Here is a 230,686-nt window from a genome sequence, read left to right on the forward strand (position 1 = left end):
ACCTTGGCCGGGATATTGGATTTTTTATTCACGATAGTTCCAATGGGGGCATAGACGTTCAGGAATATTATAATAATCTCGGCCTCTACATGCTTCCGTATGGTAAAAACAAAATCGATATCGAAGTTCCGGAATCTCATCGTTTGGAGCCAGAAACTACCGGTGTTACGATGATGTTGGATATTTTACACAGAAGCAGATTGCAATTCCCTGGTATGAGTACAGGTCATTTAAAGCGTATGATGGATGAAGCTCTGGATCATTGTAAGACCAGGATTGTTGGAGGTATGAGCCTGTTTAATTACGATCAGGTGAAAGAACGCCTTGCGAGACTGCAATCATACTTCACTATAAGCTCTGCTATGAGTTATTTTACGAGCACCAATGTATCTTTACAGCAGAATACATCACGCATGGATGTAGCAGCAAACTCAATTAAAAGTGTAGTTACAGATTATATGCATGAGGCATCACAGTCTTTATTACAGCTTGTTGGGGCAAAAGGGTACAGATTAGATCACATTGCAGGTCGTGCTATGGTAGACAGCCGCCCGTTTCAAATTTTTGAGGGATCCAATGATATACTCTATCAGCAGATTTCAGAGTCTGTATTGAAAATGATGAGAAAATCAAAAGAAACTAATCTCTATAATTTTCTAAAAGATTATTCACTTACCGAAAACTCCGCTGAACATTTTAAGGAAACTCTCAACTTTGATGTTGATTTTAAAATGGCTCAGCGAAAACTGGTTCAATTAGGCCGGGCTCTCGGCAGATTGGTTTCAATGGAAATGACGATAAGACTTGGAGAAAATGGTTTTAACAGTGATATGATATCTAACAGCCTCAAGGTTGTGAAATCTGAAATCAATTCTCTGTTGTCAACTTATTCTTTTGCCGAATCGGGGTCTGTTATAGAAGATTATGATGACAGTAGTTCGTGGCTCAAATTTGTAAATTCATAAAAACTTAAACGAGTGTCACACATTGTTGTACTATCGGGTGCAGGAATAAGTGCCGATAGTGGTTTAGCTACTTTCAGAGATGCCGGGGGTCTTTGGGAAGGATATAACATAGAAGAAGTCGCATCGATAGATGGCTGGCATCGTGATAAAGAGAAAAGTCCTGAAATTTTATAATAAACGGAGAGAACAGGTTTTTAAGGCTGATCCGAATCCGGGCCACTATGCTATTGCTAATCTTGAAGAGGAGTTTGAAGTTTCTGTAATAACACAAAATGTAGATGATCTTCATGAACGAGCAGGTTCAACAAATGTACTACATTTGCACGGTTTATTAAGTGAAGCAAGAAGTGAAGATGATCCTGAAATTGTCGTAGAGATAGGTTCAGATCCTATTGAGTTGGGTGATAAGGCTCCGGATGGTACTCAACTTCGGCCAAACATTGTTTGGTTTGGTGAACCAGTCCCGATGATTGAGAAAGCTGCAGAGAAAGTTACAGGAGCTGATATATTTATTGTTGTTGGAACATCATTGGCGGTGTATCCTGCAGCAGGACTTGTGAACTATTCACCCAGTGGAATTCCAAAATATTTAGTTGATCCATCTGAAACAGAAATGAGAATTACATCTGATTGGGAGCATATTCAGAAAACAGCAGCGATTGGGCTCCCTTCATTAGCAAAAAAATTATCAAATAACACATAAATGTCTGAACACAAAGCAACTGATAAAGAGAAAGAAGCTCTTGAAAAATATTTATTGCAATTTTTAAATCTTGAAAAGCATTTTCCACTTCTTCCCGGAATTAAAAATGAAGAATCGATTGCAGGATTGATGGGAATCAGTGTAGATGAGTTACAAAATCTACGTTCAGTTTTTGCTGAAAATGCAAAAGAATCTGCCCTCGAACTATTAAAAGAAGAAGATGTACTTGAATGGGTGGATCAGCTTCCATTTGAAAAGGATGATACGATTGTAGCATTTGGTGACTCATCGACAGATGACCTTCAGGGATGGTTCGAAATTTTTAAAAACATTCTGGATATAACTATCGAAGGTGCTGACTTTACATTCATAAATGCAGGACTTTCATACAATACTACTTCCGAAGCCCTCCGAAGAATGAATCGCGATGTGCTTTCTCATGAACCCGATTGGGTAATTGTTAATTTGGGTACGTATGATGTGATCCGGCCATCGTATTTTCAAAATAGAACGTTGATTCCTCTTTCAGAGTCATGGGAAAATCTTTCCACTATTGAAGATGCCATTGGAACTGTAACTGAGAATCCGCCTGTCTGGATTACACCTACACCAATCATTCCGGGCCTTTTGGATGAGATGGAACTCTTTGATTTTGATATCAATGATCAGGATTTAGCTGCCGTGAGAGAAGTAATTACAGGTAAAAAAGGATATATCGTGGACCCTCTGGGACACAGAATGGGTAATCCACCCGAAGCGTGGTATTTCTTGAGTGATGGGATTAATCCTTCTATTTCCGGACACACAAATACAGTGAAAGAACTTTTGAAAAGCCTGGCAACTGCGAAGGTGAGAGAATAATATCAGAAAGAAGTTCGAACCGAAAATAGCTGTAAAGCAGGAGTAGTGTCTACTCCAAGGAAGTTTTCGGATGCACTCATGTATTGAAATATTTCTGGCTGAAGAAGAGATAGTGAAGTGTTCTCCCCATCAACCTGGAAAAGTGAGGATCGATTTAAAAGTTGATTAGAAACGAAATCATCATTCCGTTCGGCAATGATGAAACTGTCCACAAGTCCTACTCCAAATCCGGACCAGGCTCCAATACTCGCTCCATACTGGAGACCGTCGAGAATAGATTCATTACCAATTAGCATCACGGCTGACCCAAGAGCGGCTCCCACACCGGCTCCATAAATGGTGTCCAGGAGAATAATAATGGAGGAGTTCGTTCCATCATTAAACAAACCGGAAATAAAAAACTGTTGGCCTTTTGGGAGAGTTGAGACATCATAAATAGCCAGTCCGGTACCGGCAATAATTCCGGAACCCAAACCAATCCTGAGAGGAGTAAAATCATTACTATTCTGAAGGCCCATAGTTGCCGTTCCAAGTATGGTGCCAGTCAAAGCGCCATTCAGCATATTTTCACCAATCAATCTGGCAGACTGTGCCTGTGATTTTAAAAATGAACTACAGATAAGGAAGCCTGTAAAAAATATTAGCAGAAGATACTTTCTCATAAAAGAGGACAGTTATTTTATTCTGGGTTATTCAATGCAATGGGCAAAATTTTACCGTTAATAAATGTATCAGCTTTTATGGTAAAATCACCAATATATCGGGCCATTTCTGCTGGGTTTACAGGAGCTTCAATTCCGGGAAAAGCTGTTTCAAGCATTTCGGTCTGAACAGCTCCAAGGCAGAGACAATTTGCTTTTATATTATAATCAGCAAGTTCCAGTGCCATACATTCTGTTAAAATTGCCAAAGCTCCTTTCACTGTACTGTATGCGCTTAAACCCGGAAATTTTTCACTTCCCTGGAATCCACCCATACTGCTGATATTTACAATGTGAGAATTCTTATTGAACATTGAAATAAGTGATCTTGTCAGCCTGACCGGAGCCATTAAATTAACAGATATCTGTCGTTCCCAATCCTTATCAGACTGTTCCAAAAAAGGTTTATTGATTAGTAAACCTGCATTGTGTATCAATCCGTCGATTGCGAGCTGATGATTTTCCAGATGTTCTTTTATCTGGTAAGCAGCTCCGTCTTGAGTAATATCAAGGGATAATGGAAAAATTTGTTCCGGGGCGTATGCTCTGAGTTGATTCAGTTTATCCTCCGAGCGGGCAATTGCTGTAATACTACAATTCTGATTAGCAAGGTACTTTGCAGTTTCGTTTCCAATACCTTTGCTCGCTCCTGTTATTAGTATATGCTTAGACATAATGAAATGTTTATTCAAGGAATAGCTTTTTTACAATTACAAAATAGTGCAGAAATCATTCAAATGTGAAATAAAGCTTGAAAGCACATTCATAAAATCCGATTTTAAATATGTATGGTGATTTTCTGCTATGGGAAGAGTTGAATCAGAAAATCACAAATATCAGGTTCATTAACCTGATGAGATTCTTATGAAGATTGAAAATTTTGTCCCTGAGAATATACGTTTACTACAACCTTACAAAGCCGGAAGTACTATTGCTGAGGTTAGAAAGAGATATCAACCCCGGCAAATTTCGAAACTGGCTTCCAATGAGAACAGGATGGGTTGCAGCGAACATGTTTTGACTGCAATTCAACAAGTTTCAGGTGATATTCAAGATTACCCGGATCCTCTTGCAAGTGATTTAAGAAAGAAGATTGCGGATTTTCATAATGTTTCGGAATCTGAAGTTTTGCTTGCCGCAGGATCAGAAAGTATTATTGCCCTTCTTTGCAGAACGTTTTTTAAGGATAATGAGCATGCAATTACTGCTAATGCTACTTTTGTTGGATTTTTTGTGCAAAGTGGTGTTCGAGGAGTTCATCTAAAAAAAATATCTCTTACTAAGGATTTTCGGTTTGATGTGGATGCCATTCTTCATTCTGTGGATAGCAGGACAAAGATGATTTACATCGCAAATCCTAATAATCCTACCGGAACCTACATCACAAAAAAAGAATACAAGAGATTACGAGAAAAAATTCCTGAAAATGTTCTCTTGGTGATGGATGAAGCCTATCACGAGTATGCACAATCTGTACGGAATTATCCGGACTCTCTGAAATCCAGGCAGCAGAATGTCGTAACACTCCGGACGTTTTCAAAAGCGTACGGACTGGCAGGGATGAGAGTGGGTTACGCCATTGCAGATGAAAGGCTGATTGAGCAGATGATTAAAACGAAGTTAACGTTTGAACCAACTACCTTGGGACAAACAGCGGCCTTTGCTGCACTGGAAGATCAAGCCTTTATTGAGAAGAGTGTACAACGGGTTGATGAAGAACGAAGTAAACTGTACGATTTTTTTGATGAGTATGGAGTTAACTATTTACCGTCTATCTCAAACTCTGTGATGATAATTTTGAAAGACGAAGATGAGGCCAAATTATTCACTCAAAACATGATGCAGCGGGGAGTAATTCTTCGACGAACAGATGCGTTTGGCTTGCCAAATTGCATTCGTATAACCATTGGAACAGAGCAGGAAATGAACCATTTTAAAGAGAGTTTTTTGAATATTTATGACGCAACGAAATCCAAATAATTGAGATGTTACATGAGTACTAAAACTACGGAAAAACAAAAAAAGGTTGACTGGAAACGGGTTGCACGTCTCATGCTTCTATCTCGGGCTATTGATGATATTGAAGAGAACGAGCTGGTTCCGGATAAAAAAATTCTCTACCAGTTTTCAGCAAGGGGGCATGAACTTGTCCAGATTCTGCTTGGAATGAATGTAACGAATCCCAAAGATGCAGTGAGTGCATATTACAGGTCTCGCCCGCTGATGCTGACACTTGGTCTGTCGGCTGAGGATGCAATTGCCTCAGATATGGCAAAGTCGGGAGGATATAGTGATGGCCGTGATATCGGGGTTGTCTGTAATATGCCAAACAAAGATGGACCACTGGTTTTACCTTTGGCCGGTGATGTGGGATCTCAATACACACCGGGGGCCGGGTATGGGCAGGCGATTCAATTTCTATCACAAACAGAAGAAGAGAAATACAACCAGGCGATTTCGGTGATTTGTGGGGGAGATGGATCTGTAGCAACCAATGGATTTTGGTCAGCATTGACGATGGCAACCACTCTCAATCTGCCAGTTCTCTTTTTTATTGAGGATAATGGTTATGGAATTTCGGTTGAGAGCAGATTTCAAACGCCGGGTGGAAATATTGCAAATAACCTGTACTCATTTAAAAATCTCAAAATTTATAAAGGGGATGGAACAAATCCCGAAGAAGCCTCAGAGATTATTCAGGAATCAACAGAATATGTTCGAAATCATAACGGCCCGGCTTTACTTCGTTTGACAGTTCCGAGACTGAATGGTCATTCTTACCAGGATAATCAGGCATATAAAAGTGAAGAACTCCTCGAAAAAGAGGAGGAAAATGATCCGCAAAAAAAGTTGAAGAATTTTTTGATTCCTGATTTTGTATCAGAAGAGGATTGGAGCGATCTTGAAACAGAGACGAAAATGAGGGTTAGAAAAGCCACGGAAGAAGCTTGGAATCGTCCATCACCCTCAGAAGATCATCTGAAAGAATCACTGTATCAGGATGGAATGGAGATCCAAAAAGTTGGGGGATTATATAGCAATGGATTTGAGTTTTCGAAAACTTCTACTGAGCCTCAGTCCGGGAAGCAGCGAATCAACATGGTGGAGTCGATCAGGAAAACACTGGAACATGAACTGGAGATCAACGAAAAGGTATTGGTGTTTGGTGAAGACGTAGGGAAAAAAGGCGGTGTTCATGCCGTTACTTCCGGATTGCAGACAAAATTTGGTGAAGACCGGGTATTCGATACGAGTTTATCAGAAGAGGGAATTATCGGCCGATCGGTTGGATTGGCCTATGCCGGGTTTCTGCCGGTCGCTGAAATTCAGTTTCGAAAGTATGCAGATCCTGCCACAGAGCAGCTTAAAAATGCCGGCACGATTCGCTGGCGAACGGCAAACAAATTTGCAGCCCCGATGGTAGTTCGTATGCCGGGTGGTTTTGCAAAGTGTGGTGATCCCTGGCACAGTGAATCAAACGAGGCGTTCTTTGCAAAGATGATCGGCTGGCAACTGGTTATGCCCTCGAATGCCCAGGATGCAGCCGGACTCCTGCGATCGGCCATGAGAGATAACAATCCCACCATCTTTTTTGAGCATCGAAATCTGCTGGATTCAAAATATGCCAGAACACCATATCCCGGAGATGATTTTGTGGTTCCGATTGGGAAGGCAAAAAAGCTGACAGATGGTTCAGATCTCACAATGATAACATGGGGAGCGATGTGTGAGCGATGCGAGAAGGCAGCAGATCAAATAGATGTTTCAGTTGAGATCATTGACCTTCGAACTATTTTCCCATGGGATAAAGAGATGGTTTTTGAATCGGTGAAGAAAACGAATCGATGCCTGATTGTTCATGAGGACAATCGAACGGGTGGATTTGGTGCTGAAATCAGTGCTACCATTTCGGATGAACTTTTTAAATTCCTGGATGCACCGGTGCAGCGACTTGCCTTTCCTGACGTTCCGGTACCTTACAACATTGATTTAATGAATTCGGTGATGCCGGACGCAGGAAAGATTGCTGATAAAATTCAGGAGCTACTTACATTCTGAAGATCCGCGAAGTTTTTGAAACTTCGCGGATCTTTAACCAAATTTTTTATTGCAGAATATATGCCTTAGCCACTTCCTCATACTTTTCAACCTGTTCATCAATCCAGGCCTGATCCTTATCCATTTCATTAGCCATCAATTTTGCTACTTCAGGAGCCATCTCTACACTGGCTTGTGCATCGAGAAGTAAGGCCCGGGTTCTGCGAGCGAGAACATCTTCCACTGTCATAGCCATTTCGTTTCGAACACCCCAAACAACTTCAGCTTTCAGGTAGGGCAGACGTTCGTGAAGTGGTTCACCCAGCTCTTTATTTTCTTTGACGAGCTTGTTGATTTCGATACGGTCTGAACCGTAATGATGGAGTGGATCATCGGGATCTATATTCTTAAGCCAGCCGTGAATTCGCAGGTTTTCTGTAACACATTCCTGAACATTCAATCCTGCAACTGTTGCTGCCTGATCTACCGTATCTTGTGCCATTTTACGATAGGTGGTCCATTTACCACCTGCAATCGTTACCAGGCCCGATTCAGAAATCATCAGGGAATGATCTCTTGATATCGATGATGTATCCTTTCCATCCCCGGCTTTCACCAGAGGGCGTAGTCCTGCAAAGACACTTCGAACATCTTTGCGTGTTGGATTTCCCGTTAAATACTGGGTGGCATGTTTTAGTATAAAATCAATCTCTTCTTCCTGGGCTTTGGGTTCAAGTGTTGGAGCATCTACGGGTGTATCTGTAGTTCCTACAACAAGTTTTCCGTTCCAGGGCACAGCAAATAAAACGCGTCCGTCATCTGTATGAGGAACCATGATAGCCGATTCTCCCGGTGAAAACTTTTTATCGATAACTAAGTGAACACCCTGGCTTGGTGCAATAATGGGTTTCTTCTCAGGATTGTCCATTTGTAAAATGTTATCCGTAAAAACTCCGGTAGCATTTACAACAACACGTCCGTTAATATCAAATGTATCGCCGGATAACTGATCTTCTACCGTTACCCCATCTACCATATTATTTGATTTTAACAGTCCCGTTACTTTCAGGTAATTCAGCATGGTAGCATCATGATCGGCAGCTGTTTGAACAAGGTTGATAGCCATGCGCGAATCATCAAACTGACCGTCGTAATAGATTACACCGCCTCGTAATCCCTCACGTTCAAGTGTTGGCAGATGTTCAATCGTATCCTCAAGGGATAGATTTTTTGATGGCCCCAACCCAAGTTTACCGGCCAGCATATCATACACTTTCATGCCAACACCATAAAAAGGACCTTCCCACCAATCGTAATTTGGAACAATAAACGATTGATTGTGAACAAGATGAGGAGCGTTTTGAATCAGTAAACCACGCTCCCGAAGTGCCTCAAGTACCAAAGAAACATTTCCCTGTTGAAGATACCGAACACCGCCATGCACAAGTTTTGTAGAGCGACTCGAAGTTCCCTTAGAAAAATCATGCTGTTCCAGGAGTAAGGTACTGTAACCTCTGGTTGCAGAATCAACGGCAACTCCGAGTCCTGTTGCACCACCGCCAATAATAATTACATCAAAATAACCCGCCTTTTCTTTGGCGGTTTTTAGCATTTCTGATCTGTTCAATAGCATTTTTTAAATATTTAAGAGTAAAATTATCATCAAAAATTTTCACATCTGATTCCCAAGCTCCTGCTTGGGAATCAATGAGTTGGAAGCTCTGCTTCCGTTAAGCGGAGCTTCGGCATGAGAAAATTAATCTCCCTTTCAAGGAAGTCAGAGTTTTTCAATTGTTCTTGAAAAACTCAGAGGGGTGTTTGGGTCAACGGAACATCCCCCGAGTTCATTCGCTACCCCGAAGGGATGCCTTGGGCAAACGCTCATTTTACTTTCCCCATTCAAAGGAGAAGTTCTACATATCAAAATCCAATTTCTCAGACCAGGCCCGCGTAGCTTTAAGTGCTTTTTTCCATCCATCAATCAATTTTCCTGCTTTCTGTTTATCCATCTCAGCATCAAAACGCTGATCTTCCCGCCATTGTTCATTAATTTCTTCATGATCTTTCCAGTACCCCACGGCAAGACCTGCCAGGTAGGCTGCTCCAAGTGCAGTTGTCTCCAGGATTTTTGGACGAATGACAGGTGCCTGCAAAATATCGGCCTGGAACTGCATCAACAAGTTGTTGGCCGTGGCTCCACCATCAACCCGAAGCTCTTTTATTTCAATTCCGGAATCAGACTGCATCGCTTTCAAAACATCCATCGCCTGGTAGGCAATTCCTTCGAGAGCAGCCCGGGCAATGTGACCTGAATTTGAGCCGCGTGTCAACCCCACCATGGTACCTCGGGCATGCTGATCCCAATGAGGTGCACCAAGTCCGGCAAATGCAGGAACAAGATACACGCCGTCATTATCATCTACGGATTTGGCAAGTTTTTCTACATCGGCAGATTTTCGAATCAATCCAAGTTCATCCCGAAGCCATTGTACCACCGCACCGGCTATAAAAATACTTCCTTCAAGGGCGTATTCAACCTTTCCATCAATCTCCCAGGCAACGGTTGTAAGAAGATTATTTTTCGATTTGATAGGTTTCTTACCGGTGTTCATCATCATAAAACATCCGGTTCCGTATGTGTTTTTCACCATCCCTTTTTCAATACAACGCTGACCAAAAAGGGCTGCCTGCTGATCACCCGCAATCCCGGCAATCGGCACCTCAGCATTTAATACAGTGGAGTTGGTATTGGCATACACTTCGCTCGACGATTTTACTTCAGGAAGAAGACTTTTGGGAATATCAAGTAACTCAAGGAGTTCAGTATCCCACTCCATATCGTTGATATTATAGATCATAGTTCGGGATGCGTTGGTTACATCCGTTACATGAGTTTTGCCGTTTGTAAAGTTCCAGATCAGCCAGGTGTCCATTGTACCGAATGCCAGCTCACCATCCTCGGCTCGCTCCCGAACTCCATCAACGTTATCAAGTATCCATTTAATTTTAGTACCAGAAAAGTAGGAGTCGATCACCAACCCCGTTTTTTCCTGGATCATGTCTGCATAGCCATCGCTTTTTAGTTGGTCACAATAATCAGAAGTTCGCCGATCCTGCCAAACAATGGCATTGTACACAGGTTTGCCGGTTTTTCGGTCCCATATAAGCGTGGTTTCACGTTGATTTGTAATTCCAATTCCGGCAACATTTGAACCATCAATCCCTGCACCTGTGATCGCTTCTGTGGCAACACCGGCCTGGGTCGACCAAATCTCTTGTCCGTCGTGTTCTACCCATCCGGCTTTGGGATAGATCTGTTTGAACTCTTTCTGAGCGGTGGATACAATTTCACCTTTGTGATTGAATACAATGGCCCTTGAGCTGGTGGTTCCCTGATCGAGAGCTAAAATAAACTGTGTTGCCATGTTATAAACTCCTGGTTGGTTAGCGATATTTAAACTATAAATGCCAATTTGTGAAACCGCTTCCTGAAAATCAATAATACTGTCAGTTGATTTATGGGACTTTGAAAGATTAGAGAAAATTATTTCCAATTATAAATTTGTTTTAGTAATTATTGTTAAGCCTAACCTATATCAAAAAAGACAAATTGTGGGTTCAGAAGTAACATTAAAACAAATTGCTGAAGAGCTGGGTATTTCAGCTATGACGGTTTCGCGGGCGATTAATAACCGTTCAAATGTAGATGGAAAGACGAAAGAACGGATTCTCAGGAAAGCCAGGGAAATGGGATACACACCCAATTACATTGCAAAAAGCCTGGTTTCTAAAAAAACATTTACGATTGGGGTGGTTGTGCCGGAGATTGCACACTCCTTTTTTGCTGAAGCTATTCAGGGTATCGAAGAGGTGACATTTAAAGGTAATTACCAATTGATTTTGACCCACTCTGCAGAAGATAAGGAACGGGAACGCCAGGCCCTTGAGACACTACAATCAAAGAGAGTAGATGGTATTTTGGTCTCCTCTGCCGAGACGGTTGATGATCACACTACCTACAAAAAAATTGTGAAATCGAATACGGCGCTTGTGTTTTTTGATCGATGCGTTGAAGAGATCGGGGCCAGCTGTGTGAGTGTGGATGACCGAAATGGAGCTTATAACATTACAAAGCACTTAATTGATCACGGGTATAAAACAATTGCTCATCTGTCCGGCCCCTTAAATTTGAAAATCAGCCGGGAGCGCCTTGCCGGATATAAAAAAGCTTTAAGCGAAGAGAATATTTTGATTGATGAAAATCTGATCGTTGAGTCAGGCTTCAGGGAAAAAGGGGGATACGAGGCGATGAACCGGTTGCTTGATACACACGAAAATGATTCTCCAAGAGCGGTTTTTGCGATTAATGATCCTGCTGCTTTCGGGGCAATGGAGGCTATATATAAACGTGGTTTGTCAATACCCGAAGATATTGCTATCGTCGGTTTTTCGGATGATATCCGGGCTGATTTGATGAAAAGTCCGTTAACAACAGTAAAACAATCCTCTTTTGAATTGGGCAAGAGAGCAGCCCAAAAACTGATCAGGTTGATCGAAAATGAGAATGAGCATTCAGAAAATATTGAAGTACTTACAAGCCTTAAAATCAGGCAGTCCTGCGGGTGTGCAGATGGCTGATATGATTTGAAGCAATTATTGAGTTTTAGGAAGCCTATAATTTTTTGGTGAAAATTGTAACAGGAATCGTATTTTTATGTTATCGTTAACATCCATAAATTTAGATTGCTTAGAAAATTAAACTCTATACCATAACAGTTGATGGGGTTGTCTTTTGCAGCTATGAATCATTGATACAACCGGAAACTTTATTCACAGATGGAATTCTCCCTGATTGATACCATTGTATTTTGTACTTATGCCTTTGTGATTGTTGCTCTTGGCCTGTGGGTATCAAGGGATAAAGAAGGCCACCAAAAAAATGCTACAGATTATTTTTTGGCCGGTAAATCTCTTCCCTGGTGGGCAATCGGGGCTTCACTGATTGCCGCAAATATCTCTGCCGAACAAATTATCGGAATGTCGGGCTCTGGTTTTGCCGTTGGCCTTGCTATCGCTTCCTATGAATGGATGGGAGCGGTAACGCTGATCGTGGTCGGTAAATACTTCTTACCCATCTTTATTGAAAAGAAAATTTTCACCATTCCCGAATTTGTTGAACAACGGTTTAATACAACGCTAAAAACCATCCTGGCAGTTTTCTGGATTGCACTGTTTGTCTTTGTAAATCTTACCACCGTACTCTATTTGGGTGCATTAGCCCTTGATACCATTATGGGCACAGGGGATGGCAGCCTCATGATTTATGCGCTTCTTGGCCTGTCCGCCATTGCTGCTGCCTATTCGCTGTATGGGGGACTTTCTGCTGTGGCCTGGACTGATGTATTGCAAGTCGGTTTGCTTGTGCTGGGCGGATTTGTAGTTACCTTTGCCGGCCTCTATAATGTTACTCCCGAAGGGGGCATTCTAAATGGTTTTGTACATATTTATGATGTCGCGGGAGAAAAATTTACGATGATTCTGGATCGATCAAATCCGGAATTTAGTAATCTGCCGGGCATCGCTGTTTTAATCGGGGGCATGTGGGTAGCTAATCTGTATTATTGGGGATTTAATCAGTATATCATTCAACGGACACTCGCCGCAAAATCTCTCAAAGAATCACAAAAGGGCATCATTTTTGCCGGTTTTTTGAAGTTGCTAATACCTCTGATCGTTGTAATTCCCGGTATTATTGTCTATGTGTTATACACCCAGCCCGAAGGCACTGCGCAAATCACGGGTGTTGTTGATGTTTTTACCAGGCCGGATGGAACTGTTCAATACGATAATGCCTATCCGTGGCTTATGAAGGTGTTTCTCACGCCCGGCTTTTTGGGATTGGTCGTGGCAGCACTTGCGGCCGCTATTGTATCGTCAATGGCTTCCATGCTGAATTCCGTTGCCACGATATTTACAATGGATATCTATATCCCGTATATCAGGAAAGATGCTACGGATAAACAAACGGTAAACATGGGAAGAATTTCGGCCGGGGTTGCATTGATTACCGCTGGCCTTATGGCCCCGCAACTGGACAACGTACCCCAGGTTTTTCAATATATCCAGGAATATACAGGTATGGTTAGTCCTGGAATACTGGCTGTATTTTTAATGGGATTATTTTGGAAAAAAACGACATCAAAAGGTGCTATCTACGGGGTGCTGGCATCAATTGTTATTGCCGTCTTTTTGAAATCGCCGGTTGTACAGTTACCATTTTTAGATCAGATGTTTTATACCCTCATCAGCACCATGGCAATTATTGCAGGTGTCAGCTTAACAACGAATCCTTACGATGAAGATCCGAAAGCTATTCACACAACCGCAGATATGTTTAAAACCAGCCATGCTTTTAATATCGGTGCCTACATTATATTGATTATCACAGCTATACTGTATGCAGCATTCTGGTAAGTGGATTACATTAGACTTCCGAAGTTTTCCGGTCCCATATCAAGTACATGTGTTTTAAAAATTTAAAAACGAATTGAAATCAATAAAAACTTCAGAAGTCTTTGGTTTGATTTATGAAAGAGATGGTAAAAAAAATCTATAACGACTTTAAATCACGGTTTGATACAGAACCCATTCTGATTCAATCACCCGGCCGGGTGAACCTGATTGGAGAGCATACCGATTACAACGAAGGCTTCGTTCTGCCCGCTGCCATTGATAAAGTGATTGTACTGGGATGTGCCGCAAATGAATCAAAAAAAGCCCGCCTTCACTCAATTGATATGAAAGAATCCTTTGAGGTTGATTTAAGTAAAGATCTTGAAAAAAGTGATTATCACTGGGCGAATTATATTCTTGGCGTTGTGGATCAGCTCAAAATAAGAGGGGACAAGATTGAGGGGTTTGATTGTGTATTTGGAGGTGATATACCCATTGGAGCCGGCCTTTCATCATCAGCAGCACTGGAAGGTGGCGTAGTGTTGGGATTATCGAAACTTTTTGATCTGTCGATCTCGAAAACAGAGATGGCCAAAATCGGCCAGGCGGCTGAGAACCATTTTGTGGGTATGCAATGCGGCATCATGGACCAATTTGCAAATCTTCATGGCAAAGAGGGGCATGCCCTGAAACTGGATTGCCGATCTCTCGAATTCGAACTCTACCCGTTTCACCGGTCAGATATCAAGATCATTTTGTGTGATACGAATGTGCATCGGGAGCTGACATCCTCAGAATACAACATCCGTAGGCAACAGTGTGAGGAAGGAGTTCAAATCCTGAAACAATTTGATTATGATATCAAGAGTTTGCGGGATGTGAGTATGCAAATGTTGAAAAAGCATATGGGTGATTTTACACCGGTCGTATTCGAACGATGTATCTTTATCCTGGAAGAAAACAAACGGGTTGAAGCGGCTTGTGAAGCATTGACGAATGATGATTTGGAAACGTTCGGCAAGCTAATGTATGAATCTCACTACGGACTGAGAGATCTGTACGAAGTAAGCTGCAAAGAGCTGGATGTTCTCGTTGAAATTACCGAAAAGCTGGAGGGGGTTTTTGGCTCTCGCATGATGGGCGGCGGATTTGGCGGATGTACCATCAATCTTGTAAAAGAAGAGTTTGTTGATGAGTTTATCCGATCTGTAGAAAGAAAATATAGTGAGAAAATCGGTGATGATTTAGAGATTTACCAGGCTTCCATAAATGATGGGACAAAACAAATTTTTAGAGAGTCTTGATTTATGAATTTAGATCTTACAGAACATTCGCATCGCAGATATAATATTCTTACAGGAGAGTGGGTACAGGTCAGCCCGCATCGGACAAAACGTCCCTGGCAGGGTAAAACGGAAGATCAGGCGAAAGATTTTAAGCCTGAATACGATCCTGAATGTTATTTATGTCCGGGAAATTCAAGAGCTGGTGGAAAACAAAATCCCGATTATGAAAACACCTTTGTTTTTACGAATGATTTCAGTGCCCTGAAACCGGAAACTCCGTCAGAGATTTTAAATGAAGATGATCTGCTCATCGCCAAAGGAGAAAAAGGAATTTGCAGGGTGATCTGTTTTTCCCCTCGACATGATCTGACGCTGCCAGAGATGGAGAACTCACAAATTCGGGAAGTTGTCGATCTCTGGACGAAAGAATATCAAGAGCTTGGGAATCGAGAGTATATTAACTATGTGCAGATTTTTGAGAATAAGGGGGAGATTATGGGGTGCAGTAATCCGCATCCGCACGGGCAAATCTGGGCACAGGAAACGATTCCCGATGAACCGGCCAAAGAGCTGAAACAGTTTACAGATCACTTCAAAAAAAATGGCCGGACTCTTCTTTCTGATTATCTGAATCTTGAACTCAAAAAGAACGAAAGAATCGTTGTTGAGAATGATAATTTTGTGGTTGTAGTCCCATTCTGGGCATTCTGGCCGTTTGAAACGCTGTTAATCAGCAAGCGGCCCTTCGGAAGATTTACAGATATGACTGAAGCCGAAAAAGATTCACTGGCTGACATCATCCAAAAAATAACCATCAAATACGATAACCTGTTTGAAGTCTCCTTTCCCTATTCGGCCGGTTTTCATCCCGCTCCAACCGATGGAAATGATCATCCCGAATGGCATTTTCACATGCATTTCTATCCGCCGTTACTTCGATCTGCAACCGTGAAAAAATTCAGAGTTGGATACGAAATGCTGGGAACGCCTCAGAGGGATATCACGCCTGAGTATAGTGCTGATTTACTTCGGGAGTTGTCCACAGTTCACTATAAAGAGAATCGAGTGGGATGATCATGTGTGCAGGGGCATGACATATCGCTATCGAAAGGGTGCCATCCCTCTCGGGATTCTATTGACGGAAGTATTGCTTTTAACCCCCAACTGAAGTTGAGGGCTACTGCGTGTCATCCGCCAGCCGGCGGATTTGGAATTTTGCTTGAGTCTTCACTTTTAAATTTTTTGGCAATAATTATTCACAATGAAGTTTTTAATAGTATGACAGGGTTCATTGGTGGAAAAGAATAAAATATGATTCAGCATTTCAACCCAAAGTCCCGCCCTTGCGGGACGATAGTTAATAGGCCCCGGTTTTAACCGGGGTTAAATGTCAGCGCAAACCTATCAAAAGTCCCTTTCGGGACGAAACTCTTAAACTCTTAAACATGTGAAGATGAGCATTCGGAATGATTAAACCCGGCTTCTTTGGAACTTCCAAAAATAAATTGCTTTTATACGTGTTGTATTTTAAAATTACACGTGTACATCAGATAATCATTCAGCTATGAAAAAGAAACTTACTCTTACGATTGAAGAATCGGTTAAAAACCGGGCCAGGAAATATGCAGACCGGCATGATACCAGTATTTCCGATATGGTGGAAAATTATCTGGAGTCCGTAACAAAAGAGGAACCAGGATTTACACCTGAGCCGGGTTCCTGGACAGAATCCATGATTGGGGTGGCAAAGCTTTCTCCTGAAAATGAACGGTTGAGCTACAAAGAAATCAAACAGAAGGAAATCCTGAAAAAACATGGCTGACCGTGTTCTTCTTGATGTAAATGTTTGTTTAGATGTATTGTTAAAAAGAGAACCGTTTTGGGAGGATTCGGCCAAAATTTTTCTGGCAGCAGAAAGAGATCAAATCGCGGGCAGGGTATCTGCTATTTCATTTGATACGATGTTTTACATTCTTCGTTCAGATCTTGGATCTGCGAAAGCACAAGCAGAACTGAAACGATTGCGAACACATATTCAGATTTCTGCAGTAGATACTTCAGTAGTTGATCATGCATTGAATGCGGAATGGAGTGATTTGGAAGATGCTCTCCAATATTACTCAGCAAAATTCAGCAAATGCAAAGCTATCATTACCCGAAACAAGAGAGATTATCCGAAGAAATCCAATCTACCAATATTCACTCCTGTTGAATTTATTTCAAGTTATTTATAACCGATGTTTTTTTGAGGATTTGTATGAGATCCGGGTTTCCACTTTCTTATTTTGGTCGATTTTTGGTCGGAATAGAGAAGGAGTTAGGGGATGGATCGCCAAAAAAGGTTCAAAATCTGAATCCGAGAAACACACCCCGAGTTCATTCGCTAAACGCTCATTTCACCTTCCCCTCTCAAGAGGGGAGATTTTTCCTAATCAAGAAAATGATACCGCACAAAACCCTCGATCGCTTCATATTCGGCCAATCCGAGGTCATCATAAACCTCAGCTGTTCCGCGGTTTCGGTCTTCGGAGCGTTGCCAAAATTCTCTGGTATCTGATCCTGGAAAAAGCGGCCGGTCTTTTTGGGATTGATGCTTGAAGATGGCCCGGCGTTTTCGTTTCAACTCCTGCGGACTCAGTGGAACGGCCATTTCAATTTCGTTCACATCCCATTCCTGCCATGCACCGCGGTAGAGCCACACCCAGCAATCTTTCGCCCAGTTATCGTTTTTTACGATGTCGAGTGCTTCAAAAATGGCTTTCAGGCAAACACGATGGGTTCCGTGCGGATCAGACAGATCACCGGCAGCATAGATTTGATGTGGTTTTACTTCCCGAAGAAGGTCAACGGTAATCTGAACATCTTCATCGGAAATTGGCTTTTTCTTCACGCGGCCGGTTTCATAAAATGGCATCTCCATGAAGTGCATATTTTCATCAGGAACACCGCAATAGCGTCCGCCGGCTTTCGCTTCACCGCGCCGGATCAAGCCTTTTATCTTTTTCACTTCCGGCGAATCAACCTGGCCGGGTTTTTTGGATTTCAGGAACTCGTTAATTTTTCGAAATAATTTGTCTGCCTTTTGATCTTTCATATCAAATGCTTCGGCGTAATCGAGTACGAAATCAGCAAAACGAACCACGTCATCATCAAAAACCGCAATATTTCCGGATGTTTGATAGGCAATGTGAACCTCGTGTCCGTGATCGACCAGCCTGATCAGCGTTCCTCCCATGGAGATCACGTCGTCATCGGGATGGGGACTAAAAATGAGTGCACGTTTAGGAAATGGTTCCCTTCTCTCGGGACGGTATTTGTCATCTTCGTTTGGCTTTCCACCCGGCCAGCCGGTGATAGTATGCTGCAACTCATTGAAAACCTTAATATTGATATTGTAGGCAGGTCCCTGTGTGGTAATCAGGTCGGCCATGCCGTTTTCGTTGTAGTTTTCGTCAGTTAGTTTGAGTATCGGTTTGTCCAGTTTCCGGCAAAGCCAAACTACAGCTTTTCGAATCAGATTATCGTCCCAATCACAGGGAGAAAGCAGCCATGGTGTATTGATCCGCATCAATTTTTCAGAAGCGGCGGTATCAAGTACTATAGCTGTATTCTCATGCTCCTGCAGGTAGGTGGCGGGAATATTTTCCCTTATTTCACCTTCCACAGTTTCTTTGATAATGCTCGCCTTGCCTTCGCCCCATGCCATCAGGATGATTTTTTTCGATTTCAGGATGGTTCCAACTCCCATTGTAATAGCCCGGCGCGGCACATATTCTTCTCCAAAGAAATCACTTGCGGCATCCTTCCGGGTGATCTTGTCCAAAGTAATCAGGCGTGTGGGAGAATCAGGGCGTGATCCTGGTTCGTTAAAGCCAATGTGTCCGGTTCGTCCAATTCCCAAAAGCTGAATGTCAATGCCTCCGGCTGCATCGATTTTGGCTTCGTATTTGTCACAATATTTATAAATATCTTCTTCAGGGATTGTTCCGTCTGGAATGTGAACCTGGTCTTCGGGAATATCAATCGAATTAAAAAGATGCTCGTGCATAAAACGAACGTAACTTTGCAGCGAGTCCGGTTCTATGGGATAATATTCATCAAGATTAAATGTAATTACATTTTTAAAACTCAGTCCTTCTTCTTCGTGTAACCGAACTAATTCATCGTAAACGGCAACGGGTGTAGAACCGGTTGCAAGCCCCAAAACGGCATTTTCATTCTTTTTTTCTTTTTCTCTGATGAGTGAAGCAATTTCATGTGCAATGGCTGTGGAAGCCTCAGAACTGTTTTTATAAATAACAGTTGGAATATTTTCGTAATAGGTGAGGCGTTTATTAATAGAATTTAACTTCTGCTGTAAGCTTTCCATCGATAGTTAGTTTCAATTCAGTTGGTTGTTATGAAGATATCAGTACTTACGAATTCTAATATACGCATTAAAGAAAAGAGAGTGGATTGGAATCGGTTCCAAATATAAAAAACAAAGTCTAATAAATTTGCTTTTAAAGGATTAATGATGATTTTTAAGATTGTGATAAATAAGTAAGATATAACATAAAACAAATGCGATTGTTGTGAGAGGTGAGCTTCTTCAACATTGTTTAAATTCTATAAACGTATGTCATGGAGTTAGTTGCGGGAATTGATTTAGGAGGTACAGATACAAAATTTGGTTTAGTGAGTCGCGAGGGTAAATTATTTGCCTATCAATCTATACCAACAAATGTAGATATTGGATACGAGCTATTCTTTGAACAGTTGAGTGATTCGGTACAGGATATGGTGGAAGCACTTGGGCCCGGTTATAAACTGGTTGGTGTAAGTGTTGGAGCACCTACGGGCAGCCAGAAAAATGGTACGATCGATAACGCCTCAAATTTAAGCTGGCCAAGAAAGCTGCCGGTGGCCAATATACTATCGGCAAATTTTAATCTGCCTGTTTCTGTCTCCAACGATGCCAATGCGGCGGCTGTGGGAGAAATGCTTTTTGGCGTGGCAAAGCATAAAAAGAATTTTCTCTGTGTGACTCTTGGCACCGGCTTGGGATGCGGAATAGTTGTGGACGGAGATTTAGTACTCGGCTCACGCGGACATGCCGGAGAACTGGGACACGTAACAATTTCAGGTAATGCAAGAAAATGTGGTTGTGGCCGGAAAGGATGTTTGGAAACATATGCCTCTGCTACCGGAATTTTAAGAACAGCAAAGGAACTGATAGCGATCGAAGAATATCCAAATTCTATTTTACAATTCTCTGAGAATGGATCTTTTACGGCTAAAAATATTACTAAAGCTGCACAAGAGGGGGATGAACTGGCACTGCGGGCTTTTGAAATAACCGGCCGGTATTTGGGAAAAACCCTGGCAAATACAGTTGCTTTGTTAAATCCTGAACTTATTGTTCTTACCGGGGGATTATCGCGTTCTAAAGAGTTGATACTGGAACCAACACAGAGATATATGGAAGAAAATCTCCTTGATATTTACAAGGGAACAGTAGAACTGAAACTCTCCGAAATAAGTGGTAAGAAAACAGCTATACTTGGTACCGCCGCTTTTATGTGGTTGAAACTGGACAGCCTTAGCAAACAGACCGTATAGTTATTTCTGGATTTGAGGATATTTTAAAACATTTGTTAAACTTTTCAGTCATTTAGATATTTATGAATTTCACATTAACAAAAGCATACCTGTTTTTTACAACTCTGACTCTTCTTTTAATTGCGGGTTGTAGCTCGCAGCAAGAGAATGATGATTCCCAATATTCTCTTTCCAAGGAGATTAATCATTCTCCAATTGAGATTACATGGAACCTGATCTCAAATTTCGAGGAGAATAATCAACTCCGCGCTTCACTTGCATTTCGTAACACAGGAAGTGAAACATTCACTCCTGCCGGGTGGACACTCTACCTGAATTCAATCCGTGTTTTGGATGCTGAAAGCTTTTTACCGGAGTTTGAAGTAACGCATATTAGCGGGGATTTCTTTAAGCTTGAACCTACCGATTCGTTTAACCCGATTCCGGCCGGAGAAGAATTTGTAAAGGAGTACAAAGCACAATTTCATGCCATCAAAAAAACCGATGCTCCACAGGGATTCTATTTTGTATATGATGACCGAATTGAAGAGGTGACTGAAGTTTCGGTTGAACCATTTGTGGGAGAAGAGCAGGTGAATCGGAACCAGGGCGATAATCTTGAGATTCCAACGGCAGGTAGCCGATACCGTGAAAATGAACAACTCACTACACTAACACCCGATCAGGTAAGTAAAATCACTCCAACCCCGTCATCCTTAGAAATGGGGGATGGCAGTTATGAATTGACGAATGGAATTACAATTAGCTACGCACAGGATGTTTTAGAAGAAGCAGAATATTTGAGTAGCCTTTTATCTGAAGAGTACAACATTGAAAATACGGTTGAACAGCTGAACGGTGAGTGGAACGGATCAGGAATTTTATTGAATCTTGATCCGGCTGTAGATGAGAACGAAGAGGCATATTCTCTCCAAATCACTGATGATGGAATTGAGTTATCATCATCGGGGAATGCTGGAATATTTTATGCTATTCAGAGTCTCCGGTCGCTCATATCAAACCGGGATAGTGGCGATATGGAACTGGCAGCGGTTCAAATATTCGATCAGCCCGGTTTTGATTATCGCGGAATGCATCTCGATGTAGCCCGAAATTTTCAAGACAAAGAAAGTGTATTGCGTCTCCTGGAAGTGATGGGAATGTACAAGCTTAACAAATTTCACTTTCACCTGACGGATGACGAAGGCTGGCGGTTGGCCATTGACGAACTGCCTGAGCTGACAGAGGTTGGCGGACGACGCGGCCACACAGAAACCGAAGAACATTTCCTCGCTCCATCGTATGGATCAGGACCGGATCCTACACCGGGAGAATCGTTTGGAAGCGGCTGGTATTCTCGAGATGAATATATCGAGATTTTGCAATTTGCTGGTCAGCGGCACATTGAAGTGATCCCCGAAATTGACGTTCCCGGTCATGCCCGTGCTGCCATTAAAGGGATGGAAGTTCGGTTTAATCGCCTTTCTGAATTTGGAGAATCGGAGCAGGCTGAGATGTATCGCTTGGCCGATCCTGCAGATGAATCGGAATATATGTCTGTTCAGAATTTTGATGATAACGTGATGAATGTCTGCCGGGAATCTACCTATAATTTTATGGGACTGATTTTTGACGAGGTGATCGCTATGCATGAAGAAGCGGGGGTCCCGTTGAACATGATTCATGTTGGAGGGGATGAGGTTCCCGAAGGGGCTTGGACAGAGTCACCTGCTTGCGATCTGTATATGGAGGAGCATTCTATTGATAAAGCCGCAGACCTGTTTGGACACTTTTTTACCAGATTAGAATCAATGCTTGAGGAGCGCGGTTTGCAGATGGCCGGATGGGAGGAAGTGGGTCTCGATGAAGATCATAGTGGCCCCAAAGAAGATGCTGAATACAAGGAAAACGTTGTCCCATATGTATGGTCGAGTATCTGGGGATCAGGACGGGAAGATTATGCTTACATGCTTGCGAATGCCGGGTATAATGTTGTGATGTCAAACGCATCAAACCTCTACCTGGATATGGCCTACAATAAATCGTGGCAGGAACCGGGTTTTTACTGGGCAGCTATGTTCGACACGAAGGATACCTACTCTTTCATTCCTTACGATCTCTACAAAAATGCCGAGCATGATAATTACGGAAACCCGGTCGATCCAAGCCAGTATGATGATGCTATTCAGTTGAGCGAAACGGGCAGAAGTAACATTTTAGGAATCCAGGGACAGCTTTGGTCTGAAACGGTTAATGAACCTCAGCGATGGGAATATATGGTTCTGCCGCGCTTGCTCGGGCTTGCTGAACGGGCATGGGTTGGAAATCCCTCTTGGGGAGAGATGGAAAATCTGACTCAACTTCGGTCTGAACGCGATGCCGCATGGAATGAATTCGCAAATCGCGTGGGGCAGTACGAGCTTGACAGGCTCGATAATATTTTTAATGATATAAACTACAGATTACCGGTACCGGGCGCCGTAATTGAAGATGGTGTTCTCATGGTTAATAGTGCTTATCCAGGACTTGAAATTCGGTATGAAATTAATGGAACCCCGAATTCAGATTCCCCCATATATCAGGGTCCCGTAGAGATCAATGAAGGAGATTCAGTTACGATCTCAATATTCAATTCTGCAGGAAGATCAAGCCGGAAAGTTTCAGTTCAGTAACTGTTGCTGATTTTTGAGCAACTAATTTGATATTATTTCAGTTAGTAAAGCAGATACTGTAGTTCTGATTGCCGCAGAGGTTAACTCAATATTTGAGTGGAATGGAAAGGTTAAACATCGATAAAGTTGCCAAGCTTGCTCATGTGTCGAGGTCTGTCGTATCGAGAGTGCTGAATAACCATCCCAATGTAAGTGATGAAGCCCGTAAACGGGTAATGAAAGTAGTTGAAGAGTATAATTACCGCCCCAATTCGGTAGCGCGAAGTTTGGCCACAAGCAGTACGCATCAGATTGGAGTCTTGTCGGGCATTTTTGGGGAAGAAAGTCTTGGGAACGGTTATTGGACCCTTCTCTATCTTGGGATTTTCGAGGAGTGTATTCGGCATGGATATTATGTACGGCTTTCCTTTTACGGTGCTGATATGAAGAAAGAACTTCATGATCTGATACTAAATGAACACCATCTCGACGGTGTAATTTGCCTCAACGAAGAGGTGACTGAGTTTACGTTAAATACGTTTGCAGATGCTGACATCCCATTGGTTTTGGTAGGTCACAATCCCAAATATCCCGAAATATCCTCCGTGGATGTTGATAACTATGAAGCGGCATATAAAGCCACAGATCATCTTGTGCAGTTGGGGCATAAAAATATCGGTGGCATCTTTGGCGATCAAAATGTTCAGGAAACTGAACACCGGATGAGAGGCTACCGCGACGCTCTGGAAAATGGGGGAATTAAACCAAAAGATAATTATACAGTTGTAGGAAGTTATTCGCAGCACGACGGGCACGATACGATGGAGGAGTGGATTACGGACTACCCCGATATGACAGCAGTTTTCTGTGCAAGTGATACACTGGCAATGGGCGCCCTGTTGGCACTTTATGAAAATAATATCCCTGTACCGGAGAAATTTTCAGTGGTTGGCTTCGATGGTCTTCCGATAGCTAAATATATGATTCCTCCGCTCACCACCATTGCACAACCCACCTATGGAAAAGGAGAAAAAGCAGCACATCTTTTAATTGAACAGATTAAAAACAGAGATGCAGAGGTAACTCATGCCAGCCTCAAACCGGAACTACTGGTGCGTAAAAGTACATCGCGGTTCTCTAAATGAGGTTTCTTATTTTTTCTTCTTAAAATCAGAAATTGTTCTTTTTGTGAATTCCGAGAGGACCAAACGACCGCTGATTTCAGCTCGTTGTTCAAGTGTGGCATGCCAGTGTCCGGTTCCCTGCCACATGATATCTTTGAGGTGAGTTAGTGCATCGAGATTACTGGACGCGAAATTTTGTGTCATTTCATTTACTGCATTGTCAAGTTCTTCTTTACTATCCATAACTTTGTTGTACAGACCATTTCTTAATGCCCAGTGAGCATCATACCAGGTTTTTGCGTCCAGTGATAAGGTGGCAAATGCAGATGTTCCCAGTTTCCTGCCAACGGCCGGTCCCACCACAAATGGGCCGATTCCGAGCGAGAGTTCGCTCAAACGAACAGAAGCATTTTCCTGGGCTATGGCAAAATCAGAAGCAGCGATGATCCCGATTCCTCCGCCTACCGTTTTTCCGTGAACGCGCGAAATGATCATTTTAGGGCAGGTTCTCATCGCATTAATCACATTTGCAAATCCCATGAAAAACTCTTTCCCTTCCTCTTCGGTAGTAATGGATGTCATTTCATCAAAAGAAGCACCGGCGCAAAAGGCCCCGTCGCCGCCGCTTTGTATGACAATTGCATGAGTCTTTTCCTTTGCTCCGGCTTCTTTAATCGTTTCGGTGAGTTTTTTCAAAATATTTCCGGGAAGTGAATTTCCCTTGGGATGAAAAAATTCAATGGTCCCGATCTGTCCTTCTGTTGAATAAGATACATATCCTTCGCCGTTTTCAATCATGGTAGTTTGTTTATTCTGTAGATTAATTGTACTCATGTGATGTTCTTAAAATGCTAATGAATAAACAAATAGTTTTAAACCATGATTCGCAAATTTTAGCAGGGAGCAGGGAGCAGGGAGCAGGGAGCAGGGAGCAGGGAGCAGGGAGCAGGGAGCAGGATTTTACTCGTTCCGAAGGTCCTCCTTCGGAACGCCAACCCAAAGCTCCGTTTCCATTCACTCGTCATACAACATAACAGCAACTCAACCCTCCAGACGTTTTACCAGAAGCAGAGAGCTTTCAAAAGGAATGTTCCGAAGGAGACTTTCGAAACAAGTAGGTAAGAAAGCCAGAGGCGAGGGAGAGGAGTATCTATTCCCGTCTGTTTTAGCGGACAAGGGAACGACCGGAAATCAAAAGGCTTTAGCCACATCTGTTTGTGCAAGATGATTTACAGTTCCGGAAATCACATCAAAAACCCCATGCTTCAGTACAAGTATCCAACGCATCTATATCTCAGCTTCCAGAATTTTCTCCAGCTTGGGGAGTGTATGAACCGGCGCTTCGCATTTGAAGTTTTTGCATACATAGATCATCAGAAGATCGTCTATCTTATAATTTTCTGTAAAAGGAGCCACTTTTTGGAGACTGGAGGCATTTTCAGGTGTTTTGACCAGTATGGCTGAGCCCATAGGCGTTTTATTGCGGCACATTTCAAGAGGACCATCCAGAAGGCTGTTCATTTCAGTAGTTGTCATTACAATTTCAACCAGCTCCGATTTTGAGATCTGAAACGCATGAACGGCAAATGTATAACCCGTGGGTGCTTCTTTGATCTGCTCTGTAAAGGCTCCAAACAGCCTCGAGATTCGGCTTTCAAATTTGGGTTCACCGGTCAGTCGTGAGAGCCGAAGCAGATTTAAAACTGCCACCGAGTTTGATGAGGGAAGTGCCCCGTCGTAAATCTCTTTCTGCCGGCCGAGCAGCTCTTCAGCACCAGAAGCGGTGAAAAAGTAACCGCCATATTCATAATCCAGGAAATCTTTATCAAACTGCTTCTGTACGTCCACGGCTTTTTCCAGGTAATCAGGTTTAAATGTGGCTTCGTACAATTCAATCAACCCAAAAATAGTAAACGCATAATCATCCGCCATACCGTCGATATCTGCCTCGCCGTCTTTCAATCTGTGAAGTAGTTTAGACTCTATCGTGAGGCAATTTTTTTTGATAACAGACCAGGCTTTCTCAGCTTTTTCAATAAACTTTTTTTCGTTGAAAATAGTACCAGCTTTGGCCAGTGCTGCAATCATCAAACCATTCCAGTCGGTCAGGATTTTGTCATCCAGCAGAGGACGTTCCCGCTTCTCTCTTTCTGCTTTGAGTTTTTCAAGTACCTGTTCAATTTTTTGCTGTTGTCCTTTCTTCAAAGTTTCCTGAAGATGCGGAATATTTTTCCCGTTTTTCCGGCCGGTGGCTTCATCACGAAAATTACCATCCTTCTGGATATTGTATAACTGTTTGAATAGCTCAGCTTCCGATTTTTCCAATACTGAATCGATCTCTTCCGTTTCCCATACATAAAATTTACCCTCTTCGCCTTCGCTGTCGGCATCCTCGGCAGAATAGAAAGCGCCATTTTCTGAAGTCAGGCAATCATCAACATACTCAACAATTTCGTAAGCAGTCTGTTTGAAGAGCGGATCTTCGGTTTCTTTCCATCCTTCGGCGTAGGCCATCAACAGCATCGCCTGGTCGTACAACATCTTTTCGAAATGGGGAAGGAGCCATTTGTGATCGGTAGAGTAACGGTGGAACCCAAATCCAACATGATCCCACAAACCGCCCAGACGCATTTTTTTGAGAGTGTGATGAACCATCTGCAGCGCATCTTTCTCATCGTTCAACCGAGAATAATTCAACAGGAACAGTAAATTATGCGGGGAGGGAAACTTCGGCTGTGAAGAAAATCCGCCCTCTTCTGAATCGTACTTTTGTGATAATTGTTGATAGGTTTGTTCTGGCAAATCATCCGGCAGATGACCCTTGCCTTTCCCAATATCCAGGCTTTTTGAAAATCCCTGTTCAATCTTCTCAACGGATTGAAGGACATTTTCCCGGTCTGATTCCCACGCTTTTTTAATGGCCGGTACAAAATCCAGCATTCCCATTCGGTTTTGCCGAGATTCTTTGGGCAGATACGTAGCTGCATAAAACGGTTTTTTATCCGGGGTCATCACGATGGTAAGCGGCCATCCGCCCTGTCCGGTCAGCATCTGGCAGATGGTCATGTAAGTATTATCAATATCGGGACGCTCCTCGCGATCTACTTTTATATTGATGAACGCATCATTCATCAATTCGGCCACCTGTTCATCCTCAAAACTTTCATGGGCCATTACGTGGCACCAATGGCAAGTGGCATACCCAATAGACAGAAAAATCGGTTTGTCTTCAGCTTTAGCCTTTTCAAATGCTTCTTCTCCCCAGGGATACCAATCCACAGGATTTTCAGCATGTTGTTTGAGATAAGGACTTTTTGTTTGAGCGAGACGGTTCATCTTTTGTGTTTATTTGATTGTTTTCTTGAAAACAAGGTAGCCATTGAAACCGTTGCAATTCAGGGATTAAGATATTTCTAATACAGGTGAGAATTCTTTTTCTCAAATTCATGCTGATTTATTCATCAGAAAAGAATTTTTTAGAACAGCATGCTAATTGAGATAAGCGGTCAAACGTCCCATGAAAAAAAGCTGATTCAGCTCGAGACACTTTTAAATATCGAGATCCCCATTGCAGGATTTATCTTTGTAATTTGGTGGATCATCCCAAGCGGAATTCTGTTTTTGATATTCGCAGCGGCTGTCATTTTATTTCCCATTTTTACTATCGCTATGGCCGTACTGCTTTTTCAACTAAGAAAATTTGGTTGGTTTTCTGCTTTGATGCTTTTTGTAGTTGCTCCACTTTGCGTGGCTCCTTTTTTCTCTGATGGTTCTGCCACTTATCCCATGTTCTACGTTCTACCACTGGCATTCTTCGCCTTTTATTCGATTACATTAAGAGTGGTAGTGTCCACCTGGGATGAATAAAATTGGCAAACCCCTTGTTTTTAAATAGATTAAAAGCTGTTGTTAACTCTCTCAAAAAATGCACTTAAGGATATGAAAAGGTTTACGATACTGCTCACTTTTCTCATTTTATTATTAACCGCATGCCAATCTAATCAGGCCGAATATGAAAATGCTACCATCATTCAAAACATCACAGCTATTGATGCTGAAAATGGTGTGAATGAAAATCAGACAGTCGTTATTCAAGATGGAAAGATTGTTGAGGTTGGTTCATCAAATGAGCTTTCTGTTTCCGCTGAGAATAATCAGATTATCGATGGTTCGGGGAAATATTTGATTCCGGGTTTATGGGATGCACATGTCCATTTTTCTTATATCGAAGAGTTGGCGCCGAGCATGTTCGATCTGTTTTTGGCCTATGGAATTACCAGTGTTCGGGATACGGGCGGACGAATTGAGTTTGTGAAACAGTGGAAAAATCGGTCGGTGGAAAATCCAACAGAAACACCGCGAGTGATGATTGCCGGTCCGCTACTGGACGGCGAGCCAAATGTGTATGACGGTAGCAGTCCCGGCCGGCCACCGCTTTCGGTTGGTTTAGAAACAGTAGAAGACGTAACAGAAATGGTCAACAGGTTGGACAGTATTGGTGTGGATCTGCTGAAAGCATACGAGATGCTGACCCCCGAACAGTTTGAAGAAGTAATTCGCCTCTCAGAAGAAAAAGGACTGAAAGTGACCGGCCACGTACCGTTGAGTATGAATGCGGTGAGTGCATCCAATGCGGGATTGAACAGCATGGAGCATATGAGAAATTTGGAAGTGTCGATGGCCTCAAATTGGGAGGAACTGCAAGAGCAGCGATTGGCGATGTTGGAAGAGGGACAAGACGATCCCGGCGGGGTTTTACGATCCCGAATTCATTCGGCTATGCGTGAGACTGCTATTGAAAATTATGACGAAGAGCGGGCCGATGTAGTCTTGCAAATTCTTGCAGGAAATGATACCTGGCAAATTCCAACTCTTGCCTTGAATACCCGATCGGTTGAAAAGTTTTATACCGATTCGGAATGGCAGGAGACGTTTACACTTCTACCGGATTCCATCGAACAGGAGTGGTACAGAAGTGCCGAAGAAGCTGCCCAGGAAGAAGTTTCTGAATTTGGCGCTGAGTACAGCAACTGGCTGTTCAACATGGCAGGTAAAATTAATGCAGCGGGGATACCCATGATGGCCGGAACCGATACCCCAATTGGACTTTTAACTCCGGGACGAAGCCTGCATCATGAACTGAAAGTGATGGTTGATGCCGGGCTCACCCCAATGGAAGTTCTGCAATCGGCCACTCTAAATCCCGCCCGCTATTTCGAGATGGAAAGTGAATTAGGCACCATCGATGAAGGGAAATGGGCCGATCTGCTGATTTTGGATGCCAATCCGTTGGAGGATATTGAAAATACGCTGGAGATTCATTCCGTTATTAAGCAGGGAGAGGTGTACGATAATGAGGTGTTGGATGGAATTTTAGAAAGGTTGAGAAATAATTAACCAAAAAAACCAAGTATCAAATTTCCGCAAAGTGCTCCTTTCGGGATAAATAACAAATCACAAATATTTGCATGGCGCAAGCGTCCCCGCTTGTGCCCGTTGTACAGACTTTTGGTTTTAATCCGAATAATCAAAAACGGGGGTTTCTACGGTTTTCCTTGGAGTGACATTTCCCCTGATTTTCTTTTGGATATGCTCGACCGTTTCTGGAGCAAAATACTGTTCACCGGTCTCTTCATTAACACGGGCTGGAACATTTTCAATGATATAAAATTTTCCATCCAGCTCAAGACTGTAGGTTACATTTCGTTCAGATAATTTTTCTTCTGCACTCATGGATTTCTCCGCTTTTCAAAGTTGATCCATTTATCAGGATCAGGTTCATACAAAGTAACAATTTTCAAAACCGTACGCGAAGGGTAACTGCACTGAATATGAAGCAGCCTCTTTTGTTTGGTGTACCCGAGAATGAGACAGCTTGGGCCATATTTATCATTTGGATAATCTTCAATGATTTTTGCTTCTGTGTTTATCGCCTGTTTTAATTCCTGTACAGAAATATTACGAATAATACTTTGATCAACAGCATGTCTTGAAAATTCAAATTGATCATGCATTACTTTTTTCTGTATTTCGTAAAGTGATGGCATTCAAAACGAATTGTTGGATTCAATTGTACTTTCGATCCATCTGTAGCAGACCTTACAATGTAAAAAAGTAGATAAACTTCATTTTAGTATTTCATTTATTACAATTTGGATGGAGTTTAGATCTCAGCGATTTCTGATAAGCCATGAATTGATATGTGATTTACTGTTCAATAATCCCTGAGATAATTTGACTTCGGATCATTCAAAATACTTTCCCAGGAGCCATACGTGGGATTACCGAGAATAAACCATTTACGCCCCCAGTGTTCGCTGTACTCATCAACCAATTCGGCTCGCTCTTCGGGTGTGATATTACTTTTGACATCCGGCAGGAAGTCTCCCAGATCATCGCCGAATAACATGATGATCCGGTGGTTGGATGCTACTTCTTCTCTTCTGGATTCTTTCTCGGATGTCCAACCCGGTTGTTCGCCCCTCAACATCAGATGCTCCGCATCCACTTCGTTGATTCCAACCTTCAGCAGATTGTCAATCGTATCCTGTTCCTGGGGACATTCAGGTCCGCCTTCTGATCTCGCCATACACTCCCGATTGGTGATATAAATCACATCCACCTGCAAATCTGCCATACTGTTAATAAAGTCCACAGCTCCCGGAACGGCCGTCGCCGCTTCCATTGCAACCCATTCATCCCAGGTTTCAGGATTGAACTCTTCATCATCCAATACCAACTGAGCCTGGTATTTAGAATTGTCCAGCACCGTCTCATCGATATCCAGGATGATGGCGGGTGGTTTTAGTGAATAATTTGACCCCTGCTCCAAAGCCGCTGTCCACGACTTATCCCGCAGCGCTACGCCGATATTACTCTCGGCACTGTTGTATGCTTGAATGGCATTTGCCTCATACTCCGCCGCCGTCTGAACCCAAAGCGTACTGTTGAAATTGTTATTTGTGATTTCGGGTTGGGTTGTGGCGCAGCCTGTTAGGAGGGCAGTGATTGTGAGGATTGAAAGGAAGAGAAATTTAAATTTCATTCTTCTTATAAAATTTTTCAGTGTCAGGTTAATTCAGTTCAGTAAAGGTTAGTTCAATCTATTCTAATCAAGCCAGTGTGACATTCGTTTTTTAGCCTCAGAATGTGTAATAGTTCGGTCTTCAAGAATCGCTTTTTCACCTTTTATTAAACCTTTAAGAAGCAATAATTTCTTTTGATTCTCTTTCTCTTTTTCACTGAGTTCCTTTAGAAGTTTTGTCAACTGATGTTTTAAAGCAATCATAGATTATATTTTAATTTGGGTAGGTGTTTTTGTCAACTTAGTCACTTTACAAGGATGTTACGAGTCTAAAACTAAGAAACAAATGTCATCGGCTCAGACGAGTCGGCATTCCATGGGCCCTGCATCTTGCATCCTACCTCACTCGTCCACCTTCAAATTTCTCAAGTTCTCTCCATTATCCAAGAAAATTCTTAGGGCTTAACCAAAAGTTTAGAGTTACCACTCAAAATCTTTAAAAGTTGTATTTACCAGACGCTACTGTTATAATTTAAATAATATTGCTTTTCAGAGTGCAAAGCAGAAACTACTGAACAGTAAAATTACTAAGCATTCAATTAGCATGGATAAGGAAGATTTACAGTCCTTAAAAGTTGACAGAAAGGTTTTACAAGTGGATTCCCTGAAGGATGAATCCAACGATAAAACCTATTGGCATTCCCGAACACCTCAAGAACGTTTGAAGCATATGGAAAGATTACGAAGGATAAACTATGGAGATGACGCTGCCGGCCGACTTCAAAGAGTTTTTGAAGTTATTCAAAGATCATGAAATCAAGTAAGAACAATCCGCACTCCACAACCCCCAAACCGCCATCCATCTACTCGTCTACTTTCAAATTCCTCAACCTCTCTCCATAATCCACCACAAATCGCTCGTACGGCTTTTCCAGCAGTTCAGATGAAATCAGGAAATCGGCAGACGATCGGCTGCACGCCAGGGGAATGTTGTACACCACACAGATTCTGAGCAGGGCTTTAACGTCCACATCATGCGGTTGGGCCTGGAGCGGATCCCAGAAGAAGATGAGGATGTCGAGTTTGCCGTCGGCGATGGTGGCTCCGAGCTGGAGGTCTCCGCCCAGCGGCCCACTCATAAAACGGTGGACTTCAAGTCCCAGTTTTTCCTCAATCAAACCGCCGGTAGTTCCGGTACCGTAGAGTTCATGGTCTTTCAGAGTGCCGCGGTTGTAATCAACCCAATCGATCAGGTCTCGTTTGCGGTAATCGTGGGCTACCAGCCCGATTCGCTTTTTCTTTCCCATCGTAGATGTGTGGGATGCTATACTTGGATGTGGTTTTTTAGCCATTATAATATTTGTGTAATGAGAAGTATGTATCGAAAGGTAGCGAACAATTGAGGCCACTAAAACACAAAATCGCAAAAAATTTAGTGATTTTATATTAACGTGAATTTGAGATAGCGTCCCGAAGCATTGGGGTGCTTTCTTAATAGTTAGTTAGAGCACAAGCGAGACGCTTGCGCCATCACATGCCTATCCGAGAGATTAATCGAGCAAACTCATTTCGTGATTTTCTGCATTAAACAGTATCTTTCCTGACTTAAAATCACAGAAATTAAAAATATCAAAAGTATAGTATTTACTATGGCAGTAGAACGAACATTGACGATCCTGAAACCCGATTGTGTACGAAAAAACCTGATCGGAGAAGTAACCAAACGAATTCAGGAAGCGGGATTCAAAATCGTAGCGATGAAAATGACAAGACTTACTGAAGACACCGCCGGTGGATTTTACGCGGTTCACAAAGAGAGGCCATTTTTCGGCGAACTTGTTGAGTTTATGAGCAGCGGACCATGTGTGCCGATGATCCTCGAGAAAGAGAACGCGATTGCAGATTTCCGCGAACTGATTGGCGCAACCAATCCCGAGGAAGCGGACGAAGGAACCATCCGAGCAGACTTTGCCGACAGCGTTGGAGAAAATATCGTTCATGGATCTGACTCTGTAGAAAATGGAAAAATTGAAGCCAACTATTTCTTTGCAGAATCTGAAGTAGTGGCGAATAAGGCGTAATGTACAACGGGCAGCTTGCCCGTTACTTATAAATATGAATTCCATTACAAAATGATGTGCAGGAGAAACGAATGAATAATTGCACACTCCAACTGTAGTAATCGTTTCAATGTTAACAGGTGCCGGACAGGCTGTCCGGCGTACAACGGGCAGCTTGCCCGTTACTTATAAATATGAATTCCACTACAAAATGATGTGCAGGAGAAATGAATGAATAATTGCACACTCCAACTGTAGCGATCGTGTCAATGTTAACAGGTGCCGGACAGGCTGTCCGGCGTACAACGGGCAGCTTGCCCGTTACTTATAAATATGAATTCCACTACAAAATGAAGTGTAGGAGAAATGAATGAAATAATTACACACTCCAACTGTAGTAATCGTGTCAATGGTAACAGGTGCCGGACAGGCTGTCCGGCGTACATTTAACCAATCCAATATAAAATGCTTATCCAATTTAGATTTCTACTTCTGACTCTTCTCTCTTTCACACTCATTTCTTGCGGCCAACCCAATGGATCGACAACCGAAGAATCCGAACCGACGAAAGTCAGAACCGGAGCGGAGATGCTGATCGAAGATCACTTGGATGATTTGGAAGGGCAGCGTGTTGGACTGGTGATGAACCCCACCGCCCGAATTGGCGATACGCACATGTTGGATACGCTAATGGCGCTGGATGTGAATGTCTCAGCTCTGTTTGCGCCGGAACATGGATTTCGCGGAGAGGCCGGAGCGGGGGAAAAAATTGAAGATGGCGTGGATCAGGAAACAGGTTTGCCGGTCTTTTCGCTCTACGGAGATACCCGAAAACCTACTCCTGAAATGCTGGAGGAAGTGGATCTTCTGATTTTCGACATGCAGGATGTCGGTGCTCGATTTTACACCTACAACGCCACGATGGGTTTGGTGATCGAAGCTGCAGCGGACGCCGGAGTTCCGGTTTGGATTTTGGATCGGCCGAATCCGGCAGGGGGCAATTATGTAAGCGGCTGGCTGATGGAGGATGAGTATCAGTCATTTGTTGGAGCGTACCCGATTCCTGTAGCTCATGGGCTGACGCTCGGTGAACTGGCCCAAATGGCGATAGGTGAAAATTGGTTGGATACGGAAGCTCAACCAGATGTCCGCGTGATAGAAATGGAGGGCTGGACCCGCGATATGAAATGGCCGGATACAGGTTTGGATTGGGTGGCCCCATCACCAAATCTGCCCACATTTGATCACGCCTATATGTACCTGGGAACGGTTTTTTTTGAGGGGACAAGCTTATCAGAAGGGCGCGGAACGGATGATCCCTTTTTAACCGCAGGTGCACCCGCGACATATCTTTCTGATGGTGATCTGGAGAAACTCAACAATCTCTCTGAAGATGTTTCAGTTGAGGCGGCGGAATTTACACCGAAATCCATTCCGGGTGTGGCGATTAGTCCGAAGCACCAGGATAGAGTTTGTAATGGAGTGAAGATTTCACTGAATGGCTATGACTTTGATCCCGTAAGAACCGGGCTTACTATTTTCACAACCCTTGTTCAATCGACACCGGAGTATGAAACGCGGGATTTTATTTACCTGTTGGCCGGCTCAACAGAAATTGACCCATTGATGAGTGATGAACTTGCTGTCGAAGAGTTAGATTTTCAGTTGGACGCTTTTCTTGAAAAGAGAAAAGCATACTTACTGTACTGAAATGGGAAATATCTATTACCATCAGCTTTAAACGTGTTTAGCGCATGAAAGACTCCTTGTTCCAGGCCATTCATCGTTTCGCCCTCTCCCCCAACCCCTCTCCCGCGGGGAGAGGGGCGAAGGGGTGAGGGTGAAAAACGGTCTGTACCAAGAGATTGGCTTTTTTCGTCTGTCAGATCGCTAAACAGGTACGAAGCCAACGGTAATAGATTTTGAGAAAAGTTTCTGTTGTGTTTTCCTCAGAGTTGCAGCTACTAAGAGATGGTATTTTTCTCAACAGAATAAAATTATGTTCTATCAAGTGGTAAGTGTATGTAGATAAGGTTTTGTACTGGCACTAAAAATACCATGTCTCTCACACATCACTTCATCTTCTGCCGGCGCCATTCGTAACAAACCAATGCGGCGCTTACGGATGCATTTAGTGATTCAACATTGTTGTACATGGGAATCGACAGAAGAAAATCGCAGTGTTCGCCGGTTTTTTGTCTCATCCCACGGCCTTCATTTCCAATCACAAAAGCCATGGGTACGTCGAACGTCTGCTCCCAGAGGAGAGAATCTCCGTCCATATCCAGGCCGGCAATCCAGAATTTGTTGTCTTTCAGTTTCAGGATGGCCTGATTTAAATTAACAGCCCGGACGATTGGAATCCGTCCTGCAGTTCCCGCACTGGTTTTGTAGACGGCGGCACTCACTGGTGCTTGCCGATGTTTGGGCACAATCACAGCATCCATCCCGGAAGCGGCAGCGGTTCGTAAAATGGCACCGAAGTTGTGTGGATCTTCAATCTCATCCAGCAGTAGAATTCCGGTATGTTGGTCCGGTTCAATACGTTCCAGCCAATCTTCAAACTCTTCGTATTGAATTTGGCTGACAGCTGCCACAATTCCCTGGTCATTTACTTTCCCGACCAACTCATAAAGTTTGGAGCCGGGAACCTCAGCCACAGGAACTCGGTTATCAGAAGCAAGAGATAAGATAGTGGAGAAAGATTGCTTGTTTAGCTTCCTGTTGATGTAAATTTTCTCTACTTCCCCGGCTCGGTTTTGGAGAAGTTCTTCAACAGGATTTCGTCCGTAAATAAATTCGTTTGATTCGTCCAATGAATTCTAAAACTTTTCTTAATGATGAACACTTCGTACTTTTAATAATGGTGTTTGAAAAAGACTCAATCTTATGACAGATCAACCCAAAAAAACAACCTCGTCTTATAAAGATCTGCAGCTGCAAGTTAGCAACTCCAGAAAGGGACCACTTAATCGGTTTTTGCTGCTGTTATCAAATATTCAAACTTTCATTCCATTACTGTCAGGTGTTCTGTTAATTTTAACAGGCCTGACACTGGTAAGTATAACCATTTTAGGATTTATAACACCACTTTGGATTTCGGCTATATTGACCTTACTGGGAAGTATTTCAACAATGGTAGGCGGATTTTTAATCTACCAGGTACTTTCCACTCAGAATTCGTTTGAGACACTTATTAACAAGGCTATTCGGCGTGTGGTAGATTCTCAAAATTAATCATTCATAAATATCTATGAACGAGAAAGAACGGTTTGAGATGTATGAGAGAGTTCATCTGCGAAAACATGAAGATCTGCCGGATGAAGAAAAAATTTCAAAGCTTGAGAGAAAACATCGTTCTAAGTGGATTCAGATTATATTTAATGTAGTAGTGATTACAGGGTTGGTCTATGGATACCTGGTTGGTTACCGACCTTTTGCTGAATGGGTTTATTATGTTCTCGGATTTATTTTTGTTTTGAATGTTGTGCTTTTATACTGGCAAAAAAACCAGGTTGAAGAGCTTGCGGCTTACCTGGAAAGAAAACCGGGAACCAATTCATCCGTTTCGTGATTTTTTCCCGAAATTATGTCAAAATCCACTCTCACACATCTGGCTGAGAAAAAATTTCTTGTGATTGCCCACCGGGGAGCCAGCCATTATGCACCCGAAAATACGATCTCTGCATTTAAATTAGCCCACAAGATGAAGGCTGATATGATTGAACTGGATGTTCAGCTATCGAAAGATGGCGTTCCGGTAGTATTTCACGATTATAAGCTGAATCGTCATTCTAATGGAAATGGAGTTGTATCCTCTTTTTTGTTTGATGAACTCCAGCAACTGGATGCCGGAAAATGGTTTTCGATTGAGTTTATGGGGGAGAAGATCCCTTCACTTGAAGAAGTTTTGAGGTGGGCTGCCGGGAAGATTCTTGTCAATATCGAAATCAAAAAAGAAGCGGTTGGTGACTTGCAAGAAGGTGGAGTAGAGGAAAAAGTTGCAGAACTGGTTCATCAATTGGGAATGGAAAGGAATGTCATTATCTCCAGTTTTGATTACCGGGCGGTAGATCGCACCAAAAAAATTGCCCCGGAGATGCTTACCGGGCTGCTCTATCACCAGAAAAAACGAGATAATCAGACACCTGTAGAGTTATTGAAGAAATACGAAGCTGATTTTTTCCATTGCAGTAAATCAGAAATGAGTAATAAGTGGCGAATGGAATTAAAGAGTTCAGAGAAACGATTTTTGATCTACACTGTGAATAGAAAAAAAGCGATGAGAAGGTGGATTGAAAATGGAGCCTTTGGAATATTTTCAAACAGGCCGGATCAATTGAGAGCAGTTGTGGAGGAATATTTTGAAAAATCTGCCTAAAAAAATAAGTTTTTTGCCTCAATTTCGGTTTTGGTTTGAATGGGAATGAAAGGCCTGCTATTTTCCTGCAACCCACAACCAAGTCCCCAACCTACCTTATGGCAACTAAATACATTTTTGTAACAGGAGGAGTTACATCATCACTCGGCAAAGGCATTATTTGTGCATCTCTCGGAAGGCTTTTAGTCGCCCGCGGCCTTCGCGTAACCATTCAAAAACTGGATCCCTACATTAATGTGGACCCCGGAACCATGAATCCGTACGAACACGGCGAAGTGTATGTGACGGATGACGGTGCGGAAACTGATCTTGATCTGGGACACTATGAGCGATTCCTGGGAATTCGTACTTCGCAGGAAAATAATGTGACCACCGGCCGGGTCTATTATGATGTAATAATGAAAGAACGGCACGGTGAGTACCTTGGAAAAACCGTGCAGGTAATCCCGCATGTAACGGATGAGATTAAATCTCATGTAATAGGTCTTGGCGAATCAGAAAATTTTGATGTCGTGATTGTTGAGATCGGCGGTACGGTAGGTGACATTGAAAGTTTACCGTACATCGAGGCGATGAGGCAGTTACGATATGATGTAGGACGGAAAAATACTCTTTCAATTCATCTTACACTGGTTCCCTATTTAGCCGCTGCCGGTGAGTTGAAGACAAAACCGACCCAACACTCTGTGAAGACACTTTCAGAAAGCGGAATGAGCCCCGATCTGTTGGTTGCCCGCTCAGAGTATCAACTGGATGAATCGATCCGTAAAAAAATTGCGCTCTTCTGTAATGTAGAATACGAAGATGTTATCGCCTCTTTGGATGCCGAAAGTATATATGAAGTACCTCTGCTGATGCAGGGCGAAGGATTAGATAGCCGCGTGATTGAGAAGCTGAATCTGCCCGCAAAAAATGCCGATCTGAAGAAATGGAAAGGGTTTATTGATAAGATTAAACATCCCTCGAATGAAATTACCATCGCACTGGTAGGAAAATATGTAGAGCATCACGATGCCTATAAATCGATTGTGGAAGCATTGATCCATGGCGGAGCTATGAACGATACCCGGGTAAATATCAAATGGGTTCAGTCCGACTTTATTACATCCGAAAATGTTGAGAAACGGTTGAAGGATGTGTCAGGCATTCTGGTTGCACCCGGCTTTGGCGACAGGGGGATTGATGGAAAGTTGGCAGCTGTTAAATATGCACGAGTGAATGAAATTCCGTTCTTTGGAATTTGCTTGGGAATGCAGTGTGCCGTGATTGAGTTTGCCCGAAACTGTGCCGGTTTAAACGATGCTAACAGTACCGAATTTGATGAAACTTGCGAGTATCCGGTGATCGATTTTATGCCCGAGCAACTTGAGATTGAAGATAAAGGCGGAACGATGCGGCTCGGGAAGTATGATTGTAAGGTTACCGGAAAAACCAAGGCAAGTGCTGCTTATGGAGAAGAGATGATTGAGGAGCGCCACCGACACCGCTTCGAGGTCAACAACAAGTACAGGGAAAAACTGTTTGATACCGGTTTGATGATCGCCGGAATTAATCCAGAGCGGGATCTTGTGGAGATGATTGAAATTGAATCTCATCCATGGTTTGTAGGTGTTCAGTTCCATCCGGAGTTGAAGAGTACGGTGAATGAACCGCATCCGCTTTTTGTGGCCTTTGTCGGTGCTTCGCTGAGCAAAAGCAAAGGTGAAAGCGTAGACTCGGAAGAATCGAAAGAAGCTTTTTCGTAGAAAGTATATAGATCCGCGAAGTCTTTCGGAGACTTCGCGGATCTTCCCCCTCTCTAATCTTTAATCTTTTGCATTGCCCAACTCCCAGTTCTCAAATAAAGTCCGAGTCAGAGTCTGTGCGGTCATCGTGCAAGAGTCGTCAATTCTTCTCGCTAAAATCAATTCGCCAACACGCTCTGAACCGATCTGGATGCCGCCGGGCGGGGGCGTGGAGTTGGGAGAAAGCCTTGAAGAAGCACTACATCGGGAAATTTCTGAAGAGACCGGATTTGAGGTAGAGAAAAAACAGTTGCTCTGGATTCACGAGTTTATTGAAGAGCCGTATCACGCCATTGAGTTTTATTTTCGATGTGATGTGACTGGCGGAGAATTAAAAAAGGGATTAGATCCGGAACTTGAATCGAATGAACAGATGCTTCTTGATCTGGATTTTATTCCATTCGATGAAAACAAGAGTTATTCTATCGAACCACAATTCATCAAAGAGTTCTGCAAAAACGGTGGTCAGTTTTTTGATGAAGTAAGGCATCTAAAAAATCCCCCTTTGAAGGGGGCGCAGGGGGATGACCTTGCGTTGTGAATGCTATCCCCCAAACCGACGAGAGTAATTTCCCATAATCCATGGTAGACCGCTACCCTTTTCTTTATATTAAAATCTATTTTTAAAGCCTACAGATATTTATGCGAATCATATTTTTACTGGCGAGTTTAATTTTGCTTTCCGCCTGCTCCAATCAAACCGAAACAGGATTCGTTTATCACAATGTGAACGGATATACATTGCAGGATGGTGAACTTCATCAGTTTGAGGCATTGGTTGTTGAAAATGGAAAAGTAGTTGCCACCGGAAATGCAGGGGAGATTTTGAATAACTATTCTGACTTTGAGAAGATCAATGGAAATGGACATACACTTCTCCCCGGTTTGATTGATGCTCATGCCCACGTGATGGGACTTGGAATCCAGGAGTTGGATGTGAATGTTGGCGGAATAGAATCGCTGGATGAAACGCTTCAGAAGATTGAAGAATTTGCAATCGAACATCCCAATCGCGAATGGATTACAGGCCGGGGATGGAACCAGGTTCTCTGGGAAGAAAACGAATTTCCAACTGCGTTAGATCTGGATGAAATTGTTTCTGATCGACCTGTATTTTTAACCCGAATTGACGGCCACGCTGGTTGGGCAAACAGCAGAGCGATGGAATTGGCGGGGATTAATCAGGACACCGAAAATCCCGGGGGCGGACGCATCATCCGAAATGAAAGGGGAGAGGCAACCGGCGTATTTATAGATGCGGCTATGAATCTCATCGAAAATGAGATCCCTGAAAGAACAGAAGAGGATCGTCGAGAAGCGTTGCAACTGGCAATGAATGAGATGTCGAAACACGGTATTACTTCCGTACATGATGCTGGTATTGATGTTCAGACATGGAATCGCTATAAAGAATTTGCCGACAAAGGCGAATTGATAACCCGCATCTATGCGATGATTTCAGGAACCGGCAGTACATTCGATCAGCTTTCTGAAAACGGGCCAATAGAAGGTTATTCCAATGATTTACTTTCGCTGAGAAGTGTTAAACTCTATTCAGATGGTGCCCTTGGAAGCCGGGGTGCTGCAATGCTGGATGATTACAGTGATGATTCCGGTAACCAGGGGCTTCTGTTTAACTCACAAGAAGAGATGAATCAGATGCTTTTAAAGGGCGCATCCAAAGGCTATCAAATGAATGTACATGCCATTGGGGATGCCGGAAACCGGCAGGTTCTCAACGGGTTTGAGTATATCGAAAATGAACTGGGTGACCAGAGTCATATGAGACACAGAATTGAGCATGCCCAGGTGGTTGCGTTGGAGGATATTCCAAGATTTAAAGAGCTTGGGTTGATTGCATCCATGCAGCCGACTCACGCCACCAGCGATATGAATATGGCGGAGGATCGAATCGGCTCAGAACGAATTCAGGGAGCGTATGCATGGCAGAAATTTTTAGACCAGGGAACGGTCATTGCAGCCGGATCTGACTTTCCGGTGGAAGATGTGAATCCGTTTTATGGTCTTTACTCAGCTGTCACGCGGAAAGATCACGAAGGCAGGCCGCCGGAGGGTTGGTACAGCGAACAGAGTTTAAGCAGAATTGAAGCCCTTCGAGCCTTCACCATCGATGCCGCCTATGCGGCCCACCAGGAACATCTGATTGGAACGCTGGAATCCGGTAAATGGGCAGATTTTATTGTAATTGACCGTGACTATTTTGAAGTTCCCGCTTCCGAAATCTGGCAGATTGAGGTTTTAGAAACCTGGGTAGCCGGAAAAAAAGTTTATCAAAAAGAGAATTAGTATGAAAATTCGAGTTAAGCAGTTAAACCCAACTGTTGGTGCTCTTGAGGCCAACAGCAACATGATTTTAGAAACTCTGGAACGAGCTGAAGCGGACGGCATTGATCTGCTGATCTTGCCCGAAATGGTGCTCATTGGTTATCCGGCGCAGGATATTTTGGAGAACAAAGCGTTCCAGCGGTCGGTTTATGAGCATAACGAGCATCTCATACAGGCCACAAACAATACGGCTCTTCTTTTCGGAAGTATCACAAAAAATGAAGGTGTAGGGAGGCAGATGTACAACACTGCACTTCTGGCCAGAGAAGGTGAATTATTAGGTAAAACTCATAAAACGCTGCTGCCAACGTATGATGTTTTTGATGACCTGAGATATTTCGAGCCGAACGATACGTTTCAATGCCTGGAACTCGATGGAGCCAAACTGGGTGTGACCATCTGCGAAGATATCTGGTACAACGAGAATGAGGTTCAGTATCACACTTATGAAACTGATCCGGCACAGTTGTTAAAAGAAAACGGTGCTCAAATGATTATTAACATCTCTGCCTCTCCGTTTACTAAAACGAAGCATGAAAACCGAAAAGAGATGCTTCAGAATCATGCCAAAAAGATGAATATGCCCGTTTTATATTGCAACCAGACAGGCGCTCAAACGGAGGTTTTGTTTGATGGCGACTCCATGGCAATTAATACAGATGGAAAAATTGTAGCAGGTTGTGATGCATTTTTTGCCGGGCAATTCGATCTTGAGTGGAATGTGGAAGAAAATGGAATTGCGGCCCGTAGTAATAATAAAGTATACAACTACCCTGAAAAAGGTCCTGAACGAATGTTTAAGGCACTAAAAATGGGTGTGTATGATTACATACATAAATTGGGTATCACTCAAAAAACCATTCTTGGCTTAAGCGGGGGAATTGATTCCGCTTTAACCTGTGTAATTACAGCGGAGGCACTTGGCGCTGAAAACGTGAAAGCACTAACTATGCCAAGCACGTTTTCCAGTGAGGGGAGTATTTCCGATTCAGAAAAACTGGCAAAAAATCTTGGCATGGAACTGCATGAAGTGCCTATTCAATCCATATTTGATGAATTCAATGATCAGCTTAAACCAATTTTTAAAGGAACTGAATTTGGCGTGGCTGAGGAAAATATTCAGAGTAGAATTCGGGGTCTGCTTTTAATGGCCTGTGCCAATAAGTTCAACTATTTTTTAATGACAACCGGTAATAAATCTGAATATGCTGTTGGATATGCCACCCTGTATGGTGATATGAATGGTGCTCTCGCAGTGATTGGCGATCTGTATAAAACCCAGGTGTATGAAATGGCCCGGTGGTTGAATGACGAGTATTATAAAAAGGAAGTGATACCGGAAGCCACGATTACGAAAGCTCCCAGTGCTGAACTCAGGCCGGATCAAAAAGACACCGACAGCCTGCCTGAATATGATGTGTTGGATGATATACTTTATCGTTATATTGAACTGCAAGAGGGAGCACAATATATCATTGATGATGGTTATGATGAAAAAACGGTTAAAAAGGTCATTCGGCTTGTTGAAGCGAATGAGTTTAAACGCAATCAGGCTGCTCCCATTTTAAAAATTAGTTCCAAAGCATTTGGTATGGGCCGTAGATGGCCAATTGTTCAGAAATGGACGGCTAATAATAAATGATGAAAATTCTCTGCAATTGAATTGACAATTGGTTCGTTTTTCAACTTTTTGTTAGGGATATATCCTTATACTCAATCTTTTCAGGATTAAATTTAAACTCGGTTAACTAATATTCACATATCCATGAAACAGTTCCTCCTAATTCTCTCTTTTAGTCTGATTGGAAACATAGCTTACTCACAAAATCAGGCTCAAGAGGAGGCAGAAGCTGAAGTACCCGTTAAATTGCTCCCCTACACAAATCCACTCACCAACAGCCGCGACGAAGTGGAGGTTGAAACCGATACACAGAAAGTAACTGAAGTTGACAAGGAGATCCTGAGGAGAATTTCTAATGCCTATAAAATGCATGTACTGGCAATTGACGCACAGGTGCAGGGAGATCTGGTTCAGGCTGAAGATTATATAAACAAAGCGTTTGCAGCTATTCAATCTATGATGGATGATTTTCCGGAGGTACAGAACAATCGTCGATTTACGGAGTTGTATCGATCTGTAATGGCGGAGCACAGTGAGTTTTATGGGATTGAAGAGGTAAAAAATGGAGCTGAAGGTGAGATATTTGCGATCCGCGAAGAACTGTTTTCTGAAAAAAACGACTGGATAGCTGAAGGGTACACATTGCCAGAAAACCTTACTTTCAACAAAACGGAAGTTCCGCTGGTAGAAAATCAGCATGTAAACCGGCATTTGATATACTACACTCAAAAACGTCCCGATGTGATGGAGCGATGGCTGGAGCGTTCAGAATATTATTTTCCAATGATGGAGCGAATCTTCGAAGAGGAAGGTGTACCGACTGAATTGGTGCATCTCTCTATGATTGAAAGTGGATTGGTACCCACCGCACGAAGCTGGGCGGCCGCTGTTGGCATGTGGCAATTTATTCGTGCTACAGGGTCTGTTTACGGACTTGAAGCGAACTGGTGGATTGATGAACGGCGAGATCCAATCAAAGCAACAAGGGCCGCTGCACGACATCTGAAAGATCTTTACGAAGTTTGGGGCGACTGGCACCTGGCCATGGCGAATTATAACATCAGCCCGAGAGGATTAAAAAGAGCGATTCGAGCTGCAGGAGGCGAAGAAAACTACTGGGTGGCTTATCCCTATCTGCCGCGTGAGACCCGGGGATATGTTCCCGGCTTTATTGCTACAACAATGATCGCTATGAACCCTGAAGAGTTTGGCTTTCAACGAAATTATGGCCGCGAAGCTTATTCCTATGAAATTGCTGAAGTGGATGGCTTGATGCCCCTTGAAAAATTGGCTGAAGCAGCCGGTATTTCAGTGGAAGAATTAAAAGATCTAAACCCCGAACTTTTACGATGGGCAACTCCTCCCGGCGGTAAATATCCGTTAAAAATCCCTACAGGCATCAAAGAAGATTTCTTAGCTGCTTACCAGGAAATTCCGCAAGAGGAACGAACCACGGATGTAGCTATGCATACGGTTAGCCGTGGTGAAACACTTGGATATATCGCACAGCGTTACGGTACATCAGTCCGTTCGCTCTTTGCAACAAATGAAGGATTGAGCAGCACGATTCATCCCGGGCAGACAATTGTGGTTCCGGTTGCTTCCGGTTCAGACGAGCAGATTTCGGCAACCCGTCCGTCTAACCAGGGAACATCGTCCTCATCAAGCAGCCGGCGAAAAGCTTCGGCACCATCGAACACAACCGGGGTAACTTATACCGTTAAAAGTGGTGATACTATCGGGCATGTAGCGGAGTGGTATGATGTACGCGCATGGCAAATCCGATCCTGGAACGGAAGTGGAAATACTATCCGCGTCGGTCAACGGTTAACAATTTACGTACCGAATAACCGGGTTAGCTATTATCAGAATATTGATGGACTTGCATTTGCTCAAAAACAGGAGATTGAACGGCGACAGCGCTCCGGTGAAAACATCTTTGATCTTCAGATTGGTGATTCTTCCGGTTCCGGAGATACAATCACATACACGGTTCGTCGGAATGATACGTTAACAAGTATAGCGAACCGATATGGTGTAACAGTCAACGATATCAAAAATCAAAATAATTTGAGCGGTTCCCGGATCTATGCCGGTCAAACCCTGAAGATCACAAAGAGGTAAACTGAGTGCATGAAATATGCCCGAAAAGCTATAGTATTTATTTTACTGGCCGCAGTTCTAATATTTAGTGCGGCCTTTGTATATCAAAGCGATCTGTTTTTCCAGATCAAAAAAAATCTCACCATTTTTAGTGATGTCTACAAAGAAGTAGCTATTCAATATGTAGATGATGTTAGCCCTGAAACGTTGATGGAGCGGAGCATAAACTCTATGCTGGAAACTCTTGACCCCTACACCGTTTATATTGATGAAGGAGAACAGCGGCAGATGGAGATTTTGTCGTCAGGGTCCTATGGCGGTATCGGGATTGATGCAGGATATCGGGGAGATCAGATTGTAATAATAGCACCGCTTGACGGGTATCCTGCCCAGCGAGCGGGTTTAAGGCCGGGTGATATTATTAAAGAGATTGATGGTGTGAGAGTTGTAGACTTAACCCCCGAAGAAGTGCAACAATTAACGGTTGGGGATATAGGGTCAGAAATTAATCTAAAAATTCAGCGCCCGGGTTTTGAACAGGAGATGGATTTTACGCTGACTCGTGAACGCATTGAAGTTAAAAACATCCGATATGCTGCAAAAATCGGAGAGGATCAGAATTTTGGATATATACAATTGGTACGCTTTGGCCAGGGAACCTCTGAGGAGATTCGGCAAACACTTCTTGAAATGAAGAATTCGGGTTCGTTTGAGGGATTGATTCTCGATCTGAGAAATAATCCGGGGGGACTTCTGAACGAAGCAGTTTCACTGGTGGATAAATTTATTGAGCCCGGAGTTACGGTGGTAGAGACTCGCGGCCGCCTGGAATCTCACAACAGTACACTCGTTTCCCAGGAGCCCGCTATGTTCGAAGAACTACCACTTGTGGTGCTCATCAATAATGGAAGTGCCAGTGCTTCGGAAGTTGTTGCCGGTGCCCTGCAAGATCTGGACCGGGCACTAATCGCAGGCGAAACCAGTTTTGGAAAAGGCTTGGTACAAACAGTTCGACCGCTTTCGTACAATACTTCGTTAAAAATCACGGTATCAAAATATTACATTCCCAGCGGGCGCAGTATACAGTCTGTGGATTATCTTCACTCAGGTTCAGAGGATAACAACAGATCTGTTCCCGATTCTTTGCGACGCGCGTTTAAAACAAAAAATGGCCGGGTGGTGTACGATGGAAACGGCATCAAACCGGATATTGAGTTCCAGGATGATCCCTCCTCTATGCTCGATCTTGCGCTCCAAAAAAACAATCGCTATTTCTTTTTTGTGAACGATCTGCTTGCCAAATCCGGTGATTCAGCTCAACAGGATATTCCATCGGATCTGTTCAGCCAGTTTACAACATATTTAATAGAAGATGGATTTACATACGAGATGCCTGTGGATCAGCATTTAGCTGCATTAGAATCAAATATTGGAAATTTTTCTCAGGAAGAATCTGCCAGGGAAAATGTAGATGAATTAAATGCTTTATTGAGGGATTATAAAATTTCACAAATCTATCAGAATGAAGAGATGATCGACAGGAAATTGAAAGAGGAGTGGATTTCTCAAACCATGGAAGATGAGCAGAGAATTAAAGCTGTGCTGGAGCTGGATGAACTTGTAAATATATCATTGGATTTTCTTGATAATCCATATCAGTATCGTACTGAGTTGAGACCATAGTAATTTGGGAAAAGCTGACTTACATATCCATACCAATGCGTCTGATGGTGATCTTTCGCCCGAGGATCTTATCAAGAAAGTATCCCAAAAAAATCTTGAGGTAATTGCCATCACCGATCACGATACCATAAGCGGGTATCTTGATGCTAAAGAATTTGCCTCTGATAAAGAGATTGAACTGATTCCGGGTGTGGAGATCTCAACGGTGTGGAATGAGCGCGAGATTCACGTTTTGGCTTACGGTTTTGATGAAGAAAATGGTGATTTCCTGAGGCTCATTGCCAATCAAAAACAGGCCCGCCGAAAGCGCATGAGGGCGATAGTGGACGTTTTAAAAAGAGAAGGTATAGATATTGACTATGATGAAGTTCGTGCGGAATCTCATCCCGGAAATATCGGCCGTCCACATGCTGCATCTGTACTTATAAATAAAGGCTATGTTGCTTCGGTATCTGAGGCGTTTATCCGTTATCTTTCTACAGATAAGGTTAAACAGATAAAAACAGATTATGCGGTGCTGGAAGATGTTCTAACTACTGTGCATGATGCCGGTGGAGTAGTTTCTGTTGCACATCCCGGCCCAATGTACACTAAAAATGAGATGAAAGATCTGCTGAAGCATCCGTTTGACGGGATAGAATGTATACATCCCAGCCATAGTTACAAGGTTCAGAAAATATTTTTGGATCTGGCAAAATCGAACAAGCTGTTAATTACGGGCGGCAGTGATTTTCACGGTACGGGTAAATCGGAATATGATCCCTATCTGGGCGTTGTAACTATAAGCCTGCAATTTGTAGAAGCTCTGAAGAGGTCAGCAAGATCTCGTAAAAATATGATCGTTCAATAAATATGACTGTATTAGAACAAAAGAAAGATATCAACTGGTCTGACATAAAAGTGGCTGTAGTGGCTGCACGTTGGAATTCATTTGTAACAGATGAGATGCTGGAAGCTGCAATCCGGGCGTTGCAGGCAAAAGGAATTCAGGACTCTAATATTACATCCATAAGGTGTCCCGGATCATTCGAAATTCCGATTACCTGCAAGTGGTGTTTGGAACATCTGGACTCCGATGGAGTGGTAGCAATCGGGGCCGTTATCCGTGGTGGAACACCCCATTTTGATTATGTATGCGATGCTGTGACCAGAGGAATTACCGATTTGAACCTTTCATCAGGTAAACCGGTAACTTTCGGTGTATTAACCACAGACACCGTTGAACAGGCCAGGGAACGAGCCAGCGAAGAGAAGGGAAACAAAGGTGCCGAAGCTGCACTTGCACTATGTGAAATGCTGACAATTGAGCGATCAATTGAAAGCGCATCAGGGTAAAAAACACCTTGAAATATGATGAGAATACCTCTAATATAGAGAGTTGGAAAGAAAACCATAATAATGTCTTTAAAACCTTTATCACTTACAGATAATAAACAAACAGACGAGGATAAAAAGCTTCAGGAGCGTTTAAAATCTTCTGGTGCCATACCCGAACATATTGCAGTTATCATGGATGGGAATGGCCGTTGGGCACAGAAAAAAGGAAATATCCGCCTGTTTGGTCACAAAGCCGGGGTTGAGTCCGTTCGCGATATTACAGAATCTTGTGCTCAGCTTGGGGTGGGTTATCTGACTTTATACGCATTTTCTACTGAAAACTGGAATCGTCCGCCTGCTGAAATTAACGGCTTGATGAAATTATTGGTTCAGACTCTCAGGAACGAGGCTGAACGTTTGAATAAAAATGATATTAAACTTGTAACCATCGGACAAACAGAACGGCTTCCCAAAAGATGCCAAAGGCAGTTGCAGGAAGTGATTGACCTGACGGCAGACAACGGACGTATGCAGTTGTGCCTGGCGCTGAGCTATTCGGGCCGGTGGGATATTAAAGAAGCTGTAAAGAATATTGCCGAAGAAGTTGAAAAGGGTCATTTAAAACCCGATGAAATTGATGATGATTTAATTGGTTCTTTCCTGTCAACTGCAACCGTTCCTGATCCCGATCTTATCATCCGAACAAGTGGAGAGTTCAGAATCAGTAATTTTCTGTTGTGGCAACTGGCCTACTCAGAACTGTATATTACAGAAACATACTGGCCCGATTTTAGACGAGATGAACTTTATCAGGCAATATTTTCATTTCAAAAACGTGATCGAAGATACGGGAAAGTCAAAAACGGACATAACAAAAACATGTCCGCATCAGTTATAAACCAAATTAGATCATAAAACTGAAGGTAATATTGCATTACGTGTTCAATTCCAAGCACTTCTTCTATTTAATATTTTTACTGTTTTTATCTTTTTCTATAAATCAATCTGTTGTTGCGCAAGACAGTGATTCGACTTCGATTGAGATACAGGATCCAACGACCATTACACCGAGAAACTATCAAATTCGGGACATTACCCTTTCCGGATTGATAACAGCCCGTGAAAGCTATTTAATGAATAGCAGCGGACTCGAAATTGGGGAGTCTATTCAAATTCCGGGGGAACAGATTTCCTCTGCAATTCGCCAGATTTACAGAACAGGAATTTTTTCGGACGTACAGATCAGCCATGAAAGGGTGGGTACAAACGAGGTTATTATAAATATTGAAGTTCAGGAGGAGCCCCGGCTCGAACGTTACGAGATTACGGGTGTAAAACGATCACATCGACGCGACCTTCGGGAAAAGCTAAATTTATTGCGAGGTTTTGCGGTAACCAATTCTGTTCGTGAACAGGCGCTTATAACTATTCGCCGTTTTTTCAGAGAGGAAGGATATTGGGGAACAGAGATTAATATACGAGAAGAGCTGTCCGATGACGGACGGAACCGGCTGAGACTTGTTTTTGAAATTGATGCCGGAGAGCGGGTCAAAGTACGTGAGATCAATTTTGAAGGAAACGAACAGTTCGATGATCGAAAACTGCGGAAAGAGTTCGATACCATCAAACAAGATCGCTGGTGGAGAATATTTAAGCGGCACGTTTATACTCAGGAAGAATATGAAACGGGAATTGACAATGTTCTGCAATTTTACCGTGACAATGGGCACAGAGATGTTAGGGTACTTCAGGATTCTGTGTATGTAGATGATTGGAGAAGTAAAGAAGGGGTTTATTTTGATATTCTACTCGATGAAGGACCTCAATACAGAATCCGAAATATTGATTGGGAAGGCAACACTGTTTACACTGATGAACAGCTCACAAATTTTTTCCAGTTTCAAAAAGGAGATGTATTTAATGAAACAAGATTTTACAATAATCTTGAATTCAGCCAGGATGAGACGGATATTACAAGTCTCTATAACAACATTGGTTACCTGTTTTTCCAGGTAAATCCAAATATCGAAATTGTTCAGGGAGATTCTCTGGATGTTACGTTTGAGATTATTGAGGATGAGATTGCCACCATTCGCCGAGTCTCTTTCAGCGGAAATACAAAAACTCATGATGATGTTGTGCGCCGTACTCTTCGTACAATACCGGGAAACACTTACAGCCGGTCAGCGATTATAAGAACCGTTCGAGAGTTAAGCCAACTCGGCTACTTTACACAAGAAGGAATTACACCTGATATTAACCCGAATCGTGAAGAGAGTACGGTTGATATTTCTTATCAATTGGATGAATCGCAGGGAACGGATAATTTCGAGTTTTCCGGTGGATTTGGGGGGCGCCAGATCGGGGTGATTTTATCAGCTCGTGTCAATTTCAATAACTTTTCAGTGGGACGTATGTTTGAACCCGGCGGCTGGAGTCCAATTCCTTCCGGTGATGGCCAGAAGCTGTCACTGGGTGTTCAGGTTACCGGTCGGGGTTACCAAAGTTACAGCTTTAGCTTTACGGAGCCGTGGCTTCAGGGTAAACCAACCTCGTTGGGTGTAAGCATGTCGTACAACTTCCTGAATTATAATACACGGCGGTTTACCAGTTTGGATCAGCCTGATAGAAAAAATGAGCTTTTCACTGCCAGCGTAAGTTTAGGCAAGCAATTGGATTGGCCGGATGATTACTTCTCAAGACGGCTGATTCTTACATATAATCGATTTAACGTTCTTGGATTCAGTGGTATTTTTGAGGATGGCCAGGCTGATATTTTAACACTCCGAAGTGTTCTCTCAAGAAATTCATTGAATAATCCGATTTCACCAAGTGCCGGATCAGAGTTCAGTATTTCTGGCGAGGTTGCTCTGCCGGTTCCGGGATTTGCCCAGTTTTATAAAATAAAATCAGGGTATCAGCATCATTACAATATTGTAGATAAACTGGTATTAAGCGGAACTGTTGATTACGGTTATATGGGCTATTTTAGTGATAATAACCGCAGCAACTTCCAGCGATTTTACCTGGGGGGTACACAAATCCAGCAGCGCCAAAACTTCCTGAATGATAATATTGATATGCGGGGTTATCCCGGCGGATTTGACGGTGTGATTTCTCCCGTTGATGAAAATCAAAACCAAATTGGTGGTCGTGTATTTAATAAATATACGATGGAGCTTCGTTACCCGGCTGTAAGTTCAGAGCAGATCCAATTGATTCCCTATATATTTATGGATGCTGGTAACACATTCAATACTTTAAATAAATTTGATCCGTTCAACGTGAAGCGTGCTGTAGGTTTTGGTGCCAGGATTTATCTGCCAATATTAGGATTGGTTGACTTGAGTTATGGTTACCGCCTCGATGGAACACCGGCGTCAACAGATGGGCCGGGATTGCAGGCAGGCGAATGGGAGTTCTTGTTTAACATCGGAGCACCGTTTTAAAATGTTGTGCAAAAGATGCACATATTCGATTTTCATCGTTCTGTTTTTACTGGTTGATGTTGCAGATGGGCAAGATCAAAAAATCGGGTTTATAGATTCGGATGTCATCATGCAACAGATGCCGGAATATTCCGGGATTGAGCAACGATTGAATCTTATTTCAGAAAACTGGCAGCAGGAAATTGATGAAATGGAAGAGGAAATTGCTGAGCTTGAGCGTGAGTTTGAAGCACGGGAAATACTCTTTACCGAAGAGATTCGGCAGGAACGGCTCAACGAAATCGAACAAAGAAAAAATGAACTGGATCAATATATTGAGGAAAAATTTGGTCCGCAGGGTGAATATTACACCCGTCAAAAAGAATTGCTTGAGCCTATACAAAGATTAATTTTTGATGCGTTAACACGGGTAGCTGAACGGGATTCGTATGATTTTGTATTCGACAGAGCCGAAGATTCCCGCTTTCTCATCACCCAGGAAGAATGGAACCTAACGGAAGATGTGATGTTAGAATTAGGGATTAATGAAACAGGAAATTGAACGATATAAGTATTAATTTTGGAGCTTTAAAAAAACAACCTTTATGAAAAGACTATCTATTACATGTTTACTTTTGCTGGTGCCGCTTGCGGTCTCGGCTCAGTTAAGAGTTGCGGTTATGAATCCTGATTCCGTTTTGGATGCAATGCCGGAAAGTGCTGAAGTTCAGGCCGAACTTGAAAGCTATATCCAGGAACGCCAAAATACGTTTCAACAACGTTATCAGGATTGGATTGACCAGATGACTGAATATTCTGAACAAGCTGAAGCCGGTAATTTAAGCCAGGAAGAACAAGCCGAAGAAGAAGAGAGGCTTAATGAATTACAGCAAGAGCTTAACAGTTTTCAGCAAAGAATTCAGCAACAAATTCAACAAAGACAGACGGAGCTTTTTAATCCGCTTTTAATGCGGGTAGAAGAAGCCATGGCTGAAGTTTCTGAGGAGATGGGATATGATTATGTTCTTAACAAATCTTCAAATATGGGCGACCCCATAGTCTACTATACCTCAGAAAGAGCTCCGGACATCACTCAACAAGTAATTGACAAACTTACTCAAAACTAATTCGATCAAATCGTATCATGAAAAAATTAAATATACTATCTATCGCAACGCTTCTTATTCTTACAGCACTGATGGCTGTACCAACGGCCGAGGCTCAGGTAGCTGAAGGTGACATGGAAATTGGCTTTGTTGATCCCAGGGCTGTATTGCAACGAATGCCCGAGATGAGTGCTGTTCGACAAAGAATCCAGAATTTGGCCGAAAGAAAACAAACAGAACTTGCCGAAAGACAACAGCAACTTCAATCAGAGATTGAATTGTACCAGCAGAAAGTAGGTGTTATTTCTGAAGAGGCACGTCAGACTGAAGAGCAACGCCTGACAGAGCTGGACCAGGAATTCAGGCAGATGCAATCCCAGGCTCAACAAGAGATAGAGCAACGACGCTCAGAATTAATGGCACCGTTGCTACAGCAAATTCAGGGAGCAATTGACACAGTAGCTTCTGAGCGCGGCTTGGATTATGTGCTCAATACGACTACCTCTACAGGTGATGTGATTATCCTATATGTCTCTCCTGATGTTGAGTCTGAGTACGACATTACTGATGCCGTTATGCAGAATCTTGGTATCTAATAAGATTTTTTGAATGATTAGCAGCACAAGCGAGACGCTTGCGCCATCCATTTTTAAAATGATTTGAAAAGGCGGTCTGAATATCAGGTCGTCTTTTTTTATTCGCTATATCTAAAAGTGGTAAGCAACCTGCCAGAGTCTGAACGAAAGTGATGTCCTGGCAGTTGCGTGTTCATTGAAAGAATTGAATGAAAGAAGTGTAGCAGATGCTGATACCCTAAGAGAGTCGAACTCTCACAGGTTTTCCGCTTCGCTCCAGACTCTGTCAGGTTCTTTTGGCGAGAGTTTTACTGCACTCTTTTTCTTCGATTTTTGATATAATCTTCAAAAATATACCCACCCAATTTATTGAGTGATGAATAGTAGGCTCTTCCCTTATTTGCTTCAGTAAGTTCCCTTACAAAATTTTGAAGATAGGGATCTCTGGCAATCATGAATGTTGTGATGTCGATCTGTTCTCTTCTGCAAACTACAGCTTCATCCAGCACTTTGTTGATGATTTTTCGATCCAGGCCAAAGCTGTTTTTATATATTCTGCCATTCTCAATCATACAAGATGGTTTTCCATCTGTAATCATAAAAATCTGCTTGTTCGAAAACTTCTTTCGCTGCAGAATATGTCTCGCTTTTTGTAACCCCTGCAAAGTATTTGTGTGATACGGTCCAACTTTCAAATATGGCAGGTCTTTTACTTCAATGTCCCAGGCTTCATTTCCAAACGCCACGATATCCAGCGAATCTTTTGCGTAATTATTCATGATCAGTTCAGAGAGTGCCATAGCTACTTTCTTGGCTGGAGTAATGCGATCCTCACCATACAAAATCATAGAATGGCTAACATCAATCAGAAGAACCGTAGAAACGGATGTATAGTGATCAGTATCGTACACCTGAAGATCGTCCTCCCTCAATTGGAATTTATCGAGAGAGCTGTGCTTCAGCATGTTCATCATTGTGCCGGTACTATCGATATGAGCAGTATCATCACCTGCTTTCCAGGGTCGGGTTTCGGGTTGCCGTTCCAGGCCTTTCCCGGTAAAGTTGGTTTTGTGTTGTCCTTCTCCGCCTTTCTTTAGTTGATTAAAGATCTCTTCAAGAGCTTTTTGGCGAATACTCCGGTCTGTCTTAGACGTAGGCATCATAACCGACTCCTCTTCATCAAACCGGATATATCCTCGCTCTTTCATCTCATCTATAAAATCTCCGATGCCATACCCGTCCTCAAACTGGTCGGTAATTTCGTACTCTTCGTCTACCTGGTTGAGCCAACGGAGAGCTTGCGAAACATCACCGCCGGAAATAGTTAACAGTTCCTGGAAAAGGTCCCAAAGAGTTTCAAAAGGCGATTTTCCGGATCGATTAAAACGATCGTCCCATTCTGAATAGATGAAATGCATATCTGATTTCTGCTGTCGATTTTATTTATCTTATAAACGCGTTGTGCGGTTATGGAAACAGTGTCCTTGAAAGTTCATCAAACACCAAACACATAGCCTATAACTTCTTTTGAGGCCAAATCATTGCATGTTGATTTGTTGTGCGACGCCTAAGAATAGTAATCATTGTTGAATGGAATTTGAAGCATAAGTTTAATGGATCGATACCAGTTTGAAACGAAACTTTGGGCAGAAGGATATAAACGAGTTATGGGATTGGATGAAGTGGGGCGAGGGTGTCTGTGCGGTCCTGTGGTTGCGGCCGGTGTAATTTTAGAACCTTCATCAAAACTCAGCGAAGATGTTGCGGATAGCAAATCAATTGATGAGCCCACAAGAGTTCGGTTGGTTGAAGAGATTAAAGCCAAGGCACTTTTTTGGACCGTTCAGCAGTGTTCGGCCCGGGAAATCGATGAGATCAATATTTTAAAAGCCTCCATTCGTGCCATGATTCGTTGCTCAGAGGTTGAGGAAGCTAATCCAGATTATTTGCTGGTGGATGGAAATCGTTTTACATCTTCTGTGATTCCACATAGTTGTATCATAAAAGGAGATGATAAATCCGTATCTATTGCGGCGGCATCTATTTTAGCCAAAGTCCATCGTGATCAGCTTATGAGAAAATTGCACGATGAGTATCCCTGCTTTGGATGGAAAACAAATGTGGGCTACCCGACCAAAGAACATTTTGAGGGGTTAAAAAACCATGGTTATACCAGGCACCACAGGCGGAGTTTTAAGTTAAGAACTGAGAAGATATATCAGGAGTCGAAAAGTTGACGATAACTACATTTACTACCTGTAGATACTGAACGATCGTTTATTTGCATCCAGATTCAGACAAATTGCCAACATGATGGAATTGGTCAGAAATGCAGATCCTCCATAGCTCATAAAGGGCAATGGAATTCCAATGATTGGCAGCAGAGCCGTAGCACTCCCGATATTGATGATAAAGTGTGCGAAAAAAAGGAATGTTACACTTACAATAACTAACTGCGCAAATGGATGTTTATGATTTATTGCCATCGAAAGCATTTTCAATAACAGGAGACTGAACAAGACTATAACAATCGATGCACCTATAAAACCAAACTCTTCGCCTATAACACAGAAGATAAAATCGGTCCACTGTTCAGGCAAAAATCGAAGCTGAGTTTGGGTTCCCTCCAGAAATCCTTTGCCATAAAGTCCGCCCGATCCGATCGCTGTTTTTGCCTGTAAAACGTTCCATCCTGCCCCGAGGGGATCAAGGGTTGGATTGGCAAAAGACTCAATCCTGGCCCTTTGATGAGGCTGAAGAACTTGTTCTAAAGCAACTTCTGTTCCGATAACAATTAAAATACCCATTGCAAGAGAGGTAAATGTGAGCCAGTTTCTTCGCTGTAAAAGAAAAATTCCTATAGTCACTATTCCAACCATAATGGCTCCCCACATCCAATCTAATATGGTAAAGTAGCCGATAAGTGCAGGTGCAATCATTAAAAGAGAAATGCCGTGAGGCAGACCCGACCAGAATAGAACGACAGGTAGAATAGCCAGGTACACGATCGCTATTCCAGCTTCGTTCTGTAGTAGTAGGAGAATAACCGGGAGCAAGAAGAAACCTACTGTTGTAAGTGCAGTTTTTAAATTTTCAGCAGAAATGTCCCGGCGGCTGGTCAGATAGTTTGCAGCTGCAAGAATGGTAGCAATTTTTGTGATTTCACCTACTTGCAAATTAAACGATCCGATTCGAAGCCAGCTCCTGGACCCGCTTACTTCAACTCCGAAAAAGAGTGTTATGATCATTAAAAAAATACAAAAGGCATAAAACAGGTATGCTCCTCCCTGGAAGGTTCGGGGTGAAACGAACTGTATGCCAATTAACACTACAATGGATAATCCTATCCAAATTGCCTGCTTAAAGAAATTGTTTTGAATGTATTCCGGTAAAAATTGTGATACGGGACCCTGAGTTGCGCTATAAATAGCGGCTAATCCAATCGAAAAAATACCCACCCAAATAGCAATTACCGACCAACTAAACTCTTTTGAATTAAACATCAGTTGGCCTCCGCAGTTTGAGTGTCTTTTGATTTAAAGTCCATCACATAATCAACCACTCGCTGCCGGTTAAGCTCCCGGGTTAAATATTTTTCAATGATGAGCGAAGCTATAGGTGCGGCAGAAATAGAGCCATATCCCGCATTTTCAATCAAAACAGCCACTGCTATTTGAGGGTTATCCATCGGTGCGAAGGCAATAAACCAGCCATGATCCTCTCCATATGGATTCTGAGAGGTGCCTGTTTTACCCGCAACTTCAATATCGGGTAAATTTGCGTAATATCGTCCGCCACCGGTGCTAACCACGCCTCTCATACCCTTTTTTACAACTTCAAGCTGATTGGGCTTCAGCCATTCAATCTTTTCAAATACCGGATTTGTGTACTGAAACTCACCATTCTGATCTTTGATGGCGCTGACAATATGTGGCTGAACTCGATATCCGCCGTTAGCTATTGTAGATGCAGCTACCGCCATTTGAAGGGGAGAGGCAGAGACCATTCCCTGTCCAATTCCAAGACTCATCAGGTCACCAACGCCCCAGTACCGGTCACCGAATCGTTCATTCATATAGGTGCTGTCCGGTATAATCCCCGAAACTTCGAATGGCAAATCGATATTATTTTTAGGTCCGATTCCGAAATCCTTAATCAATTCCGACCAACTGTTCAGCATACCCCGTCCGGCAATTCTATCCATCATCCAAAAGAAAAAAGTGTTACTTGAATACGTGATCGCTTTTTCGAGATTGTAATTGCCCGGATCAGCCAGATCACCATATCGTCTGCCCCGGGTATAATATCCCGGATTATAGATTTCAGTTTGTGGAGTGATCAGCCCAAGTTCCATGCCAACTAATCCCATAAATGGTTTAAAAGTTGAGCCTGGCGGCTGTCGGGATGAGATTGCCCGATTATAAAGCGGGGTATGCGGATGCGCATTAATCTTTTGCCAATATTCAGAATCCATGCGGCCCGCCAGTTTCGATAAATCATATTGAGGAGTGCTGACCATGCTTAAAACGCCGCCCGTTTGCGGGTCGATTGCCACGATACCGCCGCGTTTATTCACCATCAGTTCTTCAGAAAGTAGCTGTAGTTCGGCATCCAGTGATGTGATAAGATCAGATCCTTTTTGAGGAGGAATATCCAGCATGCCCTCTTCGTAAGATCCGAGTTCCTGTCCGAATGCATTAACGCGTATATATTCAGTGCCTGCCTCACCACGCAGATAATTATCGTAGATCATTTCAAGGCCACTTTTACCGATTTTATCTCCCAACAAGATATTGTCAGACGCCAGGTACTCCTCACGAGTGGCTTCTCGCAGGTAGCCCATAACATGAGATGCTTTTACATCGGTGGGATAATGACGTTTACTTTCAATCTGGTGGCCTATGCCCGGAAGCCGCCAGAGATTTTCCTGGATGGCAGAAAATGTATCAAAAGATACCTCGGTAAAAAGTCTTGATGTTCGATGCCAGGAGTATTGCTGGGCTTTGGTAATTCGTTCTTCAACCAACTCCTCTTCAACCTGCAACAGTTTTGCTAAAAGCGGAATTTTTTGTTCATCAAATCTCGAAGGTGTAATAGTTATGGAATAGATAGGTTGATTTTCAACGAGAATCGTACCGTTTTTATCATAGATTAAACCACGGGCCGGGTTTACGACTTCCATCCTCAGAGAATTCTGCATGCTGAGCGGTGTATACGTTTCATACTCAATAATCTGAAGCTGAAATATTCGCCCCAGGAGAATGAGCAGACTGATAATAAGAACAGCGCGAAGAACTCTGCCCGAAGTGCGAACCCGATCTGCTTGTTTGTGCATGGACATAACTACATCAACTTATAAATCATCTCTTACGAGATAGAGGAAACTTCCCAGGGTTGCAGTAAAAACCGAACTTACCAGCAAGAAACTCCATAAAACGCCTGTGGTTGAGTAAAGCCCCGAAAACAGGCTGACACCGTAAAAAATCAGATTGTGAATAATGGCTGAGGTCAAAATCAAAAGAAATACCTGCCAAAAGATAAACCCGCTCTTTGAAATACGATTGAGGTATCCGTGTAGTATAAAAACCAGTAATGTTTTTGAAAACATATGAATCCCCCATAAATCGGTAAGTGCATCCTGCAAAAATCCCAATAAGGCGGCAAATAAGAGAGCATTTGTTTTAGGTTTTTTTGCGCATATCCACAAGATAAAAATCAGTACCAGGTCGGCTTCGGAGCCAAATATTTCGAAATGCCGCAGTAAAACCGTTTGAATACCAACAATTCCAAGTCCGATTAAAATCAACCGTACGTTTTGGGATAATATCAAAACAGATCCTCCTGTGCTTCATTGAGGTTCTGAATGGTGGTATCGGGTTCAAATTCAATGATAAACGCTTCTGCCACCCTCGAAAGGTCGGCAAATGCTTCAAGATATATCGTTTGAGTTTCAATACCTGAACCCGATTCGGTTTTAGTTACCCTTCCGATGGGAATACCTGATGGAAACTGATTGCTGTATCCCGAGGTGTAGACGGTCTGCCCCGTATCTACTTGAACGGTTTCCGGGATAAATCTCAAGAGTAACTCACGGGTTGATCTTGCCGGCCAGGATACAATTCCGTAGGCCCGGTTTTCTTCAATTTGAGCACTGACCCGAAACATGGAGTTGGAATAGGGTAACACTTGCGAGTAATCTTTTGACACAATGATCACCTGTCCGATCAAACCGTCTGAATTTATCACCGGCATTCCAACCTTAACGCCTTCATCCGTACCGGCACTGACTGTGATTGAACTGTTAATACTTATCAAATCCTTGGCAACTACACGTACTGGAATTAGCGGGAGATCACTTTCCTCCCGCAGATTCAAGAGATCTCTCAAAACCCGATTTTGTTCTTCAACTGACCGTAATCTATTCAGTTCATCCTGCAGTAGAATATTTTGCCTGTGCAGATATGTATTTGTGGATATGGCTTGTCTGTAAATCCGAAAATTGGAAAGCGGTTGTTCAAGATAGCTGAGGACGGTGATGGAGGCTTTACGAAGATTTTGGAGACCTCCTTCATGGCGGTTTACCATCAGGGTGATGGCGAGCAGCAGGATTACTGCTGTAATGATGTAATCTTTAACATCCGCTAATTGTCGCATTCACATGTATGGAGAGTTTTACGTAATTACAGTTCTGTAAAAATCGAGATCTTCGAGAATTTCCCCGGTTCCTCGTACAACGGCGGTGAGTGGATCCTCAGCAATATGTACGGGGAGATCTGTTGTCTCCATAATTAATTTGTCGAGATTCTTCAGCAGGGCACCCCCGCCGGTGAGCATAATCCCACGATCCAGTATATCAGCAGATAGTTCGGGAGGTGTTTGCTCAAGTGATTTAGTTATGGATTCAACAATGGTATTTACAGATTCTGAAATTGCTTCTCTTACATCTTTTGAAGTTACCTGGCGGGTTCTGGGAACACCGTTTACAAGATCACGTCCTTTGGTAATCATCTCAAGTTCTTCATCTAAAGGAGCGGCTGAGCCAATCTCACACTTAATTTTTTCGGAGGTACGCTCTCCTATCAATAAATTATGATTTCTTCGAAAATAGTTAACAATATCATCGTTCAGTTCATCACCCCCAAGCCGAACCGACTGAGCATGTACAATTCCGGATAATGCAATAACTGCAATTTCTGTAGTTCCACCACCGATATCCACAATCATATTACCAACCGGTTCGTGAACATCTAACCCAATTCCTATTGCCGCTGCCATCGGTTCATCCACAAGATAAACCTCTTTAGCCCCAGCATGTTCGGCACTGTCTCGTACAGCACGGCGTTCCACCTCGGTAATACCGCTTGGTACACAAACAACCATTTGTCGTGTAGTGGAATACCATTTCATCTTTACTTTCTGAATCATGTCGCGGATCAGTTGCTCGGCTACCTCAAAATCCGCAATAACACCGTCTCTGAGAGGACGCACAGTTCTGATATTACCATGCGTTTTTTCATGCATAAGGCGGGCTTCGTGTCCCGTTGCAACCGGTTCATTTCTGTTATTCAGAGCTACGATAGAGGGTTCGTTCAGAACTATACCTTGCCCTCTTGCATAAACAAGTGTATTGGCTGTGCCGAGGTCAATTGCAATATCGGTATAAAGAAAATCGAAGAGCCCGTTTTTCTTTTGTCCTTTTTTACTTCGGGGTTTAGATTTTCTGTAAGTCTTCGACATTTGGCTGGTTTCCATTGCAAAATTTTGAATTCAGGGCATCACAAAAATACATTTTTAGCGATGCAGTTGCGAACATTTGTTTTAGAAAATAATCGATTTTTTTAGTGTTTAAAATGCCGTATTCCGGTAAATACCATCGTCATCTTGTACTTATTTGCAGCCTCGATTACTTCCTGATCTCTTACACTTCCGCCGGGCTGAATAACGGCTGTAGCCCCCGATTGTGCTGCGGCAATCACACCATCAGCAAATGGGAAAAACGCATCGGATGCAATTGCACTTCCTTTCAGAGAAAGATCCTCATTCATCGCCTTTCGAACGGCAATTACAGAGCTTTCAACACGGCTGGTCTGCCCGGTTCCGATACCGCATGTAGACTGATCTTTTGTATACACAATAGCGTTCGATTTTACGTGCTTCACAACTTTCCATCCAAAAAGCATGTCAGATAGTTCTTTGTCCGTTGGTTTCCGGTCGGTAACCACTTGCAGATCATCGGCGGTGATTATTTTATTGTCGAACTGTTGATAAAGTGCACCACCTACAATAGATCGCGCTGAGTACTCATTATTGTGGTCTGGAAAATTTAAAATTTTAATCAGTCGGCGATTTTTTTTCTGTTTTAGAAACTCGATAACACCGTCTTCATATTCAGGAGCCAGTATAATTTCTGTAAAAATAGAATCGATTGATGTAGCTGTTTCCATATCCAGAGGGCGGTTTGTAATTACAATTCCGCCAAATGGAGAAACGGTATCCGTAGCAAAAGCTCGTTTATACGCTTCGTTTAAATTCGATTTTGTAGAAATTCCACAAGGCACTGTATGCTTGAATATTGCCACTGTGGGATCTTCATCTTTAAAATCGCCCATGGTTCGCAGCGCACTGTCTATATCAAGATAGTTGTTGTAGCTAAGCTCTTTTCCATGGAAGCAATCGATGAACTGATCCTGCTTTCCATATACAGACGCTTTTTGATGTGGATTTTCACCATACCGAAGTACGGCGTGTTTTGGCAGCGAAATGTTGAGCTGCTCCGGTAGTTCCTGATCGTCCAGATTGTTGAAATATTGACTGATAGCTGCATCATAATCAGCAGTATGCTCAAATGCTTTTCTTGCAAATCTCAAGCGGGAGGCATAACTAATTTTATTATCTGAATGTAACTCGTCCTGGAATTCGATGTATTGAGAAGGATCCGTTAAAATACAGACATGAGCAAAGTTTTTAGCTGCAGCACGAACCATTGTGGGTCCGCCGATATCGATATTTTCAGTTGCAGTAGCTGCATTTATATCCACATTTTTTACAACATCTTTGAACGGGTACAGATTTACAACCACAAGTTCAAAAGGTGAAATCTCCAGTTCTTCAATTTCATCGATATCGGGCTGATAACTTGTTCGTGCCAGGATTCCGCCGTGAATTTTTGGATGCAGGGTTTTTACCCGGCCATCAAGGCATTCTGCGAATCCTGTGATTTCGCTCACATCCGTTACAGGAATTTCTGCTTTACGAATTGCTTTGGCTGTTCCGCCCGTACTTACAATTTCTACACCGGCACTGTGAAGTATTTCGGCCAGTTCGGTAATGCCTGTTTTATCTGATACGGAAAGTAAAGCACGTTTTATTTTGAGAGGATTTTGAGGTAGAGAAGAGAGAGGTTTAAGAGACACTGTTCGGTTAAGTTATGATTGGTTGATTAATTTTTTTATGACTGATGGCAGCAGTTTATGTTCCGCTTTTAAAACTCGTTTTGCTAAAATTTCAGGTGTGTCGTTTGCATGAACCGGAACTTTTTTTTGGCTGATGATTGGACCTTTGTCGTACTCTTCATTTACAAAATGAACTGTACAACCGGTTTCTTTATCACCGGATTCCAGCACGGCTTTGTGAACATTCAGCCCGTAAAAGCCTTTTCCTCCAAATTTTGGAAGAAGTGCCGGGTGAATGTTAATAATTTTGTTCTGAAATTTTTTGATAACCGAATCCGGGATTTTTTTCAAAAAACCAGCGAGAACTATCAGGTCCGGGTTCCAGTCAGATAATTGTTTTTTAAGTTTAGAGGTAAATGATTCATCATCTTTATCCTCAATGACACAAACTGGTATGTCGAAGTTTTCGGCACGTTCTATCGCTTTTATTCCAGACTTATTGACAATGAGTCCGACAATTTTCGCACGTATTTCTCCCGAATCAATTTTATCAATGATAGCCTGCATATTTGTGCCCGATCCGGACGCAAAAATCACCAGTTTTTTCACAAAATCGGTTAAATGTTCTATATAATTGCTGACGCGGTAAAGATAAAGAATATCAGGCGGATTATTAGGACCTATTTAAAGCTTTTTTATAATAATAACTGCCAATAACCAACATCAATCCATTCATCAAATTTGTATCCAATTTCTTTGAGTTGTCCAACTTTTTTGAATCCAAATTTTTCGCACATGGCAATACTTGCAGGATTTGGCAAAGAGATTGCAGATATGACACAATGAAAGTTTCGTTCTTTTAATTTCTCAATCATTGCCCCTTTTAATGTTGAGCCGATTCCTTTTCCCAGATGACTTGAATCCAAATAAATGCTTGTTTCTACGGTGTATCTGTATGCTGCTTTTTCCTTCCACTTGTCGGCATATGTATAGCCAACGATTTGTTCCTTCTCTTGATAAACGATCCATGGATAATCCTTTGTGATTTGCCGGATTTGGGCTTCTGTTTCTTTCACTGAAACAGGTTGCTCCCGGAATGTTGCATGAGATTCTTCAACATATTTGTTGTAAATATCACGGATTTGTTTAGCATCATTTAAGACTACATCTCTTATCATTTAAACACCCCCTAAAGTGGTTTTTGGAACAAATGGTTGTTTATACTGTCTAAAGGTTAGGAATAATCAAGCAATTCAAAAACACAATGAAGAAAACAATAGGATCTATATTTACAATCGGTGGTCTGATACCCACAATTTATACAGGAATCAGTTACATAAATAACAGTGAGAGTTTTGGATTTTTAGGCGCCGATGTAGTTGTAAGTAAAGGAGATCCAATTCCAGTTATCATTTCTGTATTTGTTTTGGTGTTAGGAGTTATTCTCATTGGAACGAAAAATTAAATAAAAAAAAGTAAAGTATGTTACGATGGAGCATAACATTTTTAATTGTCGCAATTATCGCAGCTATTTTAGGATTTGGCGGAGTTGCCGGAGCTGCAGCAGGAGTCGCTGAGATACTTTTCTACATATTTTTAGTACTTTTTGTTGTGTCATTAATTTTTGGCAGGAATACCAAAGTTTAACCTGGTCAACTACATCTACTGATAAACAATGACGTCAATTATATTGAGCCATCGGGTAGTGTGACAAAGAATATGTAAACTCAAAATCATTGGTTAAAAAGCCGAAACCAATACAAGAATGTCTTAGAGAATACTTTAGGTATTCCTTTTACCGAGAATAATTCAGTTGAAGTGTTGCTAAATGGTGATGAGATATTTCCCGCCATGCTGAATGCCATTGAGAAAGCTGAAAAACAGATTGATTATTTAATATTCGTTTATTGATCAGGAGATGTGGCTGTTGAATTTGCCAAAGCTCTTTCTAAAAAAGCAGAGGAGGGTTTACAAGATCGTGTTGTTTTAGATAGTTATGGTGCCAGTTTTATGTCTGACGAACTCTCCTCATTGATGAAAAATCATGGCGTTGTATTGAAGTGGTTCCGCCCCCTTGTTCGCTGGAAAATTTGGAAAACAGATAATCGAACTCATCGTAAGGTGTTAATTTGTGATAAGAAAGTGGCATTCACCGGTGGTGTAGGAATTGCAAAAGAGTGGGAAGGGAATGCAAGAGACCCGTCAGAATGGAGAGAAACACATTTCAAGATAATGGGAGAGGGAGTAAGTGGTTTGCAAGCTGCCTTCATGGAAAACTGGATCGAAACAAATGGGTTTCTGCCCATTGATCCTGTATGGGAAGACGATCATATCGATCATCCTGACAATTATGGTAACTCTTTGATCCAGTGTCTGCGAACCTCAGCCTCTGTACGCTGGAGTGATATCATTATGCTTTACCAAACACTGATAAGAATCGCTCAGGAAAATATTTTGAAAAGCTCACAAAAATTGTCAAACAACAGATTTAAATTACCTTTCTATAACTATTCGTTACTGTGAATATCTGCTGAATCAGATTCCTGTATGACCGGTTTAAATGAGCGTTTGCCTTCTCGAAAAACCTGGTAATTATTGAATGACCAGATTATCTGATTTACAGTAATTTTAATGATGGTGGCGATTGGAATGGCAACGAGCATTCCAAGGATTCCGGCTGTCTGAGCACCAATCATAATGATAAACAGGATAGCAACCGGATGCATATCGGCTGATTTTGAAAAGATAAGAGGCTGGAGAACAATATTGTCGAGCAATTGTGCAAACATCACAGCGAGAATACAAGGAATGACCAGCGAAAAATTGCCTGTTTCAATAATGGAGATAAGAATGGATATGAGATAACCCATTACCGGCCCAAAATAGGGAATGGTATTTGCCACCCCAATAATAATGCCAACGGTACCGGCATTATTCAATCCGGCAACCGACAATGCCAACCACGATGCTACCCCAACAAGTGTACACTGTAACAACACGCTTCTGAAATAGTGCCCAAGACGGGTTTCAATTTTATCAATTAGGCTGAGTGTGGTTTCAAAATATTTATTTGGAACCATTTTCATGAGATCACGGCGAATTTTTGCCCCGTCTTTAAGAAAGAAGAACGTGGCGAACGGTATGACCAGAAAAGCAGCAAAAAGGTTCGTAAAGATGGAGATAACATTACCTAATACATTAGAGAGCCGTCCAAAATTAAAAATATCTTCAATAAATCCGGTTACGTTTTCTTCAAAATAACCGCTTGGGATAAAATCAAAATAGGTTCTCAGATTCGTTTCAATCTGCTGAGCAATAATGACTAAATTTTCACTCTGAAGCTGTCTTGTAAGAATAGCCATTCTATTAGCTACAATGGGTATAATACTGGTAGAAATCCAGATGATAATTAAGAAAACGGTTGCCAGTGTTATTCCAATCGCAATTGTCCGGGTCATGCCGGCCGTTTGCATACGGTTGACTATAGGTTCGAGCAGGTAACTAAATAGAAGTGCGATGATTGCATATACTGCCAGGCTACTGTAGTTATATAAAATCAACCCCACAACCAGTACTCCCGCTGCGAACAGGATCGATTTAACAACTTTTTCTACTGTTAGATTACTAAGCATGGAGTTTATCCGTAATACGGGGTAAAGATTTCTTGATTACAGAACCAGAGAATCCGCGTCCTGCAAGATATCGATAAATTTTCTGTTTTTGTTTGTATTTGTCTTTCTCTCTCAAGAAATGACGCTTTCGTTTCATCACCAAATCTACACAAATCTGCTGTTGCTGTAAATTGTCGGTTTTTTGGGACAGAACTTTATCGATAATTTTTCGGTCAATTCCTTTTCTGTAGAGGTGAGACTTAATTTTTTTTGGTCCCCATTGATTGAGTTCGGTTTTCTCTTCAACAAACTTTGCGGCAAATGATTCATCATTCAAATATCCTTTATCTGCCAAATTTTGAACGACTTGTTCAATATCATTTTTACTATACCCTTTTTTTTCAACTTTCTGCCTGAGCTCAAATGAGGAATGATCCCGTCTTGATAAATACCGGAAACAGGCTTCACGAATAGCAACCAAATCTTCAGCATCTTTCAGCTGTCGAAACAGAGAAGGCGTCAGTGAGACGCCTTCTTCAATCGAGAAATCATTTTTTGTTTTCCGGCTGATACCAATCAGGAACAGTTTATCATGAAAAAGAGAGTATCTGTCCTGATTCTTTTTCTGAACGGTAATTTTTGTGACGGACAGCGGGAGCTTTTTCTCAATCTCTGATTGCGTATTTCCGGATGCCCGTTGAATTTTATTCATCCTGTTCAGCGGTTTCTTTTTCTTTCTCCTTCTCGTCTGCTTTTTCTTCTTCATCCTCAGAAGGCATCAATTTTTTGCGAACAGTTTTTTCAATATTATTGCATAACTCTTCTTCCTCTTCAAGGAACTGCATGGCGGCATCAGTCCCCTGTCCAATTGGTTCACCATCGTATCGATACCAACTCCCTCGTTTTTCAATAATGTCATATTCAACGGCCAGGTCCAGAATTTCAGATGTACGGGAAATACCTTTGCCGTAAAGAATATTAAACTCAACCACTTTAAAAGGTGGAGCTACTTTGTTTTTGGCAATTTTTACCTTGGTTCGGTTCCCCATCACTTCATCACCTTTTTTGATGGAACCAATTCGCCGGATTTCAATTCGAACAGAGGAGTAGAATTTCAGGGCACGTCCGCCTGTTGTGGTTTCCGGATTTCCAAACATCACGCCAATTTTCTCCCGAACCTGATTTATAAATACACAAGCCGTGCGGGTTTTGCTAACCACGCCGGTAATTTTACGAAGGGCCTGGGACATCAATCGTGCCTGGAGACCCATGTGAGAATCACCCATTTCACCTTCCAATTCAGCACGTGGAACCAAGGCAGCAACAGAGTCAATCACAATCACATCCAGGGCACCTGAACGAATCAGGGTTTCAGTAATTTCAAGTGCCTGTTCACCACTATCGGGTTGTGAAATTAAAAGTTCATCCGTATTAATTCCCAGGTTTCGTGCATATTTTGGATCAAAGGCGTGCTCGGCATCAATAAATGCTGCATAACCACCCGCTTTTTGGGCTTCAGCTATCACCTGCAAGGCGAGGGTTGTTTTACCACTTGCTTCGGGACCGTAAATTTCTGTAACACGTCCCCTCGGTATTCCTTTTACACCCAGGGCATAATCCACCATAATGGAACCTGTAGAAATGGTAGGGACCTCGTTATCTGTCTGGTCTCCGAGGCGCATGACGGTTCCTTTTCCATGCTGTTTCTCAATTTGACCGATTGCAATGTCAATCGCTTTTTGTCTGTCGTTTTTGGATGATGCCATAATGTCTAATTTAATAGTTTAAAATTGTTTGATCACAAAATATCAACGGAAAGTGCCATCCTCATGTCACCCGGTTTCTATCTTTTATCTTTTGCACAAAATCTATCAGATATTATTGAATAACAAGCTGATTTGAATATATGTGCATTATATGTATGAACCAAATTTTCGTGATCCCTTACAAAAAAAGTTTAAAAAGCCACCTTCAAGCGTGCGTTAGCTCCTTGAAGCGTGGCGGTCACTCCTAATGAATTTGGGATGAGATACCTTAACCCAAAACGCTTCAAAGATCCCGGAAAAACACGGGGAACCCTTGAAGATTGCTCAAGATTGCTTTTTATTCATATAAAAACAAAAGGAATGAAACTTGAAGAAAATTGTTACTATCACATTTATCACAGAGGAATCGTCAAAAAAAATGTTTTTCTTGGTGAAAGGGATTACAAACACTTTTTGAATCGGTATCGTTATTATCTTTTATTAGCCGTTGATACATATGCTTTCTGCTTGTTAAAAAATCATATTCATCTTTTAATTAGAGTCAGATCTACAGACGAACAAAAATCAATATTTGAAAAGCTAAACATCAAAATGGCATCAGATTCTCTTCATGGACTCGGCTACAAACAATTTAAAGTCTATTCCGCCTCTACGCAGTTCGGACATTTGTTCAATAGCTATACGAAGTACTTTAACAAAAGAGAAGAAAGATCAGGAGTTCTTTTTGATGGACGATTTAAAAGAATCAAGGTTAATAATGAAGAGTATTTAGCTCAACTAATATGTTATATTCATAGAAATCCAATTCATCATGGATTTACAAGTAATTTTACAACCTATGACTATTCATCATACAATGAAATATTATCTAATCAGAGAACTCTTATTAGCAGGAATAAAGTATTGGATTTTCTTGGGGGTAGAGAAAACTTTATTGATGCACATGAGGAGTTTAAGGAGAACTTAGAAAACAAGTATTTTTTGGAAGAGTGATACAGCCACCTTCAAGCGTTCGTTAGCCCCTTTTAGCGTGGCGGATTTAAGGTGGCAAAGCGTATTGAAGCCAATTACCCACAACGCTTCAAGGACCTTCACTTTGTTACGGACGCTTGAAGGTTGTTTATAAACACCCAAAAAGCTCCCCAATCACTTTCTCACACTGCTCAGAAGTAGTATACGGAGCCGGGCCGATTCGTAAAATGTCATCTCTCGCATCCGTAAAAATATCTTTTTCAAGTAACATCGCTCTCAGTTTTCTGGCTTTATCTGATCGCAGTGCCAAAAATCCCCCCGATTCTTCTACCGGACGCTTATTTGCGTGCTCAATTCCAGATCCCTTAAAATTCTGCTCATCAAACAGTTCCCGAAGATAGGTTAATTGTGATGAGTATTGATTTCTGAGAACTTCCGAGTCGAGTCCCTGTTTTTTGAAAAATTCAGTGACCGCTGCCGCGCGGAATTGGGAGATGGGATCATAGGTAGCCGTGGCGAATTTCTGATCACCATCATCAAATTTTACAGGATGATCGTCTCTTGGATGATCCAATTGTTCAAAGGCAGAAAACCATCCTGTAATGACAGGCCGCAGCTCACAATCCTCCGGATATCGCAAAAAACAGTTCGCCTCGCCCCACTGCAAATATTTGTATCCGCCGATGAGCAAGTACACATGCTGCATGTTTTTTTCTTTGAGTGAGAGTGGTACTACATTCGTACCGTGATAGTCATCAATCATAATGGGTACGCCAGACTCTTTTGCAGCCTGTGCAATTTCCGGAAGTTTTGTGTTGACTTCAGCTGTCTCAAAATAGACACGGGAGAGCATCACAGCGGCGGTTCTTTCGTCCAGGTTTTGGCGGACAGATTCCAACAGTTTTTCATCATCTTTGTGAGGCAGATACACGATCTCCAGTCCTTCCTCTTCCAGCCGCCGAAGCTGGCGATACATCGAATGAAATTCACCTGTAGTTGTGAGAATTTTTGGCTTGTTCTTCAGGTCCAGCGAAGAAAGCCACGAAACCAGCAGTACGTGTGTATTCTGTTCGCGGCAGTACTTCCCGGTTGGGTCATCATAATAATCCCGGAGATAGCCGCGCATGATCTCCGTTTTTTCGAAACCAAACTCCCACTTTTTATCCACCTGTTCGGCAACGACCCGCATGTACTCCTGAACCCCATCAAATGCTGCATCCGGCCACGCCTGGTGCGAGTGACCAGTAAACAGCAGCCGGTTGGCCACATTAAAATGAGAATAGTGCGGCTGAAGTGATTTCGCTAAAATGTCAAATTGTTGCATAATCGTACATCGGCTCGTACATCCTCCGAAGTCTCAACTATGTTTGAACTTCGTAGAGCTGGCTTAGCGTAGGAGGACTGAGCCGATACCATTGTTTTGAATTTCTAAATGATAAAGCTGAACCGTCAAAATGAGAAGAGTTGGGGAGAGGTGCCAGAAGGAATTGAAAATAATCTCTACTTATGTCATTTTTATAGAGTTTGAATAATATTTCGACATTTATAGTTTTAGCTCTTCGAATCACCTGCACCCTTCACCGGTCTCCATCAAACCGAAATTAAAGAGATGCTGGGAGAGCCGGACAGCGTGAATGTTCTGACCAAAACTATGGAACACATCTGGGGTCCGCAGGAACGGTTGTGGTATAAGTTGAAGATGGGAGAGGAGCTCGTCACATGAATCTACAGAGACAGTGAAGGCAGAAAAGAGCTCTACTTTCTAAACGACTCAACCAAAGTGGCCGGCGAGTTTTACTGGTATAATGATGAGAGCAAGAACCCGCAGTTTTAAATGCCACGGAAGCACAGAGAAACATAGTTTTTCCGTGTCTTTGTGGCAATCCTTTTCATCACAAATTGTCTTCTTCAAATCAAACAGACTCCAAACTCCCCTCAAGCAATTTCCCAATCTCCTGTTTCGATACACCTAATTTGAGCAAGGCTTTCATCATTAAGTCCAGCGTAATGCCGGAATCTCCGGCTTCCATTTTTGCAATTCTGGATTGGCTGGATCCAATCGCTGAAGCAAGCTGTTCTTGTGTCCACCCAATCTTTTTTCTTTGGGATTTGATCAGACCGCTAAGTTCCAAATGAATTTCAATGAATGCTTCCTCTTCAGGGGCGAGTTCTAAAAAATCTGCCGCAGATCCTATCTGAAATCCTTTTGCTTCCAGTTCTTTTCGTCTTTTTTCATCCATAATGCTCTCATTTACTATCAGACTCTATTTGAGTATATTAAAATATGATCAAAAAGAGTTCAAATATCGTCGCGCGGAATAAAGAGATCTTGGGAGGAACTCCGGTTTTTAAAGATACACGGGTTCCTGTTAAAGCTCTTTGGGATTATCTGAAAGCCGGTGATACTGTTGAAGAATTTTTGGAAGACTTTCCTTCTGTAAAACGAGATCAAGTGATAGCACTTCTTGAACGAGCTCAAAAAAGAGTCGTTCCCTCCAAATGATTCGGATTCTGCTCGATGAATGCCTCCCTGTAAAATTGATGTATCGCTTCCAGGAGTATGAACAAAATTTTGAGGTCTCAACCGTGACCGCAGAAAAATGGACGGGAATTAAGAATGGTATCTTACTCGATAAAGCACAAGAAACATTTGATGTGTTTGTGACAATCGATCAAAATCTTTCCTACCAGCAAGATTTATCAAATTTTGATATTGCAATAGTTGCTATTCAAGCAAAATCGAATCGATATAAAGATCTGTTAAAATTCGTTGAGCCTGCTTCTAAAATTATTAAAAATACAGAGGCTAAAAAGTTTTATACGGTTTAAAATCCTAAATGCCGTGTCCCTGATGAAATCTCTGACTGAGATTTTATCTGTCTCCTCTCAAGAGGAGAACATATTACTTCTGCGACTCCGCGTCTCAGCGTTTTCTACTCAAAATCACCCTTTCTCAAACCGTTCAGCTAACCGTTCTTCATTCACGCGTTTAAAGCTTTCCAGTTTATCTTCATCAAGAGAAGCAACTGTCATCTCACGTTTTCCTAAGGCTCCTTGCGCTCTTGCGATTTTCCATCCGGCAACGGCCATCACAGCTCGGGCGGCTGAGGCGGCGCAATAGGTGGACAGAATAGCGTCATCTTTAGAAATTGAAGCCAGTTTTTTAAACACACCTGGAGTCCAGAGTTCTTCGTTGACTTCAGGCGAGAATGCATCATGAAAAATAAAATCTATGTTATGATTTATGATTGGCGATTTCTCATGCTCCTCAAAAAGATCATCAAAAAAACCAAACCAAAGGTGCAGTGAAAGTTGATCTGTTAGTTGAAAACGATTCATGCCCGGGTAGATATCCTGCAGGACGGTTCTTAACATCGGCAGGGATTTTTGAAGACCGGGTTCATCACCAAATTCAAAATCTTCAGTGATATCCGCATCAATTGGGAAGGCCTCTACACTGTAGTACGCGATTTCTGTTTCAACCTTGAATTCACGCAGATAGTCCAGAGTTAAAAGCAAGTTCAACCCCGTTCCGAATCCAACTTCAAAAATGTTTAGGGAATCCATGTTTTGGAAAGCATCCAAAAGGCCATTCGTCTCAAAAAAAACATGCCGGCTTTCGGCCACGGCTCCATTTGGATTGTGGTAAAGCTGATCAAATGTTGGAGAATAGAGAGAGGTGGAGCCGTCTCCGGTTTTTTGGATGGTTGGTTTTGAGCTTTTTTCTGGCATGTTTTAGAAAAATTTAGGATTTAAAACTCTCCTCTTGAGAGGGGAAAGTGAAATGAGCGTGTAGCGAATGAACTCGGGGTGTGTTCGTCAAGTAGTTAGCTGAAGCCTTGCTAAACACACCTCTGATAGCTCCGCTGAACGCTTCACTATCTGTCTCCTCTCGAGAGGAGAGTATTCACCTTACCGGATTTGCCGCATCTTTGCCCACAACCGTCATCCAGGGACGGACTTCCCAGCTTTCAACGATTCCATTCTTAACATACGGATCATTGTTGGCGAACTCTTCTGCGGATTTCGGCGACTCATCTTCGAATAAAAGATAAGCCTGATCGGAAGGATCTTGAAGTGCACCGCCAAGAATCAGTTTTCCATTTTCACTGGAATTCCAAGCTATTTTAAGATGCTCATCGCGGAATTCGCCTCGTCGTTCGAGATAGTCTGGGGCTAAGTTGTAGATTAACAGGTAATGCATATAATTCTTCTTTTGTATTGGGTTGATTGATCTGGCTATTAGCTGTCAGTTTATAATTATTGCTGAGGAGAAATAGCAAATCTCTATTATTCCGCAGACTTGAATCAATGATAACAATTTGAAGCTTTGTTGTCTGTAAAAATCGTTTTTATCACGGAATAAATTTTACCTGGAGTACGAGCACGAGAATGGATTCACCAAGATTCATCGGACCGGATTCACCAAAGGAGTAATTCAGATGAATTCTGGAGATCTCTTTTTGATCATCGCGGATAAACCGGGTGATTCCAAACGTGTATTGGTTTGAATACAATTTTGTAGCACTGACAAGTGATTGATCGGGCTCCTCATTCATTTCATCATACCGGCCTAAAACATGCCAGTTTTGAGTGATTCGATAGCCCGTTTCCAGGTAAAATCCCGACAATTTGTATTGATGTTCTGGATCTGCAGCAATTCCCCAATTATCATCTTTAGCTTTGAAATGGATGAGTTCCGCTTGTGCAAAGAATCGTGGAATGAGGAGGTCATCCAAAGAAGCACGCAGGGACCAGGAAGTTCGGTTAATATCTAAAGGTTCCGAACCGTTTTGAATTAGATTTCGCTGTTGATTTGTTGAGATATGCCCTCCCAATTCCAAGCCCTTCGCCACTTCAACATCAATTCTGCCGCCGTATAAACCGCTGCCAAAATCACGCTCAGAAAAAGAGGATCCGGCTTGCTGAAATCGCCCTAACCCGTTGCTGATCTGCACACCGTACCAGAGTTTTCCAACCTGTCCGTATGCCATCAAACCAATATCCCGAAAAGCGTTATATCCCATCAAAGAGGAAGATTTCGTGGTGATAGAAGGACGCTCAAAAAAGGGTAATTTGGATGAAAATCGTCGCGAGGTATCGTACGATTGGCCCGGCATCATTATTTGACCGGCGCGAACTGTGAAAGTTTTTGAGATTTCTGCATCCACATAAAAATCAAGCAGGGATGGAGTTTCAGTTGCCAGTTCAACCCAGGAGCTTATACTAAATGTCTCGTTTAGTGAGCCTTTAGCTGTCAGACGCGCACGCCGAATTCTAAATCCGGCAGTTTCCTGTCTTTGAACATTCAGCACGGGGAGGTTGCCCATTGAAGTATACAGAACATCTTGTTTTTGATAGATGTACCAGGTTTGCAGGTATCCGCCAACATCAAGTTTTGACTGGGAGTGAACGTTGCCAGGTGGGAAAAGCAGAAAAAAAACGATAAGAGAAAATAAAGTGGATACAGGGGGTTTCATTTGATTGTTGATATAGCCGAAGGTTTTTTCTCGTTTACTCTCTGATGCTCAACATTCTGTAAGCTATCTATATCAGATGAAGAATACGTTAAGTTGTCTTTTTATTATATTGGGTAGTCAATTCACGACAAAGAAAAGATTCAAAACATTTTAGTTTAAGCATCTGTATGACAACTGATTTACAAAACACAATACAAAAAAAAGCGGACGAATATTTTGAGTATATGGTTCAAATCCGGAGGCATCTCCACAAAAATCCGGAGGTAAGTTTTAAAGAGTTTGATACGACTGATTACGTTCTCCATGAACTCAAAAAAATGAAGATTGAAACTCAGCGTCCGATGGAGACCGGTTGCTTAGGGATTATAAGGGGGGATGATTCAGATCGTGTGATTGCTCTGAGAACAGATATAGATGCACTGCCGATGGATGAGGTGGGTGAGGCGAAGTCTGAGTTTATTTCTGAGCGACCCGGTGCCGCCCATTGCTGCGGCCATGACGGACATACTGCTAATCTTCTCGGCACAGCAAAAATTTTAACGGATTTGAAAGATCAGATTGACGGAACTATTGTTTTGATATTTCAGCCGGGAGAAGAGAAACTGCCGGGCGGAGGGCGAAAACTGACCGAGACGGGAGCTTTGCAGAAATTGGGAGTTCAGGAAGTGTACGGACTTCATACAAATCCAAATTATATGCCGGGTCAGGTGGCCGTAAAACCGGGTCCGCTCATGGCTTGTACGGTTGAATTTGATGTGACCATTCATGGAAAAGGCGGACATGCCGCGGCGCCTCATACGGCAGTGGACCCAATTGTGTTGGCGTCTCAAATTATTACACAGTTTCAAACCATTGTGAGTCGCTCAATGGATCCAACCGAACCAGCAGTGATTACCGTTGGAAAAATTGAAGCGGGTTCGGCGTTTAATGTGATTCCTGAAAATGCCAGGATGCTGGGAACTGTTCGGGCCTTCTCTATGGAAACTGCCCGATTCATCAAAAATAGGATGGAGGAGGTTATTAAAGGAGCAACGGATGGAGCCGGTGCTACTTATACATTTGAATTTGTTGAAGGATATCCGGCTGTAATTAATGATGAAGCAGTGTACGGAAAATGTAGTTTCAGCCGCAAAAAGCATATTAGGCGATGAGAATGTAATCAACCTGAAAAAACCGGTGATGGCGGGCGAGGATTTTGCTTTTTACCAGCAGGAATTTCCCGGCACGTTTTTCTTTTTGGGAACCGGGAGTGATGAAGCCGATTCAAAATGGAGCTGGCATCATCCAAGATATAATATCGATGAACGGGCGTTCAAAACCGGTGCGGCTCTGATGGCTGGTCTGGCGTTGGGAGCTTAAGAATGTCAAACCTGGCATTTGATAATGTTTCCGGTGATCTGTTTCAGTTGTCTGAACAGATGATTAAGGATGGATTGAAGGCATCCCGAGAAAGTGAACGCCTTCGGATTATCCTGCCCATTCACCGGACACAGGATGCCAGAGTTCAGCGGATGATCAATTTTCTGCAGCCGGGAACCTATATTCGTCCTCATAAACATCCGCTTGAACATGCTACAGAATCATTGGTTTTGATTGAGGGAAGCATTCGGTTTTATACATTTGATGAGAATGGAACTGTACTGACCAAAATTGAAATAAATGGCGAACCATTTCCCGGGGTGATCGATATTGAATCAAAGGTCTGGCATTCGTTTATTGTTTTGGAAGAGAACACGATTTTATTTGAATGCAAAAAAGGTCCTTATGATGCAGAGAATGATAAAATCTTTGCAGAATGGTCACCCGAAGAAGGAAATAATGATGTGGAGAAGTGGATGGAAAGATTTGAATAAAATCATAAAATGAGACAAAACATGAGTAATCTACCTAAAAAATTAGGAATAGGAATTGTTGGACTGGGGGTGATCTCTTATCAACACGCTCGGTCAACTTTGAATACAGAAAATGCGGAATTGATCGCCGCAAGCAGCCGGACGGAAGAGAACAGGGAAAATTTTTCCAAAGAGTTTGATGTACGGCTGTATGCTGATTATGATGAGATGCTAAAGCAGGATGATATTGATGCGATAAGCATCTGTACGCCAAGTGGAACTCATCTCGATTTTGGAATCAAAGCGGCAGAGGCGGGTAAGCATGTCATCGTTGATAAACCTATTGAAGTTTCGGTGGACCGCGGGCAGAGGTTGATTGAAAGTTGTGAGAATAATGGTGTGAAACTCGCGGTCATTTATCAAAACCGGTACTCTGATGCCGTTTTGAAATTGAAAGATGCGGTCGATTCAGGTAAAATTGGGAAACCGGTGATGGCCCGCGGAACGGTAAAATGGTTTCGCTCTCAGGATTATTATTCCGATTCCGGTTGGCGCGGAACTCTGGATCTGGATGGCGGTGGCGCGTTGATCAATCAATCCATCCACACCATAGATCTTTTGATCTGGATACTTGGCGATCTGAAATGTGTGTTTGGTTTGAAGGATACGTTGACTCACGAAGGAATTGAGGCAGAAGACAATTTGGTGGCTACACTGCAGTTTGTCAACGGAATGCTCGGACAGTTTGAGGCATCCACATCTATTGTACCACCGCAGCCCCGAACCATAGAGATTAACGGTTCGAAAGGAACGGCGATATTAAAGGGGGATGAATTTCAGTTGATTTCTAATGATGGTGAGACCTCCGATGATTTTAGCCAGCAAACAGATGACACCTTTTTTGTGAAGCAATACAGAAAAATTGTTAATGCTATTTTGAAGGGAGATCAACCGCCTGTCTCGGGACCGGAAGCGTTGAAATCATTAGCGGCAGTGGAAGCGATCTATGATTCTTGCAGACAGCACACTGCAGTAAACCCTTCGAAATACATATCTGAGGATTACCAGTTTTCAAAAAACCTTTATTCGTAGTTCCATGTCTGAGACGCTCACTCTGTACAGAAACGGTTTTTATGCAATGGCAACCCGTTTTTATGTTCTGATTCCGGGGTTGCAGGATGGAACCGGTGATGAACTGTTTCAGAAGATAAAAGATGAAGTAAACCGCATTGAATCACGGTTAAGCCGATTTATTGAGAAGAGTGAAATTTCGAAAATAAATCGTGATGCTTTCCATGCGGATGTGAAGACTGATGATGAATGTTTTGAGATTTTAACAGCGTGTAAATACGGATGGGAGATGACCGACGGTGCGTTTGACATTACTCTTCGTCCTCTAATGGATTATTGGAAAAATGAAGAAGAACAATCAGAAAAAAATCTGCAAACCATAAAAGAATCGGTGGGTATGCAGCATGTTGAGCTGGATGAAGAAGATCAAACCGTACGGTTTAAAACAGAAAAAACCGAACTGGATCTTGGAGGCTTTGGCAAAGGTTATGCCCTTGAAAAAGTGAAACAGATGATTGAAAGTTCGGCCGTAGAAAATGCGTTTATCAGTTTTGGGGAGAGTTCGGTGTTGGCGATGGGAGAACATCCGGCCGGAGGGGCCTGGAAAATCGGGATTAATAATTATAAAAATCCGGGGAATTCGATTCATGAATTTGAGGTGAGCAACGGATCGGTATCTACATCGAGCAATTTTTATCTGAATGATGATGGAGAACTGCAGAATCATCAGCATGTCATCAACCCAAAAACCGGCAAGCCGCACGAACAATTTACGGCAGCAAGTGTTTCTGCGAGCTCACCAATTTTAGCAGAAATATTATCAACAGCCTGTTTGTTATTGCCGGATGAAAAAATCCGTGAACTGATCGAAAAATATGATGATATTGAAATAGTGAAGGTTGATTATGAACCGGAAGAACCGGATGTAGTTTTATTTAAACCTGATATTTAAGTCATTGCGAGTAAAGCGAAGCAATCTCCGTAAGTCGTAAGAAGATTGCCACGGTCGCTCCGCTTCCTCGCAATGACAAAAACAAGTACAAATCCATAACAGACAGATCACATGAGTATCAACAGAAAACAATTCCTCGAAATGACGGCGGCGCTTGCCGGTTCATCTGTAATGACCACCACAATGCCCTGGTTTTCCATTTTTAACAATCCAGCTCCAACGGGAATGGGAGCATCCGACAGAGTCCGCCTTGGAGTGATTGGAGTGGGCTCACGGGGAACAGGGTTGGTCCAAAATCTACAGGAACTCGAGAAAACAATGAATCTCGAAATTGCGGCTGTCTGTGATAATTATGAGCCACACTACGAACGGGCTATCGAACTGACCGGCGGAAATGCAGAAGCGTTTTATGATTATCGAAAAATGATTGATGAGGTAGAATTGGATGGTGTTGTGATTGCCACTCCGCTTTATGAGCATGCCCAGATGACGATCGATGCGATGCAGGCAGGTTTGCATGTGTATTGCGAAAAAGCGATGGCGCGACATCTTGAAGATGTAAAAAGGATGTATGATACACATATTGAAGAGGATAAAATTCTGTTGATCGGCCACCAGCGCTTGTTCAATCCCGTGTATCTGCAATCGATGGAAAAAATTAAGCGTGGGGATTTAGGTCCTCTGGTGATGATGCGCGGTTGGTGGACCCGAAATACGGACTGGGTGTTTTATGAAAATACAGGCGGGCGCGGAACGGAATTAGACCGCCGGCTCAACTGGCGTTTTTATGAGGATCTGTCTGCCGGAATGATCTCTGAACTCGGCTCTCATCATTTCCAGGTTGCGAATTGGGTGTTGGGATCTCCGCCGGAATCGGTGATGGGAAGCGGCAGCATCAACTTTTTTGATGATGGCCGGGAAGTGTATGACAATTTTGGGTTGATCTTCAGATACCCGGACAACATCCATTTTGTATATGATTGCATCACGAGCAATAAGCATAATGGAGTACAGGTTCAGGTAATGGGAAATGATGGTACGTTAGAACTGGAATCGAACATGCAGTACCAGGAAAATCCGCCTGAACCGCCCGCTATGCAAAAATTAGTAGAATGCATCGAGCAGAATAAAAATGAGGCAATTCCGATTGGCGGTGCAACGTGGGTTCTCAACTCACCTGTTCGAATGGGCGGTGAATACATCACACCTGACTATGAAATGAATGATACACTTCTCTACCTGGAGGGATTTGTGAACTTCATCAGGAAAGGAAGTGCCCCTGAAAAACTGACCAAAGAAGGATACAATGCATCCGTTTGGACTTTGCTTGCCGAACAGGCCACCAAAACCGGAGAACGTGTTACAGCACCTGAAGAATATATTTTGAGTTGAGAAAATTTCCCCCTTTGAAGGGGGAAAGTGAGTCCGATCCGATTTATCGGAATCGGAAGAACTCGGGGGATGTACACCACACGCCCAAAAATGACGGACTCCCCAATTGTAAAGAAGCGGAGCTTCTGGCGTTGTATTCCAAAGGAGGACCTTTGGAATGAGTAAAGTTACAAACTTGAACCAGCTTTATTGGAACTGAAGGGGAGGAGAGCTGAACGTGGAGAGAGGCAGAAATAAAAAAAGCGCCCGGAACACATCTGATCATCCTTCCTGTCCGAAAGAAATTCACAAAAAGGCCGCGGACTATTATTTCGACCTATCAACAATCACACCGTAGTGTTTTTGTCAAGTGTGTTCAATTGTAATTAGCACAATTCCGGTGCTATTGTCAATACCTAAACTCAATTACTTTCCCACAACTTTTCCACAAAGTTATCCACATTTTGAGTCTCAAACTCCAAATCCTAAACACCAAATTCCAAACATCTTTAACTATAACCGAATGCATCTAACTGTTTGAGATTTGGAATTTGAAATTTGGTATTTTTTCGAATCACAAAAGTATTTCTGAAATCTTGAATAACGAATTATTGATGAATACAGTTGTACCTGAATTCTCCTTTTGGGAACGCGAAGAATGGCTCAAATCACCCGATCTGTTTATTGTTGGAGCGGGAATTGTTGGCGCATCGACAGCACTCTTCTACAAAGAGAAATATCCGGATCACGATGTGGTGGTGGCTGACCGCGGGTTTGCACCGTACGGTGCCAGTACACGAAATGCTGGCTTTGCTTGCATCGGTTCCATTTCCGAACATCTGGCTGATATCAAAAGAGCGGGGGAGGAGACGGTTTTTAATCGTATTGAACGACGATGGAATGGATTACAACTTCTCAGGCAAACCATCGGTGATGAAAATATGGATTACATCCACACCGGTGGCTATGAGATTTTTACTGACCAGGAGAAGTTTGAGAAATCAAGAGACCAGATCGGTCGAATGAATCAAATCCTGGAAGATCGACTGGGATTGACGGAAGTGTATTCATCAACCGAATACCGGGGATACCCGGCGATCAAAAACAGGGTGGAGGGAGCTATCAACAGTGGAAGAATGATGAGGCATCTGCATGAAAAGCTTTCAAAAGCGGGTGTACGTCTTTGGTGGAACTGCCCGGTTACCTCCGTGAAATCAAATCGAGCGGTGCTGAATGATTCGATTGAAATCACCCCTAATAAAATGGTACTTGCTGTCAATGGATTTATTTCGAACCTGGTGGATATTCCAGTGAAACCGGCAAGAGGATTTATATTCATCACAAAACCGATCAAAGATTTTAAATGGAAAGGTATCTTCCACTACAACGAAGGTTACGTTTATTTTAGAGATCTGGGAGATCGATTACTGTTGGGAGGTGGTAGAGATCGGGCAATTATTGAAGAAACCACGGATCAATTCGGTACCAATCAAACCATAAAAAATTATCTTATCGATTTTGCTGAAAATGTGATTAACGTGCCGCCTGATTTCGAGATTGATATGGAATGGAGCGGAATTATGGGAATGACCGAAAATAAGGAGCCGATCATCAAAGAAGTTGAGCCAAATGTTTGGGCGGCGGCTGGCCTTAGCGGAATGGGCATTGCCATCGGGATGCAGGTGGCGAAGGATGTTGTATTACAAATGAGTATCGAGTAGCAAGTATTGAGTATTAAGATCTGAAACTAAATATACTCAATACTCGCTACTTAATACTTACTACTCGTTATTAATCAATTCATCCAACTCATTTAACAACTCACCATATCTTGAGTAATCACCATCTTCAAGGGCAGTTCTCAGATCAGCCCAAATGGATCGGATTTCATCCAATTGTTCAGCGATTTGAGGATCTACAACAAGACTATCTCCGGGAGCTTGAGCAGCAATTTGTCGCTGTGCCAATTCGGTAGCTGTTTCTGGTACGATAAAATCGGCTTCGTCTCCAAACAGATCAAAAATAGCTTGTTCAATGGTCGGTTGCATCGCTATATCATCACCGATAGCCACAATCACTCGTTGAAGCTGCGGGATATCCACTCCTTCAGCTAAAAGGAAAACCGGTTCAACATAGAGGAATGAATTTTCTATAGGTATCACCATCAGATTTCCGCGAATCACACGAGAACCTCTCTGATCCCACAATGCAATTTGCCGTGAAATTTCCGGGTCCTGGTCAATTCGGGCTTCAATTTGAGCCGGCCCGTAAATAAGCCGCTCTTTTGGAAGTTTATAAACAATCAGATCGCCGTAGTTTGCAGCATCTGATTTAGCAGCCATCCAGGAGATCATATTATCCCTGTTTTCAGGAGTGAGCGGACTGATGAGCATAAACTCCAGTTTTGGGTCGTCTGGAAGCCGGGCTAACACATAATAAGGTTCCATAATTAATTGCTGACCGCCGTATTTTTCATTGGGACGGGTCCAGAGATCCTCCTGGTTGTAAAACACTTGCGGTGTGGTCATGTGGTATCGCGAAAAGGTTTTTATCTGAATTTCAAACAGATCCTGTGGATACCGGAAATGGTTTTCCATACCGTCTGGCAATTCATCTAAGGATTTGAAAACATTTGGAAAAAGAGAATCATACACTTCTAAGACCGGATCTTCCTCATCAATTACATAATAATCTACGGAACCCTCGTATGCATCCACTACAATTTTTACTGAATTCCGGATGTAGTTATATCGTCCCTCGTATTGTTCGGAGTAGGGGAAATAGGATGAAGTTGTATAAGCATCCTGGATCCAGTAGAGTTTACCGTTGTTGAGAACAAGATACGGATCGCTGTCGAGCTGCAAGAAAGGTGTAATTTTGTTGATCCGCTCCTGCACACTTCGCCAGGTTTGAAGGCGGCTTTCATCCTGGATGTAATCCGATAGAAGGATATTCATATCACTCAATTCCCAGGCGAAAAGAAGTTTTCTGAAAAAGTTATTAAACGGAATTCCACCTGTACCGTCGTAATGGATATATACATTTTCATCACCCTCGGGATAGTGAAGCTCTTCCACGCCACTGTTTACGATGTAATATCCCGAACTGTTTTCTCCATAATAGATAGCGGGTTTGTCAACGCGAAGATCGTCACTTTCATAAACCGGTGGCAGATTTCGTACCGACAGAATGGGTTCGCCCTGGCTGTTGGTTTCGGTCACGGGGCTCATCACCATTCCGTAACCGTGCGTGTATTGCATATGGCGGTTTACCCATGTATCCGATTGGCTGGGCAGATCTCTTGCAATTTCACGCGCCGAGAGCATCATCTGTTTAACATCGCCATCTACCGTGTAACGGTCATTGTCAACATTATAAAACTCGTAATAAGATCGAATCTCCTGGAGCTGTTTGTAGGTGCCAATCAGAAGGCGTGGATCCCAGAGACGGATATTATTAACGGCATCCTGGTTGTTGCGAATGTCGGTAATGCCAAGTGTGTCATCTGCTTCATATTCAACCTCTTCAACATTGTCGAGATTATAGGCAAGCCGGGTCATTTCAATATTATTTTCGAGGTAGGGAGTTTCCAGCTCCAGTTCATTTGGCTCTACACTGAACTGTTGTACCACAGATGGAATCAACACTCTACCCAGGACCAGTACGGCAACAAAGAGTGCGATTATTCCCGGAATATATTTTGTCAGCTTGATCCAGTGATTCAAAAAGAAAATGAGTGATAGTAAAAGTGAAAGAATAAAAAGAATCCAGATGGAGGGGAGCTGAATCATCACATCGGTATAACCGGCGCCGAACACTATTCCGTCTGATTTGAAGAGGAGTTCGTATCGATCTAAAAAGAAACCCCAAGAAAGCAGTAAGAGCCATATTCCGGCGTTAATCGTGATGTGATTCAATACCTGGTCACGCGCATCAAAACGGTTAAATGATTGAACTCTGAACAATCCTGTAAAAACATAGGCCAGAACAAGTATGGCCAGTGTTAAAAATACGATAGAAACCAGTGACCCTTGCAGGACATTTAAAAAGGGAAGGTCGAACATATAGAATCCAATATCGTTGCCAAATAGTGGATCAACTTCCCCGAATTCAATTCCACTGATAAACCGTAGTGATTCGTCCCAGCGAATATAGAAACTGAATGCAAACATCATAGCAATAACAAGGGCCGCCATTGTAAAAAACTGGCGCATTCGTTTATAAGCTTCATCACTCGAGAAGTTTATATTGACTCCCTGGAGAGGTGTCCCTGCGAGACTTACGTTACGTAATTGCTTGGCGAGATATCGGAAATTGAAGGTAAAGTAAATGGCGGCGATCAGGAAAGCTCCCAGCGTAAGAATAACCTGAGTCCCGCGGAGCGTCCAAAAAATTTGGGAATAACCAAGTTCCTCAAGCCACATCCACTCAAAAATCCAGGTTGATGATATGGATAAAAGTACCAGGGGAATTGCTATAATCAGAAAAAGACGAATAAATCTTGGAGACATATACTATTAGCTCATTTCTAAATTTAGATCAGTATAACAAGATAAGGATTGAAACCCATATTCACGATTGAAATAAAAAACACACACAAATTTCACTTGATTCCTCAAGAATCAATTTTATTTCCTAAATACATTTGGTTCTGAACAGTTAGATAATTCCTGCAGGATGTCTGCGCTTGTCATCTACATTATAAGCATGCCAGCCAATTGCAATCAAAAAGAATACAGGAATGAGTAAGCCAATACCAGCGGTTGCAAAACCTAAGATCAACGCAGTCCAAATTAAAAACGGGCTTATGATCATCAGGCCTGCTCCGGTTCGGTATTGCCCTTTGTAGATATGCCCCAAACCCGGAATGATGCTTGAAATAGCGGCAATCAGATTACGAGATTTAATCAGACCACTTTCTGGATATGTATTATGTTTTGTTTCCATGGGAACCTCCCTTTTGCTCCTATGTATAATGTACAATTATTCGGTTAAGAAGCTGTGAATTTTTATTATTACCAACCATGAGTTCAAATAAAACAAAAGAATGCCCCGGTTGTGCAATGGAAGTTGATAAGAGCGCGGAGGTTTGTCCCATCTGTGGTTATGAATTTCCAAAGCAGCCGTTATCGTTTAAAATTGGCGTTTGGATTCTCATATTTCTGCTTTTGTTCTGGTATTTTTTCTAAGCCCATCTGACGAAAATGCACTGTATAACAAGTATCAACTGATGGTAGCGCTTCGTGTTAAGTCACTGTAAATTATTCATTTTAAGTCATAGAATCCGTATTTTATAAGTCTGTCAGTAGATCTTTAAGCATGTGTAAAATACTTTCAACGTTGAACACAGCGTAGATCTATTCAGATTCTTGCTGGTTTTCAGTGTTTTTTTAAAAAATCTGAAAGTTGATTGATGACGACTGACAGATGTTAAATATGAATAAAAAGATTACTACAGACACTACAAAATGACCTACCTGGCATTTGTCAGAAAGGAGAGGCGATTGCTCTCTTTTGCAGTTTCATTTACATTTTTTTCAAGTTTCGGGCAAACTTTCTTGATCTCTCTGTTTGTCCCATATTTCCTTACCGCATTTGAGTTGAGCAATGCAACATTTGGCTCGCTATATTCTGTTGCAACATTAACCAGTGCAGTTGCTCTACCGTGGCTGGGCCAATGGATTGATCGTATTCCACTTCGGCAATATAGCATGTATGTGGCGATCGGTTTATTGATTGCCAGCCTTGTGATGGCTGTATCCTGGCATATATCTATGCTATTTGTCGGGTTGATTTTGCTACGACTTGCAGGACAGGGATTGAGTGGACATACCGCTCAAACTACTATGGCCCGATACAACGATCAGCTGCGCGGGAAAGCACTCAGTATTTCCGGAATAGGATATCCACTGGGTGAGGCAGTTCTCCCGTCAATAATTGCAGGTATGCTTGTTCTTTTTCACTGGAGAACCACGTGGGCCATAATTGCATTCGTGATTGCTGTTTTCTTTATCCCGGTTCTCTGGTTTCTAATCCGCAGAGAGAGAACAGCTGTTGATGAAGAAATTATAGATGAAGAGAAACCATCGGCAAGCGAGCAATACAAATTACTGGCAAAAGATGTGAGAACCTGGTATGTGGTACCGGCTATTCTGAACCCCCCTTTTTGGGCCACCGGTTTATTTCTGTACCAGGTTTCTGCAGCCGACCAATTGGGATGGTCAGCCGGACTTATCGCTTCGGCATTTGTTGCTTTTGCTGCAACAAGAATTGCAACGGGACTGTTTTCCGGTCCTATTATCGACCGGTTCTCGGCAAAAACGATTTTTCCTTTTCTGTTAATTCCAATGATTATCGGTTTGGTCATCGGTTTCCTTTTCTCCGGTGGATGGGCTGCATTTGTATATCTCGGTCTCATTGGAGCCACGATGGGTTTTTCGAGCACAATTAAATCAGCACTTTGGGCAGAGATGTACGGCACAAAAGTGATTGGAACAGTGCAAAGTGCATTTGCCTCTCTGATGGTTTTCAGTACCGCCTTAAGTCCATTCCTGGTCGGATGGCTGCTGGATCAGTCAGTATCCATGAATTCAATCTTTATGATCGCTATTGTGACCAGTATACTTGCCGGAATTCTCTCCTTAAAAATTATGCCTGTTTTTTCCGAAAGGGATGTTTAGAGTATTGGCCACTAAATCACAAAAACAGGAAAAATTTAGTGATTTTAATGTTATGGTGGCTATCTGATTGACTGTAAATGTTGAAAAATTCTGAGGCATGTGGGGAGAAAAGTGTAAACAATTTGTAACAAAGAGAGTGTTTTGTTTTTGATGGCACGTTTTTACTTAAATATGCGTTGCCATCATATAACATGAACTTAGGTTGTTTTCTATGAATACTTTTATAATCCTAACTACACTTCTTTTTGCCATGACAGATGCTGACAATAATGCTGCGAATGATACCGAAACGGCTGTATTTGGAGCCGGATGCTTTTGGTGTGTAGAAGCTATTTATGAACGTGTGAGTGGAGTGAAATCTGTTGAATCGGGGTATGCGGGAGGTCACGTTGAAGATCCCACCTATCGGCAGGTAACCTCTGGAACAACCGGACACGCAGAAGTTGCGCGTTTAGAATTCGACCCTGAAGTAATTACTTACAAAGAGCTACTTGAGGTTTTCTGGCACACTCACAATCCCACCACGAAAAATCGGCAGGGCGCGGATGTCGGTCCACAGTATCGTTCAGTAATTTTCTATATGGATGAAGAGCAAAAACAGATTGCTGAAGAATCGCTCAAAAAAACCGATGCATCTGATCTGTGGAAAGATCCGATAGTAACGGAAATTGAACCGTTATCAAATTACAGTGTTGCAGAAAATTATCATCAGAACTATTACGAGAATAATCCCAACGCTGGTTACTGTTCAATCGTAATTGCTCCGAAAATCGCCAAATTCAAGAAAGATTTTCCACACTTGCTGAGTGATAAAAAAGCTTCGTGATTGGATATCAATATATACTATTTTAAATGATAACAATCGTTATAAATAGTTGTTTATTTTAAATCTTACATAAATCATAAAAAAATAAAATCAGGATTATGAAATCACTTACTACTCTATTTTTAAGTTTCTTATTAATTGGTTTGATTAGTCTGCCTGCAAATGCACAGGAACGAGGCGGAGACGAGGCCAGGGTTAGTCCTAATGCCGAAGTAAGCCAAACCATTGGAACGACTGAGGTGCTCGTTACATATGGCAGACCGGGAGTTCGAGATCGCGATATTTTTGGAGGACTTGTAGCCTACGGACAAGTCTGGAGAACCGGTGCCAACGAATCAACCGCTATTGTTTTTTCTGATGATGTAATGATTGAAGGCGAAGAGGTTCCGGCCGGAACGTATTCACTCTACACCATTCCAGGTGAGGATGAGTGGACCATTATCATAAACGAGACTCTGTCTTGGGGAACACAGTATGACGAAACTGCGGATTATGCGCGGGTTACCGTTGAGCCGGAAGAATCCTATTATGTAGAACAATTTATGATCTACTTTGAAGATGTAACCGAAAACAGCGGCGAACTCGTTCTTCACTGGGATAATACCAAAGTTCCGGTAACGATAACTGCGGCCGGAGGAATGTAATTCCGAATTATTATAAGCGAAGAAAGGCACAGGTTTTTAGCTTGTGCCTTTTTTATTGGATCAAAAATTAAAAACAAAATCAATGTAGGGAATTCCAAACCCAATATCGGTTCCAAGGCCGGGCCTGAAGAAGGCGAGATCGAAACTCATCTTTTCACCCATAAAGCGGAGTCCGTAGGAAAGTACAAGTTCATCTCCGGCTTCAGGAAAAACAAAGTTTTCGGTAACGAAAGATAATGCGTTGAATGAGCCTGTAATCTCCGCCAAAATAGAGAGCATACGTGCCAATCTCTTCTTCAATTGAAAATGTTGTAACTCCACCAGTAAGATTTCCCCTGTGGAAATCGTGAGTGTAGTTTGCATAACCGATGATAAGCGCATCTTTAAACGTATTTGCAGATGCAACACCCAGCCCGCCTCCAATAAAATGACCATCAGCCACTTCAAATCCGGCTTTTCCTGTAAAAAAGTAAAGCTGATTCGATATGCTCACACTCGGCAGCATGCTAAATCCGCCTGTAAAGGCGATGTTATCGCTTACAGCATACGCTACATTATTAAAGAACACATAGATGTTCTGGTAGTATCCGCTGTTTTTTTGGAGAGGTTGAGCGGTAGGTGAGAAGAATAAACGGCTGTAATTCGGATTCGCAAACCACTGGTTTCCCTTTCTTGTTAAATCCAACTCCCGAATTTCGCGTATCCTTGAGAGCTCGATAAACGTTCTTCCATTCTCTTCTTGAAGTTCAACCTCGTCTTTAGATACGGATATGATTGACCCCTTAATGATTGATCCGTTTCGAAGTTCAACCTCAACTGTTTTTGATGAATCCACCTCTACACCCGAGGGTGAGATTTGTGCGAGACAGATCATCGGAAATAGCAGAAAAAATAAAAGTGTGGCAGCTTTCATAAATCGTTTTGTTAAAAGAGATTTAGAAAAGTTAATCTGAAAATTACCTAAAAATATAATGGTAGAGAATTGACCTTGAAAATATTTACAGAACCAATGATATATGACTGACCTAAAATAAAAACGGGACGCTCATGCCAAACCCATACTATTCAGGCACGCGCGTCCCAATTTTAACATGTACAACGGGCAGCTTGCCCGTTACTCTAAATCTTTATAAATATGATATTTCTCGAGCCATTGACATCTTTTTAAAGAGCTTCAAATTATGAGTTGATAACACGTCATTTAACAGATGAAAGAAATACCATGTTTACGCTTTTCTAAGGTTGCCGGAGAAGCTCTCCGGCGCACAATTTATAGCGGACAGTTTACTCAACGAAGCTTTATGCAAAGTTGAGTCTGCCTGTTATTTGTAAATTCAGTTCTACAAAAATACGCCAAAAAGGATTGTCTTTTCTCCGTTCTTCCGCCTATCCTCAGACCTGCTAAAAAGTACAGTCCGTTGTGCCGGACAAGCTGTCCGGCGTACATTAAAATCTCACTTTCACATTCGCCAGGATATTCCGTCCGGCCTGGGGATAGAAGTAGTTAAAGAACCGTTCCTCGCCACCCGAAATCCATCCGAATGTGTAGCCGTTGGATACATACTCCTCATTTAAAATATTGTTAATTTGAAGAGAAGCCGTCACATTTTGAACGATCGAGAGATCATTCAGTGAGTAGGAAAATCTCAGGTCGTTTACGAGATAAGGATCTATGGAACGAGCTTTGTTTTGCGTATTGTCTAAGTATTGACGAGACACATATTTGAGTGTCCATTCCGCAGTAAAACTCCCCGGTTTATAAGTCAGGATAGAGTTTGCAATGGTTGATGGGGAGAACGCGATATCCACATCGGTATAGGTTTCAGACTGCTGTCCTCCCTGGTCAAAATCATCCAAAAATCGTTGATACTCATCAATTTTATTTTGGCTGAAGGTAGCATTGCCACTCCATTCGAGATCTGTGAGAAGTCGGGCACCAACTTCCAGTTCAATTCCGGCACGGTAACTGTCTGGAACATTTTCGCGGATGTAACCGCCCACGTCATTCACAGCACCTGTCAGGATCAACTGGTCTTTATAGTCCATATAGTAGAGATTTACTCCGGTACTAAATCGCTCAAATGTTGCGTCGTATCCCAACTCATAATCAAACAACCGTTCGGGGTCGGGTCGGCTTTCCTGGCTGGATTCTACATACTCGTCACGAGTCGGTTCTTTTCCTCCCACACTCAAGGATGCAAACAGACGATGTCCGCCGGCCGGCCGATAAACAAATCCGAATTTTGGATTCAGAAAGTCGATTCGATCCGTTTGAGTTACGTCCTCAACATCACCGGTCTGATCGTCAATTCTCAACCCGAGAAATTCATAACTGACCGTTCGGTATTGCAGATCGGCATAAGCGTTGAATGTGGGAGTTAAATAGTAACTGAACTTACTGTATACATTAAAGTCGGTTTTGAAACCATTGTTGTCATAATATTTGTCACCGAGATCACTGTCTCCGGCAAAGCGGGCCCAGATCACTTCGCCAAAATGATCGCCATCGTATTCGTTGTACCCTCCTCCGATGGTTAGAGTCCAGTCTTTCGGCCGTTTCCATTCCGTTGAAAAAACGCCTCCATAGAAGTGATTGTCGAGCCAGCGTCTCCGGACCAAATCGGAGGATGAGATAGTTTCACCACCAATTTCTATGGGAGAGATATCGTAGGTACTCAAATCATCACTCCGCCGAAATTCCTCGAAATATCCTCGTCCGCGCGTATAGTGCAGCGAGGCATTTGCATTCCAGATATCTGAGAATCGGTAGGAGTAATGAAGCTGATAGTGATCTTGTTGATAGTTATCGGTTTGATCATCATACGTAAACTGGTTGAATTGACGATTTCCCAGGTTTTCTCTCCAGTGTTCGGCTTCCTCCTCACCCAAAAACAGGTTGTTGATATATGATTCAAGCTGCTGGGGATTGTTTTCCAGGATCGGTTCGGGAACGCCATTCCATGCCTGGTAGGTGATCTCTTTCCCGGAAAAAACATCCGCTTTTAACAAACTATTTTTCCCGTGATGTGATCCCGAGAGGTAAAACGATCTTAAATCAGATCGCGCCCGGTCGATATATCCGTCTGAATCAATTTTAGAAAGCCGGCCTTCAAACTGCCAGCCGTTATCCATCAACCCGGAGCCGAGCTGGACGTTCGCTTTTCGGGTTCCGTATGAGCCGATTCCGGTAGTAATTTGGCCATAGGCGCTGGATCGCATCAGTGCTGTCTGAAGGTTCATCGTCGCGCCAAATGCTCCGGCTCCCTGCGTGGATGTTCCTACTCCCCGTTGAATCTGGATGTTCTGGGTTGAGGACGCCAGATCCGGCATATTCACCCAAAATACACCGTGCGATTCTGCATCATTCAGTGGAATACCGTTAATAGTTACGTTGATTCGTCCGGGATCAACACCACGAATTCGAATACCGGTGTAGCCAATTCCCGCTCCGGCATCTGAGGTTGCTACCACCGATGGTGCAGATTGAACCAGCATGGGAATATCCTGTCCCAGGTTCTGATCCTCAATCTCTTCACGGTTGATATTGCTGTATGCAATCGGTGTTGATTCATCCACCCGAAGTGCATTTACAAAAACTTCGCCACTCATAATCACACGTTCATCGAGAGCAACTTCGATGAATTCACCGGGATCTGTGATGCTTACGGTTTGAGTTTCGTATCCGACGAAACTGATGGTAATTTCGCTGACATCAGTGGTGAGTTCTAATTGAAAAGAACCATCAGGCTCAGTAGAGGTGCCGTTGGCCGTTTGGTTTTCTAAAACCGTGGCACCTTCAAGCGGTTCGCCAGATGAGCTATCCGTTACACGGCCTTCGATAGTTTGAGAGTAGAGTTGAAATGGAATCGCAGCCAATAGAATCACTGCGAAAAAGAAAGAATTGAATTGTTTGAGCATTACGCCTCCGTCAATTTTATAATTGAAGGAGGGGGTTGCATGCTGCTTTTAAACGCATGCGTGCAGATCGGTTTCCCTACGCCGGTATGATCCGGTTCAGGTTCTCAGGGTATGATCTCAGTCCCGGCATTTCTACCGGGACACCCCCAACCTTTTTGATTGGTTAAGCTTTAAAAATAGGCACGAAACTCGTATGCTTCAAATAAAAAGAAAAAAAAGAATGTATCTGATCAAATCCACCTTCCCTGTTCTATTTTTATCCTTTCTGTTTTTAGTGTCCTGTGATGAAATCGAGGTAGATCAGACATCAGAAGAATTTTTGCAAGAGCACATCACCTGGCTGGCTGATGAAGAAAGAGGCGGTCGGCTTGCAGGTACTATTGATGAGGCAGAAGCAGCCAATTACATTTCCGATCATTTTTTACAATACGGACTTGAACCGGCGGGCAATCGGGGAACCTACATCCAGCAGTTTACACTGGAGGGACCGATGGTTCAGGCGATGGACCTTGAAAACCGGGTGTCGAGAAATGTTGTTGGCATGATTGAAGGAGAGGAGTTTCCGGGCAGATACATCATTATAGGTGCTCACTACGACGGGCAGGGAATGGGCGGTGCCATCTCTATGAACATGAATGCAGAACCGGCGCTACACTACTCTGCGGATGATAATGCATCTGGCACAGCCGGGCTATTTTATTTAGCCAGAGAGTTTGCCAGGGAACGTCCGCAAAGCAGCATTTTGATGATCGCTTTCTCAGGTGAAGAACTCGGTTTAATCGGCTCAAAACATTTTGTGGATGAGATGGATATCGCCCCCGATTCTGTATTGGCAATGATTAACCTGGATATGATCGGCCGGTTGAATAACAAAGAGTTGAATATTTTTGGTACCGGCACATCTTCAAAGTGGGAAGAGGTTTTGCTATCTGTAGAAAACGATTCACTTGAGATTACAACCAGTGCAGGAGGAATGGGAGCCAGCGATCACGCCTCCTTTTATCAGGCAGATATTCCGGTATTGCATTATTACACCGGTACTCACAATCAATATCACAGAGAAACGGATACTGCTGATTTGATTAATTACACCGGTTTGGTTCGCGTGCTGGAGCATGTAGAAAATGTAACACGATCTCTGGATTCCATGCCAACGGCTGAAATGGATTTCCTGGAATCAACCGATCAACGAAGTGTAACTCGCATGCGGGATGGAGTGACCCTCGGTGTAATGCCCGATTATACCTACTCCGAAGGCGGATTTCGGATAGATGAAGTTCGGCCAGATGGAACCGCAGGGGAAGCCGGATTCCAAGACGGAGATATTATCATTGGAATGGATGGACAAGAGATTGGGGATATTTATGATTACATGGAAGTTCTGAATACGCTTGAGAGTGGGGATACGATTTCAATAAAAATTCTTCGGAATGAACAAAAAATGGAATTAGAAGTTACTTTTTAGAGTATTCTTTTTGAAGGGAAAAACTCTCCTCTTGAGAGGAGACAGATGACAGAGCGTATTAGCGATGTCATCAGAGATGTGTCTAACGCGACGCAAACCCTGAGCTTATCATGACTGCTTATGCTGTCATGATTTCGCTTTTCCCTCCAAAGAGGGGAGTTTCATTGCTCTTTGGAGCTATTTATAATCGCGTATAATTTGATGAGTGATCTCGTGCTAATCAAAGCAGGACACTTTTAAACAACCGCAAAACAATCAAGCCTGTAAAATTTCATATATGAAGGATCATAATAATAGTTATCTCTTTTTGGTAATACTCCTCCCGCTCATGTTTTCCTGTAAGGAAAGGAGTCTTGATCTGCCACCACTTCCAGGGGGTGTTCAGGCGATTTCATTATTGGGGGATACTCTTGAAACACGGGAACTATCGCAAGAAGTGTACAATGAACAAAATCCAAAATTGGTGGATGCAGTCGCTGATTATCGGGAAGATCCCGACGATGCCGATAATATTATTTGGCTGGGACGGCGAACAGCGTACGTTGGGGAGTATCGCGAAGCTGTTCGGATGTTCACCGAAGGAATTTATAAATTTCCGCAGGATCCAAGAATGTATCGTCACCGCGGACACCGCTACATCACGTTGCGCCAGTTTGATCCCGCCATCAAGGATTTTGAATACGCCAAAGCGATGATGGAGGGTATGGAAGACCAGGCAGAACCCGATGGCCTGCCGAATGAGTTAAATGAGCCACAAAGCACGCTGAAGTCGAATGTGTATTATCACAAAGGATTGGCTCACTACCTGAAAGGCGAGTTTGAAGATGCAATTACTGAGTATGAAAACGGGCTGCAATTAGAGCTCACGGATGATATGAGAATTGCACTGCTCTATTGGTACTATATGGCGCTAAAAAGATCTGGTAATGATCTGAAAGCCGGAGAAATTATCGAACCTGTTAATGCGGAGATTGATCTTATTGAAAATGAGGCGTATCTGAATCTGCTTCTTGTTTTTAAAGGAGTTTTTGATCCCAATCGGTTGATGGAAGTCTCCGACGATGCTTTGGAAAATGCAACGCTCGCATACGGAATCGGCAACTGGCACTATATCAACGGACGAGAGGAAAGGGCAATCTCTATCTGGGAAAATGTCTATCAAACGGATGAATGGCCGGCATTTGGGTACATAGCTTCCGAAGCTGAGTTAGCCCGACTTTTCGAAAATTTGTGACATAGACGTTAAAATTCCCGGTTTCTATACTGAACTGTTAAACGGGTATTCCAAACAGATTTTTAAAAAATTCGTTACAAAAGAACCTTTTGATCATCATCCTATTACAGAGGAGTGAAAACCTGGCAGTAAAGTTCAAAAGTTAAAAACCAGTAGTGAACTTTTGATTATTAAAAACAATGAACCCTTAACCAAAAATGTGATTATGGCAGTTTACAGAAGAGGATCAACCGGCGATGAAGTAAAACGAATCCAGCGAAAGCTTCAGGAAGAAAATCACTATCATGGCCCGATTGACGGAATATTTGGCGGAGGGACGGAGAGTGCGGTAAAAGCTTTTCAGCGGGCTGAGGAATTATCAGTTGATGGAGTGGTTGGGCCGAACACCTGGAAAGAACTGTTTGATGAAGATGAGGTTCAGCCACCGGCAATTTTAAATGAGGAGCTGTCCTACAGGTGTCTGGCGTTAACCGGCTCTTTTGAAACGGGCAAGCCGCCGCCGGACTGTTTTGCAGGAATTACAGGTGATTTTGACGGTCAGGCGATCAGCTTTGGTGCACTTCAGTGGAATATCGGGCAAAAAAGTTTGCAGCCGCTTTTATTAAAAATGGATGAGCAACATCCGGATATAATGGAGGAAATTTTTGCCGACTATTGTGGTGAGCTTCGGGAAATTCTAAAAGCCCGGCAAGAGCAACAGATGGATTGGGCAAGGTCTTTACAGGATCCCAATCGATTTGTATTAAGAGAACCCTGGCGCGGCCTGTTTAAAAGCCTGGGGCGAAATAAAAAGTTTCAGGATATGCAGGTAGAATCTGCTGACAGATTATACGATGCTGCCATAGATCTTGCCGAAGATTATGGTTTAAAATCTGAACGGGCGGTGGCGCTGATGTTTGATATTAAAGTGCAGAATGGAAGTATCTACGAATATGTAAAAGAACAGATACTTCGCGATTTTGATCAACTACCCGAGAATGCCGGTGAGGAAGAGCACCTTGTGGTCGTGGCGAATCGCAGGGCGGAAGCATCAAATCCTCGTTGGGTAGAGGATGTTCGAACCCGTAAACTGACCATCGCCAGGGGTGAGGGCACTGTTCACGGCATGCACTACAATCTTGAGGAAGATTATGGAATTCGAATAGAGAACTGAATTTAACCGATTCTATATTCAAATTAGAAATATTGATTTAACAAGAAGGCCGGTACTCTGTTTAATTTCTAAATGGTTTAATTCCCCGACCCCGTGGATCGCAAAAGATTAAAGTCCCCCTTCGAAGGGGGAAAGCGAGCGGAGTGAGCAAGGGGGATGATGTTCTACGTTTTGTATTGTCCAGACCTTGGTTCTGAGGTACAGGAGTTCATCCCCCATTGCCCCCTTCGAAGGGGGACACTTCACAATAAGTGCATAGATTGTTAAAATAATTTGGATTATAAATTGATTTGATTCTCGTGAATAGAAATTTGATCATCTACAGGAACTATCCAATGTTAATGTTATTAGAGGAAGAAAGAGATCATCAAACACAGATTAATAGCGTATTGTTCTGAGTTAATGATGCCAGTTTTCTTATCTTATCTTTAGAATTTTTTGAGGTAGTAATGTTTATGAAAAAATACTTTTTGACTGTTTTAATATTCCCATTTCTGCTAATGGTTGGCTGTAATTCTTATACATGGGAAGATGCTCAGCAAACAGATACTTACGAGGCTTACAAGGCATATATTGAAGAAAACCCACAGGGCGAGTTTGTTGATGAAGCCCGGGAACTTGCAGAACTGCGCTATTGGGATTCGATCAAGAAGGATTCAACAGCGACTTCTTTTCAAACCTATTTGAACCGGTTTCCAAACGGTCAGTTTCAATCCGAAGCAGAAGAAAAACTCAATCAATTAGCCAGGGCAAATCTTTCCTCCGAGGGGCGGGTAACCGGCTCAAATGTTATTATTCGAAGCGACCATACAACCGAATCGTCATCTGTGGGGGTTGTAGCCAGGGAGGGTACAGTGGTAAATATTCTTGATTTTTATAGTTCAGGAAACAGTAAAGAAGCAATTTTGAGTAGTGATGTACGTGTTCTTGAAAATGGACGTCAGATTAATTTATCGTCTGGCAAAGCCATAAATATACTTTCTGATCGTATGGATTCTGTCCGGGTGTCCGTTTCTACAGCTCAATACGGCAAAATAGAAGTTACTGTCAGTAAAGAAAATATAGAACCGATGAGCGGAGAAAAATGGTATAAAATTACCACTCGCGATGATATTTCAGGATGGATTTATGGTAAGTTTATTGAGGAATTGTAGAGTTTTATGAAATACTTAGTTCCCCGAATGGGAATTGCTTTGCAGGCTCGTAGTGATCAAATTTGCTACATATTTCAACAGCCTCATAGAAGGCTTTGCAAAACTCTGACCGTCATCCTGAACTCGATTCAGGATCTCCAGATACTGGGTATAAAGATGAATGGAGAATCTGAATTGAGTTCAGATTGACCGATAACCACGGTTTTGCAAAGCCTTCTCATATCGCTTTCAAATCCTATAAATACACTAAAAACCAACATATTTATATACATATTATGAGAGTATTCTTTTTTCTTTTTTCAATTCTATTAATCAGTTGCAGTGCAGAACAGTCTCCTTCCAATGATGAGCAAAACTCTGTTTCTGATAAGTCACAAGCCACAGCAAATGATTCACTTCAAGTAGATGTTTCAACTGATTTTGTGACTGGTCAGTTTGATTTTAAAACTCATGAGGATTTCGTGAAAGTTGATCCCCAGGATGCCAATAAAGAGGTGTACCTGCATGAAGAAACTTATGAAGCTTTTCAGGCAATGGCTGATAGTGCTAAAAAGGATGGAATCTCACTTATCATTGTGTCGGGAACCCGAAATTTTGGGTATCAAAAAGCAATCTGGGATCGAAAATGGAATAACTCCTCTGCTGGTACCGACCTGGAAAAAGCTGAAGAAATCCTTGAATACAGCTCCATGCCGATGACTTCTCGCCATCATTGGGGAACAGATATCGATCTGAACAACCTGAACAACAGTTATTTTGATGAAGGGCAGGGAAAGAAAGAGTATGAGTGGTTAAAATCACATGCCAACGATTTCGGGTTTTATCAAACCTATACCGATAAAAGCCGGAATGGGCGAACCGGATACAACGAAGAAAAATGGCACTGGTCCTACATGCCGCTTGCGTCCCAATATCTGATGTACTACAACCGGCATATCACCAACGAAGATATTACCGGATTTGAGGGATCGGATTTAGCTACTGAGATCGATATGGTGAAAAACTACGTAAATGGGGTATCTGTTGATGTGCTGAATTATTCAGAGTAGTCTTGCATGAAATGTGATTTAGAAAGTCATTTCATGTTACTGTGGGTAGATAGAGAGTCAATATTTTTTTGACGTTTTTTTCGTTACTTTCGTATTGAACATCCTCTAATTTATGTGCTATGGATTTGACGATAAACAAGAAAAGAATTTTTAAAGCCCTGGAGGACCTTCCAGAAGACGCAACAATTGAAGATGCACAATATCGATTACATGTGCTTGAGCAAGTCAGTAAGTCGCTTGCCAATACCGGAGAAAAAATTCCTCAGGAAGAGATTGAAAAAGAGTTTTTTATGTGAAAGCGAGAAAAAATCTGCAAAGATTCCGGGAGTCACTATAAACAATTTAGTAAAACAGCAGCCAAAGAAGTTATCGAAGGCATTATTCATGCAACTCGTAGATTAGAAAACTTTCCCAAATCCGGACGAGTGATTCCCGAAATTTCAGATACAGATTTTCGGGAGGTAATATGGAACGATTGGCGAATAATTTATATGATGCCTGAGGAAAACGAAGAGTTTATTGAGCTATTTCAAAGAATTGAAGGTATTCGTATTGAAAATTGGGTTTCAAGATAAGTGATTTAGTAAAGTCGAATATTGAGTGTGAATTGCGACTTTTAAACCGTCTCCACTTCGTCCAATTTCACTCCAACCAGCCGGCTCACACCCGTTTCCGGCATTGTTACCCCGTACATCATCTCAGCTTTGGCCATAGTTTTTTTATTATGGGTGATGATGATAAATTGTGTATCCTCGCTGAACTTTTTAATCATGGCTGAAAAACGTTCAATGTTGGCATCGTCTAATGGGGCATCAACCTCATCAAGTACACAGAAGGGGGAAGGTTTTACCAGGTAGATCGCAAACAGCAAGGCGATTGCTGTCAGTGTTTTTTCGCCCCCGGAGAGTTGGTTAATGCTGGAGGGGCGTTTTCCACGGGGATTTGCCCGAATTTCAATCTTCGCTTCAAGCGGATCTTCGGCGTCTTCATCAATCACAAGGTCACAAAAATCGTCTTCGTTGAAGAGTGTGCTGAATACATTTTTGAAATTTTTTCGAACCCTTTCAAATGTTTCATTGAACCGTTCTGTAGCCGTTTCATTGATCTCCGAGATTGTCTCCCGCATCTCTTCTTCTGCATCCCTCAAATCTGTTATCTGTTCCTCATGAAATTCAAGCCGTTCTTTCTCTTCACGGAACTCTTCAATAGCCAGCGGATTTACCTCTCCGATTCTGTTCAATTTCTGGCGGATTGTACTCACCCGCGATTTTGCTTCCTCGGGTTCCATTTCAGCGGGAAGCTCCTCCGTCAGCTGATCCATTAAAATTTCATAGGTCTCCCAGATGTGATCTGACAATCCCTCGGCCTTCATTTCAAACTTTTCTTTGGCCATCGTTAAATGGTGGACCAGCTCAAGATTGACCTCTTTTCGCTTCCGAAGCTCTTTCAATTCTTTCTCTATTTCATTTATTTTTCCGCGCTGCTTACTGCTTTCTTCTTCGGCAGTTGAGAGTTTATCGTCTGCTTCTTTTTTCTGAGTTTTGGCCTTTTTAAGCTGCTCTTCGGTTTTGGTAATTTTTTGGCGATAATTCGCAATCTTCTCCCTGCTCTGTTTTAGCAACTCACTTCGACTCTGCTGCCGGCTCTTCATGTTTTCGATACCCGATTTTGCCCGCTCAATATCTCTCTCCAGGTTGTCCGTTTTATTTGAGAGATCCTGGTGCTTTAGTTGAGCATCGTTATACCGATTTTGAGCTATGGCCCGTTCCTCTTCCAGATTCTGAAGCGTTTCCTTCTTTTCTTTCTGCTGTTTATCCAGCTCTGTTATTTTCTTTTGCAGCTCCTTCTGTTTTGGCTGAAGATTTTCGAGCTCTTCAATGGCCATATCACGATTTCCGGCCAGTTTATCTTTCCGGTTTTTCAGGTCGTTAATATTCTTTTCGTATACCTGGATACTGGATTGATACCGGCTTACCTGTTGATCGAGTTCCCGGTTCGTCTTTTGCAGCTCGCGAATAGATTGCCGAATAGAATCAAGATCAATTCGCTTCAGGTCGCGATTGATCTCATCCAGTGAATCCTCCTTCCCTGCAAGACTCGCTTCAAGATCGTACTCTTTTTTATTTAGCTTATTCAGTTTGTCTTCCAGGCCCAATCGAATACCGGCCTGCTTATTCTTGCTTCCGCTTTTTAGAATTTTGTTTGATGTGATCAGATCTCCACTTGGTGTAACTGCCGAGCTCCCTGATTTTTTTAGTAAGTTTGCTCCTTCCTGAATTGTATCGGCTATAAAAACTGTGCCTAAGAATAGTTGAGCAACCGAGCTGTATTCATCATCAAACCAAACATGCTCAACGATGGAACCGGCTTCAACGGGATAGGAGTTTTTTAACTCAGCCAGCGGAATAAAAGTCGCCCGGCCTTTGTCATTTTTTTTCAGAATTTCAGAAGCGCGAATTGCGTCGTCAAGTGATTCAGTAACAATAAAATTGATGGCATCTCCCAAAGCTGTTTCAAGAGCGGGGGCATACTCCTCAGCGGTTTGAAGCAGTTCCCCAACCGGTTTAAGCAAACTGAATTCATTACCGTGATTTTCAATCAAATAGCTTACCGAAGCCGGCATTGCTTCACTGGATTCAGCGATACTCTGAAGAAGTGAAATTTCAGATGAAACAGCATCCTTCTTGCTTTTCAGGGCACGAATCTGTTCACGTAACCCTTCTCTTTTTTCCTCTAATTCATCTTTATTCTGCGAGGACTCCAACAGCTTTTGTTCTTCCTCATCTACCTGGCGATTGATTTTTTCTGATTGCTTTCGGGAATCCTCAAGTTTCGACTTTGCAGACTTTATTTCCTTCTTAATTCTCGCGATATCTTCATCAATCCGGTCCTGATCATCTTCGCTGTTTTCCAGTTTTGATTCCAGTTTAATTCGGTTTGATTGAAGATTTGTCAACTTTTGATTTACGTCACTAATCTCAATTTCCAGTTCATACAGCTCATGCCGAACCTTGGTATATTTTTGCTGAATGTCGGAAAATTTTTCTTTTGAATTGGCTAATGCCTTTTCTGATTTTTCTTTTTCCTGAGAGAGTTTTTCAAGCTTGGTTTTATTACTCTCTTTCAGTTCAATAAGCTCTTTGATATCTACCTGGCTTTGCTCGATATCAGACTCATACTGATCTATAACTCCTTCTTCATTACTAATCTTTTCATTTGTAATTTGAAGGTCGGTTTGCAATTCGCGAATGGTTGAACTTAACTGGCTAACCCTTCTCTTGGCTTCAGACTCATTTCGTTCTTTCTCCAAGAGCCTGGTTCGAGCTCGCTCTTCATCAGATTCAAGTTCCTGTAAGCGCTCAGCAATTTTACTTTTTTCCTTTTCCGCATTTTCAATTTTTGTTTGAAGCGGATCAAGTTCTTCCTGGATGGATTTGAACTCGTGAAGGGTGTAAGCCTTGTCGAGATGTTCAAGTTCTATTTTCAGTTTTTTAGCTTGTTCGGCTTTCTCAGCTTGTTTCTCAAGAGACCGTGCTTTCTTTCGAATCTCAATCAAAATATCTTCCAGCCGTGTGAGATCTTTCATTGTGTCATCCAGCTTGCGCAGAGTTTGTTTTCGCTTCTCTTTGTAGCGAGTTACTCCGGCAGCTTCTTCAAATAGCCGTCGTCGATCGTTATTACGATCATTCAGAATCTCCTCAACCATTTTAAGCTCAATTACGGAATAGGCATCAGAGCTCATGCCGGTATCCATAAAAAGCTCCATAATATCTTTGAGCCTGCAGGCCGTATTGTTAATCAAATATTCACTGTCTCCCGATCGGTAAAGACGCCTGGTGATAGTTAGTTCACTGTATTCAACAGGAAGAATTCCTTTATTATTGACAAATGTGAGTGAGACATCCGCCATTCCCAGGGCTTTCTTTTTGGCGGTACCATTGAAGATGACATTGCTCATGGAGCTGGAGCGAAGAAGAGTAGGGCGCTGTTCACCAAGAACCCACCGAAGAGCGTCAACAATGTTAGATTTTCCACAACCATTCGGCCCAACAATGGCAGTGATCCCGTTATCAAACTTTACATGCGTTTTATAGGCAAAACTTTTAAAGCCGTGTAATTCTAATTCGGATATATACATGGCAGGTTACAGGTTGCAAGTTTCAGGTTTCATGTGAATGTGAGAGTTGAAAAATTGAACTTGAACCCTTTTTGTTATATTTGTTTTTGATCAATTTAGAGATAGTTGAGATTCCAAAAATAATCTAACCTGAAGATACAACTTTGAATATTGATCTATTGAAAGATTAAAACCTGAAACATGTAACTCGAAACCAGAAACCTGTTACACCGTCATAATTTCTTTTTCTTTTACTTCCAGCATCTTGTCTACTTTTTCTGTGTGGGCATCTGTAATAGACTGGATCTTCTCTTCAGCCTCGAACTTGCTGTCTTCAGGAAGGGATTCCTCCTTAACGGAATTTTTTATTTCATCATTAGCATTTCGCCGAATATTTCGAATACTAATTCGGGCATCTTCAGCAACTTCACTGGCACGTTTTACCAGGTCTTTACGGCGCTCCTCAGAAAGCATTGGCAGTGGAATTCGAATGATGGTACCATCATTATTTGGATTTAACCCGAGCCCGGCCGACATGATCGCCTTTTCAATATCTTCCATTGCAGATTTATCATAGGGCTGAACGGTTAACATGCGAGCCTCAGGGGCTGAGACAGTGGCCAGTTGATTCAGGGGTGTTTGCGATCCATAGTAATCGACTTTTACACCATCCAACAGAGAAGGTGTTGCTTTTCCGGCCCGAATATGAGAGAACTCTTTTTTACAGAATTTCACAGCTTCGTCCATGCTTTCGTCGGCAGTATCAATAATTAGTTGCAGTTCTTCAGGTATCATAATTCAGAGATTTGATCGTTTGTCTGAGATTTTCAATCAGATGAAAGCTTGATTTCCATCTGGTGTGCTCCAAAAAATGGCTTTTACTTCTTGATAATAAAAACCATTAAAATTTTTTGTCAATCTAAAGATAGCGAATGACAATCAACCAATTTAAAAAAACTACGATTTATCCCAAACAACGGTTGTACCGACTGATTCACTTTGAGTGACAACTTTTAACAGGTTGTTGGGGGTATTCATGTTGAAAACAATGATAGGCGTTTTGTTTTCACGGCAAAGAGTAAAGGCTGTCAGATCCATCACATCAAGCCGACGGTTTAAAACTTCATCTCCTTCAATGACATCAAATTTTTTGGCATCCTTATTTTTTTCGGGATCTGAATCGTAAATGCCATCAACCCGTGTTCCTTTAAGAATTACATCTGCTTCAATTTCAATAGCACGAAGAGAGGCAGCTGTGTCGGTCGTGAAATAGGGATTTCCGGTACCTGCACCAAAAATAATCACGCGCCCCTTTTCGAGATGACGGATAGCACGCCGGCGAATATACGGCTCGGCAATCTCTTCCATCCGGATGGCACTCATCAGCCGGGTATGAACACCTTTACGTTCAAGTGCGTCTTGAAGTGCCATACTGTTGATCATGGTGGCAAGCATTCCCATGTAATCGCCCTGAACGCGATCCATTCCTTCGGTGGCTCCCTTTACACCTCGGAAGATATTTCCTCCGCCAATAACAACGGAAACCTCAAATTCTTTCTCCTGAACTGCTTTAATTTCATCAGCATAAGCGGTAAGAATATCGGCGTCTATACCATGTCCCTGCTCACCTAAAAGTGCTTCGCCGCTGAGTTTTAATAGAATGCGTTTGTATGGTTTAGCCAAAATATTTTGGTTTAGATGTTTTGAGATATTAATAGGTTCCCCTTTGAAAGGGGGCAGAGGGGGATGATTGCAAAAATATATTTGAGTGGTGAACGAAAAATCAAAACTCAGGTCATCCTCCTGCTCATTTTATTCGCTCTCCCCTTTCGAAGGGGAAGTCCAGAAATATAAGCCAAAAAAAAAGCTACCGGGAAGGTAGCTTTTTTAAATAAGAAAATTAAGCTTCGCCAAGCTGTAACCTGTAAAAGGACTTGACGAGTGGAGCGTCATTTTGTTCAAGGTACTCTTTAACAGAAATCCCGTTATCTTTTACGAACTTCTGTTCGAGTAAAACACGCTCTTCATAGAAACGCCGGAGTTTGCCTTGTGAGGCTTTTTCAGCGATTTCGACTGGTTTTCCTTCATTAATCAACTGCTCTTTGGCAATTTCGAGTTCTTTTTCCACGATGGATGTATCCACTCCGTCTCTTACAACGGCAAGCGGATTCATTGCGGCAATCTGCATCGCAACGTCTTTGGCTACATCGGCATCATCAATAGAACTTTCAAACTCTACTATTACGCCCAACTGATTGCCGGGATGGATATATTTTACAAGATCACCGGAAGATTCAATGAACAATACCCGGCTGATCTCAATCTTCTCTCCAATTTTACCAACCATCTCATCGAGATGCTTCTCGATTGTTAATCCATCAATCTCTTTTTGCAGCAGTTCTTTGATTGAACCAATCTCATGTTCAAAAGCCACATCCAGGAAGGATTCTCCATTTTCCTGGAAATCGTCATTTCGGGCAACAAAGTCAGTTTCGCAGTTCAGTTCAATTGCGGCTGCTTTGGAGTGATCGTCACTTATTTTAATAAGAATAAGCCCTTGATTGGCTTCACGGTCGGCCCGTTTTTCAGATACTTGTTGGCCTTTTTTTCGAAGGATTTCAACAGCTCGGTCGAAATCTCCATCGGCTTCTGTCAGGGCTTTTTTACAGTCCATCATGCCGGCCCCGGTGGCCTCACGTAATTTCTTTACATCTTTTGCACTAATACTCATGACTGAATAATTTCTACTATTTTAATTTCAGGATTTATTTTTATCGGAATCTTCTTTTTCTTCTTCATCGGCATCATCGTCTTTGGCAGATTCTTCTTCTTTGCCTTTAGATTCTTTTGCTTCAGATTTTGACTCTTCAGCCGAGTCCTCATCCTTATCTGATGAATCGTCGTCATCTCCATCACTTTTGTCGTCGGAAGATTTATCTTTTTTACCTTTAGATTTTTTAGCATCAGTTTTTGACTCTTCAGCTGATTCCTCTTCCTCATCTGCAGAATCGTCACCATCTTCATCCTGATCGGGATCAGATTTTGAGGAATCCTTGTCCCCGGATTTCTTTCTGCGTCGTTTTCTGCGTCGTACTTTAACTGGTCCGCCATCGGAATCATCATCGTCGGAACCTGAATCTTTTTTCGCTTCTTTTGCGGCTTCTTCCATGAGTTCTTCTTCTTTCATGGCTTCACGCTCAGCGTTTCCTTCAATAATTGCATCTGCAATAAGCGAAGTTACAAGCTGAATGGTTCGTGCAGAATCATCGTTGGCGGGAATAATGTAATCCGGAATGTCAGGATCACTGTTTGTATCAACCATTGCAACAATCGGTATGTTTAGCTTTACAGCTTCGTTCATTGCAATACTTTCCTTAATAGTGTCCACTACAAAAATAGCACCCGGCAGGCGATTCATATTTGCGATTCCGCCCAGTGTTTGTTCAAGTTTTTCCCGTTCCCGTTCGAGCATGAGCCCCTCTTTCTTAGTGAGCTCGTCGATCGTACCGTCTGTTTTCATTTTTTCAATCTCTTCCATTCTTGAGATGCTCTTTCGAACGGTACTAAAGTTCGTAAGCATTCCTCCCAACCAACGATGCGTCACAAAAGGCATTCCGCAACGGATCGCCTCCGTTTTAATAATCTCTTGTGCTTGTTTTTTGGTGCCTGTAAATAGAATGGTTTTACCGGACCGGGCAAGTTTGGTTACCTCATCGAGTGCTTCCTGGAGGTATTTTTCTGTTTTCTTGAGGTCAATGATGTGGATTCCATTTCGAGGCATGAAGATGAACTCTTTCATTTTTGGATTCCACCGGCGGGTGAGGTGACCGAAATGGGCACCAGATTTCAATAGTTCTTGTACAGATGAAGCTTTAGGCATTGTTTAAGTATGTTAGTTTGAGTTAGTCCTCTACACAGGTCGACCCTGCTCGCCAATCCCGACAAAATTTTTTTATCGGAACACCCGACGCCAGGTAACTGTGTATGTGTGATTAAATGTACGCCGGACAGCTTGTCCGGCAATTTGTTTAAGTTGACGTTGTCGGACAAGCTGCCCGACGTACAACTCAAAAAATGTTTACCGCTTAGAAAACTGAAATTTCTTTCGAGCTTTAGGCTGGCCGTATTTCTTACGTTCAACCATTCTGTCGTCTCGGGTGAGAAGACCGTGCTCTTTAAGAATTCCGTGTTTGTCTTCGTTCAGATCGTCAATTGCACGAGCAAGTGCCAGGGAAACTGCACCGGCTTGTCCGGTTACTCCCCCACCGCGCACAGTTACTTTAATGTCGTAATTGCCATCAAGCTCAGTAAGTTCGAGCGGGAACTTGGCAACATTAAATCGTGCTTTTGTACTAAAGTAGTCTTCAATGGGCTTGTCATTTACTACAAAAGTTCCGCTTCCCTCGTTAATGTACAAGCGTGCTGTTGACGTCTTTCTTCGGCCAATGTAATTTTCTTGTGCCATGTTGGGCTATTAAATTTCTTTGATTTCTGGTTGCTGAGCAGTGTGTGGGTGAACCGGGCCTGCATAAACTCGTAGATTTGTTAAAAGTTTTCGTCCGAGTTTATTTTTAGGAAGCATACCTCGTACCGCTTTCGTTACCAGGCTGGTTGGATCTTTTTCCAACATATCTTCAGCCGTTGTGAATTTCTCTCCTCCGGGATAATCGGTGTGTTTGAAATAAACTTTTTGAGACAACTTGTTTCCGGTCAATACAGCTTTTTCTGCATTGATTACGATAACATTGTCACCCGCATCCATGTGGGGAGTAAATTCCGGTTTATTTTTTCCACGTAAAATGGAAGCCACTTCACTGCTTACTCGTCCAAGTGGTTTGTCTTCGGCATCTACCAGTACCCATTTTTTTTCAATGGTATCCGGTTTTGCGTTGTATGTTTTATTACTGATCGTGTTCACGATATTCTCTTTAATTTTTGCAAATTTGGAAAGTCGATAAAGATAAAAGGAATTCTTTTTTATTGCAATGTTTTTAGTTTAAAAATACAGTTTTCTATTGACACTCAACTTAATATCCAATAGAGTGATTGGATTTTCGCGGAATTCAAAAAATCGAATATAGATCAACAAGAATACTTATTGCAGAAGCATGCCTTCGGCATAGTTGGAGTGATTAATTCATGCGCACTCGTACCGTTTTCTTATGAATCATTTGGGTTGTAATTTATTTTGTCAAAATTGCCATACTTATTCCACTTTTCAAAAGGAAAACTCACTCAGGATCGGTTTTCTCTTTTCTGGAGGCATGAATAAACGACTGCCAAAATTTCTTGATTTAAAGAGGCTTTCTCTATGCATATTTATTAGACAGTTCTTCCAAAAACGAATCTCTGACTGAGGCGAAGGTTATTGATTATTTTAAATCCAGTTGATATAGATATATGAGTAAAGAAAATGAAAAATGGATGCTTCAAGATTTTGAAAAATGGGTGGATTCAACCATCACATCAAGGGGGCAAAGTTATTATAAATATGGTTCTGTAACGGATCTTGAGCAGATTAAAAAAAATGTATGGATTGCCGAAGTTGAAGGAAGCCATCTTTATACTGTGGATGTTCAGATAAATGACGATTTTGAGATCTGTCTGGCTTCTTGTAACTGCCCGTATGATCATGGCCCCATTTGTAAACATATTGTAGCGGTTTTGTTCGATCTGCGAAATCAGTTTTTTGAATCGGATGAGTATGGCAAGATCAAACCGGAACAATCACTCTCTACAATAGATACCGGTCAAACGGTTGAACAGGAACTTGACGCTTTGATGTCACAAATTTCTCAGGACGATCTCCGGGCATATCTAAAAGAAATTCTGTTGAAAGACCGAAATTTACGCTCACGATTCAAGATGCGATTCTCTTCGCTGAAGGAAGCTGAAACCTCCGATGATTACAAAGAGATAATCCGGGATTTACTGGCTCCCTTTGAACAGCATCAATACGATGATTATTACTACGATTATGATGATCAGGGATATGGAGATATGTGGGTTGATACACAGGAAAATTATGATATCCTGGTTGATCTGTTAGAGAAAGCAAAACAGTACCTGGAATCCGGAGATCTGGAAATGGCAATATCCATCTGCAAAGCCATGATCGAAGAAGCAGAAGCATCGATGGACTATATATACGATTCGGATGGAAGTATCTGGGGGTTGGTTGACTCTGCATTTGAGACACTTTTTTGGATTGCCGAGTCGGGTGCGAATAAACAGGTTAAGAATGACCTGTTTGAATATGGCATTTCAAATGCACGAAAGCAGAGCAGCGGCCGTGGAGACCGGTTCAATAATTTTCTTGATTTGGCGATCGCTATGGCAAGCCATTCTGATCAAAACAAGCGTATCGAACGATTATTACTTGATTGTATTCAGTCAAATCATCAGGTCAATACATTCTCCGGCAGCGGTAACTACAGGAAAGAGCGGTTGATTTCAAAATTGATAGAACTGTATCAAACACTGGGTGAAAATGAAAAGATAAACAAACTCCTCGAACAACATAAAGATCTGCCTGGAATCAGAACGAAACTGATTGAGCAAGCCTGGGAAGATGAAGACCTCGAAACTGTAAAAACACTGGCCAGGGAAGGGAAGCAAACATCCAAGTATTCTGGTTTCTCAAATAACCAGTGGACTCAATGGTTACTGAAAGCAGCAGAGGCAGAAAACGACATCAAGAAACAGCGTAAATATGCCAAAGAACTCCTGTTTTCTACTAAAAATATCGATTGGTACAAACGGCTAAAAACATTGTATAAGAAAGAGGAGTGGGAGAAAACGCATCAATCCATACTCAAAAAAATAAGAGGAAATCAGAATACTACGTGGTTTGCTCCATCCATTATTCCTGCTATCTATATTGAGGAAAAACAGTGGAAAAAGCTCCTCGATTTTGTGCGGAAATATTCAAGGTTGGAAACAATCAGAGAATACGACCACTGGCTGAAGAAGCACTATTATGAAGAGTTGATGGAACTGTACCGGGAGGCCATCTTACAGTATATGGAGAATCACACCGGGCGAAAATACTATCGGACAACTTGCGGATATTTTGACCGAATGAAAGGTTTGGGAGGAGTTGAAGAGGCATATGAGTTGGCAGATATTTTGAAACGGCAGTACTCCAATCGACCCGCGATGCTCGAGGAGTTTAAGAATGCGGGGTATTAAGTTCAATAATAGATCTGCCGGTGAATAGGTAGTTCATCGATTTGTTGGCAGAAGGGGGTTAATATTCCACTTTTCCTAACTTCTTGTATATTAAAGCCTCAAAGAACTACTTGAAGGGTACGCTATGAATCGATCGGAGCTTTCGGAAACTGACATTCGAACCAAATACATTACACCTGCATTGATGGATGCCGGTTGGGATCTGCATAAACAGATTCGCGAGGAGAAGTATTTTACTGATGGCCGGATTCGGGTTCGGGGATCGGTTGCGTCAAGAGAAACAGGAAAGAAGGCCGATTATATTCTCTATTACAAAAGAGGAATTCCACTCGCTGTCATTGAGGCCAAAGATCACAATCATTCTATTGGTGCCGGAATGCAGCAGGCTTTGGATTATGGCGATATTCTGGATATACCGTTTGTTTACAGCTCCAATGGATCGGGCTTTTTAGAACATGACCGCACAAAGACGGAAGGTTCCATTGAGACTGAATTGACAATGGAGCAGTTTCCTTCTCCAAAAGAGTTGTGGCAACGCTATTGTAACTATAAAGGATTCGACAATAAGCAGGAGAAACTGGTTAAGCAGCCCTATCACTTTGAGCAAGATGGCCGAACTCTTCGCTATTACCAGGAAATAGCTGTGAACCGAACAGTGGAGGCGATTGCGAAAGGCCAGGATCGAATTTTATTGGTCATGGCAACTGGTACCGGCAAAACATTGACAGCCTTCCAAATCATATGGAGAATCTGGAAAGCCGGTGAGAACAAACGAATTCTTTACCTGGCTGACCGAAATATCCTGGTGGATGATCCCATCCGTAAATACTTTGGTTCGCTGAAAGATGTGGTTCATAAAATTCAGCGGGGAAAGGTTAGCAAGGCTCATCAAATCTATTTTGCATTGTATCAGGCAGTGACCGGAAATGAAGATTATTCGGATGTCTTCAAAGAGTACTCCAGGGATTTCTTTGATCTGATTATTATTGATGAGTGTCACCGCGGGAGTGCAGCAGCCGATTCAGCCTGGCGCAGAGTGTTGGAATATTTTGACAGCGCTACTCACATCGGTTTAACTGCTACTCCGAAAGAAACGAATACGGTTTCCAACATCCACTATTTTGGTGAGCCGATCTATACCTACTCTCTGAAACAAGGAATTGAAGATGGATTTCTTGCACCTTACAAAGTGGTGCGGTTTACCATTGATAAAGACGCTGAAGGCTGGCGGCCGGAGGATGGATTTGTCGATAAGTATGGTAACATCGTACCGGATCGTGAATACAACCAAAAAGATTATGACCGAGAATTGATTCTTGAAAAACGAACGGAGTTGGTTGCCCGAAAAGTCACGGAATTCCTCAAAGAGACCGACCGATATGCCAAAACCATTGTTTTCTGTATTGATATTGATCATGCGGAACGAATGAGGCAGGCACTGGTCAACCTGAATGCAGACCTGGTGAACAAGGATAGCCGATACGTGATGCGAATTACGGGTGATGAAAAAGCGGGAAAGATGGAGCTGGATAACTTTATGGATGAAGAAGAAAGCTATCCGGTTATTGCCACGACATCAAAACTGCTGACCACCGGCGTAGATATTCCCACCTGTAAGTTCATCGTTCTGGATGCGAATATTGGTTCCATGACGGAATTCAAGCAGATTATTGGAAGGGGAACCCGCATCAGTGAAGATTACGGGAAGATGTATTTCACCATCATGGATTTCCGAAATGTAACCCGCCACTTTGCCGATCCGGACTTTGATGGAGAACCGGTACAAGCATCAGAATTTGGTCCCAATGATTCTCCCGTTCCGCCACAAGAAGAGGAAGAGCCGCTCGGTAATTATCCCGATTCTCCTGAAATACATGAAGATGGATATGAATGGGAAGACGATGGTGGTGAAATAACCGATGGCGATGTTCGCAGATTCTATGTAGACAATGTAGAAGTAAAACTCCTGAATCAACGGGTTCAGTATTATGATGATGACGGGAAGTTGGTCACGGAATCTCTGAAAGATTATTCCCGCAAGAAAATTAATGAGAAATATGGCTCTCTGGATGAATTTCTCCGCAAGTGGAAGGACTCCGAGAAGAAGCAAGCCATCGTCGAAGAACTGGAAGAAACCGGAGTTGTATTTTCAGAACTCAAGAAAGAGGTAGATAAAGACCTCGATCCGTTTGATCTGATTTGCCATGTAGCCTTTGAACAACCTCCCCTTACCCGACAAGAACGGGCAAATAATGTGAAGAAGCGAAACTATTTTGGAAAATATTCGGGAACTGCTAAAGAATGTACTGGAAGCTCTGCTTGGATAAGTACGAAGATGAAGGCCTCGAAAACCTGGAAGATATGAATATTCTTCGCTTAGATCCTTTCAATAATATGGGTACACCGATGGAGATTATTCAGGAATTTGGCGGAAAAGATGAATACCTGAAAGCGATTCATGAGATTGAGGATGAGCTTTATAAATCAGCATAATGAAACTTAATAATGAAAAAGTATCCAGACTAAGAGATAAGATTAAAGACTCTTTCGGATTCGTCCTAATCATAAAACCATATATATAGATGTAGGTGGAAACATTGGTAGATTTAATTAGAACAGCATCAAATTGATACATGGACGACGAGGATCAGGTAAATCCTTTCTATTAATTCAGTTTGGCAAAAATGATGATTGCTGTAAGCCAAGGTTCGATTCCTATACAAGATGGTATTGATGCTGATGAAAAGTTACAAAGCTATCAGATAGTCTAATAAGGATTGTATTAGACGTATTGAATCATGCCAAGTAGCAAATTCCAAACTACAATTCTGGATTTCAGATTACGATTTAAATAAAGCAATAGACGAATTAAGGACTACTTAACCTGACTGACGATAGCATAGTGTTAAAAAAAACGATGAGTATGTCAAAGAAGTTCTGCAGATGATAGATCTGGAAATGTAAATTTTTCAGGAGGGACTAATTCAATCAAAGGGAGGAAATGAATATATAGAAGACTAAAGATAGTATTACTTGCAAGACGACTTCTGATTTTAGAAATGTATTGACATGCAGCTGTTATCAGCATTTTTACTAAGTCATGAGCAGTGATGGCGTCGCAGTAGCTGAGAAGCTTGCTAATTTGCTAGGTACGGCGTCGAAGCTTGTCTCAGAAGAAATTAGATGCACAAGTGTGGATGGTTATAGGTTACCTGGAGGTGCAAATACGAATGAGCAGTCTAAAAGAAGCAATTTCTAATACGTAATGCTCTTATAGGCCTTATTACTCCACGCAGGCTTGAAGTCATTAGCTATGTTTTGTCTGTCAGTCAAGCTATGGTCAGCAAGACGGGGGACTTGCCGAAGCGACAATTATCAGACGTTCAATGCTTCAGTTAATTACAGAATTGAGCCAGTTCCTTAACCGTGAAGAAGAGAAACCACAGTTATGCTGTCAAGATTGATTGATGAGCCTTATAACGTCGTCAAATTCAATGGTTCGTAAAATGTTTCACTCCCGAACCCCTAAATCTGTCCATTATCCGACACGGATCGGATATCCATTCAAGACAATTTATGCGCAGAAGAGGTGCCGGAGTTGACGGCGATGCGCAGCGGATCTCTCAACTTGGATGGATGCTGTTTCTGAAGGTTTTTGATGATTACGAAACCGAGCAGGAGCTCATGACCGATGACTATGAGTCTCCCATCCCAGAAAAGTACCGGTACCGCAACTGGGCGCATGATGAAGAGGGAATCACCGGGGATGCCCTGCTGGAGTTCATCGATGAGCTGTTCAAGGAGATGAAGGAGATGGAGCTGGACGAGAAGAGTCCCCGGCTGGCCTTTGTGGTGAAATCCATTTTTGAGGATTCCTACAACTACATGAAATCGGGGACGCTGCTCCGGCAGGTGGTGAACAAGCTGAATGAGATCAACTTCAACAAGAAGGACGACCGCCATCAGTTCAACGATCTGTACGAGAAGATCCTGAAGGACCTGCAAAGTGCGGGCAATGCCGGGGAGTATTACACGCCCCGTGCGGTCACCAAATTCATGACGCAGATGATCGATCCCAGGATCGGGGAAACGGTGTTTGATCCGGCGTGCGGAACGGGTGGATTCCTGGTGGATGCCATCGAGCATATGAAGGAGCAGTCGTCATCCATTGAGGATCTGAAAGCCTTTCAGGAGAATATTCAGGGCGTGGAGAAAAAGCCGATGCCGCACATGCTCTGCACCACCAACCTGATCTTGCACGGCATTGATGTGCCGAAGGTCCGGCGGGATAACACCCTCAACAAGCCGTACAACGAGTACAAAGCCAAAGACCGCGTGGATGTGGTGCTGACCAATCCTCCCTTTGGCGGACAGGAAGAAGACGGCATCGAAAAGAACTTTCCGGCACAGTTTCAGACGCGGGAAACGGCCGACCTGTTTTTGGTGCTCATCATGCGCCTGCTGAAAGAAGATGGCCGGTGCGCCCTGGTACTTCCCGACGGATTTCTGTTTGGGGAAGGCGTGAAAACCCGCATCAAGGAAAAACTGCTGAAGGAGAATAACCTGCATACCATCGTGCGCCTGCCCAAAGGCGTGTTTGCGCCCTACACCAGCATCAACACCAATTTGCTGTTTTTTGAGAAAGGCGGCTCCACCGATGAGGTGTGGTATTTTGAACACCGCTATCCCGAAGGCTACAAGAGCTACTCCAAAACCAAACCCATCCGCATTGAGGAGTTTGATGTAGAAAAGAGTGGTGGGAATGACCGCAAAGAAACCGATCAGGCCTGGAAGGTAACCACCGAAGAAATCGAGAAGCGGAATTACAACCTCGATATAAAGAACCCGAACTCCGAGGAAAATCAGAGTTACGATGTAGAGGCTTTGCTGGCCAAGCGGAATAGTCTGAATGAAGAGATTCAGAAATCTGAGTCGTTCGTTGCTGAATGAGCTGAAGGAGACCTTAGCGTAAAACACCTCTCCCAACCCTCTCCTCGAGGAGAGGGCAGAAGTGCTCTTGTGAGCACTTCGCTTTTGGTTAACAGTAATTTAATGGTTTTAAATCTATCTATGGCAGATGATCAAAAACATAGCGCTCCCCTCTCCCGTGGAAGAAGGGCCGGAGGTGAGGACGAAAAGGGCAAGAAATCGCCAAAACTCCCTCTCCACGCCGGTGCGGAGCCGCATCAGTTTAAGTACGCCCGTCAGTTACGCCGAGACATGACCAAAGCAGAAAAAGTTCTCTGGGAACATCTGCGTGCTCGGCGTTTTTTAAATATGAAGTTTAGAAGGCAGCATCCGATTTTGGAATTTATAGCAGACTTTTATTGCCACAAATTAAAACTGATTGTGGAAGTGGATGGCGAGTATCACGAAGAAGATGATGCAACATATTACGATAGCGAGCGGACGAAAGAGCTGAAACGATACGGGTATTCTGTAGTTCGTTTTTCGAATGAGCGAATTTTAAAAAATATAGATGAGGTTTTAGTGGAACTGAAGGAGTTAGTTACTCGACTCAGAAAAACCTCTCCCCAAATCCCTCTCCAGCAGGAGAGGGGCTTTCGTGGGCAATCAATAGATTCTGCTGAAATTCATATTACAAGCCAGAAATCCACACCCTCTCCTCGAGGAGAGGGCCGGGAGAGGTGGAAAACAGAGGAGACAAAACATGAACCTAACCGACCTACTGGACGAATTTAACGTCGTCATAGACACCGCCGAAGGGCTGACCGAACTCCGCTCCCTCATCCTGGGACTGGCCGTTCGCGGAAAACTGGTTCCCCAAGATCCCAATGATGAACCGGCTTCGGAGTTGTTGAAGAAGATTGAGGCAGAGAAAGAACGGCTTTACGAAGAAGGTGAAATTAGGAAACCTAAAGAAAGCCAAAGTTATTAGATGAATGTGATTTCGAAGACTATGCCAAATAATTGGCTTTGGACATTAATTTCACATCCATAGTTGATGTGATATCCACTTCCGGGCACAAAGTTATAAAGAGGATTTCGAGGATGAATGCCAGTTTATCCAGATGAACTGATTTGGGGCAGTCATTTATCGGGAGTTATTGCTGATAATGAAAGTAAATTATATTAAGATTACCTCGGGATTTAGTGATCTTTGGTGATCACACCTGTGAAGTAAAATATAGTTGATTTTAGATTTTATAGCAGGTGCAGATGGCATAAAGATATCTTCGTCCTATTTTAATCAATGCTAAATTTTTTTATTGGTTTATATATCAGGCTCCATTAAGAGACAGAGGTTATGGGCGTCATTATAAAGTTTTAAAAAGAACTTGAAGTCATTCCACTCCCTCCACTCGCCGAACAACACCGCATTGTTCAAAAAATAGAATCCCTGTTTGCGGAAGTGGATGAGCTGGAAGCAAAGCTAAACCGGCAAACCAAACTGGATGAGAAGCTGCAGTTGGCCGTCAATGCCGAAGTGCAACAAGCCCCGGATGCCGAAGCCTCCAAATCCGCCTGGAGCTTCATCACCTCCAACTTCGACACCCTCTACCACACCCCGGAGGCTATCGACAACCTCAAAAAGAACATCCTGAACGAGGCCGTCCGCGGAAGGCTCGTCCCCCAAAACCCCAACAACGAACCCGCAGCTGAACTCCTCAAAAAGATCGAAGCTGAGAAACAGCGGTTGTATGATGAGGGAGAAATTCGGAAGCCGAAGGATCTGCCGCCGGTTAAAGAAGATGAGATTCCGTTTGAGATACCGGAGAGTTGGGAGTGGTGTAAGATTGGTCAGATAAATGTAGCTTCAAGTTAAAGACGGAGTACATATAATCCAAAGGATTATGTAAATGATGGAGTACCTTTTTTGCGATCTAAAGATATTGGAGATAGGAAGGTGGATTTTGATAACTCGAATATGTATCATAAGAGAAGATACTGAGAAGTTCAAAAGATACATCGGAATGCCAAAAGCTGGAGATATACTGATAGCATGTATTGGAAGGGTACGATAGGAAGTACTGTGGAGAATGATCTGTGAATAATACTTAAAGACGATATTCTGTTCAAAATTGATAGTGTTATACTATTGAATCGATATTCTGATCTATCTAAATAAGTTCTGAAATTTTCTACAATCCAGATTATGGAGTAGAGTGCTACAGGATCAGCATATAATGCATTGACAATAACCAAAATTAAAAACTCAGTTTTCCACTACCTCCACTCGAAGAACAACACCGCATTGTCCAGCGCATCGAAGAGCTCTTTGCCATCTGCGACCGCTTCAAAGCCCAACTGCAGCAGCGCCAAGCGGTGAATGAACGGTTGGTGAAGGGGTTGGTGGGTGAGGTTTTGGAGGGGAGTTAGAATGGATAAAAGTTATATAAATCACACATGTTCGCAAATTGCGAACTTTTTTGTAGCTTAGTGCCGTTATGATATGAGAGTACATCTGATTAAAGAAAAAACAGTACTGGATTATGCGACAAAACATGCTACATCAGCTGGTGCGTTTGAACGGTGGGTTGAAATAATAAAAAAGGCTGATGTAAACAAGCCACAAGATTTTGTAAACCTGCTTGGTCGGAAAAATGTAGATATACTGGGTAAGAATAGCGATCGTATCTGTTTTGATGTAGGCGGAAATGATTATAGGATCATTTGCTCCTATTACTTTAATGATACCATTGAAACGGTAACATTATTTGTAAAATGGATTGGTACTCACGCGGAGTATGATGCGTTAAACAATCAAGATAAACAGTATACAGTTGAAAAGTTTTAAAGGGTTAAGGGGAAAACAATGAAATACAAAGTGATTAAAAGTGACGATCAGTATCTTGAATACGCTGATCGACTTGAGGAATTGGTGAGTAATGGCTTGGATAGTCAAGATGCAATTGATGAATATGAGTTACTCTACTTGTTGATTCGAGACTGGGATGATAAGCACAATTCAGTGCCAGAAATGGACCCTGTAGAGTTTATTAAATCGTTGATGGAAGATAAAGGTTTGAAGCAAACAGATTTAGTTGAAGTAGCGGGCGTAGGTAAAAGCACGATCTCAGAGATTCTCAATTACAAAAAGAGGATGTCGAAAAAGGTGATTCGAAATCTCGCCAACCACTTCAAGATTCAGCAAGAAGCCTTAAACAAATCATACCGGCTTGAAGGTGAGGGCATGACCTATGATTATGAGAGTAATTTTAGCTCTATAAACGTAGGAAAAGAAGAGGGCACAGCGAAGACTATGAGTAGATCGACAAAAGGATTACCAATAAAAACATCTTGACCAAAAAAATCAGATTGTCCGGCTACCTTACTGCTAAGAATAAAGAAATAAATTAAATTCTGTTTACACTCGTTTAGATCACTCTCTTTCGATGATCAATCCAAAACAGATGTATGAAGAGTTCTTGCGAAGTCGGGAAAAAGCATAATCATCACTCACCAATCAAGTTCATTGAGCTTATTTATAAAGAAACTGAATCAAAAAACCCTTATTTTTAAAGACTCAAAAGAAATTTTAAACCTGTTGAAAATCAACTGAGGAATTTATGACATCCAAGAATCCACTATCGCAAACGAAAGTAGCATTTAATACAGGATCGGGGGAGGCTCACCTTTATAGTCTCAAAAAACTGGAAGAGCTTGGCTACGGCAACATCAGTAAACTGCCATTTACGATTAAGATTTTGTTGGAAGCTGTACTTCGGGAGTACGATGGCTTTGCAATTACAGAAGACGACATTAAGCTGTTGGCAAATTTTAATGCCAAGAATCCGGAAGGAGAGATTCCCTTCAAACCATCAAGAGTAGTTTTACAGGATTTTACCGGGGTTCCGGCTGTAGTTGATCTCGCCGCACTCCGATCTGCCATGAAACGAATGGGTGGAAGTCCAACATCCATTAACCCCCAGGTTCCTGTGGATTTAGTGATTGATCACTCCGTTCAGGTAGATATGTTTGGCCGCGATGCTGCCTTAATGTTTAACGTGGAAAAAGAGATGGAGCGTAACAACGAACGCTACCAATTTCTGAAGTGGGGTAAAGAAGCGTTTGATAATTTCCGTGTGGTTCCTCCGGGACGCGGAATTGTTCACCAGGTGAATCTTGAATACCTGGCGAAAGGAGTGTTTACGCGTGAGGAAGAGGATGGATCTACCGTTGCTTACCCGGATACACTGGTAGGTACTGATTCTCACACTACGATGATTAACGGCCTTGGAATTCTTGGCTGGGGTGTTGGCGGTATTGAAGCGGAAGCGGCGATGCTTGGACAGCCGATCTCCATGCTGGTGCCCAAAGTTGTAGGAATGAAACTGACGGGTGCTCTTCGCGAAGGAGTTACTGCAACAGACTTAACGTTGACAGTTACAGAGATGCTCCGTAAACACGGCGTGGTAGGTAAATTTGTAGAATTTTACGGCGATGGAATCAGTAATATGAGCTTGCCTGATCGGGCAACAATTGCAAACATGTCGCCGGAATACGGTGCTACGATGGGTTTCTTTCCGGTTGACGAAGAGTCTTTGCGATATATGAAACGTACAGGCCGGGATGAAGAACTTGTGGATTTAGTTGAACATTATACGAAGGCACAGGGACTTTTCAGAACGGATGATACGGCTGATCCTGATTTTTCCTCAACTCTGGAACTGGATCTAAGTACAGTTGAAACTTCGCTTGCAGGACCAAAATTGCCTCACGACAGGATTATTCTCAGTAATATGAAGAATACTTTTGAAAAGTCGTTGACCAGTGATGATCCAACAATGGGTTTTAGCCTTACGCAGGAAAAACTGGCAAATAAAGGGATCTATAAGAATGGCCAGGAGATCGAGATGAAACATGGTGACGTGGTGATTGCTGCGATCACAAGTTGTACAAATACATCGAATCCAAGTGTGATGCTGGGTGCGGGTATTGTAGCTAAAAAAGCATATGAACGAGGATTGAAAGTTCCTGAGTATGTAAAAACCTCTCTGGCCCCCGGATCTCGTGTGGTAACTGAGTATCTGAAAGAAGCGGGTCTTACTGAGTATATGGACAATCTCGGTTTTAACCTCGTTGGATATGGCTGCACCACATGTATAGGGAATTCGGGACCTCTTCCTGAACCGGTAGAAGCAGCTGTGAAGGAAGGAGATCTGATTGTGGCCGGTGTTCTTTCCGGAAATCGTAACTTCGAGGGAAGAATTCACCCATACGTGAAAGCAAATTATCTGGCATCACCACCGTTGGTTGTGGCTTATGCTTTGGCGGGAACGGTCCATATTGATCTTTCTAATGAGCCGATCGGAAAAGATAAAGACGGCAACGATGTATATTTGAAAGAGATCTGGCCTACAACGGAAGAGATTGCTGAACACCTGGACAGTGCTATTCGTCCGGAGCTGTTTGAGAAGATGTACAGCGATATTTTTGAATCTGAAACCTGGGAGAAAATTCCAGTGAAAGGCGGTGAACTGTTCGAGTGGGATGATAAATCCACTTATATCCAGGAACCCCCCTTCTTTATTGGAATGGGTGAAGAACCTGAACCTATTGAGCCTATAAAAGGTGCCAGAGTGTTGGTTAAAGTGGGCGATTCTATTACAACAGACCATATATCTCCGGCCGGAAATATCAAAGAAGATTCTCCCGCCGGAAAGTATTTGAAAGAGCATGGGGTTGAGGAAAAAGACTTTAACTCTTACGGCTCACGTCGTGGCAATGACCGTGTAATGACCCGCGGTACATTTGCAAATGTACGTTTCAAAAACCAACTGGCCCCCGGAAAAGAGGGTGGCTTCACGAAATACCATCCGACAGGTGAGATCACGACGATCTTTGATGCTTCTTTGAAATATAAAGAATCAGATACGCCGTTGGTTGCATTGGCCGGTACTCAGTATGGAACAGGCTCATCACGAGACTGGGCTGCCAAAGGTACTGATCTCTTAGGAGTAGAATGTGTCATTGCTGTTTCTTATGAGCGAATTCACCGTTCAAATCTGATCCAGATGGGCGTACTTCCCCTTCAATTCAAAGAGGGCGACTCTGCCGACAGCCTTGGGTTGGATGGCACTGAAACATTTGATATCCATGTAGATGATGACGTGAAAGCAGGTGACGAAATTAAAGTTACCGCAACTAAAGAAGACGGTACGGAGATTGAGTTTACGACCGATTGCCGAATCGATACTCCTGTTGAAGTAGATTACTACCGAAACGGTGGAATTCTGCACAAAGTTCTCCGGGATTACGTGGAAGAGGATAAGAAATAGAGGGGTTAGATTTAGAAGAACCTTCAAGCGTCTGCAACAAAGTGGAACTCCTTGAAGCGTTCTGATTCTTATAAATTCATGACCTTGAAGGACCTGCAGACGCTTCAAGGTCATTTAAGACTAATATTCTAATATACCGGGAAATGCTATCCCGGTTTTTTTTTGTTAGGAAAAAAATGCCAAATCAAATTGTTCTTATCGATTGTCCGGATGCAAAAGGACTGGTGTATAACATCACAAAGGTGATTTATGATCTGGGTTTAAACATCATTAGTAACCACGAGTATGTAGATTCTAAATCCGGGTATTTTTTTATGAGAACTGTTCTGGAGGGAAGTTATCCTGAGGAACCGTTTAGTAAGAAATTAAACGAGGTTTTACCTGATGATGCGAATATTCGTCTCTCAGCCATTCGAAAAAAATCGGTCGTAATTCTGGCAACGAAAGAAACCCACTGTCTGGGGGATCTGCTCCTTAGAAATGCTGATAATGAACTTCCCTGCGATGTGAAAGCGGTTATCAGTAACCACAATCATTTAAGGGGTCTGACTGAATCCTTCAATATTCCTTACCACCATATCTCAGCCGAGGATTGTTCGCGGGAAGAACATGAACAAAAAATCTTAGCATCTCTTGATGATTATAAGCCCGAATATCTTGTGCTCGCTAAATATATGAGGATTTTTACGCCGGAGTTTATCAAACATTATCCCTATCGAATTATCAATATTCATCACTCATTTTTACCGGCCTTTATTGGGGCCTCTCCCTATCAGCAGGCGTTTGAAAGAGGAGTAAAAATCATTGGAAGCACGTCTCATTTTGTTACTGAAAATTTGGACGAAGGGCCGATTATTGTCCAGGATGTCATTCCCGTCAATCACACTTTTACAGCTGAAGGAATGGCCCAGGCCGGACGCGATATCGAAAAAAATGTATTGGCGAAATCGCTCAAATTAGTTCTCGAAAACCGAGTGTTTATCTTCAAGGATAAGACGATTGTTTTTGAATGAGTCATTCTGATTTCGAATCGTTGGGACAGAATATCCAAACGACAATAGAAGAGCTCCTGAACCAGACGCTTGCGCTATCAAAGAATTAGCAATTACTCTTGATGTGGCTAAAGCCACGTATCTGTTTAGCGGCCTGACAAACAAAAAAAGTCAATCTCTTGGCACAGACCGTTGTTTCTCCCTCTCCCCTTCGCCCCTCTCCCGCGGCGGGAGAGGGGTTGGGGTGAGGGCGATACGATAAATGTAGCAGGGTTCAGCCTGGAACTGTACAAAGCCATTTTAACTTTAAAAGCTCATCTTCCGTCAGCTAAAGCAGACGGTAATTGATTGGTCTCAATCAAATTTAAAGGTTATATCTTTTAAATTTAGTATGAGCTTTTTTACTATTTCGACCTGTTGCTTGAATCCATTAGAGGCTGTCCAAAAAGAATGTTCTTTAAGCATATAAACTCATTTTTGTCATGCCGGACCCCGATCCGGTATCTCCAAACTTAGTTAAAGAGTGGAGATTCTGAATCGAGTTCAGAATGACATCTTTTTTGGATAGCCTCAAAATAGAACGCAAAATCGTGTGGCTTTAGCCGCATTCTCTCAAAGTTCAAACCCACCAGCTCCCCAGTCCTCTCATCGTGAAAATATTGGCTAAATGACTGTTTAATCTTGTGTTGAGTACAACTTTAAGTATCGTTTTGTAAAATAAATTAGAGGTTTTTTTCCGCCCGAGATGCATATTAATTTCTGCTCTCCTGGCAACCTGTTTGGCAATTTTCTTCCTTTGTTTTGAGTAATTAGAAAAGAGTGCAGTTTGTTTCGATGAATCGTTCAAAGCTTTTTGAAGTGTAGAAACCGCATCGTCCGCATCCAACCAGCCGAGGTTCATACCCTGTCCGCCAATAGGACTCACAACATGAGCTGCATCCCCCGCAAGCATAACATTATTTTGATGATATGTTTCTGCTGAGTACTGCTGAACGCCAAAGCTGCTCATCATAAAATTCTCAGACTCATAAAGCGAGTGTTGAATTCTTTGTTTGATGAGTAATCTCAGTTGTGCCGGGGTAGGCTCATCAATGTAATCATCCGTTTTTACCACCCATCGCCGTTGATGATTCGGAAGAGGAAACGACTCAATCAAACCATTCTGATGAAGATAAACGGCAGCATCAGAGCCGAATTCGGTGTTATCCTCAAAATCTCCCATGATGTAACAATCCGGGTAGGCTTCGCCTATGAATCTGATGCCCAAAGAACTTCGAACAGAGCTGTTTTTCCCATCACAGCCGATGAGTAACCGGGATTTCAGAGAGCTTTGGATTCCATTTCGATTGAATAAAACTTCAACAGATTCTTCTTTTTGATTGATCTGATCAACTCTCGCTCCGCGAATCAAAACATTTTCGTCGAACTTTTGAACCCAATCTTCCAGAATGGCTTCCGTTTTCCATTGGGGGATAGCTAAAATAAAGGAGAAGGGTGGGGGACAGGTTTCAAACGAAATCTCCCCGAGTTTTTCAGAATTCCAGTATGCAATTCCCTTTTTAATTTTTAGACCCTCGTCCAAAAAAGAATCAACAATTCCAGCTTTCTCAAATAGTTCGAGAGAAACCGGGTGAATGCCCAGAGATTTGGAGTGTTTATCAATCTCAGTCCTTTTTTCAAGAACTTTGCAAGAGATGTCATGCTGAATCAATCGCCCGGCCAGGTACAATCCAACCGGACCGCCGCCCACAATGATAATATCTGTTTCGGGTTTACTCATATTTTAAGAGCGCTCGTAGAGTGCCAATAACCGGAACGGAAACTGACGATGAACTTGCCAACTTTTGGGCAGTGCCCGTTTTAGCTCCTCTTTTTTAAAGCTTCGTTTAATAGATGTGAGCCCATCTTCCACGATAAAACTGTTTCGAAAAAATGGAGTGGCAACTACTTTGAATGAGGCATACCCAAAATCACTTCTTTCGATATCATTAAAGATCACTTTTTTTGAGACAAGTTTTTGGGCGTCCTCACATACGGTCTTGAGCTCAGGTTCCTTCAAATGATGCATTAGGTGGTTCGATATAACGATATCAAACGATCTGTTTTCCCGGGCCAGATCATCCGAGGTGGCATTTATAAACGAGATATTTTCAGGCCATTTTTGATCAGAAAGATATTCAAGAGCCCGTCCATCCGGCTCAATTCCTGTGATCTGAAGTTTAATTCCATCATTCTTGGCAAGCCGGTCAATCATTTTGATAATATCCCCGCCGCCACATCCAATATCTAACAATGAATATTTTTTTGAGGAATCACTGAGAACTGGCCGAATGTGGTTTCTGTAGATATGCTGCCAACCAGAAATCAGGCGATTAATAGTTGAAAACTGTTGATAGGTGTTAAACAAAAGCACTTTATTACAATTCGGCTGATCCATTTTTTCCCTGAGATGCTCCTTCCGTTCTTTCAGAAAAAAAGACATGGTTCAGGGAGTTATTTTTGTAAGAAGGGCTGATTCGAGTGTTAAACCCGGCCCAAAAGCCATCGCCAGAGTTTTCTCCTCTTTTTTTTCTGAGTTTTTGTTCATCAACTCTTTAAGCACAAACAAGATCGTTGCACTGCTCATATTTCCAAAATTGGATAATACACTTCTTGATGATCCCATTTTCCCTTTGGGTACAGATGTTGAAGATTCCAGTTTATCAAGAATGGCCCTGCCACCGGGATGTATTGCCCACTGATCAATTTTATTATGAGTGATCTGAAATTGATTCATCACATCAAGAAGAAAATCGTCCATTCCTTCTTTGAGAAGATCTGGAATGTAGCTCGATAAAATCATATTGAAGCCGTTATCTCCAATCGACCAGGCCATGTCATCCTCTCCTTTTTTGTTGATGGAAGAGGCAAAACCATCAAGTCTGAAATGAGAATCTTCTGGTGTTCTGCGGCTGATAATTGCACCGCCGCCGCCGTCAGAAAAAACGGTGGATGAGAGCAGATTATCCATTTTTGAATTTGCCTGGAAATGGATTGAACAGAGCTCAACTGAAACAATGAGAACAGTAGCATCCTTATCGGCTGAACAAAACTGCTGAGCCATTTTTAAAGCCGGAATCGAAGCATAACATCCCATAAACCCCAAGTGATAGCGCTGGATGGATGGATCTAATCCAAGAGATTGGATAATATCGAAATCGGGACCAGGGGCATAAAAACCAGTGCAGGAAACGGTGATAATATGTGTAATATCCTGTGTTTTAAATGAGGAGTTTTTTAGAAGTTTTTTGGCCACTTCAACAAAGAGTTTTCGGCCCTGTTTAATGTAGAGATCATTCCGGCTTTTGGTTCCGGGCGTAGCTCCCTGTCCGTTGAAAAAGAGTGCGGGCGTATCTCTGTTGCTAAAGTCATCAATGACGGAGTATCGGGTATCAATTCCGGAATTGGCATAGAGGTGGTGGATGATTCGTTTTTCCCGTTCTGTTGTACCCACTACATCTTTCATAATCTCCCGGAGTTTTTCTTGTTTGAAAGAATGCCTCGGAACGGCGGTTTCTATTTGATGGATATACACGGAATTTTTCATAGAGTTAACTTTAAGCGGTCATTTGAATCTATGTACTAAAACTATTAATCTGAAACAAGCGAGCTTCGTTCAATAAATGTACACCGGACAGCTTGTCTGGCTCCACAGATTATGGTTCCCGGAATAAACGATAAGAGAGATATCATCCGATTATGAGCCCCAAAACGCTTATTTGGAAAAATAGTATGAGTATTTCAGTAACGGGCAAGCTGCCCGTTGTACTTGTACGCCGGACAGCCTGTCCGGCACGACAATTGTTGTTATGTTACAGAACGGCAGGTTGTGTGTTTGAACGCTATTCATACATCCTGTTCCACACTTCCCACTGGAGTTGCGTTGGTCAGTAACGGGCAAGCTGCCCGTTGTACTTGTACGCCGGACAGCTTGTCCGGCACCACAATCTGTTCTTATGATACAGAACGGGAGGTTGTGTGTTTGAACGCTATTCAGGCATCCTGTTCCACACTTCCCACTGGAGTTGCGTTGGTCAGTAACGGGCTGGCTTAACTTCGCATAAAGCTTCGATGTGTAAACTGCCCGTTGTACAATTAAGCACCCATTGACTTTGTTCGAGCATAAAATCGAAGATTGTGCAGAATTCCGGCAACGGTTAATCCGGTTATCAAACCAATCCATAAACCTGGCGCACCATAATCAGAGATAAAACCGAGATAGTACGCCACCGTAATTCCAATCACCCAATAGGCAAACAGATTTACAAACATAGGAACTTTGGTATCTTTGAGTCCGCGAAGAGCACCAAAACCGGCAACTTGTAATCCATCAGAAAGTTGGAAAACGGCTGCAAAAAAGAGTAATTCTACAGCAACGGTTTTTACGGCGGCATCATCGGTGTAGATAGAAGCAATTGTATTAGGAAACAGGAAAATAAAGATTGCTGTAAGTACCATAATGCAACTGCACACTCCAACGCCTACATAACCCCGAAATCGGGCTTCGGCCGGACGTCTTCTCCCTATGGAATTCCCAACGCGTGCGGTAATGGCAACAGACAATCCAAATGGAATCATAAACATCATAGCCGCAAAATTTATAGCTACCTGGTGACCGGCCACGGCTACGGCGCTTAAGGTACTGATCATTAAACTTACAGCAGCAAACATCGAGACTTCCATGGTAGAACTGATCCCGATGGGGACTCCAATACGCAGAAGTTCAGACAGATATTTCCACTCTGGCAACCGGAATTTTGAAAATATATCGAACCGTTGATAGGATTTGTAACTGTATGTAAATGCAAACATGGCGATGAACATTACAGTATACACGATGGAGGATGCGTATCCTGTTCCCACTGCACCCAGTTGTGGTAACCCGAATTTTCCAAACATCAAAACATAGTTTGCCGGAATGTTTACCAATGTTCCCAATAAGGCAACGAACATAGCCGGGCGAGTAACGCTCAACCCTTCATTAAAATTTCTGAGTCCCCCGTAGGCATAAAGCGGAAAAATCCCCCACGAAATTGCTGTTAGATATCCCGAAGCAATAGGAATTACATCTTCAGTTACACCGATCCAAACGAATAGAATATCGAGATTTCGAAGAAGGAAAAAACTGGGAAGTGCAAGAATTTGGCTGAGCCATAAAACCTGCCGTGCATTCTTTCCAATAACTGATAATTTACGCCCCCCAACATTCTGTGCCACGATAGGAGTAACCCCCATCATACTGCCAAGGCAAAGAACTACAAAAGGAATAAGTATACTCGTACCAACAGCAACGGCAGCAAGATCTTCCGGTGAAAGGCGGCCGGCCATAACAGTGTCCACAAAACTCATACTCATTTGCAGGAGCTGAGCTATAATTACCGGAAATCCAATTGTCATTAAATTCGATATCTCTTTCCGGATTAGCTGGCGATATGAGTGGTCTGGCATTTCCATAGGAGGGCATAGATGGTACAAATTTTTTGGCAGAAAGGAGAGAGCTATTTTCGTTCAGGAAAATATTAGAAGCGTGTTTATTTGACAGGCAGTTTTACAAAAAATGTAGTTCCTTTTCCATTATTGGGTTCGAACCAAATATCGCCGCCGTGAGCTTCTACAATTTTCTTTGATATGGCAAGTCCCAGTCCGGTACCGCTCGATTTCGTTGAAAAATTTGGCACAAATACTTTTTCACGAGACTCCAAATCAATGCCTGTACCATTATCAGATATTTTTATTAGAATATTTTTTGATCTTCTTTCAAGAGAGATTTTAACGAAGGCTTTTTCCTCGTCGCAAGCTTCAATTGAATTTTTTAACAAGTTGACTAAAACCCGGCGCAATTCATCTTTTACAGCTTGGATTTTTACGTTTTGTTCCGGCAGGTGAAGATCTACTACAACAGTGGATTTATTGTTGTACAGATCAGAAATAGATTCAAGAAGTTCCGTGAGATTAACCTGCTCTTTGGGTTCCCGGATAGGCTGAGCAAACTTAGAAAAATCGGAGGCTATTTTGTTCAACGATTCAATCTGCCCGATTATATTGTTGGCAGTTTTTTCAATAACAGGTTTCAACTCAAGGACCTTATCCGGATTTTGTTCCAACTGCCGTTGCAGGTGTTGAAGATTCAGTTTCATTGGGGTGAGCGGATTTTTGATTTCATGTGCTACCTGCTGTGCCATCTCTTTCCATGCAGATTCACGCTCTGCTTTTAGCAGTTCTTTTTGAGCTTCTTCAAGTCGTTCAACCATATTATTATAGGCATTGGCCAAAGAACCAATTTCATCGCGGCTGGTAACCGGTACTTTTGTTCTCATATCACCTCTTGAAATTTTCTTCAAGCCGGTTTGAATAAGAGATATTGATTTGGTTAACCGACCTGATAGGATGACTGAGCCTGTAATAAATAGTGCAAATATGAAGAGGTAAACCACGAAAAGATAACTGGTGGTCTCAAGCAATTGTTCATTATAAATAGGAGACTGTAAAAACGTTGGTATTGCAATAACTCCAATGGGTTGACCGGCCTGGTTCATCAGTGATTGATAACCTACAAGCAACTCTTCATTACCAATTCTAACAGTGGTGATATAATGGCTCCGCTGTTGGTTATAGATAAAATCGTAAACAGGAAAAGGCAGTATCGATGGAATTAAATTTTGCTGAAATACCTGCGGTGTGGTTGATTCAGCAACCTCAGTTCCACGGTATAAAATTACATCAGCATTGAAGGTAGAAGTAAGATCAGCCAGTGTTACCGAAGTTCTGTCAATTGAATTTGAAAGGGAAAAGTTTTTCAAAGATTCCGAAAGGTTATCAAGGTTCTGAATGAGTTCCCGTTCCAGTTTCTCTTCATTCTGAATACCAACAGCATACTGTGTTGTAAAAGTTAAAACAATCAAAAATATAATAGTGGCAAAAGCCAGTCCGTCGATAAGACGCGATCTAAATCTCTTGCTCTGCCCAAAAGGGCTAAAATGGCCAAAACCGGCGATTGATAGTATGGAAAAGCAGAATAACCCGAAGAATACAAGCACAATTTGTAGTCTGAAGTATGAAAACAGGTGTTGCTCTATTCCGGGAAATGGAGTACTGGCTTTTACAATTTTTGGGTCTTCAGTGGATATTAAAACCTCTCGGAATGATCCGTTGGAAGTTGAATTGGTAAGAAAATTGATAGAATCAGTCTGGGCAATTTCAAGCTCTCTGGCTGGTAGTTGATGGTATTGAGGCTGATGGCTGTACAAACCAATCATGGCATTTCTCGTCAGACGCGATCCAGTAAATTCAGCCAGATAAAAACTTTGTTTCCAGGCGTCAGATGGAGTTTCAGATAAAACCGCCCGCATCGGTTTGTTATAAACAGCGCGTTCCAGGTAAACATCGGCCGCCACCCATACAATAATTTCACGTGGATTTTCGCTATCGTATAAAGGTATCCATCCGCGGGAAAGCGATACAAACCGATCAGATAGATTCAATGGCAGATTATCCCAGATGACCGGACGGTTGTTATGCCAACGTATCTGTTCGCTTTGATAGGTTCGCAGCATTATATCCCTGTTAGAGAAATATGTTGACCATGAAGGGGTTTCTACAGATGTAGTGTAGGTAGCAATTTCCTGGTTTTGCTGGGTAATCAGCTTCACATAAAAGGAATAATTTTGCCATTCGGGTCGGATGATTTGCTGGATTGTTTCCTGGAATTGAATCTGAATGTTGGATGATCGCTGGTTCAGATCTTCCTGTGAGAGATCAGAAAGATTAAATTCAATCTCAGAAAGAAGATCATACAGTACCTCTTCCGTTTGGACGGATTCTTCTTCAACAAAATTTGAGGCCTGAGTTAGAAGTGCTTGATCTAACCGGGTATTGGTGGCGTTCCAGATAATAACGTAGATAATGGAGGAGGCGATAAATACACCAATTAGTAACTTACGAAAACCGGACATCTCTTTGACCAATTTGGGATATTGATGCAGGAAGTGAATACTAATGAGGTAGATGAACAAAAGGCAGATTGCCAGAATAAATTCCCAGTCGATTACTGTAAAATCTGTCAGAAAAAGATCCAGCAGAAAAAAGGTACAGATAAAACTAAAGGATGTAATGACAGATATAAGCGCGGCTTTCCCACTTTCAATCAATTCCAGGTGATAACCTGCGGAAACAATAATGCCCGACAAGCCGGTGAAGAATAGTGCAGAAAAAATATAAAAGAAGAACGATTGAGTATTCGGTGCTAACTCCAGATCAAGCAATGGAATATCACTGTTTGTTAACAGAGTTTGAGTTGATTGAATGAAGAACAGGATGAGTATGACCTGAATTGCACCAAATAAAATTGATAATAAAAAAGATCGGGATAGTTTGTTGCTCCACTCCGGGAATTGGGTGAGTTTTAATAAGTTGTGGAACGCGATAAATAGAATGAAGATAAAGAAACTATTAACTGCATAGAATGTGAATTCTTTGATAGAACGTAATTCCTGTCCGGTTGTCATCGAAAAAATCATGGATGACCACTGGCCGATAAAATCTCCATAAATAATTAATGGCCAGGTAACTGCAACAATAATAAATGTGAAAGCAGATTTAGTGACATTTTTTTTCCGTGTAGTCCAAGAGAAAAGAGTAATGAAAAAAAATAGAAATATGGCTACATGAAAACTGAACCGGTAAGCAAGAGTTGTTGAATTATCGGTTATTGGACTGTTGATTGCCTGGTTTGGATCGGCATAGACGGTTCCAACTGAGTCACTATAACTGGTGCTTAAGATTCTTTTGGGAGCGTTACGGGGTGCATTTCCAAAAAAGTTGAAGTAGATCGGGTAACGATTATTAAGATTGGGCTGATCAGAAAATTGCAACGCCCTCTCTTCTGAAAATGGGAGTTCTGAAACCTGGTAAAGTTTCTCAGCCGTTACAACGGTGTACTTTTCCTCATTAAAATTGATAATTCGTTTACTGAGAAAGGCTACTACATTATTAAAATTAACAATGGAGGTGGTGTCAGAACGATTGTTAAAGATTGTAGAATCAGAAGGCGAGCTTACATCAAAGCCGGTCCAGATCCATTTCTCGTTGTCCTGGAAAACTGTAACTCCCCATATATCATATTGCTCTAACCGGTTGTGCAGTGCTATCTTTGCCGTTTTCGTTTGAATGGCATCATTAATGTCCCGGTAGATCTGATTGGATTTGGTTTGAAATTCTTCAGACAGTTCACCAAAGAATTTAACTCCCTGGTCCAATGATTGAGCAATGTCATCTTTTACATCCGTTCTGGTATCGGCAGAACCGGGTATTGTGGAAATCTCAAATAAACTATAGCCTGTAAGTAAAACTACCAGTACAGAAAGTGAAATAGCAGTAGAATATTTGACTGACCAGAACAAACGATAAAACGTTTAGTTTATATTAGAAGAAAAGATGGTATGGAATTTGGCATAGCAACAGTTAGCCTGCTACTATTCAGTATCTTCTACTTCGGTAATTTCTGCATCATTCCACATTCGTTCAATTCCATAATACTGTCTTTTTTCCTCGCTAAAAATGTGAACGACTACGTTAACATAATCCAGGATAATCCATCTTCTTGCATCCAGTCCCTCTTTTTTCCAAACATTCTCCCCCAAATCTTCCTTCACTTTTTCAGTGGCACTATTTGCAAGAGCACGAATTTGTGTTTCCGAATTTCCGTGGCATACTACAAAGTAATCGGTTAGTGTTGTTAGTGCCCGAACGTCCAGTATTTTTATATCTCTCGCTTTTTTTTCAAGCAAACCCTCTGTGATAGAATCAATTAAAAGCTTCGAATCTGCTGTTTTGCTTGGTGAATCAGTTTGAAATTGCGATTCGGCAACATCTGTTTTTTTTGTCATAGGCGATTAATGTAAGTTTAAAGATTGATAATCTGATCCAATAATAAGTGTTACATCAAGGTAATATTCAGGAGCTTGTTCCCTCAGAACTTGTTGATGTGAAACCCCAAGAGCATCTGCTACACGATAGGCATTTTCCATTTGTCCGCTTCGTGAAATGATAAAGGTTTTTGATACGTCAAAGTGATCGTAATTTCCGGTTTCAACTACATCAAAACCGTATTCTCTTAGTTTATCAGTAAACCGTGTTGCAATTCCCGTAATTCCACAACCATTTAATACCTCAAGTTGAATTACTTCACTAATGAGTGAGGGATCTTCCTGGATACGATCAGTTACAATTCTTGGATATAAGATACGAGAAAACAGGGCAACAAGTAATATCAATAGCAGAACGCCAAGAAAACCAATTACCGAATTGAGAAAGAGATGTTTGGAAGATTCATCCTTCGAAATGTTGCTCATTTACTCTATCAATACCAAGGTCTCATCATTCTGTTGAACGGAGAAAAAGCCCCATAACCATAGTGTGCCGGTCGTTGTGAGAATTGGAAGGAGATGCTTGCATTATCAGAAAGTTGATAATCTAAGCGGGCTTGGTCAATAATAATTTGGGCACCGAAATCATTACTGTTGTTCGTCATAAAACTATTGCCAAATGGCGAATGGAGAAGAGAAACATCAAGTTGTGCCTTCAGGCGGTCGCTTACATCAAAAAACATATGATTGGTATAAGCGTTCATATTTTGCATCTGTCCGCCAAAGTTACTGAACGACATAGAATAGGAGTGACTCATCGTCATATTCAGCATATTCATCCAGTTGCCGGGCCCACCCGTCTGCTGGGAACTGGATAGCGTAGTAGTATACGTCTCTGGTTGATAGGAAAGATCTTCACGCAATTGGGCATTTGCCACAACCGCTGTTGCTAAGAAAATAATAGTAAGAGAAGTAAGGATTTTCTTCATGACTTTGTCTTTCTAATCAAACGGTTTTACATAATAAATAATTATACATAATTGTAGGAAGTAAGTAAATAGATTTTATTGGTTTTAAAAAGAGAATTTATTCAGAAACGATCAGTTCAATAAAGATCTTGTAAGAAGATTAAAAAACTACTATATTTTTTGGCTTCCTTAAAGTTGAAAACTCAAATTCATAATCCCTACTGTTTTGAAAATGAAATTGACAGATTTCAAATTTGAAATCGATGATTTTAATGTCCCTGAAGAACCAAAAGACCCAAGAGATGAGTCAAGGCTGATGGTCTTGAATCGAGAGGATGAATCCATTAAACATGAAGAGTTTAAAGACATTCACAAACATTTTAATAAGGGTGATGTAATTGTTTATAACAATACAAAAGTATTCCCTGCAAAATTGAAGGGCAAGAAAGAGAAGACCGATGCGGATATCGAGGTTTTCCTTTTGAGAGAACTAATGCCGGAAAATATGCTCTGGGATGTTCTGGTTGAACCTGCCCGAAAAATTCGAATTGGCAATAAACTTTACTTCGGTGAAGATTTAATGGCAGAGGTAATTGATAATACGACCTCCAGAGGCAGAACTATTCGCTTTCTGTACGATGGTCCGAATGACGATCTGTATGACAGATTGGACGAGATCGGCGATATGCCACTGCCGCCATATATTGACAGAGAACCTAAAGAGAGCGACAAAGAAAGGTATCAAACCATTTTTGCGAAAGAACGGGGGGCAGTTGCTGCACCTGCCGCCGGAATGCATTTTACACACGAGTTAGTGGAAAAACTCGAGAAGAAAGGAGTAGAATTTCTTCCGGTAACCCTTCATATTGGATGGGGTACATTCCGCCCTGTTGAAGTGGAAGATCTTACCAAGCACAGAACAGACTCAGATAACTATTACATATCCAAGGAGACTTCAGACAGAATTAATGAAGCACTTTCCAGTAAGAAAAATAAAGTATATGCTTGTGGAACGTCGGCTGTTCGGGTTATTGAAACCAGTGTAATGGCAAGTGGTATGTCGAAGCCCGGAACCGGATGGACGGATAAATTTATCTATCCAGATTATGAGTTTAAAATTACTGAAGGTATTATAACCAATTTTCACAGACCCGAATCAACACTTTTGATGTTGGCTGCGGCTTTTGGCGGATTTGAATTCATCAAAAAAGCTTACAAGGAAGCTGTTGCTGAAGATTATCGGTTCTTTGCATTCGGGGATGCAATGTTGATCCAATAAAGCTGTGGCTAAACAACAACTTGCACTTATCATACCGGCTGCCGGGAAGGGTGAAAGACTCGGCGCCGAAATTCCAAAGCCTTATATAAAGGTAGCCGGTAAAACTATTCTTGAATATACACTTCTTAAATTCAGGGATGTTACAGGATTAGGTGAAGTTATTGTTTCAACATCTATGCAGTACGTTGATACTACACAAGAAGTGCTTTCCCGTGTTTTTCCCGACTTGAATTATTCTGTGGTAGAAGGTGGAGAGGAGAGGCAGGATTCAATTCGAAATGCAATAGAAAAAATTTCAGACAAGACCGGTCTTATTGCTGTTCATGATGCGGTCCGTCCCTTTGTTAGTAAAGAAGAGATTGAAAACTGTGTGGAAGAAGCATCGCGGTCTGGTGGAGCTGTATTGGCTATTCCAGCTCGTGATACCATTAAAGTGGCTCGCCAAAATCTTGAAATTGCAGAAACACCAAACCGGGAGAGATTATGGCAAGCTCAGACTCCGCAAGTTTTTTGGGCAGCTTTGCTCAGGGAGGCTTATCAATATGCGGCGGAGCACAAGTTTTTGGGTTCAGACGATTCCTCCCTTGTGGAAAAGATTGGCGGGAAGGTGGTACTTGTCAGAGGATCCAGTAAAAATTTCAAAATTACCCACCCGTATGATTTGGATATGGCTCGCTATTTGATTGAGGAGGGAGCAGAGTGAGTTTTCGGGTAGGCCTTGGGTACGATGTGCACCCGTTCCGGGAAAATCGAAAATTGATTCTCGGCGGTATAGAAATTCCATTTGAAAAGGGATTAAAGGGGCATTCTGATGCTGATGTATTACTGCACGCTATTATTGATGCAATTTTAGGAGCAGCTGCATTGGGCGATATTGGTCAGCATTTTCCGGATACAAATCCGGATTTTAAAAACGCCGATAGTACAAAACTTCTCGTAGAATGTTATGAAATGGTTCAAAAAAAAGGGTTAACTATCGAGAATATAGACTCGACCGTAGTGACTGAAAAACCAAAACTCAGCCCATTTATCCCAAAAATTCGGAAACATATTAGTGAAGTTTTAAACTGTGATGCAGACCAGGTTTCTGTAAAAGCCACTACAAATGAAAAAATGGGGTTTGTTGGCCGTCAAGAAGGGATTATGGTTCACGCTGTGGCACTTTTAAAAAGAGATTAAGATGGAGGCATACGTTCAACAAATTGTTGAGTGGATACAAGCTCTTTCTCCTTTCTATATCTATATTATCTTCACGCTCGTTGCTTATTTTGAAAATATTATCCCTCCAATTCCAGGAGATGTACTTGTGGCTTTTGGCGGATACCTTGCGGCAGAGCAGATCATAAATTTTGTACCTGTATTGATTTTTACAACAGTGGCTTCGGTTTTTGGGTTTATGAGTATGTATGCCATTGGTTGGTATTTTGGAGACCGGATTGAGCAAGAGAGAAATCGATTTTGGCTGATGAGGTTCATAGATGTTAAATATTTCGACAAAATTAGAAGGTGGATGAGCAGGTGGGGGCAAGGTGTAATTATTGCAAACCGGTTTTTGGCCGGAACTCGTTCTGCAATTTCTCTTGCTTCAGGGATGAGCAAAACAAAAGTTTATCCTACTGTAATCAATTCGTTTATTAGCTCAATCTTGTGGAATACTATTTTATTGCTATTTGGTTGGATTGTTCACGAAAATTGGCAAATCATTGGCCATTATTTAAATGTTTATGGCTGGATAATATTGATTCTCATTGCCATTTTTATTGTAGGTCGTGTTGTTTATAAGAGATTCCGGCAGTCCGAGGAAAAGTAAGAAAAAAAGTTCTCAATTTTGTTGATTAGTATTAAAGATGTTCTTATACTTCAGGTCTTTCGCTTGTGGGAAAATTACGCCTACAAGTTATAGAGGGTGAGCAGGATTTTGTTTCTGCCCGCTGTTGTTCAATGTTTTTTGAAATTTTGGAAATGCCAGTGTAGCTCAGGGGTAGAGCAGCGGTTTTGTAAACCGCCGGTCATCGGTTCAAATCCGGTCACTGGCTCTCTCTATTTATATTTTTATATAATTAGAAGTAAGGGGGGATACCAAAGTGGCCAACTGGGGCAGACTGTAAATCTGTTGTCGTGAGACTTCGGAGGTTCGAATCCTCCTCCCCCCACAATTATTGCGGGCGTAGCTCAATTGGTAGAGCGTCACCCTTCCAAGGTGAATGTTGCCAGTTCGACTCTGGTCGCCCGCTCACTGAAATAAGCCGATATAGCTCAGGGGTAGAGCACTTCCATGGTAAGGAAGGGGTCGTCGGTTCAATTCCGACTATCGGCTCTTCAGGGTGAACGTTTTAAATAAATGAAACCATAAATAATTTTTAAACCATGGCAAAAGAGACATTTCAACGTACCAAGCCGCATGTAAACATTGGTACGATCGGTCACGTAGATCACGGCAAGACAACGCTAACGGCGGCGATTACGACGGTAATGGCCAAGCACTATGGGGGTGTAGCCAAACAGTTTACAGATATTGATAATGCACCTGAGGAGCGCGAGCGTGGAATTACCATAGCGACGGCTCACGTGGAATATGAAACCGACCAGCGCCACTATGCCCATGTGGACTGTCCGGGACACGCCGACTATGTAAAGAATATGGTGACCGGCGCGGCCCAGATGGACGGGGCGATTTTGGTAGTAGCGGCCACAGATGGCCCGATGCCCCAGACTCGTGAGCACATTCTTCTGGCCCGCCAGGTAGGGGTTCCCCAGATTGTTGTGTTTATGAACAAGACCGACCTGGTAGACGATGAGGAGTTGATTGAGCTGGTAGAACTGGAAGTTCGCGAGCTGCTGACCTCCTATGAATTTGACGGGGATAATATTCCGGTGATCCAGGGAAGTGCCCTGAATGCCCTGAACGGCGATGCCGACAGTGAGCAGGCAATTCTGGACCTGATGGATGCCGTCGATGAGACCGTGCCTACACCGGAGCGGGATATTGAAAAGCCGTTCCTGATGCCGGTTGAAGATGTGTTTTCAATTACCGGCCGTGGTACGGTCGCCACCGGGCGAATTGAGCGGGGTGTTGTAAAGCTCAACGACGAGGTGGAAATAGTCGGGATTGTAGAAGATCCGATGAAGAGTGTGGTTACCGGGATTGAGATGTTCCGCCGTTTGCTGGAGGAAGGTCAGGCAGGCGACAACGCCGGGATCTTGCTTCGGGGAATTAACAAAGAGCAGCTGGAGCGGGGGATGGTACTCTGCAAGCCGGGCTCGATTACCCCACACAAAGAGTTTGAATGCGAGGTATATGTACTGAGCAAAGATGAAGGAGGCCGTCACACGCCGTTCTTCAAAGGATATCGTCCGCAGTTTTATTTCCGGACCACAGATGTGACGGGAGCCTGTGAGCTACCCGAAGGAGTGGAGATGGTGATGCCGGGCGACAACGTGAAGATGAATGTAAAACTGATCCAGCCGGTCGCCATGGAGAAAGGACTTCGGTTTGCGATTCGCGAAGGCGGACGCACCGTTGGAGCTGGTGTAGTTACTAAAATTAATGACTGATTAAAGTCGTATGTAATTTTGCAGGGCTAAGGTAACTTGGTTCTGCATATTACTACGGGTGTAGCTCAGTTGGCAGAGCACTGGTCTCCAAAACCAGGTGTCGGGAGTTCGAGTCTCTCCACCCGTGCTATAAGGCAATAGATTTTATATATGGAGAAAATTAAAGAGTTCATAGAAGGTGTTCGTAAGGAGATGGCAAAAGTGTCATGGCCGTCTCAACAAGAGCTAATCGACAGCACAATTATAGTGATCGTGTTTACAATCATTATTTCTGCGTTCATCTTTGGAGTGGATCAAGTTTATAGCACCATTTTGGGGGCAATATATCAATGAGTACAGCCGAAGAGAAAAATGAAGATGGATTTGACTGGTACGTAGTTCGTTGTTTTTCCAGTCATGAAAAAAAAGTAAAAGAGTTTCTGACCAGAGAAATTGAAGATCAGGGACTTGAACATAAGATTAAAGAGATTTTAATACCAACTGAGACTGTTGTTGAAATTAGATCGGGTAAAAAACGAACAAAAGAGAAGAATTTTTTCCCCGGATATATTTTACTCAAGACCCGGTATGATGAAGAAGTAAACAATTTAGTACAATCAGCACCATCCTGTATAGGGTTTTTAAAAGCAGGTAAGAGTGATATAATTCCAACACCATTAAAGAAACGAGAAGTTGATCGTATTCTCGGCCGTGTAATGGATAGTGAAGAGATGGCCGAGAAAGGTGGAGTTGTAGATATCCCCTATAAAGAGGGAGATGTTGTTAAAGTAATTGACGGACCGTTCAAAGAGTTTGACGGAACGGTTCAAGAAGTACTCACTGAAAAATTGAAATTACGAGTACTCGTAAGCATTTTCGGTAGAAAAACTCCTGTTGAAGTTGATTTGAACCAGGTTGAATCTACCACTTAAAAAAACTTAAACGTGAGCTATTACGCAGCAAACAAAAGCATGAATCACTAATTGATTCTTTATGGCAAAAAAAGTAGATACAGTGCTTAAACTTCAAATTGTTGGTGGACAGGCCAATCCCGCCCCACCCGTGGGGCCAGCTTTGGGACAGGCAGGCATTAACATAATGGAGTTTTGTAAAGCATTTAATGCACAAACCCAGGAAAAGGCAGGTACCATTATTCCTGTTGAGATTACTGTGTATGCGGACAAATCGTTTAGCTTCAAAACGAAAACTCCGCCCGCAGCAGTTCTTCTCAAAAAAGCCGCTAACATTAAATCAGGATCAGGTGAACCTAACCGGGCAAAGGTAGGTAAAGTAACTTTCGATCAATGCCGTGAAATTGCACAGCAAAAGATGGAAGACCTGAATGCTTTTGATGTAGATAACGCAGCAGAGATGATTGCAGGTACTGCCAGAAGTATGGGTTTGAGAGTAATCCGAGATAATTAAAAGGATGATAAGAAATGGCAAAAAGAAGTAAGAAATATCAACAGGTCGCTGAATTGATTGACCCTGACATGGAGTATACCCTCGAGGAGGCTTGTGATCTTATAAAACAAACAAGCACAACGTCTTTCGATGCTTCCGTAGATCTTGATCTTCGGTTAGGTGTAGATCCGCGTCATGCAGATCAAATGGTTCGTGGCACTGTTTCGCTTCCTCACGGAACTGGAAAAGAGATTCGTGTACTTGCTTTTGTAAATGAAGCAAAGCAGGAAGAAGCGAAAGAGGCCGGAGCCGATTATGTTGGCCTTGATGAATACATTACGAAAATTGAAGATGGTTGGGCTGACGTAGATGTAATTATTGCTACGCCGGATGTCATGGGTAAAATTGGTAAACTCGGACGACATCTGGGCCCACGTGGTCTTATGCCAAATCCTAAAAGTGGAACAGTAACTACCGATGTAGAAGGAACTGTTAAAGAATTCAAAGCCGGCAAGATTGATTTCCGGGTTGATAAAACAGGCATTCTGCATACATCTGTAGGTAAAGTAAGTTTTGATGCAAATGAATTGCGTGAAAATCTTATTTCTTTTCTGCAAACTATTTTAAGGTTACGGCCGGCATCAGCGAAAGGTCAATACATCAGAAGTGCTTTTTTAAGTACTACAATGGGGCCGAGTATCCAGATTAACCGATCATCAATTATTTCAATTTAGAAATTAATAAGTAAGAACAATGCCGACATTAACAGATAAAAAGGCAGTTGTAGAAGAAATTACCGAGCAGCTGAATAGCTCTAACGCGGTTTACATTACCAATTACTCCGGCATGTCTGTTGGAGATATGGGTGAGTTGCGTGGGAAATTTCGCGAAGGTAATGTGCGCTTTAAAGTGTATAAAAACACACTTATAAAAAGAGCGATGGATACAATTGGCGGATATGACGAACTCTATCCACACCTTGCAGAACAAAACGGTTTTGCGTTTGTGGAAGAAGAGCTTGCTGCACCTGCTAAAGTTTTGAAAGACTATATTAAGGAAAATGAAAAGCCAAAATTTAAGGCTGCCTTAATAGATGGTGATTATTACACGGAAGACCAACTCGATACACTGGCCGCTATGAAGTCTAAGAGCGAAGTTATCGGCGATATTATTGGTCTGTTGATGGCACCAATGTCGAACATAGTAAGTGGATTGCAGGCACAAGGAGGCAATCTTGCAGGAGCAATCAAAACAATCGCTGAAGAAGGCGACGAATAACCAATCACTAAAAATTTTTTAATTAAACCGACGAACGGAGAATAATTATAATGGCTGACGTTAAAGAAATCGCAGAACAACTCGTTAACTTAACGATCAAAGAAGCAAACGAACTAGCAAAAGTTCTTGAAGAAGAATACGACATTAAACCTGCTGCTGCGGCTGTAGCTGTAGCTGGCGGAGGTGCCGGTGGCGGAGATGGAGAAGCTGCTGAAGAACAAACAGAGTTTGATGTAGTTCTGAACTCTGCTGGAGCGAAGAAAATTGCAGTGATCAAAGAGGTTCGTAGTATCACCGGTCTTGGACTGAAAGAGGCTAAAGAACTGGTTGATAATGCACCAAACACTGTAAAAGAAGCAGTTGCTAAAGCAGAAGCTGAAGATCTTAAAGCAAAACTTGAAGATGCCGGAGCTGAAGTAGAGCTCAAGTAACCGGCTCTGTCTATTTATTGCCTTAGCCGACATCTAATTTAGGTGTTGGCTTTTGGCGTCTAAATCATATGTGAGAATCTTACTAAAAGGACTCCACAAGAGAGTTCGCTCACATTTCTTTTTAACCTAAAGGAGAAGTCCTTTTGAGTACAACTATGGAGAAAATCCCGTTTACAGATCGCCTTTCATTCGGCAGAATAAAAAAAGTAATAGATTATCCAGATTTCTTAGATATCCAACTCGAATCTTTCAACAGTTTTGCGCAGCTTGATGTTGCCCCGAACGACCGAGAGAATCAGGGATTACAAAGAATATTCAATGAGAATTTCCCTATTCAGGACTCAAGGGAAACTCATATTCTGGAGTTTATCTATTATTCTGTCGATACGCCAAAATATAATATTAAAGAGTGCCAGGAACGAGGACTCACATATGCCATTCCATTAAAGGCAAGATTAAGATTGTCTGCTGTGGATAGTTCCGATGAAGCATCCGAGACCATTGAACAGGAAGTATTTCTGGGAGATCTGCCGTGGATGACTAAAAGAGGAACCTTCATTGTGAATGGAGCTGAACGTGTAATTGTAAGTCAGTTACACCGTTCACCAGGTGTGTTTTTCGGACAGAATGTCCATCCTAACGGTACAGTATTATACTCAGCACGGGTTATACCTTTTAAAGGTTCATGGATAGAGTTTACCAATGATATTCGTGACGTGCTCTGGGCATACATTGACAGAAAGAAAAAGATTCCTGCTACTACTCTCTTACGCGCTCTCGGATTTTCAACAGATCTGGATGTACTGAGTCTTTTTGAACTTTCTGAGGAAGAATCGTTTGGTTCGAAGAAAAAGTACAACGATAATCTGGTCGGAAAAAGGTTAGCAACAGACATTACTGTTGAAGTAACCGAAGAAGTAGTTGATGATGAAACCGGCGAAGTTACTGAAGCAACTGAACGAAGAGTTCTTCTTGAGCGGGATCATGAATTGACCGAGGACGATTACGGAGTACTCAAAGAAGCTGACGTGAAAAAAGTTCTGGTTCAAAAAATTGATGAAGAAGAGTCAGAGCGATCTGTCATCATGAATACATTGAGGAAAGATCCTTCTCATGATGATGTGACGGCGCTTGGAGAAATTTACCAGCAGATCAGAACGGGTGAAATGCCGGATCCTGAAACTGCGAGACAAGTACTCGAACGATTGTTCTTCAGCGACAAGAAATATGATCTTGGTGAAGTTGGAAGATATCGACTCAACAAGCGTTTGAAGCTGGATATAGATCCTGATATTCAATATCTAACCAAAGAAGATATTGTTGCAATCGTCAAAGAGGTAATTCGTCTCAAAGAGATGAAATCGCAGGTAGATGACATTGATCACCTGAGTAACCGGCGTGTACGAACTGTTGGCGAGCAGTTAGCTCAACAGTTTTCTATCGGCCTGGCAAGAATGGCCCGAACGATCCGTGAGCGAATGAACTCTCGTGATGCTGAGCAGTTAACTCCGCAAGATCTTGTAAATGCACGTACCATATCAAGTGTAATTAACAGCTTCTTTGGTACCAATCAGCTCTCTCAGTTTATGGACCAAACCAACCCGGCGGCTGAACTGACACATAAACGACGTATGTCGGCATTAGGCCCTGGTGGATTAACTCGTGAACGAGCCGGTTTTGAAGTTCGTGACGTCCACTACACTCACTATGGCCGTTTGTGCCCTATTGAAACACCTGAAGGTCCGAATATTGGATTGATTACCTCTCTTTGCGTTCATGCTAAGGTGAATGATTTCGGATTTATCGAAACTCCGTATCGTGAGGTGAAGGAAGGCAAGGTGACCAATAATGTTGAATATCTTGCTGCTGAACAGGAAGATGAGACAGTAATTGCGCAGGCAAATGCACCGATTACAGACGAAGGTAATTTTGAAAATGAGTCTGTATTCTCCCGGTTTAGAGACAGTAATGTAGGTCTCGCCAAACCGGATCAGATTGAATATATGGACGTATCTGCCAACCAGATTACTTCACTGGCTGCAGCGCTGATTCCATTTATTGAACACGATGATGCCAACCGTGCTTTGATGGGATCTAACATGCAGCGCCAGGCTGTGCCACTGTTAAGACCGGAATCACCTATTGTAGGAACCGGACTTGAACAGCGTGCAGCAAAAGACTCCCGTACTATAATAAGTGCTGAAGGAGATGGAGAAGTGATGTACGTAAGTGGTGATGAGATTCGCATTAAGTACGAACGTACTGAGATGGAACAGGACTGTTACTTCGATGAAGGTATTAAGAGTTACAAACTTCAAAAAAATGAAAGAAGTAACCAGGACACGACTATAAATCAGCGTCCCATTGTAAGTGTTGGCGATAAAGTGAAAGAAGGGGAAGCTATTGCCGATGGTTGTGCTACGGATAAAGGTGAGTTAGCTCTTGGAAGAAACATGCTTGTGGCCTTTATGCCATGGCGTGGTTACAACTTCGAGGATGCTATTGTTATCAGTGAGCGAATTGTTCAGGATGATGTTTATACATCTATTCACATTACTGAATTTGAACAGCAAGTTCGAGACACCAAGCGCGGCGAAGAGGAACTGACGCGTGAAATTCCCAATGTAAGTGAAGATGCTACGAAAGATCTTGATGAACGTGGAATTATACGAGTCGGTGCGAAAGTAAATCACGGAGATATCCTGGTTGGTAAAATTACTCCAAAAGGAGAGACCGACCCAACTCCTGAAGAGAAATTACTTCGCGCAATTTTCGGTGATAAAGCCGGTGATGTGAAAGACGCCTCGATGAAAACACCTCCGGGTGTATCTGGTGTGGTAATCAACACGAAGCTTTTCAGCCGTAAACGGGATGAACAGATCTCTCGGAAGGAAGAGAAGAAAATGGTTGAGCAAGAGAATGAGCGACACGCTAAAAAACTTGCAGATCTTAACCAGAAGTGGGCTGATAAAATGTACAGCCTGTTGCGGGATAAGACATCTCCCGGAGTGTACAACTACAGTGAAGTTGAGTTGATTCCAAAAGGTGAGAAATATAAAAAATCAGTTTTTGAAGAGCTCGACCCTGTGAACATCAATGAAAATATTGATTGGGCAACTGATGAAGAGCTCGTGAAGCATGTGAAGTTGCTCTTTAAGAACTACAGAGAACTTCGTAGAGAAATTGATACCGAGGCAAAACGCCGTAAATACCAAATTCAGGTTGGCGATGAGTTACCCCCGGGAATTATTCAGAAAGCCAAAGTCTATGTTGCCAAGAAGCGTAAAATGCAGGTGGGTGACAAGATGGCTGGTCGTCACGGAAATAAAGGTGTAATTGCCAAAGTAGTTCCGGTCGAAGATATGCCATTTACGAAAGATGGCACTCCGGTGGATATCGTTCTGAATCCGTTGGGTGTACCATCTCGGATGAACCTTGGTCAGATATACGAAACTATTCTTGGCTGGGCCGGAAAGAAATTGGGTGTGAAATATGCATCACCAATTTTTGATGGTGCTTCTTACGACCAGGTTCAGGAAGAACTGGAGAAAGCCGGGCTTCCGAAAGATGGTCGTGTTTACTTGTATGATGGGCAAACTGGTGAGAAGCTAAATCAAAAAACCACTGTTGGCTACATGTACATGCTGAAACTCAACCACCTTGTTGAGGATAAGATGCACGCTCGTTCTATCGGTCCATACTCACTGATTACGCAACAGCCGCTGGGTGGTAAAGCACAATTTGGCGGTCAGCGACTTGGTGAAATGGAGGTTTGGGCACTGTATGCGTATGGTGCAGCCAATGTTCTGAAAGAGATGCTCACTGTTAAAAGTGATGATGTAAAAGGACGCTCAAAAGTATATGAAGCCATCGTGAAAGGTGAGAACCTGCCCGAAGGTGATGTGCCGGAGTCGTTCAAAGTTTTATTACGTGAAATGATGGGTCTCGGTCTCGAAATCCATATTGACTAATTTTTGTTCTGTTAATTAAATCTAAAAGGAGGTTTTCCTTTGCCGTCTACACAAACATTAACTGTTAAAAAAGACTTCAACAAAATCGGGATCTCTTTGGCATCTGCCGAGACTATTCTATCCCGTTCACATGGAGAAGTTCTTACACCTGAAACGATCAATTACAGAACATTCAAACCGGAAATGGATGGTCTTTTCTGTGAAAAGATCTTCGGTCCGGTGAAAGATTATGAATGCCACTGTGGAAAATACAAGCGCATCCGTTACAAAGGAATTATCTGTGACCGCTGCGGTGTTGAAGTTACCCGAAAAGCAGTACGAAGAGAGCGTATGGGGCATATTACCCTCACAGTTCCTATTGTACATATCTGGTATTTCAAATCCCTGCCGAGTAAATTAGCTTATCTGCTGGGCTACTCTTCAAAGAATTTAGAAAAGATTGTTTACTACGAAACCTTTGTAGTTATTAATCCTGGTTTTGCCAGAGATCTTGGCTACAAACGTGGTGATATGATTTCAGAAGAGGAGAAGTTCGATATTCTGGACCAACTTCCGGAAGATCATTATGAAATGGATAATGATGACGAAGACAAATTCATCGTAAAAGATGGTGCCGAAGCTATTGAGGAACTTCTCACCGACATGGATTTGGATGGTCTTGCTTACACTCTGAGAGACGAGGTAAAAAATGAAACGTCTCAGATGCGTAAGAAGAAAAAGCTAAAGAGACTCCAGGTTATTGAGTCTTTCCGTTCTGCAAATCAACATACTGAGAATGATCCACGATGGATGATTCAAAGTGTGATTCCGGTTATTCCTCCGGAATTGAGACCACTTGTTCCATTGGAAGGCGGCCGTTTTGCAACATCTGATCTGAATGATCTCTACCGGCGGGTTATTATCAGAAACAATCGTTTGAAGAGATTGATAGATATTAAAGCTCCTGATGTAATTCTCAGAAATGAGAAACGAATGCTGCAGGAAGCGGTTGATTCTCTGTATGACAACTCAAGAAAATCTAATGCAGTAAGGAACAACAACCGACCTCTGAAATCTCTCAGCGATATGCTGAAAGGAAAGAGTGGTCGATTCCGCCAAAATCTACTTGGTAAACGTGTTGACTATTCCGGCCGATCTGTAATTGTTGTAGGCCCGGAACTGAAAATGCACGAGTGTGGTCTGCCGAAAGAGATGGCTGTTGAACTTTACAAACCTTTTGTAATTCGACGCCTCATTGAGCGTGGATATGTGAAGACGGTGAAAAGTGCCAAGAAAGTTGTTGACAGGCGAGAACAGGCTGTTTGGGAAGTTCTCGAAAATGTAATTGACGGACACCCGGTTCTGTTGAATCGTGCTCCGACTTTGCACAGGTTAGGTATTCAGGCATATCAACCGGTCTTAATTGAAGAGAAAGCCATTCGATTGCACCCGCTCTCATGTACAGCGTTTAATGCTGACTTTGACGGTGATCAGATGGCTGTTCACCTTCCGTTGAGTCATGATGCGGTTCTTGAAGCATCTATCCTGATGCTTGGCTCGCATAACATCTTAAGCCCTGCCAGTGGCGGACCGATTGCGGTTCCTTCGCAGGATATGATTTTAGGTATTTATTACCTCACTAAGATGGGCAATGGTAAACGTGGTGAAGGTAAAACTTTTGCTAATCCGGATGAAGTACTGGTTGCTTATGATCAGAACAAGATCGACGTTCATGCCAAGATCAACGTTCGAATTCCAAAAGTGAACGAAGAGGGTGAGACGGAATATGAAATCATTAAAACCACAACAGGCCGGGTTCTGTTTAATAGAATTGTGCCTGAGAATATTCCATTTGTGAATAAGACGCTTGGTAAGAAGGAGTTGAGAACACTTATTGGCGACATTCACAGTTCTACGGGAACGACTGTTACAGCCGATTTTCTTGACAAAATGAAAGCGATGGGCTTTGAACGAGCTACTACAGGTGGACTTTCGTTCAGCCTTGAAGATATCATTATACCGGATGCTAAGCAGCAATTAATTGATAAAGCTCAGTCTGAAGTAGCTGAAATCCAGGATCGTTATGAAATGGGTTTCATTACAGATAATGAGCGATACAACCAGGTTATTGACAAGTGGACAAGCACAACAAATCGAGTATCTGAAACACTCTTTCAGAGTCTGGCAGACGATAAGGATGGATTTAATGCCGTCTTTATGATGGCCGATTCAGGTGCTCGTGGTTCGAAAGAACAGATCCGTCAGCTTGGTGGTATGCGTGGATTGATGGCCAAGCCGCAGAAAAGTTCTATGCAGCAGGGCAATGAGGTTATTGAAAATCCAATTTTGTCAAGTTTCCGTGAAGGGCTCACTGTTCTTGAATACTTTATTTCAACACACGGTGCTCGTAAAGGATTGGCCGATACGGCTCTGAAAACGGCCGATGCCGGTTACCTTACACGACGACTGGTTGATGTTTCACAGGATATCATTATTAATGAGGACGATTGTGGAACACTGCGTGGAATTAAGATGAAGGCTCTCAAAGACAATGAAGATATCATTGAAAGTCTTGAGAACAGGATTATTGGCCGAGTGTCTATGCATGAGATTCGTGACCCTATTAGTGATGAACATATCTGTGATGCCAATGAATTGATTACAGAGAAAATTGCTAAGAAAATTGCTGAAACGAACATAGAAGAAGTTGAAATTCGTTCAGTACTAACCTGCGAAACAGAACGTGGCGTGTGTGCGAAATGCTATGGTCGTGATATGTCGCGAAACGCTCTTGTTCAAACAGGTGAAGCAGTTGGAGTAATTGCGGCTCAGTCTATTGGTGAGCCGGGTACACAGCTGACACTTCGAACGTTCCACGTAGGTGGTACGGCATCTCGTATGGAATCTGATTCACAACACAAAGCGAAATTCGATGGAAAAATTGAATTCGAAAACGTACGTATTGTTGAATACGACGACGGCGAAGAGATACACAATGTTGTACTAAGCCGTGCGGGAGAAATGAAGATTGTTGGTGAAGACGGTAAAATTCTGAATACATACAATGTACCTTATGGTTCAGAAATGCTTGTTGAAGAGGGAGATAAAGTTCCTAAAGGAATGCCTCTTTGTAAGTGGGATCCATATAACGCACTGATATTCAGTGAACTTGACGGAAAAGTCGAGTACAAGGATATTATTGAGGAGATTACATACACCGCTGATACCGATGCTCAAACCGGACACAGGGAGAAAGTAATTATCGATTCCCGAGACCGATCGCTTGTTCCTACTCTTGTAGTGAAAGGAGATGATGATCGAATTCGTGAGAATACACTACCTGTTGAAACTCATATCGTTGTAGACGATGGTGAGAAAGTTCAGGCTGGTCAGATTCTGGCTAAGATTCCGCGTGCTGCTTCCAAATCGAAAGATATTACAGCGGGTCTGCCGCGTGTAACCGAGTTGTTCGAGGCACGGTCACCAAGTGACCCGGCTACGGTATCTGAGATTGACGGTATTGTAAGAATGGGCGGAAGAAAACGAGGTTCTCAGGAAGTAATCGTTGAGAGCAAGGACGGAACCGAAGAGAAGAAATATTTGATCTCGCTGTCTAAGCATATCCTCGTTCAGGAAAATGACTTTGTGAAAGCTGGTCAGGCACTTTCTGATGGTACTATACCCGCTCAGGAGATCCTCAACATTCTTGGACCGTTTGCTGTACAGTCTTACCTGGTGAATGAGATTCAGGAAGTTTACCGATTGCAGGGTGTGAAAATCAATGACAAGCATATTGAGGTTATTGTTCGCACAATGATGCAGAAGGTTGAAGTAACCGATCCCGGTGATACGATGTTCCTTGAAGGCGACAAAGTTGACCGGTTCGAACTCAACAACAAGAATGATGAATTGATCGGTAAGTTTGTTGTTACCGATCCGGGTGGAAGTGACCTGAAAAGAGGAGCCACTCTGGACAGGCGTGAAGTTCGGGAGTACAACAACGAAATGATCCAGGAAGGTTTAGACGAATTACAGACACGAGAAGCAGAACCGGCAATCTCGAAACCGATACTGCTTGGAATTACGCGTGCTTCGCTTTCAACTGAAAGTTGGTTGTCTGCCGCATCATTCCAGGAAACCACAAAAGTTCTTACACAGGCTTCCATCGAGGCGAAGAAAGATCACCTCCGCGGCCTGAAAGAGAATGTTATTGTGGGTCACAAAGTACCTGCCGGTACAGGACTGCAGAAATACGAAGAACTCATTGTGGGTTCTAAAGCAGATCTCGACGAGCAGGACGAGGATATCCAAAAAGTGTTTGAAACACTTGGAGCGGATAATCCGGAAGCGGAAGAGGAAAACGAATAAAAAGAAAAAAGTCCTGATGGAAATCAGGGCTTTTGTAGCGAATTAATATTGGAATCGAAATCCGCGAAGTTTTTAAAACTTCGCGGATTTTTTATATGAGAGAGATTTTTTCACTCGTTCCGAAGCTCCAGCTTCGGAATGTCAAAGGGAAGCTCTGCTTCACGAAACAAGGGTAGTGCTATAACAGCAATTAGGAAATTGAAGAGTATATTTCCGTTAGTTGTTGCAGAGAAGACTTTCAGAACCAGTATTAGATGTTAAAATCTAAAAGAGCTGATCTTAATTCTTTTTCGACTTCTCAATATTTTCAAGAAGAGTTTCAGCTTCTTTTATAAGATCATCTGCACGTTTTTTTGCATCGGTTACAACATCATCTCCCTTCTTTTTTGCATCCGATGAATATTTTTCTTTTTCATTTTGGAGTTTTTTAATCATCCCATTGATTTCATCAACATACTTGCTCAACTGGTAAGAGAGTCGACCCCGTGTGTTGGATCCTGAATCAGGGGCATAAAGTAACGTAACGACAGTACCAAGTGCAGCTCCTGTTAGCAATCCAAGTGCAAAATCTTTTCCTGATTTACTCATAATAGATAAATGGTTTGTTTTTATTATTTCTTATAAAATATAAAATCCTGATCCAAATATATAGAACTTAGTCTTTATTGATGCTATACATTCATTATATTTCACGCAAATAAAAACCCCTAAAAAAATATTCACTATGAAATTTTTTATTGATACTGCCGATCTGAATGAAATTCAGGAAGCCAATGATCTTGGTGTTCTTGATGGAGTAACAACAAATCCCAGCCTTTGCCATAAAGTAGGAGTCAGTGATTTTGAAGGACATATCGCAAAAATTTGTGAGATTGTTGATGGTGATGTTTCCGCTGAGGTAATTTCAACCGAATATGATGAAATTATAGAAGAAGGAAGAAATATCGCCGAAATCGCGGATAATGTTGTTGTAAAAGTTCCCTTGATTAAAGACGGCATTAAAGCGATTAAAACATTTTCGGAAGAGGGCATTAAAACCAATTGTACACTTTGTTTTTCTGCTACTCAGGCTATGATTGCCGCTAAAGCAGGAGCCACTTACATCTCACCATTTATTGGCCGTGTGGACGATATTTCTAACGATGGAATGACAATTATTGAAGATATTGTTCAAATTTACGACAACTATGGCTTTGAGACGGAGATTCTTGCAGCAAGTATTCGTCATCCAATGCATGTATTAGAAGCTGCAAAACTTGGTGCCGATGTTGCTACAATGCCGTTGAATGTGATTGAGCAATTACTCAAACATCCGCTTACAGATAACGGACTTGAGCGGTTTATCGCCGATTGGGAAAAACTTCAGGAAAGTTTGAAGAAGTAAATACTTACATAAAACGCGTTTACCGGTTAAAGGACTTTCAAGCGTCCTTTTTGGTTATCTGGTAAACGCGTTACATTGTCTTATTGAATTCCGGTAATTTTCATATCTAATGTGTAAACGGCCGTACTGGCAGTTATGAACAGTGTTCTCATGTCAGCTCCGCCAAATGTTACATTGGCTGTCCAGTTTTGGGGAACAGGAATATGTTCAATCTGTTCTCCATTTTGATTGAAAACTGTGACACCATCGCCGGTTAAGTAGAGATTTCCCTCTTCATCCAGAGTCACTCCGTCGGATCCCATCTCAGTAAGCAGAGTTTTGTTTGATAAGGATCCGTCCCCCTCTATGGAATAAGAATAGGTTTTGCCATCTCCAATGTCTGCTACATAGAGAGTGTTACCATCCGGAGTTCCAATAATACCGTTTGGCTGAACCAGATCATCAGCTACGATAATCAGATCCTCCCGATCAGGTGTGAGATAGTAAACCCGCTCTTCCTTGATCTCTTTTTCTGTATGATCCCAATATTCCCGCTGGTAATAAGGGTCGGTAAAATAGATGCCGCCTTTCGGATCCGGCCAGAGATCATTCGGTCCGTTGAGCCGTTTGCCATTATAATCGTCAACCAAAACTTCAACTTCCATATACGGTGTGATGGACCACAACTCATTTTCTTCATCAGCGCATGCAAGCAAATTACCATTATCAGCAAAATAGAGTCCATTCGAGCGGCCCGATTCATCCATAAACTTATTCAACTCGCCCTCAACCGTGTAAATCCAGATGTCGTTATTGGGTTGATCGGTGAAGTAGACGTTTCCTTCACTGTCAGCCGCAGGTCCTTCTGTGAATGAGAATTGGTTGGATACCAGGTTAAGTTTTGCCCCGTCTGCAATGACAGGGCTTTGGGCCTGGAGTGAAAAATTGACAATTAGAAAAAGTGCGAAAACGTAAAAAATTAATCGAACCATCTGTTTAATTATTTGTTGCTTGAGTGATATTTAATTCTCTATCAGGAATGTACCATACATTTTCGTCAAGGTCGATACCGCCATCCATCTGTTTCTGAACAGCTCGATCAACAATAAAAACTCCTTTCACTGCCATATTTTCAAAGGTATCTATTCCATCATTTGGAAAATTCTGACGGGTTCTGTGAATATTATATTGATTTGCAAATCTTCGACCAAAAGCCTCTTCAACACCTTCTTTTCCAAGTATAAATCCCAGAAGTCCTGACCAGGTTGCAGTTGGGTTATCTGAATCCCAGCCGGTAAGTACACCAATTTTAATCGTTTCCTTGAGGTTGCCTTCTCCATAAAAAAGGCTGACTAAACTGGCTCCAAAATTTATCCCTGCCGCAAAGCATCCACTGCACGTCGGTTCGTTCGAAGAGATGGTATAACCGTCGGCTTCCTCAACCTGATACCGCTGATAAAGATTGTCTCTTGCTTCTTCCCAGGTTACACCAGATTCGTACTGTTTTAACACAAAATCATACATTTTTCGTGAATACGATTCTGTAGGTAAACGGTTGGATGCCTGATCTGCTAACCACATAACCTTCTCCTTCATGGACAGATTCTCATCAACCAGAGATGCGAGAGAATGCATAATTACATAAAACTCAGATATCCATGCTGCGTTTTTGCGAGCCGTTGTTCGGATTGGGAGATGGCTCATTTCCAGGGCTACATCAGGACGGGCGGGAGCAAACAACCCAAATATTTCAGTTGTGAGCTGAGCATCAATCATTTCAAAATTTGGATTCAGCTCCGGGTCACTCGTGGCAGGTGGAACTTTGCCTTCAATCATCAAATTAAGAGCTGTCTGGTTTGATACCCAGAGATAATTTTCCTCTTCATGCTTGATATGTTTCAGCCATCCTTCGCGGATCTGCTCACTGGTAAGAATACTCGTTTCATTTTCAAGCAGAAGATGTTGGTACATATATTCAATATCCGTGTCGTCATCGGCTCCCCATACGTCTCCTTCATCCCGAAATACAAAATCGATTGTTTCAGAAATATCACTTGGTTCGTCTGACCAAATATTGGGTTGATCCGGCTGCCCCCAATCGTCACGTGTATAAAATTCACCGGTTTTAATTTCACCCGTATTCCCGATTTTATCCATCTCGGTTACCAAGCCTGTCCAGTTAGCAATATTTTGCGCCAGCCAGAATCCGTAGAGTTTATCGGCATATTCGGCTCTTGAAATGACAATATCCGATTCTTTGGGTTGATACTCTTCATATTCGAAATCCGGATTAACCATCGATGTAGCTGTTGAAGTCTGATTTTCAGACTTATTCTGGTCACATGATGAGAATAGAAATAAACTCATTAACAAAAATAAGATTGTTCCTGAAGGTAGGTTTTTCATATCTGTATCGTACTCTAATTAGAAGTCTCAGAGATAAAATTCTGAATCTCTTTTTGATTTGGAATAGACGGCTGAGCTCCCATTCTTGTAACAGAAAGAGCAGCCGCTGCATGTGCCCAAATAATCGCGTCCTCAATTGATTTTCCAAGTGATACACCAACTGCAAGTGCTCCATTAAAAGTATCACCCGCCGCAGTGGTATCCTCTGCGTTGACTTTAAAACCGGGAATTGTTTTTTGAATGGTTTCACTCATCACAAAAGCTCCTTCAGATCCAAGGGTAAGGATTACTGTCTTAACTCCTCTTGAAAGAAGCTTTTCAGAAGCCTTTTTGGCAGAACTTTCATCCTCAACTCTAATACCAGTCAAAAGTTCGGCTTCTGATTGGTTGGGAGTAAGGATGTCAATTCGCTTGAGAAGGTCGTCACTCAGGGGTTGAGCCGGTGCAGGATTCAGAATCACTTTAACATTATGTTTATTGGCAATTTTAATCGCTTGTTCAATGGTTTCAAGAGGTGTTTCGAGTTGAGCTAAAAGGATATTCCCATCGGCTATAACAGGCTCTGTTTTACCTATTTGTGATGGAGTCAACGTTCCATTCGCACCTGACGCTACGGCAATGCTGTTCTCACCATCTTCACCTACAAAAATAAGCGCTACGCCAGATGGAGTCTCCTCATCAACAAAAATGCTTTCCGTATTGACGCCCTCTTTTTGGAATCCTTCAATGGCTTCTTTTCCAAAGTTGTCGTTCCCGGTGTTGGCGATAAACGTCACATTTCCGCCACTTCTCGCAGCAGCTACAGCCTGATTAGCTCCTTTTCCCCCGGCTGCTTTCACGAATTTTCCGCCAAGAATGGTCTCGCCCGGTGCAGGAATTCTGGGCACTTTTACGATCATATCCGTATTGGAACTACCGACGACAATTATTTTGCTCATGGTTTTTTATAGATCATTATTGTACGGTCATTCTGAGTTTAACTCAGAATCTCCTATCGTAATTTAGGTTTGGGGATTCTGAATCAAGTTCAGAATGACTCATTCATAGTTTTTTGGCCCAAACTGTATTCATTAAGCAACTCTCGCATATATCAAAAGTCCCAGTCCAACTAAAAAGAATAAGAACATGAATGTCAGTAGTGTATTGGTTCCTTTGGGTGCATCTTTAAATTCTTTCCAGATGAAGACTCCCCAGATGGCCGCGACCATGGTAGCTCCTTGTCCAAGTCCGTAAGAGATTGCATCGCCAGCCACTTCGGAAGTATAGTTTGATAAAACCATTCCGATACACCAGATGGCTCCGCCCAGCAGGCCCACGAGATGTCGTTTTGTATTTCCATCCGAGAAGTATTGAGAATATTTCACCTTATCACCGGAAAACGGTTTGGCCATCGCCCAGCTGTTCCAGATAAAATTGGAGAGAAAAAGACCAATGGAGAAGACAAACACAGCGGCGAAGGGTTCCATTTTACCGACCTCCGGATTGCTGAAATCAACGGCAATGGCAACCTGTACGAGGTAGAAAAAGAGTCCCATCAATAAACCACCCACAATTGATACCACAATTCCTTTCGTGGATGTGCTCGAATCTTGTTGCGGAAGGCGGCGGTATGCAACGGCATCAATGATAATGGCGATGGTTACAAGTGTAACGCCGGAAAAAATCAAAACAGCGTTTCCGGTAGGGTCAGCAATATAGTTGATGATTGTACCCTCAACCAGGGCAATGCCAATTCCGATTGGAAAAGCAATAGCCATACCGGCAATATCAATAGCGGCTACGATTAAAATATTTGCCAGGTTAAATACCACTCCGCCAAGCATTGCAAAGAGAATTGCGTAGGCTGAGGCTTGAAGAAGATCTTCGGTAAAACCTCGCCCAACGGTTCCCAGACTTCCAATGGTGAGGCCAAAGAGCAGAGCCATAAGAATAATTCCCAGCGAATAATCCCAGTAGAAGAGTTGAAATGGCCATTTATCACCACTGACGAGTTTTTGGGTATTCGCCCAGGAACCCCAGCTTAACATTGTAATTACCAAGAGAAAAACAGCGAGTGGGTAGGATTCTAAGCCAATCATGTTGGTAGTTTTTGTTAGTTGTTAAGAATCCCATTCGAAGGGCGAATCGAGGGGGATGTTCTCTCACATCGCGCCAACATCCCTCTGAGTTTTTCAAGAACTTGTTGAAAAACTCTGTCTCACTTCAAAGGGAGATTTTTTCATTCACTCCTCATCGTAGAATAAAAATCTTCGAGAATCGCTTCCTTATCAAAGTTTTCCCAGATGGTGATGGATCGGTCATTGTTGGGCCGTTCCTGCCAATCTTCTCCATCTACGATTGGTGCAGGAATCTCTGTTGCTTCTCCCCAATTCGGATTCTTTAAAATAGCCACAGCAACCATATCAAACAGTGCCCGCGATGGCGGATCTCCGTGCAGGTCAATTTCTGAAAATAGGTTTACCGAGTAATCACCAAAGTTAGTGAATTCACCACCGTGGCGACCAGTTACAGGGTCCACCTCAGGACCGGCACCAGGCATGTTTTTTTCAATTTCGGCAGGAGTTGCACGGACCGCGTCAGATCCGCTCGGTTCTCCATATCGAACCATTACAATTTCAAAAGGGACTTCTTGGTTCAGAATGTAATTGAGTGCCGGAATATCGTTTTCCTGGTTGTATTCACCGGGCTCAGGATAATTCGAACCCAACCAAACAATCCGAACATTTTCTTTGATGTCCGGCGCTTTTTCCAGGGCAAGTGCAATGTTAGTCAGCTTACCAACCGGTAACAAAACAAGCTTTTGACCTCTCGGTTTTCGAGCTTCTTCAATAATAAACTCCACAGCGGCATGTCCGTCATACTCAGGTTGATCCAGCGTTGGCCGAATATCTTCAAAATCTTCATTAGCTCCGGGTAGCAGTGGAATTTGCCCCATCACATCAGTCAACTTCATCACGCGTTCAGCTTCTGCCACCTGTTGGTCAATAGCACCTCCGCTATAGGTTGCATTCACTGTAACACCAATCGTGTTAAACAGATCTTCGTTAAAAAACAGATAAGCCATCGCATGCTGATCATCCAGTTCATTATTGGCATCCGTATCAAGTATAATTGGAATCAGGTCGTTCTGCTCATTTTCCGTTGGAGCGTTTTGTTGAGCAGTTTCTGTATCATTTTGTTGTGAACAATTAGCAAAAAACAACAGGCAGGTACAAATTATCAGATAATGCTTCATAACTGAGCAGATCGGTTAAGGTTTCGTGTTTTGACGGAATGGATATTCAAACATAATTGACAAAATAGTTTAATTTTGCAAGTTGATAAGATCCAAATTCCAAATGTTAATTCATCGGCTCAAACTTTTCCGTTCTTCAAATACTTCACCCGGAATAACAGCACCAGCGGAGTTCCCAAAACTATTTCTGATATAGGTAAGAATATCCGCTACTTCCTGATCTGTTAATTGCTGAAAAGCCGGCATCTCCTGGTTATAGATTTCACCGTTTACTTCAATAGGTTCAGAAAGTCCAAGAAGCAGTGTTCGTATCAAACGTCCTTTATCACCGGTAACCCATTCAGTGTTGGCAAGCGGAGGATACATATCTGCAGAGCCCTGGCCTTCCGGTCCATGACAAACCTGGCAATGCCTGACATACAACGTTTGTCCCGTTGCAAATTCCTGCTCATCCACCGGGTGATTCCAGTTTTCACTCAATAGATCGATTGGTTCGGTGTTTTCTTCCAGAACGGGGAGTGATGGGGCGATCTCTACGCCATCCTGAAGAGCTCTGATTCGAATAATTCGATCGCCACCCTCTGGTAGTTGATCGTACATCCAGGGTTGAAATCTGGGATGCCAGTCGGTATTGCTGGTGCTAAAATAGATGCTGCCGTCGGGAGCTGTAGAAACATCTCGAATCCGCCCAAACTCTTTCTGAAAATAGATATGTTCTTCTGTAATCTCCTGCCCGTCATCACTCAAATTCAAAAAACGTAGTGCCCTGCCTTTCATGTTTGCAGCAATTAAACTTTGTTCCCACTCGGGAATGGATGAGTCATTAAAATAAGCCAACCCTGAAATCGCAATCGTGGGAGTCCATGCGATTAAGTGGTTCTTCTATTTGATATTCGGCACAATAGTTTTGTTCAAAGTCCTCATCACAAAAACCGTGAACATCCGGCCAGCCGTAATTTCCGTTTTTCTTTATCAGGTTGATTTCGTCATCGTTGTTGGGACCGTGTTCAGTACTGTAGAACAGTCCGTCATCAGAGAAAGCCAATCCCTGTGGATTTCGATGACCCCGCGACCAGATCGGGCTGCCGGGAATGGGATTATCGTCGGGAATCGATCCATCCAGATTCAAACGAAGGATTTTTCCGACCAGGATTGAATCACTTTGTGTTTGATCCGGCCGTCCCGCATCTCCCATCGAGAAAAAGAGTTTCTTATCAGGAGAAATAATCAATCTGGAACCGTTGTGGTAGGTGTTACCGGGAATACTATCCAGTAAAATTTCAGGGTTGATGAGTGTATCACCCTCAAAAGAATATCGAACAATTCGGGATTGAACTTCCTGTTGAAGATCATCTTCATTGGATTGAAACGTGTAGTGCAGGAAAACGGATGATTCATCAGGATGAACGGCCATACCGAGTAAACCATATGATTTTTTGTAGAGCAGATCGGGAATTTGAAGAACTTCGGCTTGTTCAAGTGTCTCGAGGTTCAAGCGATAGACAGAACCACTCTGTTCCGTAAACCAAAGTTTTCCGGCGATGGACGCATCCACATCCCAGGGTACACCGAGGCTGTCGGCTACTTCTTCAACAATTAAAGAGGAATTTTCCAGTTCGAGGTAGGCGAGAGGTTTGGCTTTATTTGAATCGTTTTGGTTACATGAAATGGCGAAAAATCCGACCAAAAAGAAAAGAGAAATATATTTCAAAACAGTTGGATTAATTAGTAAGCTGATAAAAATATGAGGAAGAATAGATGATTTACAAAAAAGATCCGCGAAGTTTTCAAAAACTTCGCGGATCTAAAAACGAGTCTCAATCCAATTCACTCAGCAAATCTTTCAAATCCAGCGGACGGGTGTACATCTGCAGCGAACCATCCTCTTTTTGAGGCCACTGATCTTTAGGGCGATCCCAATACAATTCCACGCCGTTTTGATCTGGATCATTCAGATAAAGAGCTTCGGAAACACCATGGTCGGAAGCACCCGTCAGTGGATATTCTTCTTCACGTAACCGTTGGAAAATAGCTGCTAAATCTTTTCGGGTTGGATATAAAATGGCGGTATGAAAGAGTCCGGCAGAATTTCGAGGAGCAGGCGGACCGTTTTTGCTGTGCCATGTATTCAACCCGATATGATGATGGTATCCGCCCGCTGAAATGAAAGCCGCGTCCGTTCCGTACATGGTCATCAGTTCAAACCCAAGAAGTCCGCAGTAAAAATCGAGTGAGCGCTGGATGTCCGAGACTTTCAGGTGAACGTGTCCGATGCGTGTTTGAACCGGGATTTTATAGTCTGCTTGTGAAGGCATTTGAATGTGAACGATTAATTTATTTTAGGATAAGTAAAAAAGAATCAACTTCCTATGTTCAGGAGTGGCAAGGGAAGGTACAAATCTCCCCTTGAGGGGAGTGCGACTTTAGTCGCGAGGGGTGTTATCCCCCTTTGTGTTTGACACTTTCCTTCTTCAACTTGCAAATTTTTAAACATTTAAACACCCAACATCGGCAGATGTTTAATTTTGTGATACGTTAAGGCCAGTGAAATACAATGCTTTAATTCCAGCTCTGGAATGTCGTCCGACAAATCAAAAACAATCGCCCGGTTTCCTTCAAATTTGAGTTTGCTACTATACAGTTTCCTGAATGTATCGACCAGGCTTGTTGTACAGGTGAAATACATGGCATATTGATCCGGCTGCTTTTTCTTCCAATCAATGCGAACTGTACTTCCGGTTTTTGTTGTATAGCTTGGCTCACTCCAACTGAGAGTTTCTTCCAGATTGTTCACAATTTCTGATTCGTCTGCTGTATCCAGAATCAATTGACGCAGATGCATCATTTTTGGGCGAACATGATCCGGGTAGGTATTGAATACATCAGCAACTTTTTGGCTTTTAAATGACGTCATTTTCAGTATGAATTTTAAATGGTCTGAGCGTCCCTCGCGTGGAAATTAAAATAAGAGAGCACAAGCGAGACGCTTGCGCTATCAAAGGTTTTTAAGATTGAATTCCCTCTCTACCATGTTGGACAACTTTTTTCCTGGATGGCGCGAGCGTCTCGCTCGTGCCCCTTTTTCTATTGCTTATTCAATTTCATCCGATGCCGGAATTAATCTCGCGGAGAGATCCGGGTCTTCCATATCTTCATCAAAGGGAAACATAGGTCGTTGGATTCGTTCATACTCCAGCCGGTGCAGATCCTGATCAACACCACCCGGAGTCAATGCCATAATCCAGTCCTCTCTCATCTCATACAGTTCCGGAACCAGGTATCCGATTTTCACGACCACAATATCCGTTTCGCGCGGATTCAATCCCAAATTCGTAAAATCACTTTCCTGGTGATACGGTTTTCGTTTTTTGGTGACAATCACATTCACACTTCCAATTTTCACGACCACTTCCGTTTCGGCGTCTTCATCGCCGTGTTCAATTGCAGTGATCTCTCCTTCAAGCAAAATAGGAGGGGAGTAACGATCGTCAACCCGGGCACCTGCATATTCACTAACCGTACCACCGACTCCGGCTTCAACAGCGGCTTCAATAAAATCAGGACCGGGAATAGAAGCGTATATCAATGACGGACCATCCTCTGTCTGAAACTCAGGTCGTTCCAGGATTTGTCTGATGGTCCAGGTTACATCCCCTGCGCCGCCAGCCGTGGGATTATCACCCATATCACTGATGATAAACGGTTGAACATCGCTTTCAATCGCCATATCCAAACTTTCTTCGAGTGAGGCGGTTGGAGCGATAAACTCAAACTCATTTCGTACATCCCAGAAACTTTGTGCCAGCATTTCGGCGGAGCTGGTTACGGCTTCTCTGTTATCTCCCGTAACCATCACAACGGCATGATTTCTTGGTTCATCCGCCCATGGATAGCCCACCCAAATGGCGGCGTCAATCACTCCTTCTTTTTCTGTTACCGGATCCACTTTTGCATACAGGCTTTTCGCGGGTTCTACTCTCGTACTTGTTTTTTCACCGGGCAGTAAAATGGGAACAGGAACCCATGCCTTGTATTCTGGCTTACCTTTGCCGTTTTCGAGCCGGGTGAGCAGATTTCTTACAGCTCGTTCTTTGGATTCAAGGGCATCTTCGTGAGGAGCCATCCGGTAACAGGTAATCAGATCAGAATGACCGGCTAATCTCCGGGATACATTTCCGTGCAGATCCATCGAGGTTGAAATAAGTGTTTCCGTTCCCACAACCTCACGAACCCGTTTGATGAAATCTCCTTCAGGATCATCAATTCCCTGCACGCTCATCGCGCCGTGGATATCAAAAAAGAGTCCGTCGTACGGCAGGTTTTCACGGAGGCGATCCAGCGTTTCTGTAACCAGTGATTCATACGCTTCACGGGTCACAATTCCACCGGGAATGGAATGTCCGCGAAGTGTTGGGAACCACTGAGCGCGCTCGCGGAGGTCATCGCCTTCATCCATAAACGGGTAGTAGGAAAAAACTTCGTCGCCATATCGTGCTTTAAAAGCTTCTTCATGCGTTACAGCTGGCGAAAACGTACTCGATTCAATCGCAATTCCGGCGATAGCTATTCTGGGAAGGTCTGCATTTTCTTCAGATGAGCCGCAAGAGATCGTTGTGAGAAAAAGAAGAGAAACGAAGAGAGATAAAACTGCTTTATTCATAGGAAATACTTTCGGTGTATGGATTTTTTAGAATGATAAAATCTATAATAACTGTAGTCATGACGATTGGCAAGTTCGACATTTCTCTGCGTTACCCAGCGTCCTTTGCGGTTATATTTTTGAAACCGCAGAGAACGCAAAGGTACGCGGAGGATTTTATTGTAGCTTGATGACCAAGCCCTCAACATCTAAATTTATGTGAGGGTTTGATTGGCCAGCCAATCTTAATTCTATTTTGTTGAGATCATTCTGTAATAGTTCAACGGTTCCAAACTCTTTTACAAAGTTTCCGTTTGAGTCCGTTTCGGTTTGATCATCCAGAGTGATTTCAATGGAATTTCCGTTAATTATGGTTTGTAAAACCTTTCCGATTTGGTCTGATGGGTAATGAAGTAGAACAGAAAATTCCTCTTTCTCAGGGTTTAAAATGAACCACTCTTTTTCAACAACGGTCGGCTCCGTTGTGTAATAATCCTCCCCGCTCAGGCTGTGATAATCGATAGCATTTTTCGAGGTCAACCGGTATGAATTGTCATCAGACAGAGCAATTGTATTCGAGGGCACATACTCCAACTCCCCGTCATATTCAATCACAACTACGTTCACCATATCCGTTTCGGGCAGCCCGCTGATATCAATGATGTACTCTTCTCCGGTTTGAATTGCGGTCAATGATTGAGATGGATCAGAAAGAAGATAAGTTTGTGTGGGTTCCGACCGGAGTCCCTCAATCGTTATTTGATCACTCTCGGGCGGATCTGTTATAAATAAAAACTGTCTTCCGGGTTTAGCTGTGACTGTTCCCCAGCTTTGTTCAAAAAGGGGAGAGGTGGTTGTACCGTAGATTGCTTCGCCGTTTTTATCAAGCCAATCGCCGATGGTCAGCAGCACTTCTTTCTCAAATTCCACAACGCTGCCATCGCCTCGTGGACCAATATTCAGCAGGTAGTTTCCGCCATTACTGACGACCTTGATTAACTCTTTTAACTTTTCTGCAGCTTTTTCTTTCGGATTACCACGCTCTTGCCACGATCTGTATCCCCAGGTTTCATCAAACATGGAAGCCGGAGTTTGCCAGAGTGTTCCCATTCTGAAATCGGGAGAGACGTTATCGCCCATCACTACAAAATCGCCCTGGTCGTTCCAGAGTCGTCCGCTGACAAGTGTGTTGGGCTGATGTTTTTTCACCATCTCTTTCAGTTCCCGGCTTTGTTCGAGTGTCGGTTTTCCCATATCAAACCAAATTTCTGAGATGGGACCGTACTCGGTCATCAGTTCCTCTACCTGGTTCAGGTTAAACTGATGATGTTGCGGTGGAATGGAGTCGCTGTTGTGAGAAGAGATCGGCAGAGCGTGTTCATAATCCCAGTCGATGAGGGAGAAGTAGACGCCAAAATCGAGTCCCTGTTCGCGGGTGGCTTCTGCAAGTTCGCCGATGATATCACGGTCATAAGGCGAGGCATCGATGATATCAAAATCAGAATATTCGGTATCGAACAAAGCAAATCCGTCGTGATGTTTGGCTGTAATCACGATAGAATTCATCCCGGCATTTTTGGCTAAAACAGCAACTGAATCCGGGTTCCAGTTTACGGGATTAAACGTGCTGGCCACTTCCCGAAAATCCTCTCTCGGAATATCGCCATGAGCACGAATCTGTTCGCTGTATCCAACTTCTACGCGTTCATCATTCCAAACTCCGCCCAGTTCTGAATACACTCCAAAGTGAATGAACATGGAGTATTTTTGAGATTCCCATTCGGTGATGGCTTGTTCCTGGGTTTGGGATTGGGAAGTTTGTTGAGTCGTAGAGTTTTCTGATTGGCAGTTTATCAGTAAGAAAATTAAGCCAATGGCAGTAAGCATTTTAGTGGTTTTGTAGAGTTTCATGAGAAAACGATAAGAAGCTATGCTAAAAGTAACAACCAAATATTTTTTTTGCTGATTGCTCAGTGTTTAGAGTAGAGTGTCGTAGAAATACACAGTGACAATCAGCGATTCATCTGTGAAATTATGCGAGACGCCGGTCTATTGTTATATTTTAAATTAGCTCAAAACCACGTTCAGCAAAGTTTATATTCCCTCAAGACGGTCGGTGTATACAGATACCAATTTGTTGGTTTCGATCAGGTTTAAAACTTCCGGCCAAATACGATTTAGGAAGCTATGCATCTCTTTTAAACGCATATTGCCTATTTTCAAATGAATAACTTTAGGGGGTGGCTCGGAAACTAATATGGAATTATAAAAATCTGTGTCTTTTGTGATGATAACCAGGTTTTCCTCTCTTGCATATTCCCAAATCTGTTTATCAGTCCATGTATCATTAATATCCGCTTGGTGAATATAATCATCATGATTCCAGAGTGAAAAATAGTAGGGAAGATTAACATCAACTAAAAAACGGGACATCACGCCACGGGTTTAACCGTAAACGTGCTGTCCATGATTTTTGAGGCGAATTCCAGGGCAGCTTTGATATCATCCGGTTCTAAAGAGGGATAAGCCTTTAGCAAGTCTTTTTGCGAATCTCCGGCAGCTAAAAATTCCAGAATGGTTTGTACAGTTATCCTTTTACCCCGGATAGTTGGCTTACCGTTGCAGATCGTTGGATCAACAGTTATTTTGGAAATTAAATTACTCATGATTTTAAAGTACCTTATCCACTTTAAAAACGCAATCGGGCTACTTTAAGTATGATCAAAAGCTTTTTCGATGAAGACAAAGAATAAGTTCTAAATCGCCTCCGACCCTCGTTCTCCGGTACTAATCCGAATGCAATCTTCAAGCGGAGTGATAAAGATCTTACCGTCTCCCGTGGTTTTACCGGGCTCTTTATCTTTGTATCGTGATTTAACTGTTTTGACGATTGTATCAACAGTAATATCTACAAATTCATCGTTGACGGCGATTTCCAGTCGAACTCTTGGAATCAATCCAGGAACTACTTTCTTTCCCCGGTAGATTTCTACGTCCTCCGCTTTACCGTGACCAGAGACACGGCTGACGGTGATTCGCCGGATGTCGGCTTCAATGAGTGCTTCCCGTACTTCATCCAGTTGTGTTTCCCGAATAATGGCTATGACAAGTTTCATGTGTAGGTAATTTAAAGTGTTATTTGAATGGTAGACTTAGATGGGGAAGAAACGATGATATAGTCATTCCGGCCACAGAGCCGGAATCTCCAATCGTTAATAACGGACGGAGATTCCGGGTCAAGCCCGGAATGACTTTTAATGGGTTTTGGAAATTCAACATCGTTGTTCTTACCATCTCAAATTAATTAGGATTGAGCATTCCGTATCCGTGCTCGCTGTGGTAGGCACTGTCAAGGCCTTGCATCTCCTCTTTTGGATCAGACCGGAAGCCTACAAGTTTATTCACAACGAACAACAGGATCAGCGTGAGTATGGCTGCATATGCAATCGCAATCAAAACAGCTGCAACCTGAACGCCCAATTGCTGCCAGACGGTCCAGCTTCCGCCGGCAAGTTCAGCGGCTTCGGCCATCCAGCTATCCCGGATGAAGAATGTGAGGAGAATCGCCCCAACAATTCCGCCAACTCCGTGAATTCCAAAAGCATCAAGGCTGTCATCATATCCCAATTTGTTTTTCGCAATAATGGCGATGTAGCAGAAAACAGATGCAAAGATTCCAAGCATAAAGGCTCCGAACGGTTGAACCACACCGGCTGCGGGAGTTACAGCAACCAAACCGGCTAAAATCCCTGACATGATGCCCAAAGCCGTAGCTTTGCCCTGGTGCCACGTTTCAATAACCATCCATGTAATCGCTCCGGATGCAGCGGCAACTTGTGTCGCAGTCAATGCCTGGGCCGTGCTCAAACCACTGGCAACAGAACTGCCCGCGTTGAATCCAAACCAGCCAACCCAGAGAAGTCCGCCGCCAATCATAGTCATTACTAAATTGCTGGGCGGCATGTTTGTGACCGGAAATCCGCGTCTTGCACCAAGATAGATGGCTGCAACCAAGCCGCTGACACCGGCTGAGATATGAACGACAGTTCCGCCGGCAAAATCAATTGCGCCGTTGGCGCCGAGGTTGAAAAGGAATCCGTCTTCAGCCCATACCCAGTGGCAGAGCGGATTGTAAACAAGGAGTCCCCAGAGAGCAATAAACAAGCAATAGGATTTGAACTTCACACGCTCGGCAAAAGCACCGGCAATCAGCGCGGGAGTTATAATCGCAAATTTGCCCTGGAACATGCTGAACACATATTCGGGAACTCCGGCATCCATTATTGCATCATCAATTCCGGTTAAAAACACATAGCTGGGATTCCAGCCAAACCATCCGCCAAAGACGTTGGGGCCAAAAGCCATCGCGTATCCAACGGCCACCCATAATACAGTCATGATCCCCATCGCGGCAAAGCTGTGCATCATCGTACCGAGAACGTTTTTTGTGCGAACCAGTCCGCCATAAAACATAGCGAGGCCGGGAATCATCAATAGTACGAGTGCTGTTGAGACGAGCATCCAGGCAGTAGTACCTGTATCAATAGTTGCCCCGTCTTGCGCAAGTGCTGGAGTTGAGATTAAGAGAAAGGTTAGTAGCAGTAGAGGGAATTTTCCCCAGTTTTTTATTTTCATATTTGTTGATTTGATAGACTTTAAGGTAGACGCCTGAAAATCTATAATATTTTACCAAACAATACAAAGTTAAAATTGATTATTTCATAAAGTTATTAGATATAAGTTAGTTATTAGTTAAAAAATTAATGATTAAGACAATATTTATTAATTAAGTTTGATGTGTAAGCGGTTTCATAAATATGAATCCTTATTTTTTAAGGAATCTTTTTATAGACAAGAAAATGAGGAGATCGAAAAAATTGAAGAATGTTGAATATGCTAATTCTAAGTCCAATGTAATTAACGGCTGGTTTTTTACGCCCTCAGGCCCATAAAAGAAAACTCAAGTCACAAAATTATCGGAAAAATTTTCAAACCGATATTCTTCACTGGCAGGTACTAAAAGCAGATCTCCGGGTGAGGAATCTGTTCGAGTATCAGACAATACAAATTCTCAGGACCCGCTGGAAATTATATACATTTTATCCCGGGTATGTGGAGTTTGCTTGGCAACTTTAACGGGCTTGTGGATTTCAACGGAAAGAGTTCCATGTTTAAACAACTCGATAAATTCATTGCCGGATTCATGAAGTTTTTTTACGAGTCTTTGAGTGAAACTTTGAAGTTCTTGTCTTCCATAAGATTTCAAATTTTGGGGTATGTCAATCATTAAAGGTAAGCGTAAATGTAGTTCCCTCATTAATTTTACTTTCCACTGAAATTTTTCCTCCCAAATTTGTGATGTGATTGTAAACAAGGTAAAGCCCAATACCTTTACTGTCAGGATGATCATGGAATTTTTGATGTAGCCCAAAAACTTTCCCTTTCAATTTCTCGCTGTCGAAACCTCTGCCATTATCTGAAAAAATAAGCTGCTTATCGCCATTATTTATTTCAGTAGTTATTGAAATGACAGGATTACGATCTGGATGAGCGTATTTAACTGAATTTGTAATCAGGTTTAAAAATATGCTCTCAAGGTATGACCGATTGAAATTAAGTGTATCAAAATCATCTAATTGAATGTTAAATGTGGTATCTGAATCCCGGATGAAAGAACTGATCGATTTTTTAACAGTGTTTAAAACCTGTCTTACATCCAACTCGCTGGTTTCTAATTTTAAAGCATCCTCTCGATTGAGGTGATCTACATAATTATCTAATGTCTCTTTCAAATTTTCTGAGGCTCTTTTAAGAAGTCCGAGAAACTCCAGTGTCTCTTCATCCTTGATGGTTGATGTATCAATCAAATTAAAAACAGCTAAAAGATTACTGACAGGAGATCGCAAATCATGTGATGTTGTATATGTCAGTTGTTTTAATCGTTTATTGGAGGCTGTCAATTCCGTAAGCAACTGATTTCGTTCATTCTCGTGCTTTTTGAGGTGAGTTATATCTTTGGCAATAGCATAAACTAACTCTTTGTCATCAATGGGGATGGAAGTCCATGACAGCCAGATTGTTTTTCCTGTTTTGGTAAGATATCTGTTTTCATAATACAGAAGTGGTTTCCCACTCCGAATTTTCTCACGATATTTTTCCGTTAGTTCCTGATCCTCCGGGTGAATAAATGAATTTATTGGCTGTGAAAGCAGCTCCTCCTTTGAGTACTCCAAAATATTACAGAGGGCTGGGTTTACTTTTTTGAAATAACCATCAAATCCAGCAATGCAAAGCAAGTCAGATGACAATTCAAAAAAAGGTATGAGTGAATAATCCGAATCCGGCTTATTTTCTGATTTATCTTCAGTGCTCATCAATTTGCAGATTTAAAAAAATATAATTGCCTAAAGTCTATTCCCTCTCCAGGAATGTATCATTCAATCGAAAGGTGATACAAATTGCGTGAAAATCATAAGCTTTTCCAATCAAATTTCCCGATTTATTTTTGACTGACGTAAGAACTCAGGGAAGCCTACTTCGGGACGATTTGTGGTGAGCTGATTCTGGACATGAATACTTTTTATAAAATAAAACCGATTTAAAAAATGTTCGTCACCCGTATTTTTTATAAACCCGGCATCACTTTTTATAGATGAGCTGGTTACCTTGTAGAAGAGATTATTTAAATAACAGTTTCGAAGATATGAGTAAAACAACGAAACAGTATTTATTTTCAGAACTAAAGCATTTTTTGAACCAAAAGGAATCCTATCCGCACCAGGTGGATGAGATCGAGCACATCCAGACTCATATTTCGCATCTGTTTCTCGCGGGCTCATTTGTGTACAAAATCAAAAAGCCAGTGGATTTTGGTTTCCTGGACTACAGTACGCTTCAGAAGAGAAGAAAATACTGCCAACGTGAAATTGAACTTAACCGGCGTCTCAGCGATGATATTTATTTGGGCGTGATTGGAATTGCAAGGGATAACGGAAAGTATCATTTTGAGCCGGATAATCCGGATTCAGATGCAATTATAGAGTATGCTGTAAAAATGCGGAAACTACCCGAAGAGTATTTTCTGGATCAAATTGTTAAAGAAGGTAACCTGGAAAATGAACATCTGAATCGTGTTGCCGATATTTTAACAGCGTTTTATCAGGAACAGAATAATAAGCAGGATCTGTTGAAATGGGGCAAGATTGAAACCATTCAACAAAATACAGATGAAAATTTCGAACAAACAGAGAAATTCATCGGCCAAACAATCTCCCGGAATAGTTATGACGCCATCCGGTATTTTACAGATCACTATTATCATCAGAATGAAGAACTGTTCAGACGGCGTATGGAAAACGGTTTAATTGTAGACGGCCATGGAGATCTGCACCTGGAACACATCCATATTACACCCCAAAAAGTTCAGATATACGACTGTATTGAATTTAATGAACGGTTTCGCTACGGAGATCTTGCTGCCGACCTTGCCTTCCTGGCGATGGACCTGGATTTCAACAACTGCAGCCGTCAGGAACGGTACTTTGTTCAGCTGATGTCTGAAAAACTGGAAGATGAAGAGCTGTTGAAGATTATTGATTTCTACAAATGTTATCGTGCTTACGTGAAGGGAAAAGTGAAAAGCCTGCAAAGCGTGGAAGAGGAAGTGCCAAAGGAAAACCGGAAGCAGCTATCAGAGCGGGCCGACCGTTATTTTAATCTATCGCTGAACTACACCCTGGTAGGATCGCAACCGGTTGTTGTTGTTTTTATGGGGAGGATAGCTACGGGCAAGAGCACACTGGCCAAGAGATTATCAGAGCAAATAAATATTGAGTGCTACTCGTCAGACAGAGTTCGGAAATCACAGGCAGGCTTAGAGATTGATAAGCGAACTCCTTCTCAAAAAAGACGATCTCTCTACTCTGCGGATATGTCAGAGAAAACCTATAACATATTGATTTCAAATGCGATTGAATCTGTTAAAAATGGAAATTCAGTAATACTGGATGCTACATTCAGCAGGAAAAAATACAGGAAAATATTTGTTGATCGATTAATGAGAGAAGAGATCTCCTATCTTTTTATAGAAGTTTGCGCAGATGATAGTACCATAATTGAACGACTAAAGGCCAGGGAGAATAAAGAAGAGATAATTTCAGATGCGCGGCTTGAAGATTTTGATACACTAACCGCTGGTTATGAAAAACCATTGGAAATAGACCAGGATCATATTATTTCCATTCAGACGGCTCAACCGGGAGAAGATACTATTGAACAACTGTACAGGAAAATGATTGATAATCACTTAAAGCGTTAATCCGTCATCAAATCTTATTGTAAGACGAACATCAGGCTTCACCAATTAAATTTTCTGCAATTTTGGATGAAGATAAAACACCGGGCAGACCTGCTCCGGGATGAGTTCCCGCTCCCACAAAATAGAGATTATCCACATCTTCAGATCTGTTATGGGGCCGAAACCATGCCGATTGCGTAAGAATCGGCTCAACCGAAAATGCCGAACCTTTGTAACTGTTGAGGGTATTTTGAAAGTGAAGCGGATCGATGGTATGTTCCGCGACGATATTCTCTTGAAGATCCGGCAGGTAGTTTTCTTCCAGGAAATGTATAATGGCATCGCGGTATTTTGGTGTCATTTCGTTCCAATCGGTACCACTGTCGAGATGGGGGACAGGAGAGAGCACATAAAACGCCTCATGGCCTTCCGGTGCCATCGATGGATCGGTTATTGTGGGCATGTGCAGGTAGAGCGAAAAATCATCAGCCAGCTCTTTTTTATGAAAGATGTCTTTTAGCAGTCCTTTGTATCGCTCACCCAAAATGATGTTGTGATGAGCCAGACCTGAATCGAGATATCGTTTTTTGGTCCCGAAATAGATCACAAAAAGCGACATGCTGTACTTCGTCCGCTCAATTTTTCGGTCGGTATATTTTTTTCGATGTTTTGGGTTGATGAGATTCTTATAGGTGAAAGCAACGTCTGCATTGGAAACGACAACATCCGCCATCTGGATATCTCCGTTTTTTAACCGAACTCCAGATGCTTTTCCATTTTTTACTAAGATTTCTTCAATCTCGGAATTCAGATGGATCTTCCCGCCCTGATCTTCAATCAGATTGCACAAGGCTTCCACAATCGCGCCGGTTCCTCCCATTGCATAGTGCACTCCCCATTCGCGTTCAAGGTAGTGGATCATCGCATAGATAGAGGTGGTATCAAACGGATTCCCGCCAACCAGCAGCGGATGAAATGAAAAACACCGGCGAAGAAAATCATCTTCAATAAATTGCGAGACATAACTATAAACCGACTTGTAAGATTGAAGTTTGATGAGATCCGGAGCTACCTTCAGCATATCCGTAAACTTCAGGAATGGTTTGTCTGCCAGTTCAACGAAACCTTTGTCAAAAATAGCCTTTGTGGTTTTTATAAACCTTTCATATCCATCGGCATCTTTTGGGTTTCTTTTTCTAATCTCTTCAAGTGTGAATTCGTGGTCATTATTGTAGTCGAATTGCCTTCCTTCATGGTCAAAAATGCGGTAAAATGGATTGCAGGGCACAAACTCTATGTAATCTTCTCGTTTTTTACCAGCTGCTTCAAAAATATCATCAAACATGAAGGGGGCAGTAATAACGGTAGGACCACCATCGAATTTAAATCCATCGATTTCGTAGACATAAGCACGTCCGCCGGGTTTATCTCTCTTTTCAAAAAGAGTTACATTATGACCTTGAGAGAGCAATCTTGAGGCAGCTCCAAGTCCGCCAAATCCTGTTCCAATAACTATGATATCTTTTTTCATAAACTATTTTTTCTTTTCCTCGCATTTCTTAACCAAAAAGGAAGAGGAATCAATCCGCAGGGGTGAGATTTTTTCGAATTAAGATTGAAGAAGGCTTTGCAAAACTCTGACCGTCATCCTGAACTTGATTCAGGATCTCCTGATACTGGCTATAAAGACGAATGGAGAATCTGAATCGAGTTCAGATTGACGCATACCTACGGTTTTGCAAAGCCTTCTTGAAAATCCACTCTTGCCTGTCCCGATGCTTTTTATCGGGGAGAGGAGAAAAGTCAGACTGTGTAGAGGATGACGAGGGGTATGTTTCGTCGATTTCTGCAAAAAAAACCTGAAATGGGATGGCGCAAGCGTCTCGCTTGTGCCTTCTCCGGTTACAATCACGAGCGATATTTCGGGGCAGGCTGCTCGCGCTATCATCTCACCCCTCTGAATCAGAACACCCCTCCCCAGATAAATCCGGGACTCCCCTCAAGGGTAGATTTACTCATCTTTAATTCTCAATCTGTTTCACAAACCCCTCAATACCTTTTTGGTTCAGTTTATTCAGATCGTCTCTTGCTTGTGCGGGATTAGTATAAGTTCCATAATAAACCCGATAGATTGTTTTTCCCTGAATAGTTACTTGTTCCACTCGCGATCCGGAAATTTGATTAGAAAGATTATCAGCTTCAGATTCTCTCTTAAAAGCAGCAAGTTGAATAGTAAATGTTTCCGTGTTACTTATATTTTGCTGATCAATCGGGCGGTCGCCTTCGCGAACTACCATCAGGCGTACACTTGTAGTGCCAGAGCCAATCATGTCGATTTCTTGTGCCGCTTTTCTTGAGAGATCGATAATTCGATTGTCTACATACGGACCGCGATCATTGATCCTCACAACAACCGATTTGCCATTTTCAACATTATCAACCCGAACCATGGTATTGAACGGCAAAGTTTTATGAGCAGCCGTGTAATCATTCATGTTGTACCGTTCGCCGTTCGCCGTGAGTTTGCCATGAAAATTGGGGCCATACCAGCTTGCAATTCCGCTGCCGATGATGGCACCTTCTCGGGATGTTTCGGGCGGTGAGGTTCGCCGCACAACTCCGCAAGATGAGACGATCAGTAAAAGAACGCCTAACGAAACAGCGAAAATAATTTTAGAATGTTTTACTGACATGTTACGGTTACAGATGATATTTTGGGCACTGAATCTTAAGGATCTTTGTCTTTTACACGGCTACGAAAATATAGGACTTATAGATTTATAAACTCATATCAGATTAACAAATTGTTTTAACAACCCCTGATGGCACTTTCTGTTACGATTATTATAATTGGCATTACTTGCATTATCTCTTTGATTGCTCTTTATGGAAATGAAGCTCTGTATGAAAAAGGGATGCTCCGTCCATATCGAACAGTGAGAAAAAATACCTGGTATGAGCTGATCAGTTCAGGTTTTTTACATGGCAGCCTGGCTCACCTCCTGGTAAATATGTTCGTTTTATACTTTTTTGGATCTGTGATGGAGCAGGTTCTCGGCGTTTTTCATTTCATAGCTCTTTATATAAGTGGTTTGGCAGTATCCTCTATTCCATCATTTATTTTTCACAGAGATAACCCAAATTATGCTACAATCGGTGCTTCAGGAGCCGTGGAGGCCGTATTATTTAGCTATATTTTTGTATTTCCTACAGAGAAATTAATACTCCTTTTACTGCCCATTCCTATTCCCGCATGGCTTTTTGGAATCGCTTTCCTGGCATACAGTATTTATGAAGGACAAAAAGGATCAATGAAGATCAATCACGAAGCGCACATTGCCGGAGCGATCTGGGGAATTTTATACCTTCTCTTCTTTGTGCCCAATAGCGTTGACCATATTTTGACGGTGTTTGGCCTCTTGTAAATAGAAAAACATGGTATTTCTCCTGCTGATGTAAGATTAAACATCAGCACAAATTGAGTTGAAGTTGATCTCACATTTTCAACTTTTTAAGAAATACCATGTTTTCAGCAATGAAGATGTAAGCACGAGCGGGACGCTCGCGCTATTTCATTCTTTCATTAGTAACCGAACTCTGCGAGGACCTGACGGACTCTCGCAGGTTCTGCACTTTTATCTCTTTTTCTTGCGCTATTCCGTTTCTTCGTTACTTACCCGTTGTTCTTTCTGAAATCGCGCATGAACTCAACAAGCGTTTTTACGCTGTCGTATTCACAGGCGTTGTAGATACTTGCACGTATTCCGCCAACACTTCTGTGTCCTTTCAGCGCAACAAGGCCATTCTCAGCCGCTTCTGACACGAATGTTTGTTCAAGATTTTCATCTTTAATCCTGAATGTCACATTCATTTTTGATCGGGAATCTTTCTCCACAGTTCCGTGATAGAACTCATCTTTGTCGAGCTCGTTATATATAAGGTCAGATTTTTTCGTGTTGATCTCTTCAAAGTGCGATACTCCACCTTGTTCCTGAACCCATTCCAATACGTAATTCACCATATAGACAGCAAACACCGGGGGGGTGTTAAAAATCTTATCCAGGTGAGTCTGGTAGTTCATCATGGTAGGTAATGCTTCTGACTTCTGATTCTTCATAAACGATTTTCGAATCATCACAACAGTTACTCCGGCGGGGCCGAGGTTTTTCTGTGCACCGGCATAGATCAGAGCATATTTGTCGAGATTAATCGGCCGGGAAAGAAAATCGGAGGAAGCGTCACAAATCAAGAGAGAACCGTTTGTTTCCGGTTCTTCCTGGAACTGAGTTCCAAAAATGGTATTGTTGCTGGTGATATGGGTATATACCGCATCATCAGATGAATTCAGTTCCTCATTGGTTGGAATCCGCGTATAATTTACATCTTTGCTTGAAAATGGAACATGAACGTTTCCAAAAAGCTTGGCTTCTTTAATCGCTTTGGCAGACCATGAGCCTGTATCGATGTAATCGGCAGTCTGGCCTTCACTCAAAAAATTAAAAGGTGCCATTAAAAACTGTGTACTGGCTCCTCCCTGTAAAAAGAGAACTTCCCAGTCATCATCTGCTCCCGTCAGTTCCTTTAACCGGGCTACAGCCTGATCGTTTACTTCTTTATACTCCGGGCTCCGGTGGCTCATCTCCATAATGGAGGCGCCTTTGCCTTTATAATTAGTTAATTCAGATTGTGCTTTCTCTAAAACCGAAACGGGAAGTGTTGCCGGTCCGGCGCTAAAATTATGTACTCTATTCATGGTTGATTTAAAATGTATGTATGATTAATCCTGATTTTAGTTTAGGCTCAAACCAGGTTGATTTTGGAGGCATAAGCTCGCCCTGGTCTGAAACGTCTACCAATTCCTGTATACCTGTGGGATACATGCTGATTGCTAAATCGTATTTTCCTGAATCAACAACTTTTTCCAGTTCTTTCGTGCCTCTGATTCCTCCAATAAAATTTATTTTTTTATCTGTCCGTGGATTTTCAATATCAAAAAACGGACTCAGAATCTGATCCTGCAGAATAGCGGCATCTAAAGAAGAAGCAACATTATCATCTTTGGCCTCCGGTAAATTCATCTTCCACCAATCTCCTTTATAGTAGAGATTTATAATGCCTTTCTCTTCGGGCTGTTTGGTTGAAGTTTTCTCTGTCCCAAAATTGTCTTTAAGCTTTCCAAATGTTTCATCGGAGACATCTTTCAAAACACGGTTGTAGGGAAGAATTTTCATCTGCTCCATCGGGAAAAGAACCACCGGGAAATATTCAAATTCAGATTCACCCGGAAACGTTTTTCTCTTTTTTCTAAGCATCTCTGCTACTCGCGAGGCACTTTTACACCGGTGATGACCATCGGCAATATATAGATTTTCAATCTTTGAGAATCCTTCAACAAAATCGACTGTTGAAAATACTTTCCAGATTTTGTGGGTAACTCCGTCATCTCCGGTATGTTCAATGAAAGGTTCAGAAGTCATCGTCGCTTTTTGGATGTGGAATGCAATATCTTCTGTATCCCTGAAAGTTAGCATCACCGGTTCGGCATGAGCTTCCTGTGTGAGGATATGCCGGGTTCGGTCGTCTTCTTTATCGGGCCGGGTGAGTTCATGTTTTAGAATTACTTCATTGTCGTAATCTTCAACGGAGGCACAGGTAAATACACCGGTTTGTGTATGATTTTCTGTTTCAAGCTGGTAGATATAGATCGCAGATTTGGAATCCTGTTCGTACAAGTCGGATCGAAGAAGTTTCTTTAGATTTTCTGCTCCTTTCTCGTAAACAGCTTCATCATTAAATGCAGTGCCTTTCGGAAGGTCAATTTCAGGCCGAATAACATGCAAAAAACTAAAAGGTTTGCCCTCAGCCATTTCAGCGGCTTCTTCGGTGCTTATTACATCATAGGGAACGCTGGCTACTTCGTCTGCCTTTTCGGGTTTCGGAAGCCAGCCTTTAAATGGGTGAATAATTGCCATTAAGTCTGTTCGTTTTTCTTATTTTTAATGAGCCTTAAGTATACAAACTCTTTTACTTTTCAGCGTATAGAATTCTAAACTTAAACAAATATTTAACAGACATGAGCGAGACCGAAAATAAATCGTCTAATAATGAAAAGTTTAGTCCCGACCAACAGCAACAACTTCTCTTTATGATGCTGATTCAACAGCACGAGCAGATTGCTATGATGGGAATGGGTAAAGTAAAAAATCCCGCTACAGATAAAATTGAAAGAGATCTGAAATCAGCTAAATATGCTATTGATACATTGGTAATGCTTCAAAAATTTACAGAAGGTAATTTACCAAAGGAGCTTAAAGATTATTTGAATCAAACACTTACCAATCTCAGGCTAAACTATGCCGACGAACGAGAGAAAGACAGCGGTGAAGAAACCGATTCCTCAGATGAAAAATAGCGAGATTATACCGGTAACGGCTGCAGGTGGTGTACTTTATAAAGCCGGATCATCTCCCAAAAAAGTTCTCCTTATCAAACGAAATGGGTTTTGGGATATACCAAAAGGTAAACTTGAAAAGGGCGAAACAATCGAAGAGTGTGCCGTACGAGAAGTTGAAGAGGAGGTGGGAGCTGAAGATCTCACCACTGAAAAATTTCTGTGCGAGACCTTCCACAGATATCAGGCAGACGGAAAAAATTATGGAAAAACCACTCACTGGTACCTAATGGAGTTTGATAATCCTGATTATGATTTTGAGCCGGAAACCAATGAAGGAATAACAGAAGTGAAATGGGCGAATATTGAAGAAGCAAAAAAAATAGTGGAGTTTGAGAACCTTGTAAAAGTTCTGAATAAAGTGGAATAGAGGGAAATAAAAAAAGGTGTGATTGGATTCCAATCACACCTTAATGCTTAGAATTTAAAAGTATTTAATTCTGTAATCTAAAGAAGATAGGTAAACTGTACTGAACCCGAACGGGTCGTCCACGCTGCATACCAGGTTTAAACTTCGCCTGTTTTACAACTCTGAGTGCTTCTTCATCAGCTCCGCCGCCTATTCCTCGAATTACACGTGGATTTTCAACATTACCCTGTTCGTTTACAATAAACTGAATGTAAACACGACCCTCAATTCCGGCACGTCGTGCCATCTCAGGGTATTTAATTTTCTGTTGAAGTTCACCAAGGCCGCCAATCAATTCTGGCATCTCTTCAACAACAACAAAGAAATCTTCCTCTTCTTCTTCCTCAGCCGGTGGGGGTGGTGGAGGCATATCAAGCTGACCACCTAAATCAAGATCGCCACCGATATTTATTTCTACATCTTCTACAATTTCATCGTTGGGTACTTCTACCGGTACGGGTGGGCGTGGAGGTGGAGGAGGTGTTTCCATCTGTTCGGTTCGAATTACCTCTTCCATTTCCACAACTTCTTGTTCCTCGAGTTGTACTTCTTCCGTTGCACCGGTATTTATTTCCATGCGCACAGCGATGATAAATATTACCAGTGTAATCAGAAGGCCAAGTTCGAGAAAAACCGTGTGAAAATTTCTTAAATCGGCATCTGGTTTCTTTCGTTCAGTCATTTGTCATTAATTGAAGTTTTCTATTACTGAGAGACACCAAAGAGTATAAATCATTTTCGTGTAATTGTCCAACGGTCAGATCCATTCTAATATTATTTTTAGATTTTTTTTAGTTGTTTCTCCATTTCGTTGGTCAGATACCTTTTTTTTATCAAAAATAGAATTCCTACAGCTACTGCGCTTCCGCATATGTCTGCCAGGGCGTCGTAGCTGTTCATGGTTCGGTTAAAAGGTAAAATTTCCTGAAATATTTCTACTGAAATTCCAAAAAAACAGCCGGCTAATAAGATCAACATCAACTTTATTTCAGTTCGTTTTCTTGAAAACATAAAGAGCCCATAGAGCAGAGTCCACACAAAAAAGATTAGAAAATGTCCCAGCTTATCGTAGCTGTAAAGGTTAGAATTTCCCAGTTGGCCTGGTGGAAGCATGGTGAAAAAGAGAGTCACAAGTGTAACTAAAATCAATAGAACCTTTATGAACTGCCTGTTTTTAAGGCAGTATAGAATAGCATTGTCTATCATAGTAAATGTTCAGGACCAAACGGCTTGTTGCTGCCAGGTTCTTGTGAATTTTTATACCCGTTGTAAAGTGCAGATACAGCAGCAAGTTCCGGGTTTTCGCAGATAGACAAATTTGCAGCCAACGCTCCGGAAAGAACATCCCCAAATCCTGCTCTTGAGAACATGGAGGTGTCGTAACCGGTTATATAGCTCGCAGAATTTTCAAATGACAAAATTGACGGGTTGCCTTTAAGCAGAAGTGAAACTTGTGCTTGTTTCGTAAATTCCTTTGTCCACGTAAATCTCTGAAAATCATTTTTAAAATCTGCTCCAAGGTAATTTTTTGCCTCCCCAATATGAGGTGTTAGCAGCCATCTCTTTTTTTGACGAGGCGTAATATCAGATGACTCAATTTTTTCCCAAAAAGAGAGTCCATCGGCATCTAAAATTACAGGTCTATTTTGCTCTTTTAATACTGAAATCAAACAATCACCGGTTTCAGAATTTCTGCCAATTCCCGGACCCGCCAACAATACACCTTCTTTATTGCTGATATTTTCTTTGATTTGATTGGCATGATCTTTTCTGAAATAGTGATCGGAATGATCTCCCAAACCTATTTTAATGATATTCGGAAGTGTACTCTCGTAGATTGGCAGAAGTGCCTTAGGAGCATACAGGAAAACAGCACCGGCTCCTTGCTTCCAGGAACTTTTTGCAGCCATTATTGCAGCTCCGGTCAAACCTTCCGAACCGGCCATGATGTGAACAACCCCGCCATCATATTTGTGCCGGGCCATTCTCTCAATTGCAGGCAGCGAATCTGTTAGTTTTTTATTGATAAGAGCGGCATCCCATTTTCTATAATTCGATGGGAATGGCAGGTTACAGAAAACTACTTTCCCGGTATAATTTCGAGCACTCTTCCAGTGTAAACCAATTTTATTGGCTCCAAAAGTGAATGTATAGTCGGCTTCTACGCATCCCCCCATAATTTCGCCTGAATCTGCGTGCAAACCGGATGGAATATCCATCGAATAGATCGGTTTTGAGAATGCGTTCATTTTCTCAACAATATCAGGAAGATCTCCGCGAAGGTCGCTATTCAGTCCTGTGCCAAATATGCCATCAACTATGTAATCAAAGTCGCGTTCATCAATTTTTTCCAAGCTGTCGATCCATTCAATATCGGCACCGAAATCTTTCAATTTTTTTAGCAGCGACAGGTTGGTTTCAGCATCCGGGGAGAGATCATCATCTCCCAAAACAAAAAAGAACATTGCGCTGTGTTGGGCATCATTGATCAGGTATCGTGCTGCTGCCAGGGCATCACCGGCATTGTTACCTTTTCCGCAGATGTACAATCCCTTTTTCTCATCCCCCCGGAGGCTCCTGATATGACCGGCAGCAGAAGAGGCCGCCAACTCCATCAGCGTAAAACCCTCAATACCAAATTCATTGATGGTTTTTGAATCCATCTCTCGCGACTGTTCTGCCGTGGAGAGTTTGCAATCAACCGGTATGTTAAGTTTATCAGCCATTCTTTAATATGAACGTGCGAAAAGTACTTTTTGTGATGATTCTTTACCTGTTACCATACATTTACCCGGTTCGGAATCGTTATCGAGAGGGATCAATCGGATGGTTGCTTTCGTCTCATCTTTAATTTTTGCTTCGGTTTCTTCAGTGCCATCCCAGTGAGCATAAATAAAACCGCCATCTTCTATCTCCTCTTTGAATTGATCGTACGAATCAACGTGCCGGGTTTCGTTCTCGGTTCGTTCTTTCGCTGAATTAAACAGATCCGTTTGAATCGTCTCCAACAGATCAGCAATATGCTCTGCAGCTCCTTCCTTGCTGATAATATTTTTGTCGAGCGTATCTCGTCTCGCCAGTTCCAAATTTCCGTTCTTCACATCACGGGGACCCACTGCAACCCGCAGCGGAATTCCGGCCGCTTCGTGCTCGGCAAATTTATAGCCGGGTTGCTGATTTTCGCGATCATCCAGTTTCACAGATACGCCTTTGTCTCGTAGTTCCTTAATAAGCGGATCGGCATAATCGAGCACTTCAGCGCGTTGATCATCATTCCTGTAAATAGGCACAACAACGACTTGCGTAGGTGCAAGTTTAGGGGGGAGTACAAGCCCCTGGTCATCCGAATGCGTCATAATCAAACCACCGATCAGTCGGGTTGAAACGCCCCAGCTTGTGGCCCAAACATATTTATGCTCGCCGTCGGTATCCTGGAATTTAACATCAAATGCCTTCGCGAAATTTTGACCTAAAAAGTGAGATGTTCCCGCCTGCAATGCTTTTCCATCCTGCATCAGGGCTTCTATACAATAGGTGTCCACCGCACCTGCAAATCTTTCTGAGGCGGTCTTAACACCCGTTTTTACAGGCATGGCCATATAATCCTGGGCAAACGTTTTGTAAACCTCCAGCATTCTTTCTGTTTCTTCTACGGCTTCTTCTTTAGTTGCGTGTGCCGTGTGGCCTTCCTGCCATAAAAATTCCATCGTTCGGAGGAAAAGCCGCGTGCGCATCTCCCAGCGAACCACATTTGCCCATTGGTTAATCAAAATCGGCAGATCACGATAGGATTGAATCCAGTTTCGGTACGAATCCCAGATAATCGTTTCTGATGTGGGCCGCACAATCAACTCCTCTTCCAGTTTTGATTCAGGATCGACCTCCACGCCGCCATCTACACTTTTTAACCGGCTGTGAGTAACCACCGCACACTCCTTAGCAAAACCCTCAACATGCTGGGCCTCTTTCGAAAGAAATGATTTTGGGATAAACAGAGGGAAATAAGCATTTTCATGGCCGGTATCTTTGAACATCTGGTCCAGCGCACCCTTCATATTTTCCCACAGGGCAAAACCGTTCGGACGTATCACCATAGAGCCGCGGACCGGGGAGTGGTCGGCCAGCTTCGCTTCTTTTACTACATCTAAATACCATTGTGAATAATCGTCTTTTCTGTTCGTGATACGTTTCGCCATCTGTAATTTTAATTCGTTGTTTATTGATTCTTTAAAAATACCTTAAGATAAACTCAAGATAAAGATCATTTGGTAGAAGTTTGTGTTGATTGGCAAAGAAATATCGAAAGAACATTTCACCATTCTTATAAAAATGGTATCTTTCAGGCTCTGATTTTTTAAAGTGAACTACCGTGGTAGCTCAGGTGGTAAGAGCGTCGGATTCATAACCCGGAGGTCGAGGGTTCAAGTCCCTCCCACGGTACACATGAAGCCACATTGCATGTTTGTGATGTGGCTTTTTTAATTACTTTAATCAGGTCAAGACAAATTAAGAAGTGGGTAACTTAAGAGTAGTATCTTCTGAAAATCGATTTGGACGGGCAAAAAAAATTAGCAGCACTCCGATCAAAGAATGCTGCTAAATATCATCTACAGACGGCTATTACCCCATTTGCAAAATTAACTTACTTTTATCAAGAGCCTTCTGCAATAAGTATTTGAACGTAATTTAATTACGTATAAATACGTAGATAGGGCTTTAGTCTATATTCTCTTCCATTGCAAACCGAACAAGTGCAGCTGTATTTTTTAAGTTGAGTTTGTTCATCAGGTTGGAGCGATGAGTCTCAACAGTTCTCGGACTGATAAACAACAAGTTGGCGATCTCAGCACTTGTATATCCCTGTACAATTAACTTAACAATCTCTTTCTCTCGCTTCGTAATCAGCTTTTTGCCTTTTCCGGCAGTTTTTTTTGCGCTGTCGGCATACTTGCCAATCATCATTTGGGAAGCAGATTTTCCAAATGCCTGCCTTCCCTGATTAACCTCAATAATTGCATCTATCAACTCTTCTTCCGGTGCATTTTTTGTAAGATACCCTTTCACTCCGGCTTTTAATGATTGATTAAGATGTGTGAGTTCAGTGGAATGGGTTAATACAATAACGGGCGGTTCTTCTGCGGCTTTTTCCAGCTCCGTCATCAAATCATGGATATTCATATCGGGTATTCCGGACGAGACAAGACAAACGGCAGCAGGATTTTTTTTGAAATGTTTGATGAGCTCTTTCCCGGATCTGCATACATTTTCCAGTTGAACTTTATTGGAGGAGTTCAGGATAGATTCCAATCCGTGCTTGTAGATATCGAAACTTTCCGCAACTAATACATGAACTTTGCCCATCGTGGTAGCCTGTAGGTCCGTCTTTACATGTACCAATATAATCCTTTATCCTAAAATGTAAAGGACTATATCATGAGAAGTTACCCCGAAATTTTTACTTCTTGAACTGTAAGTTAAATAAAATCAGAAGGATACTTTTTTAAACAAGTGGAAATGCTCTTTGTTTGAAAGAAGACTACATAATAAGCCCCGAAGGGGCGTCATCAATAGCATGGGTGAAACCCTATGAAATAACGCATTTCATTCGATCAGCCTGAAAGGGCGTAAGCCCGAGATTGTAAGAGCTTCGTTCAGGGCTAACAATCCTATGATTCCACATAGATGTCGATAAGCCCTTGGCTTTTATGCAACTCCTGGTCGACGGTGGATTCAAACCGAGAGTCAGCAATTTTGCAAAGGACTCCTCACTTCGCTGACTGAATACGCAAACACGGAATGCGGCAATCTCCTGATCAAAGCCATGAAAGGGAGATTGCTTCGTCCCGACGCATCCTATCGTGTGGACACATCTTAAAGACTAAACATATCATCTTTGACGAAGTTTTTTACAATTGATTGGAGATTCTTCGAACCAGATACAAAAACACTGTCAGGGTCTACCGATGACAGATTGATAAAATACGTCTTTATATAACTTAAAAGCCTCATGCCATTTTTTCCTCTTACTTTTGAACCGCCAAAAGTAAGCAAAACCTCCCGGCTGTGATGGCTTCCGGGCATGGTTTGCACGCACGGGTACACTCTGCGAATGCTCACAGGGTGAGCGCACAGAGCGATTTCTCCCGTGCTGTGTTGCAAACCATGCAATTCCTCCACCCATCAAGGCCGAAGTGGAGAAAACCTTATCATCATTTGTCAAGTTGATTATGAAAAGATTTTCTGTTTCCTACTCAATGGTGTCGCCGTGCCTCTTTAGGATATTATGTCATCCCGAGCAGAGTTGAGGCGAGTCAAGTGAGTCGGAACGAAGTACGAGGTATCGCTGCCAGAATGGGCGGGTAAGAAATGGAAAGCAAGGGGAATGATTTTCGAAAAGTGAAAAAAGCAGTACTTCACAAACAGAATCAAAGATATTTTTTCTAAAATGTTGTGGACAGTTATGGATCAGAACAGAAAAAATAATATGTACAAGCTTGAAAACGATTTTGCTGACCACAGGACAGTTCGAATCCAATTTGTTTTGATGAGTTTTTGAACAAGAGATTCGTTATATCCATCTGATAGAGAATTATGAATGGGAACCTGTACGAAAAAGGTTACAAGCCAGATGAGTATCACTACGATCAATCCAAAAATATTCAATCCTGCAAACTGCTGAAATTCAAATACCAATATTCCGGAGGTGGCTAACTCTATCGTCATCAGTGGGACGACGATAATAGAGATTCGTTGTTTATGAAAACCGATGTGCTCAATAAAGTTAGTTTTATCAGACCGCAGAAAAAACGGGTAATGAACAAGCTGCACACACCAAATCAACCCGAAAAGAGAAAAACTGCAAAAAATATTGGCAATAAAACTTAAACTCAGCATAAAAGTTACAGATGAAATGAGCGAATGGTTATCAGATTCTTTATTTTTGCCGCTTACAAAGAAAACGATTTAATAAGCATTTAATCAATATAGATTTTTTATGAGTTGGAACCGAACCCACACATGCGGTGAATTGACAATTGACAATCAGGGAGAGGAGGTTGTGTTGAATGGCTGGATCTCTACACGCCGCGACTTAGGCGGGCTTATTTTTATCGATCTTCGGGATCGTTACGGAATTACCCAAATTGTTTTCGATGAGACGAATAAAGAGCTGCATGAGATGGCCGAAGACCTCCGTTCGGAATATGTTATTGGGGTGAAAGGAAAAGTGATAGAACGGGATGAAGAAACCATCAATCCCGATATGTCAACCGGCAAGATAGAGGTGGAAGTGAGCAACCTGATTGTCTATTCAGAAGCGGAAACTCCACCATTTGAAATTAAAGATGGAATTGCTACCAATGAGGAAACGCGTCTGAAATATCGCTACCTGGATATCCGGAGGCAGGAGATTCAGGATAAGCTGATGTTGAGATCAGACGTGGCTCACACGGTTCGAAATTTTTACCACGACAAGAAATTTGCAGAAGTTGAAACACCCGTTTTAATGCGTTCAACACCGGAAGGAGCGCGCGATTATTTGGTGCCCAGCCGGGTGAATCCGGGGCGATTTTTTGCGCTCCCGCAGAGTCCGCAAACCTACAAGCAGTTGTTGATGGTGTCCGGGATGGACCGTTATTTCCAGATTGTAAAATGTTTCAGGGATGAGGATTTGAGAGCCGACCGCCAGCCGGAGTTCACGCAGATTGATGTAGAGATGTCGTTCGTGGATGAAGAGAATATTTTTAAAGTACATGAAGAGTTGATGGCAAAACTCTGGAAAGAGCACCTGGATGTTGAGATTGAAACCCCGTTCCAGAGAATGCCTTACGAGGTAGCTCTCCATACATACGGATCTGACAAACCGGATCTTCGGTTTGGATTGGAAATCAACGACATTTCGGATGATGTGAAAGATTGTGAGTTCAAGATTTTTAAGTCCATTGTGAAGAAAGGTGGCCACGTGGTTTCTATTACAGTTCCGGGTGAAGGAAATATGGGGCGTGGTGCATTGGATCGCCTGACAGAACGTGTGCAATCACAAACCGGCGCGGCCGGAATGGTATTTATGAAACTGCAAGATGGTGAAATTAATTGCAGCGTCGGTAAGTTTCTGGATGATGAGACCATGAAAAATATGGTAGAAACATCCGGTGCCAATGACGGTGATTTGGTTCTGATTCTTGCCGGTCCGTCACCTGATGTGTTCAAACAGATGGGCACCCTTCGGTTGATGGTTGCCAAAGATTTTGATCTGATCCGAACGGATCAAACCAAATTTTTATGGGTGACGGATTTTCCGCTCCTTGAATGGTCGAAAGAGGATTTGCGATATCACTCGCTTCATCACCCGTTTACAGCTCCTAAGCCGGAAGATATTGAACTGTTGGATGAGGATCCGGCTCAGGTGAAATCCAGGGCGTATGATTTAGTACTGAACGGAAATGAGCTTGGCGGGGGTTCTATTCGTATCCATGACTCCGAACTACAGCAAAAAGTATTTAATGTACTCGGAATTGATGATGATGAAGCTGAAGAGAAATTCGGATTCCTGATGGATGCATTTAAATATGGAGCACCGCCGCACGGTGGAATTGCGTTTGGATTGGATCGGATGATTATGCTGATGGCCGGTGCACAAAGCCTGCGGGATGTAATTGCATTTCCGAAGAACCAGCGAGCGCAAAGCCTGATGGACAATTCACCGGGCGAGGTGGATGAAGAGCAACTTCGTGAGCTTCATATTTCATTGAGAAATACGGTAGATAAGTAACACGGGTTGCTGAGCAGCGGGGCACAAGCGAGGACGCTTGCGCCATCTGTAATAGAATACTTCACTTAAATTTTACAAATTTTGAAAACTGCGGGAATAGACGGCTGTGCAGCCGGTTGGATCTTAATAACATTTGATGAGGGCGATGCTTCCTACGAAGTGCTTCGAAACGATGATGATCTGGAAGATGCCTTTCACAGGTTCGATCGTATTCTGATTGATATGCCGATAGGCCTGGAAGATGAAAATTATACGCGCGAATGTGATGCTCTTCTTCGAAAAGAGTTGGGTGCTGAGTATGCATCAAGCGTGTTTAGCCCGCCCATTCGGCCGGCTCTGAATGCTCCATCGTATGTGGAAGCAAATATGCAAAGTTACGAATTCACCGAAAAAAAGCTGACGCTGCAGGCCTGGAATATCACACCTAAAATAAAGACTGTTGATCAGTTTTTAACGGATCAACCGGAACTACAGGAAAAGGTTTTTGAAAGTCACCCGGAACTGATTTTTAGAAATCTGAATGGAGGCAAGATTTTTCAGAAAAAGAATACCAAAAAGGGATTACGCCACCGGCTTTCTCTGGTGAGCGACCGCGAAGAGATTGCCAAAGATTTTTTCCGGGATATTAAAGAGGAGTTCCGGCGAAATGAGGTGGATGAGGATGATATTGTGGATTCCATGGCGCTGGCACTTGCGGCTAAACAATCCGTTGAAAAAGGTCTAAAGACGCTTCCGGAAGAACCTGAAAAAGACTCAAGCGGCTTGGTGAAGGCGATTCATTACGTTTGATTTATACATATCCGTCTGACCGCTTGGAGCGGTCTGACGGATGGATCTTGCCTGAAATTGTGCCAGTCAGTCATCGGATGAGTGTTACAAGTTTGAATGAAATTTTTTGCAAAAAACTCATACGATGACCCTCCATTTTCCTTAACTCTTATCTAAAATCTTCTTGTACTTCACACCTGCTTTGTGAACGCGATTAAGCCCGTTAAACGCCGCAATTTTGTATGCTTCGGAGTAAGTTGGATAATTTAACACTCGTTCAATAAAGTATTTGATGTTTCCGTTTTGCGACATAATACTTTGGCCTAAGTGGATCATATCAGTTGCATGCTCGCCATAAATATGCACTCCGAGAAGTTTGAGATTATCCGTTCGGAATACGAGCTTCAAAACTCCTTCTGTTTCATGATTCAGATCAGCCCTGGTTAGATTAGAATAGTATGCCCGCCCGACTGTTACGTCGATATTTAATTCCTCTGCTTGTTGCTCAGTTAACCCAATACCAGAAATTTCAGGGATGGAATAGATGCCATATGGCATACTTGTATCACTCATCTCAGCTATAGCTTTGTCTCCAAACATCTCACAAGAAGCGAGGCGTCCCTGGAGAAAGGAAGCTGAGGCAAGAGCAGGATATCCAATAACATCGCCTGCAGCATAAATGTTAGAGACATTTGTACGGTATTGACCATCTACTTTTATATATCCTTCTGCATCTCGTTCTACACCAAGTTTGTCGAGTCCAAGATTATCGGTGTTTGGAATTTTACCGCCAATATACATTACGTGGTCGGTTTCTACTACTTGTAACCGATTGTCATTAGCTGTTTTGAACAGCACTTCATCGCAAGTTCTCAGGTCATTACTCGATATATTTTCGATCGAGATGTTGTTGAAGATCTGGATATTCTTTTTCCGAATGGATTTAAATAATGCAGCTTTAAGCTCTTGATCCAGAAACGGTAAAATTTCATCAAGATCACTCAAAATAGAAACACGTGTTCCAAGAGCTGCAAAAATGGTTGCATACTCAAATGCTATAATTCCGCTTCCAACAATCACCAACCGGCGGGGAATGTGTGTAATATCGAGAATAGAGCCGGAGTCAAGAACTTTAGCTTGATCTATATTCACATTTTGCGGGGCAGATGGCCGGCTCCCGGTAGATATTAAAATATTTTTTCCCTTATAGGTCTCTTTATTTCCAGTCTCTTTAACTACTTCAACTGTGTTAGAATCAATAATTTTACCCCATCCGGTGGCGGTGTCCACTTCGTTTTTTACAATATCTTCCCTCACCTTCTTGTTTTTACTTTCAAGAATGGGGCGTTTGTAATCCATTATATCTTCCATTCTAAATCGCTCATAGGGTTTTCTGCCCCGTTCATCACCAAATTGCGAGTGGAAAGACTGGATTAGCTTGGCGGCTGCGCGAAGTGCTTTACTGGGAACAGTTCCCTTATTAATCCAGGAACCCCCAAGATTGGATTCATTGGCCTCAACAATCAATACTTTTTTATCGAATTTTGTGCTTTGCATTGCACAAGAGAAACCGGCAGGTCCGCTGCCAATAATGATTACATCGTAATCGTACTTCATAAATTTATCTGTGTTAATATTCTAAAGCTAAAGATAGAAGAATTATGAGAGCATTTCTCCTGAAGTTTAAAGAATATCTGAAGCAGCTAAAAAAAATGGAACGTTTTTGACTGATATCTATATTATTGCTAATGTAACGAAGAACAGATAACGTATTGAAGTTAAATACGTTAGAGAAATAAATATTAATATAAAATCAAAGACAATATAATGGCTTACGAACTTCCTGAATTACCATATGAACATGATGCTCTTGAACCCAGCATTGATAAAAGAACGATGGAGATTCATCACGGAAAGCATCATCAGGGATATACAAATAAAGTGAATACTGCTCTTGAAGGGCATCCATTTGCTGACCTTCCAATAGAAGAAGTATTGACGAGAATAGAAGAAGTTCCTGAAAATATCCGCCAGGCAGTAATTAATAATGGCGGCGGTTATGCAAACCATAAACTGTTTTGGACCGTGTTATCACCCAATGGAGGTGGAGAACCGTCCGGAGACCTTGCTGAAGCGATCAACAATAAGTACGACAGCTTCGATAAATTCAAGGAAAAATTTTCATCCACCGCAGCCGGACAGTTTGGATCCGGATGGGGATGGTTGTGTGTCGATGATTCCGGTGACTTAAAAGTGATTTCAACTGCCAACCAGGATAGTCCATACATGCACGGATTAACTCCAATTTTTGGCGTTGATGTCTGGGAACACGCTTACTACCTGCACTACCAAAACCGACGTCCCGACTATTTAAGCGCAATTTGGGATGTTGTAAATTGGGATCAGGTAGAAGAGAATTACAAGAATGCTAAGTAACTAAAGAGTACATTTAGCTAAAATACTTGTAAGGGTGCCTCAGATGATGGGGCACCTTTTTTTATTTCACATTAATGATAAACCAATCTTCTCCCTGCCCAAGGTTTCGGCTGATGGCATACCGCATGTTTGCCTCACGTCTGCTGCGGTTGCTAAAATTATCTCTTTGCCTGTTTGATACGGAAGAAGCTTCTTCTCTGAAATTGAAATCAGGCGGTTCAATAGAAAATCCAAGCCAAATATCTTCTGCCGAGAGATCAAAAAGCGGAGTTTCGCCAAGTGGTACTTTCATTTCTATTGAGATGTAACGCCGGTCTTGGTTGGCGGCAATTTCAATTCCATCCACTTCTAATTGCGATTTGTCAATAAATCCGTATTCGGCATTGTTTGTACCTTGTGGTCGTTCAACAATTAAAACAGATGAATACATGTCTTCCTGTAAATCTTCAAGAAGCTTCCGGTTTGCAGGTTTGTTAGACCACTCCATATCTGTTGTAAATGAATCAAACGAGTTCGGGTACTGTCTCAATAAGTTGTATGATCCGGGGGGATAAGCAACTCCTGTACGCTTCCTGTTTTCTTCTGATGAACCTAAGTAAACAATTATACCGGATTTTAAAATGCCGCTGTGTTTTACTATTCCTTTTACATCAACAAACAGATAGAGATTGTTATCGTGTGTGGTAGCATAGTAATCTACCTCTGATGTGGATTTTAGTAATGTTTCATTTGTATTCCAGTTTGTTAAGTTTCCGTCAACTTCAATAGTCTGATCTCCCTGGTAAACGGACAACTTTTCGGGGCCTGAACAGCTGATGAAAACAATAAGGCAGAAGAATAAAAAATATAGATTGATTCGCATGAATTGGCTGTGATTTTATATGATAGAAACTGATTGAAGGATAATGAGTCAAACCTTAAAATAGAAATTCTTTTGTTAATCGGTTTTATTGAAGTGATGTATAGAAAAAGTAGAAGACATGCAGGTAAGAAATGTGTTGAATTATCGTTATATTAGACATAGAAATTTTAACAACAAACAAAGTTACTATGCAATTTGGATTTGGCGTTGGCCCTGATACTTCATGGATGAGGAAAGAGCTTACCGACATTGGAGTGGAAGAATTAAAAACTCCTGAAGATGTTGATCGAGCAATGAAAGAATACAATAAAGGAACCATGCTGATGGCTATCAATTCCGTATGTGGATGCGCTGCCGGTAATGCACGTCCCGGACTTGGAATTGCCCTGGAAAATACGGAAGAAAAACCGGATCATCTTGTAACAGTCTTTGCCGGACAGGATAAAGAAGCTACTGCTCGTGCCCGCGAGTATTTTAGCGAATATCCGCCATCTTCACCTGCATTTGCATTTTTTGTTGATGGAGAAATTAAAGCAATGATTCCGCGACACAGAATTGAAGGGCGAACCAAACAGGAAGTAGCCCAGGATTTAGAGATGGTATTTGAAGCTTTTATTAAAGAGAGACAAGAAAAAAGTTAAATTACAGATCTTATAGATACAGAAGAGCCTGTCAAATATTTTTGGCGGGCTTTTTTTGTTTTAAGAGAAATGGTATTGCGTAACAAGTATCTCAAAGTATGTAAGCACCCAATCTGCTCCATTTTAGGTGTCGTCCAGGTTGTTTCAAAGAAAACCCTGCAGGATAAATTTAAGCGAGTGCTAAATACGTGTAGTTAAAATATTTCCCGATAGCCACAATTGAATCTGCCTGTACTGGATATTGAAGTATCCCTGGTTTCGCTGAAGCAGGTAGTTATCAAAAGGAAAATACTCGTTCTTCATTTGTGGCCTTTCAAAGGTATAATTATACCGGGGATCGGTCCTGTCGTACGAGTACGACCAAACCATGGTATTCAAATAACGATCCACATACCATGGAGGGCCGAATAGAATATATATCATACCGAGGTCTGTCTTCCAGCCCTCTTTAAAATTGGTAAACTGCTTATTTGCTTGTTCAACCCGTTCATAATACAAGTTAATCACAGATTTTGCCTTGTTCATGTTTCCAATGTTGGAAAGCCAAAAACGGTCAATAGCCTCTTTTAAAGAATCCGGGTCTTCAATTTCCATCATCTCCTCATGATCATCTCTGTTCATCAAATATATCAGTGGATTTGCAAGTTCTCTTGGGCTTTGCAGGGTTGGGTAATTTTCACTTTTTATTGAGAAATCTCTCGCTTTATAGATCTCCTCACCACTATCTTTGGTGGTTTCAACCTCAAAACGGTAGGTACCTTTTTCAAGCTGTTCATACTTAAATTCAATTAATACACTTCCGGGATCATCCAATCGCCGTGTCGTGAAATCCACTTCCTCGGGATCTCTGATCTCTATTCCCTTGTAGGGAAGCGTGGAGGGGCTGTAATTATTGAAGTTCATAGGTCGTGCAGCAGTCGTATCTGTCTCGTATTTGAGCAGTCGCGACTGGATGGTAAGGGGGTCCTCTACGTTGTTATTTGTTACCTGGAACATAAACTTAAGGCTGTCTAATCCCGAAGAAGCCGTGTAAGTAGTAATAGGAAAAAAGTCGGGATTCTCAACTTCTTCAGGCGAGTGTTTTCCCATCAGGCGTATTGTGGTAAGGTTAATTTCGGGATTTTGAGGATCGGGTATATCTGCTTCGCTGGTTCTGCTGGAAGCTTTACCGGAGGATTGATCGAGAACAGTAACAGTTACTTCGAAACTTCCGGGCACAACTTCTATACGTTCCCGATGGCTGAAAACATCCTGGCTTTGATAACTTCCGTTATAACTTGATTCTACAGCAAAATCCTTTCGTAGATTTTTGGTAAAATCACCATCGTTTTGGAGAATTCTTATTTCGATTGAAACATTGGCAGATCGAACACCCTCTTCGTCCGTGGAATATATTAAACTGCCAAGTACTACATCCGTTGTTACATCGATGAGCGGTTCGTCGTCTTCACTCAGAATTCCAATAGACGACATGCGAACTTCGGGATATCCATCCTGGAAGCGAAAAGTAGATCCTCTTTCCACATCGGGATTTGTTGATCGTACACAACCTGACATGTAGAGTGCGAAGATCAGTATAGAAAGCAGGCTGTAGTTTTTTATAGTTGTGTTCATAAATGTGCGTTTATCTACAGTATTTTCGATCTTGTTTGCAAAAGGAGTATTTGCATTATTATAACAGTTTATCTGTGTGATAATTGCTTACCTTTCGTACTATTAATATTATCTATCCAAAAATTTTCTCAATAACAAACACATATTTATGTTAGGAAGTGCCCGACGCACAAAAATAGTTTGCACATTAGGTCCAAGTAGTAACACGTTCGAGGATATTGAAAAGCTTTATTTTGCGGGAATGAATGTTGTGCGAATCAATTTTTCCCACGGCTCACACGAAGATCATAAACGAACAATTGGGTATGTACGGGAAGTTGCACAAAAGCATGAGTATTCTATACCGGTTTTAATGGACCTGCAGGGGCCTAAAATTCGGGTGGGTACCATGAAAGACGGCGGACAGTTTGTGGAAAGTGGCTCACAGGTGAAGCTGACGACTGATGATATTGAGGGAACAAACGAAATTGTACCGATTGATTATCCAAATCTCGCAGAAGATGCCGTTGTTGGAAATCAGATTTTGATTGATGATGGACTTCTTGAACTTAAAATCGTTGAAAAAAAAGGGTCGGAGTTAGTAGCCGATGTTATTGTAGGGGGTGTTTTAAAATCACGAAAGGGAGTGAACCTGCCGGATGTTGAGATCTCGATGGGCTCACTTACTGAAAAAGATATTGAAGACCTGGAATTTGGCTTGGATGTAGGAGTAGATTATGTGGCGATGTCGTTCGTACGATCTGCCCGGGATGTACAGGATGTAATTTCCAGAATTCGGGCAAAGGGAAGTAACGCAGCAATTATTGCCAAAATTGAGAAGCCCGAGGCGGTAGAAGTGATTGATGAAATTATTGAAGAGTCTGATGGAATTATGGTGGCCCGCGGTGATTTGGGAATTGAAATTCCAAGTGAGCAGGTGCCTTTGGTTCAAAAGAAAATAATTGAAAGGTGCCGGATGGCCGGTAAACCGGTTATTACTGCTACTCAAATGCTCGATTCAATGATCAACAATCCACGTGCTACTCGTGCCGAAAGTTCGGATGTGGCAAATGCCGTGGTTGACGGTACAGACGCTGTGATGCTTTCGGGTGAAACGGCAGCCGGCAAGTATCCTGAAGAATCTGTCAGAACTATGGCAAAAATTATTAAATCGGTTGAGCAAAATGCATCATCCATCTATTACAGTTTGAAGTATCGCAAACCAGACTGGAAAGAGAAGCAGGTGATTGAATCGTTGGCGTTTTCATGCGTTACTATTGCCGATAATGTTGATGCCAAAGCTATCAGTACCATCACTCACTCCGGGAATACTGCAAGGCGGATCGCCAAATTCAGGCCAAAAGTACCGGTTGTGGCGTTTACGGAAAGCCAAATTGTACGCAGGCAATTGAATCTTGTATGGGGAGTAAGCTCTGTTCGGCTCGATGAAATTTTTGATACGGATATGAGTGTAAAAATGATGGAAGATTATCTGCTCGAAAATGGATTGGTGGAAAATAACGACCGTGTAATTATTGCTACAGGTATTCCGCTTGCCAAACGAGGGCGAACGAATATGATTAAAGTGAGCACCATTCAAGATCAATAAATACGCATGACGAATGTCCGGCGTTGATATATTGTGAGAAAATTAGTTCAAATAACTGTTTTAGTTTTTCTGCTTGCCGGCTGTGGCAGTCTGAAACAGGGTTGGAATAATTTTACCGCGTACTACAACACATTTTATAATGCCAAAAAGTTTTACAACAGCGGTTTAGAGAAGAACCGTAATCAGCAACCAGAAATTAACCCACTGGTACCAATCCGCATTCATCCATCACCCACCGACGCCGGATTGGAAGATTTTGAAAAAGCCATTGAAAAGGGAAGTGCAATTCTTCGCAATCACAGTAATTCAGAATTTGTGGTCCCGGCTCTTTTCATTATTGGTAAATCTTACTATCACCGGTCTGATTTTTTTGCAGCACTTGAAAAATTTGAAGAGTTAGGCACTGTTGCTGATGGGGCAAGCCGGCAAGAGGCAGTGGTTTGGCAAGGGCTGACCTACCTGGAATTATCGAATTACGACCAGGGTATAGAGGTTTTAGAGTTTGAGCTTGATAATGAGACATGGCTCCCAGAGTGGAGAGCTGAAGCGCAGCTTGTATTGGGTGAATTGCATAGCGCACAGGATAATTGGGAATCTGCTGCGGACTATTTACAACAGGCTTTATCAGGTATAGAAAAAGAGGAGAAGCTGGCAAAAACTCATTTTTTATTGGGGCAGGTTTTGGAAAATATGGGGGAGTTAAACAGAGCTCTGTTCTCCTACTCGCAAATCAACAATTTGAGAATAGATTTCGATCTTGAGTTTAACGCTACCCGAAAACAGGCTGAGGTTTCCCGGGAGATCGGTAATTACGATTATGCCGTATCCATCTACCAGAGGATGAGGCGTGATGACAAATTTCTTGAGTACCGAAGTGATTTGCTGTATGAAATTGCAAGAACACTTCAGTTGAAAGGAGACTATTCCACAGCCGTTCAGAATTACAACAGCCTTCTTCGAAATCGTATACAGCCTCCAACAGATTTTACACTGGCAAAGACCTATTATGGCCTCGGCGAAATATACCGCGATGAATACGAAGACCTGGAGATGGCTGCTGCTTACTTTGATTCATCTGCTTCGCAACGTGTGGATGAAACACTACTGGATGATGATTTCAATGCACAGGAACTGGCAAAATCGTATGGGGAATATGTTACCATTAAAGATAATATTTCCCGGAGAGACAGTTTGCTAAATCTTGCAGAGATGGACCGGGAAGAACTCGAGATATTTTTGGATCAGCTTCGCCAAGAGGAGTTGGAAAGGATGGAAGAGGAGTTAGATGAGATACGCGACCAGCGGGATCAAATGCTGGTAGCTGACCAATCAGAAGAACCGGTTCAGGCTGCTACAACAACTGAGTATGGATTTCTGAATATTGAAAGTCCAACACGTCTTGCCGATGCCAGTTTGCAATTTCAGGCTGTTTGGGGTGATCGGCCGCTGGACGATAATTGGCGAAGAAGGGCTGATGTAAGCGGAAGCCGGTTCGATCAGATCCGTGAAGCCGAAGGAGATTCAAGCGAAAATGGTTCTGCTAACTTAAGTGCCACCGGCATTCAACCCACAATCGATACGAGTGACATTCCATTTACCGACGAGGCAAAAAATGAGATTTACCGGGAAATCGAATCCTATAATTACCAGTTAGGAAATCTGTTTTTCCTCTCTCTGGACAGGCCCGATAGCGCTGCTGTGTATTACCAAAAAGTAGCAGATTCAGGTTATAATGAAGATCTCTCTGTAAAATCACTCTATTCGATGGCGGAAGTTGCTTTGCTTCAAAATCGAGAAGAAGAGGCAGAAAAGTGGTACGAAGAGCTAAAAGGAAGAGCTCCAAATTCTATCTATACCCAACGATTGGCAGAACGGTTACAAATAGAACCACCGGGAGATCTGCAAGATGAAAGGGAGACGGGAGGTGTGATCTCTATTGCTGATGGTGAATCAACTGCTGCGAATGCAGGTCAATTGACTATGGTTGACAGCAGTGAAGCTGAATCCGCTCGTCCGTTTCTGTTGTTGGATGAAGCTAAATCATACATAAGCCAGGGCAGAAATGAACCCGGATTTGATGAACAGATTCGTTTATGGTTTGATGAACAGCGGGAAATAGAATTAAAAAGAGATCAGTTTAAAGAACTTAAAGACTCAGCCCGGGTAATGTTGTCTGATACAACTCTTGCAGAAGAGCAATTACAGTACTGGCAGCAAATTGCAGATTCCACATTTCAGGTACCAACAACTACAGAAGTATACCCGTTTGAGGGCGCTTATTGGGACAGTACACGATCTGTTTTACAGCGAATCGAAAATGAATATTCTGCGAGTACGGTCATGTCGCAGGTTCAGGTATTACAGGAAACACTGGCCCGTCCAAAGAGAGATTCAATACAAGTGAATGACTCCACATCAGTGCAGGAACAGAGTGTGACCGAAGATCAAACCGGGGGATATCCGCGTTGCGAGGATGCAGGAATTACAATAAACATGGAGGGTGGAATGGAGTCTTTTATGAATTCGCTGACATACCCGGAGTGGACAAATGATGTTTCCATACGCGGAGAGCTGGAATACCTGTTTGTGATTGAACCGGACGGAACCATGCAATCATTTGAGCAGCTTAGCCGAATGGATCGGTCGGGTATTCCACAGGCTGTAGAAAACGGAATTGAAACCCGCCTTAGATTCGATTCTCACTCATCGGAAGAGCCTGTTGAGTGTACAGTAGTTTTTCCGTTTAATCTTTAATTTTGTGGATGTGGTATACATGTTCTATCTCATTTTCTTTAAGATATTGAGCAATTTCCCGGTTGATTTTTTTGACCACTCCGGGCCCTTCATAGACCAAAGCCGTGTAGATTTGCAACAGGTCTGCTCCCGCTTTTAATTTTTCAATGGCATCCTGGCCGCTGCTAATTCCACCAACTCCAATAATCACTTTTTCACCTTTTGTGAGGGAGTGAATTTTCCGAATCATCGTTGTACTTCTTTCAGCTATCGCTTTACCGCTGAGCCCTCCACGGCCAATTTTTTCAATTTTTGACGTGGGGGTCTTTAAATTTTTTCTTTTTGAGGATGTGTTCGTTGCTACATACCCGTCAATGGCATGATCTTCGCAAATAGCAACCAACTCTTCAAGCTGACCATCGTCCAGATCAACTGAAAATTTTACGAGCACAGGGGGTAGACTTGAGTCTTTTCCAATTTCAAGATGTTCAAGTAAAGCATTTAGGGTTTCTGGCTCTTCAAACGTTTTGCCCTCTGTAGTATTCGGACATGAAATATTCAGTGTAATGTAATCTGCAATCTCTTTGAGGATTACAAAACTGTACACATAATCCCGAATTGCATCTTCGCCGGTAATGGCCGGATCGTGCGTTTTTGCTATGTTTATTCCAATTGGAATAGAGAGATCCAATTTTTTTAACCGGCGCGAGATGGTTTGAACGCCATCATTATTCAAGCCAAGCCGGTTAATCAAAGATCGATCTGCCGGAAGCCGAAAACTTCGGGGTTTTGGGTTTCCGGTAGATGGATTAGCCGTAATACTCCCGATCTCGAGGTAACCAAAACCCATTTTTGAGAGGACCGGGGCCATGGTGGCATTTTTATCAAATCCGGCAGCCAGACCGATGGGATTAGGAAATTTTAATCCGAAAATATTTTGCTCTAATCTCGGGTTAGAATAGGAGTAAATGGAGCCAACCGCATTGCTCATCCACTTTTTTTTACTGATCGAAGATGCCATTTTTACCGTTGCATCGTGTGTGGAATCAGGCGATAATCTGAATAACAGAGGCCGAGCTATATATTTATACATAATTTTTGATTCGAACACATTTGCTATAATGTAGTGAGTGAACGGTTAAGATCGAAACTTGTTCATAGGTTATAATATTTCTACTATCAATCCGTACATGAAATCAATGCAAAAAAACCTGACTATTGATGAGTTGCACGAGAAATTGAGCCAATTTCCGCTCATTCTTCTTGAATCGCAATTAGACAAGCATCCATCCTCCCGATGCTCATACATTGCGGCAAAACCCAAAAGCTCAATTACGGTGTACGGATCAACCATTGATATTGTAGAAAACGGGGAGAAACGAACTGTAAAAATGAATCCCTGGAAAGCTCTCAGGGAGTTTCGAAATGAGAAGAAAAGATGGTTGTTCGGATATTTAGGTTATGATTTAAAAAACCATGTAGAAGAGTTAGAATCAACGAATCTGCCTCTAACCGATACTCCGGATATGTATTTTATGGAACCGGAACTACTGTTAAAAATGGAGAGTGGAGAGATTGAGGTTTTACGTGGGGATTTTGATCTTCCAGAGAATTCGAAATCTGGATTACCCGGTTCTGTTGAGATGAAATTGAAACCGTTAATTGGAAAGGAAGAGTACATTGAAACGGTTCAAACTATTCAAAAGAAAATTCAACAGGGTGATTTTTACGAGATGAATTATACCATTCCGCTGTGTGGGGGTTATATGGGCAATCCCTACTGGTTGTATTCAAGAATGCGAGAGATCAGTCCGGTTCCGTTTGGGGCATTTATTTCTCATGAGGAATTTTCAGTCTGTTGTGCCTCCCCCGAAAGATTTTTGAAGAAAGAGGGGAACTCTATTCGCTCAGAACCGATCAAAGGAACAGCCGCTCGATCCATGGATTCAGAAATGGATAAGATTAACCGAGAGCAGTTAAAGAATGAAAAGAATCGTGCTGAAAACCTGATGATCGTAGATTTGGTTCGGCACGACCTTTCAAAGATATCAAAAACGGGATCGGTTAAAGTTTCAAAACTGTATGATGTTCAGACATTCGGTACCGTTCATCAGTTGATTTCTGTTGTTGAATCAAAGGCTAAAGAAGATCTTGATCCGGTGGATATTATTCAGAACTGTTTCCCGATGGGTTCGATGACCGGAGCACCAAAAATTGAAGTGATGAAAACAACAGACGAGCTGGAAATGTACAAGCGCGGAATCTACTCAGGCGCCATTGGATATTTTACCCCAGAAGATGATTTTGATTTTAATGTTGTAATACGAACTGCAATTTTGCAAGATGAATCACTTTTTTATCCCGTTGGCGGTGCCATAACAAGTGATTCTGATCCCGAATCGGAATGGGAAGAGTGCATGATTAAATCCCGCAATGTGACCGAAATTTTTGAAAAAGAATTGAATCTTTAGAAATGAAGTCAGCGGTTTTTAAGTTTAACCATTGTAACCAGAATTGAACGAATAAAGGCAGATGACAAACAAAGCAACAACGGTTGGTCAGTTGAAAGAAAGCGGATGGAACTCCGTGTCTATCAAAGAAGAGATGCGGAAAAATCTCATCCAGAAAATTAAAAATAAGGAAACACTGTTTCCCGGTATTTTGGGATATGAAAAGACGGTAATTCCACAGATACAGAATGCTATTCTCGCCAGGCACGATCTGATTCTCCTTGGGCTTCGCGGTCAGGCAAAAACCAGAATTCTTCGGATGTTGGTTCAGTTTTTAGACGAATATATTCCGATTGTAAAAGGATCTGAGGTGAATGACGATCCGTTCAATCCTGTCTCTAAATATGCCAAGGATCTTTTGGAAGAAAAGGGGGACGACACACCGATTCAATGGCTGCACAGAGATCGCCGGTATGGTGAGAAATTGGCTACACCAGACACAACAGTTGCTGATTTGATCGGGGACCTTGACCCGATTAAAGCAGCATCAAAGAAAATTGCTCTGGCTAATGAAGAAGTAATCAATTTTGGATTGATTCCACGCACGAACCGCGGAATTTTTGTGATTAACGAGCTTCCGGATCTCCAGCCGAGGATACAGGTGGCGCTGTTGAACATCATGCAGGAGCGCGATATTCAGATTCGCGGGTTTAATATTCGAATTCCACTGGATGTATCAATGGCGTTTTCAGCGAATCCCGAAGATTACACCAATCGCGGAAATATCATTACACCACTGAAAGATCGCATCGATTCGCAGATTATCACTCACTATCCGCGCGAGATGGATGTGGCTATGGAGATCACCAAACAGGAATCGTGGGCGGAGAGAAATGGAGAGGTGAAAGTTAACATACCGGATAGTTACAGATCTATCCTCGAAAATGTGGCTTTTGAGGCTCGTGACAGTGAATATATCGATCAGAAAAGTGGGGTTTCCACGCGTATGACCATCACGGCGATGGAACAGGTGGTTTCCGCGGCAGAACGGCGTGCGGTTTCAAATGGCGAATCGGAGGTGACGCTGCGAATCACTGATCTCTATGCCATGATTCCCGCGCTAACAGGTAAACTGGAACTGGTGTACGAAGGGGAGCAGGAGGGAGCCGGAAATGTTGCAAAGCATATTATCGGCAAGGCGATCAATACAACCTTTAAGGGCTATTTCCCTGATCCTCAAAAACGATCTGATGCAGAAGAACAGGGCGAATACCAGGATATCCTGGATTGGTTTGCGAAAGGAAATTCGCTCGATATACCGGATCTGCTCAGTACCGAAGAGTATAAAAATCGTTTGGATGATGTGACCGGTCTTCATAAAATCGTGAAAAAATTCACAAAGAGTTCTGACGATGATGAATATGCACTAATGGATTTGGTAATTGAGGCTCTCCACCAAAATTCAAAACTGGGCAAAGAAGACGCAGACGTCACCCGCACCTACTCCGATATGCTGGGAAGCATGCTCGGCGGCATGACCGGTTTTGATGATGAAGATTTTGGTGAGGGGTAGAAAACTCTCCTCTCGAGAGGAGACAGAGAGAATTTCGTATAGAAATTATCTCAGAGGTGTGTTCTCGATGGTATGAGTAAGACTATTGAAAGTGCCATTCAAACCTTCACTATTTCAATCGTTCCGAAGCTCTCGGAACGCAAATTAGGAAGCTCCGCTTCCAGTTGAAGCAGGAGCTTCGTGTGTGGGTTCCAAAGGAGACCTTTGGAACCAGTTATATCCCGGGCAGAACGTGAACACACCCCTGATGCTTTCACTGAACGTTCCAGCATCGGTCCCCTCTCTTTTAGACTTCCTGTGAAAAGTTTCGTTGGTTTAGAACTTTAGTGTAAAAACAGTCTCCTTCCCCGGCTCAGATTTTACCTGGAGTGCCCCACCGTGAATGCGCATAATTTGGCGTGACAAACTCAGCCCAATTCCCGTTCCTTTGTCCGGATCGTTACCGGCGGTAGAATAGAATGGGATGAAAATCTTCTCCTGGTCTTCTTTTTTGATGCCTGGCCCATTGTCGATGATATCAATCGTTATCCGTCCATCCATGTTGATTCCTGATTTATATGTCAATTTTTGGATCGTTAATATTCCAGAGAGTCCTCATGGAATTTTTTAGACAACGCCTATCAAATCCTTTATTTGTCAGAAGACGGGTTTGCTTCCATTTTTTTCTGTTTTAGCCATCGCTATCACAAGTTTTGGGTTGTTTGCTCTTACAATTTTTTCAGCTGAACGCCGCACAAAAGAGATCGGAATCAGAAAAGTGTTAGGTGCCAGTGTAGCGAGTATTGTAACGTTGCTTTCTAAAGATTTTATCAAGTTGGTGAGTATTGGTTTTGTAATCGCCGTTCCCATCACCTGGTACGCCATGAATCAATGGCTCACAGATTTTGCCTACAAAATTGAGATTGATGCCATGTTCTTTGTGACAGCTGGGCTTACAGCAATTCTTATTGCACTGCTCACGGTAAGCTGGCAATCCATTAAAGCTGCGACTGCAAATCCGGTGGATTCACTCAGATCAGAGTGATAATTATTACTTATCCGGAGTATGTAATTTGAGATCTGGTATAAAATGAAAATCTTTTCTGTTTAGGGTATAAAGCTCAATATCGAAATGCATCGCAGTAGCTGCAATGAACATATCGCCGATGAATGGTTTATGGCTTAGGCAATAGGCACGCATCAAGTCAGTAAAACGCTGGGAGATGGGTTCTGTTACGGGAAGATTTCCAAATTTTTTAAGATGATTTTCAATCAGTGGGATCTCTTCTTTGTTCAGTGCACCATAATAAAACTCGCCGATGGTAACAGTACTTATACAGAGATTTTCTATTCCAATATCGAGGCAACTTTTTTTAACATCCTCATTATCTTTAAAAAGTTCTATAATGATATTGGTATCGCATACTACAGGTTGATCTTCCGCCATGCCTGCTCTCTGATTTTTTCAATGGTAACATCCCGATCTTTCCATAAACCACAGAGAGACAGAAATTCTTCATCAGAAGAAAAATTTCCTTTGGGAATTACAGATTCCGAATCGTCTTTTAAAGACTCAACAGAAGTAACAAAATTTAACTCTCTGGCCAAATCTGCAAGCATCTGGGCATGCTTTTTATCTCGAACTGTGATCTTTATCGTTTCCATATTTCAAATATAATTAAAAAAATGGTGTCTTCCCCATGTTAACCAACTACATCAAAATTGTTGTTTGCTATTAAAAATTCAAAAAGAACAACAATCAACATTCAACAAACAAATCCACTATATTGAGATCAAATAGCAACTAATCATCAATAAATGACAGCAAAAAATATTCTATTTCGATACAAATTATGGTTTCTCTTTCTGCTTTTTGTAGTATTTCAGTTCTCAGGTTGTAACGATAATAGTACATCATCGGGGCCAAATCCAGATCCGGAGCCTGAACCCGATCCTATCAACATGGAAAGTGCTCTTCCTCAGCTTTCCATCACCCTACAGGGAGAAGAGATTGTAGATGAACCGAAAGTGCCTGCAACCCTAAAAGTTTACGAGGAAGGTGGGGTAACTTACAACGGCCATATCGGCATTGAATACAGGGGAGCAACATCGCAGGCCTTGTTCGATAAGAAATCATTCGGAATTGAAACCTGGGATGAAAACGGGAACGACATTGACGTGGATCTGCTTGGATTCCCGGAAGAGGAGGACTGGATTTTATATGGACCGTATAGCGATAAGACGTTGATCAGGAATAAGTTTGTCTATACCCTTGCCAGGGATTTGGGCCACTATGCTTCCAGAACCCGGTTTGCAGAAGTTTACCTTGATGGTGAGTATTGGGGCATGTATCTGTTTATGGAAAAAATTAAGAGGGATGACGTTCGACTCGACCTTTCCGGGCTTGATCCGGATGAGAATGGTCCCGAGGAAATTACTGGTGGCTATATCCTTAAAATTGATAAAACGGCCGGTGATCCGGGTGGAGGTGACGCCACTTACACGGAACTGCTGGGATTTCGTTCAGAGTACAGCGTTAGCGGAGACGAGCTGAACTATGCACCCTATGGTGGTAAGCAGAGCGAAGAAACCTATTTTTTGTATGAAGATCCGGCATACGAAGATATCACAGATCAACAGAAAGAATACATCCAAAGTTATATTCATGAGTTTGAAACAGCGCTTTTGAATGATACGGACGGAGATTTTGATGGAGAATATACGTTTACCGACTATGTGGATCTGGACAGTTTTGTTGATTTCTTTCTGCTCAATGAGTTAGCCCACAATGCCGATGCGTACCGACTCAGTACGTTTATGTATAAAGACCGCGGCGGGAAATTAAACATGGGGCCGGTTTGGGATTTTAACCTCTCGATGGGAAATGATGAACAGGAGTTTCGGCGATCACCGGAGACGTGGATCTATCAATACAATCAATTTATTCCTGATGATCTCTGGTTGGTCCCGTTCTGGTGGGAAAAATTGGCAGACGATCCTATGTTTCGCAGCAAGGTAAAACAGCGTTGGCAGGAACTCCGGACAAATGAATGGAGTGATCAATCATTAGATCAGTTGATAACGAACCTGACACAGCCGCTGATTGATGACGGTGCAGTAGATCGAAATTTTAAACGATGGCCGGTTTTGGGAGAACATGTTTGGGGAAACCATTTTGTTGGCGATACTTACGAAGAAGAGGTGCAATATCTACGGGGCTGGCTGGATCAGCGTCTTACCTGGATGGATGCGGAGTTGGCTTCCTGGTAACGCTGTGAGTTGATTGTGGGCATTTGTGATTTGTCATTCCAACAGAGGACAACGAAAAACACTCTATTAACAATAAAGGGAATTTTTCTTTACCGCCTGCTTAATCCAACATCCGGATGACGGCGATGATGACGAATGACCAATATCCTGATAGTGTCTGAACCGACAACGCGAAATAGAATTGAGTAAGGAAATCTGCGAACCAGACATCGGCGAATATTTTTATCTACAACAAAATACCGATATGGATTTTCAATAATACGTTCTATCGTTTTGTAAATCTCGGTTCGTAATTCATTGCCAAGACCCGTTCGTTGCTTATTATAATATCTGACAGCCTTATTCAGATCAGAAACAGTTGCTGGATGATATTCAAGATTCACTCGTTGTTATTGTTGGTAGATTTCCGAAACTCTGAATGACTGATTGATTTTATACGGCCTGATTCAATTTCATTATCGCGGGCTAAAGCAAGATCAATACCCTCTGGGTCAAAGCTGCGATCTGCAACATACGAAGAATCCTTCTCAAGACTTTCCCAAGCGGTCAAAGCTACTCGTTCTCGTTCTTTTGGCGGTAGATCGAGAATTCCTTTTTCAAATTTTGTTTTCTTCATTCTAATGTAAATTTGAGTTATGAACCAAATTAATAAACGGTTCAAATAGTGACAAATGATCCCATGTTTAAAAGATAAAGTTAAACCACGCTCGAATGAATGTCGCGCGGATTGATATAGAATTAGCTTTTTAATGAAGAGGTTTGATAATTACTGAATTTCTATCATATTACTTTTATTCAAATAATTGATAAATGCTATGAAAGCACTCAAAGGAACATATGATGGAGAGCGAATTCAATTGGAGGGAAATCCCCAATTACCGAAGGATAGTAAGCTGATTGTAATTCTACTGGATGATGAAAGTGCTGATTGGAATGAAGTATCTTCTCAAAGTTTGAACAAGGCCTATGGAGAAGATGAACCGGAATATTCTTTATCTGAGGTAAAAGAACCAAACCCAGATTATGAAAGCCGGTGATATTGTATTGGCAGAATTACAGCAATCAGATTCTCAACGAAAATTGAGGCCTGTTTTATTATTAAAGCAGTTTCCGCCCTTTGATGATTGGCTTGTTTGTGGAATCAGTTCACAGATTAGGCATCAAGTAACTGATTTTGATGAGGTTATATTAGAATCAGATGACGACTTTTCTGAGAGCGGACTTCATGTTGAATCTGTTATTCGATTAGGTTTTTTAGCTACACTTTCTTCGAAAGATCTTCCCGGAACGATAGGGAAAATTCAGCCAGCGAGATATGAACGTCTATTATTCAGATTGGTCAATTTTTTGAATAATGAAGGTTAAAATTTTTAACAATTCTTTAACTACAAACCACTGACAACGAACAACTAACTTGCAGTTTGAACTGCCAACGCATCCTCCACAAGCTCATCTCCCAAAATTTCCCTCGCTCGCTGATAAGCTTCATCAACCCGTTTTTCGCGAAATAGAGTTAAGATCTCAGAATCAATCAGTTCATACCAATGTTTCTTACGGGTATCGAATTCATCAATATGCTTTTTCATCGGTTTTCTGAGGCTCTGCATAAACTCCAGGAATTCGCCATACTCTGTTCCAAACTCTTTTTCGAATCGCTGGCGAATCCGAACAGCTAAAGCAGGAGCTGCACCACCTGTTGAAATGGAAATGGTCAGCGGACCTTGTTTTACGATCGAACCAAAAGCAAAATTGGCATGTGGAAGGTCATCCATCACATTGATGAGAATATTTCGTTCTGTAGCTTCCTGATATGCTTTTTTATTGATATTACCTTCGAACTCTGCGACGATAGCAACCGAAGCTCCCTCAAAATCACCATATTCATATTGACGAGGAATCCATTCAAAACGTTCTTCGTCTGCCCATTCTTGAAGCTGCTCATTCAATTTTGGACTAATGACCGTTAACCATGCATCTCGATCCAAAAAATCTTTCACTTTTCCCTCGGCTTCCCAATTTCCACCGACAATCACGGTTTTTCGTTCATTCAACCGGCGCAGGTAAATCGGATAGACGTCTAATGCTTTTGACATTTTTATTTTTTTGATTGATAATTTCTAAAAAGGCTTAGAGTTAAGTTCCCCCTTTGAAGGGGGAAAGAATCAACAAAGTTGATTCAGGGGGATGAACTGATGAGATTGAATTCATGCTAAAGATCTTTTTTCGAACACAGTGTTTATCATCCCCCTGCGCCCCCTTCGAAGGGGGAGGTTTAATTCCCATTCTTATAATGATCAGGAAAATGAATTCCGCACTCTGTTTTATCCGTTCCGTTCCATCGGCCATTTCGGTCGTCGCTTTCTTTTGAGGCGTTGACCGGTTGGGTACAGGGAATACATCCGATGCTTGGAAATCCCTCATCGTGCATGGGGTTGTAGGGTAAATTCAGTCGGTGAATTTCATCCCAAATTGTTTCACCAGTCCAATGGGCTACCGGGTTGATTTTGAAGACTTCATTCTCTTCATTCCACTCCACAATTTTTACCTGGTGACGGGTTTCAGATTGACTCCGGCGAATTCCGGTTACCCACGCTTTTTTATCAGAAAGATAGTTCCGAAGTGGAAGTACTTTCCTGTAAAAGCAGCATTGATTGGGATTTCTTTTCCACAGCTCATCACCAAATCGTTCAGCTTGTTCTTCCAGTGATAGTTCAGGGGTAACTCTCGTAATATCGATGTTGTATCGAGCTTCGAGTCTATCCTTTAATTCATATGTAGAATCAAACAAAAGATTTGTATCGAGATAAAAAATCGGGATGTCCAATCCATGGGTTTGTAACTGATGAATCAGAAAAACACCCGAAGAACCAAATCCTGTCCCGAGTACCATCTCTGTTCCAAATGTTTCATACCCCCAGGCAAGAATTTCGCTCGGATGAGAGTTTTCAAATCGTTGGTTTAATCGATCAAGGTCGTTGGGAGACAATTTTTCTGTTTTCAAAATCGGTTCGAGAACGTCCTGCATATCTTTTCGATTATTTTGTTTTTAGTACTCAGTAGCTTGTTGTTCATTTAAATTTCGCTTCAAACAATTGACAACATTCTACTGTCGTATCAACAATAAAGTATCGGATGATTGGAAAAGTCCCCTCCTTTCCAAGGAGGGGATTTAGGGGTGGTTCAAAGTCCCCCTTTGAAGGGGGAAAGCGAACGGAGTGAGCAGGGGGATGTACACCCCTCCCGGCTTCGCCGTACTCCCCTCCAGGGGAGAATAACCAACCACGGCCCTCGGGAGAAACGTTAGCTCGATAAATCATCTGACAACTTAAATTGGAGTTAATACTACTCATAACTGACAAATCTTAAATAGCTAATAACTGATGTTGAATTTTCATCTCCGCTTCTGCCTCTTCGGTTTTAAACCAAGCCAAATCGTGGCTTAAAGCGGCAAGTTCGCCAATTACAATAGTAGCCGGAGGCGACAAGTGAGATGCTTTTTCAGCAATATTCGCCAAGGTTCCAACAGCCACTTTTTGTGAATCAAATGTTGCCCGTTCAACAACAGCTGCCGGGGTGTCGGGACTCTTGCCAAGTTCAATCAAAGTCTCAGAAATGTTTGACAGATTTCGAACGCCCATCAGCACAACCAGTGTATCTGCATGAATGAGATGGCACCAGTTTTCGAAATCGTCTGTGCCTTTAATGGTATGGCCGGTAACCACGGTAAAAGACCGAGCTGCTTTTCGATGCGTCACCGGAATACCCGCAAAAGCGGGAGCTGCCAATGCACTGCTGATACCCGGAATCACTTCATAGGGAACACCATTGGCTCGCAACTCTTCGCACTCTTCGCCGCCGCGCCCGAACACAAACGGATCACCTCCTTTAAGCCGGGCAACATGCTTGCCGCTCAGCGCTTTGGATACCAATATCTGGTTGATCTGCTCCTGGGATACAGAAGGTTTATCCGGGCTTTTCCCCACATAAATGTGTTCCGAATCAGGGCGGGTAAGCCCCAGAAGTTCCGGATTGGCAAGCCTGTCATACACGATGACATCTGCCAATTCCAGAACTTTCGATCCTTTTATTGTTATGAGGTCTGGATCGCCGGGGCCGGCACCAACCAGGTACACCTTTCCTTTTTCTAAATGTTTAAGTGTCTTCATAATCTAAGCCGGTATCTCTTCGGGTTCTTGAATTCCAACTCGGTTCCAAAAATCACTGAACGATTCGTTATCAGCACGTTCATTTTTGAAGTGTTCCAAAAGGGGACGCAATTCCTGCACCAGTTCTTCCCGCGGAACCATATCTTTGTATTCTTTATTAAGCCGCGTTCCGGACGGATCACCGCCGATAAAAATGCTGTACTTATCGAGAGATCGTCCAACAAAACCGATGTCCGCTACATAGGGACGCGAGCATCCGTTGGGGCAGCCGGTCATTCGTACGGAAAGTTTTTCATCCTGAAGATCGAGATCTACAAGCACATCATTCAGATCCCGAATGACAGCCGGCAATGCTCGTTCTGATTCGGTAATCGCAAGTCCGCAAGTTGGAAGGGCAGGGCAGGCCATCGAAAATTTGATGGCATTTGGAATTTCATCAGCTAAAGCCACTCCATGTTCGTGAAATACTTTTTCGATTGGTTCTTTTTGATTCTCGGGGATATCTGTGAGCAGCACATTGTGGTTAGGAGTCATTCGAACTTCTGTTCTGAACTCCTTCACAACTTTTCGGAGAGCGGTTTTCAGTTTCAGATCTCCTTCATCTTTGATGCGGCCGTTTTCTACGGACACGCCAAGAAACCAATTTCCATCCGATTGCTGATGCCATCCCAAATAGAGTTCAAGTTCAAACTTTGGGATCTCCCGATATTCCTCAAGATCATAACCGATTCGGTCGATCAACTCATTTCTGAATTTGTCGAGTCCCCAATCGTGAATCAGGTATTTCATCCGGGCTTGTTTTCGATTTTTACGATTTCCGTGATCCCGTTGGATTCCAATAATTCCTTTCACCACTTCCACCACTTTATCTTTGGTGATGTAACCGAGGTGATCTCCCAGACGAGGAAAGGTTTCCGGCTTGCGATGGTGCATTCCCATACCGCCGCCAACAACTACATTAAATCCTTCGATCTCATTCTCATCATCAAAAAGAGCCACGAGGCCGATATCCTGCGTGTACAAATCCACGCTGTTGTCGCCGGGAAGAGCAATACCCACTTTGAATTTTCGGGGGAGGTAACTTTTGCTGTAGAGTGGTTCGGCGGCACCGTTTGTAACTTCCTCTTTGCCGGAATAGACTTTCTCGCCATCCAGCCAAATTTCGTGATAGGCTTTTGTGGCCGGGAGCAGAATATCAGACAGTTCATCTGCAAACTCTTGAACCCTGGCTTGCCGTCCGTCAATATCAGGAGCGGGTGTGGCCATCACATTTCGTACAATATCACCGCAGGCCCCGAGAGTGGTAATCAGGGAATCATTAATTTCTTTGATCGTTTTCTTGAGCTCTGATTTGATAACTCCATGGAGTTGAAAGGCTTGCCGGGTGGTTACACGAATCGTGCCGTCGGCGTACTCATTTGAGATATCATCCACAGCCAGGTATTGATCCGGCGTCAGTTTTCCTGCCGGAGTTCTGCTGCGAATCATAAACATATAGTGGCGGTCGCGTCCCTTTCGTTTATCGCGGTCATCCTGCTGATAGGTGCCGTGAAATTTCAATACCTGGATGGCATCTTTGCTGAAATGATCTTCATCATTGGTGACCTCAACATCCAATGGGCCGCGAAGGTAATCACTGCCTTCTTTAATTTTTTCGAGTTTACTTTTCTTTTTCTTCCTGCTCATGTGCGGGGTGATGCGTTAATTTGAATTCAGTACAATTGGTTGGTGTGAATTTCGTAGAAGAAAGGAGTTGCTTCGTTACGAAGCCGAAGCCTCGTAACGAGCAATTCCTTGTGGTTATGCTTAAGGTTACCGTTCGATCGGAGCATCGATCAGGTTGCCCCACTCCGTCCAGGAACCGTCGTAATTCCGCACAGTTGGGAAATCGAGCAGTTCATTCAGGACAAACCAGGAGTGAGCGGATCGCTCCCCGATTCGGCAGTAAGCAATAATTTCCTTATCGGGAGTGATTCCTTCATCCGCATAGATTTTGGTAAGCTCTTCTTTGCTTTTGAAGGTACCGTCTTCATTCACAGCTTTCGACCATGGAATGTTAGACGCTCCGGGAATATGACCGGCACGCTGAGACAGTTCATCCAATCCGGGAGGTGCCAGGATTTTTCCTGTGAACTCATCCGGAGAGCGAACATCCACGAGGCCAAAGTCATCGGCGTTGAGTCGTTTTTTGATATCATCTCTGAAAGCACGGTATTCGCCTTTCACATCGCCAACCGTGTAATCGGTTGAGTCATATTCGGGAACGTCGGTTGTGAGATCCCGGCCTTCAGCTTCCCACTTTTTGCGTCCGCCGTCGAGGATGCGAACATCATCGAACCCATAGTATTTGAGCAACCAGTACGCCCAAGCGGCAAACCAGTTGTTGTTGTCACCATACAAGACAACCGTGGTATCTTCATCAATTCCGGATTTTTGAAGCAGTTTTTCAAAATCCTCTTTTGATGCGATGGTTCTTCGAAGTTGATCCTGGAGTTCCTTTTTCCAGTTCCAGCCTACAGATCCCGGAATGTGTCCCGAGTCATAAGCTTCAGTGTCAACGTCGACCTCTACAAAACGGACATCTTCATCGGTAAGATGATCGGCTGCCCAATCGGTAGTTACGAGTACTTTTTTATCTGTTAATGTATCTGGCATTGTTTTAGCTTTGTGTTTTTGATTGGTGTTTTAACTCATTCTCACAAAGCCCAACTAACATTCAAACAGGCAGGCGGGTGTATATAACAAAAAAGCCCGCCACCTGTTAGGTAGCGGGCTTTGTATGAAGATCGTTGTGTTAAATCAGCATATTTTTTCCACTACCTTTCCCGGCATCATCATACAACAGATCATACAGCACATATTTCGGTGCGCAGTCGCGGAAAAGTTTGTGGTTACCATTTGCTGATTCATTAAAAAATTGTGTTAGACATCAAGTCGTTTTCAACGTGCAATTAGGTTAAACACTAAATTGATTCATGTCAAGCCTCTTGTGTAAAAAAGAATATTTATCGGATGGAAACAGAAATTTCTAATTCGGACAACCTACACCTATTACCTCAAAAAAGCGCTTTTATTGATTGAATGTAACACCTGAAATAAAATTTTTATCAAGCAAAAAGTTTGTCCATTTTCGCGTTAAAGTCCCATCATCAAGCAGGTTGTATTTTCTGTTTTGTGCGTGAAACTTCTGATTGCCAAAAAAAATTAAGTGACTCTCGTTTGCGGTGCTCTGCTCCGCAACGCACAGATCGTGTGGACACATCTTCTATATTATTCAAGTATATACCAAGATCCTTGTGAAGCCGTGCAGGTATGATAGCCTATATCAATGAGATCCCTCCATGCGTTCGCTCCGCTCTCTTAGTCGGGATGACACAAAAAGGGGTGAGGAAGCGGCGGGCATAAAGGGCCGTGTTTGGAAAAAACCTCATGTACTGCCCGCCGCCGATACCCACCACGCCATTGTCATCCCGACCAAAACCCCGATTGCGATTTTTCTGTCGGGGTTGCAGTGGAGGGATCTCCTCCTGAAAACTATTGATCATTCAGTTGAAGTACTATAGAGAAACTTGTGTCCACACGATAGGTAACGCATAGACCGGGCGCTCTGCTCCCGATAGGACTTATGGAGGATTTTTTCGGCATGAGGGTAGGATTGGCAGCAGAGCAGCCATGACGAGAGAAACTTAATCATACGTTAAGAGATTTGCGGCACTACCATTGATCTCTTGTTTTCTGAAACTCAGTGAAAAACTACTTTCAGTTTTCGTAATATTGCTGTTAAAACTGGCATTGAGTTGTTTTAAGAAAACATCGAAAAGTTTAGACTGCTTTCCGCTCTTACTGGGACTTATTATTTTATCAGAAAGCTTGAAACCTTCTATAAAAAAATTTACGGTAACATTATTATCTTTTTCAGATACATTTAGAAATATTTTTCCTCTCTTCTTATTCGACTTTGCTTGGAATAAAGCATCAGTAAGAAATTCATTTATAACCAATGTACAGGGAATTGCTTGATTTGCATTTAATTTAATTTCTTCAACTTTGAATTTGAATTGAATATAATGAAGAGGTTTAAGCGTCTTGAATGTTTGATCTATTAGATGCTTGATTATTTTCTTTAAATCTACATTGACTAAAGATTTAAAATCGTACATAATCTTATGAACAGCTGCAATAGATCTAATTCTTGATTGGAAATATTTTAGTTCATTCTTTAATTGTTTGTTATTTACATCCTGGAACTGTAGATATATCAGGGCATTTATAATTTCAAGATTGTTGTTTACTCTGTGGTGGATCTCTTGCAATAAAATATTTCTTTCTTCAAGTGATTTTTTAAGGCTCTTTTGAGATTTCTTGTTTTTTGTAATGTTGGTTGCTAATCCTACAACCCAAAAATCTCGTCCGTTGGGAGCTAAAGTGGGAGTTTTTAACGTTTGGAAGTATCTTTTTTCTCCGGCAATTTCTACAACCTCTTCCTGAACAATGGGTTGCTTTGTTTCAAGAACTTTCAAATCACCATTTCGAATAGGTGAAAGCTCTTCATCATAAAAAATATCCTGGTCTTTCAAATTAGAAGAGTCCAATTCTTTGTTACGAATCAGCTTTTTAAAAGCTTTGTTGATAAATTTGTAGGATCCGGTTTTATCCTTTGCATAAATAATAATATCCGTACTATTAACAAGTTTTTTGTAAAACCTCTCCCTGAAATGATTTTCCATTGAAGCTTTCTTTTGTTCAGAAACATCAACAGCAAAGCCCATCAGATGAGGTTTTTTATCAATTTTCACTTTTCTTGCAAAAAAGTGATAGTCGATATCAGATTGACTTTTTGACAAAAGAGGGGCTCTTAAATCTGCTTGACCATTCGATAGAACTTCTTCAATCTTTTGATGAACGACCGGGTGAATTTCCTTTCTAAAAAAATCAGCAGGTTTCATGGACGATATTTCTTGAGAACTGTAGCCGGTTACTTTCTCAAGTTCAGAATTCCAATCAAGAAATTGGCCATCCGCGGTTAGTAAGAAAAACAGTTGGGAAGAACCGTTAGAATGGTATTTTCGAGAGTACGATTCAGGAGTATTTGTACCTATGCCTGCTGGAGTATCATAAATTTTTTGAATGGTTATGAGAAGTGCTTCTTTGCCACTAATATTAATTTTCAGCCCAGAAAGTTTTACAGGACGTACATTTGTGCGTCTCGTATTCATAAAAAATACTTTATCATCTTTTGGATAAAGTAGATGATCTGTAAAGGAGCGGTGGTTGTTGAACTCAGCATCATTCAACAGATCTGGAAAGTATAAACCCAATATTTCGGAATTGTTGAGCTTTGTAAACGTTAGAAAGGAAGGATTAAAATGGAGAATTTCTAATGTTTCCGCATCAATTACGATGGCAGGGTTTTGGCAGTTCTCAAAATATTCTGGATCAACTTTCATTGTACATCATCAAATTATCCTCGTGTTTTACCTGAATTAACAAAATGCAAATCAGAAAGTCATGCCAAAAAATGTCATAATGATCTGTGATACAATGAGTTATGAAGAATTCTAATTTAGATTATTCATTTTTTGAATCAGATAATAACTGTCTTTGTACCCAATTTTGTGGGCAAGCTTTTCCTTTTCATTTATAATTCCGCATTCCCAGAGTAATTTTGCCCTGGCAAATTTAATTTTTTGAATGAGCTGGTAAGGAGAAAGGCCTGTTATTGATTTACAATAACGGTTTATGGTTCTTGTACTCTGCGCCAGGTGATAGCTCAAGTCTTCGATTTTTATATTTTCATCAATATGGTTTAATACATAGTTATAGATTTTTTTTAACCATTTGAGCTCATCTGTTGTTATGGTTTCTTTCGTAATGAACTGAAAGATACCGGGCTTGGCCGCGCCATTTCCATTGGGAATAATAAATTTTGGCTCATGCGGCAGGGTACTGATCAATACCTTGTTACCATCTCCATTTGATGAGTGAGAGGTAAAACAGTAGATCGAAACATTTATGATTATACCATTTGATTTTTTAAGCCTCCAGATGCCAAATTGTGTAGTTTCATTAATTTTTTGTCTAAAGAAATTATCAAATAATTTCTGATCCTCTTCCGGGAAAAGATCTGAGAATTTTCTGTTTAATAGTTCTTTTTTTGAGTAACCGTAGGTTTCAATAGCTGAGTTGTTAACGGATAAAATCTGTTCATCTGTTTTTCTGATGAACCACATGGGAAGAGGATTCTTTTTGAAACAAGTTTCATAGTTAAGCATTGTTTGTTATGGCTTACTTACTTCTTTGAGATTTATTCGAGTAGATTCTAAAATCTGAGATGATTCAGATCGATAAATTTATTTATGTACCACCTGTCTTTTCTGTAAATAAATTTTAAAGATGACTTTTCTAAGGTGTTTAAAATGAGGAATGAAATGTGAAAGGAAGCATGATAATTTTAGTTAAAGTGTGTATTAGATTCATGCCAATAGTTGTCAGATCTCTCATTGTTATAACCTTAGAAATTTGCTTGTATTGCAAAGGGGAAAGTAGTTTTTTTGACTGAATAAGATCAAGGAAAAATTTTAGTTGTAAGTGAGTTGCCAAAGTTCCGTAGAATCTCTTCAGAGTGTTCTGATCTGAACGAATAGGCCGGGCGCTCTGCTCCCGAAGTAGGAATGAGTCAAGATATAAGATAATATCTCAAGGATGGCAGCAGAGCAGCCACTTACTCCTTCGCAGGGCAGAGCACCACGACGAGGAAAAACTGATAGGTGAAGATCAAGATTGATCGGCTCAGCGAACCGATCTACATATTTCCTGATCTTAGAAATAAAGATATTTAGTTAAAACATCATTACTGAGTCATACCAGTAAAGAACATCTTTTCTTTAAAAAATTACCGGATTGGAAGATAGGTGTCGGGTCAGTCAAGCTGATTTATGCAACTATTTTCTAAAAAATCTCAACGTTGCAATTCGTGCGTTCTCTTTGATTTTACATCCCGCAACCGGCACATGAAAGTTCATATATAAATCGTTTAGATTGTCTTTATGTGAAATGAAAAGTGTATTTATAATAATTCCTGATTTCTCTGCATGACTGTGTGGAGTAATGACCGCAATCGTATTTTTGGGAACCTCAACTGACTCATTAAAAACCGCTTTGTATGTGTCGATATTTAGATTCCACCACCCATACTTGTCATTCGGATTTAGTTTTTCCGCCAAAATTGGTTCTGTTGCTGATGGTGTAAATTCACTCCCGCCAAAGTCCATAGAACCAGCTTTTGTCAATCGATGAACTTCAGCAACCGTCAAATCAAGATGCTGCTCATGCAATTGGGTGTCTTCATGAATAATGTTTCCGGTTAGATCTAAAATATCATTCGATGATAGTAACTTCATGGCTTGTAATTATTTATCGTTATGATTATCTCTGATTATTACAACAAACATCATCTGTATTTTCATTCAATGCTGAAGGCCGGTTACATTTTAAATCTGTTTTCAAATATTTATTACCATAAAAAGGTTTTCGGGACTTGTTGACACCTCCAGGGCTTTGCTCCGAGGTAGTTCATTAAAAAAGTGATAGAAGATATGTTGTATTACGAGTAAGGGGGAAGTTAGATTTTTTTGGAAGGAGATAAAATCAAGAAAGAATGAAGGAAAAAGAATTACCGATATGGGGATTCAGATCGTATAATTTAAATTTTTATTTATATTTTCATGGATGTAAGCGGATTCAAAAATATATTTCTGATTGATATTCAACCGCTCATTAAATATTAAATTTTGACTTTTGAGATCAGAAAAATAGGTTTCAATCACTGAGATATGGACCTTAAGGCTGCCCTTTCCTGGATCAGGAATAAATTTACCATTCTTACCTGGATTCACAGATACACCAAAGATGATTTTTGGGCCGATACCAAAGCAGGACTCACGATTGGTGTAATTGTAATCCCGCAAGTAATGGCTTATGCCGTAATTGCCGGATTATCGCCCATTTATGGTTTATACGGATCACTCGTTCCGCTGTTGATCTACCCGTTATTTGGAACATCACGACACTTATCACTTGGTATTGTAGCTACGGACATGATTATTATTGCGTCCGGTGCCGGGATGATAGCAGAACCCGGTTCGGGAGAGTATGTTTCTGTGGTAATTTTGCTAACCATGTTTGTGGGCCTTGTTCATATTGGGCTATCTCTGCTTCGAATGGGATTTTTGGTGAACCTGCTTTCAAAACCTGTTATTTTTGGTTTTACAGCCGCTGCCCCTCTCATTATTGTATTCAGCCAGTTGGGGAATATTCTTGGCGTCGATCTCGAGCGATCTCAATACATAGGCATTATAGCTATGCAGATTTTTGAAAAAATTGAGATGGTAAATTTTATGGCGCTGGGAATTGGATTGATTGGTTTTGCTATGCTTTTCCTGTTAAAAAAATGGAATCCACTTTTCCCGAGAGCACTCGTTCTGTTAGTGGCAGGAGGATTTATGGTGTGGGGATTTAATTTGCAGGATTATGAAATTGAAGTGATTGGTTCAATCCCGTCAGGCCTGCCATTTTTTGATTTTCCTGAATTAACTCTCAATAACCTTCGCCGGTTAATTCCCACCGTTACAACCTTAGCTTTGGTTCAGCTTATGACTGTAATTTCGCTTGGAAAGACGTATGCTAAAAAGTACAAATATCCCATTAACCCAAATCGCGAATTCTTTGCAATCGGAGCGGCAAATTTTATAGGAAGTTTTTTCCAGAGCCCGCCCATTTCAGGCAGCTTTTCAAGAACAGTTGTGAGTGAGCAGGCGGGGACCCGAACCACGCTTTCTAACGTTATCTGTGCCGTAGTGATCTGTTTAACACTGTTGTTTTTAACGCCCCTGTTTTACTACATACCGGTTGCCGGTCTCTCGGCTATTATCATTCTGGCTGCTTTATCATTGATAGATTTTGACGAACTGCGATATTTATTCCGTACGAAACCTGAAGATGGCTACATCGCATTATTTACATTTTTTAGTGTGCTTTTGATTGGAATTCAGGAGGGAATTCTGTTGGGAATTGGCGGATCGCTGCTTTTGGTATTATATCGTTCCAGCCGACCAAATCTTGCTGTTTTAGGCCATATTCCAGGCACTCGTACATACCGTGATATTTCCCGAAATCAACAAGCCGAACCAATAGAGGAGATCTTGATTTTACGGTTTGATGCCGCCATTAACTTCAATAATGCGGAGTTCATCAAAGATTTTATCATCCAAAAAAGCGAGGACAGGAACAAGAAAATACGTGCGGTTATTGTAGACGCGATGAGCATTAATGATTTGGATACGACTGCCATCGAAGCGTTACACTCGGTTATGGAAACCCTGGAAACCTGGGATATCGAATTTCATTTTGCGGGAATGAAGACTCCGGTTCAAAAATTATTAACACGTTCGGGACTTGCACGTAGTCTTGGCGGTACTCATTTTCATGAAAGCACGCATTTGGCTGTGAAATATCTGTTGGAGAAGTGGGATCAGAAAGAAAAAGAATCTCATAGCCCGGAGTTAGTGGATCTGTTTGAAGAACCTCATCGTTTGAAAGACTATATGAAAAACGTTGATGATTAATTTCTATCAGAACGCATTTACCGGTTGAACTCTGAAAGCCTGATGGACCATTGAAAGGATTCCACGGTGAACTCGTGTCCGCCGCCAAGTATTCACAGTCTTTATTTTTTCGTTCTTTTGTATCAAGACAAAAGGACATACAACATGAAATATGTTTACACTTACAAAAATGGGATAAGTCCTCTTAAAAACATAGTAACTATATATAGACATTTATGTTATTTTAATCGGGTTGTTATTACAAATATCAGAAGGCTTTGCAAAACCGTGGTTATTGGTCAATCTGAACTCGATTCAGATTCTCCATTCGTCTTTATAGCCAGTATCAGGAGATCCTGAATCCCCCGGAGGGATCCCGATGGGAAAGTTCAGGATGACGTTCATAGTTTTGCAAAGCCTTCTATCAGATAATAATTCATTGATATTTGTAAAATGAATAAAGATAATTTGCCAGTATGAGTCCAGATCAGATAATTGTCTTTGGAGTTTTACTTCTAACCATTATTGCACTTGCCTCCGATGTATGGAGTCCCGATGCCGTATTGTTAACAGCAGTTGCAGCTGTCACTGCATTGGGAGTCATGACCTTAGAGCAGGCTGCCATGGGATTTGGAAACACAACCCTGCTTGCCCTGGGAAGCCTTTACGTTATTGCAGCTGCATTGCGGGAAAGTGGTGCGTTAGACAGGGCAAGTGAGTTTATACTCGGCAGGAAAACAAAGAAAATTCGAAGGATTTTAATTAGGCTATGTCCGAGCGTTGCGGCTTATTCTGCATTTTTGAACAATACGCCCGTCGTAGCAATGGGTATCCCCGCAATTCGGAGCTGGTCTCAAAAGAACCGTATTCCCGCTTCAAAATTATTGATTCCTCTCTCTTACGCGGCCATCCTTGGTGGTTTATGTACACTGATTGGAACCAGCACAAATCTCATTGCTCATGGACTTTTACAGGATTATGGATATGAGGGTTATTCGTTTTTTGAATTGGCGTGGCTTGGAGTTCCGTGTGCTATTGTAGGATTGATATATCTTGTTTTAGTATCTCCGGGATTAACTCCGGCGCGGCGGGATATTCGATACGAGGAGGAGAGAAAACGAGAGCTATTGGTTGAAATTGAAATCACAGATGATGCTCAAATTATCGGTAAAACAATTCATGAAACTGGTTTGGACAAGCTGCCTGGCTTCTATCTTTCGAGGATTAACAGGAATGATCGTGAAATAGCTCCGGTACCACCAAACGAAAGGTTCAGAGTTGGAGATCATTTAATGTATGCCGCAAAGGGTGGAATTGCAGCAAAAGTGCCATCTCTCAGCAATTATCCGGGTCTTCAGATACTATATCAACCACCGAGGACTATTAAAAGAGACAGAAAACAGGACCGGGAACTGCACCAGATTGTAGTAAAAGAAGGGTCGCGTTTAGTGGGCTCAACCCTGGAGAATGCACGATTATTGGAGCGATTTGGTGCGGCTGTAACCGGCATAAGGAGAAAGGGAAAACGAGTTGACAAAGCCCTTGGAGATTTTGTAATTCAAGCCGGTGATGTACTTCTCCTTGATACAGGACGAGGGTTTCGGGGCGCTTATGAAGATACTGAGGATTTTTTCCTCACAAGTGAGGCGGGTGGTGAAGAGATTGAAAGCAGGGAAGAAGTAAAGGAGGAACGTCCCGGAGGTAAATCGCTGTATGTTTCTGTGGCGGTACTTTTTGGAATCGTTGTAAGCGTAGCTTCCGGTATGCTGGATATTGCTTTAGCGGGTTTGATTGGTGTGGCAACTCTGTTTGCATTTAATGTGATCGAACCGGGAGAAGCCAGGAAATCAGTAGATTGGACCGTTCTGATTGTAATTGGTGCAGCGTTAGGCTTAGGAAAGGCGATGGAAGTAAGCGGTACGGCAGATTTGATAGGTTTTTGGATGATTGATTTAACCAGCGAGTACGGAAATTGGGTATTGCTTGCCGGTATTGTTTTGGTAACAGCTTTGTTAACTGAAATTATCACAAATAATGGGGCTGTGGCTATTATGTTTCCAATTGTATTGTCAGTGGCCGGCTCCATGGATATCGATCCACGGGCAATGTTTATTGCCGTAACTCTTGCGGCTTCTATGTCGCTTATCAGCCCGATTGGATATCAAACCAACCTGATGGTGTACGGTCCCGGGAATTACCGATTTACGGATTTTTTCAGAGTTGGTTTTCCTCTGCAAATTATCCTCTGGACCGTTGTCATTCTTCTCGCTCCGGTGATTTGGCCACTGTAAATGAAGTGAGTTGAGAACTTTATTTCACTCAATACAATTGCATGAACAATCCGATATCCTTATCTTTCTTTTCTGAAAATATTTTGAACAACATCATAAGACCATGAAGAAAGGAATTCATCCCGATTACAAAGAAATTACAGTTGTAATGAGCGATGGTACTGAGTTTACAACCAGAAGTACCATGGATACTCAAGAGGGGGTTTACAAAAGCGAAGTAGATTCAAAAAACCACCCTTTCTACAACCAGAATAAGAAAATTCAGAAGAAAGCCGGACGAATTGATCGCTTTAATAAACGCTACAACAAGAAGTAGTTAAAACTATTTTGAACAAAAGGATGCAGTGCCAGTCATTGCATCCTTTTTTTATATAGAACTGATGGAGCTAAAGAGATTTGAAGTAGGGCCGTTTGCCGAGAATACCTACCTGCTTATTGAGAATAATCAGGCACTATTGATTGATCCGGGGTTTTCTTCTCCGGATGAATACACGACGTTTAAAACTGAATTAAATGAGTCAGGTACAGAACTGCAAGCGGTCTGTCTTACACACGCTCATGTGGATCATATCCTGGGCCTTCATAAAGTCTTGAATGAATTTGAACTGCCTGTTTACCTGAATCATTCAGATCTTTTTTTATGGAATAACTTTGAGCAGCAGTCACAGGCTTTCGGATTTCGATCTGTTGGATTTGATTTTACTCCCAATCCTCTTCCGGAACAGAAAAATTTTACAATCGGTAATTTTTCATTTGATGTGATCTTTACTCCGGGTCACGCACCTGATCATGTGTCACTTTACTTTGAAGAAGATGCACTTTTGATTGCAGGAGATGTCATCTTTTTTGAAAGCGTAGGCCGGACCGATCTGTATAAAGGAGATTTTGATATACTTGCATCGTCCATCAGAGAAAAGCTTTACCATCTTCCGGATGATACTACTGTTTATCCGGGCCATGGACCTGCAACAACCATTGGCAGAGAGAAGAAACACAACGCTTTTGTGAAAGTTACAAACACGTAACGTGGCTCGCCTGTGCCGCGAGGAAGAAACGTTTACTCATCCCGAAGTTTTTGCTTTGGAATAGCAGATTAAGCTCCATTGCTATACAATATGCAAGCAGGTCAGAAGCAGAGCATCCAGGGTGGCCATTGCGAAGGAGGCCAACAGATCGAGAAACACTCCATCCGGCTAAAGGCGGACTCCCCTCCCCGAAAGTGTTCGGAACAGGCAAGGGGAGATTTTTACTCATCTGATTTTTCCTCTTTCATTTTACTTTTCAGGCGGGAGATTTGCTCATCAAAATAGTCGGATTTCGACTCATTGATCTTTTTCAAGCGTTTATAGGTAGAAATTGCGGCGGTATAATTTTTCTGCTTTTCATGAATAACGGCCAGTGTCTCCGTTACGATATCATCTACATCGGTGCTTTTTTCGCTCAAATCTCGTTTGTCTTCCTCGGCTTCTATATTCGGTTTGATCCGTTTTGATTCGACAGATGAGAGTTTGGCAATCAACCCGTCCAAATCCTGGATGGGGTGGGAGTGGTCGTAGAGATGTTGATCTGGCTTAAATGGTTTTCGGTGCTTAGTTGGCTCCCAGGCTTTAAAGGAATGGGGATGAGATATATAATAGTGTAACCGGCTCATCAGACGGCTTCCGGGAGCCATAATTTTTGCCTGGATAGAGGCTTCCAGTGCTTTTTCTTTATCCTCATTTTTCAGATAGAGCCAGGCTAAGAAAAAATAGCCCACAGCTCCGGCATTTCGTTTTTCAACCCGATTTTTAAGGCGATCTATCGCAGCTTCAGGATCGTCTTCAAATGTCTCCAGGTAGCTTTGATACGATTTTGGTATTTGATTCGGTTGTAACTCCATGCCAGATTTTAATGAAGGGATGCCACTTTACCAACTACTTACGGCATCATTAAACATATTGTCTGATATTTGCTGCAAAGCAGTTTCGGCAGCTTCCAGTTCACCTTCAACGGGATTCTGAACCACATCATAGGTAGAACTGCCTGAAAATGTTTTTGTATATATCGGTTCTTCATCCGATGCGAATTGAAATGTTGCACGAACGGATATTTGAATTTCATTTCTGTTTGCCTGTTGATTTCCGCCAATACTGAACGGGCGATTCACATAACTCTGTACAGCCCCTTCAACCCATGCATCCGATGATTCCTGGTCGTTTGCCAGAGACAAACGGCTTTGATTTATAAATCGATCAATCAACGCCCGGTTTAACCGGTCACTCAAATCTCCCAAGCCACTTTGCGACCTGTCCGGGAAAAAAGGAATATATACCGTTTGAACATCTGCCGGTATAGATGTACCTGTAAAACTATAGGTAACACATCCGCCGAGGATCATCAAACAAACCAGCAGAACACCGAATGACTTATTGAACTCCATACTGATCTAATTTCCTGTAAAGTGTTCGTTCACTCACTCCAAGTGCTTCTGAAGCTTTCCGCCGATTCCCGTCAAATCTTTTGAGGGCCTGTTCAATCAGGAATTTTTCTGCTTCTTCAATAGATGGAATCTCTTTGTCAGTAAAAAATTGTTCGATTTCATCCACATCTTCCACATCCTCATCTTCCTCTACTGTTGTATCCACAGAACGAATACCGAGTGAGGAATCATCCATCTGATCGCGAATATGTCCGGAAATATCATTTGGATCGATATTTCTTGAAACGGCACTTGGGAGTGCTTTAATCTCTTTTTCGCTAAATGTTGAATAGAGAAATTTTGCGAGCATCTTTTTAAGGTCCGCTATATCTGATCTCATCTCAACCAGTGCCCTGTAAATAATACCTGTATCTGTAGATGACTTCTCTCCGTCAAAATCACTCTCCGGATCCTGCCGTGATAGTACCGGAAGGTTATCAGTTGAACCAAGATGCTGGCGGCCTTTCAGGTATTTTTGAAGGCGGTCTTTATCAATAAATTGAGATTTTTCCAGTACAACCAACTGTTCAGCCACATTCCGTAACTCGCGAACATTTCCCGGCCACCGATAAGAGATCAAGAGCTCTTTGGCTTCATCAGAAAATCCCTGGAAAACGGAATCGTATTTAGAGGAAAACTCAGTAACAAATTTCCTGAAAATTGGGATGACATCTTTTTTGCGATCTCTCAGCGGAGGCAGCTTAATTTTCACTGTATCGAGCCGGTAGTAAAGATCTTCGCGGAAACTTCCCTGTTGTACCAGTTCCCATAAATCTTGATTGGTTGCTGCAATCACGCGGACATCAGCCGTGTACATTTTGCTCGATCCTACTCGGAAAAACTCACCACTTTCCAGTACCCGCAGTAATTTTACCTGGATATTCTTCGGGGTGTCACCAATTTCATCAAGAAAAATGGTTCCGCCGTCGGCTTTTTCAAAATATCCTTTTCGTGCTTCGTGAGCGCCGGTAAAAGATCCTTTTTCATGACCAAAAAGTTCACTTTCAATGATACCTTCGGGTATGGCTCCGCAATTAACAATTACAATATTTTTTCGATCTCTTTTACTCAAAGAATGAATAGCGCGTGCGGTAATATCTTTTCCCACACCGCTTTCTCCCTGGAGCAGTACAGTAATATCCGTACCGGCTACCTGCATAATTTTATCGACAACCTGCTTTATCGCGTCAGATTCGCCGATAATTCCATAACGTTCCTGTAGTGCTTGCCTGTCCATAGTGCTATTTTTTGTTGAACCCTAAATGTAAGAAAGATCTGATTCTTGCCATAAACTGCATTTGGATTTTTTATTACCAAAAACCAACCGTTATCAACCTTTACTTTTAAGAAAAAACATCGTTTGTTGTTTCTTTTAGTTTAACGTAAAGAAGTCTAATTCAAAGTTGTCAATGGCAGAGGATATTTTTTGTAAAAATACGCTTGATAAGTTAATCGATCATTTTACTGTAATTTATGGAAAAGAGAGCGTTGATGAATGTATAGATCGAACGAAAAGTTTGATTCGAAAGTACAATCTTCAGCCGTCTGAAAAGGTCTCTTTTCATGATGTTTGGACTCATAAAGATCATATTCTTATAACGTATGGAGATATGGTTCAGCCAAGTCCCGGCGAACCTGTATCGAAACTCAGAAAACAACATCAATTCCTGAAAGAGAAAATGGATGATGTGATAAGTACTGTGCATATACTCCCTTTTTTCCCAAGCTCTTCCGATGACGGTTTTTCAGTTGTGGAGTATCGCCGGGTTGATGAACGGCTTGGGGGTTGGGATGATATCGGAGAGATGAGTAAAGATTTTCGCCTGATGGGGGACCTGGTGATGAATCATGCATCAAGATACAGCGAGTGGTTTAAGAAATACCTGAGAAAAGAGGAAAAGTACGAAGATTATTTTATTGAGATCGATCCATCTACAGATCTTTCGGATGTCACCCGGCCACGAAGTTCTCCTCTTCTAACACCTGTTCATACTAAAAATGGCGAGAAATTTGTTTGGTCCACATTCAGCGATGATCAGATTGATGTCAATTTCAGAAATCTGGATGTCCTTTTTGAGTACCTGGATATCTTTTTCTTTTACCTGAGTAAAGGTCTCTCTGTCGTTCGCCTGGATGCCGTTGCTTTCATCTGGAAGGAGATCGGCACCTCTTGCATCCATCTTAAAGAAACCCATGAAATTGTAAAGCTGATGCGCACTCTGGTGAACTGTTTCTCACCGGAATCAACCATTATTACCGAAACCAATGTGCCTCATAAAGAGAATATCAGTTATTTTGGTGAGGGTGACGAGACCCATATGGTCTATCAATTCAGTTTACCGCCTCTTCTTCTTCACGCAATTTTAACTGAGAATGCATCGTACCTAACCAAATGGGTAAAAACACTCAAGGAGCTACCGGAGAATTGTACATATTTCAATTTTACCTCTTCGCATGATGGTATTGGCGTTCGTCCCCTGGAGGGATTAGTACCCGATGATGAGTTTAACAGACTGGTGAGTGACATCAAAACAAAAGGAGGATTTGTATCTGAGAAGAAAAACCCGGACGGAACGCTTTCGCCTTACGAATTGAATATCACTTATTTTGATGCCTTCAGTGGAATCAATGGATCACAATCGTTACAGGAGCGGCGTTACATCTGTTCGCAAATTATTTCACTGAGCCTGAAAGGTGTACCTGGAATCTATTTTCATAATCTGACAGCAACGCGAAATAACCTTCAGGGGGTTTCCATAACAGGTCGCTATCGAACCATCAACCGGAAAAAATGGTATTACGATGAGTTGACAAGTGAGCTGAGTGATCCCGATACGAGTACATCACGAATATTCAGTAGTATGAAAGAGGTGATTTCAGTTCGGCAAAAACATCCGGCATTTCATCCCTTTGGAGGACAGGAAGCCTGTGATATTGATGATACAATTTTTTGCCTGGTACGCTGGGACCCTGAAGAGACAGAGAAAGTTCTTGTGCTGGCTAATTTAACGAATGAGTCGAAATCAGTGGATCTTTCCGAGCATTCATTGCCTATCCAAATGGATGCCAATTATAATGATATTATTTCGGGAAAGCGGTGTATAAGTGATGGCATAGCAGAGCTTTCGCCATTTAGAGTGGTATGGGTTAAAGTTTAATGCAATCTTTGAGCTGCGAAAGAGATGTAATAATCAGATCGGGCAGAATATCTTTGCAGCGTTCGTCATCTTTCCGCCATTTAAGTGAGCGTTTGTCGCCTGCAAAGAGGGCCGTTTTCATACCAAAATGTTGGGCCGGATAAACATCTTTTAGCATATCATTTCCAACGTAAAGAACATTGCCGGGGGAGAGATCCGGATTGTAGGTATTCAGTTTATCCAAAAAATCCTGGTAAAATTGAAGACCGGGTTTTTTTAGATGTTGCTTGAATGACCAGTTAAGAATCTCATTTTCAAATCCAAGTTCATCAAGGGAATGATCTGTTAATGCTTCCAAAACGATTGGCGTGTAAAATTGAGAGTTCGAAATAATTCCCTGTGTCAGTCCTTTTTCATTGAAATAGGTGAGAGTATCAACAGCATCCGCCATTGGCCAAACAGGATTCATCCGGGCTTCAAACTCTACGGATACAATCTCCGCAATAGAATCTTCCTCTGAATATTTGATGAGCCCCTCACTGCGCATCTCATCCAAAACATCTTGCCACACAGCTCTGATATCAGGTTCGGGATATTCAATTCCATCATTTTTCAGGGATTGAATATGCTCCTTAACAACCTGGTTATAAACGTTAAACCCGGCTGAGCCAGCCGAGTCATCCAGGATTTCAATTCCTGAGTTCTTGAGGGTTTCTAATAAAAGGTCAGCATTCGCAAGCCCGTCATCAATCCCGATATCTCCAACACCGGATATGAAAAGAGTACCATAAAAATCATACGCAATAACCCGAATATCTCGTAATTCGTGAAGAGTTGGGATTGTTTCGGTATCGATCGGTTCAAGCGGTTCGGAGAGTTTTTTAAACCGTTCGTGAAGGTCGGTTGAGGTCATTTCAATCTAAAGTGGTTTAATTTCCCCCTTTGAAGGGGGAAGCGAACGGAGAGAGCTGGGGGATGATTTTCGAAGTTCAGGAATGTCCAATTCTTGGTTTTGATGCATAATCGATCATCCCCCATTGCCCCCTTCGAAGGGGGACACTCACCAATATCCGCATATTTAATCAAAAAAATTATGGATTTAAAGTCGATACCTCGTGAGCTCTGCCCCGAGGTAGTTCATCAGGAGCCGGAAAATTATTTCTTAAACTTTTTGCGATACTCTTCGATTTCAATCATCGGCGGACGTTCCTCTTCAATTATTTCCATCAGGTTTTGCTCATACTGATTTTCTTTTACCTGGAATTGTCGCAGAATGGTTTCGTGCTCAGCATTGTCAAATACTCCAAGTGCTTGTGCCCTTTTGATGAATGTTTGAAGGATGCCAAAAGCCATCTTTCCGAGTGCCTGTGTTGGTTTATTTTCATGAACACGTTTATCAAGGTCGGTTTGGGCGAACGCTTCCAGTCCGTATTTATGATATACATCGATCAGGTGAGAGGTCTCTACACCATATCCAATCGGGAAAGCAATGTTTTCCAGAACCTCGCGCCGGACTGCATATTCACCGGAAAGTGGCTGGATGATCCCGGTAAGTTCGGGAAAGAACAATGAGAAAAGAGGGCGTACCAAAATTTCGGTTACCCGTCCGCCACCCGAGGCGCGAACATTTCCTGAAAAGGCCAGCGGCCGATCGTAAAAAGCTTTTACGTATTGCACCTTATCCCTATGGATGAGCGGAGCCACTAACCCATATACAAATCGTGGGTGAATGTTGCTAATATCCGCATCTACATACACGATAATATCTCCTTCAAGCTGGTAAATAGCTTTCCATAGATTTTCTCCTTTTCCTTTTTTGGACTCAAGGTCAGGCAGAATATCCGATGCAAGATAGGTATCGGCACCGTAATTTTTTGCAACTTCAAGTGTATTGTCATCCGAACCGGAATCGATCACAGCGATCTCATCAATCAGCGGATATCGCTCCATCAGTTCAGATTTAAAGATGATAATCTCTTTCCCAATTGTTTTCTCCTCATTCAGAGTAGGTAGACACAGCGATATCTTTAGATTCTTCTTCTCTTTGGCCTCCACCAACTTCATGAGGTCCCAAAATTCGGAATGATGATAGGTATTCTTATCAATCCATTTTTGCAGCTTATTACTCACAATATCCTCCGTCAACAGCTAAAATTATACCAATCAGTTGAGCCAGGCCTTTAAAGATCGGGTCAATCTGAATGGTTTCATTTGTTTTAAAAGTTCGTTCTCCAACCGTAATTCCAAGTGTCAGGGCAGGAATTTCTTCATCAATCAAAGCAGAAAGTTCCGACGTACTTGGCGCCAGCCGTGGTTCAATATTCAGCGACTCCATTACAGATCTGGCACAGTTGTTTAATGGATGAGCATAGGGGATGCCGCCGGGACTACGTTTGGCAAAAATATCTAATTCTATTTGATCACCGGTTTTTGATGAAACTTCGTGAACAATATCCTCAATGGTTGTTCCGGTCTCTTCCACCACTTCCTGCGATTCAGACCGAACTTCAAACCCAAGTGTGGCATCGCGTGCAATGGTATTGAAAGATGTTCCGCCAACTATCGATCCCATCACAATACTCGTTCGCGGGCGTTTCGGCAGCCGGATATCGTTAATCTTATTGATCACTTCGTTGAGAGTCAGAATGGCACTTGCATCTCCAAAACGGGACCAATCGTAACTTTCAGGAACGGTACAGGTGATTTCTCCGCGAAGCATTCCGATAGATGAATAACTCAACCGACCCAGTTGAATGCCTTCAATACAGATCGCATCGCTGATTGTAAATGGATTATTCTCCAGGAAAAAGCGAATTCCTTCAAGATTACCGCGCCCAAGGCTTTTTACACCGGCTAAAAGCAACAGGTCTTTTTTGAGTTCAATATCCAGATCTTCAAGAATGTAGGGAAGAGTTGCCAGCACGGCTAATCCGAGACTGTTGTCCGCCACGCCGGGTCCGGTGATTGAATCACTTGAAACCTGCATGGTATGATCTGTTTTTTTGGAAAAAATAGTGTCGGTATGGGCATTCAATAGAATTGCATCTTTTCCTTCCTGTCCGGATAAAACACCAATTCCATTTCCATGATCGTCAATCGAAGAGTCCGTCAGGCCGGCTTCATCAAACCGGTCGAGAATAAATTGCACTCGCTCCTCCTCTTTAAATGTTGGAGCGGGAATTTCGCCGACCATCACCAGGTTTGCCAAAAGGAGTTCCCGGTATTTTTTAAGTTTTTCTTCTAACCCGTTTAACTTTTTTTCGAGTGGTTTAAAGTCAGTCATGGTTAATTAGTGAAAATGATATTCTTGCTTTCGTTTAATATGCCAAAATTTACGAAACTTATCACTCAAAACCCTGATAAACTCTGTTCGATGAATAAACTTAATATCCACTTAACAGTGGCATGCTTTTGGCGTGTGGAATGAGGATTGAGTGGTTTCGGGTTCAGACCATTGAAAAGCTTGAAGTTCGGCTGGCGATTGTATTTTTCGCCTGCCGAATGTCACAATTTCAGGTCATAAAATTCGGCAGTCGAAATGGATTCGATAGCCGATGGAGAGCGTTCGTCTGCACAGTGCCCCAAACTGGCGCAAGTGTTAAACCCGATATTTTAAAGCATAAATTGGAATAAAATTAGATAATCTCTTGCTGGGAAAAATCTTCCTACAAGCAGTAAGCCAAGGATGTCAGTTGTGCCAAGCTTTTTGTAAACGGAAAGGGGCACAAGTGATGCTTCGCTTAACACTTGCGCCAGTATAAGTGAGATCTCTTGCGTGGAGCGGTTCCCGAAGGGAATTGCCTTATCCCACAACTTTGACAGGAACAGAAACTTGCAAGGCTCATGTCATTGAAGTTCGATCTAAACCGCTAATACAGGGTTCCAAACCCTGGAGGGTTAACTCGTTTATACCAAAGCCGGCTCAGCGTAAAACTCTTGAATAGAGCTTTTCTTAATTGGAGTTGCCATCAATGTGGCGGAGGTGCAGTCGGTGATTTCAACTTCCACATAATCTCCTTTTTGGAAATCTTTTCGATCGAAAACTACCATTTTGTTTGTATCGGTTCGGCCTGAAAGTTGCTCGCTGGATCGTTTGCTTTCGCCTTCAGCCAGTACAAGGTGTCGGTTACCGATCTCTTGCTCATTATTCTCTTCCTGGATATCCATCTGTTGTTCAATGATCTCCGTCAGGCGACGTTTTTTCACCTCTTCCGGCACGTTATCTTCATATTTTCGATGGGCCAGGGTTCGTTCCCGTTCGGAGTAGGCAAACATGTACGCTAAATCGAATCGAACTTTCTTCATGAGAGACATCGTATCAGCGTGCTCCTCTTCAGTTTCATCACAAAAACCGGTGATGATATCTGTTGAGAGCGATACGCCGGGAATAATTTCACGCATTTTCTCTGTCAGGTTGAGAAATTGCTCTCTTGTGTACGGCCGCCTCATCCGTTCAAGTGTTGTGTTTGAACCGGCTTGAGCGGGAATGTGAATGTAACTGCATAAATTTGGCCGTTCTGCAATTAAGTGAAGCAGCGGTTCAGGAAAATCTTTTGGATGAGGGGAGGAGAAGCGAAAACGCATTTCATTATCAACCTTGCTGGCTTCATCCATCAGTTGGGTAAAATCGATATCCTCGTATTGATAAGAGTTTACGTTTTGTCCCAAGAGTGTAACCTCTTTATAACCCTGATCGCTGAGTTGCTGAATTTCATTGAGAATGCTTTTCAGCGGACGGCTTCGTTCCCGTCCCCGTGTGAAAGGCACCACGCAAAACGCACACATGTTGTCGCAGCCGCGCATGATGGAAACAAATGCACTTACGCCGTTATCGCTGGTTCGAACCGGGCTGATGTCTGCATATGTTTCTTCGAGAGATAAGAGAACATTTACGGCTTTCCGGCCGTCATCCACTTCTGCAAGAAGATTGGGGATATCGCGATACGCATCGGGTCCTACAACAATATCCACAAGTTGTTCCTGGTCGATAATCTGGTCGCGAACTCGTTCAGCCATACAACCAAGAACACCAACGGTGAGATCATCTTTCTCTTTTTTGAGCGATCGAAATTCCTTTAAACGGTTCCAAACCCGGGTCTCTGCATTTTCCCGGATGGAACAAGTGTTTACAAAAATAACATCGGCTTCTTCGGCAGATTGTACCGGTTGCATTCCATCTTCCATCAGGATGGAGTTTACGATTTCAGAATCGGCAAAATTCATCTGGCAACCGTAGGTTTCTATGTAGAATCGTTTATCACTCATTGTATGGGTCTCTTTCTTATTTGAGCCTTCAAAAATAACGAAGATAAAAGAATGTTAACAGCTAAAATAAAATCAACTATTCTATTGAATTTCGAGCAGCTCTACTTCGAACAGCAATACTGCTCCGGGATATCCTGGAGAATCGTCACCATAACCGATATCCGCTGGAATTAGGAATTCGTATGTTGAGCCGGTATTCATTAATTGAAGGCCTTCTGCAAATCCATCAATAACTCCATCAACCGTAAACGTTGAAGATTCTCCTGAATCAAATTCTACGCCATTCATTAAGGTACCGGTGTAATTTACAACTATGGTAGAAGTTTCGTTGGGGCTTTCTCCCTCACCTTCTTCAATCACACGGTATCGAAGTCCGCTGTCGGTCGTTGTTACATCCTCTTGTTGTGTATACTCTTCAATAAATCCTGTTTGCGTGTTCAGAAGTTTTATTCTTTCAAAATGGATGACTCTGCCATCACCAAAAGCCAGATTTGTTGGAAAAACCATTTCATACAAGCTGCCAATATTCATCAATTGAAAACCTTCTTGATAACCAGGTAAGTTGTCTTTTAAAGCGAGTATTGAAGGATGATCTCCATCAAATGTATTTATGGATTGTTCACCGTCGATAGAACTACCTTCCATGTCAGCTAAAACGATAGATGTGGCTGTAGGTTTTTCCCCTTCCCCCTCTTCAATTACACGATACATGAGTCCGCTGCTTGTTGTGGTTACATCATCCCGCTGGGAATATTCTTCGATAAAGGCCTGATCTTCAGAATCATCGTAACTTGTGTTGGGATTATCTAAACATCCAGCGAATATCAGAAGCAGAGTAATTGGAAATAGTTTTAAAAATCTCATATAAATTTTCTGTAAATATTAGTTATTCAACGATTTCAACGAGTGTTACCTCAAAAATAACGGTTGTTCCGGGGCAAAAATCTCCGCCTGCGGTTTCTCCGAATGCCAGGTAGGAGGGAAGTACAAATTCATACGTAGCACCTTCTTGCATCAATTGTAAACCTTCTTCTAAACCCTCGAGCAGTCCTTCAACACCTGTTTCCTGCGGCCCGACATTTTCAGTTGTATCAAATATAGAGCCGTTAATTCGTCTTCCCTCATATTCAATCAAAACGATGGAGTCTAACGTTGGGCTGGCACCATCGCCCTCTTCAATTACACGATACTGCAGTCCGCTTTCTGTTTGAGTTACTCCTTCCTTATCCCGGTTTTGTTCCCAGTAGTCGGCTTGCTCCTGTCGGTC

General features: G+C 42.2%; 207 protein-coding genes, 6 tRNA genes, 1 pseudogene and 1 riboswitch (2 of these 215 only partly in view). Of the genes and pseudogenes, 112 read left to right on the top strand and 102 right to left on the bottom strand.

Going from position 1 to position 230,686, the window contains the following annotated elements; translation table 11 throughout:
• From U5K72_06570 to U5K72_06580, 3 genes and pseudogenes are all read left to right on the top strand, one after another.
• Positions 1–965: the 3' portion of an acyl-CoA dehydrogenase family protein gene (locus U5K72_06570; protein MDZ7718463.1), read on the top strand. 562 nt of this gene lie to the left of the window's left edge; only the last 965 of its 1,527 coding nucleotides appear in the window; the start codon falls outside the window, past its left edge; the stop codon is at positions 963–965.
• A 12-nt stretch (positions 966–977) separates the two neighbouring features.
• Positions 978–1,668: pseudogene (locus U5K72_06575) on the top strand (Sir2 family NAD-dependent protein deacetylase).
• Complete coding sequence (locus tag U5K72_06580) at positions 1,669–2,529, top strand: SGNH/GDSL hydrolase family protein (GenBank protein MDZ7718464.1); 861 nt, start codon at positions 1,669–1,671, stop codon at positions 2,527–2,529.
• Positions 2,530–2,531: 2 nt separating this feature from the next.
• Here the strand turns inward: U5K72_06580 and U5K72_06585 are convergent, their stop codons facing one another.
• A complete protein-coding gene (locus U5K72_06585) occupies positions 2,532–3,191 on the bottom strand; it encodes a hypothetical protein (protein ID MDZ7718465.1) in 660 nt (219 codons plus the stop codon).
• 17 nt (positions 3,192–3,208) lie between these two features.
• The gene (locus U5K72_06590) at positions 3,209–3,904 is read right to left on the bottom strand and encodes an SDR family oxidoreductase (GenBank protein ID MDZ7718466.1); all 696 of its coding nucleotides are present in this window, start codon (positions 3,902–3,904) and stop codon (positions 3,209–3,211) included.
• A 190-nt stretch (positions 3,905–4,094) separates the two neighbouring features.
• Between U5K72_06590 and hisC the strand changes: the two genes are divergently transcribed.
• On the top strand, positions 4,095–5,210 hold the full coding sequence (gene hisC, locus U5K72_06595) for a histidinol-phosphate transaminase (protein MDZ7718467.1): 1,116 nt from the start codon (positions 4,095–4,097) through the stop codon (positions 5,208–5,210).
• A 12-nt stretch (positions 5,211–5,222) separates the two neighbouring features.
• Positions 5,223–7,289 (top strand): transketolase C-terminal domain-containing protein, encoded by a 2,067-nt coding sequence (locus U5K72_06600; GenBank protein MDZ7718468.1) that lies wholly within the window; start codon positions 5,223–5,225, stop codon positions 7,287–7,289.
• Positions 7,290–7,335: 46 nt separating this feature from the next.
• Here the strand turns inward: U5K72_06600 and U5K72_06605 are convergent, their stop codons facing one another.
• On the bottom strand, positions 7,336–8,895 hold the full coding sequence (locus U5K72_06605) for a glycerol-3-phosphate dehydrogenase/oxidase (protein ID MDZ7718469.1): 1,560 nt from the start codon (positions 8,893–8,895) through the stop codon (positions 7,336–7,338).
• Positions 8,896–9,181: 286 nt separating this feature from the next.
• Positions 9,182–10,693: a glycerol kinase GlpK gene (gene glpK / locus U5K72_06610; protein MDZ7718470.1), complete on the bottom strand. Its 1,512-nt coding sequence runs from the start codon at positions 10,691–10,693 to the stop codon at positions 9,182–9,184.
• Positions 10,694–10,880: 187 nt separating this feature from the next.
• On the opposite strand from glpK, the gene U5K72_06615 reads away from it, so the two are divergent.
• The 6 genes from U5K72_06615 to U5K72_06640 all read left to right on the top strand — a co-directional run bounded on the left by U5K72_06615 (position 10,881) and on the right by U5K72_06640 (position 17,241).
• A complete protein-coding gene (locus tag U5K72_06615) occupies positions 10,881–11,906 on the top strand; it encodes a LacI family DNA-binding transcriptional regulator (protein ID MDZ7718471.1) in 1,026 nt (341 codons plus the stop codon).
• 198 nt (positions 11,907–12,104) lie between these two features.
• Positions 12,105–13,742 (top strand): sodium/sugar symporter, encoded by a 1,638-nt coding sequence (locus tag U5K72_06620; protein MDZ7718472.1) that lies wholly within the window; start codon positions 12,105–12,107, stop codon positions 13,740–13,742.
• Between the two features lie 122 nt (positions 13,743–13,864).
• Positions 13,865–15,025: a galactokinase gene (locus U5K72_06625; protein MDZ7718473.1), complete on the top strand. Its 1,161-nt coding sequence runs from the start codon at positions 13,865–13,867 to the stop codon at positions 15,023–15,025.
• A 3-nt stretch (positions 15,026–15,028) separates the two neighbouring features.
• Positions 15,029–16,081 carry a UDP-glucose--hexose-1-phosphate uridylyltransferase gene (locus U5K72_06630; protein MDZ7718474.1) on the top strand — a complete coding sequence of 351 codons (1,053 nt, stop codon included), beginning with the start codon at positions 15,029–15,031 and terminating at the stop codon, positions 16,079–16,081.
• Positions 16,082–16,571: 490 nt separating this feature from the next.
• Positions 16,572–16,829: a DUF6364 family protein gene (locus tag U5K72_06635; protein ID MDZ7718475.1), complete on the top strand. Its 258-nt coding sequence runs from the start codon at positions 16,572–16,574 to the stop codon at positions 16,827–16,829.
• Positions 16,822–17,241: a PIN domain-containing protein gene (locus tag U5K72_06640; GenBank protein ID MDZ7718476.1), complete on the top strand. Its 420-nt coding sequence runs from the start codon at positions 16,822–16,824 to the stop codon at positions 17,239–17,241. Before U5K72_06635 ends, U5K72_06640 begins: the two co-directional genes overlap by 8 nt.
• A 194-nt stretch (positions 17,242–17,435) precedes the next feature.
• Here the strand turns inward: U5K72_06640 and nagB are convergent, their stop codons facing one another.
• Positions 17,436–19,376, bottom strand: coding sequence for a glucosamine-6-phosphate deaminase (nagB, locus tag U5K72_06645; GenBank protein ID MDZ7718477.1), 1,941 nt, complete (start codon positions 19,374–19,376; stop codon positions 17,436–17,438).
• A gap of 254 nt (positions 19,377–19,630) precedes the next feature.
• Between nagB and U5K72_06650 the strand changes: the two genes are divergently transcribed.
• The 3 genes from U5K72_06650 (at position 19,631) to U5K72_06660 (ending at position 24,383) form a co-directional block, all read left to right on the top strand.
• The gene (locus U5K72_06650) at positions 19,631–20,608 is read left to right on the top strand and encodes an ROK family protein (GenBank protein ID MDZ7718478.1); all 978 of its coding nucleotides are present in this window, start codon (positions 19,631–19,633) and stop codon (positions 20,606–20,608) included.
• Positions 20,609–20,670: 62 nt separating this feature from the next.
• Complete coding sequence (locus U5K72_06655) at positions 20,671–23,259, top strand: family 20 glycosylhydrolase (GenBank protein ID MDZ7718479.1); 2,589 nt, start codon at positions 20,671–20,673, stop codon at positions 23,257–23,259.
• Between the two features lie 101 nt (positions 23,260–23,360).
• The gene (locus U5K72_06660; GenBank protein MDZ7718480.1) at positions 23,361–24,383 is read left to right on the top strand and encodes a LacI family DNA-binding transcriptional regulator; all 1,023 of its coding nucleotides are present in this window, start codon (positions 23,361–23,363) and stop codon (positions 24,381–24,383) included.
• A 6-nt stretch (positions 24,384–24,389) separates the two neighbouring features.
• On the opposite strand, the gene U5K72_06665 is transcribed toward U5K72_06660, so the two are convergent.
• The gene (locus tag U5K72_06665; protein MDZ7718481.1) at positions 24,390–25,196 is read right to left on the bottom strand and encodes an enoyl-CoA hydratase/isomerase family protein; all 807 of its coding nucleotides are present in this window, start codon (positions 25,194–25,196) and stop codon (positions 24,390–24,392) included.
• Between the two features lie 20 nt (positions 25,197–25,216).
• On the opposite strand from U5K72_06665, the gene U5K72_06670 reads away from it, so the two are divergent.
• Positions 25,217–25,396: a hypothetical protein gene (locus U5K72_06670; GenBank protein ID MDZ7718482.1), complete on the top strand. Its 180-nt coding sequence runs from the start codon at positions 25,217–25,219 to the stop codon at positions 25,394–25,396.
• Positions 25,397–25,649: 253 nt separating this feature from the next.
• Here U5K72_06670 and U5K72_06675 read toward each other — a convergent pair whose 3' ends face one another.
• Positions 25,650–27,698 carry a thioredoxin domain-containing protein gene (locus tag U5K72_06675; protein ID MDZ7718483.1) on the bottom strand — a complete coding sequence of 683 codons (2,049 nt, stop codon included), beginning with the start codon at positions 27,696–27,698 and terminating at the stop codon, positions 25,650–25,652.
• Positions 27,699–27,848: 150 nt separating this feature from the next.
• Here U5K72_06675 and U5K72_06680 point away from each other — a divergent pair, with 150 nt between their 5' ends.
• Complete coding sequence (locus U5K72_06680; GenBank protein ID MDZ7718484.1) at positions 27,849–28,229, top strand: hypothetical protein; 381 nt, start codon at positions 27,849–27,851, stop codon at positions 28,227–28,229.
• A 72-nt stretch (positions 28,230–28,301) separates the two neighbouring features.
• A complete protein-coding gene (locus U5K72_06685; GenBank protein MDZ7718485.1) occupies positions 28,302–29,759 on the top strand; it encodes an amidohydrolase family protein in 1,458 nt (485 codons plus the stop codon).
• A 117-nt stretch (positions 29,760–29,876) separates the two neighbouring features.
• Here U5K72_06685 and U5K72_06690 read toward each other — a convergent pair whose 3' ends face one another.
• The 4 genes from U5K72_06690 to U5K72_06705 form a co-directional block, all read right to left on the bottom strand.
• Complete coding sequence (locus U5K72_06690) at positions 29,877–30,095, bottom strand: hypothetical protein (protein MDZ7718486.1); 219 nt, start codon at positions 30,093–30,095, stop codon at positions 29,877–29,879.
• Entirely contained in the window at positions 30,092–30,409 is a 318-nt protein-coding gene (locus tag U5K72_06695) for a DUF4258 domain-containing protein (GenBank protein ID MDZ7718487.1), read from the bottom strand. Before U5K72_06695 ends, U5K72_06690 begins: the two co-directional genes overlap by 4 nt.
• A gap of 167 nt (positions 30,410–30,576) precedes the next feature.
• Positions 30,577–31,407: an HAD family acid phosphatase gene (locus U5K72_06700; GenBank protein ID MDZ7718488.1), complete on the bottom strand. Its 831-nt coding sequence runs from the start codon at positions 31,405–31,407 to the stop codon at positions 30,577–30,579.
• A gap of 63 nt (positions 31,408–31,470) precedes the next feature.
• Positions 31,471–31,650 carry a hypothetical protein gene (locus U5K72_06705; GenBank protein ID MDZ7718489.1) on the bottom strand — a complete coding sequence of 60 codons (180 nt, stop codon included), beginning with the start codon at positions 31,648–31,650 and terminating at the stop codon, positions 31,471–31,473.
• A gap of 340 nt (positions 31,651–31,990) precedes the next feature.
• Here U5K72_06705 and U5K72_06710 point away from each other — a divergent pair, with 340 nt between their 5' ends.
• Complete coding sequence (locus tag U5K72_06710; GenBank protein MDZ7718490.1) at positions 31,991–32,200, top strand: hypothetical protein; 210 nt, start codon at positions 31,991–31,993, stop codon at positions 32,198–32,200.
• Between the two features lie 49 nt (positions 32,201–32,249).
• Here the strand turns inward: U5K72_06710 and U5K72_06715 are convergent, their stop codons facing one another.
• Positions 32,250–32,738, bottom strand: a complete 489-nt coding sequence (locus U5K72_06715; protein MDZ7718491.1) for a methylglyoxal synthase — start codon at positions 32,736–32,738, stop codon at positions 32,250–32,252.
• Positions 32,739–33,035: 297 nt separating this feature from the next.
• On the opposite strand from U5K72_06715, the gene ndk reads away from it, so the two are divergent.
• Positions 33,036–33,467 (top strand): nucleoside-diphosphate kinase, encoded by a 432-nt coding sequence (ndk, locus tag U5K72_06720; GenBank protein MDZ7718492.1) that lies wholly within the window; start codon positions 33,036–33,038, stop codon positions 33,465–33,467.
• Positions 33,468–33,911: 444 nt separating this feature from the next.
• A complete protein-coding gene (locus U5K72_06725; GenBank protein ID MDZ7718493.1) occupies positions 33,912–35,156 on the top strand; it encodes a DUF1343 domain-containing protein in 1,245 nt (414 codons plus the stop codon).
• Positions 35,157–35,518: 362 nt separating this feature from the next.
• On the opposite strand, the gene rlmB is transcribed toward U5K72_06725, so the two are convergent.
• Positions 35,519–36,262, bottom strand: coding sequence for a 23S rRNA (guanosine(2251)-2'-O)-methyltransferase RlmB (rlmB, locus tag U5K72_06730; protein ID MDZ7718494.1), 744 nt, complete (start codon positions 36,260–36,262; stop codon positions 35,519–35,521).
• 73 nt (positions 36,263–36,335) lie between these two features.
• Between rlmB and U5K72_06735 the strand changes: the two genes are divergently transcribed.
• From U5K72_06735 to U5K72_06810, 16 genes are all read left to right on the top strand, one after another.
• Positions 36,336–36,683 (top strand): hypothetical protein, encoded by a 348-nt coding sequence (locus U5K72_06735; GenBank protein ID MDZ7718495.1) that lies wholly within the window; start codon positions 36,336–36,338, stop codon positions 36,681–36,683.
• 16 nt (positions 36,684–36,699) lie between these two features.
• Positions 36,700–37,020 carry a hypothetical protein gene (locus U5K72_06740; protein MDZ7718496.1) on the top strand — a complete coding sequence of 107 codons (321 nt, stop codon included), beginning with the start codon at positions 36,700–36,702 and terminating at the stop codon, positions 37,018–37,020.
• A 15-nt stretch (positions 37,021–37,035) separates the two neighbouring features.
• Positions 37,036–37,827, top strand: coding sequence for a glycerophosphodiester phosphodiesterase family protein (locus tag U5K72_06745; protein MDZ7718497.1), 792 nt, complete (start codon positions 37,036–37,038; stop codon positions 37,825–37,827).
• Between the two features lie 98 nt (positions 37,828–37,925).
• Positions 37,926–39,572 (top strand): CTP synthase, encoded by a 1,647-nt coding sequence (locus U5K72_06750; GenBank protein ID MDZ7718498.1) that lies wholly within the window; start codon positions 37,926–37,928, stop codon positions 39,570–39,572.
• Positions 39,573–39,645: 73 nt separating this feature from the next.
• Positions 39,646–40,152, top strand: coding sequence for an NUDIX domain-containing protein (locus U5K72_06755; GenBank protein ID MDZ7718499.1), 507 nt, complete (start codon positions 39,646–39,648; stop codon positions 40,150–40,152).
• A gap of 101 nt (positions 40,153–40,253) precedes the next feature.
• A complete protein-coding gene (locus U5K72_06760; protein MDZ7718500.1) occupies positions 40,254–41,918 on the top strand; it encodes an amidohydrolase in 1,665 nt (554 codons plus the stop codon).
• Position 41,919: 1 nt separating this feature from the next.
• On the top strand, positions 41,920–43,599 hold the full coding sequence (locus U5K72_06765) for an NAD+ synthase (protein MDZ7718501.1): 1,680 nt from the start codon (positions 41,920–41,922) through the stop codon (positions 43,597–43,599).
• A gap of 123 nt (positions 43,600–43,722) precedes the next feature.
• Positions 43,723–45,702 carry a LysM peptidoglycan-binding domain-containing protein gene (locus U5K72_06770; GenBank protein MDZ7718502.1) on the top strand — a complete coding sequence of 660 codons (1,980 nt, stop codon included), beginning with the start codon at positions 43,723–43,725 and terminating at the stop codon, positions 45,700–45,702.
• Between the two features lie 9 nt (positions 45,703–45,711).
• Positions 45,712–47,364, top strand: a complete 1,653-nt coding sequence (locus U5K72_06775; GenBank protein MDZ7718503.1) for a S41 family peptidase — start codon at positions 45,712–45,714, stop codon at positions 47,362–47,364.
• A gap of 4 nt (positions 47,365–47,368) precedes the next feature.
• Positions 47,369–48,214: a PHP domain-containing protein gene (locus U5K72_06780; GenBank protein ID MDZ7718504.1), complete on the top strand. Its 846-nt coding sequence runs from the start codon at positions 47,369–47,371 to the stop codon at positions 48,212–48,214.
• A 2-nt stretch (positions 48,215–48,216) separates the two neighbouring features.
• On the top strand, positions 48,217–48,699 hold the full coding sequence (ribH, locus tag U5K72_06785; protein MDZ7718505.1) for a 6,7-dimethyl-8-ribityllumazine synthase: 483 nt from the start codon (positions 48,217–48,219) through the stop codon (positions 48,697–48,699).
• Between the two features lie 63 nt (positions 48,700–48,762).
• Positions 48,763–49,596: an isoprenyl transferase gene (locus U5K72_06790; protein ID MDZ7718506.1), complete on the top strand. Its 834-nt coding sequence runs from the start codon at positions 48,763–48,765 to the stop codon at positions 49,594–49,596.
• 23 nt (positions 49,597–49,619) lie between these two features.
• Positions 49,620–52,130 (top strand): outer membrane protein assembly factor BamA, encoded by a 2,511-nt coding sequence (gene bamA / locus U5K72_06795; protein MDZ7718507.1) that lies wholly within the window; start codon positions 49,620–49,622, stop codon positions 52,128–52,130.
• Position 52,131: 1 nt separating this feature from the next.
• Positions 52,132–52,671, top strand: a complete 540-nt coding sequence (locus tag U5K72_06800; protein MDZ7718508.1) for an OmpH family outer membrane protein — start codon at positions 52,132–52,134, stop codon at positions 52,669–52,671.
• 43 nt (positions 52,672–52,714) lie between these two features.
• On the top strand, positions 52,715–53,236 hold the full coding sequence (locus tag U5K72_06805; protein MDZ7718509.1) for an OmpH family outer membrane protein: 522 nt from the start codon (positions 52,715–52,717) through the stop codon (positions 53,234–53,236).
• Positions 53,237–53,253: 17 nt separating this feature from the next.
• On the top strand, positions 53,254–53,811 hold the full coding sequence (locus tag U5K72_06810; GenBank protein MDZ7718510.1) for an OmpH family outer membrane protein: 558 nt from the start codon (positions 53,254–53,256) through the stop codon (positions 53,809–53,811).
• A 287-nt stretch (positions 53,812–54,098) separates the two neighbouring features.
• Here U5K72_06810 and U5K72_06815 read toward each other — a convergent pair whose 3' ends face one another.
• On the bottom strand, positions 54,099–55,208 hold the full coding sequence (locus U5K72_06815) for a hypothetical protein (GenBank protein ID MDZ7718511.1): 1,110 nt from the start codon (positions 55,206–55,208) through the stop codon (positions 54,099–54,101).
• A 195-nt stretch (positions 55,209–55,403) separates the two neighbouring features.
• Here U5K72_06815 and U5K72_06820 point away from each other — a divergent pair, with 195 nt between their 5' ends.
• Positions 55,404–56,027: a ribonuclease HII gene (locus U5K72_06820; protein MDZ7718512.1), complete on the top strand. Its 624-nt coding sequence runs from the start codon at positions 55,404–55,406 to the stop codon at positions 56,025–56,027.
• Between the two features lie 15 nt (positions 56,028–56,042).
• Here U5K72_06820 and U5K72_06825 read toward each other — a convergent pair whose 3' ends face one another.
• The 8 genes from U5K72_06825 to U5K72_06860 form a co-directional block, all read right to left on the bottom strand.
• A complete protein-coding gene (locus U5K72_06825) occupies positions 56,043–57,293 on the bottom strand; it encodes an FtsW/RodA/SpoVE family cell cycle protein (GenBank protein MDZ7718513.1) in 1,251 nt (416 codons plus the stop codon).
• Positions 57,293–59,125: a penicillin-binding protein 2 gene (mrdA, locus tag U5K72_06830; protein MDZ7718514.1), complete on the bottom strand. Its 1,833-nt coding sequence runs from the start codon at positions 59,123–59,125 to the stop codon at positions 57,293–57,295. Before mrdA ends, U5K72_06825 begins: the two co-directional genes overlap by 1 nt.
• An 18-nt stretch (positions 59,126–59,143) precedes the next feature.
• Positions 59,144–59,596: a rod shape-determining protein MreD gene (mreD, locus tag U5K72_06835; GenBank protein ID MDZ7718515.1), complete on the bottom strand. Its 453-nt coding sequence runs from the start codon at positions 59,594–59,596 to the stop codon at positions 59,144–59,146.
• Between the two features lie 20 nt (positions 59,597–59,616).
• Entirely contained in the window at positions 59,617–60,444 is an 828-nt protein-coding gene (gene mreC / locus U5K72_06840) for a rod shape-determining protein MreC (GenBank protein MDZ7718516.1), read from the bottom strand.
• A gap of 18 nt (positions 60,445–60,462) precedes the next feature.
• Positions 60,463–61,527, bottom strand: a complete 1,065-nt coding sequence (locus tag U5K72_06845) for a rod shape-determining protein (protein ID MDZ7718517.1) — start codon at positions 61,525–61,527, stop codon at positions 60,463–60,465.
• Between the two features lie 101 nt (positions 61,528–61,628).
• Positions 61,629–63,203, bottom strand: a complete 1,575-nt coding sequence (gene purH / locus U5K72_06850; protein MDZ7718518.1) for a bifunctional phosphoribosylaminoimidazolecarboxamide formyltransferase/IMP cyclohydrolase — start codon at positions 63,201–63,203, stop codon at positions 61,629–61,631.
• Between the two features lie 12 nt (positions 63,204–63,215).
• A complete protein-coding gene (purN, locus tag U5K72_06855; protein ID MDZ7718519.1) occupies positions 63,216–63,791 on the bottom strand; it encodes a phosphoribosylglycinamide formyltransferase in 576 nt (191 codons plus the stop codon).
• An 86-nt stretch (positions 63,792–63,877) separates the two neighbouring features.
• Positions 63,878–64,360, bottom strand: coding sequence for an N-acetyltransferase family protein (locus U5K72_06860; GenBank protein ID MDZ7718520.1), 483 nt, complete (start codon positions 64,358–64,360; stop codon positions 63,878–63,880).
• Positions 64,361–64,446: 86 nt separating this feature from the next.
• On the opposite strand from U5K72_06860, the gene U5K72_06865 reads away from it, so the two are divergent.
• The 3 genes from U5K72_06865 to U5K72_06875 all read left to right on the top strand — a co-directional run bounded on the left by U5K72_06865 (position 64,447) and on the right by U5K72_06875 (position 65,705).
• The gene (locus tag U5K72_06865; protein MDZ7718521.1) at positions 64,447–64,647 is read left to right on the top strand and encodes a hypothetical protein; all 201 of its coding nucleotides are present in this window, start codon (positions 64,447–64,449) and stop codon (positions 64,645–64,647) included.
• A gap of 17 nt (positions 64,648–64,664) precedes the next feature.
• Complete coding sequence (locus tag U5K72_06870; protein ID MDZ7718522.1) at positions 64,665–64,829, top strand: DUF1328 domain-containing protein; 165 nt, start codon at positions 64,665–64,667, stop codon at positions 64,827–64,829.
• Between the two features lie 273 nt (positions 64,830–65,102).
• Positions 65,103–65,705, top strand: a complete 603-nt coding sequence (locus tag U5K72_06875) for a hypothetical protein (protein ID MDZ7718523.1) — start codon at positions 65,103–65,105, stop codon at positions 65,703–65,705.
• On the opposite strand, the gene U5K72_06880 is transcribed toward U5K72_06875, so the two are convergent.
• From U5K72_06880 to recA, 3 genes are read right to left on the bottom strand one after another with little or no spacing between them, the layout of a single operon-like run.
• Complete coding sequence (locus tag U5K72_06880; protein MDZ7718524.1) at positions 65,690–66,814, bottom strand: AI-2E family transporter; 1,125 nt, start codon at positions 66,812–66,814, stop codon at positions 65,690–65,692. The two genes, U5K72_06875 and U5K72_06880, sit on opposite strands and share 16 nt — an antisense overlap.
• Positions 66,807–67,505 (bottom strand): regulatory protein RecX, encoded by a 699-nt coding sequence (locus U5K72_06885; protein MDZ7718525.1) that lies wholly within the window; start codon positions 67,503–67,505, stop codon positions 66,807–66,809. Before U5K72_06885 ends, U5K72_06880 begins: the two co-directional genes overlap by 8 nt.
• Positions 67,498–68,559, bottom strand: a complete 1,062-nt coding sequence (recA, locus tag U5K72_06890) for a recombinase RecA (protein MDZ7718526.1) — start codon at positions 68,557–68,559, stop codon at positions 67,498–67,500. Before recA ends, U5K72_06885 begins: the two co-directional genes overlap by 8 nt.
• A gap of 258 nt (positions 68,560–68,817) precedes the next feature.
• Here recA and U5K72_06895 point away from each other — a divergent pair, with 258 nt between their 5' ends.
• Positions 68,818–69,552, top strand: coding sequence for a hypothetical protein (locus U5K72_06895; GenBank protein MDZ7718527.1), 735 nt, complete (start codon positions 68,818–68,820; stop codon positions 69,550–69,552).
• Positions 69,553–69,679: 127 nt separating this feature from the next.
• On the opposite strand, the gene U5K72_06900 is transcribed toward U5K72_06895, so the two are convergent.
• Positions 69,680–70,855: a hypothetical protein gene (locus U5K72_06900; protein ID MDZ7718528.1), complete on the bottom strand. Its 1,176-nt coding sequence runs from the start codon at positions 70,853–70,855 to the stop codon at positions 69,680–69,682.
• Between the two features lie 589 nt (positions 70,856–71,444).
• The gene (locus U5K72_06905) at positions 71,445–71,771 is read right to left on the bottom strand and encodes a helix-turn-helix transcriptional regulator (protein ID MDZ7718529.1); all 327 of its coding nucleotides are present in this window, start codon (positions 71,769–71,771) and stop codon (positions 71,445–71,447) included.
• Between the two features lie 44 nt (positions 71,772–71,815).
• Between U5K72_06905 and U5K72_06910 the strand changes: the two genes are divergently transcribed.
• Positions 71,816–72,034 carry a DUF433 domain-containing protein gene (locus tag U5K72_06910; GenBank protein MDZ7718530.1) on the top strand — a complete coding sequence of 73 codons (219 nt, stop codon included), beginning with the start codon at positions 71,816–71,818 and terminating at the stop codon, positions 72,032–72,034.
• Positions 72,031–72,360, top strand: a complete 330-nt coding sequence (locus U5K72_06915; GenBank protein ID MDZ7718531.1) for a hypothetical protein — start codon at positions 72,031–72,033, stop codon at positions 72,358–72,360. Before U5K72_06910 ends, U5K72_06915 begins: the two co-directional genes overlap by 4 nt.
• Before the next feature lie 114 nt (positions 72,361–72,474).
• On the opposite strand, the gene mnmD is transcribed toward U5K72_06915, so the two are convergent.
• The 3 genes from mnmD to U5K72_06930 form a co-directional block, all read right to left on the bottom strand.
• Positions 72,475–73,263 (bottom strand): tRNA (5-methylaminomethyl-2-thiouridine)(34)-methyltransferase MnmD, encoded by a 789-nt coding sequence (gene mnmD / locus U5K72_06920; GenBank protein ID MDZ7718532.1) that lies wholly within the window; start codon positions 73,261–73,263, stop codon positions 72,475–72,477.
• A 175-nt stretch (positions 73,264–73,438) separates the two neighbouring features.
• Positions 73,439–73,735 (bottom strand): YciI-like protein, encoded by a 297-nt coding sequence (locus U5K72_06925; protein ID MDZ7718533.1) that lies wholly within the window; start codon positions 73,733–73,735, stop codon positions 73,439–73,441.
• Positions 73,736–73,886: 151 nt separating this feature from the next.
• Positions 73,887–75,011, bottom strand: a complete 1,125-nt coding sequence (locus tag U5K72_06930) for a porin (GenBank protein MDZ7718534.1) — start codon at positions 75,009–75,011, stop codon at positions 73,887–73,889.
• A gap of 167 nt (positions 75,012–75,178) precedes the next feature.
• Here U5K72_06930 and U5K72_06935 point away from each other — a divergent pair, with 167 nt between their 5' ends.
• From U5K72_06935 to U5K72_06965, 7 genes are all read left to right on the top strand, one after another.
• Complete coding sequence (locus tag U5K72_06935; protein ID MDZ7718535.1) at positions 75,179–76,162, top strand: amidohydrolase; 984 nt, start codon at positions 75,179–75,181, stop codon at positions 76,160–76,162.
• Positions 76,104–76,370, top strand: coding sequence for a M20/M25/M40 family metallo-hydrolase (locus tag U5K72_06940; protein ID MDZ7718536.1), 267 nt, complete (start codon positions 76,104–76,106; stop codon positions 76,368–76,370). The genes U5K72_06935 and U5K72_06940 overlap by 59 nt, the downstream gene beginning before the upstream one ends.
• A gap of 2 nt (positions 76,371–76,372) precedes the next feature.
• Positions 76,373–76,864: a WbuC family cupin fold metalloprotein gene (locus tag U5K72_06945; protein MDZ7718537.1), complete on the top strand. Its 492-nt coding sequence runs from the start codon at positions 76,373–76,375 to the stop codon at positions 76,862–76,864.
• Positions 76,865–76,885: 21 nt separating this feature from the next.
• Positions 76,886–77,935 (top strand): Gfo/Idh/MocA family oxidoreductase, encoded by a 1,050-nt coding sequence (locus U5K72_06950; protein ID MDZ7718538.1) that lies wholly within the window; start codon positions 76,886–76,888, stop codon positions 77,933–77,935.
• A gap of 4 nt (positions 77,936–77,939) precedes the next feature.
• Positions 77,940–78,866 (top strand): FAD:protein FMN transferase, encoded by a 927-nt coding sequence (locus U5K72_06955; protein MDZ7718539.1) that lies wholly within the window; start codon positions 77,940–77,942, stop codon positions 78,864–78,866.
• 111 nt (positions 78,867–78,977) lie between these two features.
• The gene (locus tag U5K72_06960; GenBank protein ID MDZ7718540.1) at positions 78,978–80,258 is read left to right on the top strand and encodes a Gfo/Idh/MocA family oxidoreductase; all 1,281 of its coding nucleotides are present in this window, start codon (positions 78,978–78,980) and stop codon (positions 80,256–80,258) included.
• A gap of 575 nt (positions 80,259–80,833) precedes the next feature.
• The gene (locus U5K72_06965; GenBank protein ID MDZ7718541.1) at positions 80,834–81,958 is read left to right on the top strand and encodes an FAD-dependent oxidoreductase; all 1,125 of its coding nucleotides are present in this window, start codon (positions 80,834–80,836) and stop codon (positions 81,956–81,958) included.
• Between the two features lie 60 nt (positions 81,959–82,018).
• Here the strand turns inward: U5K72_06965 and U5K72_06970 are convergent, their stop codons facing one another.
• Positions 82,019–84,748, bottom strand: a complete 2,730-nt coding sequence (locus U5K72_06970) for a UPF0182 family protein (protein MDZ7718542.1) — start codon at positions 84,746–84,748, stop codon at positions 82,019–82,021.
• A 148-nt stretch (positions 84,749–84,896) separates the two neighbouring features.
• Positions 84,897–85,184, bottom strand: a complete 288-nt coding sequence (locus U5K72_06975) for a hypothetical protein (protein ID MDZ7718543.1) — start codon at positions 85,182–85,184, stop codon at positions 84,897–84,899.
• A gap of 521 nt (positions 85,185–85,705) precedes the next feature.
• Here U5K72_06975 and U5K72_06980 point away from each other — a divergent pair.
• The 3 genes from U5K72_06980 (at position 85,706) to U5K72_06990 (ending at position 88,387) form a co-directional block, all read left to right on the top strand.
• Complete coding sequence (locus U5K72_06980) at positions 85,706–86,917, top strand: MFS transporter (GenBank protein MDZ7718544.1); 1,212 nt, start codon at positions 85,706–85,708, stop codon at positions 86,915–86,917.
• Between the two features lie 211 nt (positions 86,918–87,128).
• Positions 87,129–87,743, top strand: coding sequence for a peptide-methionine (S)-S-oxide reductase MsrA (gene msrA, locus U5K72_06985; GenBank protein MDZ7718545.1), 615 nt, complete (start codon positions 87,129–87,131; stop codon positions 87,741–87,743).
• A 98-nt stretch (positions 87,744–87,841) separates the two neighbouring features.
• Positions 87,842–88,387: a DUF2911 domain-containing protein gene (locus U5K72_06990; protein MDZ7718546.1), complete on the top strand. Its 546-nt coding sequence runs from the start codon at positions 87,842–87,844 to the stop codon at positions 88,385–88,387.
• Positions 88,388–88,589: 202 nt separating this feature from the next.
• Here the strand turns inward: U5K72_06990 and U5K72_06995 are convergent, their stop codons facing one another.
• The gene (locus U5K72_06995) at positions 88,590–89,300 is read right to left on the bottom strand and encodes a hypothetical protein (protein MDZ7718547.1); all 711 of its coding nucleotides are present in this window, start codon (positions 89,298–89,300) and stop codon (positions 88,590–88,592) included.
• 533 nt (positions 89,301–89,833) lie between these two features.
• Positions 89,834–92,305, bottom strand: a complete 2,472-nt coding sequence (locus U5K72_07000; GenBank protein ID MDZ7718548.1) for a TonB-dependent receptor — start codon at positions 92,303–92,305, stop codon at positions 89,834–89,836.
• A gap of 56 nt (positions 92,306–92,361) precedes the next feature.
• A riboswitch (TPP riboswitch) is annotated at positions 92,362–92,463 on the bottom strand.
• Positions 92,464–92,525: 62 nt separating this feature from the next.
• On the opposite strand from U5K72_07000, the gene U5K72_07005 reads away from it, so the two are divergent.
• From U5K72_07005 to U5K72_07030, 6 genes are all read left to right on the top strand, one after another.
• Positions 92,526–93,770 (top strand): M28 family peptidase, encoded by a 1,245-nt coding sequence (locus U5K72_07005; GenBank protein MDZ7718549.1) that lies wholly within the window; start codon positions 92,526–92,528, stop codon positions 93,768–93,770.
• Positions 93,771–94,098: 328 nt separating this feature from the next.
• Positions 94,099–95,004: a hypothetical protein gene (locus U5K72_07010; protein MDZ7718550.1), complete on the top strand. Its 906-nt coding sequence runs from the start codon at positions 94,099–94,101 to the stop codon at positions 95,002–95,004.
• Between the two features lie 205 nt (positions 95,005–95,209).
• Positions 95,210–96,157, top strand: coding sequence for a peptidoglycan-binding domain-containing protein (locus tag U5K72_07015; protein ID MDZ7718551.1), 948 nt, complete (start codon positions 95,210–95,212; stop codon positions 96,155–96,157).
• A 470-nt stretch (positions 96,158–96,627) separates the two neighbouring features.
• Positions 96,628–97,311, top strand: coding sequence for a hypothetical protein (locus tag U5K72_07020; GenBank protein ID MDZ7718552.1), 684 nt, complete (start codon positions 96,628–96,630; stop codon positions 97,309–97,311).
• A gap of 275 nt (positions 97,312–97,586) precedes the next feature.
• A complete protein-coding gene (locus U5K72_07025; protein MDZ7718553.1) occupies positions 97,587–98,360 on the top strand; it encodes a M15 family metallopeptidase in 774 nt (257 codons plus the stop codon).
• A 119-nt stretch (positions 98,361–98,479) separates the two neighbouring features.
• Complete coding sequence (locus U5K72_07030; protein ID MDZ7718554.1) at positions 98,480–98,656, top strand: hypothetical protein; 177 nt, start codon at positions 98,480–98,482, stop codon at positions 98,654–98,656.
• A 320-nt stretch (positions 98,657–98,976) separates the two neighbouring features.
• On the opposite strand, the gene smc is transcribed toward U5K72_07030, so the two are convergent.
• From smc to rplM, 7 genes are all read right to left on the bottom strand, one after another.
• Positions 98,977–102,498 (bottom strand): chromosome segregation protein SMC, encoded by a 3,522-nt coding sequence (smc, locus tag U5K72_07035; GenBank protein MDZ7718555.1) that lies wholly within the window; start codon positions 102,496–102,498, stop codon positions 98,977–98,979.
• 204 nt (positions 102,499–102,702) lie between these two features.
• Positions 102,703–103,272, bottom strand: coding sequence for a ribosome recycling factor (gene frr / locus U5K72_07040; GenBank protein MDZ7718556.1), 570 nt, complete (start codon positions 103,270–103,272; stop codon positions 102,703–102,705).
• Positions 103,273–103,434: 162 nt separating this feature from the next.
• Positions 103,435–104,160 (bottom strand): UMP kinase, encoded by a 726-nt coding sequence (pyrH, locus tag U5K72_07045; protein MDZ7718557.1) that lies wholly within the window; start codon positions 104,158–104,160, stop codon positions 103,435–103,437.
• A gap of 217 nt (positions 104,161–104,377) precedes the next feature.
• Entirely contained in the window at positions 104,378–105,208 is an 831-nt protein-coding gene (gene tsf / locus U5K72_07050) for a translation elongation factor Ts (protein MDZ7718558.1), read from the bottom strand.
• Positions 105,209–105,235: 27 nt separating this feature from the next.
• Positions 105,236–106,357 (bottom strand): 30S ribosomal protein S2, encoded by a 1,122-nt coding sequence (gene rpsB, locus U5K72_07055; GenBank protein ID MDZ7718559.1) that lies wholly within the window; start codon positions 106,355–106,357, stop codon positions 105,236–105,238.
• Between the two features lie 198 nt (positions 106,358–106,555).
• Positions 106,556–106,942, bottom strand: a complete 387-nt coding sequence (gene rpsI / locus U5K72_07060) for a 30S ribosomal protein S9 (GenBank protein MDZ7718560.1) — start codon at positions 106,940–106,942, stop codon at positions 106,556–106,558.
• A 9-nt stretch (positions 106,943–106,951) separates the two neighbouring features.
• On the bottom strand, positions 106,952–107,395 hold the full coding sequence (gene rplM, locus U5K72_07065) for a 50S ribosomal protein L13 (protein MDZ7718561.1): 444 nt from the start codon (positions 107,393–107,395) through the stop codon (positions 106,952–106,954).
• A 482-nt stretch (positions 107,396–107,877) separates the two neighbouring features.
• Between rplM and U5K72_07070 the strand changes: the two genes are divergently transcribed.
• The 11 genes from U5K72_07070 to purU all read left to right on the top strand — a co-directional run bounded on the left by U5K72_07070 (position 107,878) and on the right by purU (position 121,924).
• Positions 107,878–109,668, top strand: coding sequence for an SWIM zinc finger family protein (locus tag U5K72_07070; GenBank protein MDZ7718562.1), 1,791 nt, complete (start codon positions 107,878–107,880; stop codon positions 109,666–109,668).
• Between the two features lie 124 nt (positions 109,669–109,792).
• Positions 109,793–112,033 (top strand): DEAD/DEAH box helicase family protein, encoded by a 2,241-nt coding sequence (locus tag U5K72_07075; protein MDZ7718563.1) that lies wholly within the window; start codon positions 109,793–109,795, stop codon positions 112,031–112,033.
• Positions 112,030–112,161, top strand: a complete 132-nt coding sequence (locus U5K72_07080; GenBank protein MDZ7718564.1) for a hypothetical protein — start codon at positions 112,030–112,032, stop codon at positions 112,159–112,161. Before U5K72_07075 ends, U5K72_07080 begins: the two co-directional genes overlap by 4 nt.
• Before the next feature lie 1,083 nt (positions 112,162–113,244).
• Positions 113,245–114,618: an N-6 DNA methylase gene (locus U5K72_07085; GenBank protein ID MDZ7718565.1), complete on the top strand. Its 1,374-nt coding sequence runs from the start codon at positions 113,245–113,247 to the stop codon at positions 114,616–114,618.
• 102 nt (positions 114,619–114,720) lie between these two features.
• A complete protein-coding gene (locus U5K72_07090) occupies positions 114,721–115,371 on the top strand; it encodes an endonuclease domain-containing protein (protein MDZ7718566.1) in 651 nt (216 codons plus the stop codon).
• Entirely contained in the window at positions 115,340–115,567 is a 228-nt protein-coding gene (locus U5K72_07095; GenBank protein ID MDZ7718567.1) for a hypothetical protein, read from the top strand. The genes U5K72_07090 and U5K72_07095 overlap by 32 nt, the downstream gene beginning before the upstream one ends.
• 474 nt (positions 115,568–116,041) lie before the next feature.
• Positions 116,042–116,455 carry a hypothetical protein gene (locus tag U5K72_07100; protein MDZ7718568.1) on the top strand — a complete coding sequence of 138 codons (414 nt, stop codon included), beginning with the start codon at positions 116,042–116,044 and terminating at the stop codon, positions 116,453–116,455.
• Positions 116,456–117,082: 627 nt separating this feature from the next.
• A complete protein-coding gene (locus tag U5K72_07105; GenBank protein MDZ7718569.1) occupies positions 117,083–117,427 on the top strand; it encodes a type II toxin-antitoxin system HigB family toxin in 345 nt (114 codons plus the stop codon).
• Between the two features lie 18 nt (positions 117,428–117,445).
• Positions 117,446–117,934: a helix-turn-helix domain-containing protein gene (locus U5K72_07110; protein MDZ7718570.1), complete on the top strand. Its 489-nt coding sequence runs from the start codon at positions 117,446–117,448 to the stop codon at positions 117,932–117,934.
• 265 nt (positions 117,935–118,199) lie between these two features.
• Positions 118,200–120,911 carry an aconitate hydratase AcnA gene (gene acnA, locus U5K72_07115; GenBank protein MDZ7718571.1) on the top strand — a complete coding sequence of 904 codons (2,712 nt, stop codon included), beginning with the start codon at positions 118,200–118,202 and terminating at the stop codon, positions 120,909–120,911.
• Positions 120,912–121,087: 176 nt separating this feature from the next.
• Positions 121,088–121,924 carry a formyltetrahydrofolate deformylase gene (purU, locus tag U5K72_07120; GenBank protein MDZ7718572.1) on the top strand — a complete coding sequence of 279 codons (837 nt, stop codon included), beginning with the start codon at positions 121,088–121,090 and terminating at the stop codon, positions 121,922–121,924.
• 598 nt (positions 121,925–122,522) lie between these two features.
• On the opposite strand, the gene U5K72_07125 is transcribed toward purU, so the two are convergent.
• From U5K72_07125 to U5K72_07135, 3 genes are read right to left on the bottom strand one after another with little or no spacing between them, the layout of a single operon-like run.
• A complete protein-coding gene (locus U5K72_07125; protein ID MDZ7718573.1) occupies positions 122,523–123,683 on the bottom strand; it encodes an FAD-dependent monooxygenase in 1,161 nt (386 codons plus the stop codon).
• A gap of 3 nt (positions 123,684–123,686) precedes the next feature.
• Positions 123,687–124,385, bottom strand: a complete 699-nt coding sequence (locus tag U5K72_07130) for a methyltransferase domain-containing protein (protein MDZ7718574.1) — start codon at positions 124,383–124,385, stop codon at positions 123,687–123,689.
• Between the two features lie 3 nt (positions 124,386–124,388).
• Positions 124,389–125,489, bottom strand: coding sequence for a type III polyketide synthase (locus U5K72_07135; protein MDZ7718575.1), 1,101 nt, complete (start codon positions 125,487–125,489; stop codon positions 124,389–124,391).
• A gap of 185 nt (positions 125,490–125,674) precedes the next feature.
• Between U5K72_07135 and U5K72_07140 the strand changes: the two genes are divergently transcribed.
• A complete protein-coding gene (locus tag U5K72_07140) occupies positions 125,675–125,836 on the top strand; it encodes a hypothetical protein (protein ID MDZ7718576.1) in 162 nt (53 codons plus the stop codon).
• A gap of 201 nt (positions 125,837–126,037) precedes the next feature.
• Here the strand turns inward: U5K72_07140 and U5K72_07145 are convergent, their stop codons facing one another.
• From U5K72_07145 to U5K72_07165, 5 genes are all read right to left on the bottom strand, one after another.
• A complete protein-coding gene (locus U5K72_07145; protein MDZ7718577.1) occupies positions 126,038–127,339 on the bottom strand; it encodes an MATE family efflux transporter in 1,302 nt (433 codons plus the stop codon).
• A 134-nt stretch (positions 127,340–127,473) separates the two neighbouring features.
• Positions 127,474–131,340 carry a HAMP domain-containing sensor histidine kinase gene (locus U5K72_07150; GenBank protein ID MDZ7718578.1) on the bottom strand — a complete coding sequence of 1,289 codons (3,867 nt, stop codon included), beginning with the start codon at positions 131,338–131,340 and terminating at the stop codon, positions 127,474–127,476.
• A 72-nt stretch (positions 131,341–131,412) separates the two neighbouring features.
• On the bottom strand, positions 131,413–131,826 hold the full coding sequence (gene rsfS / locus U5K72_07155; protein ID MDZ7718579.1) for a ribosome silencing factor: 414 nt from the start codon (positions 131,824–131,826) through the stop codon (positions 131,413–131,415).
• Between the two features lie 6 nt (positions 131,827–131,832).
• Complete coding sequence (locus U5K72_07160; GenBank protein ID MDZ7718580.1) at positions 131,833–132,291, bottom strand: LytR C-terminal domain-containing protein; 459 nt, start codon at positions 132,289–132,291, stop codon at positions 131,833–131,835.
• An 8-nt stretch (positions 132,292–132,299) separates the two neighbouring features.
• Positions 132,300–132,794, bottom strand: coding sequence for a hypothetical protein (locus U5K72_07165; protein ID MDZ7718581.1), 495 nt, complete (start codon positions 132,792–132,794; stop codon positions 132,300–132,302).
• A gap of 211 nt (positions 132,795–133,005) precedes the next feature.
• Here U5K72_07165 and queA point away from each other — a divergent pair, with 211 nt between their 5' ends.
• From queA to rpoC, 18 genes are all read left to right on the top strand, one after another.
• On the top strand, positions 133,006–134,052 hold the full coding sequence (gene queA / locus U5K72_07170) for a tRNA preQ1(34) S-adenosylmethionine ribosyltransferase-isomerase QueA (protein MDZ7718582.1): 1,047 nt from the start codon (positions 133,006–133,008) through the stop codon (positions 134,050–134,052).
• Positions 134,053–134,056: 4 nt separating this feature from the next.
• Positions 134,057–134,755: a 2-C-methyl-D-erythritol 4-phosphate cytidylyltransferase gene (gene ispD, locus U5K72_07175; GenBank protein MDZ7718583.1), complete on the top strand. Its 699-nt coding sequence runs from the start codon at positions 134,057–134,059 to the stop codon at positions 134,753–134,755.
• Positions 134,752–135,231: a 2-C-methyl-D-erythritol 2,4-cyclodiphosphate synthase gene (gene ispF / locus U5K72_07180; protein ID MDZ7718584.1), complete on the top strand. Its 480-nt coding sequence runs from the start codon at positions 134,752–134,754 to the stop codon at positions 135,229–135,231. The genes ispD and ispF overlap by 4 nt, the downstream gene beginning before the upstream one ends.
• Position 135,232: 1 nt before the next feature.
• Positions 135,233–135,862 (top strand): DedA family protein, encoded by a 630-nt coding sequence (locus tag U5K72_07185; protein ID MDZ7718585.1) that lies wholly within the window; start codon positions 135,233–135,235, stop codon positions 135,860–135,862.
• Positions 135,863–136,016: 154 nt separating this feature from the next.
• Positions 136,017–136,088 (top strand) — tRNA-Thr (locus tag U5K72_07190).
• A 34-nt stretch (positions 136,089–136,122) separates the two neighbouring features.
• Positions 136,123–136,205 (top strand) — tRNA-Tyr (locus tag U5K72_07195).
• 8 nt (positions 136,206–136,213) lie between these two features.
• Positions 136,214–136,286 (top strand) — tRNA-Gly (locus tag U5K72_07200).
• Between the two features lie 11 nt (positions 136,287–136,297).
• A tRNA-Thr gene (locus tag U5K72_07205) sits at positions 136,298–136,369 on the top strand.
• A 50-nt stretch (positions 136,370–136,419) separates the two neighbouring features.
• On the top strand, positions 136,420–137,607 hold the full coding sequence (tuf, locus tag U5K72_07210; GenBank protein ID MDZ7718586.1) for an elongation factor Tu: 1,188 nt from the start codon (positions 136,420–136,422) through the stop codon (positions 137,605–137,607).
• Between the two features lie 54 nt (positions 137,608–137,661).
• A tRNA-Trp gene (locus tag U5K72_07215) sits at positions 137,662–137,734 on the top strand.
• A 23-nt stretch (positions 137,735–137,757) separates the two neighbouring features.
• Entirely contained in the window at positions 137,758–137,940 is a 183-nt protein-coding gene (gene secE / locus U5K72_07220; protein ID MDZ7718587.1) for a preprotein translocase subunit SecE, read from the top strand.
• A complete protein-coding gene (gene nusG, locus U5K72_07225) occupies positions 137,937–138,518 on the top strand; it encodes a transcription termination/antitermination protein NusG (GenBank protein MDZ7718588.1) in 582 nt (193 codons plus the stop codon). Before secE ends, nusG begins: the two co-directional genes overlap by 4 nt.
• Positions 138,519–138,579: 61 nt before the next feature.
• The gene (rplK, locus tag U5K72_07230; protein ID MDZ7718589.1) at positions 138,580–139,011 is read left to right on the top strand and encodes a 50S ribosomal protein L11; all 432 of its coding nucleotides are present in this window, start codon (positions 138,580–138,582) and stop codon (positions 139,009–139,011) included.
• A 14-nt stretch (positions 139,012–139,025) separates the two neighbouring features.
• Positions 139,026–139,724, top strand: a complete 699-nt coding sequence (gene rplA / locus U5K72_07235; protein ID MDZ7718590.1) for a 50S ribosomal protein L1 — start codon at positions 139,026–139,028, stop codon at positions 139,722–139,724.
• Between the two features lie 19 nt (positions 139,725–139,743).
• Entirely contained in the window at positions 139,744–140,268 is a 525-nt protein-coding gene (rplJ, locus tag U5K72_07240) for a 50S ribosomal protein L10 (GenBank protein MDZ7718591.1), read from the top strand.
• A 50-nt stretch (positions 140,269–140,318) separates the two neighbouring features.
• Entirely contained in the window at positions 140,319–140,699 is a 381-nt protein-coding gene (gene rplL, locus U5K72_07245) for a 50S ribosomal protein L7/L12 (protein MDZ7718592.1), read from the top strand.
• Between the two features lie 143 nt (positions 140,700–140,842).
• Complete coding sequence (gene rpoB, locus U5K72_07250) at positions 140,843–144,670, top strand: DNA-directed RNA polymerase subunit beta (GenBank protein MDZ7718593.1); 3,828 nt, start codon at positions 140,843–140,845, stop codon at positions 144,668–144,670.
• A 39-nt stretch (positions 144,671–144,709) separates the two neighbouring features.
• Complete coding sequence (rpoC, locus tag U5K72_07255) at positions 144,710–149,017, top strand: DNA-directed RNA polymerase subunit beta' (protein MDZ7718594.1); 4,308 nt, start codon at positions 144,710–144,712, stop codon at positions 149,015–149,017.
• A gap of 279 nt (positions 149,018–149,296) precedes the next feature.
• On the opposite strand, the gene U5K72_07260 is transcribed toward rpoC, so the two are convergent.
• Complete coding sequence (locus tag U5K72_07260; protein MDZ7718595.1) at positions 149,297–149,605, bottom strand: YtxH domain-containing protein; 309 nt, start codon at positions 149,603–149,605, stop codon at positions 149,297–149,299.
• 136 nt (positions 149,606–149,741) lie between these two features.
• Here U5K72_07260 and fsa point away from each other — a divergent pair, with 136 nt between their 5' ends.
• On the top strand, positions 149,742–150,401 hold the full coding sequence (fsa, locus tag U5K72_07265) for a fructose-6-phosphate aldolase (protein MDZ7718596.1): 660 nt from the start codon (positions 149,742–149,744) through the stop codon (positions 150,399–150,401).
• Between the two features lie 80 nt (positions 150,402–150,481).
• On the opposite strand, the gene U5K72_07270 is transcribed toward fsa, so the two are convergent.
• From U5K72_07270 to U5K72_07345, 16 genes are all read right to left on the bottom strand, one after another.
• Positions 150,482–151,372: an SMP-30/gluconolactonase/LRE family protein gene (locus U5K72_07270; GenBank protein ID MDZ7718597.1), complete on the bottom strand. Its 891-nt coding sequence runs from the start codon at positions 151,370–151,372 to the stop codon at positions 150,482–150,484.
• Between the two features lie 4 nt (positions 151,373–151,376).
• Complete coding sequence (locus U5K72_07275; protein ID MDZ7718598.1) at positions 151,377–152,747, bottom strand: ADP-ribosylglycohydrolase family protein; 1,371 nt, start codon at positions 152,745–152,747, stop codon at positions 151,377–151,379.
• A 53-nt stretch (positions 152,748–152,800) separates the two neighbouring features.
• The gene (gene rbsK / locus U5K72_07280) at positions 152,801–153,724 is read right to left on the bottom strand and encodes a ribokinase (protein MDZ7718599.1); all 924 of its coding nucleotides are present in this window, start codon (positions 153,722–153,724) and stop codon (positions 152,801–152,803) included.
• 132 nt (positions 153,725–153,856) lie between these two features.
• Positions 153,857–154,864 carry a GRP family sugar transporter gene (locus tag U5K72_07285; protein MDZ7718600.1) on the bottom strand — a complete coding sequence of 336 codons (1,008 nt, stop codon included), beginning with the start codon at positions 154,862–154,864 and terminating at the stop codon, positions 153,857–153,859.
• Positions 154,865–155,004: 140 nt separating this feature from the next.
• Positions 155,005–156,021: a nucleoside hydrolase gene (locus U5K72_07290; GenBank protein MDZ7718601.1), complete on the bottom strand. Its 1,017-nt coding sequence runs from the start codon at positions 156,019–156,021 to the stop codon at positions 155,005–155,007.
• A 111-nt stretch (positions 156,022–156,132) separates the two neighbouring features.
• A complete protein-coding gene (locus tag U5K72_07295; protein MDZ7718602.1) occupies positions 156,133–156,858 on the bottom strand; it encodes a PQQ-dependent sugar dehydrogenase in 726 nt (241 codons plus the stop codon).
• Entirely contained in the window at positions 156,845–157,732 is an 888-nt protein-coding gene (locus U5K72_07300; protein ID MDZ7718603.1) for a PQQ-dependent sugar dehydrogenase, read from the bottom strand. Before U5K72_07300 ends, U5K72_07295 begins: the two co-directional genes overlap by 14 nt.
• A gap of 106 nt (positions 157,733–157,838) precedes the next feature.
• Positions 157,839–158,336, bottom strand: coding sequence for a VOC family protein (locus tag U5K72_07305; GenBank protein MDZ7718604.1), 498 nt, complete (start codon positions 158,334–158,336; stop codon positions 157,839–157,841).
• Between the two features lie 179 nt (positions 158,337–158,515).
• Positions 158,516–158,935, bottom strand: coding sequence for a DUF1801 domain-containing protein (locus tag U5K72_07310; protein ID MDZ7718605.1), 420 nt, complete (start codon positions 158,933–158,935; stop codon positions 158,516–158,518).
• A gap of 177 nt (positions 158,936–159,112) precedes the next feature.
• Positions 159,113–160,681, bottom strand: a complete 1,569-nt coding sequence (locus U5K72_07315) for a M81 family metallopeptidase (GenBank protein ID MDZ7718606.1) — start codon at positions 160,679–160,681, stop codon at positions 159,113–159,115.
• 156 nt (positions 160,682–160,837) lie between these two features.
• The gene (locus U5K72_07320) at positions 160,838–162,571 is read right to left on the bottom strand and encodes an alpha-L-fucosidase (protein MDZ7718607.1); all 1,734 of its coding nucleotides are present in this window, start codon (positions 162,569–162,571) and stop codon (positions 160,838–160,840) included.
• Positions 162,572–162,754: 183 nt separating this feature from the next.
• Positions 162,755–163,093 carry a DUF5615 family PIN-like protein gene (locus tag U5K72_07325; protein MDZ7718608.1) on the bottom strand — a complete coding sequence of 113 codons (339 nt, stop codon included), beginning with the start codon at positions 163,091–163,093 and terminating at the stop codon, positions 162,755–162,757.
• The gene (locus U5K72_07330; protein ID MDZ7718609.1) at positions 163,093–163,326 is read right to left on the bottom strand and encodes a DUF433 domain-containing protein; all 234 of its coding nucleotides are present in this window, start codon (positions 163,324–163,326) and stop codon (positions 163,093–163,095) included. The genes U5K72_07325 and U5K72_07330 overlap by 1 nt, the downstream gene beginning before the upstream one ends.
• A gap of 90 nt (positions 163,327–163,416) precedes the next feature.
• Positions 163,417–163,776, bottom strand: a complete 360-nt coding sequence (locus tag U5K72_07335) for a P-II family nitrogen regulator (protein MDZ7718610.1) — start codon at positions 163,774–163,776, stop codon at positions 163,417–163,419.
• A 184-nt stretch (positions 163,777–163,960) separates the two neighbouring features.
• Complete coding sequence (locus tag U5K72_07340) at positions 163,961–165,295, bottom strand: ammonium transporter (protein ID MDZ7718611.1); 1,335 nt, start codon at positions 165,293–165,295, stop codon at positions 163,961–163,963.
• Between the two features lie 644 nt (positions 165,296–165,939).
• On the bottom strand, positions 165,940–167,034 hold the full coding sequence (locus U5K72_07345) for a PAS domain-containing sensor histidine kinase (protein ID MDZ7718612.1): 1,095 nt from the start codon (positions 167,032–167,034) through the stop codon (positions 165,940–165,942).
• 329 nt (positions 167,035–167,363) lie between these two features.
• On the opposite strand from U5K72_07345, the gene U5K72_07350 reads away from it, so the two are divergent.
• A complete protein-coding gene (locus U5K72_07350; protein MDZ7718613.1) occupies positions 167,364–168,977 on the top strand; it encodes an AAA family ATPase in 1,614 nt (537 codons plus the stop codon).
• Between the two features lie 31 nt (positions 168,978–169,008).
• On the opposite strand, the gene U5K72_07355 is transcribed toward U5K72_07350, so the two are convergent.
• Positions 169,009–170,487: a phytoene desaturase gene (locus tag U5K72_07355; protein ID MDZ7718614.1), complete on the bottom strand. Its 1,479-nt coding sequence runs from the start codon at positions 170,485–170,487 to the stop codon at positions 169,009–169,011.
• Between the two features lie 490 nt (positions 170,488–170,977).
• Entirely contained in the window at positions 170,978–171,649 is a 672-nt protein-coding gene (locus U5K72_07360) for a septal ring lytic transglycosylase RlpA family protein (protein MDZ7718615.1), read from the bottom strand.
• A 129-nt stretch (positions 171,650–171,778) separates the two neighbouring features.
• On the opposite strand from U5K72_07360, the gene U5K72_07365 reads away from it, so the two are divergent.
• Positions 171,779–172,381 (top strand): rhomboid family intramembrane serine protease, encoded by a 603-nt coding sequence (locus U5K72_07365; GenBank protein MDZ7718616.1) that lies wholly within the window; start codon positions 171,779–171,781, stop codon positions 172,379–172,381.
• A gap of 248 nt (positions 172,382–172,629) precedes the next feature.
• On the opposite strand, the gene serC is transcribed toward U5K72_07365, so the two are convergent.
• Together serC and U5K72_07375 are read right to left on the bottom strand one after the other, a co-directional pair.
• A complete protein-coding gene (gene serC / locus U5K72_07370; GenBank protein ID MDZ7718617.1) occupies positions 172,630–173,709 on the bottom strand; it encodes a 3-phosphoserine/phosphohydroxythreonine transaminase in 1,080 nt (359 codons plus the stop codon).
• 7 nt (positions 173,710–173,716) lie between these two features.
• Positions 173,717–174,928, bottom strand: a complete 1,212-nt coding sequence (locus U5K72_07375; GenBank protein MDZ7718618.1) for a DUF1015 family protein — start codon at positions 174,926–174,928, stop codon at positions 173,717–173,719.
• 101 nt (positions 174,929–175,029) lie between these two features.
• Here U5K72_07375 and U5K72_07380 point away from each other — a divergent pair, with 101 nt between their 5' ends.
• Together U5K72_07380 and U5K72_07385 are read left to right on the top strand one after the other, a co-directional pair.
• Entirely contained in the window at positions 175,030–175,368 is a 339-nt protein-coding gene (locus U5K72_07380) for a DUF1844 domain-containing protein (protein ID MDZ7718619.1), read from the top strand.
• A complete protein-coding gene (locus U5K72_07385) occupies positions 175,358–175,777 on the top strand; it encodes an NUDIX hydrolase (protein ID MDZ7718620.1) in 420 nt (139 codons plus the stop codon). Before U5K72_07380 ends, U5K72_07385 begins: the two co-directional genes overlap by 11 nt.
• Positions 175,778–175,841: 64 nt before the next feature.
• On the opposite strand, the gene U5K72_07390 is transcribed toward U5K72_07385, so the two are convergent.
• The 4 genes from U5K72_07390 to proS form a co-directional block, all read right to left on the bottom strand.
• Positions 175,842–176,498 carry an energy transducer TonB gene (locus U5K72_07390; protein ID MDZ7718621.1) on the bottom strand — a complete coding sequence of 219 codons (657 nt, stop codon included), beginning with the start codon at positions 176,496–176,498 and terminating at the stop codon, positions 175,842–175,844.
• 98 nt (positions 176,499–176,596) lie between these two features.
• Positions 176,597–177,022 carry a VanZ family protein gene (locus tag U5K72_07395; protein MDZ7718622.1) on the bottom strand — a complete coding sequence of 142 codons (426 nt, stop codon included), beginning with the start codon at positions 177,020–177,022 and terminating at the stop codon, positions 176,597–176,599.
• Positions 177,019–178,542, bottom strand: coding sequence for an NAD(P)H-hydrate epimerase (locus tag U5K72_07400; protein MDZ7718623.1), 1,524 nt, complete (start codon positions 178,540–178,542; stop codon positions 177,019–177,021). The genes U5K72_07395 and U5K72_07400 overlap by 4 nt, the downstream gene beginning before the upstream one ends.
• Before the next feature lie 3 nt (positions 178,543–178,545).
• The gene (proS, locus tag U5K72_07405; protein MDZ7718624.1) at positions 178,546–180,012 is read right to left on the bottom strand and encodes a proline--tRNA ligase; all 1,467 of its coding nucleotides are present in this window, start codon (positions 180,010–180,012) and stop codon (positions 178,546–178,548) included.
• 170 nt (positions 180,013–180,182) lie between these two features.
• Here proS and U5K72_07410 point away from each other — a divergent pair.
• Positions 180,183–180,256 (top strand) — tRNA-Met (locus U5K72_07410).
• Positions 180,257–180,532: 276 nt separating this feature from the next.
• Here the strand turns inward: U5K72_07410 and U5K72_07415 are convergent.
• Together U5K72_07415 and U5K72_07420 are read right to left on the bottom strand one after the other, a co-directional pair.
• Positions 180,533–181,213: a response regulator transcription factor gene (locus U5K72_07415; protein MDZ7718625.1), complete on the bottom strand. Its 681-nt coding sequence runs from the start codon at positions 181,211–181,213 to the stop codon at positions 180,533–180,535.
• A gap of 1,068 nt (positions 181,214–182,281) precedes the next feature.
• Positions 182,282–182,710, bottom strand: coding sequence for a hypothetical protein (locus tag U5K72_07420; protein MDZ7718626.1), 429 nt, complete (start codon positions 182,708–182,710; stop codon positions 182,282–182,284).
• A gap of 100 nt (positions 182,711–182,810) precedes the next feature.
• Between U5K72_07420 and aspS the strand changes: the two genes are divergently transcribed.
• Together aspS and U5K72_07430 are read left to right on the top strand one after the other, a co-directional pair.
• The gene (gene aspS / locus U5K72_07425) at positions 182,811–184,586 is read left to right on the top strand and encodes an aspartate--tRNA ligase (GenBank protein ID MDZ7718627.1); all 1,776 of its coding nucleotides are present in this window, start codon (positions 182,811–182,813) and stop codon (positions 184,584–184,586) included.
• 81 nt (positions 184,587–184,667) lie between these two features.
• Positions 184,668–185,375, top strand: coding sequence for a DUF429 domain-containing protein (locus U5K72_07430; protein ID MDZ7718628.1), 708 nt, complete (start codon positions 184,668–184,670; stop codon positions 185,373–185,375).
• Positions 185,376–185,516: 141 nt separating this feature from the next.
• Here U5K72_07430 and sthA read toward each other — a convergent pair whose 3' ends face one another.
• On the bottom strand, positions 185,517–186,971 hold the full coding sequence (gene sthA / locus U5K72_07435; GenBank protein MDZ7718629.1) for a Si-specific NAD(P)(+) transhydrogenase: 1,455 nt from the start codon (positions 186,969–186,971) through the stop codon (positions 185,517–185,519).
• Positions 186,972–187,181: 210 nt separating this feature from the next.
• Between sthA and U5K72_07440 the strand changes: the two genes are divergently transcribed.
• Complete coding sequence (locus U5K72_07440) at positions 187,182–187,790, top strand: superoxide dismutase (GenBank protein MDZ7718630.1); 609 nt, start codon at positions 187,182–187,184, stop codon at positions 187,788–187,790.
• Positions 187,791–187,851: 61 nt separating this feature from the next.
• Here the strand turns inward: U5K72_07440 and U5K72_07445 are convergent, their stop codons facing one another.
• On the bottom strand, positions 187,852–188,652 hold the full coding sequence (locus tag U5K72_07445; protein ID MDZ7718631.1) for a hypothetical protein: 801 nt from the start codon (positions 188,650–188,652) through the stop codon (positions 187,852–187,854).
• Positions 188,653–188,840: 188 nt separating this feature from the next.
• Between U5K72_07445 and U5K72_07450 the strand changes: the two genes are divergently transcribed.
• Entirely contained in the window at positions 188,841–189,293 is a 453-nt protein-coding gene (locus U5K72_07450; GenBank protein MDZ7718632.1) for a BrxA/BrxB family bacilliredoxin, read from the top strand.
• Positions 189,294–189,473: 180 nt separating this feature from the next.
• Here the strand turns inward: U5K72_07450 and U5K72_07455 are convergent, their stop codons facing one another.
• Entirely contained in the window at positions 189,474–190,907 is a 1,434-nt protein-coding gene (locus U5K72_07455; protein ID MDZ7718633.1) for a GWxTD domain-containing protein, read from the bottom strand.
• 148 nt (positions 190,908–191,055) lie between these two features.
• Here U5K72_07455 and pyk point away from each other — a divergent pair, with 148 nt between their 5' ends.
• On the top strand, positions 191,056–192,495 hold the full coding sequence (gene pyk / locus U5K72_07460) for a pyruvate kinase (GenBank protein ID MDZ7718634.1): 1,440 nt from the start codon (positions 191,056–191,058) through the stop codon (positions 192,493–192,495).
• A gap of 33 nt (positions 192,496–192,528) precedes the next feature.
• The gene (locus U5K72_07465) at positions 192,529–195,249 is read left to right on the top strand and encodes a tetratricopeptide repeat protein (protein ID MDZ7718635.1); all 2,721 of its coding nucleotides are present in this window, start codon (positions 192,529–192,531) and stop codon (positions 195,247–195,249) included.
• On the opposite strand, the gene U5K72_07470 is transcribed toward U5K72_07465, so the two are convergent.
• Complete coding sequence (locus U5K72_07470) at positions 195,239–196,321, bottom strand: quinone-dependent dihydroorotate dehydrogenase (protein MDZ7718636.1); 1,083 nt, start codon at positions 196,319–196,321, stop codon at positions 195,239–195,241. The two genes, U5K72_07465 and U5K72_07470, sit on opposite strands and share 11 nt — an antisense overlap.
• 106 nt (positions 196,322–196,427) lie before the next feature.
• On the opposite strand from U5K72_07470, the gene U5K72_07475 reads away from it, so the two are divergent.
• Positions 196,428–197,699, top strand: a complete 1,272-nt coding sequence (locus U5K72_07475) for an anthranilate synthase component I family protein (protein ID MDZ7718637.1) — start codon at positions 196,428–196,430, stop codon at positions 197,697–197,699.
• Between the two features lie 61 nt (positions 197,700–197,760).
• Positions 197,761–199,251 (top strand): magnesium chelatase, encoded by a 1,491-nt coding sequence (locus U5K72_07480; protein ID MDZ7718638.1) that lies wholly within the window; start codon positions 197,761–197,763, stop codon positions 199,249–199,251.
• Positions 199,252–199,566: 315 nt separating this feature from the next.
• Here the strand turns inward: U5K72_07480 and U5K72_07485 are convergent, their stop codons facing one another.
• A complete protein-coding gene (locus U5K72_07485) occupies positions 199,567–199,791 on the bottom strand; it encodes a sensor histidine kinase (GenBank protein ID MDZ7718639.1) in 225 nt (74 codons plus the stop codon).
• Between the two features lie 109 nt (positions 199,792–199,900).
• Here U5K72_07485 and U5K72_07490 point away from each other — a divergent pair, with 109 nt between their 5' ends.
• Positions 199,901–200,275 (top strand): FtsX-like permease family protein, encoded by a 375-nt coding sequence (locus U5K72_07490; GenBank protein ID MDZ7718640.1) that lies wholly within the window; start codon positions 199,901–199,903, stop codon positions 200,273–200,275.
• Between the two features lie 6 nt (positions 200,276–200,281).
• Here U5K72_07490 and U5K72_07495 read toward each other — a convergent pair whose 3' ends face one another.
• Together U5K72_07495 and U5K72_07500 are read right to left on the bottom strand one after the other, a co-directional pair.
• On the bottom strand, positions 200,282–200,677 hold the full coding sequence (locus tag U5K72_07495; protein ID MDZ7718641.1) for a type II toxin-antitoxin system VapC family toxin: 396 nt from the start codon (positions 200,675–200,677) through the stop codon (positions 200,282–200,284).
• On the bottom strand, positions 200,656–200,895 hold the full coding sequence (locus U5K72_07500; protein ID MDZ7718642.1) for a hypothetical protein: 240 nt from the start codon (positions 200,893–200,895) through the stop codon (positions 200,656–200,658). Before U5K72_07500 ends, U5K72_07495 begins: the two co-directional genes overlap by 22 nt.
• Positions 200,896–201,048: 153 nt before the next feature.
• On the opposite strand from U5K72_07500, the gene U5K72_07505 reads away from it, so the two are divergent.
• Positions 201,049–202,500: a CotH kinase family protein gene (locus tag U5K72_07505; protein ID MDZ7718643.1), complete on the top strand. Its 1,452-nt coding sequence runs from the start codon at positions 201,049–201,051 to the stop codon at positions 202,498–202,500.
• Between the two features lie 89 nt (positions 202,501–202,589).
• Here U5K72_07505 and U5K72_07510 read toward each other — a convergent pair whose 3' ends face one another.
• A complete protein-coding gene (locus U5K72_07510; protein MDZ7718644.1) occupies positions 202,590–202,883 on the bottom strand; it encodes a type II toxin-antitoxin system RelE/ParE family toxin in 294 nt (97 codons plus the stop codon).
• Positions 202,880–203,116, bottom strand: a complete 237-nt coding sequence (locus tag U5K72_07515; protein ID MDZ7718645.1) for a hypothetical protein — start codon at positions 203,114–203,116, stop codon at positions 202,880–202,882. Before U5K72_07515 ends, U5K72_07510 begins: the two co-directional genes overlap by 4 nt.
• A gap of 199 nt (positions 203,117–203,315) precedes the next feature.
• Here U5K72_07515 and U5K72_07520 point away from each other — a divergent pair, with 199 nt between their 5' ends.
• Together U5K72_07520 and U5K72_07525 are read left to right on the top strand one after the other, a co-directional pair.
• The gene (locus U5K72_07520) at positions 203,316–203,537 is read left to right on the top strand and encodes a hypothetical protein (protein ID MDZ7718646.1); all 222 of its coding nucleotides are present in this window, start codon (positions 203,316–203,318) and stop codon (positions 203,535–203,537) included.
• Entirely contained in the window at positions 203,524–203,865 is a 342-nt protein-coding gene (locus U5K72_07525; GenBank protein MDZ7718647.1) for a type II toxin-antitoxin system PemK/MazF family toxin, read from the top strand. Before U5K72_07520 ends, U5K72_07525 begins: the two co-directional genes overlap by 14 nt.
• A gap of 44 nt (positions 203,866–203,909) precedes the next feature.
• Here the strand turns inward: U5K72_07525 and U5K72_07530 are convergent, their stop codons facing one another.
• The 8 genes from U5K72_07530 to U5K72_07565 all read right to left on the bottom strand — a co-directional run bounded on the left by U5K72_07530 (position 203,910) and on the right by U5K72_07565 (position 214,066).
• The gene (locus U5K72_07530) at positions 203,910–204,593 is read right to left on the bottom strand and encodes a bifunctional precorrin-2 dehydrogenase/sirohydrochlorin ferrochelatase (GenBank protein ID MDZ7718648.1); all 684 of its coding nucleotides are present in this window, start codon (positions 204,591–204,593) and stop codon (positions 203,910–203,912) included.
• 179 nt (positions 204,594–204,772) lie between these two features.
• Positions 204,773–205,525, bottom strand: coding sequence for a phosphoadenylyl-sulfate reductase (locus U5K72_07535; GenBank protein MDZ7718649.1), 753 nt, complete (start codon positions 205,523–205,525; stop codon positions 204,773–204,775).
• 337 nt (positions 205,526–205,862) lie between these two features.
• Positions 205,863–206,666 carry a uroporphyrinogen-III C-methyltransferase gene (gene cobA / locus U5K72_07540; GenBank protein MDZ7718650.1) on the bottom strand — a complete coding sequence of 268 codons (804 nt, stop codon included), beginning with the start codon at positions 206,664–206,666 and terminating at the stop codon, positions 205,863–205,865.
• Positions 206,667–206,669: 3 nt separating this feature from the next.
• Positions 206,670–208,352 carry an NADPH-dependent assimilatory sulfite reductase hemoprotein subunit gene (locus U5K72_07545; protein ID MDZ7718651.1) on the bottom strand — a complete coding sequence of 561 codons (1,683 nt, stop codon included), beginning with the start codon at positions 208,350–208,352 and terminating at the stop codon, positions 206,670–206,672.
• A 126-nt stretch (positions 208,353–208,478) separates the two neighbouring features.
• Positions 208,479–209,321, bottom strand: coding sequence for a sulfurtransferase (locus U5K72_07550; protein MDZ7718652.1), 843 nt, complete (start codon positions 209,319–209,321; stop codon positions 208,479–208,481).
• A gap of 1,031 nt (positions 209,322–210,352) precedes the next feature.
• The gene (locus U5K72_07555; protein ID MDZ7718653.1) at positions 210,353–212,113 is read right to left on the bottom strand and encodes a PAS domain S-box protein; all 1,761 of its coding nucleotides are present in this window, start codon (positions 212,111–212,113) and stop codon (positions 210,353–210,355) included.
• 111 nt (positions 212,114–212,224) lie between these two features.
• The gene (locus U5K72_07560; protein ID MDZ7718654.1) at positions 212,225–212,938 is read right to left on the bottom strand and encodes a PAS domain S-box protein; all 714 of its coding nucleotides are present in this window, start codon (positions 212,936–212,938) and stop codon (positions 212,225–212,227) included.
• A 669-nt stretch (positions 212,939–213,607) separates the two neighbouring features.
• Positions 213,608–214,066, bottom strand: coding sequence for a hypothetical protein (locus U5K72_07565; protein MDZ7718655.1), 459 nt, complete (start codon positions 214,064–214,066; stop codon positions 213,608–213,610).
• Between the two features lie 432 nt (positions 214,067–214,498).
• Between U5K72_07565 and sulP the strand changes: the two genes are divergently transcribed.
• The 4 genes from sulP (at position 214,499) to U5K72_07585 (ending at position 219,584) form a co-directional block, all read left to right on the top strand.
• Complete coding sequence (sulP, locus tag U5K72_07570; GenBank protein ID MDZ7718656.1) at positions 214,499–216,289, top strand: sulfate permease; 1,791 nt, start codon at positions 214,499–214,501, stop codon at positions 216,287–216,289.
• 455 nt (positions 216,290–216,744) lie between these two features.
• Positions 216,745–218,559 (top strand): SLC13 family permease, encoded by a 1,815-nt coding sequence (locus U5K72_07575; GenBank protein ID MDZ7718657.1) that lies wholly within the window; start codon positions 216,745–216,747, stop codon positions 218,557–218,559.
• A 103-nt stretch (positions 218,560–218,662) separates the two neighbouring features.
• Positions 218,663–218,875, top strand: coding sequence for a 50S ribosomal protein L31 (gene rpmE / locus U5K72_07580; protein ID MDZ7718658.1), 213 nt, complete (start codon positions 218,663–218,665; stop codon positions 218,873–218,875).
• A gap of 28 nt (positions 218,876–218,903) precedes the next feature.
• The gene (locus U5K72_07585) at positions 218,904–219,584 is read left to right on the top strand and encodes an MBL fold metallo-hydrolase (protein MDZ7718659.1); all 681 of its coding nucleotides are present in this window, start codon (positions 218,904–218,906) and stop codon (positions 219,582–219,584) included.
• A 221-nt stretch (positions 219,585–219,805) separates the two neighbouring features.
• Here U5K72_07585 and U5K72_07590 read toward each other — a convergent pair whose 3' ends face one another.
• Genes U5K72_07590 through U5K72_07600 form a run of 3 tightly spaced genes read right to left on the bottom strand, consistent with a single transcriptional unit; the run spans position 219,806 to position 222,254 of the window.
• Positions 219,806–220,438 (bottom strand): hypothetical protein, encoded by a 633-nt coding sequence (locus tag U5K72_07590; protein MDZ7718660.1) that lies wholly within the window; start codon positions 220,436–220,438, stop codon positions 219,806–219,808.
• A gap of 27 nt (positions 220,439–220,465) precedes the next feature.
• The gene (locus tag U5K72_07595; protein ID MDZ7718661.1) at positions 220,466–220,978 is read right to left on the bottom strand and encodes an LptE family protein; all 513 of its coding nucleotides are present in this window, start codon (positions 220,976–220,978) and stop codon (positions 220,466–220,468) included.
• A complete protein-coding gene (locus tag U5K72_07600) occupies positions 220,965–222,254 on the bottom strand; it encodes a sigma-54 dependent transcriptional regulator (GenBank protein ID MDZ7718662.1) in 1,290 nt (429 codons plus the stop codon). The genes U5K72_07595 and U5K72_07600 overlap by 14 nt, the downstream gene beginning before the upstream one ends.
• A 172-nt stretch (positions 222,255–222,426) precedes the next feature.
• Here U5K72_07600 and U5K72_07605 point away from each other — a divergent pair, with 172 nt between their 5' ends.
• Entirely contained in the window at positions 222,427–224,175 is a 1,749-nt protein-coding gene (locus U5K72_07605) for a sugar phosphorylase (GenBank protein MDZ7718663.1), read from the top strand.
• On the opposite strand, the gene U5K72_07610 is transcribed toward U5K72_07605, so the two are convergent.
• The 6 genes from U5K72_07610 to U5K72_07635 all read right to left on the bottom strand — a co-directional run.
• Positions 224,165–225,067: an HAD hydrolase-like protein gene (locus tag U5K72_07610; GenBank protein ID MDZ7718664.1), complete on the bottom strand. Its 903-nt coding sequence runs from the start codon at positions 225,065–225,067 to the stop codon at positions 224,165–224,167. The genes U5K72_07605 and U5K72_07610 overlap by 11 nt on opposite strands.
• Before the next feature lie 242 nt (positions 225,068–225,309).
• The gene (locus U5K72_07615; protein MDZ7718665.1) at positions 225,310–226,284 is read right to left on the bottom strand and encodes a glucosyl-3-phosphoglycerate synthase; all 975 of its coding nucleotides are present in this window, start codon (positions 226,282–226,284) and stop codon (positions 225,310–225,312) included.
• Positions 226,277–227,437 carry a peptidase dimerization domain-containing protein gene (locus U5K72_07620; protein ID MDZ7718666.1) on the bottom strand — a complete coding sequence of 387 codons (1,161 nt, stop codon included), beginning with the start codon at positions 227,435–227,437 and terminating at the stop codon, positions 226,277–226,279. Before U5K72_07620 ends, U5K72_07615 begins: the two co-directional genes overlap by 8 nt.
• Before the next feature lie 623 nt (positions 227,438–228,060).
• Positions 228,061–229,419, bottom strand: a complete 1,359-nt coding sequence (gene miaB, locus U5K72_07625) for a tRNA (N6-isopentenyl adenosine(37)-C2)-methylthiotransferase MiaB (protein MDZ7718667.1) — start codon at positions 229,417–229,419, stop codon at positions 228,061–228,063.
• Between the two features lie 81 nt (positions 229,420–229,500).
• The gene (locus U5K72_07630; protein ID MDZ7718668.1) at positions 229,501–230,283 is read right to left on the bottom strand and encodes an FKBP-type peptidyl-prolyl cis-trans isomerase; all 783 of its coding nucleotides are present in this window, start codon (positions 230,281–230,283) and stop codon (positions 229,501–229,503) included.
• Positions 230,284–230,305: 22 nt separating this feature from the next.
• Positions 230,306–230,686, bottom strand: the 3' portion of a protein-coding gene (locus U5K72_07635; GenBank protein MDZ7718669.1) for an FKBP-type peptidyl-prolyl cis-trans isomerase. Its footprint extends 93 nt past the window's final position; 381 of the gene's 474 nt are visible here — the last part of the coding sequence; its start codon lies off the right edge, out of view — the gene reads right to left on this strand; it ends in the stop codon at positions 230,306–230,308.

It is taken from the genome of Balneolaceae bacterium (genome assembly GCA_034521495.1).
Taxonomy (GTDB): Bacteria; Bacteroidota; Rhodothermia; order Balneolales; family Balneolaceae; genus Rhodohalobacter.

Excerpts from the sequence above, each read along its gene's own strand:
- U5K72_07595 (MDZ7718661.1), bottom strand. The coding sequence starts at position 220,978 with ATGGAGTTCAATAAGTCATTCGGTGTTCTGCTGGTTTGTTTGATGATC.
- U5K72_07315 (MDZ7718606.1), bottom strand. The coding sequence starts at position 160,681 with ATGAATAAAGCAGTTTTATCTCTCTTCGTTTCTCTTCTTTTTCTCACA.
- U5K72_06800 (MDZ7718508.1), top strand. The coding sequence starts at position 52,132 with ATGTTGTGCAAAAGATGCACATATTCGATTTTCATCGTTCTGTTTTTA.
- rsfS (MDZ7718579.1), bottom strand. The coding sequence starts at position 131,826 with ATGACAAAAAAAACAGATGTTGCCGAATCGCAATTTCAAACTGATTCA.
- U5K72_07485 (MDZ7718639.1), bottom strand. The coding sequence starts at position 199,791 with ATGGATGGACGGATAACGATTGATATCATCGACAATGGGCCAGGCATC.
- U5K72_07140 (MDZ7718576.1), top strand. The coding sequence starts at position 125,675 with ATGAGTATTTCAGTAACGGGCAAGCTGCCCGTTGTACTTGTACGCCGG.
- U5K72_06740 (MDZ7718496.1), top strand. The coding sequence starts at position 36,700 with ATGAACGAGAAAGAACGGTTTGAGATGTATGAGAGAGTTCATCTGCGA.
- U5K72_06765 (MDZ7718501.1), top strand. The coding sequence starts at position 41,920 with ATGAAAATTCGAGTTAAGCAGTTAAACCCAACTGTTGGTGCTCTTGAG.
- U5K72_06710 (MDZ7718490.1), top strand. The coding sequence starts at position 31,991 with ATGGATAAGGAAGATTTACAGTCCTTAAAAGTTGACAGAAAGGTTTTA.
- U5K72_07520 (MDZ7718646.1), top strand. The coding sequence starts at position 203,316 with ATGAAAGCACTCAAAGGAACATATGATGGAGAGCGAATTCAATTGGAG.
- U5K72_07080 (MDZ7718564.1), top strand. The coding sequence starts at position 112,030 with ATGAATATTCTTCGCTTAGATCCTTTCAATAATATGGGTACACCGATG.
- purU (MDZ7718572.1), top strand. The coding sequence starts at position 121,088 with ATGCCAAATCAAATTGTTCTTATCGATTGTCCGGATGCAAAAGGACTG.
- rpmE (MDZ7718658.1), top strand. The coding sequence starts at position 218,663 with ATGAAGAAAGGAATTCATCCCGATTACAAAGAAATTACAGTTGTAATG.
- U5K72_06910 (MDZ7718530.1), top strand. The coding sequence starts at position 71,816 with ATGATCAAAAAGAGTTCAAATATCGTCGCGCGGAATAAAGAGATCTTG.
- U5K72_07305 (MDZ7718604.1), bottom strand. The coding sequence starts at position 158,336 with ATGCCTTCACAAGCAGACTATAAAATCCCGGTTCAAACACGCATCGGA.
- U5K72_07160 (MDZ7718580.1), bottom strand. The coding sequence starts at position 132,291 with ATGAGCAACATTTCGAAGGATGAATCTTCCAAACATCTCTTTCTCAAT.
- U5K72_06735 (MDZ7718495.1), top strand. The coding sequence starts at position 36,336 with ATGACAGATCAACCCAAAAAAACAACCTCGTCTTATAAAGATCTGCAG.
- U5K72_06745 (MDZ7718497.1), top strand. The coding sequence starts at position 37,036 with ATGTCAAAATCCACTCTCACACATCTGGCTGAGAAAAAATTTCTTGTG.
- U5K72_06700 (MDZ7718488.1), bottom strand. The coding sequence starts at position 31,407 with ATGAAATTTAAATTTCTCTTCCTTTCAATCCTCACAATCACTGCCCTC.
- U5K72_06990 (MDZ7718546.1), top strand. The coding sequence starts at position 87,842 with ATGAAATCACTTACTACTCTATTTTTAAGTTTCTTATTAATTGGTTTG.
- U5K72_07380 (MDZ7718619.1), top strand. The coding sequence starts at position 175,030 with ATGAGCGAGACCGAAAATAAATCGTCTAATAATGAAAAGTTTAGTCCC.
- mrdA (MDZ7718514.1), bottom strand. The coding sequence starts at position 59,125 with ATGCACAAACAAGCAGATCGGGTTCGCACTTCGGGCAGAGTTCTTCGC.
- U5K72_07030 (MDZ7718554.1), top strand. The coding sequence starts at position 98,480 with ATGGATTTGACGATAAACAAGAAAAGAATTTTTAAAGCCCTGGAGGAC.
- U5K72_07385 (MDZ7718620.1), top strand. The coding sequence starts at position 175,358 with ATGAAAAATAGCGAGATTATACCGGTAACGGCTGCAGGTGGTGTACTT.
- U5K72_07005 (MDZ7718549.1), top strand. The coding sequence starts at position 92,526 with ATGTATCTGATCAAATCCACCTTCCCTGTTCTATTTTTATCCTTTCTG.
- U5K72_06625 (MDZ7718473.1), top strand. The coding sequence starts at position 13,865 with ATGGTAAAAAAAATCTATAACGACTTTAAATCACGGTTTGATACAGAA.
- U5K72_07135 (MDZ7718575.1), bottom strand. The coding sequence starts at position 125,489 with ATGAAAAATTCCGTGTATATCCATCAAATAGAAACCGCCGTTCCGAGG.
- U5K72_06915 (MDZ7718531.1), top strand. The coding sequence starts at position 72,031 with ATGATTCGGATTCTGCTCGATGAATGCCTCCCTGTAAAATTGATGTAT.
- U5K72_07525 (MDZ7718647.1), top strand. The coding sequence starts at position 203,524 with ATGAAAGCCGGTGATATTGTATTGGCAGAATTACAGCAATCAGATTCT.
- U5K72_07185 (MDZ7718585.1), top strand. The coding sequence starts at position 135,233 with ATGGAGGCATACGTTCAACAAATTGTTGAGTGGATACAAGCTCTTTCT.
- U5K72_06655 (MDZ7718479.1), top strand. The coding sequence starts at position 20,671 with ATGAATTTCACATTAACAAAAGCATACCTGTTTTTTACAACTCTGACT.
- U5K72_07495 (MDZ7718641.1), bottom strand. The coding sequence starts at position 200,677 with ATGGCGGAAGATCAACCTGTAGTATGCGATACCAATATCATTATAGAA.
- U5K72_07400 (MDZ7718623.1), bottom strand. The coding sequence starts at position 178,542 with ATGGCTGATAAACTTAACATACCGGTTGATTGCAAACTCTCCACGGCA.
- U5K72_07095 (MDZ7718567.1), top strand. The coding sequence starts at position 115,340 with ATGAACCTAACCGACCTACTGGACGAATTTAACGTCGTCATAGACACC.
- U5K72_06930 (MDZ7718534.1), bottom strand. The coding sequence starts at position 75,011 with ATGAAACCCCCTGTATCCACTTTATTTTCTCTTATCGTTTTTTTTCTG.
- U5K72_06940 (MDZ7718536.1), top strand. The coding sequence starts at position 76,104 with ATGATGAAGCAGTGTACGGAAAATGTAGTTTCAGCCGCAAAAAGCATA.
- U5K72_07125 (MDZ7718573.1), bottom strand. The coding sequence starts at position 123,683 with ATGAGTAAACCCGAAACAGATATTATCATTGTGGGCGGCGGTCCGGTT.
- U5K72_07395 (MDZ7718622.1), bottom strand. The coding sequence starts at position 177,022 with ATGATAGACAATGCTATTCTATACTGCCTTAAAAACAGGCAGTTCATA.
- tuf (MDZ7718586.1), top strand. The coding sequence starts at position 136,420 with ATGGCAAAAGAGACATTTCAACGTACCAAGCCGCATGTAAACATTGGT.
- U5K72_06695 (MDZ7718487.1), bottom strand. The coding sequence starts at position 30,409 with ATGCCATCACTTTACGAAATACAGAAAAAAGTAATGCATGATCAATTT.
- U5K72_06670 (MDZ7718482.1), top strand. The coding sequence starts at position 25,217 with ATGAATAAACAAATAGTTTTAAACCATGATTCGCAAATTTTAGCAGGG.
- U5K72_07620 (MDZ7718666.1), bottom strand. The coding sequence starts at position 227,437 with ATGACTGACTTTAAACCACTCGAAAAAAAGTTAAACGGGTTAGAAGAA.
- U5K72_06970 (MDZ7718542.1), bottom strand. The coding sequence starts at position 84,748 with ATGTCTCCAAGATTTATTCGTCTTTTTCTGATTATAGCAATTCCCCTG.
- U5K72_06905 (MDZ7718529.1), bottom strand. The coding sequence starts at position 71,771 with ATGGATGAAAAAAGACGAAAAGAACTGGAAGCAAAAGGATTTCAGATA.
- U5K72_07375 (MDZ7718618.1), bottom strand. The coding sequence starts at position 174,928 with ATGGCAATTATTCACCCATTTAAAGGCTGGCTTCCGAAACCCGAAAAG.
- U5K72_07070 (MDZ7718562.1), top strand. The coding sequence starts at position 107,878 with ATGAGTAAAGAAAATGAAAAATGGATGCTTCAAGATTTTGAAAAATGG.
- secE (MDZ7718587.1), top strand. The coding sequence starts at position 137,758 with ATGGAGAAAATTAAAGAGTTCATAGAAGGTGTTCGTAAGGAGATGGCA.
- U5K72_07590 (MDZ7718660.1), bottom strand. The coding sequence starts at position 220,438 with ATGGAGTTACAACCGAATCAAATACCAAAATCGTATCAAAGCTACCTG.
- U5K72_06630 (MDZ7718474.1), top strand. The coding sequence starts at position 15,029 with ATGAATTTAGATCTTACAGAACATTCGCATCGCAGATATAATATTCTT.
- U5K72_07530 (MDZ7718648.1), bottom strand. The coding sequence starts at position 204,593 with ATGTCAAAAGCATTAGACGTCTATCCGATTTACCTGCGCCGGTTGAAT.
- U5K72_07355 (MDZ7718614.1), bottom strand. The coding sequence starts at position 170,487 with ATGAAAAAAGATATCATAGTTATTGGAACAGGATTTGGCGGACTTGGA.
- U5K72_07290 (MDZ7718601.1), bottom strand. The coding sequence starts at position 156,021 with ATGAAGCATTATCTGATAATTTGTACCTGCCTGTTGTTTTTTGCTAAT.
- U5K72_06950 (MDZ7718538.1), top strand. The coding sequence starts at position 76,886 with ATGAGTAATCTACCTAAAAAATTAGGAATAGGAATTGTTGGACTGGGG.
- hisC (MDZ7718467.1), top strand. The coding sequence starts at position 4,095 with ATGAAGATTGAAAATTTTGTCCCTGAGAATATACGTTTACTACAACCT.
- U5K72_07420 (MDZ7718626.1), bottom strand. The coding sequence starts at position 182,710 with ATGCTGAGTTTAAGTTTTATTGCCAATATTTTTTGCAGTTTTTCTCTT.
- U5K72_06960 (MDZ7718540.1), top strand. The coding sequence starts at position 78,978 with ATGAGTATCAACAGAAAACAATTCCTCGAAATGACGGCGGCGCTTGCC.
- U5K72_06660 (MDZ7718480.1), top strand. The coding sequence starts at position 23,361 with ATGGAAAGGTTAAACATCGATAAAGTTGCCAAGCTTGCTCATGTGTCG.
- U5K72_07555 (MDZ7718653.1), bottom strand. The coding sequence starts at position 212,113 with ATGAAAGTTGATCCAGAATATTTTGAGAACTGCCAAAACCCTGCCATC.
- rplK (MDZ7718589.1), top strand. The coding sequence starts at position 138,580 with ATGGCAAAAAAAGTAGATACAGTGCTTAAACTTCAAATTGTTGGTGGA.
- U5K72_06680 (MDZ7718484.1), top strand. The coding sequence starts at position 27,849 with ATGCTAATTGAGATAAGCGGTCAAACGTCCCATGAAAAAAAGCTGATT.
- U5K72_07480 (MDZ7718638.1), top strand. The coding sequence starts at position 197,761 with ATGACAAACAAAGCAACAACGGTTGGTCAGTTGAAAGAAAGCGGATGG.
- msrA (MDZ7718545.1), top strand. The coding sequence starts at position 87,129 with ATGAATACTTTTATAATCCTAACTACACTTCTTTTTGCCATGACAGAT.
- U5K72_06820 (MDZ7718512.1), top strand. The coding sequence starts at position 55,404 with ATGGATCGATACCAGTTTGAAACGAAACTTTGGGCAGAAGGATATAAA.
- nusG (MDZ7718588.1), top strand. The coding sequence starts at position 137,937 with ATGAGTACAGCCGAAGAGAAAAATGAAGATGGATTTGACTGGTACGTA.
- U5K72_06620 (MDZ7718472.1), top strand. The coding sequence starts at position 12,105 with ATGGAATTCTCCCTGATTGATACCATTGTATTTTGTACTTATGCCTTT.
- U5K72_07610 (MDZ7718664.1), bottom strand. The coding sequence starts at position 225,067 with ATGACCTCAACCGACCTTCACGAACGGTTTAAAAAACTCTCCGAACCG.
- U5K72_07010 (MDZ7718550.1), top strand. The coding sequence starts at position 94,099 with ATGTTTTCCTGTAAGGAAAGGAGTCTTGATCTGCCACCACTTCCAGGG.
- U5K72_07110 (MDZ7718570.1), top strand. The coding sequence starts at position 117,446 with ATGAAATACAAAGTGATTAAAAGTGACGATCAGTATCTTGAATACGCT.
- U5K72_07340 (MDZ7718611.1), bottom strand. The coding sequence starts at position 165,295 with ATGAAAATAAAAAACTGGGGAAAATTCCCTCTACTGCTACTAACCTTT.
- U5K72_07335 (MDZ7718610.1), bottom strand. The coding sequence starts at position 163,776 with ATGAAACTTGTCATAGCCATTATTCGGGAAACACAACTGGATGAAGTA.
- U5K72_07515 (MDZ7718645.1), bottom strand. The coding sequence starts at position 203,116 with ATGAAGAAAACAAAATTTGAAAAAGGAATTCTCGATCTACCGCCAAAA.
- U5K72_07390 (MDZ7718621.1), bottom strand. The coding sequence starts at position 176,498 with ATGACTGAACGAAAGAAACCAGATGCCGATTTAAGAAATTTTCACACG.
- nagB (MDZ7718477.1), bottom strand. The coding sequence starts at position 19,376 with ATGGAAAGCTTACAGCAGAAGTTAAATTCTATTAATAAACGCCTCACC.
- U5K72_07000 (MDZ7718548.1), bottom strand. The coding sequence starts at position 92,305 with ATGCTCAAACAATTCAATTCTTTCTTTTTCGCAGTGATTCTATTGGCT.
- U5K72_07630 (MDZ7718668.1), bottom strand. The coding sequence starts at position 230,283 with ATGAGATTTTTAAAACTATTTCCAATTACTCTGCTTCTGATATTCGCT.
- U5K72_06590 (MDZ7718466.1), bottom strand. The coding sequence starts at position 3,904 with ATGTCTAAGCATATACTAATAACAGGAGCGAGCAAAGGTATTGGAAAC.
- rplJ (MDZ7718591.1), top strand. The coding sequence starts at position 139,744 with ATGCCGACATTAACAGATAAAAAGGCAGTTGTAGAAGAAATTACCGAG.
- U5K72_06805 (MDZ7718509.1), top strand. The coding sequence starts at position 52,715 with ATGAAAAGACTATCTATTACATGTTTACTTTTGCTGGTGCCGCTTGCG.
- U5K72_06790 (MDZ7718506.1), top strand. The coding sequence starts at position 48,763 with ATGTCTTTAAAACCTTTATCACTTACAGATAATAAACAAACAGACGAG.
- U5K72_07130 (MDZ7718574.1), bottom strand. The coding sequence starts at position 124,385 with ATGTCTTTTTTTCTGAAAGAACGGAAGGAGCATCTCAGGGAAAAAATG.
- U5K72_07445 (MDZ7718631.1), bottom strand. The coding sequence starts at position 188,652 with ATGCGAATCAATCTATATTTTTTATTCTTCTGCCTTATTGTTTTCATC.
- recA (MDZ7718526.1), bottom strand. The coding sequence starts at position 68,559 with ATGGCATCATCCAAAAACGACAGACAAAAAGCGATTGACATTGCAATC.
- U5K72_06945 (MDZ7718537.1), top strand. The coding sequence starts at position 76,373 with ATGTCAAACCTGGCATTTGATAATGTTTCCGGTGATCTGTTTCAGTTG.
- U5K72_07285 (MDZ7718600.1), bottom strand. The coding sequence starts at position 154,864 with ATGATTGGCTTAGAATCCTACCCACTCGCTGTTTTTCTCTTGGTAATT.
- aspS (MDZ7718627.1), top strand. The coding sequence starts at position 182,811 with ATGAGTTGGAACCGAACCCACACATGCGGTGAATTGACAATTGACAAT.
- U5K72_06885 (MDZ7718525.1), bottom strand. The coding sequence starts at position 67,505 with ATGAATAAAATTCAACGGGCATCCGGAAATACGCAATCAGAGATTGAG.
- mnmD (MDZ7718532.1), bottom strand. The coding sequence starts at position 73,263 with ATGCCAGAAAAAAGCTCAAAACCAACCATCCAAAAAACCGGAGACGGC.
- rpsB (MDZ7718559.1), bottom strand. The coding sequence starts at position 106,357 with ATGCCTAAAGCTTCATCTGTACAAGAACTATTGAAATCTGGTGCCCAT.
- U5K72_07145 (MDZ7718577.1), bottom strand. The coding sequence starts at position 127,339 with ATGACAATTGGATTTCCGGTAATTATAGCTCAGCTCCTGCAAATGAGT.
- tsf (MDZ7718558.1), bottom strand. The coding sequence starts at position 105,208 with ATGAGTATTAGTGCAAAAGATGTAAAGAAATTACGTGAGGCCACCGGG.
- U5K72_06865 (MDZ7718521.1), top strand. The coding sequence starts at position 64,447 with ATGAAGAAAACAATAGGATCTATATTTACAATCGGTGGTCTGATACCC.
- U5K72_06685 (MDZ7718485.1), top strand. The coding sequence starts at position 28,302 with ATGAAAAGGTTTACGATACTGCTCACTTTTCTCATTTTATTATTAACC.
- U5K72_07275 (MDZ7718598.1), bottom strand. The coding sequence starts at position 152,747 with ATGAGTTTATTTCTATTCTCATCATGTGACCAGAATAAGTCTGAAAAT.
- acnA (MDZ7718571.1), top strand. The coding sequence starts at position 118,200 with ATGACATCCAAGAATCCACTATCGCAAACGAAAGTAGCATTTAATACA.
- fsa (MDZ7718596.1), top strand. The coding sequence starts at position 149,742 with ATGAAATTTTTTATTGATACTGCCGATCTGAATGAAATTCAGGAAGCC.
- U5K72_07550 (MDZ7718652.1), bottom strand. The coding sequence starts at position 209,321 with ATGCCAGATACATTAACAGATAAAAAAGTACTCGTAACTACCGATTGG.
- U5K72_06975 (MDZ7718543.1), bottom strand. The coding sequence starts at position 85,184 with ATGGAAACAAAACATAATACATATCCAGAAAGTGGTCTGATTAAATCT.
- U5K72_07085 (MDZ7718565.1), top strand. The coding sequence starts at position 113,245 with ATGCGCAGAAGAGGTGCCGGAGTTGACGGCGATGCGCAGCGGATCTCT.
- U5K72_07090 (MDZ7718566.1), top strand. The coding sequence starts at position 114,721 with ATGGTTTTAAATCTATCTATGGCAGATGATCAAAAACATAGCGCTCCC.
- U5K72_07560 (MDZ7718654.1), bottom strand. The coding sequence starts at position 212,938 with ATGCTTAACTATGAAACTTGTTTCAAAAAGAATCCTCTTCCCATGTGG.
- U5K72_07310 (MDZ7718605.1), bottom strand. The coding sequence starts at position 158,935 with ATGACGTCATTTAAAAGCCAAAAAGTTGCTGATGTATTCAATACCTAC.
- U5K72_06675 (MDZ7718483.1), bottom strand. The coding sequence starts at position 27,698 with ATGAACCGTCTCGCTCAAACAAAAAGTCCTTATCTCAAACAACATGCT.
- U5K72_06640 (MDZ7718476.1), top strand. The coding sequence starts at position 16,822 with ATGGCTGACCGTGTTCTTCTTGATGTAAATGTTTGTTTAGATGTATTG.
- U5K72_06980 (MDZ7718544.1), top strand. The coding sequence starts at position 85,706 with ATGACCTACCTGGCATTTGTCAGAAAGGAGAGGCGATTGCTCTCTTTT.
- U5K72_06900 (MDZ7718528.1), bottom strand. The coding sequence starts at position 70,855 with ATGCAACAATTTGACATTTTAGCGAAATCACTTCAGCCGCACTATTCT.
- U5K72_06770 (MDZ7718502.1), top strand. The coding sequence starts at position 43,723 with ATGAAACAGTTCCTCCTAATTCTCTCTTTTAGTCTGATTGGAAACATA.
- U5K72_06775 (MDZ7718503.1), top strand. The coding sequence starts at position 45,712 with ATGAAATATGCCCGAAAAGCTATAGTATTTATTTTACTGGCCGCAGTT.
- U5K72_07500 (MDZ7718642.1), bottom strand. The coding sequence starts at position 200,895 with ATGGAAACGATAAAGATCACAGTTCGAGATAAAAAGCATGCCCAGATG.
- U5K72_07565 (MDZ7718655.1), bottom strand. The coding sequence starts at position 214,066 with ATGAAGTTACTATCATCGAATGATATTTTAGATCTAACCGGAAACATT.
- U5K72_06870 (MDZ7718522.1), top strand. The coding sequence starts at position 64,665 with ATGTTACGATGGAGCATAACATTTTTAATTGTCGCAATTATCGCAGCT.
- sulP (MDZ7718656.1), top strand. The coding sequence starts at position 214,499 with ATGGACCTTAAGGCTGCCCTTTCCTGGATCAGGAATAAATTTACCATT.
- U5K72_07470 (MDZ7718636.1), bottom strand. The coding sequence starts at position 196,321 with ATGTATAAATATATAGCTCGGCCTCTGTTATTCAGATTATCGCCTGAT.
- proS (MDZ7718624.1), bottom strand. The coding sequence starts at position 180,012 with ATGGCGAAACGTATCACGAACAGAAAAGACGATTATTCACAATGGTAT.
- U5K72_06815 (MDZ7718511.1), bottom strand. The coding sequence starts at position 55,208 with ATGCATTTCATCTATTCAGAATGGGACGATCGTTTTAATCGATCCGGA.
- U5K72_06860 (MDZ7718520.1), bottom strand. The coding sequence starts at position 64,360 with ATGATAAGAGATGTAGTCTTAAATGATGCTAAACAAATCCGTGATATT.
- U5K72_06825 (MDZ7718513.1), bottom strand. The coding sequence starts at position 57,293 with ATGTTTAATTCAAAAGAGTTTAGTTGGTCGGTAATTGCTATTTGGGTG.
- U5K72_06995 (MDZ7718547.1), bottom strand. The coding sequence starts at position 89,300 with ATGAAAGCTGCCACACTTTTATTTTTTCTGCTATTTCCGATGATCTGT.
- U5K72_07505 (MDZ7718643.1), top strand. The coding sequence starts at position 201,049 with ATGACAGCAAAAAATATTCTATTTCGATACAAATTATGGTTTCTCTTT.
- U5K72_07350 (MDZ7718613.1), top strand. The coding sequence starts at position 167,364 with ATGAGTAAAACAACGAAACAGTATTTATTTTCAGAACTAAAGCATTTT.
- U5K72_07360 (MDZ7718615.1), bottom strand. The coding sequence starts at position 171,649 with ATGTCAGTAAAACATTCTAAAATTATTTTCGCTGTTTCGTTAGGCGTT.
- glpK (MDZ7718470.1), bottom strand. The coding sequence starts at position 10,693 with ATGGCAACACAGTTTATTTTAGCTCTCGATCAGGGAACCACCAGCTCA.
- U5K72_07325 (MDZ7718608.1), bottom strand. The coding sequence starts at position 163,093 with ATGTCCCGTTTTTTAGTTGATGTTAATCTTCCCTACTATTTTTCACTC.
- ribH (MDZ7718505.1), top strand. The coding sequence starts at position 48,217 with ATGACTGTATTAGAACAAAAGAAAGATATCAACTGGTCTGACATAAAA.
- U5K72_07345 (MDZ7718612.1), bottom strand. The coding sequence starts at position 167,034 with ATGAGCACTGAAGATAAATCAGAAAATAAGCCGGATTCGGATTATTCA.
- rbsK (MDZ7718599.1), bottom strand. The coding sequence starts at position 153,724 with ATGAGCAAAATAATTGTCGTCGGTAGTTCCAATACGGATATGATCGTA.
- U5K72_07015 (MDZ7718551.1), top strand. The coding sequence starts at position 95,210 with ATGGCAGTTTACAGAAGAGGATCAACCGGCGATGAAGTAAAACGAATC.
- U5K72_06650 (MDZ7718478.1), top strand. The coding sequence starts at position 19,631 with ATGGAGTTAGTTGCGGGAATTGATTTAGGAGGTACAGATACAAAATTT.
- U5K72_07545 (MDZ7718651.1), bottom strand. The coding sequence starts at position 208,352 with ATGAGCAGGAAGAAAAAGAAAAGTAAACTCGAAAAAATTAAAGAAGGC.
- sthA (MDZ7718629.1), bottom strand. The coding sequence starts at position 186,971 with ATGAAGTACGATTACGATGTAATCATTATTGGCAGCGGACCTGCCGGT.
- U5K72_06635 (MDZ7718475.1), top strand. The coding sequence starts at position 16,572 with ATGAAAAAGAAACTTACTCTTACGATTGAAGAATCGGTTAAAAACCGG.
- U5K72_06705 (MDZ7718489.1), bottom strand. The coding sequence starts at position 31,650 with ATGATTGCTTTAAAACATCAGTTGACAAAACTTCTAAAGGAACTCAGT.
- U5K72_07450 (MDZ7718632.1), top strand. The coding sequence starts at position 188,841 with ATGCAATTTGGATTTGGCGTTGGCCCTGATACTTCATGGATGAGGAAA.
- U5K72_06935 (MDZ7718535.1), top strand. The coding sequence starts at position 75,179 with ATGACAACTGATTTACAAAACACAATACAAAAAAAAGCGGACGAATAT.
- U5K72_06760 (MDZ7718500.1), top strand. The coding sequence starts at position 40,254 with ATGCGAATCATATTTTTACTGGCGAGTTTAATTTTGCTTTCCGCCTGC.
- U5K72_06750 (MDZ7718498.1), top strand. The coding sequence starts at position 37,926 with ATGGCAACTAAATACATTTTTGTAACAGGAGGAGTTACATCATCACTC.
- ndk (MDZ7718492.1), top strand. The coding sequence starts at position 33,036 with ATGGCAGTAGAACGAACATTGACGATCCTGAAACCCGATTGTGTACGA.
- U5K72_07320 (MDZ7718607.1), bottom strand. The coding sequence starts at position 162,571 with ATGAAACTCTACAAAACCACTAAAATGCTTACTGCCATTGGCTTAATT.
- mreC (MDZ7718516.1), bottom strand. The coding sequence starts at position 60,444 with ATGCGACAATTAGCGGATGTTAAAGATTACATCATTACAGCAGTAATC.
- U5K72_07165 (MDZ7718581.1), bottom strand. The coding sequence starts at position 132,794 with ATGAAGAAAATCCTTACTTCTCTTACTATTATTTTCTTAGCAACAGCG.
- U5K72_07330 (MDZ7718609.1), bottom strand. The coding sequence starts at position 163,326 with ATGAGTAATTTAATTTCCAAAATAACTGTTGATCCAACGATCTGCAAC.
- rplA (MDZ7718590.1), top strand. The coding sequence starts at position 139,026 with ATGGCAAAAAGAAGTAAGAAATATCAACAGGTCGCTGAATTGATTGAC.
- U5K72_06715 (MDZ7718491.1), bottom strand. The coding sequence starts at position 32,738 with ATGGCTAAAAAACCACATCCAAGTATAGCATCCCACACATCTACGATG.
- U5K72_06690 (MDZ7718486.1), bottom strand. The coding sequence starts at position 30,095 with ATGAGTGCAGAAGAAAAATTATCTGAACGAAATGTAACCTACAGTCTT.
- U5K72_06810 (MDZ7718510.1), top strand. The coding sequence starts at position 53,254 with ATGAAAAAATTAAATATACTATCTATCGCAACGCTTCTTATTCTTACA.
- U5K72_07075 (MDZ7718563.1), top strand. The coding sequence starts at position 109,793 with ATGAATCGATCGGAGCTTTCGGAAACTGACATTCGAACCAAATACATT.
- U5K72_07260 (MDZ7718595.1), bottom strand. The coding sequence starts at position 149,605 with ATGAGTAAATCAGGAAAAGATTTTGCACTTGGATTGCTAACAGGAGCT.
- U5K72_07270 (MDZ7718597.1), bottom strand. The coding sequence starts at position 151,372 with ATGGTTCGATTAATTTTTTACGTTTTCGCACTTTTTCTAATTGTCAAT.
- U5K72_07535 (MDZ7718649.1), bottom strand. The coding sequence starts at position 205,525 with ATGCAGGACGTTCTCGAACCGATTTTGAAAACAGAAAAATTGTCTCCC.
- pyk (MDZ7718634.1), top strand. The coding sequence starts at position 191,056 with ATGTTAGGAAGTGCCCGACGCACAAAAATAGTTTGCACATTAGGTCCA.
- rpsI (MDZ7718560.1), bottom strand. The coding sequence starts at position 106,942 with ATGGCACAAGAAAATTACATTGGCCGAAGAAAGACGTCAACAGCACGC.
- serC (MDZ7718617.1), bottom strand. The coding sequence starts at position 173,709 with ATGAATAGAGTACATAATTTTAGCGCCGGACCGGCAACACTTCCCGTT.
- U5K72_06580 (MDZ7718464.1), top strand. The coding sequence starts at position 1,669 with ATGTCTGAACACAAAGCAACTGATAAAGAGAAAGAAGCTCTTGAAAAA.
- U5K72_07365 (MDZ7718616.1), top strand. The coding sequence starts at position 171,779 with ATGGCACTTTCTGTTACGATTATTATAATTGGCATTACTTGCATTATC.
- miaB (MDZ7718667.1), bottom strand. The coding sequence starts at position 229,419 with ATGAGTGATAAACGATTCTACATAGAAACCTACGGTTGCCAGATGAAT.
- U5K72_06925 (MDZ7718533.1), bottom strand. The coding sequence starts at position 73,735 with ATGCATTACCTGTTAATCTACAACTTAGCCCCAGACTATCTCGAACGA.
- U5K72_07605 (MDZ7718663.1), top strand. The coding sequence starts at position 222,427 with ATGGCAGAGGATATTTTTTGTAAAAATACGCTTGATAAGTTAATCGAT.
- queA (MDZ7718582.1), top strand. The coding sequence starts at position 133,006 with ATGAAATTGACAGATTTCAAATTTGAAATCGATGATTTTAATGTCCCT.
- U5K72_07575 (MDZ7718657.1), top strand. The coding sequence starts at position 216,745 with ATGAGTCCAGATCAGATAATTGTCTTTGGAGTTTTACTTCTAACCATT.
- U5K72_06585 (MDZ7718465.1), bottom strand. The coding sequence starts at position 3,191 with ATGAGAAAGTATCTTCTGCTAATATTTTTTACAGGCTTCCTTATCTGT.
- U5K72_06880 (MDZ7718524.1), bottom strand. The coding sequence starts at position 66,814 with ATGCTTAGTAATCTAACAGTAGAAAAAGTTGTTAAATCGATCCTGTTC.
- U5K72_06895 (MDZ7718527.1), top strand. The coding sequence starts at position 68,818 with ATGAGATACCTTAACCCAAAACGCTTCAAAGATCCCGGAAAAACACGG.
- U5K72_07025 (MDZ7718553.1), top strand. The coding sequence starts at position 97,587 with ATGAGAGTATTCTTTTTTCTTTTTTCAATTCTATTAATCAGTTGCAGT.
- U5K72_07440 (MDZ7718630.1), top strand. The coding sequence starts at position 187,182 with ATGGCTTACGAACTTCCTGAATTACCATATGAACATGATGCTCTTGAA.
- rplL (MDZ7718592.1), top strand. The coding sequence starts at position 140,319 with ATGGCTGACGTTAAAGAAATCGCAGAACAACTCGTTAACTTAACGATC.
- U5K72_07455 (MDZ7718633.1), bottom strand. The coding sequence starts at position 190,907 with ATGAACACAACTATAAAAAACTACAGCCTGCTTTCTATACTGATCTTC.
- U5K72_07475 (MDZ7718637.1), top strand. The coding sequence starts at position 196,428 with ATGCAAAAAAACCTGACTATTGATGAGTTGCACGAGAAATTGAGCCAA.
- frr (MDZ7718556.1), bottom strand. The coding sequence starts at position 103,272 with ATGATACCTGAAGAACTGCAACTAATTATTGATACTGCCGACGAAAGC.
- smc (MDZ7718555.1), bottom strand. The coding sequence starts at position 102,498 with ATGTATATATCCGAATTAGAATTACACGGCTTTAAAAGTTTTGCCTAT.
- U5K72_06600 (MDZ7718468.1), top strand. The coding sequence starts at position 5,223 with ATGAGTACTAAAACTACGGAAAAACAAAAAAAGGTTGACTGGAAACGG.
- U5K72_07105 (MDZ7718569.1), top strand. The coding sequence starts at position 117,083 with ATGAGAGTACATCTGATTAAAGAAAAAACAGTACTGGATTATGCGACA.
- U5K72_07600 (MDZ7718662.1), bottom strand. The coding sequence starts at position 222,254 with ATGGACAGGCAAGCACTACAGGAACGTTATGGAATTATCGGCGAATCT.
- U5K72_06955 (MDZ7718539.1), top strand. The coding sequence starts at position 77,940 with ATGTCTGAGACGCTCACTCTGTACAGAAACGGTTTTTATGCAATGGCA.
- U5K72_06665 (MDZ7718481.1), bottom strand. The coding sequence starts at position 25,196 with ATGAGTACAATTAATCTACAGAATAAACAAACTACCATGATTGAAAAC.
- U5K72_06845 (MDZ7718517.1), bottom strand. The coding sequence starts at position 61,527 with ATGTCGAAGACTTACAGAAAATCTAAACCCCGAAGTAAAAAAGGACAA.
- U5K72_06725 (MDZ7718493.1), top strand. The coding sequence starts at position 33,912 with ATGCTTATCCAATTTAGATTTCTACTTCTGACTCTTCTCTCTTTCACA.
- cobA (MDZ7718650.1), bottom strand. The coding sequence starts at position 206,666 with ATGAAGACACTTAAACATTTAGAAAAAGGAAAGGTGTACCTGGTTGGT.